Origin of the sequence: Mycolicibacterium sp. lyk4-40-TYG-92, from assembly GCF_030209435.1 — a bacterium.
Lineage (GTDB): Bacteria > Actinomycetota > Actinomycetes > Mycobacteriales > Mycobacteriaceae > Mycobacterium.
Map to the genome: position 1 here is coordinate 344,388 of NZ_JARVRX010000003.1, position 228,929 is coordinate 573,316.

General features: G+C 66.4%; 219 protein-coding genes, 2 tRNA genes and 2 pseudogenes (2 of these 223 cut by a window edge). 116 read left to right on the forward strand and 107 right to left on the reverse strand.

The window, feature by feature from the left end:
• The 5 genes in view from QRN63_RS07795 to pknB are tightly spaced (at most 28 nt apart) and all read left to right on the forward strand, a layout consistent with a single transcriptional unit that may run on beyond the window.
• Nucleotides 1–1,409 carry the 3' portion of a PP2C family protein-serine/threonine phosphatase gene (locus tag QRN63_RS07795; RefSeq protein WP_285030275.1) on the forward strand. The gene continues 136 nt to the left of window position 1, outside the view, so 1,409 of the gene's 1,545 nt are visible here — the last part of the coding sequence; its start codon lies beyond the left edge, outside the window; it ends in the stop codon at nt 1,407–1,409.
• Between the two features lie 28 nt (nt 1,410–1,437).
• A complete protein-coding gene (locus tag QRN63_RS07800) occupies nt 1,438–2,943 on the forward strand; it encodes a peptidoglycan glycosyltransferase RodA (protein ID WP_285030276.1) in 1,506 nt (501 codons plus the stop codon).
• Nucleotides 2,940–4,418, forward strand: a complete 1,479-nt coding sequence (gene pbpA, locus QRN63_RS07805; RefSeq protein WP_285030277.1) for a D,D-transpeptidase PbpA — start codon at nt 2,940–2,942, stop codon at nt 4,416–4,418. Before QRN63_RS07800 ends, pbpA begins: the two co-directional genes overlap by 4 nt.
• Nucleotides 4,415–5,644 carry a protein kinase domain-containing protein gene (locus QRN63_RS07810; RefSeq protein ID WP_267319962.1) on the forward strand — a complete coding sequence of 410 codons (1,230 nt, stop codon included), beginning with the start codon at nt 4,415–4,417 and terminating at the stop codon, nt 5,642–5,644. Before pbpA ends, QRN63_RS07810 begins: the two co-directional genes overlap by 4 nt.
• Nucleotides 5,641–7,524, forward strand: coding sequence for a Stk1 family PASTA domain-containing Ser/Thr kinase (gene pknB / locus QRN63_RS07815; protein ID WP_267319961.1), 1,884 nt, complete (start codon nt 5,641–5,643; stop codon nt 7,522–7,524). Before QRN63_RS07810 ends, pknB begins: the two co-directional genes overlap by 4 nt.
• 20 nt (nt 7,525–7,544) lie before the next feature.
• On the opposite strand, the gene QRN63_RS07820 is transcribed toward pknB, so the two are convergent.
• Nucleotides 7,545–8,213, reverse strand: coding sequence for an aminodeoxychorismate/anthranilate synthase component II (locus QRN63_RS07820; protein WP_267319960.1), 669 nt, complete (start codon nt 8,211–8,213; stop codon nt 7,545–7,547).
• 37 nt (nt 8,214–8,250) lie between these two features.
• Nucleotides 8,251–9,045, reverse strand: coding sequence for a DUF881 domain-containing protein (locus tag QRN63_RS07825; protein WP_267319959.1), 795 nt, complete (start codon nt 9,043–9,045; stop codon nt 8,251–8,253).
• A gap of 107 nt (nt 9,046–9,152) precedes the next feature.
• Between QRN63_RS07825 and crgA the strand changes: the two genes are divergently transcribed.
• A complete protein-coding gene (gene crgA, locus QRN63_RS07830) occupies nt 9,153–9,437 on the forward strand; it encodes a cell division protein CrgA (RefSeq protein ID WP_020099906.1) in 285 nt (94 codons plus the stop codon).
• Nucleotides 9,438–9,585: 148 nt separating this feature from the next.
• Nucleotides 9,586–9,999 carry a PH domain-containing protein gene (locus QRN63_RS07835; protein WP_267319958.1) on the forward strand — a complete coding sequence of 138 codons (414 nt, stop codon included), beginning with the start codon at nt 9,586–9,588 and terminating at the stop codon, nt 9,997–9,999.
• A 69-nt stretch (nt 10,000–10,068) separates the two neighbouring features.
• On the opposite strand, the gene QRN63_RS07840 is transcribed toward QRN63_RS07835, so the two are convergent.
• Entirely contained in the window at nt 10,069–10,596 is a 528-nt protein-coding gene (locus QRN63_RS07840; protein WP_267319957.1) for a peptidylprolyl isomerase, read from the reverse strand.
• 131 nt (nt 10,597–10,727) lie between these two features.
• Here QRN63_RS07840 and cwsA point away from each other — a divergent pair, with 131 nt between their 5' ends.
• A complete protein-coding gene (gene cwsA, locus QRN63_RS07845; RefSeq protein ID WP_267319956.1) occupies nt 10,728–11,093 on the forward strand; it encodes a cell wall synthesis protein CwsA in 366 nt (121 codons plus the stop codon).
• A gap of 161 nt (nt 11,094–11,254) precedes the next feature.
• Here the strand turns inward: cwsA and QRN63_RS07850 are convergent, their stop codons facing one another.
• Nucleotides 11,255–12,715, reverse strand: coding sequence for a DUF1254 domain-containing protein (locus QRN63_RS07850; RefSeq protein WP_285030283.1), 1,461 nt, complete (start codon nt 12,713–12,715; stop codon nt 11,255–11,257).
• Between the two features lie 98 nt (nt 12,716–12,813).
• Here QRN63_RS07850 and QRN63_RS07855 point away from each other — a divergent pair, with 98 nt between their 5' ends.
• Nucleotides 12,814–13,827, forward strand: a complete 1,014-nt coding sequence (locus tag QRN63_RS07855) for an AraC family transcriptional regulator (protein ID WP_350224440.1) — start codon at nt 12,814–12,816, stop codon at nt 13,825–13,827.
• 69 nt (nt 13,828–13,896) lie between these two features.
• Here QRN63_RS07855 and QRN63_RS07860 read toward each other — a convergent pair.
• From QRN63_RS07860 to dnaA, 10 genes are all read right to left on the reverse strand, one after another.
• Nucleotides 13,897–13,969, reverse strand: a tRNA-Ala gene (locus QRN63_RS07860).
• Nucleotides 13,970–14,124: 155 nt separating this feature from the next.
• Nucleotides 14,125–14,198, reverse strand: a tRNA-Ile gene (locus QRN63_RS07865).
• Nucleotides 14,199–14,288: 90 nt separating this feature from the next.
• A complete protein-coding gene (locus QRN63_RS07870; protein ID WP_285030286.1) occupies nt 14,289–15,224 on the reverse strand; it encodes a DUF3566 domain-containing protein in 936 nt (311 codons plus the stop codon).
• Between the two features lie 43 nt (nt 15,225–15,267).
• Nucleotides 15,268–17,790, reverse strand: coding sequence for a DNA gyrase subunit A (gene gyrA / locus QRN63_RS07875; protein ID WP_267319952.1), 2,523 nt, complete (start codon nt 17,788–17,790; stop codon nt 15,268–15,270).
• Between the two features lie 84 nt (nt 17,791–17,874).
• Complete coding sequence (gyrB, locus tag QRN63_RS07880) at nt 17,875–19,902, reverse strand: DNA topoisomerase (ATP-hydrolyzing) subunit B (protein ID WP_267319951.1); 2,028 nt, start codon at nt 19,900–19,902, stop codon at nt 17,875–17,877.
• Between the two features lie 220 nt (nt 19,903–20,122).
• Nucleotides 20,123–20,731, reverse strand: coding sequence for a DUF721 family protein (locus QRN63_RS07885; RefSeq protein WP_285030288.1), 609 nt, complete (start codon nt 20,729–20,731; stop codon nt 20,123–20,125).
• Nucleotides 20,728–21,891 (reverse strand): DNA replication/repair protein RecF, encoded by a 1,164-nt coding sequence (gene recF, locus QRN63_RS07890; RefSeq protein ID WP_285030289.1) that lies wholly within the window; start codon nt 21,889–21,891, stop codon nt 20,728–20,730. Before recF ends, QRN63_RS07885 begins: the two co-directional genes overlap by 4 nt.
• Nucleotides 21,892–22,785 (reverse strand): phosphogluconate dehydrogenase (NAD(+)-dependent, decarboxylating), encoded by an 894-nt coding sequence (gnd, locus tag QRN63_RS07895; RefSeq protein WP_285030290.1) that lies wholly within the window; start codon nt 22,783–22,785, stop codon nt 21,892–21,894.
• A 28-nt stretch (nt 22,786–22,813) separates the two neighbouring features.
• Nucleotides 22,814–24,004: a DNA polymerase III subunit beta gene (gene dnaN, locus QRN63_RS07900; protein WP_267319947.1), complete on the reverse strand. Its 1,191-nt coding sequence runs from the start codon at nt 24,002–24,004 to the stop codon at nt 22,814–22,816.
• 644 nt (nt 24,005–24,648) lie between these two features.
• The gene (dnaA, locus tag QRN63_RS07905) at nt 24,649–26,124 is read right to left on the reverse strand and encodes a chromosomal replication initiator protein DnaA (protein WP_285030291.1); all 1,476 of its coding nucleotides are present in this window, start codon (nt 26,122–26,124) and stop codon (nt 24,649–24,651) included.
• Between the two features lie 619 nt (nt 26,125–26,743).
• Between dnaA and rpmH the strand changes: the two genes are divergently transcribed.
• The 10 genes from rpmH to pip all read left to right on the forward strand — a co-directional run bounded on the left by rpmH (nt 26,744) and on the right by pip (nt 34,038).
• Nucleotides 26,744–26,887 (forward strand): 50S ribosomal protein L34, encoded by a 144-nt coding sequence (rpmH, locus tag QRN63_RS07910; RefSeq protein ID WP_073695092.1) that lies wholly within the window; start codon nt 26,744–26,746, stop codon nt 26,885–26,887.
• 22 nt (nt 26,888–26,909) lie between these two features.
• Nucleotides 26,910–27,287, forward strand: coding sequence for a ribonuclease P protein component (rnpA, locus tag QRN63_RS07915; protein WP_285030301.1), 378 nt, complete (start codon nt 26,910–26,912; stop codon nt 27,285–27,287).
• Entirely contained in the window at nt 27,284–27,559 is a 276-nt protein-coding gene (yidD, locus tag QRN63_RS07920) for a membrane protein insertion efficiency factor YidD (protein ID WP_285030303.1), read from the forward strand. Before rnpA ends, yidD begins: the two co-directional genes overlap by 4 nt.
• A gap of 43 nt (nt 27,560–27,602) precedes the next feature.
• Nucleotides 27,603–28,616 carry a membrane protein insertase YidC gene (gene yidC / locus QRN63_RS07925; protein WP_502888101.1) on the forward strand — a complete coding sequence of 338 codons (1,014 nt, stop codon included), beginning with the start codon at nt 27,603–27,605 and terminating at the stop codon, nt 28,614–28,616.
• Between the two features lie 58 nt (nt 28,617–28,674).
• Nucleotides 28,675–29,226 carry a Jag family protein gene (locus QRN63_RS07930; RefSeq protein WP_285030306.1) on the forward strand — a complete coding sequence of 184 codons (552 nt, stop codon included), beginning with the start codon at nt 28,675–28,677 and terminating at the stop codon, nt 29,224–29,226.
• Nucleotides 29,227–29,292: 66 nt separating this feature from the next.
• Complete coding sequence (gene rsmG / locus QRN63_RS07935; protein ID WP_267319941.1) at nt 29,293–29,976, forward strand: 16S rRNA (guanine(527)-N(7))-methyltransferase RsmG; 684 nt, start codon at nt 29,293–29,295, stop codon at nt 29,974–29,976.
• A 146-nt stretch (nt 29,977–30,122) separates the two neighbouring features.
• Nucleotides 30,123–30,992: a ParA family protein gene (locus QRN63_RS07940; protein WP_243747615.1), complete on the forward strand. Its 870-nt coding sequence runs from the start codon at nt 30,123–30,125 to the stop codon at nt 30,990–30,992.
• A 2-nt stretch (nt 30,993–30,994) separates the two neighbouring features.
• Nucleotides 30,995–32,020: a ParB/RepB/Spo0J family partition protein gene (locus QRN63_RS07945; RefSeq protein ID WP_285030307.1), complete on the forward strand. Its 1,026-nt coding sequence runs from the start codon at nt 30,995–30,997 to the stop codon at nt 32,018–32,020.
• A gap of 232 nt (nt 32,021–32,252) precedes the next feature.
• Complete coding sequence (locus tag QRN63_RS07950) at nt 32,253–33,005, forward strand: acetyltransferase (RefSeq protein WP_285030308.1); 753 nt, start codon at nt 32,253–32,255, stop codon at nt 33,003–33,005.
• Nucleotides 33,006–33,078: 73 nt separating this feature from the next.
• Nucleotides 33,079–34,038, forward strand: a complete 960-nt coding sequence (gene pip, locus QRN63_RS07955) for a prolyl aminopeptidase (protein WP_285030311.1) — start codon at nt 33,079–33,081, stop codon at nt 34,036–34,038.
• 86 nt (nt 34,039–34,124) lie between these two features.
• Here pip and QRN63_RS07960 read toward each other — a convergent pair whose 3' ends face one another.
• Nucleotides 34,125–34,463, reverse strand: a complete 339-nt coding sequence (locus QRN63_RS07960) for a MerR family transcriptional regulator (RefSeq protein WP_285030313.1) — start codon at nt 34,461–34,463, stop codon at nt 34,125–34,127.
• Between the two features lie 54 nt (nt 34,464–34,517).
• Between QRN63_RS07960 and QRN63_RS07965 the strand changes: the two genes are divergently transcribed.
• Complete coding sequence (locus QRN63_RS07965; RefSeq protein WP_285030314.1) at nt 34,518–35,300, forward strand: alpha/beta fold hydrolase; 783 nt, start codon at nt 34,518–34,520, stop codon at nt 35,298–35,300.
• 20 nt (nt 35,301–35,320) lie between these two features.
• Nucleotides 35,321–36,430 carry an MFS transporter gene (locus QRN63_RS07970; protein ID WP_285030315.1) on the forward strand — a complete coding sequence of 370 codons (1,110 nt, stop codon included), beginning with the start codon at nt 35,321–35,323 and terminating at the stop codon, nt 36,428–36,430.
• Nucleotides 36,431–36,838: 408 nt separating this feature from the next.
• On the opposite strand, the gene QRN63_RS07975 is transcribed toward QRN63_RS07970, so the two are convergent.
• The 6 genes from QRN63_RS07975 to sigM all read right to left on the reverse strand — a co-directional run bounded on the left by QRN63_RS07975 (nt 36,839) and on the right by sigM (nt 41,663).
• Nucleotides 36,839–37,372: an AAA family ATPase gene (locus tag QRN63_RS07975; protein ID WP_285030316.1), complete on the reverse strand. Its 534-nt coding sequence runs from the start codon at nt 37,370–37,372 to the stop codon at nt 36,839–36,841.
• A gap of 110 nt (nt 37,373–37,482) precedes the next feature.
• Nucleotides 37,483–38,676, reverse strand: a complete 1,194-nt coding sequence (locus QRN63_RS07980) for an N-acetylmuramoyl-L-alanine amidase (protein ID WP_267319933.1) — start codon at nt 38,674–38,676, stop codon at nt 37,483–37,485.
• Between the two features lie 158 nt (nt 38,677–38,834).
• Nucleotides 38,835–39,167, reverse strand: coding sequence for a thioredoxin (trxA, locus tag QRN63_RS07985; protein ID WP_020099879.1), 333 nt, complete (start codon nt 39,165–39,167; stop codon nt 38,835–38,837).
• 40 nt (nt 39,168–39,207) lie between these two features.
• A complete protein-coding gene (gene trxB, locus QRN63_RS07990) occupies nt 39,208–40,146 on the reverse strand; it encodes a thioredoxin-disulfide reductase (protein ID WP_267319932.1) in 939 nt (312 codons plus the stop codon).
• A 122-nt stretch (nt 40,147–40,268) separates the two neighbouring features.
• A complete protein-coding gene (locus tag QRN63_RS07995; RefSeq protein WP_267319931.1) occupies nt 40,269–41,024 on the reverse strand; it encodes an RsmA family anti-sigma factor in 756 nt (251 codons plus the stop codon).
• Between the two features lie 87 nt (nt 41,025–41,111).
• On the reverse strand, nt 41,112–41,663 hold the full coding sequence (gene sigM, locus QRN63_RS08000; protein WP_285030320.1) for an RNA polymerase sigma factor SigM: 552 nt from the start codon (nt 41,661–41,663) through the stop codon (nt 41,112–41,114).
• 190 nt (nt 41,664–41,853) lie between these two features.
• Between sigM and QRN63_RS08005 the strand changes: the two genes are divergently transcribed.
• Nucleotides 41,854–42,942, forward strand: a complete 1,089-nt coding sequence (locus tag QRN63_RS08005; RefSeq protein WP_285030322.1) for a hypothetical protein — start codon at nt 41,854–41,856, stop codon at nt 42,940–42,942.
• 5 nt (nt 42,943–42,947) lie between these two features.
• Here the strand turns inward: QRN63_RS08005 and murJ are convergent, their stop codons facing one another.
• From murJ to QRN63_RS08020, 3 genes are read right to left on the reverse strand one after another with little or no spacing between them, the layout of a single operon-like run.
• Nucleotides 42,948–46,325 (reverse strand): murein biosynthesis integral membrane protein MurJ, encoded by a 3,378-nt coding sequence (gene murJ / locus QRN63_RS08010; RefSeq protein ID WP_285030323.1) that lies wholly within the window; start codon nt 46,323–46,325, stop codon nt 42,948–42,950.
• Nucleotides 46,322–48,724 carry a hypothetical protein gene (locus QRN63_RS08015; RefSeq protein WP_285030325.1) on the reverse strand — a complete coding sequence of 801 codons (2,403 nt, stop codon included), beginning with the start codon at nt 48,722–48,724 and terminating at the stop codon, nt 46,322–46,324. The genes murJ and QRN63_RS08015 overlap by 4 nt, the downstream gene beginning before the upstream one ends.
• The gene (locus QRN63_RS08020; RefSeq protein ID WP_285030327.1) at nt 48,721–49,506 is read right to left on the reverse strand and encodes an NUDIX hydrolase; all 786 of its coding nucleotides are present in this window, start codon (nt 49,504–49,506) and stop codon (nt 48,721–48,723) included. Before QRN63_RS08020 ends, QRN63_RS08015 begins: the two co-directional genes overlap by 4 nt.
• Before the next feature lie 192 nt (nt 49,507–49,698).
• Between QRN63_RS08020 and QRN63_RS08025 the strand changes: the two genes are divergently transcribed.
• Together QRN63_RS08025 and QRN63_RS08030 are read left to right on the forward strand one after the other, a co-directional pair.
• On the forward strand, nt 49,699–51,132 hold the full coding sequence (locus tag QRN63_RS08025; protein ID WP_285030558.1) for a CCA tRNA nucleotidyltransferase: 1,434 nt from the start codon (nt 49,699–49,701) through the stop codon (nt 51,130–51,132).
• Between the two features lie 18 nt (nt 51,133–51,150).
• Nucleotides 51,151–51,642, forward strand: coding sequence for a pullulanase (locus QRN63_RS08030; protein ID WP_285030329.1), 492 nt, complete (start codon nt 51,151–51,153; stop codon nt 51,640–51,642).
• 103 nt (nt 51,643–51,745) lie between these two features.
• On the opposite strand, the gene QRN63_RS08035 is transcribed toward QRN63_RS08030, so the two are convergent.
• Nucleotides 51,746–52,528, reverse strand: a complete 783-nt coding sequence (locus tag QRN63_RS08035; protein ID WP_285030330.1) for a TIGR03084 family metal-binding protein — start codon at nt 52,526–52,528, stop codon at nt 51,746–51,748.
• A gap of 9 nt (nt 52,529–52,537) precedes the next feature.
• Nucleotides 52,538–53,827, reverse strand: a complete 1,290-nt coding sequence (locus QRN63_RS08040; protein ID WP_267319924.1) for an MFS transporter — start codon at nt 53,825–53,827, stop codon at nt 52,538–52,540.
• A gap of 127 nt (nt 53,828–53,954) precedes the next feature.
• Between QRN63_RS08040 and QRN63_RS08045 the strand changes: the two genes are divergently transcribed.
• A complete protein-coding gene (locus QRN63_RS08045; RefSeq protein ID WP_267319923.1) occupies nt 53,955–54,566 on the forward strand; it encodes a YqgE/AlgH family protein in 612 nt (203 codons plus the stop codon).
• Between the two features lie 9 nt (nt 54,567–54,575).
• Here the strand turns inward: QRN63_RS08045 and QRN63_RS08050 are convergent, their stop codons facing one another.
• A complete protein-coding gene (locus tag QRN63_RS08050) occupies nt 54,576–54,932 on the reverse strand; it encodes a hypothetical protein (RefSeq protein ID WP_267319922.1) in 357 nt (118 codons plus the stop codon).
• A 49-nt stretch (nt 54,933–54,981) separates the two neighbouring features.
• Nucleotides 54,982–56,025: an LpqN/LpqT family lipoprotein gene (locus QRN63_RS08055; protein ID WP_285030333.1), complete on the reverse strand. Its 1,044-nt coding sequence runs from the start codon at nt 56,023–56,025 to the stop codon at nt 54,982–54,984.
• A gap of 225 nt (nt 56,026–56,250) precedes the next feature.
• Between QRN63_RS08055 and leuS the strand changes: the two genes are divergently transcribed.
• A complete protein-coding gene (gene leuS, locus QRN63_RS08060; protein ID WP_285030559.1) occupies nt 56,251–59,103 on the forward strand; it encodes a leucine--tRNA ligase in 2,853 nt (950 codons plus the stop codon).
• Here leuS and QRN63_RS08065 read toward each other — a convergent pair.
• The 3 genes from QRN63_RS08065 to QRN63_RS08075 are packed head-to-tail and all read right to left on the reverse strand — an operon-like array spanning nt 59,100 to nt 62,183.
• Nucleotides 59,100–60,230 carry a hypothetical protein gene (locus tag QRN63_RS08065; protein ID WP_285030335.1) on the reverse strand — a complete coding sequence of 377 codons (1,131 nt, stop codon included), beginning with the start codon at nt 60,228–60,230 and terminating at the stop codon, nt 59,100–59,102. The genes leuS and QRN63_RS08065 overlap by 4 nt on opposite strands.
• Nucleotides 60,227–61,486, reverse strand: a complete 1,260-nt coding sequence (locus QRN63_RS08070; protein WP_285030337.1) for an ATP-binding protein — start codon at nt 61,484–61,486, stop codon at nt 60,227–60,229. The genes QRN63_RS08065 and QRN63_RS08070 overlap by 4 nt, the downstream gene beginning before the upstream one ends.
• 31 nt (nt 61,487–61,517) lie before the next feature.
• Nucleotides 61,518–62,183, reverse strand: coding sequence for an SDR family oxidoreductase (locus QRN63_RS08075; protein ID WP_285030339.1), 666 nt, complete (start codon nt 62,181–62,183; stop codon nt 61,518–61,520).
• Nucleotides 62,184–62,237: 54 nt separating this feature from the next.
• Between QRN63_RS08075 and ggh the strand changes: the two genes are divergently transcribed.
• Complete coding sequence (gene ggh, locus QRN63_RS08080) at nt 62,238–63,578, forward strand: glucosylglycerate hydrolase (protein ID WP_267319917.1); 1,341 nt, start codon at nt 62,238–62,240, stop codon at nt 63,576–63,578.
• A gap of 10 nt (nt 63,579–63,588) precedes the next feature.
• On the opposite strand, the gene QRN63_RS08085 is transcribed toward ggh, so the two are convergent.
• The 10 genes from QRN63_RS08085 to QRN63_RS08130 all read right to left on the reverse strand — a co-directional run bounded on the left by QRN63_RS08085 (nt 63,589) and on the right by QRN63_RS08130 (nt 73,573).
• Nucleotides 63,589–64,053, reverse strand: coding sequence for a MarR family winged helix-turn-helix transcriptional regulator (locus QRN63_RS08085; protein WP_267319916.1), 465 nt, complete (start codon nt 64,051–64,053; stop codon nt 63,589–63,591).
• A 40-nt stretch (nt 64,054–64,093) separates the two neighbouring features.
• Entirely contained in the window at nt 64,094–64,831 is a 738-nt protein-coding gene (locus QRN63_RS08090) for an amino acid ABC transporter ATP-binding protein (RefSeq protein ID WP_285030342.1), read from the reverse strand.
• The gene (locus tag QRN63_RS08095; protein ID WP_502888102.1) at nt 64,828–66,576 is read right to left on the reverse strand and encodes an ABC transporter substrate-binding protein/permease; all 1,749 of its coding nucleotides are present in this window, start codon (nt 66,574–66,576) and stop codon (nt 64,828–64,830) included. The genes QRN63_RS08090 and QRN63_RS08095 overlap by 4 nt, the downstream gene beginning before the upstream one ends.
• Nucleotides 66,577–66,666: 90 nt before the next feature.
• Nucleotides 66,667–67,449, reverse strand: a complete 783-nt coding sequence (locus QRN63_RS08100) for an LLM class F420-dependent oxidoreductase (protein ID WP_285030346.1) — start codon at nt 67,447–67,449, stop codon at nt 66,667–66,669.
• Between the two features lie 9 nt (nt 67,450–67,458).
• Nucleotides 67,459–68,373, reverse strand: coding sequence for an Rv0045c family esterase (locus tag QRN63_RS08105; RefSeq protein ID WP_502888097.1), 915 nt, complete (start codon nt 68,371–68,373; stop codon nt 67,459–67,461).
• A gap of 21 nt (nt 68,374–68,394) precedes the next feature.
• Nucleotides 68,395–69,966, reverse strand: a complete 1,572-nt coding sequence (gene ahpF / locus QRN63_RS08110) for an alkyl hydroperoxide reductase subunit F (protein WP_267319911.1) — start codon at nt 69,964–69,966, stop codon at nt 68,395–68,397.
• 121 nt (nt 69,967–70,087) lie between these two features.
• Complete coding sequence (gene ahpC / locus QRN63_RS08115) at nt 70,088–70,651, reverse strand: alkyl hydroperoxide reductase subunit C (RefSeq protein WP_267319910.1); 564 nt, start codon at nt 70,649–70,651, stop codon at nt 70,088–70,090.
• 185 nt (nt 70,652–70,836) lie between these two features.
• Nucleotides 70,837–71,925: an inositol-3-phosphate synthase gene (locus QRN63_RS08120; protein WP_267319909.1), complete on the reverse strand. Its 1,089-nt coding sequence runs from the start codon at nt 71,923–71,925 to the stop codon at nt 70,837–70,839.
• 54 nt (nt 71,926–71,979) lie between these two features.
• On the reverse strand, nt 71,980–72,552 hold the full coding sequence (locus QRN63_RS08125) for a PadR family transcriptional regulator (protein ID WP_020099852.1): 573 nt from the start codon (nt 72,550–72,552) through the stop codon (nt 71,980–71,982).
• 166 nt (nt 72,553–72,718) lie between these two features.
• Nucleotides 72,719–73,573, reverse strand: coding sequence for a DUF1707 SHOCT-like domain-containing protein (locus QRN63_RS08130; protein WP_285030350.1), 855 nt, complete (start codon nt 73,571–73,573; stop codon nt 72,719–72,721).
• A gap of 144 nt (nt 73,574–73,717) precedes the next feature.
• Between QRN63_RS08130 and QRN63_RS08135 the strand changes: the two genes are divergently transcribed.
• The 4 genes from QRN63_RS08135 (at nt 73,718) to QRN63_RS08150 (ending at nt 78,770) form a co-directional block, all read left to right on the forward strand.
• Complete coding sequence (locus QRN63_RS08135) at nt 73,718–74,146, forward strand: DUF5318 domain-containing protein (protein ID WP_267319907.1); 429 nt, start codon at nt 73,718–73,720, stop codon at nt 74,144–74,146.
• 91 nt (nt 74,147–74,237) lie between these two features.
• Nucleotides 74,238–76,619, forward strand: a complete 2,382-nt coding sequence (locus tag QRN63_RS08140; RefSeq protein ID WP_410506155.1) for a transglycosylase domain-containing protein — start codon at nt 74,238–74,240, stop codon at nt 76,617–76,619.
• On the forward strand, nt 76,616–78,265 hold the full coding sequence (locus QRN63_RS08145; RefSeq protein WP_285030351.1) for a glycosyltransferase family 87 protein: 1,650 nt from the start codon (nt 76,616–76,618) through the stop codon (nt 78,263–78,265). The genes QRN63_RS08140 and QRN63_RS08145 overlap by 4 nt, the downstream gene beginning before the upstream one ends.
• Before the next feature lie 40 nt (nt 78,266–78,305).
• Nucleotides 78,306–78,770 (forward strand): SRPBCC family protein, encoded by a 465-nt coding sequence (locus tag QRN63_RS08150; protein ID WP_285030352.1) that lies wholly within the window; start codon nt 78,306–78,308, stop codon nt 78,768–78,770.
• A gap of 198 nt (nt 78,771–78,968) precedes the next feature.
• On the opposite strand, the gene QRN63_RS08155 is transcribed toward QRN63_RS08150, so the two are convergent.
• The 3 genes from QRN63_RS08155 to QRN63_RS08165 all read right to left on the reverse strand — a co-directional run bounded on the left by QRN63_RS08155 (nt 78,969) and on the right by QRN63_RS08165 (nt 81,123).
• Nucleotides 78,969–79,559: a hypothetical protein gene (locus QRN63_RS08155; protein ID WP_285030353.1), complete on the reverse strand. Its 591-nt coding sequence runs from the start codon at nt 79,557–79,559 to the stop codon at nt 78,969–78,971.
• Between the two features lie 159 nt (nt 79,560–79,718).
• Entirely contained in the window at nt 79,719–80,336 is a 618-nt protein-coding gene (locus QRN63_RS08160; protein WP_285030354.1) for a hypothetical protein, read from the reverse strand.
• A gap of 133 nt (nt 80,337–80,469) precedes the next feature.
• Nucleotides 80,470–81,123, reverse strand: a complete 654-nt coding sequence (locus QRN63_RS08165) for an MHYT domain-containing protein (protein WP_285030355.1) — start codon at nt 81,121–81,123, stop codon at nt 80,470–80,472.
• Between the two features lie 192 nt (nt 81,124–81,315).
• Between QRN63_RS08165 and rpsF the strand changes: the two genes are divergently transcribed.
• From rpsF to dnaB, 5 genes are all read left to right on the forward strand, one after another.
• Nucleotides 81,316–81,606, forward strand: coding sequence for a 30S ribosomal protein S6 (gene rpsF, locus QRN63_RS08170; protein ID WP_133760001.1), 291 nt, complete (start codon nt 81,316–81,318; stop codon nt 81,604–81,606).
• Between the two features lie 82 nt (nt 81,607–81,688).
• Complete coding sequence (locus QRN63_RS08175; RefSeq protein WP_267319900.1) at nt 81,689–82,195, forward strand: single-stranded DNA-binding protein; 507 nt, start codon at nt 81,689–81,691, stop codon at nt 82,193–82,195.
• A gap of 47 nt (nt 82,196–82,242) precedes the next feature.
• Nucleotides 82,243–82,497 (forward strand): 30S ribosomal protein S18, encoded by a 255-nt coding sequence (gene rpsR / locus QRN63_RS08180; protein WP_020099841.1) that lies wholly within the window; start codon nt 82,243–82,245, stop codon nt 82,495–82,497.
• A gap of 15 nt (nt 82,498–82,512) precedes the next feature.
• Nucleotides 82,513–82,968 carry a 50S ribosomal protein L9 gene (gene rplI, locus QRN63_RS08185; RefSeq protein WP_267319899.1) on the forward strand — a complete coding sequence of 152 codons (456 nt, stop codon included), beginning with the start codon at nt 82,513–82,515 and terminating at the stop codon, nt 82,966–82,968.
• A 507-nt stretch (nt 82,969–83,475) separates the two neighbouring features.
• Nucleotides 83,476–85,266 (forward strand): replicative DNA helicase, encoded by a 1,791-nt coding sequence (gene dnaB / locus QRN63_RS08190; protein ID WP_267319898.1) that lies wholly within the window; start codon nt 83,476–83,478, stop codon nt 85,264–85,266.
• A 246-nt stretch (nt 85,267–85,512) separates the two neighbouring features.
• Here the strand turns inward: dnaB and QRN63_RS08195 are convergent, their stop codons facing one another.
• From QRN63_RS08195 to QRN63_RS08205, 3 genes are all read right to left on the reverse strand, one after another.
• On the reverse strand, nt 85,513–85,746 hold the full coding sequence (locus QRN63_RS08195) for a DUF2188 domain-containing protein (RefSeq protein ID WP_285030356.1): 234 nt from the start codon (nt 85,744–85,746) through the stop codon (nt 85,513–85,515).
• A gap of 246 nt (nt 85,747–85,992) precedes the next feature.
• Complete coding sequence (locus tag QRN63_RS08200; RefSeq protein ID WP_285030357.1) at nt 85,993–86,667, reverse strand: hypothetical protein; 675 nt, start codon at nt 86,665–86,667, stop codon at nt 85,993–85,995.
• On the reverse strand, nt 86,657–89,446 hold the full coding sequence (locus QRN63_RS08205; RefSeq protein ID WP_285030358.1) for an N-6 DNA methylase: 2,790 nt from the start codon (nt 89,444–89,446) through the stop codon (nt 86,657–86,659). The genes QRN63_RS08200 and QRN63_RS08205 overlap by 11 nt, the downstream gene beginning before the upstream one ends.
• Nucleotides 89,447–89,558: 112 nt before the next feature.
• On the opposite strand from QRN63_RS08205, the gene QRN63_RS08210 reads away from it, so the two are divergent.
• Nucleotides 89,559–89,726 (forward strand): hypothetical protein, encoded by a 168-nt coding sequence (locus tag QRN63_RS08210; protein ID WP_285030359.1) that lies wholly within the window; start codon nt 89,559–89,561, stop codon nt 89,724–89,726.
• Nucleotides 89,723–90,160 (forward strand): hypothetical protein, encoded by a 438-nt coding sequence (locus tag QRN63_RS08215; protein WP_285030360.1) that lies wholly within the window; start codon nt 89,723–89,725, stop codon nt 90,158–90,160. Before QRN63_RS08210 ends, QRN63_RS08215 begins: the two co-directional genes overlap by 4 nt.
• A gap of 411 nt (nt 90,161–90,571) precedes the next feature.
• Here QRN63_RS08215 and QRN63_RS08220 read toward each other — a convergent pair whose 3' ends face one another.
• Entirely contained in the window at nt 90,572–91,018 is a 447-nt protein-coding gene (locus QRN63_RS08220) for a MarR family winged helix-turn-helix transcriptional regulator (RefSeq protein WP_285030361.1), read from the reverse strand.
• An 85-nt stretch (nt 91,019–91,103) separates the two neighbouring features.
• Between QRN63_RS08220 and QRN63_RS08225 the strand changes: the two genes are divergently transcribed.
• Together QRN63_RS08225 and QRN63_RS08230 are read left to right on the forward strand one after the other, a co-directional pair.
• Nucleotides 91,104–91,373, forward strand: coding sequence for a hypothetical protein (locus QRN63_RS08225; RefSeq protein ID WP_285030362.1), 270 nt, complete (start codon nt 91,104–91,106; stop codon nt 91,371–91,373).
• A gap of 173 nt (nt 91,374–91,546) precedes the next feature.
• Nucleotides 91,547–92,824, forward strand: a complete 1,278-nt coding sequence (locus tag QRN63_RS08230) for an MCE family protein (RefSeq protein ID WP_285030363.1) — start codon at nt 91,547–91,549, stop codon at nt 92,822–92,824.
• Between the two features lie 42 nt (nt 92,825–92,866).
• Here the strand turns inward: QRN63_RS08230 and QRN63_RS08235 are convergent, their stop codons facing one another.
• Both QRN63_RS08235 and QRN63_RS08240 read right to left on the reverse strand, forming a co-directional pair.
• Entirely contained in the window at nt 92,867–93,733 is an 867-nt protein-coding gene (locus tag QRN63_RS08235; protein WP_285030364.1) for an arylamine N-acetyltransferase family protein, read from the reverse strand.
• 35 nt (nt 93,734–93,768) lie between these two features.
• The gene (locus tag QRN63_RS08240) at nt 93,769–94,383 is read right to left on the reverse strand and encodes a TetR/AcrR family transcriptional regulator (RefSeq protein ID WP_502888098.1); all 615 of its coding nucleotides are present in this window, start codon (nt 94,381–94,383) and stop codon (nt 93,769–93,771) included.
• Nucleotides 94,384–94,483: 100 nt separating this feature from the next.
• Here QRN63_RS08240 and QRN63_RS08245 point away from each other — a divergent pair, with 100 nt between their 5' ends.
• The 4 genes from QRN63_RS08245 (at nt 94,484) to QRN63_RS08260 (ending at nt 97,699) form a co-directional block, all read left to right on the forward strand.
• Nucleotides 94,484–95,050 (forward strand): carboxymuconolactone decarboxylase family protein, encoded by a 567-nt coding sequence (locus tag QRN63_RS08245; protein ID WP_285030366.1) that lies wholly within the window; start codon nt 94,484–94,486, stop codon nt 95,048–95,050.
• Nucleotides 95,047–96,003 (forward strand): MBL fold metallo-hydrolase, encoded by a 957-nt coding sequence (locus tag QRN63_RS08250; protein WP_267319847.1) that lies wholly within the window; start codon nt 95,047–95,049, stop codon nt 96,001–96,003. Before QRN63_RS08245 ends, QRN63_RS08250 begins: the two co-directional genes overlap by 4 nt.
• Nucleotides 96,004–96,107: 104 nt before the next feature.
• Nucleotides 96,108–96,926 carry a MerR family transcriptional regulator gene (locus QRN63_RS08255; protein WP_267319846.1) on the forward strand — a complete coding sequence of 273 codons (819 nt, stop codon included), beginning with the start codon at nt 96,108–96,110 and terminating at the stop codon, nt 96,924–96,926.
• A complete protein-coding gene (locus QRN63_RS08260; protein WP_285030367.1) occupies nt 96,923–97,699 on the forward strand; it encodes an SDR family oxidoreductase in 777 nt (258 codons plus the stop codon). The genes QRN63_RS08255 and QRN63_RS08260 overlap by 4 nt, the downstream gene beginning before the upstream one ends.
• A 15-nt stretch (nt 97,700–97,714) precedes the next feature.
• Here the strand turns inward: QRN63_RS08260 and QRN63_RS08265 are convergent, their stop codons facing one another.
• Nucleotides 97,715–98,689: an Abi-alpha family protein gene (locus QRN63_RS08265; RefSeq protein ID WP_267319844.1), complete on the reverse strand. Its 975-nt coding sequence runs from the start codon at nt 98,687–98,689 to the stop codon at nt 97,715–97,717.
• Nucleotides 98,686–99,984, reverse strand: a complete 1,299-nt coding sequence (locus QRN63_RS08270) for a DUF445 domain-containing protein (protein ID WP_267319843.1) — start codon at nt 99,982–99,984, stop codon at nt 98,686–98,688. The genes QRN63_RS08265 and QRN63_RS08270 overlap by 4 nt, the downstream gene beginning before the upstream one ends.
• 281 nt (nt 99,985–100,265) lie before the next feature.
• Between QRN63_RS08270 and QRN63_RS08275 the strand changes: the two genes are divergently transcribed.
• Together QRN63_RS08275 and QRN63_RS08280 are read left to right on the forward strand one after the other, a co-directional pair.
• On the forward strand, nt 100,266–100,622 hold the full coding sequence (locus QRN63_RS08275) for an ArsR/SmtB family transcription factor (RefSeq protein ID WP_267319842.1): 357 nt from the start codon (nt 100,266–100,268) through the stop codon (nt 100,620–100,622).
• Nucleotides 100,619–101,092, forward strand: coding sequence for an SRPBCC family protein (locus QRN63_RS08280; protein ID WP_285030368.1), 474 nt, complete (start codon nt 100,619–100,621; stop codon nt 101,090–101,092). The genes QRN63_RS08275 and QRN63_RS08280 overlap by 4 nt, the downstream gene beginning before the upstream one ends.
• Before the next feature lie 13 nt (nt 101,093–101,105).
• On the opposite strand, the gene QRN63_RS08285 is transcribed toward QRN63_RS08280, so the two are convergent.
• A complete protein-coding gene (locus tag QRN63_RS08285; protein WP_285030369.1) occupies nt 101,106–101,612 on the reverse strand; it encodes a hypothetical protein in 507 nt (168 codons plus the stop codon).
• A gap of 184 nt (nt 101,613–101,796) precedes the next feature.
• Between QRN63_RS08285 and QRN63_RS08290 the strand changes: the two genes are divergently transcribed.
• Both QRN63_RS08290 and QRN63_RS08295 read left to right on the forward strand, forming a co-directional pair.
• The gene (locus QRN63_RS08290; RefSeq protein WP_285030370.1) at nt 101,797–102,234 is read left to right on the forward strand and encodes a hypothetical protein; all 438 of its coding nucleotides are present in this window, start codon (nt 101,797–101,799) and stop codon (nt 102,232–102,234) included.
• A 48-nt stretch (nt 102,235–102,282) separates the two neighbouring features.
• Nucleotides 102,283–103,929 (forward strand): ABC-F family ATP-binding cassette domain-containing protein, encoded by a 1,647-nt coding sequence (locus tag QRN63_RS08295; RefSeq protein WP_285030371.1) that lies wholly within the window; start codon nt 102,283–102,285, stop codon nt 103,927–103,929.
• A gap of 45 nt (nt 103,930–103,974) precedes the next feature.
• Here the strand turns inward: QRN63_RS08295 and QRN63_RS08300 are convergent, their stop codons facing one another.
• Nucleotides 103,975–104,964, reverse strand: a complete 990-nt coding sequence (locus QRN63_RS08300) for an aldo/keto reductase (protein WP_285030372.1) — start codon at nt 104,962–104,964, stop codon at nt 103,975–103,977.
• 137 nt (nt 104,965–105,101) lie between these two features.
• On the opposite strand from QRN63_RS08300, the gene QRN63_RS08305 reads away from it, so the two are divergent.
• Nucleotides 105,102–105,995, forward strand: coding sequence for a helix-turn-helix transcriptional regulator (locus QRN63_RS08305; RefSeq protein WP_285030373.1), 894 nt, complete (start codon nt 105,102–105,104; stop codon nt 105,993–105,995).
• A gap of 154 nt (nt 105,996–106,149) precedes the next feature.
• On the opposite strand, the gene QRN63_RS08310 is transcribed toward QRN63_RS08305, so the two are convergent.
• Nucleotides 106,150–107,346 carry a PucR family transcriptional regulator gene (locus tag QRN63_RS08310; RefSeq protein WP_285030374.1) on the reverse strand — a complete coding sequence of 399 codons (1,197 nt, stop codon included), beginning with the start codon at nt 107,344–107,346 and terminating at the stop codon, nt 106,150–106,152.
• 85 nt (nt 107,347–107,431) lie between these two features.
• On the opposite strand from QRN63_RS08310, the gene QRN63_RS08315 reads away from it, so the two are divergent.
• Together QRN63_RS08315 and QRN63_RS08320 are read left to right on the forward strand one after the other, a co-directional pair.
• Nucleotides 107,432–108,517 carry a ferredoxin reductase gene (locus QRN63_RS08315; protein WP_285030375.1) on the forward strand — a complete coding sequence of 362 codons (1,086 nt, stop codon included), beginning with the start codon at nt 107,432–107,434 and terminating at the stop codon, nt 108,515–108,517.
• Between the two features lie 24 nt (nt 108,518–108,541).
• Nucleotides 108,542–109,699 carry a fatty acid desaturase family protein gene (locus QRN63_RS08320; protein ID WP_285030376.1) on the forward strand — a complete coding sequence of 386 codons (1,158 nt, stop codon included), beginning with the start codon at nt 108,542–108,544 and terminating at the stop codon, nt 109,697–109,699.
• Between the two features lie 74 nt (nt 109,700–109,773).
• Here the strand turns inward: QRN63_RS08320 and QRN63_RS08325 are convergent, their stop codons facing one another.
• Nucleotides 109,774–110,343: a hypothetical protein gene (locus tag QRN63_RS08325; protein WP_285030377.1), complete on the reverse strand. Its 570-nt coding sequence runs from the start codon at nt 110,341–110,343 to the stop codon at nt 109,774–109,776.
• 10 nt (nt 110,344–110,353) lie between these two features.
• Nucleotides 110,354–111,151, reverse strand: a complete 798-nt coding sequence (locus QRN63_RS08330; RefSeq protein ID WP_267320145.1) for a DUF1906 domain-containing protein — start codon at nt 111,149–111,151, stop codon at nt 110,354–110,356.
• A 122-nt stretch (nt 111,152–111,273) separates the two neighbouring features.
• On the opposite strand from QRN63_RS08330, the gene QRN63_RS08335 reads away from it, so the two are divergent.
• Complete coding sequence (locus QRN63_RS08335; protein WP_285030378.1) at nt 111,274–111,849, forward strand: winged helix-turn-helix domain-containing protein; 576 nt, start codon at nt 111,274–111,276, stop codon at nt 111,847–111,849.
• A gap of 3 nt (nt 111,850–111,852) precedes the next feature.
• Here the strand turns inward: QRN63_RS08335 and QRN63_RS08340 are convergent, their stop codons facing one another.
• Nucleotides 111,853–112,635 (reverse strand): MetQ/NlpA family ABC transporter substrate-binding protein, encoded by a 783-nt coding sequence (locus QRN63_RS08340; protein ID WP_350224436.1) that lies wholly within the window; start codon nt 112,633–112,635, stop codon nt 111,853–111,855.
• Between the two features lie 164 nt (nt 112,636–112,799).
• On the opposite strand from QRN63_RS08340, the gene QRN63_RS08345 reads away from it, so the two are divergent.
• From QRN63_RS08345 to QRN63_RS08365, 5 genes are read left to right on the forward strand one after another with little or no spacing between them, the layout of a single operon-like run.
• The gene (locus QRN63_RS08345) at nt 112,800–114,251 is read left to right on the forward strand and encodes an APC family permease (RefSeq protein ID WP_285030380.1); all 1,452 of its coding nucleotides are present in this window, start codon (nt 112,800–112,802) and stop codon (nt 114,249–114,251) included.
• A complete protein-coding gene (locus QRN63_RS08350; RefSeq protein ID WP_285030381.1) occupies nt 114,251–115,582 on the forward strand; it encodes a glutamine synthetase family protein in 1,332 nt (443 codons plus the stop codon). Before QRN63_RS08345 ends, QRN63_RS08350 begins: the two co-directional genes overlap by 1 nt.
• Nucleotides 115,579–116,619 carry an LLM class flavin-dependent oxidoreductase gene (locus QRN63_RS08355; protein WP_285030382.1) on the forward strand — a complete coding sequence of 347 codons (1,041 nt, stop codon included), beginning with the start codon at nt 115,579–115,581 and terminating at the stop codon, nt 116,617–116,619. Before QRN63_RS08350 ends, QRN63_RS08355 begins: the two co-directional genes overlap by 4 nt.
• A 17-nt stretch (nt 116,620–116,636) precedes the next feature.
• Nucleotides 116,637–117,836 carry an acyl-CoA dehydrogenase family protein gene (locus QRN63_RS08360; protein ID WP_285030383.1) on the forward strand — a complete coding sequence of 400 codons (1,200 nt, stop codon included), beginning with the start codon at nt 116,637–116,639 and terminating at the stop codon, nt 117,834–117,836.
• A 27-nt stretch (nt 117,837–117,863) separates the two neighbouring features.
• Complete coding sequence (locus tag QRN63_RS08365) at nt 117,864–118,580, forward strand: gamma-glutamyl-gamma-aminobutyrate hydrolase family protein (RefSeq protein WP_285030384.1); 717 nt, start codon at nt 117,864–117,866, stop codon at nt 118,578–118,580.
• Here the strand turns inward: QRN63_RS08365 and QRN63_RS08370 are convergent.
• From QRN63_RS08370 to QRN63_RS08390, 5 genes are all read right to left on the reverse strand, one after another.
• On the reverse strand, nt 118,566–119,264 hold the full coding sequence (locus tag QRN63_RS08370; RefSeq protein WP_285030385.1) for an ArsR/SmtB family transcription factor: 699 nt from the start codon (nt 119,262–119,264) through the stop codon (nt 118,566–118,568). The two genes, QRN63_RS08365 and QRN63_RS08370, sit on opposite strands and share 15 nt — an antisense overlap.
• 137 nt (nt 119,265–119,401) lie before the next feature.
• Nucleotides 119,402–119,884, reverse strand: a complete 483-nt coding sequence (locus QRN63_RS08375) for a M15 family metallopeptidase (RefSeq protein WP_410506164.1) — start codon at nt 119,882–119,884, stop codon at nt 119,402–119,404.
• A 25-nt stretch (nt 119,885–119,909) separates the two neighbouring features.
• Nucleotides 119,910–121,112 carry an adenosylmethionine decarboxylase gene (gene speD, locus QRN63_RS08380; protein ID WP_285030386.1) on the reverse strand — a complete coding sequence of 401 codons (1,203 nt, stop codon included), beginning with the start codon at nt 121,110–121,112 and terminating at the stop codon, nt 119,910–119,912.
• On the reverse strand, nt 121,093–122,184 hold the full coding sequence (locus QRN63_RS08385) for a type III PLP-dependent enzyme (protein ID WP_285030387.1): 1,092 nt from the start codon (nt 122,182–122,184) through the stop codon (nt 121,093–121,095). Before QRN63_RS08385 ends, speD begins: the two co-directional genes overlap by 20 nt.
• Before the next feature lie 57 nt (nt 122,185–122,241).
• On the reverse strand, nt 122,242–122,874 hold the full coding sequence (locus QRN63_RS08390) for a DUF1345 domain-containing protein (RefSeq protein ID WP_267320134.1): 633 nt from the start codon (nt 122,872–122,874) through the stop codon (nt 122,242–122,244).
• 195 nt (nt 122,875–123,069) lie between these two features.
• Here QRN63_RS08390 and QRN63_RS08395 point away from each other — a divergent pair, with 195 nt between their 5' ends.
• Together QRN63_RS08395 and QRN63_RS08400 are read left to right on the forward strand one after the other, a co-directional pair.
• A complete protein-coding gene (locus QRN63_RS08395) occupies nt 123,070–124,194 on the forward strand; it encodes an acyl-CoA dehydrogenase family protein (protein ID WP_285030560.1) in 1,125 nt (374 codons plus the stop codon).
• Nucleotides 124,191–125,315: a CaiB/BaiF CoA transferase family protein gene (locus tag QRN63_RS08400; protein ID WP_285030388.1), complete on the forward strand. Its 1,125-nt coding sequence runs from the start codon at nt 124,191–124,193 to the stop codon at nt 125,313–125,315. The genes QRN63_RS08395 and QRN63_RS08400 overlap by 4 nt, the downstream gene beginning before the upstream one ends.
• Here QRN63_RS08400 and QRN63_RS08405 read toward each other — a convergent pair.
• Entirely contained in the window at nt 125,312–126,322 is a 1,011-nt protein-coding gene (locus QRN63_RS08405; protein WP_285030389.1) for an AraC family transcriptional regulator, read from the reverse strand. The two genes, QRN63_RS08400 and QRN63_RS08405, sit on opposite strands and share 4 nt — an antisense overlap.
• 161 nt (nt 126,323–126,483) lie before the next feature.
• Here QRN63_RS08405 and QRN63_RS08410 point away from each other — a divergent pair, with 161 nt between their 5' ends.
• Genes QRN63_RS08410 through QRN63_RS08445 form a run of 8 tightly spaced genes read left to right on the forward strand, consistent with a single transcriptional unit; the run spans nt 126,484 to nt 135,054 of the window.
• Entirely contained in the window at nt 126,484–127,338 is an 855-nt protein-coding gene (locus tag QRN63_RS08410) for a MaoC/PaaZ C-terminal domain-containing protein (protein ID WP_285030390.1), read from the forward strand.
• Nucleotides 127,339–127,351: 13 nt separating this feature from the next.
• Nucleotides 127,352–128,563, forward strand: coding sequence for a lipid-transfer protein (locus QRN63_RS08415; RefSeq protein ID WP_285030391.1), 1,212 nt, complete (start codon nt 127,352–127,354; stop codon nt 128,561–128,563).
• Between the two features lie 49 nt (nt 128,564–128,612).
• Nucleotides 128,613–129,047: a type II toxin-antitoxin system Rv0910 family toxin gene (locus tag QRN63_RS08420; protein ID WP_285030392.1), complete on the forward strand. Its 435-nt coding sequence runs from the start codon at nt 128,613–128,615 to the stop codon at nt 129,045–129,047.
• A 31-nt stretch (nt 129,048–129,078) separates the two neighbouring features.
• Nucleotides 129,079–129,999 carry an SDR family oxidoreductase gene (locus tag QRN63_RS08425; protein ID WP_285030393.1) on the forward strand — a complete coding sequence of 307 codons (921 nt, stop codon included), beginning with the start codon at nt 129,079–129,081 and terminating at the stop codon, nt 129,997–129,999.
• A gap of 4 nt (nt 130,000–130,003) precedes the next feature.
• A complete protein-coding gene (locus QRN63_RS08430) occupies nt 130,004–130,864 on the forward strand; it encodes an alpha/beta fold hydrolase (protein WP_285030394.1) in 861 nt (286 codons plus the stop codon).
• Between the two features lie 12 nt (nt 130,865–130,876).
• Nucleotides 130,877–132,439, forward strand: coding sequence for an aldehyde dehydrogenase family protein (locus QRN63_RS08435; protein WP_285030395.1), 1,563 nt, complete (start codon nt 130,877–130,879; stop codon nt 132,437–132,439).
• Nucleotides 132,440–133,276 carry an SDR family oxidoreductase gene (locus QRN63_RS08440; RefSeq protein ID WP_285030396.1) on the forward strand — a complete coding sequence of 279 codons (837 nt, stop codon included), beginning with the start codon at nt 132,440–132,442 and terminating at the stop codon, nt 133,274–133,276.
• Between the two features lie 11 nt (nt 133,277–133,287).
• Complete coding sequence (locus QRN63_RS08445; protein ID WP_285030397.1) at nt 133,288–135,054, forward strand: AMP-dependent synthetase/ligase; 1,767 nt, start codon at nt 133,288–133,290, stop codon at nt 135,052–135,054.
• A gap of 114 nt (nt 135,055–135,168) precedes the next feature.
• On the opposite strand, the gene QRN63_RS08450 is transcribed toward QRN63_RS08445, so the two are convergent.
• Nucleotides 135,169–135,810 carry a TetR/AcrR family transcriptional regulator gene (locus QRN63_RS08450; protein ID WP_285030398.1) on the reverse strand — a complete coding sequence of 214 codons (642 nt, stop codon included), beginning with the start codon at nt 135,808–135,810 and terminating at the stop codon, nt 135,169–135,171.
• Between the two features lie 157 nt (nt 135,811–135,967).
• Here QRN63_RS08450 and QRN63_RS08455 point away from each other — a divergent pair, with 157 nt between their 5' ends.
• Nucleotides 135,968–136,849, forward strand: a complete 882-nt coding sequence (locus QRN63_RS08455; RefSeq protein ID WP_285030399.1) for an SDR family NAD(P)-dependent oxidoreductase — start codon at nt 135,968–135,970, stop codon at nt 136,847–136,849.
• A 14-nt stretch (nt 136,850–136,863) separates the two neighbouring features.
• Here the strand turns inward: QRN63_RS08455 and QRN63_RS08460 are convergent, their stop codons facing one another.
• The 4 genes from QRN63_RS08460 to QRN63_RS08475 all read right to left on the reverse strand — a co-directional run bounded on the left by QRN63_RS08460 (nt 136,864) and on the right by QRN63_RS08475 (nt 141,281).
• On the reverse strand, nt 136,864–137,679 hold the full coding sequence (locus QRN63_RS08460; protein ID WP_285030400.1) for an enoyl-CoA hydratase/isomerase family protein: 816 nt from the start codon (nt 137,677–137,679) through the stop codon (nt 136,864–136,866).
• Nucleotides 137,676–138,308 carry a TetR/AcrR family transcriptional regulator gene (locus tag QRN63_RS08465; RefSeq protein WP_285030401.1) on the reverse strand — a complete coding sequence of 211 codons (633 nt, stop codon included), beginning with the start codon at nt 138,306–138,308 and terminating at the stop codon, nt 137,676–137,678. Before QRN63_RS08465 ends, QRN63_RS08460 begins: the two co-directional genes overlap by 4 nt.
• 83 nt (nt 138,309–138,391) lie before the next feature.
• Complete coding sequence (locus QRN63_RS08470) at nt 138,392–139,891, reverse strand: serine hydrolase domain-containing protein (protein ID WP_285030402.1); 1,500 nt, start codon at nt 139,889–139,891, stop codon at nt 138,392–138,394.
• A gap of 10 nt (nt 139,892–139,901) precedes the next feature.
• A complete protein-coding gene (locus QRN63_RS08475) occupies nt 139,902–141,281 on the reverse strand; it encodes an amino acid permease (RefSeq protein WP_267319796.1) in 1,380 nt (459 codons plus the stop codon).
• Nucleotides 141,282–141,410: 129 nt separating this feature from the next.
• On the opposite strand from QRN63_RS08475, the gene QRN63_RS08480 reads away from it, so the two are divergent.
• Nucleotides 141,411–141,941 (forward strand): DinB family protein, encoded by a 531-nt coding sequence (locus tag QRN63_RS08480; RefSeq protein WP_267319795.1) that lies wholly within the window; start codon nt 141,411–141,413, stop codon nt 141,939–141,941.
• On the opposite strand, the gene QRN63_RS08485 is transcribed toward QRN63_RS08480, so the two are convergent.
• Nucleotides 141,942–142,409, reverse strand: a complete 468-nt coding sequence (locus QRN63_RS08485) for an SRPBCC family protein (RefSeq protein WP_285030403.1) — start codon at nt 142,407–142,409, stop codon at nt 141,942–141,944. It abuts the gene before it with no gap.
• Nucleotides 142,410–142,508: 99 nt separating this feature from the next.
• Here QRN63_RS08485 and QRN63_RS08490 point away from each other — a divergent pair, with 99 nt between their 5' ends.
• From QRN63_RS08490 to QRN63_RS08500, 3 genes are all read left to right on the forward strand, one after another.
• Nucleotides 142,509–143,111, forward strand: coding sequence for a TetR/AcrR family transcriptional regulator (locus QRN63_RS08490; protein ID WP_267319793.1), 603 nt, complete (start codon nt 142,509–142,511; stop codon nt 143,109–143,111).
• A gap of 104 nt (nt 143,112–143,215) precedes the next feature.
• Nucleotides 143,216–143,470, forward strand: a complete 255-nt coding sequence (locus QRN63_RS08495; RefSeq protein WP_267319792.1) for a hypothetical protein — start codon at nt 143,216–143,218, stop codon at nt 143,468–143,470.
• A 109-nt stretch (nt 143,471–143,579) separates the two neighbouring features.
• Complete coding sequence (locus tag QRN63_RS08500) at nt 143,580–144,950, forward strand: flavin monoamine oxidase family protein (protein ID WP_267319791.1); 1,371 nt, start codon at nt 143,580–143,582, stop codon at nt 144,948–144,950.
• Here the strand turns inward: QRN63_RS08500 and QRN63_RS08505 are convergent.
• The 3 genes from QRN63_RS08505 to QRN63_RS08515 are packed head-to-tail and all read right to left on the reverse strand — an operon-like array spanning nt 144,947 to nt 147,497.
• Entirely contained in the window at nt 144,947–146,311 is a 1,365-nt protein-coding gene (locus tag QRN63_RS08505; protein WP_285030404.1) for an ABC1 kinase family protein, read from the reverse strand. The genes QRN63_RS08500 and QRN63_RS08505 overlap by 4 nt on opposite strands.
• A 51-nt stretch (nt 146,312–146,362) precedes the next feature.
• Complete coding sequence (locus QRN63_RS08510) at nt 146,363–147,259, reverse strand: hypothetical protein (protein WP_285030405.1); 897 nt, start codon at nt 147,257–147,259, stop codon at nt 146,363–146,365.
• A 7-nt stretch (nt 147,260–147,266) separates the two neighbouring features.
• Nucleotides 147,267–147,497: a hypothetical protein gene (locus QRN63_RS08515; protein WP_267319788.1), complete on the reverse strand. Its 231-nt coding sequence runs from the start codon at nt 147,495–147,497 to the stop codon at nt 147,267–147,269.
• Between the two features lie 27 nt (nt 147,498–147,524).
• On the opposite strand from QRN63_RS08515, the gene QRN63_RS08520 reads away from it, so the two are divergent.
• Nucleotides 147,525–148,262, forward strand: coding sequence for a TetR/AcrR family transcriptional regulator (locus tag QRN63_RS08520; protein WP_285030406.1), 738 nt, complete (start codon nt 147,525–147,527; stop codon nt 148,260–148,262).
• 86 nt (nt 148,263–148,348) lie between these two features.
• Nucleotides 148,349–148,810, forward strand: a complete 462-nt coding sequence (locus tag QRN63_RS08525; protein ID WP_285030407.1) for a nuclear transport factor 2 family protein — start codon at nt 148,349–148,351, stop codon at nt 148,808–148,810.
• A 5-nt stretch (nt 148,811–148,815) separates the two neighbouring features.
• On the opposite strand, the gene QRN63_RS08530 is transcribed toward QRN63_RS08525, so the two are convergent.
• Complete coding sequence (locus QRN63_RS08530) at nt 148,816–149,838, reverse strand: fused (3R)-hydroxyacyl-ACP dehydratase subunits HadA/HadB (RefSeq protein ID WP_285030408.1); 1,023 nt, start codon at nt 149,836–149,838, stop codon at nt 148,816–148,818.
• 183 nt (nt 149,839–150,021) lie between these two features.
• On the opposite strand from QRN63_RS08530, the gene QRN63_RS08535 reads away from it, so the two are divergent.
• Nucleotides 150,022–150,909, forward strand: a complete 888-nt coding sequence (locus tag QRN63_RS08535) for an SCO6745 family protein (protein ID WP_285030409.1) — start codon at nt 150,022–150,024, stop codon at nt 150,907–150,909.
• On the opposite strand, the gene QRN63_RS08540 is transcribed toward QRN63_RS08535, so the two are convergent.
• Genes QRN63_RS08540 through QRN63_RS08555 form a run of 4 tightly spaced genes read right to left on the reverse strand, consistent with a single transcriptional unit; the run spans nt 150,906 to nt 154,660 of the window.
• Entirely contained in the window at nt 150,906–152,003 is a 1,098-nt protein-coding gene (locus QRN63_RS08540) for an LLM class flavin-dependent oxidoreductase (RefSeq protein WP_285030410.1), read from the reverse strand. The genes QRN63_RS08535 and QRN63_RS08540 overlap by 4 nt on opposite strands.
• Before the next feature lie 10 nt (nt 152,004–152,013).
• Nucleotides 152,014–153,024, reverse strand: a complete 1,011-nt coding sequence (locus QRN63_RS08545) for an ABC transporter substrate-binding protein (protein ID WP_267319833.1) — start codon at nt 153,022–153,024, stop codon at nt 152,014–152,016.
• 27 nt (nt 153,025–153,051) lie between these two features.
• The gene (locus tag QRN63_RS08550; RefSeq protein WP_410506146.1) at nt 153,052–153,804 is read right to left on the reverse strand and encodes an ABC transporter ATP-binding protein; all 753 of its coding nucleotides are present in this window, start codon (nt 153,802–153,804) and stop codon (nt 153,052–153,054) included.
• 10 nt (nt 153,805–153,814) lie between these two features.
• Nucleotides 153,815–154,660 carry an ABC transporter permease gene (locus QRN63_RS08555; protein ID WP_285030411.1) on the reverse strand — a complete coding sequence of 282 codons (846 nt, stop codon included), beginning with the start codon at nt 154,658–154,660 and terminating at the stop codon, nt 153,815–153,817.
• A 206-nt stretch (nt 154,661–154,866) separates the two neighbouring features.
• Here QRN63_RS08555 and QRN63_RS08560 point away from each other — a divergent pair, with 206 nt between their 5' ends.
• Nucleotides 154,867–155,616, forward strand: a complete 750-nt coding sequence (locus tag QRN63_RS08560; protein WP_267319781.1) for an SDR family oxidoreductase — start codon at nt 154,867–154,869, stop codon at nt 155,614–155,616.
• Between the two features lie 35 nt (nt 155,617–155,651).
• Nucleotides 155,652–156,563 (forward strand): AraC family transcriptional regulator, encoded by a 912-nt coding sequence (locus QRN63_RS08565; RefSeq protein ID WP_285030412.1) that lies wholly within the window; start codon nt 155,652–155,654, stop codon nt 156,561–156,563.
• Nucleotides 156,564–156,576: 13 nt separating this feature from the next.
• Here the strand turns inward: QRN63_RS08565 and QRN63_RS08570 are convergent, their stop codons facing one another.
• Nucleotides 156,577–156,786 carry a hypothetical protein gene (locus QRN63_RS08570; protein WP_267319779.1) on the reverse strand — a complete coding sequence of 70 codons (210 nt, stop codon included), beginning with the start codon at nt 156,784–156,786 and terminating at the stop codon, nt 156,577–156,579.
• 118 nt (nt 156,787–156,904) lie between these two features.
• Nucleotides 156,905–157,549: a TetR/AcrR family transcriptional regulator gene (locus QRN63_RS08575; RefSeq protein WP_285030413.1), complete on the reverse strand. Its 645-nt coding sequence runs from the start codon at nt 157,547–157,549 to the stop codon at nt 156,905–156,907.
• Between the two features lie 181 nt (nt 157,550–157,730).
• Between QRN63_RS08575 and QRN63_RS08580 the strand changes: the two genes are divergently transcribed.
• The 6 genes from QRN63_RS08580 (at nt 157,731) to QRN63_RS08605 (ending at nt 164,407) form a co-directional block, all read left to right on the forward strand.
• Complete coding sequence (locus tag QRN63_RS08580; protein ID WP_285030414.1) at nt 157,731–158,381, forward strand: hypothetical protein; 651 nt, start codon at nt 157,731–157,733, stop codon at nt 158,379–158,381.
• Nucleotides 158,382–158,482: 101 nt separating this feature from the next.
• Nucleotides 158,483–160,246, forward strand: a complete 1,764-nt coding sequence (locus QRN63_RS08585; RefSeq protein WP_285030415.1) for a peroxidase family protein — start codon at nt 158,483–158,485, stop codon at nt 160,244–160,246.
• 6 nt (nt 160,247–160,252) lie between these two features.
• Complete coding sequence (locus QRN63_RS08590; protein ID WP_285030416.1) at nt 160,253–161,563, forward strand: cytochrome P450; 1,311 nt, start codon at nt 160,253–160,255, stop codon at nt 161,561–161,563.
• Nucleotides 161,564–161,610: 47 nt separating this feature from the next.
• Nucleotides 161,611–163,533, forward strand: a complete 1,923-nt coding sequence (locus QRN63_RS08595) for an acyl-CoA dehydrogenase family protein (RefSeq protein ID WP_285030417.1) — start codon at nt 161,611–161,613, stop codon at nt 163,531–163,533.
• 105 nt (nt 163,534–163,638) lie between these two features.
• Nucleotides 163,639–164,064, forward strand: a complete 426-nt coding sequence (locus QRN63_RS08600; RefSeq protein ID WP_267319773.1) for a DUF4189 domain-containing protein — start codon at nt 163,639–163,641, stop codon at nt 164,062–164,064.
• A 79-nt stretch (nt 164,065–164,143) separates the two neighbouring features.
• Nucleotides 164,144–164,407, forward strand: coding sequence for a hypothetical protein (locus QRN63_RS08605; protein ID WP_267319772.1), 264 nt, complete (start codon nt 164,144–164,146; stop codon nt 164,405–164,407).
• 63 nt (nt 164,408–164,470) lie between these two features.
• On the opposite strand, the gene QRN63_RS08610 is transcribed toward QRN63_RS08605, so the two are convergent.
• Complete coding sequence (locus QRN63_RS08610) at nt 164,471–164,992, reverse strand: DUF302 domain-containing protein (RefSeq protein WP_285030418.1); 522 nt, start codon at nt 164,990–164,992, stop codon at nt 164,471–164,473.
• 353 nt (nt 164,993–165,345) lie between these two features.
• Here QRN63_RS08610 and QRN63_RS08615 point away from each other — a divergent pair, with 353 nt between their 5' ends.
• Nucleotides 165,346–166,452 (forward strand): glycoside hydrolase family 6 protein, encoded by a 1,107-nt coding sequence (locus QRN63_RS08615; RefSeq protein ID WP_410506145.1) that lies wholly within the window; start codon nt 165,346–165,348, stop codon nt 166,450–166,452.
• 150 nt (nt 166,453–166,602) lie between these two features.
• On the opposite strand, the gene QRN63_RS08620 is transcribed toward QRN63_RS08615, so the two are convergent.
• The 5 genes from QRN63_RS08620 to QRN63_RS08640 form a co-directional block, all read right to left on the reverse strand.
• Nucleotides 166,603–167,475 (reverse strand): hypothetical protein, encoded by an 873-nt coding sequence (locus tag QRN63_RS08620; protein WP_285030419.1) that lies wholly within the window; start codon nt 167,473–167,475, stop codon nt 166,603–166,605.
• Nucleotides 167,476–167,521: 46 nt separating this feature from the next.
• Nucleotides 167,522–168,295: a glucose 1-dehydrogenase gene (locus QRN63_RS08625; protein WP_285030420.1), complete on the reverse strand. Its 774-nt coding sequence runs from the start codon at nt 168,293–168,295 to the stop codon at nt 167,522–167,524.
• 69 nt (nt 168,296–168,364) lie between these two features.
• Complete coding sequence (locus QRN63_RS08630; protein ID WP_285030421.1) at nt 168,365–169,843, reverse strand: WS/DGAT/MGAT family O-acyltransferase; 1,479 nt, start codon at nt 169,841–169,843, stop codon at nt 168,365–168,367.
• Between the two features lie 165 nt (nt 169,844–170,008).
• Nucleotides 170,009–171,436, reverse strand: a complete 1,428-nt coding sequence (locus QRN63_RS08635; protein ID WP_285030422.1) for an FAD-binding oxidoreductase — start codon at nt 171,434–171,436, stop codon at nt 170,009–170,011.
• Nucleotides 171,433–172,905: an APC family permease gene (locus QRN63_RS08640; protein WP_285030423.1), complete on the reverse strand. Its 1,473-nt coding sequence runs from the start codon at nt 172,903–172,905 to the stop codon at nt 171,433–171,435. The genes QRN63_RS08635 and QRN63_RS08640 overlap by 4 nt, the downstream gene beginning before the upstream one ends.
• Before the next feature lie 216 nt (nt 172,906–173,121).
• Here QRN63_RS08640 and QRN63_RS08645 point away from each other — a divergent pair, with 216 nt between their 5' ends.
• A complete protein-coding gene (locus QRN63_RS08645) occupies nt 173,122–173,919 on the forward strand; it encodes a L,D-transpeptidase (protein ID WP_285030424.1) in 798 nt (265 codons plus the stop codon).
• Between the two features lie 368 nt (nt 173,920–174,287).
• On the opposite strand, the gene QRN63_RS08650 is transcribed toward QRN63_RS08645, so the two are convergent.
• The 3 genes and pseudogenes from QRN63_RS08650 to QRN63_RS08660 all read right to left on the reverse strand — a co-directional run.
• Nucleotides 174,288–174,716, reverse strand: a complete 429-nt coding sequence (locus QRN63_RS08650; protein ID WP_285030425.1) for a hypothetical protein — start codon at nt 174,714–174,716, stop codon at nt 174,288–174,290.
• 322 nt (nt 174,717–175,038) lie between these two features.
• A complete protein-coding gene (locus QRN63_RS08655; protein ID WP_285030426.1) occupies nt 175,039–175,257 on the reverse strand; it encodes a three-helix bundle dimerization domain-containing protein in 219 nt (72 codons plus the stop codon).
• Between the two features lie 118 nt (nt 175,258–175,375).
• Nucleotides 175,376–175,492 (reverse strand): annotated as a pseudogene (locus QRN63_RS08660) (TetR/AcrR family transcriptional regulator); the annotation flags it as partial.
• 11 nt (nt 175,493–175,503) lie between these two features.
• Between QRN63_RS08660 and QRN63_RS08665 the strand changes: the two are divergent.
• The 3 genes and pseudogenes from QRN63_RS08665 to QRN63_RS08675 form a co-directional block, all read left to right on the forward strand.
• A pseudogene (locus QRN63_RS08665) lies at nt 175,504–175,716 on the forward strand (SDR family oxidoreductase); the annotation flags it as partial.
• A gap of 184 nt (nt 175,717–175,900) precedes the next feature.
• Nucleotides 175,901–176,902: an alpha/beta fold hydrolase gene (locus QRN63_RS08670; protein ID WP_285030561.1), complete on the forward strand. Its 1,002-nt coding sequence runs from the start codon at nt 175,901–175,903 to the stop codon at nt 176,900–176,902.
• A gap of 53 nt (nt 176,903–176,955) precedes the next feature.
• Entirely contained in the window at nt 176,956–177,609 is a 654-nt protein-coding gene (locus QRN63_RS08675) for a hypothetical protein (RefSeq protein WP_285030427.1), read from the forward strand.
• Between the two features lie 3 nt (nt 177,610–177,612).
• Here QRN63_RS08675 and QRN63_RS08680 read toward each other — a convergent pair whose 3' ends face one another.
• Nucleotides 177,613–178,755, reverse strand: a complete 1,143-nt coding sequence (locus tag QRN63_RS08680) for an acyl-CoA dehydrogenase family protein (protein WP_267319742.1) — start codon at nt 178,753–178,755, stop codon at nt 177,613–177,615.
• Between the two features lie 93 nt (nt 178,756–178,848).
• Here QRN63_RS08680 and QRN63_RS08685 point away from each other — a divergent pair, with 93 nt between their 5' ends.
• Nucleotides 178,849–179,433, forward strand: coding sequence for a TetR/AcrR family transcriptional regulator (locus QRN63_RS08685; RefSeq protein ID WP_267319741.1), 585 nt, complete (start codon nt 178,849–178,851; stop codon nt 179,431–179,433).
• 92 nt (nt 179,434–179,525) lie between these two features.
• Nucleotides 179,526–180,671, forward strand: a complete 1,146-nt coding sequence (locus QRN63_RS08690) for a cellulase family glycosylhydrolase (protein ID WP_285030428.1) — start codon at nt 179,526–179,528, stop codon at nt 180,669–180,671.
• A 1-nt stretch (nt 180,672) separates the two neighbouring features.
• Here QRN63_RS08690 and QRN63_RS08695 read toward each other — a convergent pair whose 3' ends face one another.
• Together QRN63_RS08695 and QRN63_RS08700 are read right to left on the reverse strand one after the other, a co-directional pair.
• Nucleotides 180,673–181,923: a DUF445 domain-containing protein gene (locus tag QRN63_RS08695; protein ID WP_285030429.1), complete on the reverse strand. Its 1,251-nt coding sequence runs from the start codon at nt 181,921–181,923 to the stop codon at nt 180,673–180,675.
• 214 nt (nt 181,924–182,137) lie between these two features.
• Nucleotides 182,138–184,174 (reverse strand): PecA family PE domain-processing aspartic protease, encoded by a 2,037-nt coding sequence (locus QRN63_RS08700; RefSeq protein ID WP_285030430.1) that lies wholly within the window; start codon nt 184,172–184,174, stop codon nt 182,138–182,140.
• Nucleotides 184,175–184,578: 404 nt separating this feature from the next.
• Between QRN63_RS08700 and QRN63_RS08705 the strand changes: the two genes are divergently transcribed.
• The 13 genes from QRN63_RS08705 (at nt 184,579) to QRN63_RS08765 (ending at nt 197,991) form a co-directional block, all read left to right on the forward strand.
• On the forward strand, nt 184,579–186,543 hold the full coding sequence (locus tag QRN63_RS08705) for a hypothetical protein (protein ID WP_285030431.1): 1,965 nt from the start codon (nt 184,579–184,581) through the stop codon (nt 186,541–186,543).
• A 304-nt stretch (nt 186,544–186,847) separates the two neighbouring features.
• The gene (locus QRN63_RS08710) at nt 186,848–187,534 is read left to right on the forward strand and encodes an MlaE family ABC transporter permease (protein ID WP_350224441.1); all 687 of its coding nucleotides are present in this window, start codon (nt 186,848–186,850) and stop codon (nt 187,532–187,534) included.
• Nucleotides 187,531–188,385: an ABC transporter permease gene (locus tag QRN63_RS08715; protein WP_267319736.1), complete on the forward strand. Its 855-nt coding sequence runs from the start codon at nt 187,531–187,533 to the stop codon at nt 188,383–188,385. The genes QRN63_RS08710 and QRN63_RS08715 overlap by 4 nt, the downstream gene beginning before the upstream one ends.
• Nucleotides 188,386–188,390: 5 nt before the next feature.
• Nucleotides 188,391–189,701, forward strand: coding sequence for an MCE family protein (locus QRN63_RS08720; protein ID WP_285030433.1), 1,311 nt, complete (start codon nt 188,391–188,393; stop codon nt 189,699–189,701).
• On the forward strand, nt 189,698–190,726 hold the full coding sequence (locus tag QRN63_RS08725) for an MCE family protein (RefSeq protein ID WP_285030434.1): 1,029 nt from the start codon (nt 189,698–189,700) through the stop codon (nt 190,724–190,726). The genes QRN63_RS08720 and QRN63_RS08725 overlap by 4 nt, the downstream gene beginning before the upstream one ends.
• Entirely contained in the window at nt 190,723–192,084 is a 1,362-nt protein-coding gene (locus tag QRN63_RS08730) for an MCE family protein (RefSeq protein WP_285030435.1), read from the forward strand. Before QRN63_RS08725 ends, QRN63_RS08730 begins: the two co-directional genes overlap by 4 nt.
• A 2-nt stretch (nt 192,085–192,086) precedes the next feature.
• Nucleotides 192,087–193,409 (forward strand): MCE family protein, encoded by a 1,323-nt coding sequence (locus QRN63_RS08735; RefSeq protein ID WP_285030436.1) that lies wholly within the window; start codon nt 192,087–192,089, stop codon nt 193,407–193,409.
• Nucleotides 193,406–194,527: a virulence factor Mce family protein gene (locus QRN63_RS08740; RefSeq protein ID WP_285030437.1), complete on the forward strand. Its 1,122-nt coding sequence runs from the start codon at nt 193,406–193,408 to the stop codon at nt 194,525–194,527. Before QRN63_RS08735 ends, QRN63_RS08740 begins: the two co-directional genes overlap by 4 nt.
• Nucleotide 194,528: 1 nt before the next feature.
• Nucleotides 194,529–196,007, forward strand: coding sequence for an MCE family protein (locus QRN63_RS08745; protein WP_285030438.1), 1,479 nt, complete (start codon nt 194,529–194,531; stop codon nt 196,005–196,007).
• The gene (locus QRN63_RS08750) at nt 195,977–196,552 is read left to right on the forward strand and encodes an Rv1363c family protein (RefSeq protein WP_285030439.1); all 576 of its coding nucleotides are present in this window, start codon (nt 195,977–195,979) and stop codon (nt 196,550–196,552) included. The genes QRN63_RS08745 and QRN63_RS08750 overlap by 31 nt, the downstream gene beginning before the upstream one ends.
• Before the next feature lie 37 nt (nt 196,553–196,589).
• Nucleotides 196,590–197,174 (forward strand): Rv1363c family protein, encoded by a 585-nt coding sequence (locus tag QRN63_RS08755; RefSeq protein ID WP_267319728.1) that lies wholly within the window; start codon nt 196,590–196,592, stop codon nt 197,172–197,174.
• Nucleotides 197,175–197,188: 14 nt separating this feature from the next.
• On the forward strand, nt 197,189–197,515 hold the full coding sequence (locus tag QRN63_RS08760) for a DUF732 domain-containing protein (protein ID WP_285030440.1): 327 nt from the start codon (nt 197,189–197,191) through the stop codon (nt 197,513–197,515).
• Nucleotides 197,512–197,991 carry a CAP domain-containing protein gene (locus QRN63_RS08765; RefSeq protein WP_267319726.1) on the forward strand — a complete coding sequence of 160 codons (480 nt, stop codon included), beginning with the start codon at nt 197,512–197,514 and terminating at the stop codon, nt 197,989–197,991. Before QRN63_RS08760 ends, QRN63_RS08765 begins: the two co-directional genes overlap by 4 nt.
• A gap of 159 nt (nt 197,992–198,150) precedes the next feature.
• Here the strand turns inward: QRN63_RS08765 and QRN63_RS08770 are convergent, their stop codons facing one another.
• On the reverse strand, nt 198,151–199,188 hold the full coding sequence (locus QRN63_RS08770) for an LLM class F420-dependent oxidoreductase (RefSeq protein WP_267319725.1): 1,038 nt from the start codon (nt 199,186–199,188) through the stop codon (nt 198,151–198,153).
• Nucleotide 199,189: 1 nt separating this feature from the next.
• The gene (locus tag QRN63_RS08775; RefSeq protein ID WP_267319724.1) at nt 199,190–199,609 is read right to left on the reverse strand and encodes a nuclear transport factor 2 family protein; all 420 of its coding nucleotides are present in this window, start codon (nt 199,607–199,609) and stop codon (nt 199,190–199,192) included.
• A 110-nt stretch (nt 199,610–199,719) separates the two neighbouring features.
• Here QRN63_RS08775 and QRN63_RS08780 point away from each other — a divergent pair, with 110 nt between their 5' ends.
• The 4 genes from QRN63_RS08780 (at nt 199,720) to QRN63_RS08795 (ending at nt 202,924) form a co-directional block, all read left to right on the forward strand.
• Nucleotides 199,720–200,280, forward strand: coding sequence for a PadR family transcriptional regulator (locus QRN63_RS08780; protein ID WP_267319723.1), 561 nt, complete (start codon nt 199,720–199,722; stop codon nt 200,278–200,280).
• An 8-nt stretch (nt 200,281–200,288) separates the two neighbouring features.
• Entirely contained in the window at nt 200,289–201,047 is a 759-nt protein-coding gene (locus QRN63_RS08785) for a helix-turn-helix domain-containing protein (protein WP_285030441.1), read from the forward strand.
• A gap of 94 nt (nt 201,048–201,141) precedes the next feature.
• The gene (locus QRN63_RS08790; protein ID WP_285030442.1) at nt 201,142–201,672 is read left to right on the forward strand and encodes a class I SAM-dependent methyltransferase; all 531 of its coding nucleotides are present in this window, start codon (nt 201,142–201,144) and stop codon (nt 201,670–201,672) included.
• 40 nt (nt 201,673–201,712) lie between these two features.
• On the forward strand, nt 201,713–202,924 hold the full coding sequence (locus QRN63_RS08795) for a DUF7373 family lipoprotein (protein ID WP_285030443.1): 1,212 nt from the start codon (nt 201,713–201,715) through the stop codon (nt 202,922–202,924).
• On the opposite strand, the gene QRN63_RS08800 is transcribed toward QRN63_RS08795, so the two are convergent.
• Nucleotides 202,914–203,435: a septum formation family protein gene (locus QRN63_RS08800; protein WP_285030444.1), complete on the reverse strand. Its 522-nt coding sequence runs from the start codon at nt 203,433–203,435 to the stop codon at nt 202,914–202,916. The two genes, QRN63_RS08795 and QRN63_RS08800, sit on opposite strands and share 11 nt — an antisense overlap.
• Nucleotides 203,436–203,562: 127 nt before the next feature.
• Between QRN63_RS08800 and QRN63_RS08805 the strand changes: the two genes are divergently transcribed.
• Nucleotides 203,563–205,233, forward strand: coding sequence for an alpha-keto acid decarboxylase family protein (locus QRN63_RS08805; RefSeq protein WP_285030445.1), 1,671 nt, complete (start codon nt 203,563–203,565; stop codon nt 205,231–205,233).
• A gap of 16 nt (nt 205,234–205,249) precedes the next feature.
• Here QRN63_RS08805 and QRN63_RS08810 read toward each other — a convergent pair whose 3' ends face one another.
• On the reverse strand, nt 205,250–206,026 hold the full coding sequence (locus tag QRN63_RS08810; RefSeq protein WP_285030446.1) for an alpha/beta hydrolase family protein: 777 nt from the start codon (nt 206,024–206,026) through the stop codon (nt 205,250–205,252).
• Between the two features lie 155 nt (nt 206,027–206,181).
• Between QRN63_RS08810 and QRN63_RS08815 the strand changes: the two genes are divergently transcribed.
• Nucleotides 206,182–207,075, forward strand: coding sequence for a mycobacterial-type methylenetetrahydrofolate reductase (locus tag QRN63_RS08815; RefSeq protein WP_285030447.1), 894 nt, complete (start codon nt 206,182–206,184; stop codon nt 207,073–207,075).
• A gap of 35 nt (nt 207,076–207,110) precedes the next feature.
• On the opposite strand, the gene QRN63_RS08820 is transcribed toward QRN63_RS08815, so the two are convergent.
• Nucleotides 207,111–207,596 carry a hypothetical protein gene (locus tag QRN63_RS08820; protein ID WP_285030448.1) on the reverse strand — a complete coding sequence of 162 codons (486 nt, stop codon included), beginning with the start codon at nt 207,594–207,596 and terminating at the stop codon, nt 207,111–207,113.
• Between the two features lie 126 nt (nt 207,597–207,722).
• On the opposite strand from QRN63_RS08820, the gene QRN63_RS08825 reads away from it, so the two are divergent.
• Nucleotides 207,723–208,214, forward strand: a complete 492-nt coding sequence (locus tag QRN63_RS08825; protein WP_285030449.1) for a MarR family winged helix-turn-helix transcriptional regulator — start codon at nt 207,723–207,725, stop codon at nt 208,212–208,214.
• Between the two features lie 9 nt (nt 208,215–208,223).
• Here the strand turns inward: QRN63_RS08825 and QRN63_RS08830 are convergent, their stop codons facing one another.
• A complete protein-coding gene (locus QRN63_RS08830) occupies nt 208,224–209,453 on the reverse strand; it encodes an acyl-CoA dehydrogenase family protein (RefSeq protein WP_267319714.1) in 1,230 nt (409 codons plus the stop codon).
• An 82-nt stretch (nt 209,454–209,535) separates the two neighbouring features.
• Here QRN63_RS08830 and QRN63_RS08835 point away from each other — a divergent pair, with 82 nt between their 5' ends.
• A complete protein-coding gene (locus QRN63_RS08835) occupies nt 209,536–210,138 on the forward strand; it encodes a TetR/AcrR family transcriptional regulator (RefSeq protein WP_285030450.1) in 603 nt (200 codons plus the stop codon).
• Between the two features lie 19 nt (nt 210,139–210,157).
• A complete protein-coding gene (gene hrpA / locus QRN63_RS08840) occupies nt 210,158–214,063 on the forward strand; it encodes an ATP-dependent RNA helicase HrpA (protein WP_285030451.1) in 3,906 nt (1,301 codons plus the stop codon).
• Here the strand turns inward: hrpA and QRN63_RS08845 are convergent.
• The gene (locus tag QRN63_RS08845) at nt 214,060–215,160 is read right to left on the reverse strand and encodes a DUF1214 domain-containing protein (protein WP_285030452.1); all 1,101 of its coding nucleotides are present in this window, start codon (nt 215,158–215,160) and stop codon (nt 214,060–214,062) included. The two genes, hrpA and QRN63_RS08845, sit on opposite strands and share 4 nt — an antisense overlap.
• On the reverse strand, nt 215,157–215,732 hold the full coding sequence (locus QRN63_RS08850; RefSeq protein WP_267319710.1) for a TetR/AcrR family transcriptional regulator: 576 nt from the start codon (nt 215,730–215,732) through the stop codon (nt 215,157–215,159). The genes QRN63_RS08845 and QRN63_RS08850 overlap by 4 nt, the downstream gene beginning before the upstream one ends.
• Before the next feature lie 108 nt (nt 215,733–215,840).
• Between QRN63_RS08850 and QRN63_RS08855 the strand changes: the two genes are divergently transcribed.
• Nucleotides 215,841–217,004, forward strand: coding sequence for a sulfotransferase family protein (locus QRN63_RS08855; RefSeq protein WP_285030562.1), 1,164 nt, complete (start codon nt 215,841–215,843; stop codon nt 217,002–217,004).
• Here the strand turns inward: QRN63_RS08855 and QRN63_RS08860 are convergent.
• Complete coding sequence (locus tag QRN63_RS08860; RefSeq protein WP_285030563.1) at nt 217,001–218,800, reverse strand: CocE/NonD family hydrolase; 1,800 nt, start codon at nt 218,798–218,800, stop codon at nt 217,001–217,003. The two genes, QRN63_RS08855 and QRN63_RS08860, sit on opposite strands and share 4 nt — an antisense overlap.
• A 342-nt stretch (nt 218,801–219,142) precedes the next feature.
• Here QRN63_RS08860 and QRN63_RS08865 point away from each other — a divergent pair, with 342 nt between their 5' ends.
• Nucleotides 219,143–219,838, forward strand: a complete 696-nt coding sequence (locus QRN63_RS08865; protein ID WP_323849188.1) for an Rv3717 family N-acetylmuramoyl-L-alanine amidase — start codon at nt 219,143–219,145, stop codon at nt 219,836–219,838.
• Here the strand turns inward: QRN63_RS08865 and QRN63_RS08870 are convergent.
• On the reverse strand, nt 219,835–220,671 hold the full coding sequence (locus QRN63_RS08870; protein WP_267319709.1) for a helix-turn-helix transcriptional regulator: 837 nt from the start codon (nt 220,669–220,671) through the stop codon (nt 219,835–219,837). The genes QRN63_RS08865 and QRN63_RS08870 overlap by 4 nt on opposite strands.
• 83 nt (nt 220,672–220,754) lie before the next feature.
• Here QRN63_RS08870 and ilvD point away from each other — a divergent pair, with 83 nt between their 5' ends.
• Nucleotides 220,755–222,668 carry a dihydroxy-acid dehydratase gene (gene ilvD, locus QRN63_RS08875; RefSeq protein ID WP_285030453.1) on the forward strand — a complete coding sequence of 638 codons (1,914 nt, stop codon included), beginning with the start codon at nt 220,755–220,757 and terminating at the stop codon, nt 222,666–222,668.
• Here the strand turns inward: ilvD and QRN63_RS08880 are convergent.
• The 4 genes from QRN63_RS08880 to QRN63_RS08895 are packed head-to-tail and all read right to left on the reverse strand — an operon-like array spanning nt 222,652 to nt 227,321.
• Complete coding sequence (locus QRN63_RS08880; RefSeq protein ID WP_285030564.1) at nt 222,652–224,148, reverse strand: aldehyde dehydrogenase family protein; 1,497 nt, start codon at nt 224,146–224,148, stop codon at nt 222,652–222,654. The genes ilvD and QRN63_RS08880 overlap by 17 nt on opposite strands.
• A 33-nt stretch (nt 224,149–224,181) precedes the next feature.
• Entirely contained in the window at nt 224,182–225,486 is a 1,305-nt protein-coding gene (locus QRN63_RS08885) for an alanine racemase (RefSeq protein WP_285030454.1), read from the reverse strand.
• Between the two features lie 3 nt (nt 225,487–225,489).
• Entirely contained in the window at nt 225,490–225,837 is a 348-nt protein-coding gene (locus tag QRN63_RS08890) for a hypothetical protein (RefSeq protein ID WP_267319706.1), read from the reverse strand.
• A gap of 11 nt (nt 225,838–225,848) precedes the next feature.
• A complete protein-coding gene (locus QRN63_RS08895) occupies nt 225,849–227,321 on the reverse strand; it encodes an APC family permease (protein ID WP_285030455.1) in 1,473 nt (490 codons plus the stop codon).
• A gap of 262 nt (nt 227,322–227,583) precedes the next feature.
• Here QRN63_RS08895 and QRN63_RS08900 point away from each other — a divergent pair, with 262 nt between their 5' ends.
• Complete coding sequence (locus tag QRN63_RS08900) at nt 227,584–228,276, forward strand: FadR/GntR family transcriptional regulator (protein ID WP_267319704.1); 693 nt, start codon at nt 227,584–227,586, stop codon at nt 228,274–228,276.
• 44 nt (nt 228,277–228,320) lie between these two features.
• Here QRN63_RS08900 and QRN63_RS08905 read toward each other — a convergent pair whose 3' ends face one another.
• A protein-coding gene (locus QRN63_RS08905; protein WP_285030456.1) for an amidase crosses the window boundary here: on the reverse strand, nt 228,321–228,929 show its final stretch. Its footprint extends 828 nt past the window's final position; only the last 609 of its 1,437 coding nucleotides appear in the window; the start codon falls outside the window, past its right edge — the gene reads right to left on this strand; its stop codon occupies nt 228,321–228,323.

A 228,929-nucleotide genomic window follows, 5' to 3' on the forward strand; every position in this document is an offset into this window, starting at 1 on the left:
CCTCGCAGCTGGTCATCGCCGCGCTGGCCCACCTCGACGACGACGAACCCGGCGGCGACCTGCTGGCCAAGCTGAATGACGCCGTCCACGACGGCAATGCCGCCATCGCGGCGCACGTCGAGGCCGATCCCGAACTCGAAGGCATGGGCACGACCCTGAGCGCCATCCTGTTCGCGGGGACGCGGCTGGGCATGGTGCACATCGGCGACTCCCGCGGCTACCTGATGCGCGACGGCGAGCTGACCCAGATCACCAAGGACGACACCTTCGTCCAGACCCTGGTCGACGACGGCCGCATCACCGCCGAAGAGGCCCACAGTCACCCGCAGCGCTCGCTGATCATGAAGGCGCTGACCGGCCACGAGGTCGAGCCGACGCTGACCATGCGCGAGGTCCGCGCCGGCGACCGCTACCTGCTGTGCTCGGACGGTTTGTCCGACCCGGTCAGCCACGAGACCATCCAGACCGCCATGCAGATCCCGGACGTCGTGGACTGCGCCGACCGGCTCATCGAGCTGGCGCTGCGCGGCGGCGGCCCCGACAACGTCACGGTCGTGGTGGCCGACGTCGTCGACTACGAATACGGCCAGACGGCACCCATCCTGGCGGGCGCCGTGTCGGGTCAGGATGACGACACCCTGCCGCCCAACACCGCCGCCGGGCGCGCCTCGGCCTTCAACCCGAAGCGCGTCGCAGCGGCCGCGAAAAAGCCTGCGGCACAACTTGATCCACCGCAGCGCAAGAAGCACACCCGGCGCAACCTGATCATCGGCGCGATCCTGCTGATCCTGCTGCTCGTGAGCGGACTGGCCGTCGGGCGCTACCTGATCCGGAGCAACTACTACGTCTCCGGCTACAACGGCTCGGTCTACATCATGCGCGGCATCCCGGGTTCTCTGCTCGGGCTGCCGCTGCAGGAGCCCTACCTGTTGGCGTGTCTGGACACCCACTCCGAGATGACGATCATCGGCGTCGACGACACCCACCCCGGCTGCCAGCCCATGAAGGTCGCCGACCTGCGCGAGTCCGGCCGCGCCCAGGTCACCGCCGGCCTGCCGACCGGCACCGTCGACGACGCCATCCGTCAGCTCAAGGAGCTCAGCCGCAGCTCGCTGCTGCCGTTGTGCGCGCCGCCCGTCGTCGCCCCGCCGGCTGCACCCGCCCCCGCGCCAGGTGCTCCGGCGCCGTCATTGTCGGTCGTGCCGCAGCCGCCGCGCGGCCCGGCTCCCGGTCCCGAGGCGTCGACGCCGCCCGCTCCGACGCCCGCGCCGGCACCCAGCCCGGCGCCGGCTCCCAACCCTTCCAGCCCCGCGCCTGCCCCGACCTCGCCCGCGGCTCCGTCCCCGACGGCCACGGCACTCCCTCCGCCACCTCAGGAGCCGGGCACAAACTGCCGGAACGCGTCATGACGGCCCGGGAGCGAGCGGGAGCCCTGGCATGACCACGCCGGGGCAAGAGAAGGGGCGAGAAGACGCCCCGGGGCGAGCGCAGCGACGGGAAGATGCACCCGGGCGAGCGCAGCGACGGGAAGACACCCAGCCGCAGTCCCCGGTCGCGGTCGCCCCTCCACTGCCCAATCGGCGTAATTCCGAGTTGGTGCTGCTGGGGTTCGCCGCCGTCATCACGACGGTGGCTCTGCTGATCGTCGAGGCCAACCAGGAGCGCGGCCTGCAGCTGGACCTCGTGCAGTTCACCGTCGGCTTCGTCGTGCTGTTCGGCGGTGCCCACCTGGCGGTGCGCCGGTACGCGCCGTATGCCGACCCGCTGCTGCTGCCCGTGGTCGCGCTGCTGAACGGCCTGGGCCTGGTGCTGATCTACCGGCTGGACCTCTCCGCGCACACCCGGCCCGCCGGGATCCTGCCAGGCGGCAATGCCAACCAGCAGATGCTGTGGACGCTGCTGGGCATCCTGGTGTTCACCGCGGTGCTGATGGTCGTGCACGACCACCGGATGCTGGCCCGCTACGGCTACATCTGCGGCCTGGCCGGCCTGGTGCTGCTGGCCATTCCCGCGGTGCTGCCGGATTCGGTGGCCGAGCAGTACGGCGCCAAGATCTGGATCCGGTTGCCGGGCTTCTCGATTCAGCCCGCCGAGTTCTCCAAGATCCTGTTGCTGATCTTCTTCGCCAGCGTGTTGGTCACCAAGCGCAGCCTGTTCACCAGCGCCGGCAAGCACATGTTCGGGATGGACCTGCCCCGACCGCGTGACCTGGCCCCACTGCTGGTCGCCTGGATCGGCTCGATCGGCGTCATGGTGTTCGAGAAGGATCTCGGCGCCTCCCTGCTGCTCTACGCGACATTCCTGGTGCTCCTGTACGTCGCCACCGAGAAGCTCAGCTGGGTGATCATCGGGCTGAGCCTGTTCTGCGTGGGAAGCTTTGCGGCGTATCAGCTTTTCGACCACGTGCGGGTGCGCGTGCAGAACTGGCTGGACCCGTTCGCCGACCCCGACGGCGCCGGGTACCAGATGGTGCAGTCGCTGTTCAGCTTCGCCACCGGCGGCATCTTCGGCACCGGTCTGGGTAACGGGCAGCCCGGCACGGTGCCCGACGCCTCGACCGACTTCATCATCGCCGTGGTCGGCGAAGAGCTCGGGCTGGTCGGCCTGGCTGCGGTGCTGATGCTCTACACGATCGTCATCATCCGGGGGCTGCGCACCGCCATCGCCGTGCGCGACAGCTTCGGCAAACTGCTCGCCGCGGGCCTGTCGGCAGCGCTGGCGCTGCAGCTGTTCATCGTCGTCGGCGGAGTCACCAAGCTGATCCCGCAGACCGGCCTGACGACGCCGTGGATGTCCTACGGCGGCTCGTCGCTGCTGTCCAACTACGTGCTGCTGGCCCTGCTGCTGCGCGTCTCGCACGTCGCGCGCCGGCCGCTGTCGACCCGCGGCCCCAACCAGTCGTCGATCGCAGCGGCCAACACCGAGGTGATCGAGAAGCAATGAACACCTCACTTCGTCGCGTCTCCGGACTGGTGATGGCACTGATCGTGCTGCTGCTGCTCAACGCCACCACCACCCAGGTGTTCGCCGCCGACGGCCTGCGCGCCGACCCACGAAACCAGCGGGTGCTGCTCGACGAGTACTCGCGCCAGCGCGGCCAGATCACCGCAGGCGGCCAGCTGCTGGCGTACTCGATGCCGACCAACGGCCGGTTCCGCTACCTGCGCATCTACCCGAACCCGCTGGTCTACGCCCCGGTCACCGGCTTCTACTCGCTGCAGTACTCGAGCAGCGGCCTCGAGCGCGCCGAGGACAGCATCCTCAACGGCTCCGACGAGCGGCTGTTCGGCAACCGCATCGCCGACTTCTTCACCGGCCGCGATCCCCGCGGCGGCAACGTCGACACCACGATCGTGCCGCGCGTGCAGCAGGCCGCGTGGGATGCGATGCAGCAGGGCTGTGGCGGCAACCCGTGCAAGGGCTCGGTGGTGGCGCTGGACCCGTCCACGGGCAAAATTCTGGCCATGGTGTCGTCGCCGTCGTACGACCCCAATCTGCTGGCGTCGCACGAAGGCGACCGGCAGTCCGCCGCCTGGCAGGAACTGCGCGACAACCCCGACTCACCGCTGCAGAACCGGGCGATCTCCGAGACCTATCCGCCGGGGTCGACGTTCAAGGTGCTGACCACCGCGGCGGCCTTGCAGGCCGGCGCCACGCCGGACACCCAGCTGACCTCCGCGGCGCGAATCACGTTGCCGGACAGCACCGCAACGTTGGAGAACTACGGCGGCGCGGCCTGCGGCGGAGGGACGACGGTGTCGCTGCGCGAGGCGTTCGCCAAGTCCTGTAACACCGCCTTCGTCGAACTGGGCCTGCACAACGGAGCCGACGCGATGCGGACCATGGCCAAGCAGTTCGGCCTGGACACTCCGCCGCCGTCGATTCCGCTGCAGGTCGCGGAGTCGACGGTCGGCTCGATTTCCGACGCCCCGGCCCTGGGTATCTCCAGCATCGGCCAGAAGGACGTCGCCCTGACCCCGCTGCAGAACGCGATGATTGCCGCGACCATCGCCAACGGCGGCGTCAGCATGGCCCCGTACCTGGTCGACGACCTCAAGGGACCGGACCTTTCCAACATCGCGGCTACCTCACCGCACCAACAGCGGCGGGCCATCTCATCCCAGGTCGCGGCTACACTTACGGATCTGATGGTCGGCGCCGAGCAGGTGACGCAGCAGAAGGGAGCCATAGCCGGCGTGCAGATCGCATCCAAGACGGGCACCGCCGAACACGGCACCGATCCACGTCACACCCCACCACATGCGTGGTACATCGCTTTTGCCCCGGCGAAATCCCCGAAGGTCGCCGTCGCCGTCCTAGTGGAGAATGGTGGAGACCGTTTGTCCGCAACCGGCGGTGCGCTGGCCGCACCCATCGGGCGGGCCACCATCGCCGCGGCGCTACGGGAGGGATCATGAGCGCGCGGGTCGGAGTCACACTTTCCGGCCGCTATCGACTTCAGCGACTCATCGCCACAGGCGGCATGGGTCAGGTCTGGGAAGGCGTCGACAGCAGGCTCGGCCGACAGGTCGCCATCAAGGTACTCAAGGCCGAATACTCGACCGACCCCGAATTCGTCGAGCGGTTCCGCGCCGAGGCGCGCACGGTCGCGATGCTGAACCACCCCGGCATCGCCAGTGTCTACGACTACGGCGAGACCGAGCTCGACGATTCGGGCCGCACCGCCTACCTCGTGATGGAACTCGTCAACGGCGAGCCGTTGAACTCGGTGATCAAGCGCACCGGGCGCCTGTCGCTGCGGCACTCTCTGGACATGCTGGAGCAGACGGGCCGGGCCCTGCAGGTCGCGCACAGCGCCGGCCTGGTGCACCGCGACGTCAAGCCCGGCAACATCATGATCACCCCGACCGGCCAGGTGAAGCTCACCGACTTCGGTATCGCGAAGGCCGTCGACGCCGCTCCCGTCACCCAGACCGGCATGGTCATGGGCACCGCCCAGTACATCGCGCCCGAACAGGCCCTGGGCCACGACGCCACCGCGGCCAGCGACGTCTACTCGCTCGGTGTCGTCGGCTACGAGTCCGTGTCCGGCCGCCGGCCGTTCACCGGCGACGGCGCCCTGACCGTCGCGATGAAGCACATCAAGGAAGCGCCGCCACCACTGCCGGCCGACCTACCCCCGAACGTCCGCGAGCTGATCGAGATCGCGCTCGCCAAGGACGCCATCCACCGCTACCGCAGCGGCGGCCCGTTCGCCGACGCCGTCGCCGCCGTCCGGGCCGGGCGCCGCCCCCCGCGGCCCAACCAGGCCCCGACCATCGGACGGGCCGCTCCCGCGGCCATCCCGTCGAGCACACAGGCCCGGGCGGCCATCGAGCCGGCACGGCCGGCACCCGCAACGCCGCGACCCCGGCCGGCCAGCGGTAGCCACCGTCCGGCCCCACCCGCGCGCCGAACGTTCTCGCCCGGTCAGCGCGCGCTGCTGTGGGCGGCGGGTGTCCTCGGTGCGCTGGCAATCGTGATCGCCATCCTGATCGTGCTCAACGCGCAGGACCGGCAGGACCAGAAGAACCAGCAGCAGTCCACTGTCACCAACACCATCACCGAGACCACGAAGACGCCGGGCGCACCGACGGGTCAGTCGGCTTCGCTCCCTGATCTGTCAGGACCGGCCATCTCATGACCACGCCACAGCACCTCTCCGACCGCTACGAGCTGGGGGACATCCTCGGCTTCGGCGGCATGTCCGAGGTTCACCTCGGACGGGACCTGCGCCTGCACCGCGATGTGGCGGTCAAGGTGCTGCGCGCCGACCTGGCCCGGGACCCCAGCTTCTACCTCCGGTTCCGCCGCGAGGCACAGAACGCCGCGGCACTGAACCACCCGGCGATCGTCGCGGTCTATGACACCGGTGAGGCCGAGACGCCCAACGGGCCGCTGCCGTACATCGTCATGGAGTACGTCGACGGCGTGACGCTGCGCGACATCGTGCACACCGAGGGGCCGCTGCCGCCGCAGCGCGCCATCGAGATCATCGCCGACGCCTGTCAGGCCCTGAACTTCAGTCACCAGCACGGCATCGTGCACCGGGACATCAAACCGGCGAACATCATGATCAGCAAGTCCAACGCGGTCAAGGTCATGGACTTCGGCATCGCCCGCGCGATCGCCGACAGCAGCAACCGGATGACGCAGACCGCCGCGGTCATCGGCACCGCGCAGTACCTGTCGCCCGAGCAGGCCAGCGGGCAGAACGTCGACGCCCGCTCGGACGTGTACTCGCTGGGCTGCGTGCTCTACGAACTGATCACGGGTGAGCCGCCCTTCGTCGGCGATTCCCCGGTCGCCGTGGCGTACCAGCACGTCCGCGAGGACCCGGTGCCGCCGTCGCAGCGCCACGCCGGCATCAGCCCCGGTCTGGACGCCGTCGTGCTCAAGGCGCTGGCGAAGAACCCCGACAACCGCTACCAGAGTGCCGCGGACATGCGGAACGACCTGATCCGCGTGCACGCCGGCGAGGCACCGGATGCGCCCAAGGTGCTCACCGATGCCGAGCGCACCGCGATGATGGGTACCGGCGGGTTCGGCGGACCGCGCAGCATGATGCCGGAGCAGATCAGCGTCAACCCGCAGCCGTACCCGTCGACCGACCGCGCCTCGACGCCGATCGGCCGCTGGCTCATCGCCGCGGCGATTCTGGCGGTGCTGACGGTCGTCGTCACGGTCGCCATCAACCTGATCGGCGGCAAGCCCCACGACCAGCAGATTCCGGACGTGCGCGGGCTGGCTCAGGCCGACGCCGTCGCCAACCTGCAGAACCGCGGCTTCAAGACCCGCACGCAGCAACGGCCCGACTCGACGGTGGCGCCGGACCACGTCATCGGCACCGAGCCGGCGGCCAATACATCCGTCGCCGCCGGTGACGAGATCACCATCAACATCTCCACCGGTCCCGAGCAGCGCGAGGTCCCGGACGTGTCGAAGCTGTCGCCCTCAGACGCGATGGCCAAGCTGCAGTCGGCGGGCTTCCGGAACATCCAGCAGACGGTGTCGCAGTCACTGCCGGAGCAGAAGGATCGGGTCATCGCGACCAACCCGCCGGCTCATCAGACCTCGGCGATCACCAACGTCATCACGATCATCGTCGGCTCCGGCCCGGGCCTGGTGCCGATTCCCGATATCAACGGCCAGACCGTCGAGGTCGCGACGAAGAACCTGAACACCGTCGGCTTCACGACGATCCTGACCGCCCCGGTCGACAGCCCGAAACCCGCCGGCGAGATCCTGGGTACCGATCCGCCGGCCGGCACGCCGACGGCGAAGGATGCGCCGATCACGCTGAAGGTGTCGCAGGGCAACCAGTTCGTCATGCCGAACCTGAGCGGTCAGTTCTGGACCGACGCCGAACCGAATCTGCGCGCCCTGGGCTGGACCGGCGTGCTGATCAAGGGCGCGGACGTGCAGAACAGCGGTCAGCGCAGCAATGCGGTGGTGAGCCAGATACCGGCGGCCGGCAGCGGCGTCAACTTCAACGCGTCGATCACGCTCAGCTTCGCGTCATAACTCGAGCGATCCGCGCCGATCTAAGCGGTGCGGGTCGCGGCCGAGACCGCGTCGGCGACTTCCTGCTCGAGCCGGGTGACCAGTGCCTCGTCGGGAGCCTGGCCACAGACGGCGAGCCAGTTGGCCAGCATCCGGTGGCCGCCCTGGGTCAGGATGCTCTCCGGGTGGAACTGCACTCCGTGGATCGGCAGTTCGCGGTGCCGGACCGCCATGATCACACCGCTGTCGGTCTGCCCGATGGCCTCCAGCTCGGCCGGCAGCGTCTCCGGCAGGATGGTCAGCGAGTGGTAGCGCGTCGCCGTGAACGGGTCCGGAAGTCCTTGCAGCACACCACTGTTCGTGTGGTGCACCTGGCTCGTCTTGCCGTGCAGCAGCTCCGGCGCGCGGTCGACCGTGCCACCGAAAGCCACGCCGATGGCCTGGTGTCCCAGGCACACCCCGAGGAGGGGAGTGCCCGTCTCCGCGCTCGCCCGGACCAACGGAATGGACGCGCCGGCCCGCTCCGGGGTACCCGGCCCGGGGCTCACCAGGATGCCGTCGAACTCTTCGGCCACGGCGGCGACGCCGTCGGGAGTGGAGACGCGCTCGTCGTCGCTACGCCAGACCTGCGCGTGCACCCCGAGCTGACCCAGGTACTGGACCAGGTTGAACACGAAGCTGTCGTAGTTGTCGAGGACGAGAACCTGCATGCCGTCAGGCTACTGGGTCACCCGCCGACCCGAGCACTCAATATGTGACCGGTCCAGCCGGTTTGGCGTACCTGAGCTTCAGCGGCATCCGGTGGCCGACGACGTCGACCGATGCCCGCGGCTCCTCGGTGTACCCGAGCCCGAACCGCACCACGTACTGCTTGTAGAGGGTCACGAGCGGTGCGGCGGCGAGTGCGGCGCGCATGCCCTCGACGTTGCCGATCACGGTGACGACGTACGGCGGGCTGTAGGTGCGGCCGTTGAGCAGCAGGGTGTTCCCGACGCAACGCGGTGCGGAGGTGGCCAGGATCCGCTGGTCCTGCATCTGGACGGCCTCGGCGCCGCCCAGCCACAGCGCGTTGAGCACCGCCTGGACGTCCTGCTGGTGTACGACGAGGTCGTCCGGGGTGGCGTCGCGCGGGTACTGGCCCTGCGCATTGCGCTGCGCGTCATTGAGGGTGATCACCAGGCCGGGTCCCCGCATGGGGTCGAGGCCCAGTTCCAGACCCAATTGGTTGGCCCGGCTGGTGATGGCGCCGAGCGCGGCATCGGCGCCCGGCGTGCCGCCATGGTGGTTCTCGAGCTGATGCTGCAGGTTGTCGCGCTCGGCGGCACGGGTGGCGACGGTGCGCTGGGCCTCTTTGACCATGTCGACGAGGCGAGGCGCGTCGCTGCGCCGGATCTCGCTGCCCCCGGAGACGCTGTGCGTGGTGGCGAGCAGGAGGCCGGCGAGCACACAGACCACCGGCACACCGAATCGCCAGGCCGAGTGGCGCGCCGGCTGGGCAGGTTCCGAGGTCCCGGCCGTCCACCAGGGCCTGCGAGGCGACACGTCTTCTGCGTTAGGCTCTGAGTGCATACCGCTCCATCGTCGCACCGAATTGCCGGTTTTTCTCCACCGGCGCCTGAGTGCGGCACCGACTGTCCGCGAAGGTACCAATGCCCAAGTCCAAGGTTCGCAAGAAGAACGACTTCACCATCAACCCGGTGAGTCGGACGCCGGTGAAGGTCAAGGCCGGCCCGTCGAGCGTGTGGTTCGTGGTGTTCTTCTGCTCGCTCATGCTGATCGGTCTGATCTGGCTGGCGGTGTTCCAGCTTGCCGCGCTGAACCCGGCCGGTACGCCACACCTGCTGCAGTGGATGGCCGATCTCGCCCAGTGGAACTACGCGATCGCGTTCGCGTTCATGATCACCGGCCTGCTGCTGACCATGCGGTGGCGCTGAGCTGCGTCAACCGACCCGGTTCGTTACATCCAGGTCGCGTTACGTAACCCAACTGGCAATCTGACGGACACCCAATCACATCGATGTGATTCATCCCCATTGGGGATAGTGCCTGTGGATAACTTGCCCCCAAGGGTGTGGACATCTCGTGGAACAAACTCAATGGAGCCCGCCGACAGCCGGTATCGCGGCCTGTGGAGCATTCGGCGTCGTACTCGCCGCGGTAGCCCTGACTTCGGTCACTGACCTGCCCGGACGTGTTCTCGGCGGCATCGCCGCCATCGGCCTGCTGGTCTTCGCTGTGATGTCCTGGCGCGCACGGCCGAAGCTCGCGATCACGCCGGCAGGACTCGTCGTGCGCGGGTGGTTCAGTACCCAGACTTATACACAGGCCGACCTCAAGAGTGTGCGTATCACCGAGTTCCGCCGGCTGACCCGCAAGGTGCGGCTGCTGGAGCTCGACACCGCCGACGACCGGCTCCTGGTCTTCACGCGGTGGGACGTCGGCACCGATCCCATCAATGTCCTCGACGCCCTGACCGAGGCCGGTCTCATTCCGTAGTTCAACAGCAACGCAAACGGCGCGACAATCCCCGGTAGGGGACTGCCGCGCCGCGCGTCAGGCTGAGATTCAGGAAACGGTGATCGAGTCGACGACAACCGGTTCGGTCGGACGGTCACCGCGGTCGACGGCGGTGGTCGCGATGGCGTCGACAACCTTCTGCGACGCCTCGTCGACGACCTCACCGAAGATGGTGTGGCGACGGTTCAGGTGCGGGGTCGGGCCGACGGTGATGAAGAACTGCGATCCGTTGGTGCCCGGCCCGGCGTTGGCCATGGCCAGCAGGTACGGCTTGTCGAACTGCAGCTCCGGGTGGAACTCGTCGGCGAACTGGTAGCCCGGGCCGCCACGGCCGGTACCGGTCGGGTCGCCGCCCTGGATCATGAAGCCGTCGATGACGCGGTGGAAGATGACGCCGTCGTAGAACGGGCCGGAGGTGCCGCCCGAGGCGTTCTCGGTGGAGTAATCCTTGGTGCCCTGGGCCAGGCCAACGAAGTTGGCGACGGTCTTGGGCGCGTGGTTACCGAACAAAGCAATCTTGATGTCGCCGCGGTTGGTGTGCAGCGTCGCGGTCGCGGTCTGAATGGGGCTCGTCACGGAAAGTCAGTCTGCCACTCACATTTAAGGCCCCGAAGTCGCCCCCACCGAATAACGTGGAAGGCCTGGCGTAGAGCCCGGCCTCCGCTCAGGAGGTCTGCAGAAATCGTGTCCGGCAGAGAGGTTGGTTGATGAGCACCGTCACCGAGAACGTCCCCGAGGTCAGCCGCCCCAGCTCCGGTGCCCGCCTGGGTCGCGGGCTGAAGTACACCATCGTCGGGCCGCTGCTGATGCTGCGCGGGGTGCTCGGTCTGGGCGTCGGGTCGACCCTGGGGACCGCGCGCTGGGTGGGACGACGGTGTCGGCGCGGCGATGAAGCTGGGGACTTGGCCGTGGTGGTGCAGTCAGGGTCCAAACGCCGGCGTCCGCTGCTGATTGCCGGGGGCACCGTGGCGGTCCTGGCGCTGGGCGGGATCACGTTCTCGATCGTGCGGCGGTCGATGAAGCCGGAACCGTCGCCGCTGCCGCCCAGCGTGGAGGTGACGCCGCACCCCTGATCAGTGCCGGTGATCGCGGAACGTGAACGTGTCACGTTCGGCGATCACCGCAACCAGCTCGTCGTTCGTGCCGGGCCAACGCGATCCGAACGACGTCCTCGGGTGATCAATCCCGTTGAGCAGCATCGTCTTTCACATGTTGTCCGACACTCGGAGGGGTGTCACGGTACGCGCTGCGGCGACGGGGCCTTCCAGGTGCCGTCGAGCGCGGCCGGCTCGGGCCAGTACAACCGCTCGACCAACACGAACGGCCCGTCCGGCGCCGGCAACCAATTCGATTCCTTGTCCGGGCCCGGCGATTCCTTCTGGACGTAGAAGGTGTAACCGCCGTCGGCATCCTTCTTCAGCTCCGGCAGCATCGGCGCGTTGATCAGGTACCGATTGATGGGATTCGCGACCAGCAGGCTCTCGGGCAGCCGGTACATGGTCAGCGACCAAAAGCCCTTGACCGGCGGAAGCTGCCCCGGAGCGAACCGGTACACGTACTTGTTGGCGCCGTCCAGCGTGGCGCCCGCCGAATCCGTGCGAAAAATCGGATACATCGCCTCAGCGACACTGTTGCCGTAGATGCCGTTGATGGCGCCCGCCATGCGGTACAGGTAGTTGGTCCCGAGTGTCTGGCGGTCACCGAACATCTGCGCCGAGGTGACCTCGCCCTTGTCCACCTTCGCCTGCAACTGGTTGTACTCGGTCCAGGCGTCATTGAGCCCGTCCTGGAACGCCTGCTGCTTGTCCGCCGGCAGTGCGCTGATGTCGAGCTTCTTGTCGGTGCCGACCCCGATCGAGGCCAATTTCGCGCGCAGTTCCTTCTCGGTATCGAGCACCGGCGTGAACTGCAGGATGAAATCGAGGGTCTCGAAGAACTTCGTCGACTTCCGCTGCTCGTCGGGGGTCTGCGGAACCACGAAGTCAACTGCCGGCGCGGCGGCCGGGGCCGGTTTGCCCTCGAACTTCGACAGCGGTTCCGCCTTGTACTGCGCCTGGATGGCCTTCACATTGTCGATGTCGTTAGGACCGAACAACTGGGTGCGGTATCCCACGAAGGCGAATTCCGTCTCTGACCGAATGACCTTGTCGACGCCGATGGGCTTGTCGCCCTTCCAGTTCGGCCCCACCAGCAAGTACTTGCCGGCCTTGTTGCCGGTGGTGCGGCTACCCACGTAGTCGAAGTTGTACGTGTACTGATCGATGAACTGCAGCGAGTAGTAGCGGTTGGCTTCGATCGTCGGAACGCTCAACACGTACGGTTCCGTGCGCAGATCGGCACCGAAGAAGCTGTACGGGGTATCCGAGTTGGGTGTCTGGGTGACGGTATCCGCCGGGGTGAACACCTTCGCGAACGAATGCAGCGTGTTCCACGGCGCCATGAACTGCGGATTCTGCTTGTCCTGGAAGTAGGCGTACTGAATCCGATAGTTGTCCACCATCGGATAGCCGTAGATGTATGCCTCCTTGGCGATCTCGCGAACTTGCGCAGTGATCACGTCGGCCTGCCCCTTCGAATCTTTTGCCGAATCTTTTGCCGAATCCTTGCCGCTACCGCAGCCGGTCACCGTGATCGCCAGCGTCATCGCTGCGGCCACCGCCAGCCGGCGGCGCCACGACGTACCTCGTTGTGCCATGCACTGTCCCCCTTCTGTCACCCGAGCCCCGCCTATCGTTGCCTGACGCACCAGGCATTGTCTTGACTTTCCCGGACATCTTCTTGATCGTCATGGACATGCAGTTGATCCAGGGTTCGTCTCTGGTGGGGTTCAGCGTGCTCGCCGCCACCCTGGGCGGTGACCCGGTCGCGTTGCTGGAACTCGCCCACATCGATCCTGCCGATGCCGGTGAGCGTGACCGGTACATTCCGTTGCGCCATGCCATCGCCGCGGTCGAAAGTGCCGCGGTGGTGCTGGGCGTGGATGACTTCGGTCGTCAGCTGGCGCTCCGGCAGAGTATCGACATCCTCGGCCCCGTCGGTGTCGCGGCCCGCACCGCCTCCACAGTCGCCGACGCGTTCACCATCCTCGACACCTACATGGCTGCGTACAGCCCCGGTATCACCGCCCGCATCGACGCCCATCCCGACGAGACGTTGTGCCGGTTCGAATTCGACTTCCTGCTACACCCGACGCCGCCTCAGGCCCAGGCTGTCGAACTGGCGCTCGGCGTCACCCTCCGCGTGCTGCACTTGTTTCTCGGCACCACGTACCGTCCTGTCGCCGTGCACCTACCGCACCCGGCGCTGGGCACCAAAGCCGACTACCGCCGCTACTTCGGCTGCCCGCCGCATTTCAACGAGCCGATCGCCGGCTTCACCTTGCGCGCCGAGGACCTGGAACGCCCGCTCAACCACGATCCGCTGGCCCATCAGCTCGCCCTGCACTTCCTGTCCAGCACCCGCACCGAGCATGCGCGCGGCTTCACCGACACCGTGCGCAGCGTCATCCGCCAGTTGCTGCCCACCGGAGAGCTGACCGCCGAACTCGTCGCCCGCCAGTTCCGCATCCACCCCAAGACGCTGCAACGACGGCTCGTCGCCGACGGAATCACGTTCGGTCAGATGGTCGATCAGACCCGCCGCGAACTTGCCGACAGATTGCTGCTCAACACCGATCTGCCCCTGGTGCAGCTGTGCCGCCACCTCGGCTACGCCGAACAGAGCGTGTTGACGCGGGCCTGCAAACGGTGGTTCAACGCGACCCCGACGGCGTACCGCAATGCCCGCAGCGGTATGACCGAGCGGTGATCACCGACCCACCGACGAGAAAGCGGCCCCGACGTCATCGGAACCGCTTCTGAACTGCTGCAGATTTTGTGGAGCCTAGGAGATTCGAACTCCTGACATCTGCCTTGCAAAGGCAGCGCTCTACCAACTGAGCTAAGGCCCCTTGATGGTGTCCGATTCAATGGAGTGCCAGACCTCTGCGCCATGCCGGGTCCGCCAAACAAAGCCGGCTGCGATCGCGACCATGGCACCGAGCACCAGCAGAACCAATCTCACGGTGCACCCTTCCGGTGGGGGAGTCGGTGATACCGACTTCCGTGGGCCTAGGAGGACTCGAACCTCCGACCTCTTCGTTATCAGCGAAGCGCTCTAACCGCCTGAGCTATAGGCCCGAAAGTGGCCTTGCGGCCGAGCGATGAGATTACCGTATGGGTACCTCTGCGCCCAAAACGCGACGTCAGTCGCGCTCGCAGACCTGCCGACTAGTCCCGGTCAGCGAGCGTCACCTCGACGCCGCCCACCAGATCCGTCGTCAGGTTGTAGACGAACGCCGCCGCCGTGGCCATGGCCGTCAGTAGCACGATGTTGACCAGCCCGATGAGGGTCGCGCCGCCGAAAATCGTACTGGCAGAAACCAATTCGCCGCCGCTGCCGCCACCGCTGGTGAGCAGGTCGCCGACGTTGCTGTTGAGTTTGCTCCACACACCCATGCCACCGAGGACGAGGTACAGGAACGCGACGGCGATCATCCAGACGAAGAACAACGCCACCGACAGCACTAGCGAGACCTTCAGCACACTCCACGGGTCAACGCGGCGCACCTGCATGCTGGCTCGCACCGGGCCGTCCTGCCGGGTGCCCGCGCGGCTGCGTGGCGCCGCCGAGCGAGCCGGGGCCTGCGACACCGTGGCGACGGTACTGCGGGGCTCCCGTGGCTCGCCGGCCCGGCGCTGCGGCTGGCGGGAAAGGTCCGGGATCTCGCTGGCGTAGGCGGTGTCGGGCCGCGCCTCGGTCCGCACCGTCTCGGTGGTGCGGACCGGCTTCGGCGGTACGTTGCCCTGCGGCGTCACCGCGGGTGACGAGGGGGCAGCCGGCACCGGGGGCACCGGCGGGACGTCGGGAGTGATGGCCGGCGTGATGGTCGTCTCTGCCTCGGACGGCGAACTGCTGGACAATCCCGATCCCGATGCACTGCCGCTGACGAACCGGTTCAGCCGCTCGTCGAGGCTCTGCCCGCCGGCCGACGAAGCGTCCGCCGGAGCCCCGCTGCGGGTCCGCTGCCAGGGCGGCGTGTCGCCGCCCGGGTCGGCCGCATGGGCGCCGCCACCCGATCCGGTGGCAGGCCCAGCCGCAGACGAACTGTTGCTCGCGGGTCCGTCACCGGTACGGGTGTATCCCGGCTCGTTCGGGGAACTCACCTGGCGGCTCCTTCAATCAGGGCGGCTGGAGACAGTCGCAGCACTACGTTTCGTCGGTCTCGGTCTCGGTCACGGCGTCGACCTCGGTGTCGATCTCATCGCCACCTTCGGCCTCTTCGGCGTTGCGTGCGACGGCAATCAGTGTGTCGCCCTCACCCAGGTTCATCAACCGCACACCCTTGGTCTGCCGTCCGGCCTTGCGCACCTGACGTGCCGCGGTCCGGATGACACCACCGCCGGAGGTGATGGCGTACAGCTCGGTGTCGTCATCGACGATCAACGCACCGACCAGACTGCCACGCTTGGGGTCGTACTGGATCGTGAGGATGCCCTTGCCGCCGCGGCCCTGCGCCGTGTACTCGTCGATGGCCGTCCGCTTGGCGTAACCGCCCGCGGTCGCGACCAACAGGTAGGTGTCCGGAACCACGACGTTGAGCGACAGCAAACGATCGTCTTCGTTGAATCGCATGCCCTGCACACCGGAGGTGGCGCGGCCCATCGGCCGCAGCGCCTCGTCGGTTGCGGAGAACCGGATCGACTGGCCGTTGGCGGAGACCAGCAGCAGGTCTTCTTCGGCGGAGCACAGCACGGCGCCGACCAGTTCGTCCCCGTCGCGCAGGTTGATCGCGACGATGCCGCCGGAGCGGTTCGAGTCGAAGTCGGCCAGCTTGGACTTCTTCACCAGACCGTTGCGGGTGGCGAGTACCAGGTAGGGCGCGTCCTCGTAGCTCTTGATCTGGATGACCTGGGCGATCCGCTCCTCCGGCTGGAAGGCGAGCAGGTTCGCCACGTGCTGACCGCGCGCGGTGCGTGAGGCCTCGGGCAGGTCGTAGGCCTTGGCCCGGTACACCCGGCCCTGCGTGGTGAAGAACAGGATCCAGTCGTGCGTCGAGCACACGAAGAAGTGGTTGACGATGTCGTCCTGCTTGAGCCCGGCGCCCTGCACACCCTTACCGCCGCGCTTCTGGCTGCGGTAGAGGTCGGTCTTGGTGCGCTTGGCGTAACCGGTCTCGGTGATGGTGACGACGACGTCCTCGCGCTGGATCAGGTCCTCGTCGGTGACGTCACCGTCGGCCGCGATGATCCGGGTACGACGGTCGTCGCCGTACTTGTCGGCCAGCTCCTTGAGCTCGTCGTGGACGATGGCGCGCTGCCGCTCGGGCTTGGCCAGGATGTCCTCGAGGTCGGCGATCTCGGCTTCGATCTTGGCCAGATCGTCGACGATGCGCTGTCGTTCCAGAGCGGCCAGGCGACGCAGCTGCATGTCGAGGATGGCCTGGGCCTGGATCTCGTCGACCTCGAGCAGCTCCATCAAGCCGGTCCGGGCCGCATCGGCATTGGCCGACGCGCGGATCAGCGCGATGACTTCGTCAAGGGCGTCAAGGGCTTTCACCAAACCGCGCAAGATGTGGGCACGCTCGTTGGCCTTGCGCAACCGGTACCGCGTGCGCCGGATGATGACGTCGAGCTGGTGCGCGACGTAGTACCGGATCATCTGGTCCAGCCGCAGGGTGCGCGGCACGCCGTCGACGATCGACAGCATGTTGGCGCCGAAGCTGGTCTGCAGCTGGGTGTGCTTGTAGAGGTTGTTCAGCACCACCTTGGCGACGGCGTCGCGCTTGAGGTCCACGACGATGCGCAGACCGACGCGGTCACTTGACTGGTCCTCGATGTTGGAGATGCCGCCGATGCGGCCGTCGCGCACCTGCTCGGCGATCGAGGTGATGAAGTTGTCGTGGTTCACCTGGTAGGGCAGCTCGGTGATGACGAGCGAGGTGCGGCCCTTGGCGTCTTCCTCGATCTCGACGACGCCGCGCATACGGACCGAACCACGGCCGGTGCGGTAGGTGTCGGAGATACCCTGCGTTCCGACGATCAGGCCGTGGGTGGGGAAGTCCGGGCCCTTGACCCGCTCCATCACCGCTTCGAGGGTGGTCTCCTCGTCGGCTTCATGGTTCTCCAGGCACCAGTACACGGCCTCGGCGAGTTCACGCAGGTTGTGCGGCGGGATGTTGGTGGCCATACCGACGGCGATACCGCCGGAGCCATTGGCCAGCAGGTTCGGGAACCGGCTGGGCAGGACGGTCGGCTCTTGCACGCGGCCGTCGTAGTTGGGGATGAAATCGACTGTCTCCTCGTCGATTTCGCGCAGCATTTCCATCGCCAGCGGGGTGAGCCGGGCCTCGGTGTAACGCATGGCGGCGGCGGGGTCGTTGCCGGGCGAACCGAAGTTGCCCTGGCCGTCGACCAGGGGGTAGCGCAGCGACCACGGCTGGGCCATGCGGACCAGGGTGTCGTAGATCGAGGAGTCACCGTGGGGGTGGTAGTTACCCATGGTCTCGGCGACCGAACGTGCGGACTTGGCGTGGGAGCGGTCCGGCCGGAAGCCCGAGTCGTACATGGCGTAGAGCACCCGGCGGTGCACCGGCTTGAGGCCGTCGCGGACCTCAGGGAGGGCGCGGCCGACGATGACGCTCATGGCGTAATCGATGTAGCTGCGCTGCATCTCCTGCTGGATGTCAACCGGTTCGATGCGGTCGCCCTCGGGCGGCATGGTGTCGGTCATCGAGTTCCTTCTGCGGATTGTTTCACGTTAAACATCGTTGTTTCGGTGGCTCGGCGGCCCACACACATCGCCTGATGGCTTGTTCTAGACATCAAGGAAACGAACATCTTTCGCGTTGCGGGTGATGAAGCTGCGACGCGCTTCGACGTCCTCGCCCATCAGGATCGAGAACAGTTCGTCAGCTGCCGCGGCGTCATCAAGGGTGACCTGGCGCAGGACGCGGACCGACGGATCCATGGTGGTCTCCCACAGTTCCTTGGCGTCCATCTCACCCAGACCCTTGTAGCGCTGTATGCCGTCGTCGGTGTTGATACGCTTGCCGGCCGCCTTGCCCGCTTCGAGCAGACCGTCACGCTCGCGGTCCGAGTAGGCGAACTCGGGCTCGCTGCGTTGCCACTTCAGCTTGTACAGCGGCGGCTGCGCCAGGAAGATGTGGCCGTTTTCCACCAGCGGCTTCATGAAGCGGAATAACAGCGTCAGCAGCAGGGTAGAGATGTGCTGGCCGTCGACGTCGGCATCGGCCATCAGCACGATCTTGTGGTACCGCAGCTTCGACAGGTCGAACTCGTCATGGATACCGGTGCCCAGGGCCGTGATGATGGCCTGGACTTCGTTGTTCTTCAGCACGCGATCGATGCGGGCCTTCTCGACGTTGATGATCTTTCCGCGCAGCGGCAGGATCGCCTGGAACATCGAGTCGCGGCCGCTCTTGGCCGAGCCACCGGCCGAGTCGCCCTCCACCACATACAGTTCCGACTTCGTCGGGTCCGTGGAGCGGCAGTCGGCCAGCTTGCCGGGCAGGCCACCGATGTCGGTCGCGCTCTTGCGGCGCACGAGCTCCCGCGCCTTGCGCGCGGCGACGCGGGCCTGCGCCGACGAAACCGCTTTGTTGACAACGGTTTTGGCTTCAGCGGGGTTGGCCTCGAACCAGTGCGTCAGCTGCTCATTGCAGATTTTCTGCACGAACGACTTGACCTCGGTGTTGCCCAGCTTGGTCTTGGTCTGGCCCTCGAACTGCGGCTGGCGGACCTTCACCGACACGACGGCCGCCAGGCCTTCACGGATGTCGTCACCGGTGAGGTTGGCTTCCTTCTCCTTCAGCAGCTTCTTGTCGCGCGCGTACTTGTTGACCACCGTGGTCAGTGCGGCGCGGAAACCCTCTTCGTGGGTACCACCCTCGTGCGTGTTGATGGTGTTCGCGAAGGTGTGCACCGACTCCGAGTACCCGGCATTCCACTGCATCGCGATCTCGACCTCATGGCCTTCGGCCTTGCCACCGAAATCGATGATGCTCTGCTGGATGGCGCTCTTGGTGCGGTTGATGTGCTTGACGAAGTCGACCAGACCGTCGGGGTAGTGGAAGACGCGGTGCTTCACCTTCTGCGGCGCGGCAGCTTCGGCGGCCTGCTCCTCGGCCGACTTCGGTGCCTCGGCATGGTCGCTGACAACCTCGTCGACAACCGCGGCCGCGGCGACGCGCTCGTCGGTCAGCTCGATGGTCAGGCCCTTGTTGAGGAACGCCATCTCCTGCAGGCGACGGGCGATCGTCTCGAAGTCGTAGACCGTCGTCTCGAAGATGTCCGGGTCGGCCCAGAACCGGATGGTCGTACCGGTCTTCTTGGACGGCTCGCCCTTACGCAGGGTGCCGGGCACGGACTTGTCATAGGTCTGGTGCCATTCGAAGCCGTCCTTGTGGATGTCGGCCTCGAGCCGCGTCGACAGGGCGTTCACCACCGAGACGCCGACGCCGTGCAGACCACCGGACACCTGGTAGGCACCCTCTTCGAACTTGCCGCCGGCGTGCAGCACCGTCATGACGACGTCGACGGTCGGGATACCGGTGGCGTGCATCGCGACGGGGATGCCGCGGCCGTCATCGGTGACCTGGACGCCGCCGTCCTCGAGGATGCGGACGTCGACCTTGGTCGCGAAACCGGCCATCGCCTCGTCGACCGCGTTGTCCACAACTTCCCAGATCAGGTGGTGCAGACCGCGCTCGCCGGTGGAGCCGATATACATACCGGGACGCTTGCGGACCGCTTCCAGACCTTCGAGGACCTTGATCGAATCGGCACCGTACTCAGCCGGCGCATCCTTCTTTTGGGCAGCCACGTCGGACGCGTCTCCTTGGGGTTCGCGGGGGCGGTGAGGACACCGCTCTCAGATCTGTTGACAGTCTACCGGTAGGCCCCGGCGGCACTGACTTTCTGACAGCGTTTTGACACGTCTGTTCGCGCCGTGCGAGGAATTTCTCGGGTGATGGCGCGTCCGGACGCTCCAGGGGCATCATCTGAGACGCATCGGCGCGCTGAGCGACGCCCGAAACCAGCCCTCAGCCGAAGGTGTCGCGCGGTCCGCGGGCGCCGAAATTGCGCGGGCCCTTCTGCCACGTCGGACCCGACGGACCCAAAATCTTGAGCGACGTGACGACTCCGTCACCGACGGACGCCGCGATCTTCGCCAGGATCTGCGCCTGGACCATCCGCAACTGCGTCGCCCAGGCCGTCGACTCTGCCGTCACGGTCAGGATGCCGTCGCGCAGGGACGTCGGGGAGGCGTGCTCGGCGATCTGGTCGCCGACCACCGTCGACCACTGACCGAATACCGATCCTTCGGCCATGCGGCCCGACCAGCCGCGGTTGCGGGCCAGGTCCATGGTCGCCGAGCCCAGCAACTGGGGATCCCGGCGGTCGGGCCCGGGTCCGGACCAGGTGCGCCGGCCGCCGCCACGTTTGGCCTTCGAAACCGGCGCACTGCGGCCCCGGCCGACATCTTTTCCTTGGCTGCGGGCCGCGCCGCGGGCTTCCTCCAGCGTGCGGCGCACCAGATCCATGCCCTTGAGGTGGGCGAGATGCGGTGGCGGGAAAGCACTTTCCGGCACGTCGGGCTTCCCAGGCTCGCCGGCCTGGTCCGGGTGCTCCGCTGCTCCGGCCTCGCTCATGCGTCCACCACCGAAATCCGCCCGCCGTCGTCGTCACGCATCACCACATTGATCCGGGTGCCGTCCCAGTCCTGGGGAATGTCGTCGGGCACCGCCGCGGTGACCAAAACCTGCTCCGCCGATTGTGCCACGTCGGCGAGCGCGCGCCGGCGTGCCGAATCGAGTTCGGCGAACACGTCATCGAGCAGCAGCACCGGGTCGGTGCCGTCGGTCCGCAGTAGTTCGTACGCGCCCAGCCGCAGCGCGAGCGCCATCGACCACGATTCTCCGTGGCTGGCAAAACCTTTCGCGAGCTGATCACCGAGGCGCAGTTCGAGGTCGTCACGGTGCGGCCCGACCAGGCAGACGCCGCGCTCGAGTTCCGCGGATCGGCGGCGGGCCAGTTCGTCGAGCAGCGCGGTCTGGTAGGCCGCGACATCCACCGATCCGGTGCCGGCCTGCTCCTCGACGGCCTCGACCGAACTGCGGTAGCGCACCGATGCGGGCCGTGACGCGGGCGCCAGCAGGTGGTACGCCTTCGTGATCTCCGGGTGTAGTTCGTTGATCAGGTTCACGCGCGCGGCGATCAGCTCGGCACCGTGGCTGGCCAGGTGACCGTCCCAGACGTCGAGGGTTTCCAGGGCACCGGAATCTGCACCACGAAAGCGACTGGCGCCCGCCGACTTCAAGAGCGCGGTGCGCTGGCGCACGACTTTTTCGTAATCGGCGCGCACGCCACCCAGTCGCGGCCGCCGGGTACTGGCCAATTCATCGAGGTAGCGCCGGCGTTCCCCGGGGTCACCACGGACCAACGACAAATCTTCCGGCGCGAACAACACCGCCCGAAGGGCGCCGAGAATTTCGCGCGCGGACCGGACAGGGGACCGGTTCAGCCGGGCCTTGTTGGCGCGGCCCGCGGTGATGTCGAGATCCACCGCCAGTTCGCGGCCGTCGTTGACGACGATGGTGGAGACGACGGCGCGGTCACACCCGGACCGGATGAGGGGTGCGTCCGACGCGACCCGGTGGGAACCGAGCGTGGCGGTATACCACAGGGCCTCAACGATATTGGTCTTGCCGAAACCGTTCTGGCCGACGAACACGGTCCGACCCGGAGCCAATTCCAGGTCGAGCCGCGGCCACGACCGGAAGTCGGTCAGACTGAGCTGTCGAACAAACACCTAGCCGGACTTACTGACCCTCTGCACGGCGTGGCCACCGAACTGATTACGAAGTGCCGCAACGGCTTTCATGGTCGGTGAGTCCTCCTGCCGAGACAGGAACCGGGCGAACAGCGACGCCGCGATACCCGGCACCGGGACCCGCAACCGGATGGCCTCCTCGACCGTCCAGCGGCCCTCGCCGGAATCCTCGGTGTAGCCGCTGATGTCTTCGAGCTTCGGGTCTTCCTTGAGCGCCTTGGCCAGCAGCTGCTGCAACCAGGACCGCACGACGGTGCCGTTGGTCCAAGCCTGGTAGACCGCCTGCGGGTCCTTGATGAGCGGCTCGGCGGCCAGCATCTCGTAGCCCTCGCCGTAGGCGGTCATCAGCGCGTACTCCACACCGTTGTGCACCATCTTGGCGAAGTGGCCGGCACCGACCGGGCCGGCGTGGACGAAACCGTCGGCGAGATCTCCCTCGGGCCGCAGCGTCTCGAAGATCGGCATGACCCGCGCGACGTCGTCATCGCTGCCGCCGACCATCAGGCCGTAGCCCTCGGTCAGACCCCAGACGCCACCGGAGACACCGGCGTCGATGAACCCGATTCCCTTGTCCGCCAACAATTTCGCGTGCACAGCGTCTTCGGTGAAACGGGAGTTGCCCCCGTCGATCACCAGGTCGCCGGTGCTGAGCACGTTGGCGAGATCCTCGATGGTCTCGCGGGTGATGTCGCCCGAGGGCACCATGACCCACACCACACGCGGTGCCGCGAGCTGCTTGGCGAGCGCAGCGAGCGACGGAACGTCGCTGACTTCCGGCCTCGGGTCGTACCCGATGACCTCGTGGCCGCCACCGCGCAGACGCTCGCGCATGTTGAAGCCCATTTTTCCGAGGCCGATCAACCCCAGTTGCATCAGTGCGTCCTCCGCTGTTCGGTTCCGGTCAGCCCGGCAGGCGCACCGGCATCAGCAGGTACACGTAGTCGGTGTCCCCGGCGGGGAACGGTCCGGATCCCGAGTACTGATTCTCCCCGGCCGGACGCAACACTGCAGGCTTGCTGGGTGTCGTGAACCCGAACGTCACCCGATCGGCATGCAAAGAACCCAGCCCGTCGGTCAGGTAGGTCGGGTTGAACGCGATGGTCAGCGGCTCACCGTAGAACTCGACCGGCAGGTCTTCCTCGGCGCGGCCGACGTCGTCGGCACCGGCGGACAGCCGCAGGATGTCGTCGGCGAACTCCATCCGGACCTGGGCGCCGCGATCGGCGACCAGCGCGACGCGCTTGATGGCCTCGGCGAGCTCGGCAACACCGATCGTGGCCACCGCGGTGTGCTCGGCCGGCAGCAGCTGGCGGAATTTCGGGAATTCGGCGTCGAGCAGGCGGGTGGTGGTGCGCTTGCCATTGCTGCGGATACCGAGCATGCCGTCCTTGCCGACCGCCTGACCGGCACCCAGCGACAGGTGCACCTCGGTACCGTCGGCACCGGACTTGGCCGACTCGGCCAGTGTCTTCGCCGGAACCAGCACGGCCGCTTCGAGATCCGGCACCGCCGAATTCCAGGTGAGTTCACGGACCGCGAGCCGGAAACGGTCGGTCGCGGCCAACACGACCTTCTCGCCCGAGATCTCGACCCGGACACCCGTCAGCATCGGCAGGGTGTCGTCACGGCCGGCAGCGACGGCCACCTGACCGATGGCCTCGCCGAAGACGTTGGCGGGCACAATGCCGGTCTCGTCCGGCAGTGCGGGCAGCGCCGGGTAGTCCTCGACGGCCATGGTCGGCAGGGAGAACCGGGCACTACCGCAGCTCAGCGCCACGCGGGTGCCCTCGACGCTGAGTTCCACCGGCTTGGCCGGCAACGCGCGGGTGATGTCCGAGAGCAGCTTGCCCGAAACCAAAACGCTTCCAGGAGAGGCTATTTCAGCCGCGACACGCACCTCGGCCGACACCTCGTAGTCGTATCCGGAGATGGTCAGACCGTCGTCGGAGCCGGTCAGCAACACACCGGCCAGGACCGGGTTCAGGGGCCGGGACGGCAAGATCCGGGCCACCCAGGCCACGGCGTCGGCGAAGTCTTCCCGAACGAGACGGAACTTCAAATCGGTCAGACCGGCTGTCGTCGCCACGTCCATAGCGTCCCTTCGCTGTAACCCCACCACGCTTGTCTGCCGGATCCAGCGGACGCAGGTCGCATGGGCGCTGGGCTCGTGCGTTGCATCGGCGTTGGTTCCGGCTATCGAAGAACACCGTAGAGCGTTCTGCGTGAAGTTGAAAGCTAAACGATCAGCCGGGACAGCCCGTGACGACCCCCGGAATCCCATCGGGATCCGGTTGTCCACGGGGAGTTTCCCCAACGGCCTGCTTTTAGAAGAAGATCTAGAGAGATCTAAAGGTATTAGTAATAGGGGCTGTGCACGCTGTGGATGGATCCACGGAGTTGCTGGTCGGGGCCTCACCGGCGGGATCTCGGGCTGTGCGCAGACTGTGCACGCGCCGTTAATCCAATCTGTGTATTTGTGGAGCGATCCGGCTGTGTGGATTGTTCTGAGCAAAATCCCAGGTTTTATCCCATGTAGTACACAGCGCTGTACACACCCCATCGTGTGACCAGAGGTGCTCGTGATGCCAGAAATCTTTTTTTGAGATTCGGGTCGTAGGGGCACAAATAGCGCTGGATCCGGGGGGATCTGCGGCTCGAATACCCACTGTCGACCCAGCCAAAACAACACCGGCCCGAGGCGGTCACGCCTACGGGCCGGTGTCGAAGAAGACAGGTTCAGTGCTTGGACCGCTGCCGGATCCGGGTGGTGAGTTCCTTGACGTGATCGAAAACCTCACGCCGCGAGGCCATTTCTTTCTTGATCTTGCGTTCGGCGTACATGACCGTGGTGTGGTCGCGGCCGAAGGCCTGGCCGATCCGTGGCAACGACAGGTCTGTGAGCTCCCGGCACAGATACATGGCGATCTGCCGGGAGAGGGCGACGGCGCGGGTCTTACCGGGGCCGCGGAGTTCCTCCACGCTGGTCTCGAAGTACTCGGCCGTGGCCGCCATGATCGTGGCGATGCTGATCTGGGTGGTGCCGGCGTCGGCGATGAGATCTCGCAGCACAATCTCAGCCAGCGACTTGTCGATCATCGTCTTGTTCAGCGACGCGAACGCCGTCACGCGGATCAACGCACCCTCGAGCTCGCGGATATTGCGGTCGATGCGGCTGGCGATGAGTTCGAGCACGTCGTCCGGCACATCCAGACGGTCCATCTGCGCCTTCTTGCGCAGAATCGCGATACGCGTCTCCAGCTCGGGCGGCTGAACGTCGGTGATCAGACCCCATTCGAACCGGGTCCGCAGCCGGTCTTCCAGCGTCGCAAGCTGTTTCGGCGGTCGGTCCGACGAGATGACGATCTGCTTGTTCGCGTTGTGCAGCGTATTGAAGGTGTGGAAGAACTCTTCCTGAGTGCTTTCCTTGCCTTCGATGAACTGGATGTCGTCGACCAGCAGGACGTCGATGTCGCGGAAGCTGCGTTTGAACGACGCGGTCCGGTCGTCACGCAGCGAATTGATGAAGTCGTTGGTGAACTGCTCGGTCGAGACGTACTTGACCCGCATGCCCGGAAAGAGCTTCTGCGCGTAGTTGCCTGCCGCGTGCAGCAGGTGCGTCTTGCCCAGACCCGATTCGCCCCAGATGAACAGCGGGTTGTAGGCCCGGGCCGGCGCCTCGGCGATGGCCAAGGTCGCGGCGTGCGCGAACCGATTGGACGCGCCGATGACGAAAGTGTCGAAGGTGTAGCGCCGATTGAGGCTCAGATCGGCCGATTCGTCCGCGGGTGGCCGGTTGAAGTACCGGGGCCAGGTCTCTTCCGCGCTGGACAGCTCTTCGGCGTCCTCGTCCAGATCGTCCGCAGCGGTGACCGGCTCGGGTTCCAGAGCCTCGGCTTCGGCGGTGTCGGTGACCGCCGGCCGGTCGTCGGTCTCCGGGACCGCGATCCGAACACCCAGGTCGACGCGCTGTCCGAGATGCCGGCTCAACGCGGCGATGATCGGTTCGCGCAGGTGCCGTTCGATCTCGTTCTGGACGAACTGGGTGGGGACCGACAGCAACGCAAAACCTTCGGTCAGCACCAGCGGCTGAACCATGCGCAGCCAGGCCCGTTGTTGGGCGGTCAGTGTCGTGCTGCCGCCGAGGTCACCGTTGAGTTCGGCGACCACGCTTTTCCAGATGTCGGTGAACGATGCACTGGGGTTAGCGGTCAACGACTACTACCCCCTCGGACCGCCTGACCGGCGGCTCAATAAAACGACGACAATCTGTCCACATAGTTATCCACAGACTGTGGACAAAGTAGGAGAGTGCCGTCGTGCTCGTGTTTTGCATGCAGGAAGCCCGCGCGCTGAGGCTCGTCACAGGAACGTCTGTGGGCTCGTAGCGTCGGGACCTCTCTGGCTTGTTGTCTGGCGCCGTCGTGCAACGGCATTGGCAGAAGCTAACAAGTTTTCTGTTCGTCCGCCAACCGTTCGGCAACATTGGTTCGAGGTTCTTGGGCGTGTCGGCTTGCCACGTTGCGAGTGTGACGACTGTGACGAACTCATGTGTGATCCGCCGCACTTCCGACTACGAAGCGGTAACGGTTCCTGACGTGCGACAGCGAGGTTTGACCCGGGGAATTCAGATCAGTACCCTCGAACAGTCGCCCACACGTGGTGATACGGCTGCGACCGGTAGAAGTCAGGCGAGAAGTTCTGGCGGCTCTGCTGGTACCGCGCCGGCTAGCAAGCAAGATGCGTGCGCTTACCAGCGACGACCGTGCCCACCGGCATGACTCGTTCATGTCGGTGGCGAGTGCGGGCGTCACATAGTTGAGGAGATACAGCCGTGGCCAAGGGCAAGCGGACTTTCCAGCCGAACAACCGCCGTCGGGCGCGTGTGCACGGTTTCCGTCTGCGTATGCGGACCCGTGCCGGCCGCGCCATCGTGTCGGCCCGTCGCGGCAAGGGCCGTCGCTCTCTCACTGCGTGACCTGACGCAGGATCGAAACACCGTGCTTCCGGCTCGTAACCGGATGACGCGCTCGACAGACTTTCGAGTCACCGTGAGCCGCGGTGTGCGCTCGGCGCAACGGGATCTCGTGGTGCATGCCTTGGCACCACGAGTTCTTGGTGGTGTCGATTCAAACACCGAGGATGCGCCGAAAGTCGGTCTTGTCGTGGGTAAATCGGTCGGCAACGCCGTCCAGCGCCACCGGGTGTCCCGTCAGCTCCGTCATGCCAGCCGGGACCTGCTGCCCGAGCTACGGGCCGGTGAGCTTCTGGTGATCCGGGCCCTGCCGGGCAGTCGCGAGGCCGCCACCGCCACGCTGCAGGACGAACTGCGAGTCGCAGTGCAGCGCGCTCACGCGAAGTCCGGATCCCGGCCATGAGTCAGCGGCTGGCCCGCGGGCTGATCTTTCTCATCGAGCTGTACCGCAACATGGTGTCGCCGATGCGTCTGCCCAGCTGTCGGTTCAGCCCCACCTGTAGCCAGTACGCCGTCGAGGCACTCACCGAACACGGCCTGTTCCGTGGTTGTTGGCTGACGACAGTCCGGCTGGCCAAGTGTGGCCCGTGGCATCACGGGGGATGGGACCCCATCCCCGAAAGACGGTCCGCGGCACCGGCCGCGCAGTCAAGGAGCGATTCGCTTGTCTTTTAACTGGTTCAGTCTGGACTACATCTATTACCCGGTATCGGGGATCATGTGGCTCTGGTACAAGCTTTTCGGCGCGATCCTCGGGGCGGAGAACTTCTTCGCCTGGGGCCTGTCGGTGATGTTCCTGGTCTTCACCCTCCGCGCGCTGCTGTACAAGCCGTTCGTCCGCCAGATCGAGACCACCCGGCAGATGCAGGAACTGCAGCCCCAGATCAAGGAACTACAGAAGAAGTACGGCAAGGACCGCCAGCGGCTCGCACTCGAGATGCAGAAGCTGCAGAGCGAACACGGTTTCAACCCGCTGCTGGGCTGTCTGCCGATGCTGGCGCAGATTCCGGTGTTCCTGGGCCTGTTTCACGTGCTGCGGTCGTTCAACCGCACTGAGGGTGCCGGCATGGGCATCGGTGCCCAGGCGTTGTCCCTCGAAGCGAACCGGACGACGGGCAACTACTTCTTCAGCGCCACCGATGTCGCGCACTTCCTGAACACCGACCTGTTCGGAGCGCCGTTGGGCGCCACCATGATTCAGACCGGTGAGAGCCTCAAGGCGTTCGCGCACTTCGACCGGATGTCGGTGATCCTGGTCGGCATCCCGCTGATGATCGTCTCGGGTATCGCCACGCACATGAACAGCCGCGCCTCGGTGGCGCGGCAGAGCGCCGAAGCTGCCGGCAATCCGCAGACCGCGCTCATGAACAAGCTGGCGCTGTACGTGTTCCCGTTGGGCGTCGTGGTCTCGGGCCCGTTCCTGCCGATCGCCATCCTCATGTACTGGGTGGCCAACAACATCTGGACCTACGGCCAGCAGCACGTGGTGTTCAACCGCATCGAGAAGCGCGAGGCCGAGGAGAAGGAGCAGGCGATCGCACGCCGTTCCGCCAACGCCCCGGCACCCGGTGCGAAGCCGAACCGGTCCAAGAAGGGCAATCCGCCGGCCGCCCCGGCGAGCTCGGGTACCGATGTCGAACAGACCGGTACGGAACTCGATGGCACGACGGAATCCGGTTCTGCCGGCTCGAAGCCGGCCCCGGGCGCCAGGCCCAACAAGAAGAAGCGTTGACCGGTCAGAGGGTAAAGACCCTGAGCGACGGCCGGTGCAAGAGGGAGAAGGCAGGGATATGACAGACACAGAAACGCAGGCGGAGGCCCCGGAGACCGAGGCTGCGACGACGGCTTCGGCCGCTCCTGCAAGCAAGAGCGACGATCTCGAAGAGCGCCTGGTCGCCGAGGGCGAGATCGCCGGTGACTACCTCGAGGAGCTCCTCGATCTGTTGGACTTCGACGGTGACATCGATCTGGATGTCGAAGGCGACCGCGCGGTCGTCAGCATCGATGGCGGCAACGACCTGAGCAAGTTGGTGGGTCGCAAGGGCGAGGTGCTGGATGCGCTCCAGGAGCTGACCCGGCTGGCCGTGCACCAGAAGACCGGCGAGCGTAGCCGGCTGATGCTGGACATCGCCCGGTGGCGCCGGCAGCGCCGTGACGAACTGGCTGCGTTGGGCAAGAAGGTGGCCGAGCGCGTGCTCGCGTCGGGCGAGCGTGAAGAGCTGTCGCCGATGACGCCGTTCGAGCGCAAGATCGTGCACGACGCGGTGGCGGCCGTGGACGGCGTCCACAGCGAGAGCGAGGGCGTTGAGCCGTCGCGCCGGGTGGTTGTTCTGCTCGATTGAGCACCTTAATTACATCGATGTTGTTCGTCGGCGGCGAGCTGGCGGGGAAAGCGGAGGCTGTTTCACGTGAAACATGGTGAAGCCCCATCCCCACCGGCCGCCGCCGTCGACGTTTTTGGCGACCGGGCCGAGCTGGCGCACCGCTATGCGCAGATCCTTGCGGGCGACGGAATCGAACGCGGACTGATCGGCCCGTCGGAAGTGGGTCGGTTGTGGGACCGTCACGTGATGAATTGCGCCGCGATAGGTGAGTTGGTCTCCAGCGGCGAACGAATCGGCGATATCGGCAGTGGAGCCGGCCTGCCGGGCATCCCGTTGGCCCTGGCGCGGCCCGACGTCCACGTGGTCCTGATCGAGCCACTGCTTCGCCGGGCCGACTTCCTCCGCGAAGTCGTCACCGAGCTCGGCATCGACGTGACCGTGATTCGGGGTCGCGCCGAGGAGCGGTCGGTCCGCGCCGAGGCAGGGGAGCTTGACGTCGTCACCTCGCGAGCGGTGGCTGCCCTCGACAAACTCGCCAAGTGGAGCCTGCCGCTCCTCAAGGTTGACGGCCGGATGCTGGCCCTCAAGGGGGAGCGAGCGACCGATGAGATCGTCGAACACCGTCGGGCACTCAACTCACTCGGTGCTGTGGACGTAAGGGTGGTGAAATGTGGCGTGAACTATTTGACTCCGCCCGCAACCGTGGTCGTGGCGAAGCGCGGAGCCAAGCGCGCGGGAACCGGACGACCGGCCAAGAACCGGCGATGACTTCGTCGGCCAGGGGGAGCAAGATGTCCGAGGCTTCGAAGGCGGCCGACCCGGCCGCCACATCAGGAAAGGCAGTGAGCGATGCCAGCGGCGAGCGCACCGACGGGAATGCAGATGTTTCACGTGAAACGTGGACAAGCGTGACGATGGATACGCCGATCGGGGCGGAAGCCGAACGCGCGGTCCAGATCCTTCACGGAGCCAAAGGACAGCAGCTGCCGCACCCCACGCATCAGCGAGTGTTCACCATCGCGAACCAGAAGGGCGGTGTCGGCAAGACCACGACTGCGGTCAACATGGCGGCGGCGCTCGCGCTGCAGGGGCTCAACGTTCTGGTGATCGATCTGGACCCGCAGGGCAACGCGAGCACGGCGCTGGGCATCGAGCACCGGCCGGGCACCGCGTCGTCGTATGAGGTGCTGATCGGGGAGATCACCCTGGAGAGTGCGCTGCAGCGCAGCCCGCACAATGAACGCCTCTACTGCGTTCCGGCGACCATCGACCTGGCCGGCGCCGAGATCGAGTTGGTCAGCATGGTGGCACGTGAAACCCGGCTGCGGAACGCGCTGGCGACGCTGAAAGACCACAACTTCGACTACGTCTTCATCGACTGCCCGCCATCGCTGGGCCTGCTGACCATCAACGCCCTCGTGGCAGCCCCAGAAGTTCTCATCCCGATTCAGTGCGAGTACTACGCACTGGAGGGCGTGGGTCAGCTGCTGCGCAACATCGAGATGGTCAAGGCGCACCTCAACCCCCAACTGGATGTCACGACCGTCGTCCTCACGATGTATGACGGCCGCACCAAACTCGCCGACCAGGTCGCGATGGACGTTCGCGACCACTTTGGGGATAAGGTTTTGCGGACCGTCATCCCACGCAGCGTCAAGGTTTCCGAGGCACCGGGGTACGGCATGACGATCCTGGATTACGACCCGGGATCACGTGGAGCAATGAGCTATTTGGACGCCAGCCGTGAACTCGCCCACCGCGGTGAGTCGGGAGTGAGGAAGTAACGATGTCGCAGCCGAAGAAGCGCAGCGGACTCGGTCGGGGGCTGGCGGCGCTCATCCCGACCGGTGCACCCGAGGATGGACAGCAGGACACCTCGCTGCGAATGGGGTCCGCGGCTGCCGACGTCTTGATCGGCGGCGGTCCGGCCGCACCGGTCAACGGCGTCGCCGCCGCAGAGTCGGCCGCGGCTGCCAAGGCCGAGGCCGAGGCCGTCGGCGCGGTGTACCGCGAGATCGAGCCGTCGGCCATCGAGCCGAACCCGCGCCAGCCGCGCAGTGTCTTCGACGCGGACGCGCTCGCGGAACTCGTGCACTCCATCCGCGAGTTCGGGCTCATGCAGCCCATCGTCGTGCGCGAGCTGAGCCAGCCGTCCGGGCCGCACCGCTACCAGCTGATCATGGGTGAGCGCCGGTGGCGCGCCTCGCAGGAAGCCGGCCTGACGACCATCCCGGCGATCGTCCGCGAGACCGCCGACGACAACATGCTGCGCGACGCGCTGCTCGAGAACATCCACCGGGTGCAGCTGAACCCGCTCGAAGAGGCGTCGGCCTACCAGCAGCTGCTGGAGGAGTTCGACGTCACCCACGAGGAACTGGCGACCCGCATCGGCCGGTCGCGTCCGGTGATCACCAACATGATCCGTCTGCTGAAGCTGCCCATCGCGGTGCAGCGTCGCGTCGCCGCGGGTGTGCTCTCGGCGGGCCATGCGCGCGCATTGCTTGCGCTCGAAGGTGGACCGGAGAAGCAGGAGGAGCTCGCCGCCCGCATCGTGGCGGAGGGGCTGTCCGTCCGGGCCACCGAGGAAGCGGTCACCCTGGCCAACCGCGACGGTGACAAGCCGGCACCGGCGCCGAAGCGGAAGCCGATCCAGATGCCCGGGCTGCAGGATGTGGCCGAGCAGTTGTCGACCGCGTTCGACACCAAGGTCACCGTGAGCCTTGGCAAGCGCAAGGGCAAGATCGTCGTCGAGTTCGGCTCGGTCGACGACCTCCAGCGCATCGTCGAACTGATGAAGACCGAGCAGAGCTAACCAGCCGATTTTCGGGCCTGCGACAAGCCGACCGGGGACAAGGCCTCGTTACGTCACTGTGACGGTGACGTTTGTGGGCGTGCAGGAGGGGGAGGGGAACCGCGATGTTTCACGTGGAACAGTTCGTCGTCCGACCGCTGTCGATCCCGACCGAACAAACCGCGTCGACGGCGTCGGCGTCTCTTATCCTGGAAGGGCAGCCTGATCCGATCGGGCGGACGACGGGAGTCTGGTGACATCACGAATCACGCCGCTGCGCCTCGAATCCTTCGAGCGGCTGCCGAAGCATGCGCGGCGTTGTGTGTTCTGGGAAGTCGATCCGTCGGCGCTCGGCGATAGCGACCATCTCAGTGATCCCGAGTTCGAGAAGGAAGCATGGCTGTCGATGGTCATGCTCGAGTGGGGATCGTGCGGACAGCTGGCCGTCGCGTGCGACCCGGACCGCGCCGAGGACCCCAACGATGATGCGCCCTGTCTGGGCTACGCGTTCTATGCGCCGCCGCGCGCGGTGCCCCGGGCAGGTCGCTTTCCAACCGGGCCGGTGAGCCCCGATGCTGTTCTCTTGACGACGATCGGCGTCGACTGTAGCGATGAAGGCGATGCGATGCCGCGCCACCTGATCGCCGCCGTCGTCGCCGATCTGGTTCGTCGCGGTGTGCGCGCATTGGAGGCGTTCGGCCGCACCAGCGAGGTGGCGGAACTCGGTGGCCGGCAGGCCTGCCCGGCGGAGCTGACGGCGGCAGTCGAGGTGTTCGGGGAATGCACCGTGGAGCAGTGCGTGATCGAGGCCGACTTCCTCCAGGACAACGGTTTCGAGATCGTCGCGCCGCACCCGTACTTCCCCCGGTTGCGACTGGAACTGGAGCAGGGGCTCGGCTGGAAGGCGGACGTCGAGGCGGCGCTGGAGCGATTGCTGGAGAGCAGCGCATTGCAGCAGCCCGTCGGCGCGGTGTCCAGCGCGGTGCTGTGGACGCGGCAGCGCTGAGTCGGTAGTTGGGCCGCCCGCGTACGGCCGGCGGTTCCACGTGAAACGACGGCCTTCCCGTACCCTCGCGGCCATGGGGGAGTTCGTGTTGAGCCCGGATGATTCCGGTCTGCTCGATGTCGGTGACGGCAACCAGATGTACTGGGAGACGCGAGGCAACCCGGCCGGGCGCCCCGTCCTCATCGTCCACGGGGGTCCGGGTGCCGGCCGCTCGCGCACCGCGCACAAGCAGTTCGACCCAGACGTGTTCCGTGTCGTGGCGTTCGATCAACGAGGCTGCGGGGACAGCGTGCCGAGCGCGGCCGATCCGTCGACCGACATGTCGTGCAATACGACCGAGCATCTGCTCGCCGATATGGAGGCGCTGCGGCGGCATCTCGGCATCGATCGGTGGCTGCTGTACGGCGGCTCATGGGCGTCCACGTTGATCCTCGCGTACGCCCAACGGCATCCGGATCGCGTGATCGGGATCGTGCTGATCGGCGTAACGATGACGCGGCCGCAGGAGGTGGACTGGCTGTACCGCGGGCTGCGGCTCGTCCGGCCCGTGGAGTGGCAGCGGTTCCGCGACGGCGTGCCCGAGGAGGACCGGGGCGGGAATCTCGTCGAGGCCTACCGTCGGTTGATGGAGCACCCGGATGCCGCCGTACGTGAGCAGGCGGCGCGGGACTGGTGTGCGTGGGAGGACGCCGCGATCGCTCACGAGGGCTGGGGCAAGCCCGGGCAGTACACGGCGAAGACCGACACCGCGCGGTTGGCCTTCGTGCGGATCTGTACACACTTCTTCGCCCACGCCGCGTGGCTCGACGACGGCCAACTGCTGCGGGACGCGCATCGACTCCATGGGGTTCCGGGCGTCCTCATCCATGGCCGGCTCGATCTCTCCGCGCCGGTGCGGACGGCGTGGGAACTCGCGCAGGTATGGCCCGAGGCGGAGCTCAGGATCATCGAGGACTCGGGGCACACGGGTAGCCCCGCGATGGCGGCGGCGATCGGCGACGCGGTCGAGCGGTTCACTCCGCCGCCGGGGTAGCGCGGCAGTTCCACGTGAAACATCGGCAAGCCGACGGTAGTCGCCCGACCCACGACCGCTGCGGTTGCTGCTCGTTCGATGGCGGCCTACTGGCCGTCCAGCAGTTGGACGATGCGTGCGCGGCGGAGGTTCAGGTCGCCGATGCGGGTGTCCATCTCGGCGAGTGTCTCTCTGATTGCGGCGGCAATGGCCGGGCACATATCGACCGCGCTGCCGTCGATGCAGGGCAGCAATTGTCGAATTGTGCGTATGCCGAAACCGGTGTCGATCAGCATCCGGATCCGTCGCACATCTTCCACCGTGTCGGAGTGGTAGTCGCGGTAGCCGTTGGACCGCCGTTGCGGTGCAATCAAACCCTGCGCCTCGTAGTAGCGCAGCGATCTGACCGAAGTGCCGGTTGCCGCCGCTACTTCACCGATCTGCACGCGGGCTCCTCTTGGGTTGAGCCTGACGCTGATGTCAGGGTTTAACCTCGCCGCGTGCGCAACGATTCCCCGCTCTCCACGCTGACGGTCACCCGCATCGGCTCCGGCCCGGCTCTGCTTCTCGCGCACGGCGCAGGCGGCGGCGTCGCACTGAATTTCGGCCAACTCATCGATGAGATGGCAGGCGAGCGCACGCTGATCGGCGTGGACTATCCGGGTTCTGGAGCCAGTCCCTTGGCTACGAGTTCCTACAGCGTCGACGATCTGGCAGACGCGATCGTGGACGCCGGGCGGGCGGCCGGCTTCGATCGATTCCCTATCGTCGGGCTATCGCTGGGCTCGGCGGTGGCCGTCACCGCGGCGCTACGCCATCCCGAAGCCGTCAGCGCACTGATCCTGACGGTGGGATTCGCGCACGCGGATCCGCAGCTGCGGTTGGTTGTCGACGTCTGGCGCTACCTGGCCGGGCACAACCGCGACATGCTGGCGCGGTTCCTGACGGGGGTGTCGTCACCGTCGGCGTTCGTCGAGGGCGGCAATCTCGACGAGGTCGTGGCCGACGTCCGCGCCAGCATCCCGGTCGGGAGTCCGCAGCAGGCTGCACTGGCCGTCGAAGTCGACCTCCGAGACCGCCTCGCGGACATCGCGATCCCCACCTTGGTCGTGGCGGCGGGCGTGGATCGTATTGTGCAGCCGTCCTCGACTCGCGCTCTGGCGGCGGGCATTCCTGGCTCGGTGCTGATGGAATATCCACACGCCGGTCACATCTTCACACCGGACGAAGGGCGGACATGGATCTCCGATATTCGGAAATTTCTGCTGGCGCACCAGCTGTGACGGACAGGTGGCGCTGGCGGGTGGCCGTCCTGTCTGCCGCCGCCTTTGTCTACCTTGCCGCAGAGATGTTCCCGGTCGGCATTGTCCCGCAGATCGCTGACGGACTGCACACGACAGTGCCCGCTGCTGGGCTGTTGGTGGGCGTGTACGCGGTGGCTGCCGGTGCGGCAATCATCCCGGTGGCTTTGGCCACCCGTCGCGTCGAGCATCGCGTCATGCTCACCGCCGCCCTGGCTTCACTGTCGTTGTCGCAACTGTTGCTGGCTGCCGCTCCGACGCCCGGGTGGGCAGTCCTCGCCCGGGTCGTCGGCGCGATTCTGCATGGTTCGGTGTGGTCCCTCGCCCCGGTGCTAGCCAGTGCACTCGCACCGGCCGGCCGCGCGGGGCAGGCGACCGCACTCGTGTTCGTCGGGGCATCGCTGGGGTTGGTTGCGGGGTCGCCGCTTACCACGCAGCTTTCCCTACTCATCGGGTGGCGAGCCACGTCGCTGGTGCTGGCGGCGCTTGCGTTGCTCTTGGCGGCGGTCATTGCGGTGCTGATTCCCCGCAGTATCGGTCGTACCGTGACTGCGCCGACCGCCGGCCGATCCGGTGAGCCGCACACTGTTGCGGCGGTCTGCGTACTGACGGTGCTGGTGGTGACCGCCGACTGCGCGCCGTATTCGTTCATCACGGTGTTGGCCGGTGACGTCGGGATCCCGGCCACCGGCCTACCGGTTCTGCTCCTGGGCTATGGGGGCGCAGCGTTGACTGCGGTCGTCGTCGCTGGACGGTTGCTCGATCGACACCGCTACGCGGTCGTGCTGACAGCCCTCGCGGGTCTGCTGATTGCATTCGGGACGCTGAGCCTGCCCGGCTCGCGCGGGTTGTTCGTCGCGGCAGTTCTGTTGTGGGGAGCGGCCTTCGCGTGTTGGGCGCCGGCGATGCAGACGATCCTCATCAAGCGTTGCCCCAACGCTGCTTTCGCGTCCTACCTGTACGTGCTGGCCTTTCAGGTCGGCATATTCGGCGGCGCCTGGGCGGGAGCGCAGCTGGTGGCCGCTGATGCGGCAGCGTCGCTGACGGTGCTCGCGCTGATCGGTATCGGCTGCGCGTCACCGGTGGCGGTGTTGGCCCGACGGCGGTTGTGATCGGGGAGAACCGATTCCGGTGAGCGACCTACGGGGCGGGGAACTTCAAGTCGTAAAACCCGCCACTGGGGCTCGGATCACGGTGGCCCCAGGACCAATCGGCACAAGCGTCACGTGACGCTCATTTCGCGCGCGCTGTTTGCCGTCGAAATCGGCGCCGCGGCGGCGGTTCCGGCGATCGTCGAATGATCGGCCGCGCTGTTCCGTGGTCACCGCGAGGCAGCGTGGCTCTGCGGCGCCGCTGAGTCGATCCGGGGACATGTTGACGCTGTCCGCCTTCTGGTCCACCAGGCGAGCCATGAGACGTCGGTGGCGGCACTGCATGAGGCGACGGGGGAGCGGCGCGGCTGTTCGTCTCACGTCGGGCGGTGCAGACGCGTCTCACCCACGGCTAGAACCAGCTGGGCCTCAGCTCCCGGATCCAGCTGACGCAGGAGGCGGGACGTCACGGGTGACCGTAGTGCGGTCGGGTGCCGCTGTCTCGGCGATGGTGGCCAAGGCGTCGATGACGTCCGGTAGCGGCCGGGTCGTGTCGATCTCGTGGGTGGCCGACCGCCGCAGCAGTGGTTCGATCTCGGCGATGTCAGCCAGGATCCGAGCGCGCTCCGCTGCGGTCTTGCCGAACGGATTGTTCGTGCGGCGCTGCACCCGGTTCAGCACGACATCGGTTGGGGCGGTGAGGAGTACGACCGCATCGAAGCGGTCGTAGAAGCGCCATTGGTTGGCCACTGTGCCCTGGACGAACAACGGTCCGTCGCGGTGTTGCGCCAGCAACTCGGCGATCAGCGACTCACGCCAGAGCGGCTCGCCGTCGATGACGTCGATCCACGGACCGTCGTCGGTATCGACGGTGGCGTATCCCCGCTGGGCCAGGCCGGCCAGCGCCGTCGACTTGCCGACCCCGGACATACCCGTCACGAGAACCGCGGCGTTGGGTCTCACACCGACTGATTCAACCAGTGTTCAGCTGACGGCGCCGTGGACGTGCAAACAGCGCGCCGCGCAACAGATTTCGGCGATCTCACCGCACACTCGCGGCGGTAGGCGTGAAACTACGCGCCGGCCTGGCCGGCCTGCTCCACCGACATCTCGTGAGCCAGCAGCTCGGCGAACGTGAAAGTGCCTGTGGGACGGTCGTTCTTGCCGAGCAGGTACAACCGCTTCACCGCCGCCAGGATGCCTTCGGCAATCGAGTCGCGGTGGCCGGGGGAGGTCAGCAGCTCGCGGTCGTGCGGGCTGCTCACGTATCCGATGTCGACCTGCACCGTGGGCATCCGGGTCAGCCGCAGCAGGTCCCAGGTCCGGCCGTGGGTCCGGCAGTCGCGTAAACCGCTGCGCGCCACGACTTCCCGCTGGATGAAGTCGGCAAGGTTACGGCCGATGGTGGACACCGAACCATGCGAGTTACCGAAGTAGAACGAGGCGACGCCGTTGGCCGCCGGGCTGGGCAGACTGGCGCACCGCAGGCTGATCATCAGATCAGCGCCGACAGCGTTGGCCGTCGCGGCCCGCTCGGCATCGGACGGGCTGCCGCTGACGGGGCGCGACAGGAACGTGTCCATGCCGATGGCCGTCATACGGCCCTCCAGCCGGCTGGCGAGATCCCACAGGACGTCGGCCTCACTGACGGGGCCGGACCGGCTGGTCATGATGAGCCCGCGATCGTCGCCGCCGCGGCCCGGATCGATGATGATCCGCTTTCCGGTCAGGCGAGGGCCACTGCGTCGCACGAGTTCCTCTTCACGGATGGCGTGCGGGGAACCGCCGGTGACCCGCGAACCCAGGAAGTACAGGGAGCGCAACGTCTCCGGACCACAGATGCCATCCGGGAACATGCCGTACTCACGCTGGTACGACATCAGGCCGTTGTGCGTCTGCAAGCCGAAATGGCCATCGACCAGACCGGTGTAGAAACCGAGATCCTGCAGCCGGGCCTGCAGCGTGGCGACGTCGTCGCCGTACATCGGGGCGCCGAACTGGTGTGAGAGCGTACGCGCCCCCAGCCGGTAGGAGGCTTCTTTCAGCGCGCGGTACGTCGCTTCGCCGACCATGCCGTCGACGAGCAGTCCACGCTGCTGCTGGAAGGCACGCACGGCCTGATCGAGTTCTTCGTCGAAGAGATCGAGAGCGACGTGCTTGCCGGTGGTGAGATCCGCGTCGGGACTGTCCAGCAGTCCCAGGGCGGCCAGTGCGGCCCGAATCTCGGTGACCGAACCTCCCCGGTCACCGCGACGCAGTATCGACATTCCTGGCCTTTCAATCACGGACGCCAGGCGGGCGGACAGCTAGCGCACTGGCGGGACGCCTGGACCCATTGTCGCAGACGCTCCTCAGGATTCCGCAACTTCACAGGCAGCAGCGGTGCGACCCGCCGAAACCGGCGGGTGCGCAGCCGCTGATGCGATCAGAGTTCGTCGGCGATTTCGCGCAGCAGGGCGGCCTTGCCCTTGGCGCCGACGATGCGCTTCACCGGCTCGCCGTCCTTGAACAGGATCAGGGTCGGGATCGAGACGACGTTGAAGCTGCGGGCGGTCTCGGGGTTGGCGTCGACGTCGAGCTTGGCGATCGTCAGCTCCCCGGCCTTCTCGCCGGCCAGTTCCTCGAGCACCGGGGCGATCATCTTGCACGGCCCGCACCAGGTCGCCCAGAAGTCGACCAGCACCGGGGTGCCGCTCTTGATGACGTCGCTGTCGAACGAACCGTCGGTGACGGTCAGCGTTGCGCTGCCCTCGCTCATGTACTGCTCCTCTCGGGTGAACTCTGTGGGGGAAGGACGATCAGGCGTGGTGTTCGGCGAGCCAGCGCTCGGCGTCGATGGCCGCCGCGCAGCCGCTGCCGGCCGCGGTGATCGCCTGCCGGTAGGTGTGGTCGACCAGATCGCCGGCGGCGAACACGCCGTCCAGCGACGTGCTGGTGGTGCGGCCCTGGACCTGCACGTAACCCTCGTCATCGAGATCGACGGCGCCGCGCACCAGTGCCGACCGCGGGTCGTGGCCGATGGCGACGAACACGCCGGTGACCGGAAGCTTGCTCTCCTCGCCGGTGCCGGTGTTGCGCAGCAGTAGCCCGCTGACCTTCGAATCGCCTTCCACCGCAACAACTTCGGTGTTGGTGACGAACGTGATCTTCTCGTTGGCCTGCGCGCGCTCCAGCATGATCCGGGAGGCGCGGAATTCGTCCCGGCGGTGGATCAGCGTCACCGAACGGGCGAAGCGCGTCAGGAACGTCGCCTCCTCCATGGCGGAGTCGCCGCCGCCGATGACGGCGATGTCCTGGTCGCGGAAGAAGAAACCGTCACAGGTGGCGCAGGTGCTCACGCCCTGGCCGATCAGCTCCTGCTCACCCGGCACACCGAGGTGGCGGGCGGCGGCGCCCATCGCGAGGATGACGGCGCGGGCCTGGTGGGTCTCGCCGTCGACGGTGACGGTCTTGACGGGTCCGTCGAGGGAGACCGCCTCGACGTCCTCCATGCGCAGGTCGGCGCCGAACCGCAGGGCCTGCTCGCGCATTTCCTCCATGAGTTCGGGGCCGGTGATGCCTTCCTTGAAGCCCGGGTAGTTCTCCACCTCCGTGGTCGTCATCAAGGCACCACCGAACTGGACACCCTCGAAAACCAGCGGCTTGAGCTGGGCGCGGGCCGTGTACACCGCGGCGGTGTAGCCGGCCGGCCCGGAGCCGATGATGATCACGTCGTGCACGGTGTCTGGGGTGGTCATGGCCGCCTTTCATCTGGCTCTGGTCAGGCTCATACCTGGTCGGCCTGCTGCCAGAGTCGGTACGCCTATAACACCAGGGTAAGTGCCGGTGTTCCCGGCCGTTTGGCGGGCTCCGGGGGCGGTCAGCGGCTCGGTTGCGCCGACGGGCCCGGAGCATCGGGGATGACGGCGTCGGCGATCAGGCCGGCGTCGGTCGCGTTGCAGCCGGGAGAGACCACCAGGGCCATCACAGCGCCGTCATCGGCCCGCGGGAGCAGCAGAAGCACCTGGGCGCGGTCGTGCATGGTCAGGGTGGCGGCGCCGAGGACCGACGTGGTGGGGGTGTAACCGAGCCCGGTCAGACACGACCGCAGGCGGTCCGGCGCCGCGAGGGCGCCCAGCTCGGGTGGCCGGGTCCGCAGACCCAGGATCTGCCGGTCCGGCCACGGCATGCCGGCCTGGCGCTGCACGGTCATCGACGCCGCCGTGGGACCGGCCGAGATGCGGGCCGGTTCGCCGGGTCCGCTCAGCACCACGACGGCGCCGATGCCGACCGCGATGAGCCCGGTCGCGGCGCCGGCGACGACGGCTGGGCGCGTGCTCCGTGCACCGTGGCCTGCCGAGCGGCCGGGGACGACGGTGTGCCGCGCCGGCCGGGGGCCGGCGTCGCGCAGGGCGGACCCGATGCGCGCGGTGGCTTCCGGGGGGAGGTCACTGTCGGTGGCGTCGTCCGCCAGGTCGCGGACGTCGCGCCGGATCTGTTCGAGCGCGGCGTACTGACGTGCGACGGCCGGATCGTCGCGGATGCGACGGCGCAACCGGGCGGCCGTGGCGTCGTCGAGCAGTCCGGCCTGCAGGTCGGCCAGGAGCTCGAGGGAGACGGCCTGTTCGTCGTCCACCTGCCGAAGCCTAATCCGGCCGCCGCCGAGAGCCGCGGTCCGTCGTCCCCGGAGTGGGGCGCGTAAACGTCACGTGACCGGAACCCGTCAGTCGGCGAGGTGCGCCAGCGACTGGGCGAGTTTCGCGCGCGCCCGTGAACAACGGCTCTTCACGGTGCCTTCGGCGATACCCAGCATCGCCGCGGTCTCGGCGACCGAATAGCCCTGCATGTCGACGGCGACCACCGCGGCCCGCTGTTCGACCGGCAGCCGCAGCAGTGCACGCTCGATGACGATGCTGATCTCGATGTGGTGCGCGGGGTCGGCGGTCTGGTAGGTGGCGTCGCTGAGTTCCTCGGCGCGGTGAAACTTGTTGTGGCGCAGCCGGTCCAGGCAGGAGTTCACCACGATGCGGCACAGCCAGCTGCGGACTGAACTGTCGTTCCGGAACCGCGGCGCGTGGCGGTGGGCTTTGAACAGCGCGTCCTGCAGGGCGTCGAGGGCGTCCTGCGGGTCGTGGCTCGTCAGCCGGGCGAGCCGGTACAGCTGGTGGCGGTGTCGATAGAACAGCTCCTCGAACGCGTACCGCTCGCCGGCGATGTGTGCCGCGAGCAATTCGGCGTCTGATGCGTCCGACTGTGGCCCCCCGAAACTCCCCACTTCCGAACCATAAGCCGGGTTGCGGGAGGAATCCGACGCATATTTGCGGAGATGACATAAAACGCGCGCTGAACAGTATCGATGCTGTCGCCGGCCCTGTGGATAACTCCTGTTTCGACGATGGCTGGATTTGCCGGCCGTTCACGCGAAATCGACGCGCCGATAGGGCATCGCTTAGTAGCCTCGCCCGATGAAGCCGTTGGCGTCCGAGTCGATAAGTGCCATCCGCCGGTCCCGGGCGGGTGAGATCGACCGTGTGCGCCGGTGCGGACTCGCCTGGCTCGCCGCAGCCGCGCTGATCGGCACACTGGTGGCGGGTTGCTCCGAACCCGGCAAGCCCAAGCCGATTCCGAATGCGTCATCGGCACCGGCACCGGCGACGGCACCCACTCCCGACGCCGCCGGCTTCAGCGGCCCGATCATCGAGCATTGCGCCACGCACACCAAGAGCACGACGCTGAGCAAGCTGAACATCGGGACCGGCGCGCTGGTGGACATCGCCACCTTCCCCATCAGCTGCAACATCGGCAACGGCCAACTGACCCGGATGCGCTACAGCAGGGACTTCCGCAAGCTCGCGCTGGACTCCCTCACGATCAATGATGGCCACGTCCGGTACTACGACTCGAGCAGCGGATCGACCGTCGACGTCACCGAGATCGTCCAACCTTCTCCCACAGGGGATTTCGGGAATCAGCAACGGCCGGACCACCGCAACCCACAGTTCGACGAGCAGGGCCTGCTGGTCTTCTACGATGCGCGCGCCAAGCTGTTCAACTTCTACGACACCGATTCGAAGAAGATCGTGCGGACCAGCCCGACGTACATGCCGAACTTCCTGCGGGCCGTGGTCAAGAACCCCGAACAGATCGAACTTGGCGAGGGTGAGCCTCCGGGAGGCGACAGCTTCCGCGTGTGTCCATCGTTTTTGTGGTTCATCGACGACACCCACTATCTGGGCTCGGTACACGACGACGCTGGTCACTATCTGGTGATCGACGCGGTACCGCCTCCGGGTGCCGACCGGCCGGCCTGCAGCGAGACGGACGGGCAACGAATCACGCCGCCGAGCACCGAGATATCCGAGGCGGCCGCCGATCCGACGGGCCGGACCATCCTCTTCACGGTGTTCAGCCACAACGACATCAAAGTGTGGAACATGTACCAGGCGAACCTGCAGGATCCGTCGCATCCGACACAAATCAAGATGTCCGGCAACATCTTGGAACGCGCCGGCTACGACGGCGGTCAGGCGATGTCGTTCGTCGGCTGGGACTGACGGGGTTACGCGGCGGCCTTCACGACCACGTTGGAGATGTCGGTCTTGCTCTTGCCGTCGACGGTCCCCAGCGTGGAGATCCAGATCAGCAGGTGCTGCGTCGGCTGCGCATTGCTGATCGTGATGGTGTTGGAGCCGGACTTCATGGTCGCCGGTTGCGTCAGGACCGTCGTGGCGTCCAGGGAGGACGGGTTGGCCGTCTGGGCCGACCGGATTTGGATCGCCGTGCCCGTGCTGGTCAGGTTCAGGCTGACCGACGCGACTGTGGTCGACTGCGGCAGGTTCAGCATGAGGCCGACGCCGCTCTTGAAACTGGGGAACGGCGCGGGATCGGTGTAGACGTCGGTCGACCAGGCATCACCGGCCGCGCCGGTGATGGCCTTGCCCGCGGTCTCCGGCGAGTCCGCGCCGCCGCCGGGTGAAAAGACCGTCACACCAATGGGTTTCACGACGTTGCCGGGAGTCGGGGCGCCGCTGGAGGTCGGCCGCTGGCTGTTGAGGCCGAGCTGCTGCTTGTCCAGGCCGCCGCCGACGTCGCCGAAGATGCCCTTCAGCACCGACGCGAGGACCAGCAGCGCCACCAACAGGATGGCCCCACCGACACCCACACCGACGAGCAGTGCCTTGCGCCGTTTGGCGGCAGCTTCGAGTTCGGCGGCGTCCGCGGTCTCCGGGCCTTGCGAGCCGTCGACGGGTGCGAGCAGTTCAGTGGTATCGGCGACGGTGGTCGCCTGCTGCAGCAGGTTCAACAGTGTTGGCGCCGAACGGATTCCGCCACCTTCCTGTACGGCCCGGGCCGCTGCGGCGGAGATCTGGAACGGAATGGCCGGGTCGATGGCGCGGGGTTCGACGGGCTGGCCCGCGCTGTTCTGCGTCGCAGGCAGCATGCCGCTGAGCGCACCGGCCTCGGGCAGCGGCCACCGGTTGACCAGCAGCGCGTACAGCGTGGCGCCGACACCGCGGATATCGTCCTCGGGGGTGGCCGACGGCAGCGTGCCGGGGAAGGCGAGCACCACGTCGCCCTCGATGCTGACCCGGATCCGGCCGGGGTGATCGACCGACAGCGCGACGCCGGTCCGGTGTGCGGATTCGGCCGTCGATGCCAGGGACTGGATGGCGCGGGCACCACCCATCGGGGACGGCTCCGTGGCGGCCACCTCGGCGAGCGAACCGCCGCGGATCCATTCGCTGACCACCAGGCCACCGCGGCCGAGCCGCGTGACGTCCAGGATGCGGGCCAGGCCCGGTCCCTCGATGTGGCTCAGTTTGCTTGTCCGGGTGAGGATTTCCTGGACCATCGACTCCGGCAGTTCGCCGTCGTGGTCCACGAACGTCAGCGCGACCTGGCGATCGAGTGCGATGTCGAGCGCGTGCCAGAACTGCAGATCCGGCGGACCGCCGTGGAAGACGAGCAGGCGGTAGCGGCCGTCGGCGACGACTGCGCCGGCCCGCAACGCGATATCGGCGTCGCCGCCCGGCGTATCTGGGATATGGGCGGATCCCTGCTCCGCAGGTGCGTCGGTCACCGCAAATCCTTTCCGAAGCCCGCCCGTGGTACCACTTTCCCGCTTTGCCCCGCGAGCGGCGGAGGCCCCGGGCCGCGGTGGTACCGGTGATGAATTGCCGTGTCCAGGGTACGGGACCGAGGTGCGTCGGGAGTCCGGTACAGCCGAGCTGACCTGGACTGCGGGGTTCGGTACCGGGGTGCCGCGGCCCAGCCGGCGCTTCACGAAAGCCACTGCGGCCAGGGCGTCGGGCACCTTGGCGGCCACGAGCACGGCCACGATCACCGGGAGCATGATCAGGCCGAGCAGAACCAGTCGCAGCAACGATCCGGCGGCGCCGCCGTGCTCGGTCAGCCGATCGAACCCCAGTAGCTTGTCCGCGAGATATGCGAGCAGCCCCGATCCCAGTGCGGCGCAGATGGTCACGAGAATGGTCCGGATGACCGTCAGCTCGATCATGCGCCCGCGCGGCGGCCGCAGGGCGGACCGCAACAACACGTAGCCGACGGTCGCGCCGGCCAGGAAGCCCAGGCCGTTGGCCAGTCCCAGATACCCGGCCACCAGTTCGCGGTCGTCGGTCAGGTGGGGCGCGATCAGCGAGCCGACGATCTTCACCACGGTGATCACGACGATCAGGATGATCGGGATCCACGGTTGTTCGCGGGCGTAGAACACCCGGAGTTCCAGCAGCACCATGGAATACGGAATCAGGGTGAACGCCGACAGCGTGATGGCCATGCCGAGGTAGCCGGCGTCGGTGGCACCGAAGTTGCCGTAGGCGAACAGGGCGCTGCCGATGGCGGGGCCGGCGACGGTCATGAAGGCGACGATGGGGATCAGCGTCACCATGGTCAGCCGGGTGGCCAGCGAGAAGTCGGCGAGGACCGCGGGGTTGTCGTTCGCGGCGGCGTTGCGGGACAGCCGCGGCATCACCACGGTCAGCACCGTCACGCCGATCATGCCGAACGGCAGCTGCAGCAGCAGCCAGGCGTAGTTGTAGATCGCGGGACCGGATGCGGCTGCGTGGCTGGCGATCTCGTTGCCGACGATCAGTCCGATCTGACTGATCAGGACGTACAGCATCATGGCGACGGCCATGGTGCCGAACTTCTTGAGCCGGTCGTCGATACCCCACAGCGGACGCAGGTCGACGCGATGCTGCCGCAGGGAGTACAGCAGGACGCCGGCCTGGGCCACGACGCCGAGGGTGGTGCCGATGCCGAGCACGAGCAGTTTGGCATTGCCCATCTCGACGGGATCGATCGAGAGTTCGCCCGGGACAAGCACATACACGCCGAGCGTGATGATCGCGACCACGTTGTTGAGCACCGGCGCCCAGGCCGGGGGCCCGAACACGTTGCGGTTGTTCAGGATTGCCATGTAGACCGAGGTCAGCCCGTAGAAGATGATCTGCGGCAGAAGCAGATACGCGAAGGCGCTGGTGAGCGGCTCGTTGACCTGCGGGTCGCTGCCCAGCATCAGTCGCACCAGCAGCGGTGCCGCCGCGACCGACAGCACCGTCGTCAGCAGCAGCAGTGCGGTGGCGAGCGTGACCAGCCGGCGCACGAACGCGGCGCCACCGTCGGCGTCGTCGCGTTCGGCGCGGGCCAGTACCGGGACGAAGATCGCGGTGAAGGTGGCCTCGAGCACCAGCGCGGCCACCATGTTCGGCAACTGGTTGGCCACGGTGAACGAACTGGACAGTGCCGCACCGAGAATGGCGGCGAGCAGCACGATCCGCAGGAACCCGGTGATGCGGCTGACCAGCGTGGCCAGCGCCATGCCCCACGACCTGGAGACGACGGCGGCGTCGGACAGTTCGGCCCGCCGGGGCGACGCTGCGGCAGCGGGGGGCCGGGGACTGCGCGGGGCGCTCATGAGTCCTCCGGGGCGTGGGCGATGGCGGTGTCGAGCGGATCGGGCCGGATGGGCCGGGTGTGGTGCGGGCGGTCCAGGTCGGCGCGGTCGGGCTGACCGCGGAACCGGTGCCACAGCCGCCGGCCGGCCAGCAGGAACAGCACCGCGCCGGCGGACAGGGTGATGAAGAACAGCACCTTGCCGTAGGCATTGGAGTGCACCGACAGCCGGACCGGTTCGCCGAGCGTCAGACCGTTGACAGTGCGCAGGGACACGTCGACCGCGACGCGCTGGGTGAAGTGCACCTCGATCGGTACCCGTAGCGGCAGGTAGCCCGGCGGCAGTTCGATCTCGCCCATGTCGGTGACGGTCATGCCCGGCGGCGCGTCGATGACGAGCCGCACCCGGATCGGCACGGGCAGGTCGTTGCGCAGGGCCAGGGGGAGGGGACTGCGTTCGGTGGCCAGCGTGTACGAGCCGCCGGGGTTGACGACGGTGACGCCGTGGAACAGATCGTCCATCGTGCGCTGCGTGGTGCTGACGCGCTCCTGGGCCAGCGCTTCGCGGACGGTCGGCGGTACCGACTGCGTCAGCGCCCGCAGCATGTCCTCCCGCAGCGGCGCCGTGTACTGGTCGCCGGTCAGACCCGTCTGGGTGTTGACGGTCAGCGCGGCGGTCAGGCCCCAGATCCGTTCCATGGTGGTCGAGATCTGGCTGGTGATGCCGTCGCCGTAGCGGGCCTTGGGGTTACCGGTTCCGTTGTCCGGCGGGGTGGCCGTTTGCGTCGGCGGCAGTGTCTGGGCGTCGGCGATGACCGCCGGCATCGGGCGGGCGACGGCCAGCCCGGAATGCATGGCCGTGGCCACCGACGTCAGGATCGCCTGGGCGTCGTCGGGCGTCACGTCCCACGCGAGCGGAGGCATCAGGATCTGATTGCGGGGCTCTGCGTCCGGTCGCAGCCCGCGCCACAGCACGGACGCGATGGCGTCCTGGCGGCGTGCCACCTGCGAGTCGTGGGTGAGCGGCACCCGCAAAGACGTGTCGAGATACCCCGGGGAGATCGGGGTGCGCCCCGCGCCGGCCAGCGCGGCAGCGACGCACGGGTCGAAGGGCGCCACGGTGACCTTGTCGCTGTAGCGGCGCGGCGCGGTGTCGGCAGGTTGATCGGCATCGTCGGCGGTGACGGGCGCCGCGGCGATCGCGACGGTCGGTTCGGGCTGCGCCGACAGCAGTCGCACCGCCTGGCCCGTGAGCGGTCCGTCGCCGACGACGGTGGCGCCGCGCAGCGACTGGATGCCCAGCAGCTGGTTGACGATGGGCCCGGCATCGGTGGTGGCGGTAGAGCTCAGGACGGCGTCGCCGACGCGTTGCAGCGCGCGCAGGTCGGCCTGGGCGTACACGGTCGGGGTGACACACACCCGCTTGGCCAGCTCGCGCAGCCGGGCGAGCCAGTCGGTCGCGGCCTGCTGCCCGGTGCCCGGGTGGGTGGGCGAGTTCAGGCCGGCCTCCGGGTCGTCTTCCACGACGTAGCCGCCGCTCATCGCGTTGACGGTGATCAGCAGGTCGGGGTCGACGGCCAGACACATCGCGCCGCGCATGAGGCCGCCGGGATCCACCTGGTCGTTGGTGGCGAAGTCGGCCGCCGCCAGCAGGGTGTCCAGGCGGCCACCGTTGGCCAGGGCGGCGGCGAGGTCGTCGTCGGCGAGGCGGGCCGGTTCGGTGCGCCCGGGGACGCCGGCCGCCAGGTGTGGACGGTCGGCGAGCGGCCAGAGCAGGGTCAGCGCGACGGGGCGTGCGGTGTCGGGCGGCACGACGGCGTCGATCGGCTGCTGGCCGCTGTTGCCGCCGGCGGCCGCGGGAGTGGCGGGCACGCCCAGCACCGGCAGCAGGAAGCGGGCGTCGTCGAGCCGGGCGGCCGAGCCGTAGTCGGGTGTCCCGTTGACGTTGACCAGCAGCGGGTACACCCCCGGATGGTCGATGCCGAGGGCGGGATGGTCGGCCGAGCGGACCGGGTACGCGAGCCGGAACGGCACGCTCTGCCCGCGCGCCAGATCCTGCGAGACCGTCGTGAAGTCGCCGACGGCGGAATAGTCCGTGGGCTCCCCGCCCAGCGTCGTGCGCAGGCCGGACGACGATGTCACCGCGGCCGCGTGCTCGAGGCGCACCATGACTTCGTGCACCGGCCGGTCACCGACATTGGTGACGGTGCCGGTGACGGTCACGACCGGCTCGCTGGTGGTGGTGACGACGTCGGGGGTGACGTGGTCGATGCGCAGTTGCAGGAACGTCGTCCCGCCCGGTTCCCCGGCCGACGAATGCGGCGTGAACGGGGCGGTGAGCAACAACAGCAGTGTGGTGACCGCCAGGACCCGCAGCAGTGCTGTCGAGGTCAGCCCCGACAGCACCGACCTGACGTTCACGACCCGGGTCCGCAGCCGTTCGCGCGGCGGCCGGGCTGGGTATGGGCGGAGTCGTCGGTGCGATGGTTCCGCGTGCGGGAATGGGTCTGTGGGCGGCGGCGCGGCGCGGTGCGCGGCAGCGGCGGCAGGGCGCCCGGTCCATCGGTGTGGAGTTTGTCGATCAGTTCGCCGGCCACCTCGGCTAGCTTGCGCTCGTCGGCATAGGCCAGGCGGGACGGCAGTTCGCGCAGCGGCACCCACGCCACTTCGGTGACCTCGACGTCGTCGTCGGAGAGTTCGCCGCCCAGGAATCGCATCAGGTAATGGTGCACTGTCTTGTGCACGCGCCGGCCCTCGGTCACGAACCAGTAGTCGATGCTGCCGAGGGCGGCCAGCACGCTGCCCTGCAGACCGGTCTCCTCGGCGACCTCACGGATGGCGGTCTGTTCGGCCGTCTCACCGAGTTCGATGTGCCCCTTGGGCAGTGACCACAGCATGCGGCCGCGGCGGTCGATGCGGCCGATGAGCGCGGCCTTCTGGGTGTCTTTGGGGCCGTCGAGGCCGTCGATCACCAGCCCGCCGGCCGAGGTCTCGTGGACGGTGCGCAGCCGGTCGTTGTTCGACTTGCGGGCAGCCGGGGTGGTGGGCGCCGCCGCCGGAGCCGCTTGTGCGGTGTTGTTGCGGGGGGCAGCTGCCGAATCGGTGTCGGTGCTGTGGGTGTTGTCGTTGGGCGGCCCTGCCGAGCGTCGACCGCGACGTCGCCCGCGGCGTCGTCGTGGTTTGGCACGCTCGCCTTCCGACACCCAAGCGATAGTAGCTGCTCAGGTTGGGCGCTCTGCCCCCACTGGCCGGTCAGTGGCCCAGTTGTGACCGTGCCGCGATGGTCGGTACCAAACCGCGGGGTGGGCGCATTAGGCTCATCGGACGTGTCGAACGAAGCTAGCGCCGAGGTCGGGTCGGAGCGGAGCCCCAAGAACTCTCAGCGCGACCCGGCGATACTGCTGACCGCTGCCGCGGTCGCACTGAACAAGCATGCGGGTTTGCTCGTAGACCTGGGGCGGGTGTTCTCCGCGGCCGGCCATGACCTGTATCTGGTGGGTGGCAGTGTGCGCGACGCGCTGCTGGGCCGCGACCTGAACGACCTGGATTTCACCACCGACGCCCGTCCGGCCGAGTTGCAGAAAATGCTGCGCGGCTGGGCAGAAGCCTTGTGGGACACCGGGATCGAATTCGGGACCATCGGCGCGGCCAAGTACGGGCAGCGCATCGAGATCACCACCTTCCGAGCCGACAGCTACGACCAGGTGTCCCGCAATCCCGAGGTGGTGTTCGGCGACCGGCTCGAGGACGACCTGGTGCGCCGGGACTTCACCGTGAACGCGATGGCAGTCCGGATCAACCCCGACCTGCCTGGCGGCATCGGAGAATTCCACGATCCGCTGGGCGGCCTCGCCGCCCTGGCCGACAAGGTGCTCGACACCCCGTCGGCGCCGCAGGTGTCCTTCGGTGACGACCCGCTGCGGATGTTGCGGGCGGCCCGCTTCGTCTCGCAGTTGGGGTTCTCGGTGGCGCCGCGTGTGCTGGAGGCCCTGATCGAGATGGCGCCGCAGCTGGGCCGGATCACCGCCGAGCGGGTCGCTGCGGAGCTGGACAAGCTGATGCTCGGCGCCGACCCCATGGCCGGCGTGGACCTCATGGTGCAGACCGGGCTGGGCGACGTCGTGCTGCCCGAGGTCGGCGCCATGCGGATGGCGATCGACGAACACCACCAGCACAAGGACGTCTACCACCACTCGCTGACGGTGCTGCGGCAGGCGATCGACCTCGAGGACGAGGGCCCCGATCTCGTGTTGCGCTGGGCCGCGCTGCTGCATGACATCGGTAAGCCCGACACCCGCCGCCATGAGCCCGACGGCGGCGTCAGCTTCCACCACCACGAGGTGGTCGGCGCCAAGATGACGCGCAGACGCATGCGCGCGCTGAAGTACTCCAAGCAGATGGTCGACGACGTCTCGCAGCTGGTGTATCTGCACCTGCGGTTCCACGGCTACGCCGACGACAAGGGCAGCGGCAAGTGGACGGACTCGGCGGTGCGGCGGTACGTCACCGACGCCGGGCCCCTGCTGAGCCGGCTGCACAAGCTGGTGCGCGCCGACTGCACCACCCGCAACCGTCGGCGCGCGGCGCGGCTGCAGGCCAACTACGACGGTCTGGAGCGGCGGATCGAGGAGCTGGCCGCGCAGGAGGATCTGGCGCGGGTGCGCCCGGACCTCGACGGCAACGAGATCATGACGCTGCTCGGCATCCCGGCCGGGCCACAGGTCGGCGAGGCCTGGCGGTTCCTCAAGGAGCTCCGGCTGGACCGCGGCCCGCTGTCGCACGACGAGGCCGTCGCCGAATTGCAGAAATGGTGGAACGAGCGCGCCTGACCAAACGTCCATTCAGGTATGGACTATTGCCTGAGTGACGGGGACGGGTCGGCGTCGTGGTGGCCGGGGGAGCCGGCGGTGGACGCTGACGGCGACGGCACGCTGGACGGCGTGCGGCTGGATGTGGACGGCGACGGCTTGTTCGACGACGCGCTGGCGGACTTCGACGGCGACGGCCGGGCGGACCACGCGGTCATCGACGTCGAGGACATCGCGGCTCGGCGCACCCTCACAGACGACGGGTCGGGCACCTGGGCCGTCGGCGCGGGGCTGCGGTGGTTCGGCTTGGATGGCACCGAGCAGAGCGGGGCTGTGGTCGTCGACTTCGACGGTGACGGCGCGGCCGACGACCGGCTGATCGACACTGACGGCAACGGACTCGCCGACCGGGTGCTGGCCGGGCCGGTGGCCTACGCGGACACCGACGGCGACGGGCGGTGGGATGTGCGGCTGTCGGACTCAGATGGCGACGGCACGGCCGACGCGGCGGGCGGCGTGGTGCGCGGTTAGGTCGCCCGCAGCGGAGCACCAACTGCTCGAGAGGGACCACATGGCTGCGATTCGGCTCGGATCAACGACCATTTGGTCCTTCTCGGCCACCCAACGCCGGCGGTCAGCCCCGGCCCGCCCCGGGTGGTCCGGCGAAGGCCTGGGCGATGGTCAGCCACTTCTGGGCGTCGTCGCCGACGGCCGTGACGTCGAGTTCGCGCAGCGGCCGCCGCTGGGTGACCAGGAGACAGAAGTCCTCGGCCGAGCCGGTGACCCGCTGTGCCGCGTCGTCCGGACCCCAGGTCCAGACGGACCCGTCGGGCGCGGAAAGTTCCACGTGAAACACGTCGGTCGGCGGGGTCAGCTCGTGCAGCGTGAACGCGAAATCCCTTGTGCGAACCCCGATGTGCGCGATCGACTTGAGCCGGGCCGTCGGCTCGCGCCGGACTCCGAGCGTGTCGGCGACGTCGGCGCCGTGCGCCCAGGTCTCCATCAGCCGGGCGCTCGCCATCGACGCGGCACTCATCGGTGGGCCGAACCAGGGCAGCTTGCGGCCGTCGGCGACGCCTTCCAGCGCGTCGTGCAACGTGTTCCGGGTGGCGCGCCACTGCGCCAGCATCTCCGCCGGCGGGGTCTGTGCGAGTTCTTCGGCCGCCACGTCGACGAAGCCGAGCGGGTTCTTCCACGCCTCGGCGAGCGTCGCGGCGAAGGCCTCCTCGTCGGTCACCGCCAGCACCGACACCTTGTCGGTCCACCACAGGTGCGCGATCTGATGGGCGATGGTCCAGCCTTCGGCCGGGGTCGCGGTGGCCCACCCGGCGGGCGGCAGGTCAGCGACGAGGCGGTCCAGGTCGTCACTCTCGGCACGCAGATCGGCGATCACGCCGGCAGCAGCATTGGGGGCCATGGCAGCACCCTAGACGGTACCGCTGGTTCTGCTGCGCTTGCCCAGCGTCGCGTGTAGGGCCAGGCCCACGAGGTAGACGACGGCGCCGGCGGCCATGAGCGCCGACGACTTGCCGTCGTCCGGGATCACGGCCGCCGACGCCGTGATCGCGACGATGAACGCCATCCAGAACAGTGCGTCCTGGACCGCGAACACGTGCCCGCGCAGGGCGTCGTCGACGTCGAGCTGCATCGCCGAGTCCGCGCACAGCTTGACCACCTGCCCGGCCGTGCCCAGCACGAGGCTGCAGGCGATCAGTACCGGAATCTGCAGGCCGACGCCGGCGAGCTGAACCACCGCCGCGATGGCGAGGGAGCCGTTGGCCGTGGCGTAGCGGCCCCAGTGTCGGACCGCGGCCGGCATGACGACGTTGCCCAGGAACGACCCGAGACCGGCGGCGGCCACGAACACGACGGTCACCGCGAACCCCGCGACGTGTTCGCCGCCGCCGTGCCGGACGATCACCAGCACCATGAGGGTGTTGATGCCGAACACCATCCGGTGGGCCGCCAGACCGGTCAGGGTGGCCGTCACGGTCGGCACGTTGGCCACCGACCGGAGTCCGTAGACCCAGCCGGTGACCACGGCGTAGATGACCGAACCGTGGACCGCGCGGGCGCTGTCGTCGGGTCCCAGGAGGTGGCGGTGGAAGCGCACCGACAGCCACAGCGCCATGGCGACGGCCACGGCCGCCAACCAGATCACCACGGCCGAGCTGGTGTCGCCCGCGCCCAGCAGCCAGCGCGGCAGCAGCATCACGTTGGCGCCGACGAACGCCGAGACGGCTCCGCACGCGGTGGCCACCGAGTTCATCGACACGACTTGTTCGGTGGGTACGACGTGCGGCAGCGCGGCCGACAGCCCGGAAGAGACGAAGCGGGTGAAGCCGTTGACGATCAAGGCGCTGAACAGGATCCATTGGTCGGTCGCGGCGGTGGCCAGCAGCGCGCCGACGCAGACCATCACCAGCAGCCGGCCGAGGTTGGCGGCGATGAGCACCTGTCGGCGATCCCAGCGGTCGAGCAACGCGCCGGCGAACGGACCCAACAGCGAGTACGGCAGGTACAGCGCGGCGAAGGCGCCGGCGATGGCCAGCGGGGTGGCCTGCCGTTCCGGACTGAAGAGCAGGCCGCCCACCAGACCGGCCTGGAAAAGTCCGTCACCGAACTGGCTGACCGCGCGCAGTTCCAGCAGCCGGCGGAAGTCCGGCAGGGCCTGCACCGCATGCAGGACGACGTGGTGGGGACGGCGGTCGGTCACTGGGATGTTCGTGTCCTGATTTGAGAGTGCCGGGCGTGATTGAAGCGACCCGCTCCACAGTACAAATATCCCGGCGGGCCGTGTGCGTTGGTCACGGCGACGGTCCTCAAGTGCCATGATGGAGGGCGTGGCGCAGTCAGAGGAACCGGAGGATTACCGTGATTTCGCTCCCGCCTCGCATGGGATTCGTGCGGGGACGCTGCTGCTCGCCAACACCGATCTGCTGGAGCCGACCTTCCGCCGCAGCGTCATCTACATCGTCGAGCACAACTCCGGTGGCACCCTCGGCGTCGTCCTGAACCGGCCCAGCGAGACCGCCGTCTACAACGTGCTGCCGCAGTGGGCCAAGCTCGCCAAGAAACCCAAATCGATGTTCATCGGCGGTCCGGTGAAGCGCGATTCCGCGCTGTGCCTGGCGACCATGAAGGTCGGCGTCGACGCCGCGTCGGTACCCGGGTTGCGGCATGTGCAGGGCCGCATCGCGATGGTGGATCTGGATGCCGATCCCGAGGACATCGAAGACGCGGTCGAGGGCGTGCGGATCTACGCCGGCTACTCCGGGTGGTCGGTGGGTCAGCTCGACGGTGAAATCGAGCGCGACGACTGGATCGTGCTGTCGGCGCTGCCGTCCGACGTCCTCGTGGAACCGCGGGTGGATCTGTGGTCGCGGGTGCTACGGCGTCAGCCGATGCCCATGGCGATGCTGGCGACGCACCCGATCGATGTGAGCCGGAACTAACCGGCGAATTCAGCTGCAGGACAGCGTGCAGCTGGCGCAGCTGCCGGCGCAGCCGTCACCGGCGGGCGCGTTGTCGAGGGCCATCATGGCGGCCCCGGCCTTGGCGCCCTGATAGCAGCCGGCCGCGAAGGTGCCGACGGCGCCGAGCACGCAGACGATGAGCACCGTCAGGCCCGTGCCGCGTGGGGCGGCGAGTGCGACCGCGCCACCGGCGGCGAGCATCGCGGCCGTCGCCAGCTGGATCGGGGCCACCGAGCGCAGCACGCGCGGCACGGTCTCATCTGAATGAGGGCGACGCAGCGACCAGGCGCCCACGCCCGCGGTCACCGCAGCCGCGCACAGGCACAGCACGGCGGCGATCAGCATGCGTCTCAGGATAGGGGCGGCCGGGGGGACGCTCCAAACCGGCGACCGGTCAGCGGCCCAGACCAGGGATGGACGCGGTGAGGGGCACGGCGCCGGCTGCGTGCGGCGGGACGGCGGCGGGTGCCGGAACCATCGGTGCGGCCGGAGCCGGGACGGGAGCCGGTGCTGCGGGCGCGGGCGCTGGTGCTGGAACTGCGGCCGGTGCGGGGACCGCGGCCGGCGCACCGGGCGCGGTGACCTTGAACCCGTTGACGATGGCGTCGGTGGCGTTGCCGGACGCGACGGTCACCTGGGCACTCGTCGTCACCGACAGCGTCACCAGGTAGCGGTCGGTGCCCGACGTCGCGATGACGTGCCGCCGTGAGGTGTTCAGCGTCATGTTGTTCTCGCGGTACGTGCCTTCGATGATCGACGACGGCATGCCATAGAAATCAGCCATCGAACCGTCGGTGGACCGCCATGCGACCTGCTGCTGGCTGTCGATGAAGCCGTGACTGATGGCTTCGCGCGGGTCGAAGTCGCCGACCAGCTTGTAGACCTGCAGCGCCGCGTTCGAGGTGTAGAGGCCGTCGCCGCCGACGCGGTCGGCGATCACGGCGAACGCGTCGGGCACGTTCGGATCGGGCACGGCGGCCCAGCCCGGGGGCACCGGCAGGACGATGTTCAGCGCGGTGAAGCCGGGGGCCGTCTGTCGCTGCATGGCGACGTTGTGGGCGCGGAAGAACTCGGCGATGGTGCCCGAGGCCGCCGGGGCGATGGCGGGTACCGGGGCCGGCGCCGGCGCGATGACCGGTTGCGCGACCGCGGGCTGAGGCAGCGTGGCCGGCTGGGGAAGGGTGGCCGGCTGGGGAAGGGCGGCCGGCTGGGGCACGCCGGCGGGGATGAACGCGGGTCCGGCCGGTTGCGCGGCAGCCACCGGCGCCGGAGCGGCTTGCACGGTGACGGTCTGGGTCACCGTCGCGGGAGCCGGGACGACGGGCTGGGGCGGCAGCGGCTCGGCGGATGCGATGTTGCCTGCGAAGCCGACGACGCCCGCCAGGCCCGCGGCGACACCTCCTGCCAGAAGCCGCCAGTGGCGGGCGTTCTCGAACATGTGGCGTCGGTCCTTCCGCTTCACTTCTGTCTCACGCGTTGCACTGGAGCCGACTGTAGGGAGGTGTTGGGGGTGCCCACCAGATCCGGCGCGCACCTGCAACCGTGCTCTGACCGCACTGCAACGGAACCGAGACCAACGCCGATCGGCTGGCGTGATGCAGGTCGCGCTGTGGGTGTTTACTACCCTGTGCACGTGAGCGATTCCCCGAATGCGCAGGCAGGCGTGCGTCCCGAGGCGGCCGCGGCCGTCGACGCCGACAGCCCGCAGCACCGTTACACGGCCGAACTGGCCGGCCGCATCGAGGCCGACTGGCAGAAGGTGTGGACGGACCGCGGCACCTTCCACGTGCCGAACCCGGTCGGCTCGCTCGCACCCACCGACGGTTCGCCGGTGCCGGCGGACAAGATGTTCGTGCAGGACATGTTCCCGTACCCCTCGGGCGACGGCCTGCACGTCGGGCACCCGCTCGGCTACATCGCCACCGACGTGTACGCCCGCTACTTCCGCATGACGGGCCGCAACGTCCTGCATGCCCTGGGCTTCGACGCTTTCGGTCTGCCTGCCGAGCAGTACGCGGTCCAGACGGGCACGCACCCGCGCACCCGGACCGAGGCCAACATCGTCAACTTCAAGCGGCAGCTCGGACGGCTGGGCCTGGGCCATGACTCGCGCCGCAGCTTCGCCACCACCGACACCGACTTCTACAAGTGGACGCAGTGGATCTTCCTGCAGATCTACAACGCCTGGTTCGACCCGGCGCAGCAAAAGGCCCGGCCCGTTGCCGAGCTGATCGCCGAATTCGATTCCGGCGCACGGACTCTCGACGACGGCCGGAACTGGGCGGCGCTGACGGCCGCCGAGCGTGCCGAGGTCGTCGACTCGTACCGCCTGGTCTACCGCTCCGATTCGATGGTCAACTGGTGCCCGGGCCTGGGCACCGTGCTGGCCAACGAAGAGGTCACCTCCGACGGGCGCAGCGAACGCGGCAACTTCCCGGTGTTCCGGAAGCGGTTGCGGCAGTGGATGATGCGCATCACCGCGTACTCCGACCGGCTGCTCGAGGACCTGGATGTGCTGGACTGGCCGGACAAGGTCAAGGCCATGCAGCGCAACTGGATCGGCCGCTCCGTCGGTGCGGAGGTGCTGTTCTCCGCGGGCGACGCCGACATCGAGGTCTTCACCACCCGCCCGGACACCCTGTTCGGCGCCACCTATCTGGTGTTGGCCCCCGAGCATGATCTGGTGGATTCGCTGCTGGCCACCTCATGGCCAGCCGGCGTCGATCCCCGTTGGACCGGTGGCGAGGCCAGCCCGGCTGAGGCCGTCGCGGTTTACCGTGCTGCCGTCGCCGCGAAGTCCGATCTGGAGCGCCAGGAGAACAAGACCAAGACCGGCGTCTTCACCGGTGCCTACGCCACCAATCCGGTGAACGGACAGCAGGTTCCGATCTTCATCGCCGACTACGTCCTCGCCGGGTACGGCACCGGCGCCATCATGGCGGTGCCCGGCCACGACCAGCGCGACTGGGAGTTCGCGACGGCGTTCGGCCTGCCCATCGTGGAAGTAATTGCCGGCGGCGATCTTTCGGAGTCCGCGTACACGGGCGACGGCGCGGTGGTGAACTCCGACTACCTCGACGGCCTGAATGTCGCCGACGCCAAGGCCGCCGTCACCGAGAAGCTGGTCGCGGCCGGCCGCGGTCAGGCCCGCGTCGAATTCAAGCTGAGGGACTGGCTTTTCGCGCGCCAGCGGTACTGGGGCGAGCCGTTCCCGATCGTCTACGACGCCGACGGCCGGGCCCACCCGCTGCCGGATTCGGCGCTGCCCGTAGAACTTCCGGACGTGCCCGATTACTCGCCGGTGCTGTTCGATCCCGATAACGCCGACAGCGAGCCGTCGCCGCCGCTGAACAAGGCCACCGAGTGGGTGCATGTCGATCTCGATCTCGGTGACGGGCTGCAGTCCTACACCCGCGACACCAACGTCATGCCGCAGTGGGCCGGCAGCTCGTGGTACGAACTGCGTTACGCCGACCCGCACAACTCGGAAGCGTTCTGCGCCAAGGAGAACGAGGCCTACTGGATGGGCCCGCGGCCCGAGATCCACGGCGCCGCTGATCCGGGTGGCGTCGACCTCTACGTCGGCGGCGTGGAGCACGCGGTGCTGCACCTGCTGTATTCGCGGTTCTGGCACAAGGTGCTGTTCGACCTCGGCCACGTGTCGTCGCGCGAACCGTACCGGCGCCTCGTCAACCAGGGCTACATCCAGGCGTTCGCCTATACCGACGCCCGCGGTTCCTACGTGCCGGCCGCGGAAGTCGTTGAGCGCGAGGGCAAGTTCTACTGGACCGGCCCGGACGGCGAGATCGAGGTCAACCAGGAGTTCGGCAAGATCGGCAAGAGCCTGAAGAACTCCGTCTCGCCCGACGAGATCTGCGAGGAATACGGCGCCGACACCCTGCGCGTCTACGAGATGTCGATGGGTCCGCTGGAGGCGTCACGGCCGTGGGCCACCAAGGACGTCGTCGGTGCGCACCGGTTCCTGCAGCGCGTGTGGCGGGTGGTCGTCGACGAAACCACCGGCGATCCAAGGGTTTCCGATGACGAGGTGTCCGAGGAGACGCTCAAGCAGCTGCACAAGACCATCGCCGGGGTCAACGAGGACTACGCAGCGCTGCGCAACAACACCGCCGCCGCCAAGCTCATCGAGTACACCAACCACCTCACCAAGGAGGGTGTCACCGCACGCGCCGCGGTCGAGCCGCTGGTGCTGATGGTCGCGCCGCTCGCGCCGCACCTGGCCGAGGAATTGTGGCGCCGCCTCGGCAGCGAGAAGTCGCTGGCGCACGGCCCGTTCCCGGTCGCCGACGAGCGCTACCTGGTCGACGACACCGTCGAGTACCCGGTGCAGGTCAACGGCAAGGTGCGCGGCAAGATCGTCGTCGCCGCCGACGCGGACAAGGCCACGCTGGAAGCCGCGGCGCTCGCCGACGAGAAGGTGCAGGCCTTCCTCGCCGGGGCCACACCCAAGAAGGTCATCGTGGTGCCCGGCCGGCTGGTCAACATCGTCGCCTAACCAGGGATTCGCGCACGAATCGCAAGGACCACGCCGGTCAGGGCCAGTGCCATGGTCGTCAGACTGGGAATTGCGATACCGGGAAAGCCGAGCGAGGCGAAGCCCGCCAAGCCGCTCAACGCCGCGATGGCGAGCAGCGTCACGGGCAGGATCCAGCGCCGGCGGACGAGGCGCAACACACCGGGTGGTAGTCGCTTCGTCTGCTCTCGGTCGAGCCACATGACGCCGGCGCCGCCGATGACGGCCAGCACTGTGCCGGCGACGGCTGCGACGTGGTGGCCGGCCGCGTTGAGGAACGGCAGCCACACCGCCCAGAACACGAACGCGGCAAACGCCACCGCCGACGTCCTGCGCGCGATGCCCCGAGCGAGTTGGTTGGCGTCGACCATGCCGGAGTCGATCGCGGCCAGCGCCAGTGTGGAGTCGACCGATTGCACATAGCGGAAGCGCATCCGCGCGACTTCAGCGGCGACGGCGTGGGTGTGCGGATTGCCGGGGTCCAGGCGCAGTCCCTCGAGAAGGTGGGCGTCGGCGCGACGGAGCGGTCCGCGCCGGCGCACGAAGTGGAACAGCCAGATGATGGCCATCACGACCAGCGCGAGGCCCCGGGACAGCAGCACTATCAGCACCGCCCACACCGGGTTCGGGCGATAGAAACGTACGCGGTCGATCTCGACGAGTGCCTGCGCCAGCGGTCCCAGAGGTGATGCGGGTGCGACCGCGCGGATGGACTCGGCCGTTGATTGCGCGTACGCCCGTTGGTTCGCCTTCAGATAGGCGCGGGTCAGCGTGTACCGGTAGTTGACCTCGTTCGGGTCCAATTGCACTGCCGCATAAGCTGATTGCACCGCCTCCTGAGGGGTTCCGGCACCGTTGAGGATGGCGCGCGCATGGACCGACAGTACCCAGGCCTGGCGGGGGTCGATGCCCAGCGACCGTTCGGCCCAGCCTCGGGCGTCGGTGGAAAAGTCCTGTGCCTCCATCGCAATGGCGAGCATCCCCAACAGGATTGGATTGTTGGGGTCATGGCGCAGTGCTTCGACGGCCGCTTGCTCGGCTTCGCTGTTGCGGTCGAGCGCGAGCAGTATCCGGATCTTCTCGACGGCCTCGGCGCCGGACGAGGTCATCGGCGCCGCTTCCGGCCGTTGAGGTACTGCTCGAGTTCGCTGAACTCTTCGCGGTTCTCGGCGAACGCGACGTAGTTCTGGGCCAGGCTGAACCATGACCCGGTGGTGGGTGGCGTATCGCGGAGCGCGGCATCGAGGTGACTCTGGGTCACCGGTTGCGTGGTGCCCCGCCGCACCGACTCGTGCAGCGCGAATTCGACTGCGCGGCGGCACAATCCGGCAAGGTCGGCCCCGGAGTAGCCGTCGGTGCGGGCGGCGATCCGCGCCAGGTCGAGTGGGCCCGTCGGGCTCCGCCGGAGGTGATGGGCGAGGATGGCTTGGCGGGCCGGTTGGTCGGGTGGCAGCACCAGAACCTTGCGGTCGAAGCGCCCGGGGCGCAGCAGCGCGGGGTCGACGTCCCAGACCTGATTGGTCGCGCCCAGCACCAGGAGCCCTTCGTTGTCGCTGGCTGCGCCGTCCAGCTCGAGCAGCAACTGGTTGACGATGCTCCGGATGTAACTCGACGTCTGTGCCCGCTTGTGGCCCAGCGCGTCCAGCTCGTCGATGAACAATACGGTCGGTCGTAGCTGCCGGGCCTCGTCGAAAACGTTCTTGATGTTGCGCTCGCTGTTGCCGAGCCATTTGTCCAGGATGTCGGCAATTCCGACGTGGATGAAGTACAGCCCCAGCTCGCCGGCCAGCGACTTGGCCAGGAACGTCTTGCCGCAGCCCGGAGGTCCCCACAGGAGCAGGCTCGACCGCAGCGTATGCCCGAATGACCGGCGCAGTTCCTCGTTGCGCATGGGTTCGAGGAAGCCCATCCGGAGGCGCTCTTTGACATCCTCCATCCCCGCCACGTCGGCGAGCGTCAGTTCGGGCCGCACGATGTCGATGAGGTCGCTGGCAGAGATGACATCGTCACCATCGTCCTCGGTTGTGGCCCACGCGGACTCGTGCGGCGGACTGGGCGGTGCGGGCGATGGGGGAGGGGGTGCGGCCGGCGGAGTCGCGGGCGGAGCGGCCGCGGGTGCGGCCGGCGCAGCCGCGGGCGGATCGGCTGGCGGCAGTCCGAATTGGCTGAGCGCCTGGGTCTTTCGCTGCAGGGCGTCGGTATCGTCGGGTGACTGCTGGAGCAGGACTTCGCAGTGGCCGAGCGCGGCGGCGTGCTGGCGGTCGTCGAGCAGTAGGTCGACGAGGTGCAGGCGCAGCGCACGGTTGGCGGGGTCGGCACGTACCGCGCCGTCGATCGCGGCGAGTACTTGTGGATCTACGGCCATGTGGCCATCCTCTCCAATACAAGGTCACACGTCAGCGCGGGCGGATGATGACCTCGTGCTGGTGGGCGTCTTCCGGGGTGGCGATCACCTGGGCGATCACCTGAGCGACGGTCGAGGGCTTCAGGAACCGCGCCGGGTCGTAGTCACCGCCCTCGTAGGCGACCAGGTTCCACTGCATGTCGGTGTCGATCCGGCCGGGGTACACCGTCGTCACCCGCAGCGACGGTTCGTCGGCACGCAGGGCGTCGGCGAAACCCCGCAGCGCGAACTTGCTGGCGGCGTACGACGCCAGTCCGGGGGACGGGCTCCGGCCGGCGCCGGAGTTGACGAAGATCACCTGGCCCCGGGCCGCCCGCAACGCCGGCAGCAGCGGCAGCGTAAGCCCGACGGCGCCAAGCACATTCACTTCCATGGTGGCCCGCCATTCCTCGATGGAGGACTCGCCGACCCGGCCGGGGTATGCCACGCCGGCGTTGTGCACCAGCACGTCGAGTTCGACGATCGGCTCCACCGTCGCCTCGACGCCCTCGTAATCGGTGAGGTCCATGGGCCACGTCGTCGCGCCCAGCCGCTCGGCCACGGCGTCGAGTTCGGCCGTCGGCCGGCCGGCCAGGAACAGCGTGTGGGTCGGCGCGAGGGCTTCGGCGATGGCCATTCCGAGGCCCCGCGAAGCGCCGGTGATCATTGCGGTCGGCATGGCGTGAGCCTACCGATCAGCGAATCCCCGGGCCGCGACGCACAATAGACAGCGATGCCACCCGACCACAGCTTCGCGCCCACCCAGCTCTCGGCCCGCGCCGCCTACCTGCTGCGCGGTAATGACCTGGGCGTCATGACGACGGCCGCGCCGTTGCTGTACCCGCACATGTGGAGTTGGGACGCCGCGTTCGTGTCGATCGGCCTGGCGTCGCTGACGGTCGAGCGTGCCGTCGTCGAGCTGGACACGCTGCTGTCGGCTCAGTGGGCCAACGGCATGATCCCGCACATCGTGTTCGCCAACGGCGTCGACGGTTACTTCCCCGGGCCGGCGCGGTGGGAGACCTCGACTCTGGCGGTCAACGCGCCGCGCAACCGGGATACCTCCGGCATCACCCAGCCGCCCGTGCATGCCATTGCGGTGCAACGGATTTTGGACCACGCCCGCACCCGCGGGCGCTCGACCCGCGTGGTCGCCGAGGCGTTCCTGGACCGGCGGTGGGACGACCTGGTGCGGTGGCACCGCTGGCTGGCCGAGGCGCGCGACCCACAGGAACACGGCCGGGTGACGCTGTACCACGGCTGGGAGTCCGGCATGGACAACTCGCCCCGGTGGGATGGCGCATACGCCAACGTGATTCCTGGTGCGGTGCCCGAGTATCAGCGTGAGGACAACGCGATCATCACCGACACCAGCCAGCGGCCGTCCGATGTCGAGTACGACCGGTACCTGTGGCTGCTGGAGGAGATGAAGTCCGTCCGGTACGACGACGCGCTACTGCCGAAAGTGTTGAGCTTCCAGGTCGAGGATGTTTTCGTCTCGGCCATCCTGTCGGTGGCGTGCACGGTCCTGGCGGAGATCGGCGAAGACTACAAGCGGCCGAATTCAGATGTGCGCGAACTCTATTCGTGGGCCGAGCGGTTCCGGCAAGGCGTGGTGGCGACCACCGACGAGCGCACCGGCGCGGCACGGGACTTCGATCTGCGATCCGGCAAGTGGATTGCGAGTGAGACCGTGGCGCAGTTCGCGCCGTTGCTGTGCGGCGGTCTGCCGCATGACCGGGAACGGGCGCTGCTGCGTCTGCTCGAGGGCCCGCGCTTCTGCGCACACCCGGACCTCAAGTACCCGCTGATTCCGTCGACGTCACCGGTGTCGCGCGATTTCCGCCCGCGCGAATACTGGCGCGGGCCGGTGTGGCCGGTGATGACGTGGCTGTTCTCGTGGTGTTTCGCCCGCCGCGGCTGGTCCGAGCGCGCGTCGATCCTGCGGCGGGAAGGCCTGCGGCAGGCCAGCGACGGCACGTTCGCCGAATACTACGAACCCTTCACCGGGGAACCACTCGGCAGCATGCAGCAGTCGTGGACCGCCGCCGCCGTGCTGGACTGGCTGGGCTGACCCGACAGCCCTAGTCGTCGTTGCTGGTGGCCAGCTTCTCCAGCGGCGCAAGGGCCTTGGAGATGTTGTCGATGTCCTCGGGCGTCAGCTTGGCCATCATCGCGATGAGCACCTGACGACGGGCCTCGAGCGCCTCCCGGTGCTGGACCAGTCCGCGCGGTGTGACGTTCACCAGCACGGCGCGCAGATCGGAGGGGTCACGCGACCGCTTGACCAGTCCCAGCTTCTCCAAGCGGCGGATCGCCACCGTGGTGGTGGGCGTGCGGACCCGTTCGTGGGCGGCCAATTCCGTCATCCGGATGGGTCCGCGGTCCAGCAGGGTCAGCAGGATGGACAGCTGCGCCAACGTCAGATCGGCACCGGCTTCGGCGTCCTTCGGGATCTCGACGCGTCGGCGCATCACGTTGAACAGCTTGGAGAGGACCTGCTGCAGTTCTCCTGCGAGGTCCGCCACCTGCGGCTCCGTCGACGACATAGTTCGATAGTCTAACGTGTATGCCGGAAACTGGCCGCAGTTAGACGACCTGCGCCAGAAATTGACGTAAACGTTGAGTATCGGCGGATTCGAAGATCTGCTCGGGCGTTCCGGTCTCGATCACCCGGCCGCCGTCCATGAACACCACCGAATCTGCCGCTGACCGGGCGAAACCCATCTCGTGCGTGACCACGACCATGGTCATGCCGTCCGCCCCGAGTTCGCTGATGAGCGCCAGGATGCCCTTGACCAATTCGGGATCCAGCGCCGAGGTGGCCTCGTCGAAGAACATCACCTGGGGGCTCATCGCCAGGGCGCGGGCGATCGCGACACGTTGCTGTTGACCGCCTGAGAGGGTCGCGGGGCGCACGCCGGCCTTGTGCTTGAGCCCCACGCGGTCCAGCAGTTGCAGCCCGAGTTCGCGGGCCGCGGCGGCGTCGAGGCCCTTCAGTTTGCGGGGCCCCAGCGTGACGTTCTCCAGCACCGTCCGGTGCGGGAAGAGATTGAAATGCTGGAAGACCATCCCGATCCGCTGGCGCAGCTGATCGGGGTTGTCCTTCAGCACCGACTTCCCGTCGAGCAGGATGTCGCCGCGGTCCGGTTCGTACAACCGGTTCAGGGTACGCAGCAGCGTCGACTTGCCGGAGCCGGACGGGCCGATGACCGCGGTCGTGGTGCCGGCCGGGACGTCCAGGTCGACGCCCCGCAACACCGTGTTGGCGCCGAACGACAGGTGAATATCCTTGGCGGTCAAGGAAACTGCCTGCGGCGTGGTCATATGATCTCCTGGGTGGCGATCTCGGCAGCGACGGGCTTGCCCTTGCTCAGTCGCCGGTCGATGTAGTTGACCAGATGGGTCAGCGGCACGGTCAGGGCCAGATAGAACAGCCCGGCGGCAACCAGGGGAGACAGGTTTCCGGTCTGCGCGTTGAGGTCGCGGCCGACCTGGAACAGCTCTCGTTGGCTGGCGATCAGCCCGAGGAAGTACACCAGCGACGACGCCTTCAGCAGCGAGATGAACTGGTTCATCAGCGCCGGCAGCACCCGCCGTACGCCCTGTGGCACGACCACCAGGCGCATCGATGCCGGATAGCCGAAGCCCAGCGCGCGCGAGGCCTCGAGCTGGCCGGCCTCCACACTCTGGATACCCGAGCGCAGAATCTCCCCGATGTAGGCGCCCGCCATCAGTCCCAGTGCGGCAATACCCAAGGGGTACGGGTTGTTTCCGGTCAGCGAACCCACCACCGGCCCGATGCCCAGGCCGATCACCAGGATGATCACCACTTCGGGCAGCCCGCGGAAGATGTCGGTGTACACCCGCGCCGGCCAGCGCAACCAGCGGGACCGGGAGATACCGGCGATGGCCAGCGCCATGCCGATGATCAGACCGATGACGCTCGCGCTGACAGTCAGGATCAGCGTGTTCGGCAGGCCGGTCTTGAACAGGTCGGGGATGGCCTGCCGGTACAGCCGCCAGTCTCCGAACGCGTCTTTCAGTTGGGATAGCGTCGATTTGGGCGCCGGACCGGCGGACGGGGCCGCTGACGCGTGCGACGCGGCGATGGCGTTGAAGTCGGGCAGCTGCGGCACGGGTGCGGCTTTTGATCCGGGCTTCCAGCCCGGCGGCAGTGCCCGCGGGACCCAGTCGGCATAGAGCCGCGCCCAGGTGCCGTCGGCGATGACCGCGTCCAGGCCCGCGTTGAGCGCGTCGATCAGCGGCCTGTTCTCTTTGGCGACCGCGTAGGCCACGAAATTGTCGAGGCTGAAGGTGTTTTCGACGATCCGGGCCGGATCGCCCGGTTGCACGGTGCCGGAGGCCTGCTGCGACGGCGCCACCCAGGCGTCGATCTGGCGGGTCTTGATGTTGGCGTACACCGTGGCGTAGTCCGGGAATTTCACCGGTTCCAGGTGCAGGGTGTCGACGACGTAGGCCTCCTGCACGGTGCCCTGCACGACGCCGATGCGCTGCCCGGCCTTCAGCGCGCCGAACCCGTTGATGGCCGACCCGGTCGGCACGACGAGCGAAAAGTAGCCGAAGTCATAGCCATTGGTGAATCCGACGGTCCGGCGCCGGGCGTCGGTGGTGGTGATCGAGGACGACCCGACGTCGAACCGGCGGGACGAGACCTGCGCCAGCAGCCCGGCGAAATCGGTGCCGACGAAATTGACGCGCAGGCCGATCTTCTCGGCGATCGCCCGCAGCAGCTCGTTGTCGAATCCGGTGAACTGGCCGCCGGAGTTGATACAGATGCTCGGCGGGGCGTCGGACAGCGTGCCGACGGTCAGCACGCCAGGCGTGCCCAGTCCCAAGGTCTCCGGACGCACCGCCGAAAGCGGTTGGGTACCAGGTGTCGTGTACTTGTCGGTGCCGTCGCCTTGGGCGGCGGTGGCCAGGTTGGTGGGCAGGGCGCTGGCGCTCTGCACGCCTGGTGGCGCGCACTGGTCGGTGGTGGCGCGGGCCGGGACGCCGACGGTCAGTGAGCCGACCAGGAGTGCCACCAGTATCGCTACCGTCGCACGCAGGAAAGAGGTCACGCAGGTCAACCTAGCCGGTACCCGGCCGAATGCAGCGGCTTCAGCTCGCCGGGAATTCATCCGGCCGGGCGGTCCCAGTTACTGGCTGTCGCGCCAGCGGCACAGCTTCTCGGCGTCGCCGAGGTCGTAGTCGGGCCCGTTGACGCCCACCGTCAGTAGTGAGACGCCCAGCGCGGTAAGCGCTTCGGCGTTGGCGATCAGGCCGTCGCTGCTGTTGTCGACGCCGGCAGACCGGACGATGGTGGACGGGTCGCGGCCGATATCAGCGCAATGCCGATCCAGCACGGCGGCCTTTTCCGGATAGGTCGACGCCGTGGTGAAGCTGTGCCACATCTGCGCGTACTGCGCGACGAGTTTGAGTGTCTTGCGTTCACCCTGCCCGCCGATCAGGATCGGGATCTCGCGCACCGGCTGTGGGTTCAGCTTGCCCAGCCGCGAGATGATGCGCGGCATGGCGGCCGCCAGGTCGTCGAGTCTGCTTCCGGCGGTGCCGAATTCGTAGCCGTACTCGTCGTAGTCCTTCTCTTTCCAGCCCGATCCGATGCCCAGGATCAGCCGTCCGTCGGAGATGTTGTCGACGGTCCGTGCCATGTCGGCCAGCAGTTCCGGGTTGCGGTACGAGTTACAGGTGACGAGGGCGCCGATTTCGATGCGCGACGTCTGCTCGGCCCACGCGCCGAGCATGGTCCAGCATTCGTAGTGGGCGCCGTCGGGGTCGCCGTACAGCGGGAAGAAGTGGTCCCAGTTGAAGGCGACGTCGACGCCGAGATCCTCGGCGCGGCGGACGGCGTCGCGCATGTGGCCGTAGCTGGGGGAGTGCTGGGGCTGCAGTTGAACCCCGATGCGAATGGGATGCGTCATGACCCCACGCTAACCGCCGAGGACGCCGCGCAGGATCTCGACGAGTGCCGCGGGCTGGTCGCCCTGCACAGAATGCCCGGAATCGGCCACCACGTGGGTCCGCTGGAAACCCGGCGCACCGGCGGCGAAGGCGGCGGCATCGTCGTCGTGGACGAAGTACGACTTGGCGCCCCGCACCAGCGTGGTCGGCATGGTGATGGCCGGGACGTCGTCCCACAACCCGACGAAGCCGTCGCCGATGCGGATCGCGTCGTACCGCCAGGTCCAGGTGCCGTCGTCGAGTTGCTTCGCATTGTGAAAGACACCGCGGCGCAATGACTTCCGGCTGCGGTGCGGTGACGCGGCCACGGTGACGTCGAGCATCGCCTGGAAGCTGGGGAAGCTCCGCTCGCCCTTCACCAGAGCGACCGCGCCCAACTGCGCCTGCGTCATCTGCTCGTGCCGCTCCGGTGCGGACGGGGTGACGTCGACCAGCACCAGTTCGGGCACCAGGGCGGGCTCGGTCGCCGCGATGCGCAGCGCCGTCAGCCCGCCTAGAGACATGCCGACCACCAACCGGGCGTCGGGTGCGTGCGCCCGCAGCACCGGCCGCAGCGTCTCCGCGTTGAGCTTCGGCCCGTAGTCCCCGTCCTCGCGCCACGCCGACCGCCCGTGCCCGGGCAGGTCGACGGCCAGCGCCGGCAGGCCCAGGCCGAGGATCGCGGTGTCCCAGGTGTGGGCGTTCTGCCCACCACCGTGCAGGAACACCACCTCGGGTGCCGCGATGCCCCACTTCAGCATGCTGATGGGGCCGTCGTCGATCCGCGTCACCGTCGGCAGCGGACCGGCCGCCCCGACCTGCTCGGCGTTCTCGGGCAGCAGCGCGAACTCGTCGAGCGTCAGCAGGTCGTCGTCAGAAATCTCCTGGGCCACGTCTTCGGACACTACGCCCGGGCCGCGGAGCGCTCAGCTACCGACCGGGGCAGTGGTGCGGATCAGGTGATCGAACGCCGAGAGTGCCGCTGTGGCACCGGCTCCGGCGGCGATGACGATCTGCTTGAACGGCACCGTCGTGCAGTCGCCGGCGGCGAATACGCCGGGGACCGACGTCTGGCCACGCTCGTCGACGACGATCTCGCCGCGCTTGGACAGCTCGATGCTGCCTTCCAGCCACTCGGTGTTGGGCAGCAGTCCGATCTGGACGAAGACGCCCTGCAGTTCGAGGCTGTGCGATTCACCCGTGGTGCGGTCCTGGTAGGTCAGGCCGGTGACCTGATCGCCGTCGCCGACGACCTCGGTGGTCAGCGTGCTCAGCAGGATGTCGACGTTGGGCAGGCTGCGCAGCTTGCGCTGCAGCACCTCGTCGGCGCGCAACACCGAATCGAACTCGATCAGCGTCACGTGCGAGACGACGCCGGCGAGGTCGATGGCGGCCTCCACGCCGGAGTTGCCGCCGCCCACCACGGCGACGCGCTTGCCCTTGAACAGTGGTCCGTCGCAGTGCGGGCAGTAGGTGACGCCCTTGTTGCGGTACTCGGCCTCACCCGGCACGTCCATCGCGCGCCAGCGGGCGCCCGTGGACAGGATGACGGTGCGCGCGGTCAGCGAGGCGCCGCTCTCCAGCGAGATCTCGATGAGGCCGCCTTCGTCGAGCGCCGGCAGCAGCTTGGCGCCGCGCTGGGTCTTGATCACGTCGACGTCGTACTCGCCGACATGGGCTTCCAGCGCCGCGGCGTACTTCGGTCCTTCGGTGTGCGGGACCGAGATGTAGTTCTCGATCGACATGGTGTCGAGCACCTGGCCGCCGAACCGCTCGGCGACCACGCCGGTGCGAATTCCCTTGCGGGCAGCGTAGATTGCGGCCGCCGCGCCTGCGGGTCCACCGCCGACCACCAGCACGTCGAAGGGGTCCTTCTCGGCGATCGCCTCGGCGGTACGCTGTGCGGCGCCGGTGTCGACCTTGCCGATGATCTGCTCGAGGGTCATGCGGCCCGAGTCGAATACTTCACCGTTGAGGAAGACCGTCGGAACCGCGAGCACCTTGCGCTGTTCGACCTCGTCCTTGAACAGCGCGCCGTCGATGGCGACGTGGCTGATGCGCGGGTTGAGGATCGCCATCAGGTTCAGCGCCTGCACCACGTCCGGGCAGTTCTGGCACGAGAGCGAGAAGTAGGTCTCGAAGTGCAGGTCGGCCTCGAGGTTCCGGACCTGCTCGAGCAGCTCGGGCGCTTCCTTCGACGGGTAGCCGCCGACCTGCAGCAGCGCCAGGGCCAGCGAGGAGAACTCGTGACCCAGCGGGATGCCGGCGAAGCGGACCTCGACGTCGGTGCCGGTGCGGCGGATGGCGAACGACGGCCGACGGGCGTCGTCGTCGGTGCGCGTGTAGGTGATCTTGTCCGACATCGCCGCGATCTCGGTGAGCAGTTCGGCGAGCTCGGCGGACTTGGGACCGTCATCGAGGGAGGACACCAGCTCGATCGGCACGGTCAGCCGCTCCAGCAGGGACTTCAATTGGCCGGCGAGTGAGGTGTCGAGCATGCGGATCAACTCCATCGAGGATAGGAATGGCTGGGCCGTCAGCGGCCCGAAAGATGTTGGTGTGAAGCGGTTCTGGTGAGTGGCACAGGACTGGCCCGTACCACTCACCAGACGTGACGAACTAGATCTTGCCGACGAGTTCCAGCGACGGGGCCAGGGTCTCTTCGCCCTCTTCCCACTTGGCCGGGCAGACCTCGCCCGGGTGGTTGCGCACGTACTGGGCAGCCTTGACCTTGCGGACCAGCTCGGCGGCGTTGCGGCCGATGCCCTCGGCGGTGACCTCGGTGAACTGGACGACGCCGTCGGGGTCGACCAGGAAGGTGCCGCGGTCGGCCAGGCCCTGGTCCTCACGGAGCACCTCGAAGTTGGTGCTGATCTGCAGGGTCGGGTCGCCGATCATGGCGTACTGGATCTTGCCGATGGTGTCGGACGAGTCGTGCCACGCCTTGTGCGTGAAGTGGGTGTCGGTGGACACCGAGAACACCTCGACACCGAGGCGCTGCAGCTCCTCGTAGTGGTCGGCGAGGTCGCCGAGCTCGGTCGGGCAGACGAAGGTGAAGTCGGCCGGGTAGAAGAAGAAGATGGCCCACTTGCCCTTGATGTCGGCGTCCGACACGGGGATGAAGGTGCCGTTCTTGTATGCGGTCGCGGAGAACGGCTTGATCTGCTTGTTGATCAGGGCCACGAGAACCTCACTTCGGGTCTGTTGGATGTCTGTTACGAGTACCAACCTTAGCCGTATTTTCTGGACTCGATCCAATTTAAACTGCGGTTGTGGCCAGTCTCACAACGCCGGACCCGATCATCCGTGGCCTCAAATGCCAAGTGGGCGACCAGGTTTCACCCGGCCGCCCACTCTGACGTCGATATTTACCCCTCGATGAAGGTTTCCAGCTGTGCCCGGGCGAGGTCGTCGGCGACCTGCACCGGCGGGCTCTTCATCAGGTAGGCCGAGGCCGGCAGGATCGGGCCACCGAGGCCGCGGTCCTTGGCGATCTTGGCGGCACGCACGGCGTCGATGATGATGCCGGCCGAGTTGGGGGAGTCCCACACCTCGAGCTTGTACTCCAGGTTGAGCGGCACGTCGCCGAAGGCGCGACCCTCGAGGCGCACGTACGCCCACTTGCGGTCGTCGAGCCACGCGACGTAGTCCGACGGGCCGATGTGCACGTTCTTGTCGTAGACCTTGTCGGCCAGCGAGCCGGTCAGGTTCGAGGTGACGGCCTGTGTCTTCGAGACCTTCTTGGACTCCAGGCGCTCGCGCTCGAGCATGTTCTTGAAGTCCATGTTGCCGCCGACGTTCAGCTGGTAGGTGCGGTCCAGCGTCACACCGCGGTCCTCGAACAGCTTGGCCATCACGCGGTGGGTGATGGTGGCGCCGACCTGGCTCTTGATGTCGTCACCGACGATCGGCACACCGGCGTCCTCGAACTTCTTGGCCCACACCGGGTCCGAAGCGATGAACACCGGCAGGGCGTTGACGAACGCGACCTTGGCGTCGATGGCGCACTGGGCGTAGAACTTGTCGGCCTCTTCGGAGCCGACCGGCAGGTAGGAGACCAGGACGTCGACGTTCGCGTCCTTGAGCGCCTTGACCACGTCGACGGGGTCGGTGTCGGACACCTCGATGGTCTCGGAGTAGTACTTGCCGATGCCGTCCAGGGTCGGGCCGCGTTGCACCGTCACATTGGTCGGCGGCACGTCCGCGATCTTGATGGTGTTGTTCTCCGACGCGAAGATCGCCTCAGAGAGGTCGAAGCCGACCTTCTTGGCGTCCACGTCGAACGCGGCGACGAACTTCACGTCACGCACGTGGTACTGGCCGAACTTGACGTGCATCAGGCCCGGGACGGTCGAGTTCTCGTCGGCGTCCTGGTAGTACTGCACGCCCTGGACGAGCGATGCCGCGCAGTTGCCTACGCCGACGATTGCGACGCGAACCTCGTTCGACTCAGACATGTGACGGTCTCCTTTTCCTACTCTTTCAGTGCATTCACCCGGGGGCGCGTGCGCTCAGGTTTGGTCGGCGTGGCCTTGTGACGGCGGTGCCGTCGGTCCGGCAGTTGCCACGCGCTCGGCAGCAATCAGCTCGTTGAGCCATTTCACTTCGCGCTCACTGGACTCGAGCCCGAGCTGATGCAGCTGGCGGGTGTAGCGGTCGAGTGAACTGCTGGCCCGTGCGATCGCCTCGCGCAGACCTTCGCGACGCTCCTCGACCTGACGCCGCCGCCCTTCCAGGATTCGCATCCTGGCTTCGGCGGGAGTCCGGTTGAAGAACGCCAAGTGCACACCGAATCCGTCATCGGTGTAGTTCTGGGGGCCGGTATCGGCGACGAGTTCGGTGAACCGTTGCTTGCCGGCGTCGGTGAGTTGGTAGACGCGACGCGCGCGGCGCACCTTCGTCGAACCGAGGGGCGCCGCGTCTTCGACGATCAGGCCGTCGGCCTGCATGCGACGCAGCGCGGGGTACAGGGAGCCGTACGAGAACGCACGGAATGCGCCGAGCAGTCCGGTCAGCCGTTTGCGCAGCTCATAGCCGTGCATAGGGGACTCCAGCAGAAGCCCCAGAATGGCCAGCTCCAGCACAGTGTCACCTCCCGACATAAATTGACGACATCGCATATTGAGCGCTAGGACGCTTCAACACCTCGCGCCATAGTATCGCGCCGATATATACGCGGCCAATCGACGCCGCATACGGAGATGAACGGCGTTCGATGCGGCCGTCAACACCGGCCGAACACGGGGCGAATCAGCCGGGGTAGTTGATGCGCTTCGTATTGCCTTCGGGATCCAACTCGATGTAGCCGCTGTTGTTGAACTTCCCGGACACGTAGATCGAAATCGCGACGGTGTCCGGCGGGGCGGTGATGTCCTTGCTGCCCTTGATGTCGATGTAGACGGTGTTGATCTCGTTGCGCTTGATGCCCAGGGTCTCCGGTGCGCCGTGCAGGATGCCGGCGATCTTCGGGACGTCGAATTTACCCAGGTCGACGACGCGCTCGTCACTGCTCACCGTTGTGGTGTCGGGGTCGTCCCACCCTCCGCGGTAGTCGTACCGGAGTACCCGGCGCGGTTCGGCCGGGTCGGCGCGCTCGAGGATCGCGTAGTCCGAGTAGATGCTCAGCTCATACCCGGTGGTGTCGCCGAACTTCTTCTTCATCTGGGTGAACAGTCCCGTCAGCCCGCCCAGCGACTGCAGCTGCCGCGGCGGGGTGAGCACCAGGGGCGCGACGCCATCGGGCTTGGCGCCCGGGTCTTCGGCGGCGGTCAGCGGGGACTGGCCGGGCGCCGCGTACACGCCCCAGCCGATGGCGACGCCGACGACGAGCATCACCGCGGCACCGGCGGCCAGGACGCCCCAGCCGGTCGACGGCACCGCGCGGCCCGCACCGGTCTTCAACGGGGTCAGTTTGACCGACGTGTTCCCCGTCTGCAGATCGGTTACCAGGGAGCGCAGTTCTCCGAGGGTGACGGCGCTTGTCGCGGCCGCGACGCGCTGGCGGTGTTCCTCGGCGGACAGCTGACCGTCGGCCAATGCCGCGTCCAGAATCTGGCAGGTGTCGTTGCGGTCGCTGTCTTTCGCCCGGGTCGCTGCGGTGGCCACCGGGAAAGCGTAAAGGTCAGGTGGCACGGGCACGTGAGTCCGGCCACACGCCGTCCACCACCGCGCCTGTCGAGCCGGCTACAACCCGGCCACATGCGCGCCATCACGCATCGGCGCTGCGGTGCCCGACGTACTCTGGTCAACGTGCGATTGCAGCGGCAGGTGGTCGACTATGCGCTCCGGCGCAGGTCGCTGCTGGCCGAGGTCTACTCAGGCCGTACCGGTGTCACCGAAGTGTGTGACGCCAACCCCTACCTGCTGCGCGCAGCAAAATTTCATGGTCGTACCAGTTCGGTGATGTGCCCGATCTGCCGGAAAGAACCGCTGACATTGGTGTCCTGGGTCTTCGGTGATCATCTCGGAGCGGTGTCGGGTTCGGCCCGCAGCACCGAGGAGCTCGTCCTACTGGCCGCCAAGTTCGACGAATTCGCGGTTCACGTGGTGGAGGTATGCCGCACTTGCAGTTGGAATCATTTGGTCAAGTCATATGTATTAGGGACGCCGAGTCCCCCGAAAGCAGCGAAGCCTCGTGGCACCCGGGCGCGCTCGAAAGCGCGCACCGCCAGTGAGTGACGGAAAGAGCGGGGCTGGGCGCCACAGCCGATCGGACAACGACGCCACCAGAGGACCGGGAGCCGGCGCACCGCAAGGCCGCCCCGGGCCCGTGCCGCCGGATGACCGACGGACCATGATCCTGCCGCCGGTCGGCAAGGCCGACGACCCACGGCTGCGAGACCCCATCGACGCCGTGAAGGCCGCGCTCGACGGCACCAAGCGCCCGGCTCAGCCCCCGATGAGCCCGAGCCCGGGCATGAACCCGCCGCCGAAGTCGCCACCGCCACCGCCACCGCGGACCGGTGGTGGCAGTGGCGGCAGCACCGGCGGTCCACAGTTGCCGCAGTTCAAGTGGAACTGGAAGGTGTTCCGCCGGTTCTGCTACGCGGGCGCCGTGGTGTTGCTGGTGCTGCCGATCGTCACGTTCGCCATGGCATACCTCATCGTCGACATCCCCAAGCCGGGCGACATCCGCACCAACCAGGTGTCGACCATCCTGGCCAGCGACGGCTCCGAGCTCGCGAAGTTCGTCCCGCCGGAGGGCAACCGCGTCGACGTCAACATCGAGCAGATTCCGGTGCACGTCCGCAACGCGGTGATGGCCGCCGAGGACCGGGACTTCTACACCAACCCGGGCTTCTCGTTCTCGGGTTTCGCGCGAGCGTTCAAGAACAACATCTTTGGCGGCGACCTGCAGGGCGGGTCGACCATCACGCAGCAGTACGTGAAGAACGCCTTGGTCGGTGACGCCCGCTCCGGCGTCGGCGGCTTGGTCCGCAAGGCCAAGGAGCTGGTGATCGCCACCAAGATGTCGCGGCAGTGGTCGAAAGACGAAGTGCTGCAGTCGTACCTGAACATCATCTATTTCGGCCGCGGCACCTACGGCATCGGCGCGGCGTCGAAGGCGTACTTCGGCAAGCCCGTCGAGCAGCTCGACGTGGCCGAGGGCGCGCTGCTCGCGGCCCTGATCCAGCGGCCGTCGACCCTGGACCCGGCCGTCGACCCGGAGGGTGCCGCCGAGCGCTGGAACTGGGTGCTCGACGGCATGGTGACCATGGGTGCGCTGTCCAAGGAGGACCGCGCACAGCAGAAGTTCCCGGCCACGGTGCCGCCCGAACAGGCGCGGCAGGCGAACCAGACCGAAGGCCCCAACGGACTGATCCAGCGGCAGGTGATGAAGGAGCTCCAGAGCATCTTCAACATCAACGAGCAGGCGCTGAACACCGAGGGGCTGCAGGTCACCACGACCATCGACCCGAAGGCGCAGTCGGCGGCCGAGGACGCGGTGTCGAAATACCTGGACGGCCAGGCCGACGACATGCGGGCCGCGGTGGTGTCGGTCGATCCGCATACCGGCGGCATCAAGGCCTATTACGGCGGTTCCGACGCCAACGGCTTCGACTTCGCGCAGGCCGGTCTGCCGACGGGTTCGTCGTTCAAGGTGTTCGCGCTGGTGGCGGCCCTCGAGCAGGGCATCGGGCTGGGCTACCAGGTCGACAGCTCGCCGGTGACGGTCAACGGCATCAACATCACCAACGTCGAGGGCGAGGGCTGCGGCACCTGCAGCATCGCCGAGGCGCTCAAGCGGTCGCTGAACACCAGCTACTACCGGTTGATGCTCAAGCTCAAGCACGGCGCGCAGGACGTCGCCGACGCCGCGCACAAGGCCGGTGTCGCCGACAGCTTCCCGGGTGTCGAGCACACGCTGTCCGAGGACGGGAAGGGCGGTCCGCCCAACAACGGTGTGGTGCTGGGTCAGTACCAGAGCCGCGCGCTGGACATGGCGTCCGCGTACGCGACGCTGGCGGCGTCCGGCGAGTACCACAAGCCGCACTTCGTACAGAAGGTCGTCAACGGCGACGGACAGGTGCTGTTCGACGCGGCCTCCCAGGACAACTCGGGTGAGCAGCGGATTCCGAAGGCCGTCGCCGACAACGTGACGTCGGCGATGCAGCCGATCGCGGGCTACTCGCGTGGCCACAACCTGGCCGGCGGACGGCCGTCGGCCGCCAAGACGGGCACCGTGCAGCTCGGTGACACCGGCGCCAACCGCGACGCCTGGATGGTCGGCTACACGCCGTCGCTGTCCACCGCGGTGTGGGTCGGTACGACGGCCGGGACGCAGCCGCTGGTCAACAAGGGCGGCGGGCCGGTGTACGGCTCGGGCCTGCCCTCGGACATCTGGAAGTCGACGATGGACGGTGCGCTCAAGGGCACCGACAACGAGTCGTTCCCGAAGCCGACCGCCATCGGCGGGTACGCGGGCGTGCCGCAGGCGCCGCCGGTGGTGAAGCCGCCGACGCCGGACGATCAGCAGGGACCCCCGCCGGGCGCGCCGACGGAGACGGTGGTCCAGCCGACGCTCGTCGTCGCGCCGGGCATCACCATCCCGTTCGGGCCGCCGACCACAATGCAGGTTGCCCCGCACCAGGATGCGCCGCCTCCGGGTGGCGGCGACCCGAACCAGCCTGGCCCCCCGCCGCCGCCGTGACGGTCGACGAACCAGACGAGTCCGGCGTCCCGACGGTCTCGCCGGCCCGCCTCGCCCGGGACCTGCGCAGCGCCGACGACCGCGACCTGCCCAGCCGGACCGACGTCATGGGTGCGGCGCTGTCCGGTGTCGTAGGCGGGCCGGTGGGCCGGCACGCGATGATCGGCCGGGCGCCGTTCCTCACCCCGTTCCGGGTGCTGCTGATCATCGCGCTGGTCTTCCTCGGGCTGGGCTACACCACCAAGGCGCCGTGCCTGGTGACGACCGGCACGGGCACCGCCGATCAGCGCGTCGCCAACTGGCAGAACCAGCGCGCCTACTACGAGTTCTGCTACTCGGACACCGTGCCGCTGTACACCGCGGAGCTGCTGAACCTGGGCAAGTTCCCGTACAAGTCCAGCTGGATCGAAACCGACAGCGCGCAGAAGCCGCGCGTCCAGTACGACGGCACCCGCGCGATCCGCTACATGGAGTATCCGGTGCTGACCGGCATGTACCAGTACGCGTCCATGTCGGTGGCCAAGACGTACACGGCGCTGTCCAAGCTGGTCCGGATGCCGGTGGTCGCCGAGGTGATCATGTTCTTCAACATCTCGGCGTTCGGGCTTGCGCTGGCCTGGATGGCCACCGTCTGGGCGACCATGCGAATGTCCGGGCGGCGGCCGTGGGACGCCGCCGTGGTGGCCGGGTCGCCGATCCTGATCTTCCAGGCATTCACCAATTTCGACGCTCTCGCGACGGCATGCGCGGCCGGCGCCATGCTGGCGTGGTCGCGCCGAAAACCGGTGGTGGCCGGACTGTTGATCGGGGTCGGGGTGGCCCTGAAGCTGTATCCGCTGCTGCTGCTGATCCCGCTGGCGATGCTGGCGGTGCGGACCGGCAAGTGGCGGCCGGTGGCCAAGACCGCGATCACGGCGCTGGTCACGTGGATAGTCGTCAATCTGCCGATCATGGTGATGTTCCCGCGGGGGTGGTCGGAGTTCTTCCGGCTCAACACCCGCCGCGGTGACGACATGGACTCGCTCTACAACGTCGTGAAGTCCTTCACCGGCTGGGGCGGGTTCGACACCAATCTCGGATTCTGGGAACCGCCGACGGTGCTCAACACCGTCTCGGCGGTGCTGTTCGTCTTGTGTTGTGCGGCAATCGCATACATCGCGTGGACGGCGCCGCAGCGACCGCGGCTGGCACAACTGGCGTTCCTCGTGGTCGCGGCGTTCCTGCTGACCAACAAGGTGTGGAGCCCGCAGTACTCGCTGTGGCTGGTGCCGCTGGCCGCGCTGGCGCTGCCGCATCGCCGAATCCTGTTGGCGTGGATGACCATCGACGCGCTGATCTGGATTCCACGGATGCTCTACCTGTACGGCGACCCCAAGCTCGGGCTGCCCGAGCAGTTCTTCACCACCACGGTCCTGCTGCGCGACATCGCGGTGATCGGCCTGTGCGCGTTGGTTATTCGCGCCATCTACCGGCCGGAGCTGGATCTGGTCCGCTGGGGCGGCCGCGTCGACGATCCGTCGGGCGGCGTGTTCGACGAGGCCGACGACAATCCGCCACGCTGGTTGCCCGCCCGGTTACGGCCCCGCCCGATCGTCGTCGCCGAACCCGATCCGGAGCCGGAACCGCAGCTCGCGCCCTCGGCATAAATGGGCTGCGTTCCGTCGCGCGCAGTGGCAGGGTCGAGGCGTGACCGACCTGACGTTCTCCGATTCCGTTGTCATCAACTCCGATCCCGACACCCTCTACGCCCTGGTCTCCGACGTGACCAACATGGGTCAGTGGAGCCCGCAGTGCAAAGCGTGCTGGTGGGAGGACGAAGACGGCGGCCCGGTGGCCGGCGCCTGGTTCAAGGGCCGCAACGAAGCCGGTGACCGGATCTGGGAGACCCGCAGCCAGGTGGTCGTCGCCGAACCCGGTCGCGAGTTCGTCTGGGAAGTCAACGGCGGGTGGGTGCGCTGGGGATTCACGCTCGATCCCGCCGACGGCGGTACGCGCCTGACGCAGTCATGGGAGTTCCTGCCCGCCGGCATCGCGGGCTTCCACGAGCGCTGGGGTGACGACGCCGCTGCCCAGATCGCGCTTCGTACGAAGTACGCGAAGGAAGGCATCCCGCTGACTCTGGCGGCGATCAAGAAGACGGCCGAGGACTAGGTCCTCTTCTTCACGGGGTTGACCCTGCGCTGAGGGCGCAGAAGTCCGAGTAGCTGGAGCCCTGGTTACAGGGTCGGTATCGGCAGTTGCGGTTGTGGCCGTTGACTCTGAACACCAGGCGGAGAAGTTCGAGTGGCGTGTGCCGCCGGCGCAGAGTCAACAGCGGCCGCTGGTACGGGGTCGATGACCAACCCCGACTCAACTCTGATACGTCGGCGGGTACTGCGGAAAGTAGTGCGGCACAGTCTGAGTCGGCTCCGCCCTGATCCACGCGGTGGTCGACGGCAACAACGCCAGGACCATCGTGGCGATCGGGAATGCGAGGCCGACGAAGGCGCTGACGACACTTTGGGACGTGTGCCAGTCGTCCGACGTCACGGCGGTGCTGAAGACAGCGGTCATCAGGTTGCTCACGATGGCCACCGCACATCCGCTGACCACGAGCCACCGGCCGAGCATCTTGCGTCGAAAGAGCAGCACCGCGCCGGTGATGAGCAAGGCGCTCAACAACATGCCGAGCACGAACGCGATGATCACCAGGGCGACCATCCCGATGGCCAGGACGCCGAAGATGCTGTCGAGGATCTCGTAATCAGAAGGCTTGAATTGACTGCCGATCGTTGCGATGGCGATCAGGAAGAACAGCGAGACTGCGGTGATGGCGAGGCTGAGCAATCCGCCCAGCGTCGCCAGCACTCCGGCGGTGATGGCGGTGCCGCCGCTCGGCTGGGCCGATGTCGCCGGCGGGACGGCGTAGGCACCTGGCTCCGGGTACTGCGGATACGTCATGCGTCCCCCTCGCTGACAACGGTGAAGCCAGCCTATCGGCGGGTCACGGATGCCGGGATCACGGAAGACTTTTGCATTGACTGCGAACTGACGCTGCAAAAGTTCGAGTGGGTGTCTGCGCAGATTCGCAGTCGGCGCATCGCGCGCGGCCGGCCGACCTCAGCCCTGGTACGGCGGCGGGTAGTACGGATATGGCTGCGGCGCAACGGGATTCCCCTTGGCGCGTATCCAACGGGAGGTCGAGGGCAAGAAGGTCAGCACGACGGTCGCCACCGAAAAGATCACGATCGGCAGGGCGATCACCCCGACGACGCCGGACCCGTCCGCATTTGCCGCCAGGAAGGCTCCCAATCCGAACGCGAAGATGGGCACGCATCCGACGCCGATGAGCCAGCGACTGGCCGGCTTGCGCGACAGCAGCATGAAACCGCCGGCCAGGATCAGCAGACCGCCGATGACCGACATCGAAAGGAACAAGTCGCCGACGTGCGATGTAGAGCGGGTGGTGAAGGGGTCCGGTTTTTTCGTGAGGGACTCAACCAGGGCCATGGCGCCGAGGCAGCCATGCAGCAGCCCGCCCATCACCGCCAGCACGCCCGCGATGACTCCGCCGACCCCGCCAGTCGATGCAGGCGGCTCGGGTGTGGCCGGATAACCACCTGGAAAACCGCCCGGCTGCAGGTATCCCTGCTGGTAGCCGGGCTGGGCCGGATAGCCCTGCGGATACCCGGGCTGCCCCGGAAATCCTTGGCCGTAGGGCCCCTGTGGGTGGTTCATGCGTCCCCCTCGCTGGCAACTAGCTGGGAACCAGACTATCGGCGATGAAGACTTCTGCGTCGACAGCGAACTGACGCCGCAGAAGTTCGAGCAGCGGTGTGCGTGGATTCGCAGTCAACGCTTGTCGCCCACCTCAGCCCTGATACGGCGGCAGGTGCTGCGGAAAGTATTGCGGCGCAACGGGAGTTCGTTTGGCCTGAATCCACGCGGTCGTTGCCGGCAGCAGCACCAGCACGACGGTGGTGACCGGGAAGATCAGGCCCAGAAGCGGCAGCACGGCCAAGCCCCCGTAGCCCGGGTAGCCGGCCGTGGCAGTGGTACGCACCGCGAAGCCGATCACATTGCTCACGATGGCCAGCGCGCATCCGCCGACGATGAGCCAGCGCCCGAGCATCTTGCGTTGAAACAGCATCACGGCGCCAGCTAGGAGCACTACCCCGAAGATGATGCTGGCCAGGCTCCCGACGATCAGCAAGGCGTAGACCCCGCCGGAAATGTCGGAGACCTGCGACAGCCCGGCGTCACTCTTGATCGCGGCGATGCCGATCAGGGCGAGAATCCCGCTGCCGAGGCCCGCGAACGCGCCCAGTGCGGCCAGCACACCCGCACTGATCGCCGTGCCACCACTGGCCGTCGGCGTCGGATAACCGCTCGGAAAACCGCCCGGCTGCGGGTATCCCTGCTGGTAGCCGGGCTGGGCCGGATAACCCTGTGGATACCCCGGCTGCTGCGGGTACCCGGGCTGCCCCGGAAACCCCTGGCCGTACGGCCCCTGCGGATAGGTCATGCGTCCCCCTCGCTGACAATGATCTGCACCCAGAGTAGCGATCTTGACGCCCCCGTCAGGACGCCTCTTCTGAGCGCCGATTTCGCAGCTCAGGGGCTCTTCGGGTAACCTGACCCGGTTGCCGACGCAGGCGACCCTCCTGCCACGGAACACGCCGTGGCCGATACGACCATAGGAGGTGATGGGTTCCACATGCGTCCATACGAAATCATGGTCATTCTCGACCCCACACTTGACGAGCGCACCGTAGCTCCGTCGCTGGAGACGTTCCTGAACGTCATCCGCAAAGACGGCGGCAGCGTCGAAAAGGTGGACATCTGGGGCCGTCGCCGGCTGGCTTACGAGATCGCCAAGCACGGTGAAGGCATCTACGCGGTTGTCGACCTGAAGGCCGAACCGGCCACGGTCAACGAGCTCGACCGTCAGCTGAACCTGAACGAGTCGGTGTTGCGTACCAAGGTCCTGCGGACCGACAAGCACTAGAAGTAGCCAAGCTTCTGCGGATTTGTCGCGGGCCTTGCGTAGGCTCGCGCCTAATTCACCCAATCCGTCCCAGGAGGATCTCGTGGCTGGTGACACCACCATCACCGTTATCGGAAACCTGACCGCTGACCCGGAGCTGCGTTTCACGCCGTCCGGTGCTGCTGTTGCGAACTTCACCGTGGCCTCGACGCCGCGGATGTTCGACCGGCAGAGCAATGAGTGGAAGGACGGGGAGGCGCTGTTCCTCCGCTGCAACATCTGGCGCGAGGCGGCCGAGAACGTCGCCGAGAGCCTGACCCGGGGGTCGCGTGTCATCGTGACCGGCCGGCTGAAGCAGCGCTCGTTCGAGACCCGCGAGGGTGAGAAGCGCACCGTGATGGAGGTCGAGGTCGATGAGATCGGCCCGTCCCTGCGGTACGCGACGGCGAAGGTGAACAAGGCCAACCGCAGTGGCGGAGGCGGTGGCGGCTTCGGCGGCGGCGGTTCCCGTCAGCCTGCCGGTGGCGGCGGCGCTCCGGCCGACGACCCGTGGGGCAGTGCCCCGGCTTCGGGTTCGTTCGGCGGCGCCGACGACGAGCCGCCCTTCTGATCCACGTAATTGGCTGGGCAACCAGCTAGACCCAGAAAGAGAAAGACATGGCCAAGGCCACCAAGCGGCGTCCGGCGCCGGAAAAGCCGGTCAAGACCCGCAAGTGCGTGTTCTGCTCCAAGAAGGCGCAGACCATCGATTACAAGGACACCGGACTGCTCCGGACCTACATCAGCGAGCGCGGCAAGATCCGTGCCCGTCGCGTCACCGGTAACTGCGTGCAGCACCAGCGTGACATCGCCATCGCCGTGAAGAACGCCCGCGAGGTCGCGTTGCTTCCGTTCAGCTCGTCGACTCGATAGGGAGGACTGAGAGATATGAAGCTCATTCTGACCACTGAGGTCGACCACCTGGGTTCGGCCGGCGACACCGTTGAGGTTCGTGACGGCTACGGCCGTAACTACCTGCTGCCCCGCGGCCTGGCCATCCTGGCCAGCCGTGGTGCCGAGCGTCAGGCCAACGAGATCCGTCGGGCGCGCGACGCCAAGACGGTTCGCGACCTGGACCACGCCAACGAGCTGAAGCAGGCGATCGAGGCCCTCGGCCCCGTGTCGCTGGCCGTCAAGGCCGGTGCCGACAGCGGCAAGCTGTTCGGTTCGGTGACCGCGGGTGACGTCGTCGCCGCGATCAAGAAGGCCGGTGGCCCGAACCTCGACAAGCGCACCGTCGAGCTGCCCAAGGCGCACATCAAGTCGGTCGGCACCCACAAGATCGCGGTGCGTCTGCACCCGTCGGTCAACGTGCCGGTGTCGCTGGCCGTCGTCGCCGGATAGGCACGCGGTAGCTCAAACAGCAGAACGCCCGGGTGGAGTCAATCTTTGACTTCGCCCGGGCGTTTTCTGTTGACAGCGGGCGAACATTTTCAGCCAATCTGCAAACAGTGATCTACGCCGGCTGTTAACCTACGCGGCCCATTTCCGCCATGCGCCCGCAACACAACACGCCCGAGATGGCTACCCGGCACGACACGCCGCACCAATTCTCATGCACAGGCTCACAGGCGATATATAGGCCGTTGACCTGCGATGTTGGGAATATACCCGTGGGTATTCCACAAGTTCTCCCCAACCCGTCAACATCGTTGTCCACGTCTTTCCACATTTCATCCCCAGGGTTATCAACAGGGGTGGTTTCGGGAGGCTCCAGCAACGCCTAACGTGATGCGTCTCGCGACAGGTGAGCGGCTTGCGAGTCCGACTTGTCGGGGCGGTGACGTACGGTCACGGGTAGCTCGTTTCGAACGCTTGTTTGATATCGATTTTGGGGAGGAGGGGCGCTTCGTGGCTGTCGCTGACGACCTGGGTCGTTCCGACATGGATGAGCCGCCCAGCGAGGATTTCGGCCGTCAACCGCCGCAGGACATGGCTGCCGAGCAGTCGGTCCTGGGCGGCATGCTGCTGTCCAAGGACGCGGTTGCCGACGTCCTGGAGCGCCTGCGTCCCGGCGACTTCTACCGCCCGGCGCATCAGAACGTCTACGACGCGATCCTCGATCTGTACGGCCGCGGGGAGCCCGCTGACGCCGTCACCGTCGCGGCGGAACTCGACCGCCGGGGTCTGCTCAAGCGCATCGGTGGCGCGCCGTATCTGCACACTCTGATCTCCACGGTGCCCACCGCCGCCAACGCCGGTTTCTACGCCGGCATCGTCGCGGAGAAGGCCACGCTGCGCCGCCTCGTCGAGGCCGGCACGCGCGTCGTGCAGTACGGCTACGCGGGCGCTGACGGCGCCGACGTGGCCGACCTGGTGGACCGTGCGCAGGCCGAGATCTACGACGTCACCCAGACCCGCAGCAGCGAGGATTTCACCGTCCTGGAGGAGCTGCTGCAGCCCACCATGGACGAGATCGATGCCATCGCGTCGCAGGGCGGTATCTCGCGTGGCATCCCGACCGGCTTCACCGAGCTCGACGAGATCACCAACGGTCTGCACCCGGGCCAGATGATCATCGTGGCCGCGCGTCCTGGTGTCGGTAAGGCGCTGGCGCTCGACACCCCGCTACCCACGCCCGGTGGCTGGACCACCATGGGTGACGTCTCGGTGGGCGACGAGCTCATCGACGCCAACGGACGGCCCACCCGAGTGGTCGCCGCGACTCCGGTGATGGAGGAGCGGCCGTGCTACGAGATCGACCTGTCGGACGGCACCACCATCGTGGCCGACGCCTCGCACCAGTGGCCGACCGGCCGCGGCATCGTCACCACCGCGACCCTGCGCCCCGGCGCTGACCGACTGGAGCCGGCGTTGACCGCCGGTGGGCTGGCCGTGCTCACCAAGCCCGTGACGATCACGGACGTGCGCCGGGTGGAATCGGTGCCGGTGCGCTGCGTCGAGGTCGACAACCCGGCCCACCTGTACCTGGCCGGGCGCTCGATGGTGCCCACGCACAACTCGACGATCGGGCTGGACTTCATGCGGTCCTGCTCCATCAAGCATCAGCAGGCCAGCGTCATCTTCTCGCTGGAAATGAGCAAGACCGAGATCGTCATGCGACTGCTCTCGGCCGAAGCCAAGATCAAGCTTGGCGACATGCGGTCGGGTCGGATGAGCGACGACGACTGGACCAAATTGGCCCGCCGCATGAGCGAGATCTCCGAGGCGCCGCTGTACATCGACGACTCACCGAACCTGACGATGATGGAGATCCGGGCCAAGGCCCGTCGTCTGCACCAGAAGGCCAACCTGCGGCTGATCGTCGTGGACTACATGCAGCTGATGACCTCGGGTAAGAAGTTCGAGTCCCGGCAGCAGGAAGTCTCGGAGTTCTCGCGGTCGCTGAAGCTGATGGCCAAAGAACTCGAGGTGCCGGTGGTCGCCATCAGCCAGCTGAACCGTGGTCCCGAACAGCGCACCGACAAGCGCCCGCAGGTGTCGGACCTTCGTGAGTCGGGATCGCTGGAGCAGGATGCCGACATGGTCATGCTGCTGCACCGTCCGGACTCCATCGATCGCGATGACCCGCGCGGCGGTGAGGCCGACATCATCCTGGGCAAGCACCGTAACGGCCCGACCGCGAATATCACTGTGGCACACCAGCTCCACTTCTCGCGGTTTACGAATATGGCGCGGTAGAGCCAACTCGGTCAGTCAGTCGGTAGACAGGCGATCGACATATGGCTTGCATCCCAAGGCTGACCAGCGCTGCCGACCGTCACGGCTGAGCATCCGACCGAGGCGAATCCCACGACACAACTTGGGAGTGAGCGGGAACATCGAAGTACCGCGGGATCCGCTCGGTGCTCGGTGCCAGTCGATTGCAGTTCTTCTGGAATGACATATTGAGCGCGGGTTTTACGTTTGTGCGTTTGCGTCGCCGCATCAGCCCTTGGGCGGGTCCAGATCCCTTTTTCCGACCGTATCCGTGTTCCGATTCTGGTTGTTGTCCTTACGGTGGTCGCGAACCTCACCGCCGCCGCTTCGTTCCGCAAAACCCCCCGCCGCATCGTGCGCCTCCGCCTGAGTGCCATAGCGTCCCGCAGCCTTGCCGGCCCCCGCACGTTTGGCGCTCCAGTTACCTGCCTCCTTGTCGTACTGCACGTCGTAGTCGGCCACGCTGCTCCTTCGCGATCGGATCGGATGCCTCCGAGACTTACTACTGAGGTACGACACTGACGCCGGACAGAGAGCCGAGATTCTAGTCCAGGCGGTGCCTTCCAAACGCTCAAGACGCGATTCAAGGGGCAGTCGCCAACCTGCGGATAACACCCATGCCAGTGAGGGCTTGTTCAGATTAGTTGCGGTGTGTCCGGCCAGCCATGCGGTGCTCACGCCCGCCAGTCCCCCCGGACTCGGACCTACTCAACTCTCCGCCTCGCAGATGTAGGCGTAGTGAACAAGTTCGATTCGGATCGCATTGCGGCGTCGACTGCCGTCCCGGCCGACGATAGATTCGAAGCGAGCGCCCTTTCCAACCTGTTTGGGAACGTTGGGATCAGACCACTTGCAGTAAGCAGGTTTGCCGTCGATGGTTGTCCGTATGGATTGAAGGACATCGTCGACAGAAACTCCATGAAGATAGCCCAACATGTAGCCACGAAGATGTCCTGCACCATACACACCCGTCGCGAAGCGCTCCATCCCAGATTTGACGTACTCTCTGGCGCGTTTGGCTCGGTCGATGATTTTCGCTTCTATGTGAGCGACTGGATGCGCGCGCACATTAATTGTCAAATCAGGACGCTTGGCTGCCTTCAGAGCGCTCGCCCCCGACCGTAATTCATCAGTGACAACAGCTTCGCTGATACTGGCATAGAAGGTCTGGTACTCAGGAACACTCTGTATGTGTGAGTTCAGCGCGTCGCGGAACAGAACAGTGTGATGATCCTCATCGCCGCACGGAATGGACTCATACGCCCAGGTAGCGAACGTGAGCTCAATAAGCGCGCCGACCTTGTCGCTGATTGCTTGTCGCAGCTCTTGTGTTGAATCGTCGGGGACCCCGCGATATTGGACACGGATGTCCTTAAGTGACATCGGCGTCATCCGCTACGGACAGAACGGCCTCGATTATGGATGCGGCATCGGCATCCGCGCATGACAGCTTCCAGAGTCGCAATTCGTTTGGTTTAATAATGTGGATCCGGGCACCGTGCACCAGAATTGCCGACCGCTGCGCAAGTACGCGAGACAGGTCTGCCGCGGGGGCCGACGCTCGATCGAATTCGTACCTGAGCTGCGCGACATCAGGAGGCGTCGATTGCTGGATTAGGTCAATCCTAACGGTGACATGCGAGGCGATGATATCCGGGACGAGCGTTACCTCGGTGTGCGGAAACACATCGCCGATGACCTCGAGGAGTACGGTACGCAACCTGAAGACGTAATCAGTCAAAGCGGCGCCGGAGGGTTCTCTGAATTCGAGTCTGTTGTCGCTTTCCGATCGTAGAAACGTAGCCACCGCGTCATTGATATGCAGTCGTTGCGGTGTATTGATCCCGTAACAGTCGAATACGATGTCGTTGAGTCGCGCACGATCGAGCAAGTGGCCGCCCTGCCGATTAAGGCGGCGGACTTCACGCGTGAGCGCTGGACTTGGCGGCGCAATTGGAAAATTAGTGTGCTCCACCGGGCTGATAACTGGTCGACCTCGCACAAGCGCCGATGCGGTCGTGAGATGCCAGTACAGGCAGACTGATGAGTTCAAGTATCCGAGAATCGCCAGCCTCAGGTTGTCGTCTTTCGGCCCGCCCGCAATGCCGATGACCGTGTCATCGAATCCTGCATCAGAATCAACTAGTGCTGCTTGTATACCATTTAGATAGTGGATCGAACGCCCCACGAGGATGAGCGGTCCCCGGTACTGCGCTGGATTTCGAGTCCTGTGCAGGACGGTGTCGATTGGTGGGCCGAACTCGTCGATATTGAATGAATGAATGCTACTACGAGCCACAAAAGGAATCGTTGATAAGATCCCCGGGTCGTATTCGTCACCACCACGTATTTGGAATCCGCGTCCCACAATAAATCTAAAGCTTTTGAGCTTTGGATGTGTCGCCATCGTAGCGATAATGTCGCTGTCGATGTTGGGTCGTGTCTGCGGACCAGCATCCATCGTCGCGATGTCTGATGGCGCAAGGATTATGCCGTCCAAAGCCTTGTTGCCTGGATGCGGAGGAGCCAGGATCTCGGTATGCTGAGATTCTGTGGCGTGTCCTTTTGACGTGCATAGGATAGTTGCCGGCATCGCGGCTGTTGAAAAGAGCCGCCGCCGCAATGCTGTCAAGTCTACGGTCAGGCGGTCTCCGACCTTGGCATTGAAATCGTCGCGGAATCGTGCGGCCCGGTCGCCATGAAAAATATTCGTCGGCAACACTAGTCCCATTTTGCCGCCGTCACGCAAGAGTGAGTGGCTTCTCCACATAAATGCCTGCGCCAATTGCTGATCGCCGACGATATACTTGTTTGAATCAAGCCAGTCATTAACTGTCGGCGATAACTTCGATTTCCACGGGGGGTTTCCGACGATAATGTCGGCCGTGCCGTCGAACTGTGCGGTACGCGGATCAAAGGCGTCAATTGTGAGCACATTCGATCCCGATAAATTGGGAAGTCGCCCTTCGCGCCATATGGTTGGCGGGTCTTGCCGCTCGAGGAGTGTGAGGTACAGGCCGAAGACGGTGATCGCCGTGGCGCTGGCGTCTATCTCGAACCCAAAGATGCACTCGCGCAGCATTTGGATGCTGTCATCAAATGTTGGTGGCCCGCCTGTATCCGCTTCTAGTCGAGCTAGTAGCCGGTTATACGCGGCGGCCAAAAAAGCGCCCGAGCCGCAGGCGGGGTCAACAATGAGGGGTTTACCGCGCTCATTCCATGGCAACAGCTCATCGAGTATTAGGTCGATGAGCCACACAGGCGTGTAGTGCGCTGCGTTCTGTTGTTTGACGTCACTGAGCAATTCTTCGTAGATTGCGCTCACCAGTACGGTGGGGATGGCTGCAAAATCGTACGGCCAGAGTGCGCGCTGTCCAGTTTCAAGCTCATCGCCATTGAGCAGAGACGCCACGTCTTGTGTCACTGCTGTCGGGAGCTCGCGCAAATGCCGACCCATCCCGCCGAATACGTCTCCGTTGAACCGCTCGGCAAGCGCTTCGAATAATCTGGCGGTCGGCCGCACACCGTCGTTAAGTACATCGTCCAGGCGCTCGTATCCGCACAGCTCGTCGAGATGATCGGCGCTGAGGATGCGGCGGTCCTCCATGTACTTCACAAGCAGCGAACCGCCCAGGATCGCCTCCACAGCTCCGCCGGAGAGCTGGGTGTAGCGCTGTCGAAATGCCCTGAGGTTCTTAAGCAGAACCTGATCGACCTGCTCACCCTTTTTGAAGATACTGGCGAGATGAGCCAGCCCACGGCCGCTTTCCATGGCGTAGCGGGAGTACCGGTATAGCGCCGGTGTACCAGCGCCCAGCAAGGTGTCATGACCATCCGCCGAACGCGCGGGCTTTCGCATTCCGGTATAGCCGTGGAGCATTCCGTCCACCTCGGCGAAGAGCAACGGCACGCGGCCAAAGTTCCAGAACTTCTGTTGCAGATCTCCGACTTCGTCTAGGTCGTCAAGCGAGACGGCTGCGACCATCGGGATGCCGCCAGTGAAGTGAAGGCCCGCGCTGGTTCGTGTTTTGCGAGCGACATCGCGCCACGTTTGTCGGTACGATCCGGCGGCCGTTGGCTCGGGTGCCTGAATTAGCTCGCCATAGCCAAGTTCTGACAGAGCATCTGCCAAAGCAGATGCGGCTCCACGTTCACCCCGCATCAATTGCCTCGTCGCTGGTATGAAGTAACTGAAGCACCTTGCAACAATACCGTGCGAGACCGACAGATTCTGAAGCGGCGCCAGCAGCTTGTCGCAACGGGGTCTACCGAGCGTGATCAACGCCGAGGTCGCCGACGCCACCGGGCCGACGCCCGGGGCCCGACCGCACCGTGGACTGCTCGCGGCTCTAGCCGCGGGCGAGGTGCCGGAGGGGCTGTTGACGGTGCTCCGCAGAACGGCCGGCATTGCTACCGCACTCCTCTCGGCGACCGGGACATGAGCACCGGCGCGACGTCCGGGCTCGAGCCGGCACGTGTCGCGCGGGTCTTCCGAAATGACTTGGCGGAGCTGGAGTTTCCGAATGTCCAGGGCTTTGGCGACGCTGCGGTGTCGTTGCATCCGATCCAAGTCACCGATCGCCGGCGACCGCCGGCACGTTATCTCGTGACAGACGGTGATTGCCGGAAGGGGAAACCGTGGGTGATCGACGCGATCACACAGGTTTGCGTGTTGTTGGCCATGAGCGCGGCCGCCCGCCAGGAACGCCGTTGGGTCGAGGAACGATTCCTGCGGGAAGCGTCGCTTCTGCTGGGCGACGGCGACCACGCCGCTGCCAGTCGATGGCCCGTTCGTTGTAGAGCTCCATCACGTCCAGCGCCGAACATCCGGCGCGGCCGATTGGTCGCTACTGACCACGACCAGACGCAACGATAACTGCCGTCGCGCAGCTTGCTGGCGGGTGCAGAGGTCGTTCCGTCACCTGACGCAAGTAGCGCGCAGGCATGGACTTGGCTCGCCGACTAATACGGCCGAATGCCGTCGGCGTTCAAAGCGTCTAACGAAGAAATGCCAAAACTCTGAGACAGAACTCTGATGAAACCACGTGAGACAACCTGCATCACCGCTGGCCACGTGACCGACCGAGGTCACGAAATCTGAGACCCTACGCACAACGCCACCTCGAATGCAGGGAAGTGGCAAGACGTAGGAGCCGTCCTGACGACTCGCGCCTACGCAGGGTTGGTGTCGGGTGACATGCGCCGCGCCTGGGGCGTGTTCATACCCAAACGAAGCTGACGAATTCGTTGGCGGTGTGAACAGTGAACGGTGCAGCGCCGCGGTGAGTCACCTGCGCTGTTCGAGCGTCGTGGTGAATCGCTCGAGTGAGGTCGCGAATTGTTCAGCTTCGGTGCCTGGCCACGTGCTGAGCATGTCGTCGAAGACTTGGCTGAGCGATCGGCGCATCGTGGCTATCGCCTGGTGCCCAGCTTGCGTCAGTTCGAGCCGGATTGCCCTGCGGTCCTGATCATCTGCGGCGCGGCGGAGAAGACCGGCATCCTCGAGCCTGCTCGCGTAACGGGTGGTGGCTGTGCGGTCCAGGCCGATGGTCGTGGCGAGTTCGGTGGCGGTGGTGGGTCCCACGCGGGCTAGGCCCGATAACACCGGATACGTCGTGGCGTCGACGCCGTCGACTCCGGTGACCAGCTGGTCGTAGAGGTACGTCCTGGTGCTGCGCAGCAGCAGCCGGCCCAGTTGTGCCTCGACCCGCGCGCCTCGAGTGGTGGTAGCCATGCACACACGATACGTGCAGTCAGCACGCAGTTCTGTTACCGTGACATATGTGTGCAAATGGCACGCATATACGGAAGGGGTTCCGATGTCCGAACCACGTGCGATCAGTCCGGCAGATGTGCTCGCAGACGACGTGAACAGTGCAACGCTGAACGGCACCACGGTCCGCAAGGGTTCGGTCGCTGCGTTCATCGCCAACGCCAAGCTCTTCGAGTCGCTGGCTCCAACCGACCCGAGCTACTCAGAGGTGGAGGCGCAGCTTCGAGAACTGGCCTCTGCCCTGCAGGCGGTCGGCGTGCTCGACGTGTTCACCCCCCGCGCTTCCGCTATCGCCGCGCTCATCGAGCGGGACTGACCGGCATCCGGCTCGCCGAGAGTTCGGCCGATTTGGCTCGACCTGCGTGACGGCCGACACGTCAATGGGGCCGATGTGAGCCCAAACACCATGCAGGTGAACAGGTTTCGGGAAGCCGCCGATGCAGCGTTTAATGACAGGGCGCTTTGCGCCCGAGTCAGCATGGAGGTGCGATGGCGGGTCCCAATTCGACGGAAGACGTCGATGGGTTGTCACCACCGCCGATCGCCGAGGGGCAGGTCCACGCCCCGCTGAACCCCGACCGGAGCCCGCCGTACCGGGCGGTCGCGGTGGGAATGGTGCTGTTCGCCGTGCTGGTGCTGGCACTGACCTGGTCCCAGTTCCGAGGCTATTTCGACACCAAGGCCGCGCTCTATGTGGTGTACAACCGATCCGGATTGTCGATGGATACCGGTTCCAAGGTCACCTACAACGGGGTGCCGATCGGCCGGTTACAGGCAGCTGAGGCCCAGAGCAGCAGTGACGGCCACACTCAAGCCAAACTCATCCTCAGCGTCGACCCGCAGTATCTGAGTCTGCTGCCCCGCAATGTGGACGTGAAGCTGTTGGCCACCACCGCCTTCGGCAACAAGTACATCTCGTTCACCTCGCCCCCGAACCCGTCGACGCAGCATCTCCAAAGTGGTGACGTCATCAACGCCAGCGGCGTCACCACCGAGTTCAACACGCTGTTCGAGACCATCACCGCGATCTCCGAGCAGGTCGACCCGATCAAGTTGAACGCGACACTGACCGCGGCCGCGCAGGCCCTCGACGGGTTGGGCGACAGGTTCGGTCAGGCGTTGGTCAATGGCAATGTCATCCTGGCCGACCTGAACCAGCGGATGCCGACCATCCGGCACGACACCAAGGCCCTCGCCGACCTGACCGAGGTCTACGCCAACGCGTCGCCGGATCTGTGGGACGGCCTGAGGAATGCCGTGACCACCGAGCGCACCCTCAACGACCAGCGCGGCACCATCGACCAAGCGCTGATGTCCGCGGTCGGGTTCGGCAACACCGGCGGCGACATTCTCGAGCGCGGCGGCCCCTACCTGGTCCGTGGCGCCGAGGACCTGCTGCCGACCTCCCGGCTGCTGGACAAATACAGTCCTGAGCTCGACTGCCTGTTCCGCGGTTTCGCTGCCGGTGCGCCGGCCGCGGCCAAGGGCCTGGGCGGTAACGGTTACTCGTTGGCGATGCACATGGAATTGGTCGGCACCGCCAACGCCTACGTGTATCCGGACAATCTCCCACGGATCAACGCCTCGGGCGGTCCGATGGGTCGGCCGGGGTGCTGGGTAGTCACCAAGGACATCTGGCCGATGCCCTACATGGTGATGGATACTGGCGCGTCGATCGCCCCGTACAACCACTTCGGCTTGGGCTCGCCGTTCGCATCCGAATATGTCTGGGGTCGTCGAGACGGCGAGAACACCATCAACCCCTGACTCGAGTTTCGCCCCGCCGGCACAGGCTTTGTCCCGGTGCCGCTACCGGCGCGCGCGCATCCAGTGCACCAGACCCACAGCGTCATCGCCGGACAGCTCGACGCCGAAGGTCTCGGCCAACAATGCGGGCACGTCGCTGATCTCGACGTCACGGGTCGAGCACGATCCGTCGGGATGCGTTGTGGTCCAGGTGGTTCCGTCGAGCACGTGCTGGACGTCGGCGGCAAACCGTTGAACGAATGGCCGGGTGGTGAACGGTGATCTCGGTGAGGTCGACACGAAGTGGTTGGCGACGGCGTAGTCGATCGGATACTGCGGGTCGAGCGTGAAGGCGTGCCGGTCGAGCCAGCCGACCGTGCCGTCGACGCTCGACCGCTGCCACAACTTCCACTCGTCTGGATGGAACACCTCGGTGTCGAAGCCGAGCGGCGCACGGGACAGTCGCAACTGCCAGCCGTCTTGATCGACCTCGTCACCGGCGATGAGCTCGATGGGTTCGAGGGGTCCGCGGCCGAATCCGACGTCACACAGCCAGCGCCGATTGTCATCGAATTCGACAACGATCAACGCGTGCGTGCGCGGTCGCGCGGTTGCCTCCGCGCCCAGGGTGACGCGCCCGGCGAGCGCGGTGAACCGGAAACCCAGTCGCTCCAGTGCCGCCGCGAACACCGTCACATGCTCGTAGCAGTAGCCACCACGGTTGTGCCGAATCATCTTGTTCTGCAAGGTTTCCAGGCCGAGGATGATCGGCCGGCCCAGCATGATCTCGAGATTCTCGAACGGGATCGACGTGGTGTGGGCCCGGTGCAGCGCGGCCAATGTCTCGGCTGTCGGAAGCCGCTCGCCGTCGAATCCGATCCGCGTCAGGTAAGCATCAAGGTCGAGTTCGTCGCCCTGCCAAGTGGTCACAGGCCCACGATAGCCAGGACCCGACAGGTGCGCCCCTATGAGGGTTTGCGCGAGGCGGCGTCGACTGCGGGCAGGTAGATGAGGTCGACCAGCTCGGCGAGCATGCTGGGCGCAATGGTGTTGTGCGCAAACAACAATTCATTGCGCATGAGCGCCAGAATGCTCGTTGCGACGCGGTCGGCAATCCTGGCCGGCCCGATTTCGCCTCGATCTCGCGCGGCATCCAACGCGCGGCGAATCGTGTGATCCGATTGTGCGGCCACCTTCGTCTGGAAAGTCTCCAGGGTCGCTTCATCGGCTTCGGCGATGAGCTTGCGATAGGTGTCGAGGCCGATCTGCTGCCACTGAGTGACCAGGGATTTGACCATGACGAGGATGTCGTCGCGAAGGTTCTTCGACGACGTCACGTCGAACGGTGTGGTGCGAAGCGTCGGCAGCGCGTCGGTGACCATTTGTGCGCGAGAACGATAGCGGCGGTAAAGAACTGGCTTGCCCGTCTTTGCACGGCGGGCGACGCCTTCGAAGGTGACGCCGGCATACCCGTGATCGGTCAGCTCAGCCCACGTGGCATCGCGGATGGCGGACAGCAGCGCGTCGTCCCGGCGTCGTGACACCGGCTCGGACGCTACGGCCGCTTCTCGATTAGACACGTTGCGTATCTTAGCCGCCCACGCTACGGTGAAATAGGAAACGCTCCGTATCCTATGAGCGCCGCCGAGACAGACCCCTTTGAAGTGAAGGTGAGGATTCGTGGCTGTTCAACTGCCAAGCGTCGAGGACCTCGATCCCGGGCAACGCGAGGTCTATGACCTGTTTCCGGCCAACCTGTCGCGGGGTTTGGTCATGACCAGGGCCAGCGCGAAGCCGTATATGTCACTGGGGCTTTCGTTCCGTACCGGCGCGCTGTCGGCGGAGACTCGGGAGTTGGTGATCCTGCGGGTCGGTGCGGTGACGAACGCTCCGTACGAGATCCATCACCACGTGCCCGAGGCCCGGGCCGCCGGGGTGTCGGATTCACTGATCGACGACGTCCTGTCGGGGGCCACCTCGTTCAGGGAGCGGCGCGTCGATGTGCTCGTCGCGTTCGTGGATGACCTGCTGGCTCAGATCAAGGGCGCCGGGGCGGGCATAGATGCCATGCGGGAATTGTTCTCGGACAACGAAATTGCCGAAGTGACGCTGCTGGTCGGCCATTATGTGATGACCGCGATGTTCATCAAGACCCTTGGCATCGTTCCCGAAGAGCCTGGCTCCGCGACCATCCTGGCGGACGCGACAACCAAGCTGCACGACGAACGAGCGAAGGACGGACGATGACCGACGTAATCCCTTTCGAGGAAGGACTATTCGATCTCGGCGGGGGAGCCCATGTCTTCCTCTCCGGTAATGAAGCCCTTGGGTTGGCCAACGCCGGCCTGGTGGTGAGCGCCGGTGAAGCGCTGGTTATCGACACGCTCTACGACGTACAACATGCGCGGGCCATGTGCGCGTACATGGACGAACTGACCAGGTCTGCGCCGGTGCGGTATGTCTTCAACACTCACACCGACGGTGACCACTTCTTCGGCAATCAGGTGTTCTCCGCCGATACCGAGATCATCACCACCGAGGCTGCCAGTGCGCTGATGACGCAGGAACACGCTGACCTGACGACGAAACTGCTGAACACCGATACCAAGCCGGGCGGCCCGCTGCAGGCTCTCGCCCCACTTGGGCAGCCCTTCGACTTCTCCGAGGTGCGGGTTCGCGCCGCCGACACCACCTTCAACGGTGAGAAGGCGTTGCGGGTGGGCGAAGTCGACGTCGAACTCCACGAGCTGGGCCCGGCACACACCGTGGGCGACGCCATCGCTTACCTCCCCGCGCTGGGCGTGCTCTACGCCGGAGATCTGCTGACGCACAACCCCGTTGCGGTCACCTGGTCGGGTTCGATCCCGAATTGGATCACAGCGCTCGAGCGCATCCGTGCCTTCGGAGCTCAGAAGGTCGTCGCCGGGCACGGTCCCGTCCTGATCGGGCCGGAGATCAACGCGGCCATCGATCGCGGAATCCGCTTCTGGTCCAGCCTGCACACCGATGCGACGCGCCTCTACGACCAAGGCGTACCGGTGGCCGAGGCGGTCGCCCGCATGGACATTCGAAACTATCCGGAAGCCGTTGCGACACTGCCAATCATCGTCACCGCGATCTATCACGAACGCGACCCCGACATCCCGTACCTGGACCTGACGCAGGCCATCGAATCCATCGCCGCGCAACTCGCACACTGACGGTGACGCGAGCATGTTGCCGGCCTCGGCGCACCCGTCGCCGGAGAGTTGAGGCCATCGGGTGGTCTTGACTCTCCCGTAAGGGGAGACATCAGACTGAGCAGGTGACCCCGGCGCTGTCTATCGGAGACTTCTCCCGCATGACGCAGTTGTCTGTCAAGACGCTGCGGCACTACCACGAAGTGGGCCTGCTCGAACCCGACCGGGTCGATCCGGCGACGAGTTATCGCTATTACTCGCCTGAGCAGGTGGCTCGTGCGCAAGTGGTACGCCGGTTGCGCGAACTCGGCATGCCTGTCGCCGACGTCCGCGCGATGCTGGCATCTGAGCCGACCGACCGCAAGCTCCTCATCGGCAGGCATCTGGAACGGCTCGAAAATCAGCTTGCCGCAACGCAAAGCGCGGTCGAATCGTTGCGAGCAATCCTGGACCACCCGGACTCGGCCTCCCGCATCGAGCACCGGAGCGTCGGTGAGACGACGGCAGCCGCGATCTCGGCGACCGTCCCGCGCGACGATCTCGTGTTCTGGTGGCAGGGTGCCGTGGGCGAGTTGCGCGCGATGGTGGCCGCAGACCAGCGACTCAACCCGACTGGTGCACCAGGCGCGTTGTTCGGTTACGACATTTTCGCCTTCGACCACGGCGAGGCGACAGTCTTCATCCCGGTGGACGGAGAGGTGCGGGCAGTCGGCCGGGTCCGGCCGGCGACGATTCCAGCCGCCGAACTGGTTGTCGTCCGCCACTACGGACCGCACGACGATGTCGACCTCGACTACAGCGCACTCGGCGAATACGCGACGCACCACGAGATCAGTATCGAAGGCCCGCTACGCGAGTACTACGACCGGTTCTCCTGGGACACAAGCGATTCGGATCAATGGGTGACCACCTTGTGCTGGCCGGTCTTCAGGGCGGCCGCATGAGCGCGCTGACGGGCCGTCGCGCGGTGGTGACCGGCGGCACCAAAGGCACCGGGGCGGCGATCGTTCGGCGGCTACGGTCAGCAGGTGCGCACGTGACGGCGGTGGCTCGGCACCGGCCCGATGTCGGCGACGAACTGGACGCAGACGATTTCATCGCCGCGGACCTCGCGTCGGGCGCGGGTGCCGCAGCGGTGGTGGCCCATGTTCGCGACAGCGGCGGCGTGCAGATCCTCGTCCACGTGGCGGGCGGGTCTGCCGCCCCGTCGGGCGGTTACGCAGCGCTTACCGATGACCATTGGGCTGACGAACTCAACCTCAATTTGCTGGCTGCCGTCCGCCTGGACCGGGCACTGCTGCCGCTGATGCTCGATGCGGGCGGGGGTGCCGTCGTTCATGTCGGATCGATCCAGAGCCGGATGCCGCTCTATGACGGCACACTCGGGTACGCCGCGGCGAAGGCTGCGCTGCGCGCCTACAGCAAGGGCCTGTCGAATGAGCTGGCGCCCAGGGGCATTCGCGTCAACACCGTATCGCCGGGGTTCATCCAAACGAGCGCGGCCGACGCACTCATCGACCGGATCGCCCTGGCTGCAGCGGGCAGCCGTGACGCGGCGCTGGAATCGTTGATGGCCGCGCTCGGAGGGATCCCGCTGGGCCGGCCGGCGCAACCCGAGGAGGTGGCGGAGGTCGTCGGCTTCCTGGTGTCTGACGCAGCGTCCGCCATGGTTGGCGCCGATGTCGTCGTCGACGGCGGCACGGTGCCGACGGTTTAGGCCTACCGTGGCCGCTCACTCGATGTCGTGCGGTGCCTGATGTTCGGGCAGGGTCGCCACGTCTTCGTCCTCGGACACCAGGCAGGCGCGGCAGAAGTCCATACCGAATGGCGTGAGGTGAATCGAGCGGCGGACGACCTTGTGCGCGCGCACGGAGTGCATCGCGGCCAGCACGTCGGGTTGTGCCTCGACAACCTGGTATTCCAGCGGGTCGCGTAGTTGCTCCTGCGAGAACCAGATGAGTCCCAGCCGGAACAGGTTGTTGAGGTACGCCGGGACCTGATCCAGATAACGAAGCCCCGCCCGTGGGCCGATCATGTTGAGGCCCGGAGCCACCAGCCTCGAGGACACCATGCCGATGGGGCCGCCGGTGCGGACGTCGACTGCGGGCTGGGGTCCGCCGCGCAGGAGCAACAGCAGGATGCGGGCCTCGTCGGGCGCCATCTCTTCGAGGATGCGGGCGTACGCGGGGTGGCCGCGCTCGGTGTTCCACACGTCGCGCGATCGGGTCAGCAGCGCCTGCCCTTGAGCGCGCAACGACCTCTCCATCTGGCGCTGGCGCTCTTCTTCGTCCTCCTGATGGTGCGATACATCGTGCGTCGTCACGTTGTCACTGAGCGAGGCACTGACCTGGACGACAGCCTGTGACACCGAGACGCCGTTGGAGACTGCCTTGGCCAGGTCGCCGAAAACTGCACCGGCCTGGGCGACGCCGGACATCAGCTCGCGTGCGGAGTCGGCCGCGGATGCCGGGTCAGCGACTATCTCGAGTGCACGGCGACCTGTTTTGAGACCTGCAACCAGGGTCCATTCCGCGGTGCGCACCCAGGCCGTCGCGGCCAGGCGGACCAGCCCGGGCAGTGCTTCGCCGATCTCGGCGCTCCGGGGTAGCAGCGACGATGTCGGCTCTGGTGGAGGAGAGAAAGTGGCGCTGAGCGGTCCCCACTGAGCTGTGCGTCGTCGGCTACTCCGACGTTGGTCGTCACTCATGCCACACCAAGTCCCAAGAAAATCCCGTAGTGGAGGAAGCCACCGGCGGCGCCCATGATCGCGCCGTGAGCGTAGAGCATCCACTCATCTTCCCTGATTGCCGAACGCAGCATTTCCACGAAGTCGGTCGGCGGAAGTTCCTTGGTGCGTTGGGCGATCAGCGTGCGGATTTTGCCTGATTGCGCCTTCGAGAATTCTTCGTCGCGGAAGGGCGTCAGCGTTCGGCCGACGGCCTCGGCGGCAAAGCCTGCCTTGATCGAGTCGTAAGCCTGGGCGCCGAGTGCGACCCGCGCGGCGCCCCGGATGGGGCCGGCTGCCCGGTCGATGGCCGGGCCCAGGGCGGTGGCCATCATCTGGCGGGTGCGGTCGCCGCTCGGTCCGTCGATCAGGAAGTCGCCGATGCGTTCCAGCGTGATGACGTCGTCGGCGATGATCCCCGCGTACACCTCGGCGGCCTGCTCTTGCCGCCGAAGAAACAAGCCCTGGAATTTGATGCCGAAATAGCGGGTCGGCTCGGTGGGCTCGAAGATCAGCCACATGCCGAGCGCGTTGGTGATCCAGCCGACGATGACGCCGAGCGTCGGGAGCATCCACCAGGTGTGAAACCAGTGGTCGATGAACGCGACGGGAATGCCCAACAGGAACCCGAAGATGAAGCCGAAGTTGACCATCAGGTTCAGCTCGCGCTGGCCGATGTCCTTGAAGACGCGGATGACCAGCTCGGGGTTCTTGCGAAAGTGCTCGATGACCATGATCTTGGGGTCGAGCAACTGGTCGATGTGGATGCCGATCTCGGTGGTGATCGAGTGCACCACCTCCGGCAATTGCGACTGGACGCGCGCCACGATCGCGCGTTTGCCGACGGTGGGAAGGTCGCGCCAGAACTGCGGATCGTTGGCGATCATCACCTCGTCGACGAGTTGCGGAATCTCGGCCCGGAACAGCCTGACGATGTGTTCAGCGATCTTGTCGGGCTCGAGCTGCTGATAGAACTCGGCGGGCGTACCGAGCTTGGCGATGGCCTTGTCAGATGCGATCGAGCCCATCTTGGCGGCGCGCGCCGGCACGATGCCCTGCCACCCGACGCCGCCCTGCAGCACGCCGGGAATCTCCTGGAGTTTGTGCGGCGCCAGCCGTGCCAGCTGCGCCATCCCCGGGATTCTGAACCCGTGGAAGTTGACCGGATAGAACAGCATGATCAGGCCCGTCCAGTTGATGAGCCAGCCGATCACCGCGGTGAACAACGGGATGCTGAGGAATGCGAACCACTCCATCGGGGTATGGATCTGGCTCAACGTCCAATCGCGATCGACCAACCAACCCCAAAAATCGTTGAACGTCGACCTCACCGCCTTTCGTCGAGCACGCTGATCCCGCAGCACGTGGGGTTTGCCACCTGTGCGTGTGCACATTAGCCGTTGCCGCCGGGTCAAGTTGTTGTACTGAGGCCACGCTTTTGCCTCGGCCCGGTATCGGTCGGCGTAGGTGCACGCGTCGGCGTCGTATTCAACCAATAGGTTGACAACGACCGCACTGGCGCGCACACTCGTATTCAACCAAATGGTTTAGGAGCAAAATGACCGACCAGCTGTCGAAAGTATTTGCGGCACTGAGCGATCCACTCCGCCGCGACATCGTCGTCCGGCTGACGGCGGCTGATGCCACGGTGAGCGAACTCGCCGAGCCGTACGACGTCAGCATGCAGGCGGTTTCCAAGCACCTGAAGGTGCTCGAGGAGGCGGGGTTGGTCACCCGGGGCCGTGCCGCACAGACCCGGCCGGTGCACTTGGAGGCGCAGGTGTTCGACCTGATGACCAAGTGGATCGAGCGCTACCAACAGCGGGCCGAACAGCGTTACCAGCGCCTGGATGCGGTGCTGGGCGAGATGAATGACACCGAATCGAAACCGCGACGAAAGGGCAGAGCATCATGAACACAGCGCAGGCCGTCATCGAAGCCGACAAGGATGTGCCGCTCATCCGCATCACCCGTGACTTCCATGCCACCCCAGCGCAATTGCTGAAGGCACATACCGATCCGGAGCTGTTCGCCCGCTGGGTGGGTCCCGACGGGATGGACACCCGGATCGTCGAGTGGGATGCCCGCGACGGCGGCAGCTGGCGTTATGTCGCGGTCCGCGACGGCCAGGAGTTCGGGTTCCGTGGTTGCTTCCACACCGTCGCCGAGGACAAGATCGTCCAGACATTCACCTTCGAGGGCATGCCCGACGCGGTTTCCCTCGAGACGTTGTGGTTCGAGGATCTCGGTGACGGCCGCACCCGGCTGCACGGACAGTCGCTCGTGGACAGCTTCGAGGGACGCGACGCCTGGCTGGCCTCCGGCATGGAGACGGGTGTCGATCAGGGCTACGCGAAACTCGACGCACTGGTCGGCGAGCTCTGAGCTGGGGCCGCGATTACTGTGCCGGCGCCGCGAAACCGGACCAGCGCAAGCCTGTTCCGGCTTTCGCGGTCGACGGCGGCGTGGGGGCAGCGGCGCGGCGGGGCTTGGCGTCCGTCTCGCCACGCAGTCGGCGCTCTTCACGCAGGATGCGGCGGTTCAGGATTCGCTCGTCGCGGGCGGTGAGCGTGCGGTTCAGACCGGAGAGCTGCTCCAGCTGCAGCCAGCTCAGCCCGTCGAGGTCGCCGTCGGCGTCATGGCTGGCCAGGACAATGGAGCCACGTAGTAGGGGGACGGTTTTCGCCGTGAAAGTCGTTGTCGCCAGCAACAGTTCGGTTGCCTTGCGATTGATGCGGCGCTGGCACCGGCGTGCTGCCGGGCTGAACCAGAAGTCGAACTGGCGGTCCGCGCTGGTCAGGCATTGAAGCCGTTGACCTTGAATCAGATCAGTGATGTCGGCCGGCGTGTAGGCGCGGGTTTCATATACGGCGCCGTTGGTGCTGAAGTACAAGACGGTATTCATAGCGATAACCCATTCGGCTCTTTCTAGGTATGGACTCTCTGTCGAGCGAAGCACCCAGACCGCGGTGCTGTTATCAACGGTACCCATGTGACAATTGAGACAAACATTGATAACGCCGGGGCGGCGGGAAATATGCCCGCGGCCGCGCGCTAACACCGCCGCCGCCATCGCCGATAGCAGTGGCATGACCCCTTCGCGCGCTGCAGGAACGCTCGTCGTCGCGCTCGCCGCGCCGTGGTTATCGGTGGCGGTGGCCCATGCGGATGCGTTCGGACAACTCGGTGCGGTTCCCGTGGTCGCGTCACCGACGTGCGGCGGCACCGTGAGCGCCGACGCGCAGGCGACGCCGGTGCAGGTCGGCGGTGACGTCGGGCACGGTATCGGGGTGTCGATTCGCTATGACGCCGGTGTCTACGACGGCTCCTGCGCCTTGACGGTGACGGCCGCATGGCGGAATCTCGACACCGGTGCCTCCGGGCAGGGCGACATCTCGGCGGTCTCGACGATCGACGGGCACTACGGGTTCATCGGCTACGCGAACAAGAACTTCGCGACGGGTAGTGGCACGGTCGTCGTCACCCTGAGCTCGCACCCGGGTGCGGAAATGCGCATCACCGCGTAGGCGCCCATGCGGGCGATCGGGCTGCCGCAGCAATGCGACGATTGACCCATGACCGCGACGCTCGTCACGACCAATCTCGCCGGCGGATTTGCCCACCGCACCCTCTTCGAGCGGCTCGATGTGACGGTGGCGCCCGGCGATGTGATCGGTGTGGTCGGCTCCAACGGCGCGGGCAAGAGCACGCTGCTGCGCATCCTGGCGGGTGAACTCGCACCGCTTGACGGTGTGGTCAACCTGGCGCCGGCCGATGCATTCGTGGGCTGGCTGCCGCAGGAGCACGAGCGGGTACCGGGGGAGACGGTCGCCGCATACGTCGCGCGTCGCACCGGATGTGCCGCCGCGACACACGCGATGGACGCCGCGGCCGAGGCATTGGCCGATCCGAGCGCGGACGCGGACGGCTACTCCGCCGCGCTGGATCACTGGCTGGCGACGGGCGCGGCGGATCTCGACGAACGACTGCCGGCAGTGTTGGCCGATCTGGGCCTCGATTCCGACGCGGTGCGGCCGGAGTCGACGCTGATGACCGCGTTGTCGGGCGGACAGGCAGCGCGGGTGGGGTTGGCGGCGCTGATGCTGTCGCGTTTCGACATCGTCCTGCTCGATGAGCCGACCAACGATCTCGACCTGGACGGCCTCGCCCGCTTGGAAGAGATCGTCGGCAACCTCCGCGGAGGTGTCGTGCTGGTCAGCCATGATCGAGAGTTTCTGGCCCGCACCGTAACCCGGGTCGTCGAACTCGATCTGGCGCAGAACCGGACCACCGTCTACGGCGGCGGTTACGAGAGTTATCTGGAAGAACGTGAGGTCGCGCGGCGGCACCGTCGCGAACAGTTCGACGAGTTCGCCGAGAAGAAGGCCGATCTCGTGGCGCGGGCACGAACACAGCGGGAGTGGTCGAGTCAGGGTGTGCGCAACGCGATGCGCAAGGCACCCGACAACGACAAGAACCGGCGCACCGCACAGACCGAGTCCAGTGAGAAGCAGGCGCAGAAGGTCCGGCAGATGGAGAGCCGCATCGCGCGCCTCGAGGAGGTCGAGGAACCCCGCAAGGAATGGACGCTCCAGTTCACCATCGGCGCGGCTCCGCGGTCGAGTTCAGTTGTCGCGACACTCGACAATGCTGTTGTGCGACAAGGCGACTTCGTCCTGGGCCCAGTTTCGTTGCAGGTCGATGCCGGCGAGCGGATCGGTATCACAGGCCCCAACGGGGCGGGAAAGTCGACGCTGCTGCGGCTGCTGCTCGGCCGGCAGCAGCCCGACGAGGGGCGCGCGGGTCTGGGCGCCAATGTCGCCATCGGTGAAATCGACCAGGCGCGTGCCGATTTCACCGGCGACAGCCGGCTTGTCGATCGCTTCGAGCAATATGTGCCGTCATGGACGAGTGCGGATGTGCGCACGCTGCTGGCAAAGTTCGGGTTACGCGCCGACCACGTGGAACGCACCGCTGATGAGTTGTCGCCCGGCGAGCGAACCCGCGCCGGCCTGGCGTTGCTCCAGGCGCGCGGTACGAATGTACTGGTTCTCGACGAGCCGACCAACCATCTCGACCTACCGGCCATCGAGCAGCTGGAGCAGGCACTCGAAACCTATGACGGCGCACTGCTGCTCGTGACCCACGACCGCCGGATGTTGCAGAACGTCCGGTTGGACAGGTCGTGGTTGGTGCGCGACGGGCGTGTAGCGGAGCTGTAGCCGCGAGGATGCGATGCGGCGCACGGGCATCCGCACTTCAGATGGTCAAAGGCCGACCCGTGCCATATGAACGGCGTTGTAGCGGTCGCCGCGCACGCCGATCCGCGCCGCGAGCCCGTCGAGGTCGGCGACCTCGTCGGCGGATAGCGCCACCTGAGTGGATCCGACGTTCTCGTCGATGCGGTTTCGCCGACGGGTGCCGGGAATCGGCACGATCCACGGCTGCTGGGCCAGCAACCAGGCAAGCGCGATCTGGCCGGGTGTCGCGCATTTTGCTTCGGCGATGATGCGGACCTGTGCCACCAAAGCCTCGTTGGCAGTGATGTTTTCGGCTTCGAATCGAGGAAGGGTGCCCCGGATGTCACCGTCGCCGAATTCGGAACCGGTTGTCACGGTGCCGGTTAGAAATCCTTTACCGAGCGGGCTGAACGGGACGAACCCGATGCCCAGTTCGGCGCATGTGGGCAACACCTGCGGCTCGGGGTCGCGGGTCCACAGGGAGTACTCGCTTTGCACCGCCGTGACGGGGTGCACGGCGTGGGCGCGGCGGATCGTCGCGGCCCCGGCCTCGGACAATCCGAAATGGCGCACCTTGCCGGCAGCCACGAGCTCGCCGACGGTGCCGGCGACGTCCTCGATCGGTACGTCGGGGTCGACGCGGTGCTGATAGAACAGGTCGATCACGTCCGTCTGCAGCCGTCGCAGTGAGGCGTCGGCGACGCGGCGGATCTGTTCGGGCCGCGAATCGGTACCGGCCATCTTGCCGTCGACGATGTCCCATCCGAACTTGGTGGCGATTACGACCTGGTCGCGTAGCGGCGCCAACGCCTCGCCGACCAGCTCCTCGTTGACGTAAGGCCCGTAGACCTCTGCGGTGTCGATGAACGTCACGCCGGCTTCCTCAACGGCGTAGCGGAGCACGCCGATCATGTCGTCGCGGTCCCCGGGGTTGGGGCCGTAGCCCATTGACATGCCCATGGCTCCGAGACCGATCGCGGAGACCTGAAGGCCTTGTCCGAGTGTGCGGGTATGCATGTTGAATCCTCCTCAGGTGAAGGGTGGGAACGCTCCTGACGTCACGCTAGGTCCGGCCGGGCAGATCTGGGAGTGACGCCCGTTCCAGGTACTGGGAGTTCCTCCCAGCCGGCTCCGGGTGCCTCTACCGTGGGCTGATGGGAGCAGTGGACCTAAGCCGCGAGATTCGGGAGTTCTTGAGTTCGCGGCGCGCGCGCATCACACCCGAGCAAGCGGGGCTGCCCGCATATGGCGGAAACCGCCGGGTCAAGGGCCTGCGCCGCGAGGAGGTCGCGATGCTGGCCGGAGTGTCGGTGGACTATTACGTACGGATGGAGCGCGGTAACCTGTCCGGCGCTTCGGAGCACGTGCTCGACGCCCTCGCGTCGGCGCTCAAACTCGATGAGGCCGAACGTGACCACCTGTTCGCGCTGGCCCGTGAGTCCGGCAGTCGCGGCACCCGCCGCAAACCGAAAGTGCCGGTGACCATTCGGCCGGCGTTGCGGCAGGTCCTCGATGCGATCGGGGACGCTCCGGCTTGGATCCGCAATGGTCGCTCGGACGTGCTCGCGATGAACCAGCTCGCCCGCGCGCTCTACGCCCCGGTGTTGGCCGAACCGCGGCGGCCGGTGAACACCACCCGATTCGTCTACTTGAATCCTGAAGCGGCGGAAGAGTTTTTCGTCGACTACGACCAGATCGCCCGCGACGCTGCCGCGTTGTTGCGGCTGGAGGTCGGCCGCAATCCACACGACCCGGAGCTGATCACGTTGATCGGTGAATTATCAACGCATAGTGAGCTGTTTCGGCAGCGGTGGGCGTCGCAGGATGTGCGGTTCCACCGGTACGGCCGCAAACGCCTGCGGCACCCTGCGGTCGGCCAACTCGACCTGGATTTCGAATCGCTCGAGCTCCCGGCCGAGCCGGGGCTGCAGCTGAACATCTACACCGCGCCGGCGAATACCCCTGCCGCCGACGGTCTCCGACTGCTCGCCTCCTGGGCAGCCAGTCAGGACGACCTTCGCACCGAACAGGCCACCGCCGGCAGTTGATGTCCCGCGGGCTCTGAGCTGGTTCAGCCCGGCGGCCCGTCGCGGGTGACCCCGAGAACGGTGTCGAGGGTCAGATCATGCGGATGCTCGAAATCCGTTGCCCACCAGGCCGCTCCGGTCGCGCCGTCGGAAGTCATGTCCCCCACACCATTGCTCAACTCTCGATCCCCAGTGCCACCGTGAGTTCGAGTATGGTCCGCGGATCGGTCAGCCGCTCGCCGTAAAGCTCTCTCAGCTGGGTCATCCGGTAGCGCACCGTTTGCGCGTGGACGACGAGATCCGCGGCCACGGCATCCCGCCGACCTTGATGCAGGAGCCAGGACCGCAGCGTTTCGGTAAGTGCCGCAGCGGTATTGGGGCGCAAGTCGGCCAGCGGTGCAAGCACCCGCCGGCGCAGATCGTCGGCGGCCTCGCGGTCAGCGCCGATGACCAGTTCGACGAGATGTTCGTCGGTATCGAGCACATCGACATCGCTGCCCAGCAGGATGTCTCGCGCTTGGAGCGCTCTGCGGTAGGACGACCGTACCTGCGCCCACGGCCGGGCGGGCCCCACCCAGGCCCGTCGGCCGGCCAACGCTCGCAGCAGCCGGCGCCGGTGCGGTCCGTCCATGTCGGGAACGAGTAGTGCCGTGAGTGCCTCGGTGGGATCGACGCCGGGGAGGTCTTGGTTGAGCTGCAGCGTGGAGGGCCCGAAATTGACTGCGAGGCCATGTATTTGCGACGCGGGCAGCAGCACCGCGGTGAGTGACGTCGGCGGTGTCCAATCAGCATGCTCGGCGCCGGCCTCGAGGATCTCTGTCGTCTCGCCGGCGAGCAGGCTATGGCCGAGGCGCTCCAGGTAGCGCTCTCGGACGCGGCCGGTGGTGGCCAGCTCATCGGCGTGGCCGGTCACACTCGATGCCGAGAGTTCATCGATGAACGCGAACACCAGCTCGGCGAACCGCGCCATCGTCTCGGCGGTCAGTCCCGCGTTCACGGCAGTCGACGCCAGCTCACGCCAGGCGACCCTGGCCCCGACGCGGTAAGCCGCCAGCAGTGCGTCGATGGTGCGGCCGCTGCGCGCCTCCCCGCGGCCCAGTTCATAGGCGCCGTCCAGGGCGGGTGCCAGCTGCGTTCCGGCATCTGCATCCTCCGCGCGGGTGGCCAGCCGCAAGAACCCGCCGAGCGCCATCTGTACCGCGGTCTCGATGTTCTGACCCATCGGTCCGCTGAAGGCGTCGGTGTAGCTCGGCACCTCCACCGTGACGGCGGCAACGGTGCGTTCGGCCGTACGCGGTAGCACCGAGTGAAGCGCCGAGGTGACGTCCTCGCCGAGCTCCAAACCGGTGTATCTCGGCGCAGGATCTGGCATTTCTATTCCTATCGAACAATTACTAGGTGGTAGTTCACCTATCCCGGTCAAGAATTTACCCCGATTGATAACCAATCATTGAGCTATGACAACAACGGCATCGCGCCCCACCGTTGCCGGGGCGCTGCGCGGACGGGTCATCAAGTTCGCCGAACGGATCACGACCCCCCTGGTCCCGTCCGACTACCTCGAGGTGATCAACCCCCTGCATTCCGGTGCGGGCCTGCGCGGCCGCATCGTCGCGATCCAGCCCGAAACCCGCGATGCCGCCACCATCGTGATCAAGACCGGACGCGGCTGGCGCACACACACGCCGGGCCAGTACGTCCGCATCGGCGTCGATGTCGACGGTATCCGCCAGTGGCGGGCCTACTCGTTGACCTCTGAGACCGGTCGACGTGACGGCTGCATCGCCATCACGGTGAAAGCCATTCCGGACGGCGTCGTGAGCAATCACCTCGTCCGGCGCGCGACGGTCGGCACCATCGTCCAACTCGACCAGGCCGCAGGGGAATTCACCTTGGGCGCCCAGCCGCCGCGCAAAATTCTCTTCCTCACCGCGGGCAGCGGGGTGACTCCGGTGATGGGGATGCTGCGCAACCTGAACGCCCCGGATGTCGACGTCGTCGTCGTGCATTCCGCGCCCACCGCTGACGACGTCATCTTCGGCGACGAACTGCGGGCGCTGGCCCGCGACGGCCGAATCCGGTTGGTGGAGAAGCACACTGACACCGACGGCATGCTCGACGTCGCGCAGATCGAGCACCTCGTCGACGACGTCGCCGAGCGACAGACCTGGGCCTGTGGGCCGGCCGGCATGCTCGATGCCCTCGAACGACGCTGGAATGCCGACGACATCGCGGGCCGACTGCACACCGAGCGGTTCCGGCCGACGGTCGTCGCTCCCGGTGCGGGCGGCACCGTCACCTTCGCCAAGACCGGAAAAGCCGTCGATGCCGACGGTGCACAGACGTTGCTCGACGCCGGTGAAGCCGCCGGCGTGCTGATGCCCTCAGGCTGCCGGATGGGCATCTGCTTCGGCTGCGTCGCACCTCTTCGGGAAGGCGCCGTGCGTGATCTGCGTACCGGCGACATCACCAGCGCCGCCGACGGCGTGCTGATTCAAACGTGCGTCTCCGCCGCTGCGGGCGCCTGCGAAGTCGACCTCTGAGAATCTGAGAACAAGGAATCCGACATGGAAACTCTGCAAATCGTCAGTGACCCAACCGATCCGACCGCACATCTCAGCGATCAGGACGTCGAGAACATCGGCCGCGAACTCGACGCCATCCGCGCCGAGGTCATCGCCGACCGCGGCGAGCGCGATGCGGCCTACATCCGCAAGGTCATCAACGGCCAGCGCAAGCTCGAACTCGGCAGCCGTGCCGTGCTGCTCTTCTCATTGTTTCCGCCGGCCTGGATCGTCGGCACCGTCGGCCTGTCCGTCTCGAAAATCGTCGAGAACATGGAGATCGGCCACAACGTGCTGCACGGCCAGTGGGACTGGATGCGGGATCCCAGCGTCCATTCGACCACCTGGGAATGGGACAGCGCTTCGCCCTCGGATATGTGGAAGCACTCCCACAACGAGCTGCACCACACGTACACCAACGTGCGGGGCAAGGACAACGACCTGGGCTACGGCATCATGCGGGTGGACGAGAACCAGCGCTGGACGCCGTTCTACCTCGGCCAGCCGCTGTGGAACTTCTTGAATGCCTGCTTTTTTCAATACGGCATCGCCGCCTACGACCTGGAGCTCGGCAAGCACTTCAAAGGCCGCGGCGATAAGGAAGAGCTGCGCCGCAACGGCAAGAAGGTGCTGGCCAAGGTGCGCCGGCACGTCACCCGCGACTACATCCTGCACCCGCTGCTGTCCGGGCCCTCCTTCGTGACGACACTGACTGCCAACCTCACCGCCAACTTGGTTCGTAACTGGTGGACGCACTCGGTGATCATGTGCGGCCACTTCCCCGACGGTGTCCAGACTTTCGAGAAGACCTCGATCGACGGCGAAACCCGCGGCCAGTGGTACCTGCGCCAGATGCTCGGTTCGGCCAACATCTCCGGAGGCCGACTGCTGCACTTCATGACCGGCAACCTGTCGTTCCAGATCGAGCACCACCTGTTCCCCGACCTGCCCAGCAACCGCTACCAGGAGATCGCGCCCAAGGTGCAGGACCTGTTCGACCGGTACGGGCTCACCTATACCACCGGGTCCATGCCCCGGCAGGTTGCCTCGGCGTGGCGAAAAGTGCTCCGCCTCTCGCTGCCGAATGGCTTCGGCCGCAAAGTCTTCAGCAGAGCGAAGCCCGCCACCACGGGCGCGCACCCACCCGTCAAAGCCGCGTAGTCGTCGCCGAGGGCCCGACAACCCGGCATCACAGGCGAGGGCGCGTCGCAGAGTTGTAGCCAGACTGCCAGGCGTCAGGACGTGGCGGCGTCAGCGCCCGCTGCCGAGGCGGGCGCGCCGGCCTGCCGGAAGGACGCGGTGCGTTCGTGCTCGCGGCGGCGGACCGCGCTCTGAATCTGTTCGAGATTGTTGCGGAGCAGGTCGGAGACGAACTCGTCCATCCGGGGATCGGCGAGCATGGCGATGAGCACGTGCATGACGGATTCGCTCGCCTGACCCACGACCCTGTCGTACCCAGGGATTCGGCTGACGATGGGTATCCCCGAGTCGGTGCGAATCTTCTCGGCCGCAAGAGCTTTCAGATCGTCGTAGTTCTCTTCGATGGCGTCAGAGACGTTGCGCGTGTAGTGGCCCGTCTTGATGACGTCGATGACCTCGTCGAGCACCATTATGGTGATCGGCCGCTTCACCAGCTGCACCGCCCGCACGCTGATCCGGTTGATCAGCCGAAGCCCCGCCGGGGTCTTGAGTCCGCGCCGTACCAAGAGGGGCGTGATCAACAGCGAGCCGATCATGATCGCCAACACCAAGCCGAGGATCAAGCCGAGGTCGCGCCAGCCATGGATCGCCATGACTGTGTTCACGCCCGCGTTCTCACGGGTGCAGGTTCCACTGCCCGACGTCGGAGGCCAGGGCGTCGCTGACGTCGACCTCGAGACCACCGACCACCGGCCCGGGGTTCGACGCGGTGCTCACGATCCGCTGGTACATCACGGCAGCCGGATAGATCTTGCCGCCGGACCAGGACCGGGTCTGCCAGGCCCACACTTTGCCGGGCGTGGTCGAGCGCCCGATCACTCCGTCGGCTGTGGCCCACTGGCAGGTGTTGATGCCGCCATAGACGCCGGTGCGCTGTGGGCCGAGTACCGAGTTGATACCCCGAAACCACGGCAGCGCAACGTTGTTCCACGTTTCCCGGTCGATGTCGTCATCGACGGAGAAGAAGATCGGCGCGCTCTGACCGCCACCCGCCGCGGTGTGCAGTTGCCATGCGGTGCGCGCATCGGCGACGCCGCCCGCATAGCCGCGCGTGAAATCGGACGGCGCGGTACCGCCCGGCTTGCCGTACTGGTAATTGCTGACGATCGCGAGTCCTGCCGCAGCCAGTGACCGGGCGTAGGGCAGCGTGATCGGCTTCGCGCCCATGGTCGAGCCGGGACGTGATGTCGAGACATAGTTGACGACGCCGGCGTGCCCGGCGGCCCGAATGTCCTGCGCCGGAATCTGCTTCATGGCGAAGTCGATCAGTGTGGGAGCGGCGGCCGCCGCCGTCGGCAGGCCGATGCCTGCCGCGCTCAGGCCGGCCAAGGCAGACGCCGCGCCGGCATAGCGCAGCGCATCACGACGCGAGAACGGGCGCCGAAGGCCGGTGGTCTCCGGGAAGTCCTGCATTTCGGAATGTTAACAATGCGACAGATGTGAAAGTTGTGGCCGTGACGTGCTGATTCCAGATCGTGACCGGACTGTTTCCTCGCCCGGCGGGAAGGCCCGTTCGATTCAAGGTGAAGGTAACGATGTCCAGGGCCGTCTTCCTCGCGAACACTGGGGTTCGGATCGATGAGGGAGTGTGGATGTATCAGGGCCGCAGCGTCCGGGCGCCGCAGGTGGTGCTGTCGGTGGAGCTTCCCACCTCATCCGGGGATGCGCTGGCTCAGGTGACCACGCTGCTGGACGAGTTCAGCGCGTACCTGGCATACCGCGTGCCCGGCGCCAGGGTGGAGAAGTCCGTGGCCGGCGCCGTCCCTGCGCGCGCCCCGCTGCCGATACCGATGCGTGGACTTGTCATCGACCGGTCCACCCGGCAGGTCAGCATCGACGGCCACCCGATCGCCATGGCGTACAAGGAATTCGAGCTGCTGGCCTACCTGGCGCAGCATCCACGGCGGATCATCTCGCGGGAGGAGTTGATCGAGAACGTATGGGACGCGGGGTTCGCCTCGATGCGCACCGTCGACACCCATGTGCGACGGCTCCGGGTGAAGCTGGGCGCACGTGCGCTGACGCTGACGACGGTCCGGGGGAAGGGTTATCGCTTCGACCCGCAGCCCTCGACACGATTCCGGGATCAGCGGCCGATCCGATCCGCCTGACCGTCAGAACGCCGGCACCACCACGCCTCCGTACGACCGTGCGATGAACGACCGTACGGAATCCGATTGCAAAGCTTTGGCCAACAGCCTGATTGGTTCGCTGTCGTGGTTGTCCGGCCGGGCCACGAGATATTCGACGTAGTCGCGGTTTGCGTGGTCGCAGTGGATCGCTGACTGCAGGTCGATCTGGCGGTCCATGGCGTAGTTGCCGAACAGGAACACCAGGTCGAAGTCCGCGAGCACGTCCGCCAGATGTGCGCTGGCGATTTCCTTGAACAGCAGCTGCTTTGGGTTCGCGATCACCGATTCGACTCCAGGGGTGGAACATTTGCCGGCACGCAGCGTGATCAGCCCCAGATCCTGAAGGATGCGCAAGGCGCGTCCGACGTTCGCCGGGTCGCCGGGCAGCGCCACCTGCGCGTACTGCGGTACGTCGCCCAGGGTCGCAATCGATTCCGAGTAGAGCGCGAACGGCTCGATGTGCACCGGTGCGACGGGGACCAGTCGCTGGGCCGACGAGGCATTGAACTCATCGAGGAAGGGCAGGTACTGGAAGAAGTTGGCATCGATGGTCCCGGCGACCAGGTGGTGGTTCGGTTCGTCGAACGTGTCGAACACTTCGACGTGGAGGTCGATTCCGTCCTGCGCGAGTACCGGGCGGACGTGATCGAGGATCTCGGCGTGCGGCACCGGCGTAGCTCCTACGCGCAGAATTCGGCCGGTGCCACGAATCGATCGAATAGTCCCCACTGACACCCCCTTTGCCCGATGCGCCCACGGCGCCACACCACGAAGACTACCGACCGGGTGGCGAATCCGCGGCGCGGAAGTCCGCCGAGTGTTACGGCATGTGACGCATTGTGAGCGTCGGTGTCCGGCCCGCTGGAGCACGGCGGCCACGCCCAATAGTTTTTGTCTCCAACCACATTCACCGACCAGCAAGGGGCGTCATGACAGTCGAACATACGGCGGTGCGCACCGATGGTGGGCCCCCGCCCGGAGCGCAGCGCCTGCGCGGCAACCTGGGGATCCCGGCCATCGTCTTCATGGTGTTGGCCGCGGCGGCGCCGCTGGGCGTCATCGGCGGGCCGGTGCCATTGGGTATCGCCACCGGTAATGGCGCGGGGTTCCCCGCGACGTTCGTCATTGCCACGGTCGTGCTGCTGCTGTTCGCGATCGGCTTCACGGCGATGACGCCCTTCGTTCGTGAGGCCGGGGCCTTCTTCTCGTATGTGCAGCAAGGGTTCGGGTCCAGCCCGGCCATCGGTGCCGCGTTCGTGGCAGTCCTGACCTACGCATCGATGGAGGCCGCCGTCTACGGGCTCCTCGGTCCGCAACTCGGCGGTCTGTTGGCCCTCGTTGGCGTACCCCAGGTGCCGTGGCCGGTGTGGGCGCTGGCCGGGCTCGCGGTGATCACCTACCTCGGTTACCGCAACATCGAGCTGTCCAGTCGGGTACTCGCGGTTCTGCTCGTCGCCGAGATCGCCATCGTCGCCGTCCTCGACGCGGTCATCGTCGCGCGCGGCGGTGACCACGGACTGTCGACGGGACTGCTCAACCCGACGCAGATCGCCTCGGGCGCACCGGGAATCGGGCTACTCTTCGCAATCATCTCGTTCCTCGGATTCGAGGCGACGGCCATCTTCCGCGACGAGGCACGCGATCCGGACCGCACCATTCCGTATGCGACGTACCTCGCGCTGGCCGTGATCGGCATCTTCTACACGGTGTCGAGCTGGGCACTGATCTCGGCGTGGGGTGATCACGAAGCCGTCGAGCGCGCGACGAATGCGGGCGGCACCATGCTGGTAGACACCGCACAGCGCTACCTGGGCGTGGTGGGAGCCGACATCATTCAGGTCCTCTTCGTCACCAGCCTCTTCGCCTGCATCCTGTCGTTCCACAACGTCGTGTCCCGCTACCTCTTCGCGCTGTCCGGCCGCGGCGTGCTGCCTGCCGCGTTCGGCCGGCCCCACACCCGTCATGGCTCGCCGCACGTCGCATCGCTGGTGCTGTCGGCGCTGATCCTCGCGGTCATCGGTGTCGCGACCGTGGCACAGCTCGACCCGAGCACGGAGTTCTACACCTGGCTGTCCGGGATCACCACGGTCGGCGTGCTCGTCCTGATGGTGCTGACGAGTGCGGCGGTGCTGACGTTCTTCGCACGAGACCGGCGGCACTACTCGGTGTGGCGCGTCCGGGTGGCGCCGGCGCTCGGCCTGGCCGGACTGGTGGCGTTCCTGGGCTTGATCCTGGTGAACCTCAAGGACCTGGTCGGCGGGTCGTCGGGCCTGGCGTTGGCCGTAATCCTGGTGCTGGTAGTGGGTTTCGTGGGCGGTGCCGTACTCGGTTACCGCCGCGCGCGGACGGTGTCGGCCGCTGCGGTCGGGGCGGCGGGCTGATGTCCGTGACGACGGAAGCGGCGACGCGGCACCGGAACGTTGGCGATCTGCTCGACTCCGGCGTCATCACCGAGGTCGAGGTGGCGTGGAGTGATCAGTTCGGTCATGCGCTGGGCAAGCGGGTGCCCGTCGACCAGTTCCGCAGGCGCGCAGAAACATCCGGGTTCGGCTTCTGCGACGGGGCACTCGCGTGGAACTCCAACGCGCGGGTCATCGAGAGCCTTCGGTCGACCAACTGGAACACGGGCTACCCCGACGCTTTCGCCGTACCCGACCTGAGTACGTTCCGGGAACTGCCGTGGCGGACCGGCGTGGGACACGTCATCTCCGACATCGTCGGGCACGACCGCACGCCGTCGCCGCTCGATCCGCGTGCGGTCTTGCGGCGGGTCATCCAACGACTGGAGAGCCTGGGGTACACCGCCAAGGTCGGCGCCGAATTCGAGTTCTACCTGCTGAATGTGGACGGGTCGATCTTCCAGGACGACGTACACGCCTACTCGCTGCAGAACGCGAACACGCTCGAACCCGTGCTCAGTGACCTCTATTCGGTACTGCGCGAGTTCACTTCTCTGGAGGGCCTGCTGACCGAATACGGTCCCGGGCAGGTCGAGGCGAACCTGGTCTACAGTGACGCCCTGGATGCCGCCGACAACAGCGCCCGGCTCAAGTACGCCGTCAAGGAGATCGCCCGGCGCAACGGCAAGTTGGCGACGTTCATGCCCAAGCCGTTCTCCGAACACTCCGGAAGTTCTGCGCACCTGCATATTTCGCTCTGGCGCAACGGCGAACCGGTGCTTGCCGGCGCCGACGGCACCGAGAGCCAGGTCGGCCGGCACGCCATCGCCGGCCTGCTCGAGCACCTGCCGTCGATCACCCTGTTCGGGGCGCATTCGGTCAACGCCTACCGCAGGTACGTCCCCGGCTCGTTCGCGCCGGCGACCTTGACGTGGAGCCGCGACAACCGGACGTCCGCCGTCCGGTCGCTTCTGGAGGCGACGCCGGAGGCGACGCGAATCGAGTTGCGCACCGGCGCGTCAGACGCAAACCCCTACTGGCTCATCGCATCTGCCCTGGCCGCCGTCGTGGCCGGCCTGGAAGCCAGGCGCAACCCCCCGGAGCCGCAGACCGGCAACCTCTATGAGGTCGGGGTGCGGCTGCCGGAATCGCTCAGCGTCGCGATTGCGCTGGCGCGTAGCGACGACGCCATCGTCGATATCTTGGGGGCGGATTCCGTGCACGACTTCGCCGAGATCGCCCAGAGCGAGTGGGACGAATACTCCAATGCGGTCACCGACTGGGAATTCCGGCGCTACCTGGAGAATTCATGACTGCCACATTGACCACCGCGCCACGGTTCGGGGTGTGGGCGCCTGTCTACGGAACCTGGGGCGCCAGAACGCATCCCGTGGAGATTCCCGACGCCAGCTACCGCCGGACGCGTGATCTCATCGTCCGGGCCGAAGAGCTGGGATTCGATTCGACTCTGGTGGCCCAGCACGTCCTGCATCCTGGTGGCGCCGAACACGACGTGCTGGAAACGTGGTCGACGCTGGCCGGACTGGCGGAGGCGACCAGCCGCGTCGAGTTGATCGGCGCGATCAAGCCGTTGCTGTTCAATCCGTTGGTCTTCGCGAAAACTGTTGCCAATATTGAGCAGATTGCTGCGGACCGGGTCGCGATCAATCTCGTCAGCGGTTGGTTTCTTCCCGAGCTGGAGGCGATCGGCCTCGGCGACGTCACCCATGGTGATCGATACGCATACTCCCGGGAGTGGCTCGACGTCGTCGGGCGGCTGTGGCGCGGCGATGCCGTCGAGTCCGGGTTGGACGGAGCCGTCGCGGCCGGTGCCCAGTTGCGACCGGCCCTCGACCGCACGCCGCGCGTGTACCTCGGTGGCGAATCGGAAGCGGCGCGTGCGCTCGCGGCAGCGCAGGCCGACGTGTTCTTCCTGAACGGGCGGCCGCCAGCCGACGCGGCGGCCATCATCGACGATATGCGGCGGCGGGAACGGAACAAGCCGGCGCCGTTGCAGTTCGGACTCTCCGCGTTCGTCATCGCTCGCGAGACGGAGGAAGAAGCGCAGCGCGAATTCGATTACCTGCAGGGCCTGGTCGACGGTTCGGGTCAACGGGACCGCACGGTGGGAGCCGATCCTGCCACCGCCATGTTCAAAGTGCACGAGGGCGTGGCGCGCGTGGGCACCAACGGTGGCACCCTGGCCGGTCTCATCGGCAGTTATGCGCAAGTGGCTGAACGGATCAGGGTTTTCGCCGAGCTTGGCATCGACCTGTTCATGCTGCAATTCCAGCCGCTGGAAACCGAGATGGAGCGGTTCGCAACCCACATCCTGCCCCTGTTCCGATGACCTGAGAAGGAAACCCCATGACCGTTACGACGTTGGCCGCAGGGTCTGTAGCCGACCGGCGGGTGCTGTTGCAGTCGGTCGTCGAAACTCTCGGCGCGCAAGACGCCCACTACGAATTGACCCGCACGTTGCACCATGAGGCAATTCGCGCGATCGCCGACACCGGTGTCCTCGCACTCCGGATCCCCCAGGAATACGGTGGCCCAGGCGGTTCCATCGTCGACGTCATCGAGACCGTCATCGACATCGCGCAAGCCAGCTCCAACGTGGCCCAGGCGCTCCGCGCCCATTTCGGATTCGTGGAACGGCTCCTGGGTAACCGCGGGGACGACGCACTGCGGGGCCGGTGGTTCCCCGACGTCCTCGCTGGAAAGATCGTCGGCAACGCGATCACCGAAGCCGCCGGCTCCTCTCCGGCGGCTATCGGCACCACACTGCGTGACACCGGCGACGGCCGATACCGGTTGGACGGCAGGAAGTTCTACTCGACCGGCACCCTGTACTCGGACTTGATCGCGGTCTCGGCCGAACGCGAAGACGGCCGCGAAGTGCACGTGATCATTCCGGCCGACCGCCAGGGCGTCACGCTGTTCGACGATTGGGACGGTTTCGGACAGCGGCTTACTGCCAGTGGTGCAACGACTTTCGAGGCCGTGGCGGTCGACGAAGACGAGGTGTCGGTGGTCCCTGCGGACCACCGGCTGGCGCACAGCCAGACGTTCCTGCAGCTCTATCTGACCGCCGTGGCAGTGGGAATTGCCAAGGGCGCCTTGCGGGATGCTGTCTGGTTCGTCCGGAACAAGGCACGTCCTGCGGCGCACGCGTTGACCCCGTCGGCGACACAGGACCCGTTCATCCTGCAGGCAGTAGGGGAGATCGCCGCCTGGACGTCGACGGCGGCCGCGGTCACCCTCAGCGCCGCGGCGGAGCTGGATCGGGTTGTGGACACCGGCCAGATCGACGACCAGCAGGCCATCGGGGCCGCCGCGATCGAGGTGGCGAAGGCCCAACTTGTCGCGGAACGCCTCACCCTCGATGCCGCACAGCGGTTGTTCGACACCGGTGGTGCGTCGGCCACGGCGCGGGCACTGAATCTCGACCGGCACTGGCGTAACGCGCGCACCATAGCGAGCCACAACCCGCTCGCGTACAAAGCCTGGGCGACCGGAGATTTCGTGGTCAACGGCGCCCTTCCGCCCAACTCCGGATATTTTTAGAGCCGTGCCGAGACGAAAGGTCCGATAGTGGCCGCACCGGTTGTTCTTCTACCACGGCGGTTCTCGGACGGCGACGACCCGCGAGTCATCGCGGCCAATGAACTCTTCGACCGGATCGTCGAGCTGGTCGCCGAGGCCGGGCTGGCGCCGCGGGTGGTCGACGATCCGTTCGTGGCGCTGTCCGACGTCCGCGGACTCGTGCTGCCCGGCGGCGGAGACATCAACCCGCGGCGCTACGGGCAGGTCGCCACCGCGGCGGTGTACGACGTCAACGAGGCACAGGACGAACTTGATTTCATCTTGGCGGCGCGGGCGCAAGATGCCGGTCTGCCGGTGCTCGGCATCTGTCGTGGTGCGCAGGTACTGAACGTGTTGCGGGGTGGGGATCTCCAGATCGACCTGGTACCAGGCGAAGTGCCGCACCGGAGCACGACTGCCGACGCGCTGTTCGGGCGGCATCCGGTAGCCCTGGCCGCGGGCAGCCGAGTTCACGCCGCGCACCACGCCGGGCAGATCGTCGTTGCTTCGGCACACCACCAGGCCATTGCGTCACTGGGCCCCGGGCTGGTGGCGACCGGCCATGCCCCCGACGGTCTGATCGAGTCGTTCGAGGCCGTCGACGGTTGGGTGCTTGCCGTGCAATGGCATCCGGAGGCGGCAGGCACGTCGGAGGCGGTTCAGCGCGCTCCGTTTGCCGCGCTGGCACAGGCCATCGGAATCGACGACTGCCTAGCCCGCCGCTGAGAAGTGCGCCGCCCCTTCGATTCCGAGCAATCGCTCAAGGCCCTCGCTACCAGCCGGCGTCACGACCACTGCTCGGCTGCTCCCGATACGCCGCACCCAGCCCTGGGCGAACAGTGCGGTCGCGATATGCGCGCCCGCCGCGCCCGCCAGATGACGGCGCCGCTCCGTCCAGTCCAGGCAAGAGCGCGTCGCGGCACGGCGCCCCGGTTCGAACGGAGCGCCCAGCGCCTCCGTCAACCAGCGGCGGCCATCGCTGGTGAGCGTCAACGACTCATCGAGCAGCCCGCGTCGCAGTAGCGCCTCGGTGATGCTCACACCGAGCCGTCCGGCGAAGTGGTCGTAACAGGTACGCCCGCGTGCGAGTGCACTGTTGATCACCGCTTCGCGCATGCCGCGCGGAGGTGTCGACGGCTGCTCACCCAGCACAGCGAGCGATTCGAGCACCTCGGCGACGTCGGCGTCCACCAGCTCGACATAGCGGTGGCGCCCCTGCCGACGTTCGCTGAGCAGGCCGACCGCCACCAGGCGGTTGATGTGCTCGGTGGCGGTCGAGGCGGCGACACCGGCATGTGTGGCCAGTTCCTTTGCGGTCCAGGCCCGTCCGTCCATCAGCGCGAGCAGCATGCGGGCGCGCGTGGTGTCAGCCATTGCGGATGCGACGGCGGCGAGGCTTTCGGCTGTCATACAACCCAGTGTGCGACGGTGACGGTTCGGTGGCCACCGAACTATCAGGCGGCCAGGATGTACCCATGGACCCGGCGGGAGCGCCGACGCCCGCTGCGATGTCCTACAACGAAGCGCAGGCGCTCACGGTCACCTGATCAACTCGCGGCGTTGGGCAGCAAGGGAGGGCACGCCCCGTGGGCATCGGTGGCCAGCTCGAAGTGCCAGAGTTCGTTGGCGTAGATCTGGCATAGGCCGAAGCGCGCACCGTTGGCGATCAACCACGTGTCAGCGCTGTTGCCGCCGATATCGACAGCCTGACCGCTGACGTGCTTGGACTGCTGTGGCGTCTGAACGTATTGCCGCGCAGCGTTGTAACTGCCGTAGGTCTGGATCGCGTCATCGAGCAGTTGCTGCTGGAACTCGGGAGTGCGCCAGCCGGAGGTGATCGTCATGGGGATCCCCTCGGCGGCTGCCGCGGTGGCCGCCTGCTGAACGGCCGCCAGCAAGGCCGGATCCAGCCGGCCGACGGTGGGGTTGGAGACGTCGAATGGGCTTGCCGCGTCGGCCGACGCAGTGGACAGCGGTCCGAGGAACATGAGCGCACTGGCCAAGGCCAAAGCGGTACCGACGAGTCGCATGGGCACCGACCCTACCCGGCGTCGGCTATCGACCGGTCTCCCGCAGCGACATCGGCGGTGTCGTCGCCGCGGCCAGCGCCGTGGCGTCGATCGTCTGACAGCGGTACGGCAGCGTCTGCAGCCGGGCCGTCATCGTGGCGAGTGGATTCTCGAGCACGGCCATGGCGCCGGACAGGAACGCCCACTCGTGCTCGTCGCTGCCGAAATAGACGACGGTGCCGAAGGTTTCGCCGAAACGCTCCCACGACCGGATCAGCGTCTCGTTGCGCCAGAGGGTGGGACAGCCCGCCTGGCCGACGACGATGACGCCGATGTCACCACACAGTTTCATGAAATCGGCACCGTAGAGCCGGTTGTGTTGGGCGGCATCGGCGCGCTCGTCGGGCAGGTCGATGACGACGACGTCATACCTGGGGCCCGAATAGCCTGCCACGAACTCGTATCCGTCGGTGTAGTGCACCGTGACGGGGCCGAGTCCGGCTTCGGCCCTTGCCAATTCGTCGGGCGTATAGCCGTAGGGCAGATGTTCGGCGCAGAGCCGCACAGCCTCGGGGTCGATGTCGACGTGGTCGACGTGCATGGCGCCGGCAGCGACGGCCATCTGGCTGGCCACGCCCTCGCCGGAGCCGATGATCAGCACCCGGTCGACTCTCTCGGCCAGCAGCATCGCCGGCACCATCAGTGCCTCGTGATAGACGAGCTGACTGAATTCGGTGCTCTGGCGGTCCGAGTCGCTGAACAGCGCGACGCCCTGCTCGGTGCGGCCGATCACCAGATGCTGAAAGTCGGTGTGGACGTCGCACAGCACGTCGGTCAGCTGCCAGGTGCGGGTGAGGCCGGGTGCCATCGGCTCGACGATCTGCTTTCCTGCTCCGCGAAACACCTTGTGGATGTGGGCATCTTCGGCGCCGACCGCCTCCCGCAGCAGCCGGACCGCTTCCTCGGCATCGGCAGACTCACCGCAGGTGAAGACGTCGACGAACATCGCGCCGCGCTCGGGATAGCTGTGGATCGACGCGTGCGACTCCGCGAGCAACGCCAGTACCGTCACGCCGTGCGGCTCGAAGCGCTTGTCCACCATGTCGCACACCGTCGCGCCGGCGCGCTCGACGGCCGAGCGCAACAGGTGGCGCAGCCGCACGCGATCGTTGGCCAACGCGGAATCGACACCGGTGAACTCGGCCAGCACGTGGCAGCCCGCGAAGCTGCTACCGGGTTGTGACTGCATCATCGACCTCCACGAATCGCGTTGCCAGCGGCTCAAATCCATTGAACGACGAGGAGTAGCTCGTCGTATAGGCACCAGCGGTATCGATCTCCACCAGATCACCCGGTTGCAGCGTCACCGGTAGCGGATACCGCCGGTAGAGCACGTCGTCACCATCGCACGTCGGGCCGGCAACCACCGCGTCGTCGACGGGATCGCCGTCGCGGCTCGTGCGCAGCCGGTACCGGATGTATTCGTTCTCGGTTTCGGCCAGCCCGCCGTAACGCCCGACGTCCAGGTACACCCAGCGGCGGCCGTCGGTGCCGGTCCGCACCGACACGACTTCGCAGGAGAGCGTGCCCGCCGAGCCGACGATCGCCCGTCCGGGTTCGATGACGACGTGGGGGAGCACCGGAAAATGACGCGCGAGTGCGTCGCCGATGGCGCCGCCCACCACCCGGATGTCGGGTACGTGCGTATCGTACGAGACCGGGATTCCGCCGCCCAGGTTGAGTGTCGTGAGGCCCGGCGCCACATTGAAAATGTCAAGTGCACAACGGATTCCGATTTCCCAAGCCGTCGGGTCCAGCTGCTGCGAGCCCACGTGGAACGCGACCCCGTCCGCCCGCAGCCCCAATCGTGCCGCCTCGGTCAGCAAGCCGATCGCGTCCTCGGGCAAGCATCCGAACTTGTGCCCGAACGGTGTGACGGACGACGGGAAAGCCGGCGCAATCCGGCACTCGACGCTCGATCCCGGCGCGTTCGCGGCAATGGCCTCCAGCCCGGTCGCGGTGTCGAAGGTGAACCGCCGCACGCCCTGCGCAAACGCGTACGCGATCTCGGCGGGCTTCTTGAGCGGATTGCCGAAAGTCACGGACCCGCCACCGATGCCGGCCGCAGCGCACAGGTCGATCTCGCCGGCCGACGCGACGTCGAACGTGCAATCAAGGCCGGCCAGCAGCCGCAGGATCGGCTCAGCCGGGTTGGCCTTCACCGCGTACCGAATCTCGGCCGCCGGCAGCGCGCCGCGCAACTGAGCAACGTTCCTGCGCACTGTCGCGAGGTCGATCGTCAGGTAGGGCCGACTGGGCACAGGCGGCAGAGTACTGAACGAATCCGTCCGCTGCGTGGTGATCGGCGAGCGAAGGGATCAGCCGACCAGGTTGATGACGAGATTGATCGTGCACGCGATGATGACGGTGCCGTAGATGTAGCTGAAGAGGCAGTGCCGGAGCACCTCGGCCCGCATCTGCGAGCTGGTGACATCGGTGTCGGAGACCTGGTAGGTCATCCCCAGGTTGTACGAGAAGTAGTAGAAGTCGCTGTACTGCGGATCGACACCGGGGTTGTTGAAGTCGATCCCACCACCACCGTCTTCGTCGTAGTACATGCGGGCGTAGCGAGCCATGTACATGGTGTGGAGCAGCGCCCAGGTCGCGAGGATCGCGACCAACGCCATGCCTGCGTACGACGCCTTGTCCGCATCATTGGCGGACAGCAGGAGGATGCCGATGGAGGTGAGGCTGGCGGCCAGGATGAGGAACAGGACGAGATCGCCGATTTCATCATCGACGTCGGCTTCGCTTGCATGGGCCTTCGTTCGCACGGGATCCATCCGCCACAGCACCGCGAGCGCCCACAAGACATGGCAGGCGGCGGTGACGATGACCACCGCCAGCAGGCCCACCGGCCAACGCTGCGACAGCATTCCGGTCGCAAGGCCGACGCCGAGGCCCGCGGTCAAGCTGATCCAGAATCTGTTGGCACCTGAGAGTGTGGTCACTCGTACATTGTCGACCGACGTGGTGATCTCGGAGGTCTTCTGGCACCCCTATGGCGGATTCGTTGCGGCCGCGAGCAGTTCGGTCACGGTTGTGGTCGGTTGAGTCATGGGCACCGACTGCCGGCCGCCGTAGCGTTCCGTGCAACCGACTGTGAACGAAGGAGTTCTGCTGTGGCGTTGCATCGCTCATCCTGGATGGACAAGGACCTTGACGCGCTTGCCGACCTGGCGCGCCGGTTCTTCGAGAAGGAGTGCGCTCCGAACGAGGAGCGCTGGGGTCAGCAGCAGCACGTCGATCGCGATGTCTGGCTCAAGGCGGGCGAACTCGGCCTGTTGTGTTTGAGCATCCCCGAGGAGTACGGCGGCGGTGGCGGTACCTTCGCGCACGAGGCCGTCGTCGCGATCGAGCAGATCCGTTCCATGGCACCGAGTTTCGGCGGAGTGCTGCACAGCGCAATCATCGCGCACTACCTCAGCTCCTACGGCACCGAGGCGCAGAAGACGACGTGGTTGCCGAAGATGGCCTCGGGTGAGGTGGTCAGCGCGATCGCGATGACCGAGCCCGGCACCGGCTCGGACCTGCAGTCGATCAAGACCAAGGCGGTCAAGGACGGCGACGACTATGTGATCAGCGGTGCGAAGACGTTCATCTCGAACGGCCAGACCGCGGACCTTGTCGTGGTGGCCGCGAAGACGAATCCGGAAGGCCGTGGAGCGGACAGCGTTTCGCTCATCCTGGTCGAGGCAGACCGCGACGGCTTCCGGCGCGGCCGCAATCTGGAGAAGATCGGCCAGCACGGCCAGGACACCTGCGAGCTGTTCTTCGACGACGTCAGGGTCCCACAGACCAATCTGCTGGGCGGTGTCGAAGGTCTCGGCTTCATCCAGTTGATGCAGCAGCTCCCGCAGGAGCGATTGGTGCTGGCGGTGATCGCGGCGGCGTCGATCGAGAAGACAGTCGACGTCACTCTCGCGTACACCAAGGAACGGGAAGCCTTCGGGCGCCCGATCTTCAAGTTCCAGAACACGCAATTCGTGCTCGCCGAGAGCGACACGGTCAAGTCCGTCGCCTGGAGCTTCCTGGACGATTGCCTGGTCAAGCACCTCGCCGGCGAATTGGATGTGCCGACGGCCGCGAAGGCGAAATGGTGGCTGACCGAACAGCAGTGCCGGGTCGCCGACGAGTGCCTGCAGCTGTTCGGTGGCTACGGCTACATGCAGGAGTACCCGATCTCGAAGCTGTACGCCGATGCGCGCATCCAGAAGGTGTACGGCGGCACCAACGAGATCATGAAGACGATCATTGCGAAGTCGCTGTGACGGGGCCACTTTCGGGCATCAAGGTTGTCGAGATCGCCAGCCTGGCGCCGGCACCGTTCGGCTGCATGGTGCTGGCGGACCTGGGCGCCGACGTGTTACGCGTCGAGCGGGCGGGCGCGCCGGGTGACGGACTCACGCCGCCGGACGGACCTCTCGACCGCGGCAAGCGCAACGTCAAGCTGAATCTGAAGGACGGCGACGATCTGCGAACACTGTTCGCGTTGGTCGAGAAGGCCGACGTCTTCGTCGAGGGGTTCCGTCCGGGTGTCGCCGAACGACTGGGTATCGGGCCCGCGGATCTCGAAAAGCACAACCCGCGGCTGATCTACGGCCGGATGACCGGCTGGGGCCAGCAGGGCCCGCTGGCCGGCACCGCGGGCCATGACATCAACTACATCGCCCTGACCGGCACCCTCGATCTGATCGGTCGCCCGGGTGAGCGCCCGGTGCCACCGGGCAACATCATCGGCGACTTCGCCGGCGGCGGCATGCTGTTGGCCATGGGTGTCCTCGCCGCGCTGTATGAACGCGAACGGTCGGGCAAAGGCCAGGTCATCGACGCCGCCATGGTTGACGGCGCGGCCCTGTACACGGCGTTCATGCACGGAATGCATGCTGCCGGGCTGTGGAATCAGCCCCGGGGTGAGAACGCACTCGACGGCGGCGCGCCGTTCTATGACACCTACGAATGCGCCGACGGCCGGTATGTGGCCGTCGGTTGTGTCGAATTCCCGTTCTATGTACAGCTTTTGGCGGCACTTGGCATCGACGATCCCGAACTGCCGTTCCAGCTGGACCCGACGGGCTGGCCGCAGCTCAAAGAGGTCATCGGAGCAAAATTCAAGGAACGCACCCGCGACGAGTGGGCTGCCCTGTTTGCCGACTCCGATGCCTGCGTCACCCCGGTGCTCTCCCCCTGGGAGGCGCACGAGCATGCGCACAACCAGACGCGCGGCGCCTTCATCGAGGTCAACGGGGTACGTCAGCCCGCCCCGGCGCCGCGGTTCAGCCGTACGCCGGCCGCGCATCCGGAACCGCCGACGGCCGATGAATCAACGGTGCGAAAACTGTTGTCCGACTGGATGGTTCCCGATACCCACATTGAGCGCCTCCTCGGTTAGCTCTGGTACGACCCGGGCGGACTGCCGGTCCACCGGCGGAACGCCCGAGAGAACGCGCTCGGTTCGGAGAATCCGAGCCGACGGGACAGCGCGGCGACGGTCTCGTCGCCGCGCACCAGGCTCGCGATCGCCGCATCACGCAGGATCTGCTCCTTGATCTCGCGGGGCGACGTGTCCTCCTCGCGGAGCTTGCGCCGGAGCGTCTGCGGACTCATCGCCAATTCCGCGGCGACTTGGTCAGCGCTGAGCCAGTTCCCGGACAACCCGCGTTCGAGCAGGCGCCGTACCTGGTTCGTGGTCGACGTCGTGTGGCTGCGGTAGGCCAGCACACTGGCCGGGGCGCCGCGCAGAAAGATGTCCAGCGACGCATCGTCGCGAACGATCGGCGCGGACAGCGTGGCGCTGTCGAACACGAGCGCCGGCTGCGCTGCCGAAAACACCACGGGCGCACCGAAGATGAGGTCGTAGTCGTCAACCTCTGGACGCGCGTCGTAGGGGACTTCGACCTGCCGTAGCGGTACGCGCCTGCCGACGGCCCATCCGATGAACCGGTGGGTCACGGCCAGCAGGGTGTCGATCAGCAGGTCGACCGGCCGCTGGATCGCGGTGATGTCGATCGACAGCCTGGCAGCGTCACCGTCCACAGTGATCGTGACGGGCGGAATTCCAGGTACCGCGCGATTGACGTCTTCGAACCGGCGCATTGCCGCACCCAGATCCGGCGCGTTGACCAGGGCAAAACACAGCAGCCGAAACGTGCCGCGTGGCACCGGAGTCAACCCGAGTCCGAGCAGTTCGTCGTCGGTTTCGCGCCATAGCCGGCGAAAGAGCACGCTTGCCTGCTCGGTGGTGACGCGGGAACGGCCTTCGGCAAGCAGCATCGGTGAGATACCCGCTGAACCCAACATGGCCTCGATATCCCAGCCCCAGTGCATCGCGAGACCCACAAATGCCTGCACCCGCTGAATCGGGATCGTGTAGGCGGTGGTGGCGTCGGCGAGAGGCACGTGCCGAAGCTACTCCGGAAGGAACCGCGAAGGAACCAGGGGAGCGGCCCCGGCCGCCGCGAGCGGTTCGGTCAATAACCCGAGAAGTTCGGTCATCGTCGGCCGGGCGGCGCGACCGTAGCGTCAAAACCAGATTGCCCGACGATGCGCAAGGAGCGTGCATGGCTGCCAACGAAGGTTTCCACCTCGACCGCCTCGATCAGTGGACCGGCGAGCAGGAATTCAAGGTCGAGCGACTTCAAACCATCGCCTACGCGAAAGCCACCAACGACCCGATTGCCGCACATCTGGACGGCACCTACGCGCCGCCGGTGTTCGCGGTCGTCCCGGTCACCGCGATCATGGCCGACGCGACGATGAGCGTGGTACCCGACGACTTGATGTTGCGGATCCTGCACGGCGAGCACGACTTCCGCTTCCACCGCCCGATCGTGCCGGGTGAGGTCCTCACCGTTCGTGCGAAGCCGGTCGGTATCGAGGGCAAAGAGTCCGGTGTCGTCGTGACGACATTGCTCGAAACGCGTGACTCCGATGGCGAACTGGTGAACGAGCAGTACTTCATCGGATTCTTCCGTGGCGGCAGATTCGACGGTTCCTTCGGTGAGAAGAGCCCGGAGCACACCTTCGACGCGGCGCTGCGCGATAACGAACCGGCGTTCACCGCGGTGCAGACATTCGACGAGGATCAGACGTTCCGCTATAGCGATCCCGCAGGCGACCCGATGCCGATCCACCTGGACGACGACTTTGCCAAGGCTATGGGGTTGCCGGGCATCATCATTCACGGTCTGTGCACCATCGCGTTCACCTCGCATGCACTGCTTTCACAGGTCAGTCCCGAGGACCCCACCCGGTTGAAGCGGCTCGCGGTCCGGCTCAGCAAGCCGGCGTTGCCGAACGAAACCATCACCACCACGTTCTGGAACACCGGTGGCGGTAGCTACGCATTCGAGACCGCCGGCGACGAGAAGGCCGGCAAGTTCGTGATCACCGACGGCCTCGCCGAAATCTCCTAGGAAGGTAAAAGCTATGAGCAACAGGGTATTTGTGGTCGGCGTCGGCTTGACCAAGTTCGAGAAGCCGGGGCGCCGCGAAGGCTGGGACTATCCGGCAATGGCACAGGAGTCCGGTGCGAAGGCCCTCGAGGACGCCGGTATCGCCTACGACCTGGTCGAGCAGGCGTACGCGGGATTCTGCTACGGCGAGTCGTGCTCGGGACACCGCGCGGTGTACAGCCTGGGTCTGACCGGGATCCCCGTGTTCAACGTCAACAGCAACTGCTCGACCGGATCGAGTGCGTTGTTCCTTGCCGCACAAGCGATTCGCGGTGGGCTGGCGGACTGCACGCTGGCCATCGGGTTCGAGAAGATGCAGCCGGGTTCGCTCGGTTCGACCTACGACGACCGTGAGCAGCCGATGCAGAAGCACATGGAGGCGATGGCCGAACTGCAGGAGTTCGCATTCCCGGTCGCACCGTGGATGTTCGGCGCTGCCGGCGTCGAGCACAACCAGAAGTACGGATCGACCCCGGAGCACTTCGCGCGGATCGCGGTCAAGAACCATGCCCACTCCGTGCACAACCCGTACTCGCAGTTCCAGGACGTGTATACCGAGCAGCAGATCATCGACGCGAAGATGATCTACGCGCCGGGCCAGCTCACCCGTCCGATGTGCTCGCCGACCTCCGACGGTTCGGGTGCGGCAATCGTCGTCAGTGAGGCATTCGTCGACAAGCACGGCTTGGCGTCTCAGGCAGTGGAAATTGTGGGACAGGCACTCGTCACCGACACGCCTGGCACCTTCGAGAGCAAGAGTATGGCGACCCTCGTCGGTGCCGATATGAGCCGTACGGCGGCGAACCGGGTCTACGAGCAGGCCCAGATCACGCCTGACGACATCGATGTGATCGAGCTGCACGACTGCTTCGCCCCGAACGAGCTGCTCACCTACGAGGCACTGGGCCTGGCGGCTGAGGGCGAGGGACACAAGCTGGTCGACAACGGCGACACCACCTATGGCGGCCGTTGGGTGGTCAACCCGTCGGGTGGACTGATCTCGAAGGGGCACCCTCTGGGTGCCACCGGCCTGGCGCAGTGCGCCGAACTGACCTGGCAGCTGCGCGGTACCGCCGACAAACGTCAGGTGGAGGGCGCCGCCCGTAAGTCGGGTGTCGCCCTGCAGCACAACATCGGTTTGGGCGGGTCGGCCGTCGTCACCGCCTACAAGTCAGCTGACCGCTGATTCCTGTTATCCAGCAACACATTCCGCACAAGAAATGGAGTAGTTAGAAATGGCAAACGCTAAAGGTTCCCTGGAAATCGCTGCGCCGCAGGAGAAGGTGTGGGCGATCCTGTCCGACCCCGCCCGGTTCGAAGAGTGGCTCACCCTGCACACCAAGTGGAAGACAGCGCCGCCGGCGACCCTCTCGCAGGGCGCGACCATGAGCGAGGTGCTCACCATCATGGGTATGGCCAACACCATCGACTTCACCGTCGACGAATACGACGCCCCGAACACCACGACATTCTCCGGAACCGGCATGGCCGGCGCGAAGATCAGCTTCAGCCTGCAGGTCGAACCCAAGGGAGCGGACGCTTCCATCGTGACCGTCGCCGCCGAGTTCATCAGCCAGATGATGGTCGGTGCCATCGGTGGTGCCATCGAGCGCGCTTCCAACAAGGAAATCGCGGCCTCGCTGGAGAAGCTCGCCACCCTGGCCGTCTGAACCAATCATCAACTCTGAGAAGGAAACTCACATGGGTTCACAGTTGAACTCCCCGTCGCTTCGCTCGCCCCGAATGGAGAACAGGGTTGCCCTCGTCACCGGCGCCGGTCGCGGCATCGGCCGCGAGCATGCGCTGCTGCTCGCCAAACTGGGCGCGAGCGTCGTCGTCAACGACCTCGGTGGCTCGAACGAGGGCGCCGGTGCCGACGCCGGCCCCGCCCAGGAGGTGGTGAACGAGATCATCGCCGCCGGTGGCAAGGCCGTCGCCAACACCGACAACATCGCCACCTGGGAAGGTGCGAAAAACCTTGTCGACCAAGCGGTTGCGGAGTTCGGTGGACTCGATATCGTCGTGAACAACGCGGGCATCCTGCGGGACGGCTTCGTCGCGTCGATGGATGAGGCGCAGTGGGACAGTGTCATCGCTGTGCATCTCAAGGGGCATTTCGCGGTGCTGCGGCACGCGGCGGGCTACTGGAAAGAGCAGGCCAAGGCCGGCAATCCGGTCAACGCCGCGGTGATCAACACCGCATCGGCGTCGGGGACGTTCATGCCGAATGCCGGCCAGTCCAATTACGGTGCCGCCAAGGCGGGTATCGCCGCGATCACCGAGGTCGCCGCGATGGAACTTGAGCGGTACGGGGTGCGGGTGAATGCGATCGCTCCGGTCGCTCGGACTCGTCTGACCCTGGCGACGCCGGGGATGGGCGCGATCTTCGCCGAAGAAGTGCCCGAAGGTGAATTCGACGCATTCAGCCCAGCCAACATCGCTCCGGTGGTCGCCTATCTGGCCGACGAGAAGTGCCCGCTCACCGGGAAGGTCCTGGCGGTGCAGGGCGGCGCCATCACCCTGCTCAAGGGCTGGACGTCGGTGGAAACCGTTGAGGTCGATGGTCCGTGGGTGCTCGATGAGCTGCCCAACCAGCTGGATAAATGGTCAGAGCAGGCCTGATCGCGTGATCAACGAACGACGGACGGTCCACAACGGGGTGGGCACGCGAGAGTTGTTCGTCGAGGGGGATGGCCCAACCGTCGTGCTGTTGCACGGGTTCGGCCATCCCGCCGACGCGTGGCGGCCGGTGCTCAATCGGTTCGCCGAAGCCGGCCAGTCGGCGGTTGCCGTCGATCTGCCCGGTTTCGGTGCCGCCGACCCGGCCGAGCCCGGCGCGTGGCTGCCTCAGGGCGACCGGTTCGTCGCCGATGTCGTCGCCGCGTTCAGCCAGCAGGCTCCGGTGGTGCTGGCCGGCAATTCCCTCGGTGCGTACCTTGCCGTCCGCGCGGCCGCGTCGCCGCTGCGGCTGCCGATCGGCGGCATCCTGCCGACGGCGACACCGGGCCTGGGTTGGACGCCGTTGGTCCGCGCGGCGTTCCTTGGTGACGGGCGACCGCTCACCTGGGTAGCGGGTGTCAGCGCACCCAGGTGGATCCGCGAATGTGGTGCCGACGCGCTCATCGGCCACTTCCTCTATGGCGACCGCACCTTGCACGATCCGGAGTTGGTGCGGATTCTCAGTGGACAGGTGCACAGCCGCCGCGGTGCCCGGGAACTGCTCGAACGGGCCATCTCGATGAAATGCGCCGTCGATGCCGAACCGGCGGTTGGCGGTGTTTCTTGTCCGACGGTCTTTGTGCATGGCCGATTGGATCGAATCGTCGCGTTCGCCTCGAGCCAAGGCTGGCACCGGGCTATTCCGGGCAGCCGGTTGGTCGTGCTGGACAAGGCAGGTCACTGCCCGCAGCTGGATGCCCCCGACGAGATCGTCGCTCTAGTAAGTGAATTGGTCACGGCAGCGCGCCGTGATTGCCGCCCCGCGTGAACGGACACTGACATGGCCAGTCGCAACAGCCACACTTCGACGGCAACAGAATCGGCTGGTCTACCGGTGATCGCCGTGCACAACCCTGCCGACGGCCGGGTCGTCGGCAGCGTCCCGGACGAGTCCACGGCATCGGTGGCCGCAACTGCGCGCGCGCTGCGCGAGGCCCAGCCCGAATGGGAAGCCTTGGGACCAAAAGGCCGGGCGCGCTGGCTGTTCGAGCTGCAGGCGTGGCTGCTCGACAACTCCTCGCGCATCGCCGATGTCATCCAGTCCGAGACCGGTAAGCCGCGTGCCGACGCGGAGTTCGAAGTGCCGGCGTGGGTGGATCTGATCAACTACTTCGCCCGCACCGCCGGCAAGTATCTGGTCGACGAACGGCCCAACCCGCACAGTCCCATCGGCTGGACCAAGAAACTCACGACGGTGTTCCGCCCCTATCCGTTGGTCGGCATCATCACGCCGTGGAACTTCCCGCTCGCCATGCCGGGCCTGGATGTTCCGCCAGCGCTGATGGCCGGCGCCGCAGTGCTGCTGAAACCCTCGGAGGTGACCCCGCTGAGCGCCGTCGAACTCGCGCGCGGCTGGGCCGAGATCGGCGCGCCGAAGGTATTCGCGGTGGCGACCGGTCGCGGCGAGACCGGTGCCGCCGTGGTCGACGCGGTCGACTTTGTCCAGTTCACCGGTTCGACGCGGACCGGAAAGGCCGTGGCGCGCCAGTGCGTTGAACAGCTCAAGCCGTACAGCCTCGAGTTGGGCGGCAAGGATCCGGCGCTGGTCCTCGGCGACGCCGACGTCGACCGTGCCGCCCACGGCATCGCGTGGGGCGCATTGTTCAACGCGGGCCAGACCTGCGTGTCGGTCGAGCGCGTGTACGTCGAGGCACCGGTATACGACGAGTTCGTCACGAAGCTCACCGAGTGGGTCGGGCGGTTGCGCCAAGGTCAGGACGGCAGAGACTTCCGGTTCGAGATCGGCCCGATGGCCAATGCCAATCAGCTCGACATCGTGCGGCGGCACGTCGATGAGGCGACCGCCGCCGGCGCGCGGGTGACGATCGGCGGCAAGCCGACCGGTGTCGGTACCTTCTTCGAGCCGACCGTGTTGGTCGACGTCGACCACTCGATGGCGTGCATCCGGGAAGAGACGTTCGGTCCGACCATTCCGGTGATCAAGGTCGCCGACGAGGAGGAAGCGATCCGGCTCGCGAACGACTCCCGCTACGGGCTGTCGGCGTCGGTCTGGACCCGGGACAAGGCCCGCGGACATGCGGTGGCCCGCAGGCTCGATGCCGGTGCCGTCAACATCAACGACGTCATCGCGAACCTGTTCAGTTTTGCCCTGCCGATGGGGGGCTGGAAGCAGTCCGGCGTCGGTTCGCGCTGGGGTGGTGCCGCCGGGGTCCGCAAGTACTGCCGGCAGACCGCTGTCACCGAGCCGCGGCTGCCGACGCTGATCGACGAACCCATGTGGTTCCCCTACTCGAAGACGCGCATCCGGCTCGTCTACGGCGCTCTTCGTGCTTTCGGCGCGCAGGGCCTGCAACGCATTGGTCTCACCAAAGGAGAAGGCTAGATGTCAGATCATTCGGATGTTGTGCGCGGCAAGGTGATAGCCATTACCGGCGGCGCTCGCGGTATCGGCTTCGCGACCGCCTCCCTGTTGCGTGGTCTCGGTGCCAAGGTCGCGATCGGCGACGTCGACGAGGTGATGGTCAAGCAGTCCGGTTCCGACATCGATGTGTTCGCAAGCAAATTGGACGTCACCGACCTCGCATCGTTCACGACATTCCTCGATGACGTCGAACGCGAGCTCGGCCCCGTCGATGTACTGATCAACAACGCCGGCATCATGCCGGTCGGCCTCCTGGCCGACGAGCCGGATGCGGTGACCCGCCGGATGCTCGACATCAACGTCTACGGCGTCATCATCGGCACGAAACTCGCTGCGCAGCGCATGATTCCGCGCTCCGCGGGGCACGTGATCAACGTCGCCTCGCTGGCCGGCGAGACCTACACGCCTGGACTGGCCACCTACTGTGCCAGCAAGTCCGCGGTGCTCTCGTTCACCGATGCCGTCCGTCTGGAGAACCGCAAGACCGGTGTCCAGTTCTCCGCCGTGCTGCCGTCGGTCGTCAATACCGAGCTCACCGCGGGTACGACAGGTATTCGTGGCATCAAGAACGCCGAACCGTCCGACATCGCGAACGCGATCGTCGGCCTCATCGTCAAGCCGCGTCCGAAGGTCCGCGTGACCCGCCTGGCCGGTGTGCTGATCGGTGCGCAGAAGTACCTGCCGCGTATCGTCGGCGAGGAGCTGAACCGGTTGTTCGGTGGCGAGCACATCTTCACCGACAAGGTCGACAACACCGCGCGCAAGGCCTACGAGGACCGCGCTCGCGGTCAAGCGTGAAAGTGGATCCGGTGACATCACGTACGTTGGTCGAGGCGTTCCAGTCCGTCGCCGCACGCCGGCCCGACGCCATGGCGATCCGTAGCGCCGACGGCGCAACCACTCTCACTTGGCGGCAGTACGCCGAGCGGGTGCGCGCCATCGCATCCGGTCTGGCAGCGCTCGGCGTGGTGCCCGGTGACACGGTCGCGCTGATGCTGACCAACCGGCCGGAGTTCCACTTGTGTGACACCGCGGTGTTGCACACCGGTGCGACGCCATTTTCGGTATACAACACCAATCCGGCCGATGTGCTCGCGTACCAGTTCGATAATGCGGGCAACCGCATCGTGATCTGTGAGAAGCAGTTTCTGCCAACGGTTCTCGAAGCAATCGGCCGGGGTGGCAAGGTCGAGCAGGTGATCTGCGTCGATGGCGACGCCGGCGGCGCGATCAGTCTGGCCGCGCTCGAGTCGACGCCGGCCGCCGACTTCGATTTCGATGCCACCTGGCGAGCGGTGCAACCGACGGACCTGCTGACGATCGTCTACACCTCGGGGACCACCGGCCCGCCGAAAGGCGTCGAGCTCACCCACCTCAATTTCATCGAGAACGCCCGCATCGCAGACGCTTTCGGCGGCATCAACTCGTCCGATCGCGTGATTTCCTACCTCCCTGATGCGCATGCGGCCAACCGCTGGTTTGCCCACTACATGAACCTGTTGCACGGCGTCCCGGTCACCACGGTGCCCGACGTCAAACAGGTGATCGCCGCGTTGACCGACATTCGTCCCACCGGCTTCCTCGGCGTTCCCCGGATCTGGGTGAAGCTCAAGGCGGCGCTGGAGCAGCGGATCGCCGATGAACCCAACGCGGTGAAGCGGAACTTGGCGCAGTGGGCCTTCGCGACCGGACGGGCGAAGGCCCGCGCGGATTCGGCCGGCCGCCCGCTCGGCTTCGTCGGCGCGATCCAGTACCAACTGGCCGACCGACTGGTGCTGTCGAAAGTCCGCGCGCAACTGGGCATGGACCAGGTGCGGATCGCCGTCACCGGTGCCGCACCGATCTCGCCGGAAGTGCACGAGTTCATCCTTGGACTGGGAGTGCCGCTGTGCGAGGGCTGGGGGATGTCCGAATGCACCGCTGCGGTGACGGTGGGCCGTCCCGGGCGTATCAAGATCGGCACCGTCGGTTTGCCGGTGCCGGGAGCTGAACTGCGCATCGCCGACGACGGCGAAGTGCTGGTGCGCGGCCCGATGGTGATGCGTGGCTACCGTAAGGATCCTGAAAAAACCGGTGAGGCAATTGATTCCGAGGGGTGGTTGCACACCGGCGACATCGGTTCGATCGACGGTGAGGGTTTCCTCTCGATCGTGGATCGCAAGAAGGAACTGATCATCAACGCGGCCGGGAAGAACATGTCCCCGACGAACATCGAGAACATGGTGGTGGCCAACTGTGCGTTGGTCGGAGCGGTCGCCGTCATCGGTGATGCGCGCCCCTACAACACTGCGCTGATCTGTCTTGATCCCGAGGTGGCCGCCGCGCATGCCGTTAAGCACGGGCTGCCGGACCGGTCGGTCGCGGCGCTCGCCACGGACGGTGTGATCCGCCAGATGATCACCGCGGGAATCGACGCCGCGAACGCCAAATTGTCTCGGGTGGAACAGATCAAGAAGTTCACCATCGTGTCCGATACGTGGGAACCGGGCGGCGAGTACCTGACACCGACGGCCAAGCTGAAACGCAAACCGATCTCGGTCGGCTATCGCGACATCATCGAGCAGATGTATTCGTAGTCGCCGACGATCCCGGCACCTTGACCGAGTGGGATTTCGCGAATACCTCTGGGGCCGCAGCCATTTGGCGCTTCGTTTTGGATGACTTCGTCGCATCGCCATGGATTGCAGACATCAGATCGTCGACGTTGTCGCCGATCCTGTTGCCGGCGTGGCCGGTAGCGGCTGTCTGGGGCGATGGTCGTTGTTCAGCCCGTCGAGCAGCAGCGCCAGGTGGCGGCGCCAGACCTGGGGGGTGCTTTGGCGGGTGGCGTCGGCGAGGGCGCCGACGCTGAAGACGATGGCGAAGAAATCGTCGGGTTTTGCGTCGGGCCGTAACGCGCCGCTGTCGTGGGCGCGTTGGACGAGTTTCGCGACCGCGGCTTCGACGCGGTGGCTCTGGGCTTGCGCCCGCTGACAGCCGCTGCGATATAGGACTTCGGTCATGCCGCGACTGGCGGCCATCTTTTCGCATGCGAACTCGAGGTACTGCGCAAACGCGTGCCAGGGGTCATCCCCCGCGGTGGCTTCCTCGGCGGCGTCGGCCATGGCGGCGAAGTTCTGTTCGAACACCGCGTCGATCAACTCGTCCTTGCCGGGAAAGTGTCGATAGACCGTGCCCACGCCGACCCCCGCGTGGTGCGCCACATCATCGAGGGTGACGCCCAGGCCCCGCTCGGCGAACACCTCATCGGCGGCGAGGAGCAGTCGCGCGCGATTGCGTACCGCGTCCGCGCGCCGCGGGCGTTCGGGCAGCGTCTTGCTCACTTCACTCATCTCCTCGGGAACCCGCTAAGCGGAGGCATTGTCACCGTTTATGCTACGTTATCGATAAGCGGAGGAATCGCCACCGTTTATGGCGAGCTGCCGGCCGCTTGCAGAAATGCGCTGTGGAGGCATGCCGGAACCGCTCCAGAGAAGGCGAGGCATTGACATGACCATCCCGAAGAGCAGCGCGGGGCGCGGGCCCCTGTCGATCGTGACCGGTGGCACCGACGGCATCGGCAAAGAAGTGGCCCGCGAGTTGGCCCGCAGGGGCAAGCGGGTCTGGATCATTGGCCGCAATGAGGCCAAAGGCGCTGCGGCAAAGGCGGAATTACGCGCCGACGGCGATGTGCGGTTCGTGGCCACCGACCTCGCTGTGCTGGCACAGGTGCGGGCACTATCGGAAACGATCCTCGCCGACACCGACGAGATCGAGATCCTGGTCCACTCGGCCGGAATCCTCGAGATCCGGCACGGCCTCAACGACGACGGCATCGAGAAGAACTTCGCCATCAACTATCTGGCCCGATTCCTGCTCACCGAGCGGCTGCTACCGGCCCTGATCAAGGGGCGGGCGCGCGTCGTGATCATTGCCGGCGCCGGGATGAACAAGCTCGACTTCGACTTCGAGAGCCTGCCCGGGATCCCGAACCTGACGCCCTTGAAAACCTTCACGCAATCTCAGGCCGCCAACGATGTCTGGACCCAGGACCTGGCCGCACGGCTCGGCAGCTTCGGCGTTGTGGTCACGGGCGTCATGCCCGGCATGGTGGAGACCAACATCCGGCAGAACGAGGCGAACAGCTTCCTGCTCCGGGCGGTCGACAGCCGCTGGCTCAAGCCGGTGTTGCGCAAGACCCTGCTGCTGAGCCCGGCCACCGCGGCCATCACACCCGTGTGGCTGGCCACCGACCCTGCGGCGGCCAGTCTGAACGGCGAATTCTTCGGCCCGAAAAAGAAGCCCATCGCCGTCACCGCCGGCCCCAAAGACCCAGCGCTGCAACAGCGTTTGCGCGACACCAGCATCCGGCTCGTTGGCGGACAAGTCTGAAATCTACCGCGATGTCACGTGTTCGTGAATGCCGGTGTGCGGCGCTGCAATGTTGCGGCGACGCCTTCGCCGACGTCGTTGGTGAGCGAGCACAGGATCTGGGCGCGGGCCTCGGTGCTCAGATGCTGGCGGAGGTCCCCGATGCCAATGGCGCTGTTGAGCAGATCCTTGGTTTGGCTGACGCCGAACGGGGAGCTGGCGGCGATCCGGGTGGCGAGCTCGATGGCGGCGGCCACATCGGTGCCTTCGTCGACGACGCGTGAGACGAATCCCAGGCGGCAGGCCTCTTTGGCGTCGAACGGCGAAGCGGTGTAGAGGATTTCGGCGGCGTTGGAGAATCCGATGAGGCGCGGCAGCCACCAGGAGGCGCCGAGGTCGCCGCCGGAGAACCCGAGGTGGGTGAACACCGGATTGAAGCGGGCGGTGGTGTCGGCGATCCGGATGTCCGCCATCGCGGCGAGGGCGAGGCCGGCGCCGACGGCGTGGCCGTGGACGGCCGCGATGACCGGTTGTGGGATTTCGCGGAGTGTCACAAACGTATCGGCGGCCCGGGTGAGGGCATGGTGGCGGCTTTGGACGGGTCCCCTGTTGCCGCCGGGGTCGAGTCCCGTGATCAAGTCCAGCCCGGCGCAGAACGCGCGTCCGGCGCCGGTGAGCACCACGGCGCGGCAGTGCTCGTCATCGGCCAGTTGATGCAGCGTCCGCAACACCAATCTGCTCACGTCGTCGGTGAGGGCGTTGAGTTTGCCGGGACGATTCAGCGTGACAACAGTCACCGAGCCATGCTTTTCGACCAACACCGGATCGGTGCTTTGAGCAGTGGTGGTCATCGAGTGGTCCTGTCGTCGGTGTGGATGCGGTAATCGGTGAGCAGAAATGCCCGGGCGGCTTGCCACCGGCGGTCGACGGTGGGTTCGAGTCCGGGCAGCCGCCGCATCGCCAGACCGCGTGCGGCGGCGAGCGATACATCGAGCAGGGTGCGCCCGGTGTCGTCGCCGAGGAGCGTGGGCAGCATCTCGGCGGCGATCTGGCCGAGCTGGCGGTCGAGGGCGCGTCCAAGATCTTCGACCGGCCCTCGTAGGTCGGCGTCGGTGCGGGCCGCCGACCATAGTTCGGTCGCGGCCTGGAACGCGGGGCCGGTATGGACTGCCCACATGTGGTCGAGCAGTGCGGCGAAGCGGTCATGCTCGTCCGCGTGGTCGCGGACCTCATCACGCGCCTGGGTAGCCAGCCGGGTTGCCAGGTGTCCGACGGCTTCCACGATCAGTTCGGCGCGACCACGGAAGTAGTGCTGCTGCGCGCCCTGCGAAACGCCGGCGCGTTCGGCGACCTTGCGCGTGGTCAGCGCCGCGTAACCGTCCTCGATCAGGCAGGTAACTGCAGCATCGAGCAGTGCCAACCGAGTAGCTTCGCGCCGTTCGGCATGGGTGCGCCGAGTTGCCGGTTGCGTCGCGTGCATGACACGAACTCTAACATATATATTTCAGTCGACTGAAAAATAAATAACCGATCAGATGGCAGCAATGGGCACGCGCGTCCGCGTCAACTCCCGTACAACCGCAGCGCCCGCGCCGTCTCCGTGGCGATCTCGCCGCTCAGCCTCGCGATGGGCGGACCGCCGCGTTGATGGATCACGTTGGCCAACACCGCAACGTAGGTGTCGGAGCCGGGGTCGATCCAGAGTGTCACCCCGGTGAAGCCAGTGTGGCCGAAGCTGCCGACAGGAAACACCATGCCGCGGGGGCGCGAGTGCTCGGTGTCGATATCCCAGCCGAAGCTCCGCAGCGACTGGCCCGCAATGGCGGGATAGTTGGGGGCCAGTAGCGGATCCGTTGTGTTGGGGTGGTTTTCGATGGCCCGGAGGCTCGCCGCATTCGCGGCTTCAACCTGTGAAGTCGTGTGCCCGGGTTGCTGCGGAGTCGCCATCAGCTCAGCGGTCGCCTGCTGCAGAGGGAATGGGCTCGGGCGGCCGGCCAGACGGTCGAGGAGGGCCTGCGCGTAGCGGCCGATGTCGGCGACCGTCGAGAACACTCCGGCGCTACCTCCGGTGCCGCCCATTCGCCGCGCCGTCGGGTCGTGCACGGTGCCGCGGATCAGATGGTCGAAGTCGGGGTTGATACCGGGAGTGTCGTCATCGTGGGCAGTGGGTGCGACACGTGCCAGCAGCTCGGTGCTCCAAGTCCCCGGCGGGCACGGCCCGGACGGTACGCCGTCGAAAACAATTGCCGTGCCCCGGATCTGGTGCGGGCCGCAGGCTTTGGTGGCAGGCAGGTACCGGGTGTCGGCGAGCCCTAACGGGGCAAAGACGTTGTCCTGCACGTAGTTGTCCAATGACTCGCCGGTGATCTTCTCGACCAGCGCGCCGAGGATGATGAAGTTGAGGTCGGAATAGTGGAACCCGTCGCCGGGAGGGAACTCCAGCGGCGCTGTGAGCGCACGACGAATACCTTCTGCCTTGTCGGCACTAGTCAGACCCCACGGGCCTTGGTGACTGAGATCGCCACCGGTGCCGGACGTGTGCGTCAGCATCATGCGCACGGTCACCTGGGCGCGCCGTGGGTCGTTGGTGGGATTGAACTCCGGAAAGTAGGTCTGGATGGGTTCGTCGACCTGCACCAGGCCTTTTTCGGATAGCTGCAGGAAAGCCACCGTTGTCGCGATGCTCTTCGACAGAGACGCGAGATCGAAGATGGTGTCGTCGGTCATCGGCTCGGCCGGCGCCGACGACCCGTCGAGGGCGGGTTCGTCACCGAGTCTGCGGGCGCCGTAGGCCTGCCGGAAGACGACCTTGCCGGCATGCCCCACCTCAATCACGGCGCCGGGCAACCGATGTGCCGCGATCGCGTCATTCACCAGGCGGGATATCGCGGCAAAGGGGCCGGCCGGGATCACGCTCGGCACCGGAGTGACGGCTGCAAACGTCGAGGCCGGAGGTTGAGCAGTCGGCGAAGGCACCACCGGGGGCGGTGTCGGACGCCCGCATGCCGTGAGGGCAAGCGCCACTACGGATATCTGTGCGACGCGCGACCCCGACACCTTCACCGCTTCGACGTTAGCGCCTGACTCTGTTCAGCAGGGAACCGACGATGAGCAGTCCGCAGAACCACAGTGGCAGCGCGATCGCGCCGGCGTGGGAGGCCGGGTCCTGAGTCATCAGGAAGTAGATCAGTGCGAAGTAGCCGAGGCACAGGTAGTTCGTGATCGGCGACAGCGGTGTCTTGAAGACCCCGGCGCCCTCACGGGCGCGGAAGCGCAGGTGGCTGAGCGCAATGATGCTCCAGGTGATTAGTTCGGCCCCGACCACGACGGGGATCAGGAGCACGAGCGCTTTGCCGGGGAGCACGACATTGAGAAGCACTGCCACGGCGACGAACCCGGAGTTGAGGAGCAGCGCGCGCACCGGTACGCCGTGGGAGTTGGTGTGGGCGAGGAACCGTGGGGCTTGGCCGCTGGCGGCGAGGTCGTACAGGACGCGCGCGTTGCTGTAGGTCATGACATTCGCGACCGACAACGCGGCGGTCAGCACGACGACGTTGAGCAGCGTTGCCGCGCCGCCGATCCCGAGGCCGACGAGCATCAACACGAAGGGGCTGCCCTCGGTGCCCACCTTGTCCCACGGCCAGATGATCAGCATGACGCCGATGGCACCCACGTAGAAGACCAGGATGCGCAGGAGAACCTGGTTGATGGCGCGGGGGATGTTGCGGGCAGGTTCTTCGACCTCGCCGGCGGCGGTGCCCAGCGACTCGATGCCACCGAAGGAGAACGTGATCGCGACCAGCGAGATCATGAACGCGCCGAGCCCCTTCGGTGCGAAACCGCCGTGTACCCAGAGGTTTTCCAGCCCATGCACGTTGTAGTCACCGGCGCCGAAGATGATCGCGATGCCGATCACGATCATGGCGATGACGGCAGTCACTTTGATCAGCGTGAAGTAGAACTCGAACTCGCCGAACGCCTTGACGTTGAAGGTGTTCGCGCCGGTGATGAGCACCAGGCACACCGCGGTGGTGATCCAGCGCGGCAGGTCCGGGAACCAGAAGGCCATGAACTCCGACGCCGCCGTCAACTCGACCATGCACACGACGACGCAGACATACCACCAGTTCCAGCCGGCGATGAATCCTGCCGGTTTGCCGAGGTATTCGCGTGCGTACGCCGACCAGGATCCCGCGACCGGGTGGGCCACGGCCATCTCGCCGAGCATCCGCATCACTCCGTAGAGGACGATGCCGGCGATCGCATACCCGACGAGGACGATCGGTCCGGCCGTTTGCACCGACGTGCCGGAGATCAGGAACAGCCCGGTGCCGATCGCTGAGCCGAGCGAGATCATCTGCAGGTGCCGGTTCTTCAGCTCGCGGTGCATCGGGGCGTCAGTCGTGGAGACGGCGCCCCGCGGTCCCTCAGCGGGACGGGTGCTCGGAGCCATCGGGTTGCCTTCCATTCGGTGGTCGTCGTCCGACCGTTCCTTTCGCCGGATGAGTCCGTAGAGGCTATCCCGAGCGGAGCGGGGGACCGCTTCGAATCACAACACCGCGGGCAGTGCGAGACTGGTCCCGTGACGACTCCGGAACCGATCGAACCCGACACCAAGGACTGGACGTGGGTGCTGTCCCGCGCCTGCCCCGAATGCGGCTTCGATGCGTCGTCCCTCCAACACACCGACGTCGCCGCCCGGATTCGCGACGACGCCGCCGACTGGGTGCACCGACTCGCTTCGCCCGGCGTCCGGACGCGCCCGGAGCCCGGCGTGTGGTCGGTTCTCGAATACGGCTGCCACGTCCGCGACGTGCACCGTATCTTCAATCACCGCGTCCAGCTGATGCTGACCGAAGACGAACCGCGATTCCCCAACTGGGATCAGGACGAGACGGCGATCGCCGACGACTACGGGTCGCAGGACGCTGCCGTGGTCGCGACGGAACTGTTCGACGCGGCGAACATCGTCGCCACCACTTATGCCAATGTGCCGCCGGAGTCCTGGGCTCGCCGCGGATTACGCAGCAACGGAAGCGATTTCACCATCGCAACGATCTCGCTGTACCACCTGCACGACGTCGTCCACCACTCTTACGACGTCAGCCGCTGATTACTCGGCTGCGGCCTTGATCGCCTGCAGGGTTTGGCGCATCCCGTCGCGCATCGATTCGGTGAAGACGTCCTGCCCGCCGAGGTGGGTGTCGATGACCTTGACCGTCCCGTCCGGGCTGCCGTCGGGGCTCTCGCGCCGCTGGGTGAGTTTGGTCCCGCCGGGGGTGGGCTCAACGCGTAGGGACCAGATGGCCCAGTTCTCCTGGATCCGGAACGCGATCTCGCGGCCACTGTCCAACCGAACGACGGTTCCGTGCGTCTTCCACTGGAAGGTGCCGTTGTTGTTCAGATTGGTGAATTCCACACCCTGAACGACCTGATCCGCGCCGTTGCGAAGCCGGGTGGATTCGACCTGCGGGCTCCACTCCGCCATCCGGCGCACGTCGCTGACCATCGTCCACACCGCCTCGGGCGCGGCAGCGATGTCGATGCTCTCCTCGAGCACGGGTTGCGGATTCGAAGGCATGCACTCACTCCAATCACGAAGCTAAACGTCCGATCGGACGTGTTGTGGAGCCTAACGATCGCACAGATTTACGTCCAGTCGCACGTATAAAATGCGGAGGTGGCAATCGACGATCAGCCGGATGGGCGACGCGTCCGCGGTGACGCGACGCGGCGGAAGGTCGCCCACGAGGCAGCGATGATCGCCACGACGCACGGGCTCGACTCGATCACGGTAGGCGCACTGGCCACCGCGACCGGGGTGAGCAAGAGCGGCATCCTCACGGTGTTCGGCAATCGGGAGGCGATCCAAGTCGCGGCGGTGGCCACGGCGCGCAACATCTACCGCGAAACGATCATCGCCAAGGCGTATGAGGCCGCTCCTGGGGCGCCGCGACTGCGCGCATTGATCGACGCCTGGGTCGACTACCTGACCGCCGGGGTGTTCCGCGGCGGTTGCTTCATGTCGGCGACCATGGCGGAATACGGCCGCCGCGACGGTCCGGTGGCGGACCAGGTACGCAAGCTCAAGCGTGGCTGGCTGACGTTGCTCGAAACCGAGCTGGCCGCAGCGGGATCCGCGACCCCTGCGGTCGACGCATTCAAGATCGACGCGTTTCTCACCGCCGGTAACGCTCGCCGGGAACTGTTCGCCGACGACACCGAGCTGCTATGCGCCCGGGGCCTCGCGCTGGGCGTCGTCGACCAACTCGCGGGCGCATAACCGGCGATTCGCCGATTCCTGGTCCGGGTGCGCTTTGCCGGCGTAGCTTCAGATGCATCTGGCGATGGGAACTGGGGGTTGCTATGGCGTCGAGAAAGTTTGGCATGCTCGCGGCGGGAGCGGGTGTGGTGGCCGCTGCGCTGCTGGGTCTCGGCGGGCCGGCGAGCGCCGTACTTGCGGTGGGGCCGTTTCCGGCCTGCCTGCCATGGGAACCGCACTGTAATGCGGCGGACTGGGACACCCCGGCGGACGACGGCATCCCGGGCGACAACGCGGCAGGGGGCGGCATCCCAGCCCCGGCTATGGTGCCCAACATTGACGGTTCGATGAGCCCGCCCGGCACGCCGGGGACCATCTAGCCCCAACGCGGGTTTAGCGGCACCGTCAATTAGTTCGCCAATTCCGATTGCGTGCGGATTGTTCGGCGTAACTTGAGCTACGCCGAACGTCCGAACGAAGGGGCGACTCATGGCAGCCGATGTCGACTTTTGTGTCGTGGGAGCAGGTTTCGCGGGGCTGACCGCGGCGTTGCGGCTCAAGCAGGCGGGCCGCTCGGTCGCGCTACTGGAGGCGCGGGACCGGGTCGGGGGCCGCACCTTCACCGAGTTCCTCCCGGATGGCACGTGGATCGACCGCGGTGGTGCCTGGGTCGGGCCGGGGCAGGACCGGATCAAGGCCTTGATGGCCGAGTATGGCGTGACCGAATACAAGGAGTACGTCGACGGCGACGCGATGATGGTCGTCGACGGCAAGATGCACCGGTACTCGGGCACCATCCCGTGGGCCATGAGTCCGTGGGCCATCGCGAATCTCGGTGCGGGCCTCCTCGAGATCGGGCAGATGTGCAAGACGATTCCGTTCGATGCTCCATGGGAGGCCAAGAAGGCCGCGGAGTGGGACCGAATCACCTTGGGGGAGTGGCTGCATCGAAACATCCGCTCGCACCAGGCGCGCGAGATGCTCGACATGGCGATGGCCGGGATCTACACCTCGGCCGCCTCGGAGACGTCATTATTGTGGGCGTTGCACCAGATGGGCTCAGGCGGCGGACCGGTGTTCGTCATCTCCAACTCCGGCGGCGCCCAGGACGCCCGGGTGCGCGGCGGCATGGGCGCCATCTATGGACCGATGGCCGCCGAACTCGGTGACGCGCTGCGTCTTTCGCGTCCCGTGGATCGCATCGTGCAGGACGACGACGGCGTCACCGTGCACTCCGGCGGGATGACGGTACGCGCTCGGCACGCGATCGTCGCCGTACCTCTGGCCGTCGCCACCCAAATCGACTACGAGCCAGCGCTTCCCGTCGACCGGACGTTCTTGCACCGACGCATGCCGAGCGGCGCGGTCTACAAGATCTCCATCGTCTACGAGACGGCGTTCTGGCGTGCGGACGGTTTGTGCGGTCAGTCCGCCGCGCCGGGCAGTCCGGCCACGCTGACCATCGACGCCTGCACCGACACCGGCACTCCCGGCATCATGTGCGTCATCACCGAAGGTCCGGCCGCGCGCAAGCTCGGGCTGCTCGATCCGGCGGAACGCAGGGCCGTCGTCATCGACGAACTGGTGGACCGGTTCGGGCCGAAAGCCGCATCGCCCGTCAGTTACCACGAGCAGAACTGGACCGTCGAGCGCTACTCCGGCGGCGGCATGATCAGCCATGCACCGCCCGGCGTGCTCACCGAATTCGGCCATGCACTACGCACCCCGTGCGGTCGGATCCATTGGGCCGGAACGGAGAGCTCGGCGATCATGTGTGGGTGGATCGACGGTGCGGTGCGTTCCGGGGAACGCGCGGCGGCCGAGGTGATGGCCGCGGACAGCGTGGTCGCCGCCGGCTAACGGCTCGCTCGCCAGCGCGCGATCTCGCGGCCGATCTCGGTTTCCGCCGGGCGGTCGAAGAACCATTCCTGGCCGATCCGGTACCAGTTGTTCGTGCTCTGGAGATGGCCCAGGGTGCCGAAGGTGAGGAAGTCGGCGCGTCGGGAGAAGACGTGCTCGGGCGGCAGCATCTGCCGCTTCATCCCGGCGAATTCGGTCTGACGCGGATCGATGGCCGACACGACGGCGCCGGTGGCCAGTTCCGGGGTGATGGTGAGGTCCTCGTCGATCATGTGCCATTCGCTCGCGGCCCAGATGTACTCCAGGCAATCCTGTGCTGTCACACCGGATTCCGCGTCGACGATGCCGCGGCCTAGCATCAGGCGGTGCAGGTCGTCGGCGCGACCGTCGATCGCGGCGTGGAAGCAGTCCAGCTCGAACGCCACGTTGGCCGGGTCCATACGGTTGTACAGCCCGAAGTCGACGAAGCCCAGGCGGCCGTCGGCGGCCAGCATGATGTTGCCCGGGTGCGGATCACCGCAGAATTCGTGGTTGGTGAACAGTGACCCGATGTAGAAACGGTAGATCAGCTCTCCGATGTGGTTGCGGTCGGCGGCCGGCAGCGTCCGCATGTGATCGAAGCCCGCGGCATCGAGGTATTCGGTCAACAGAACCCGCGGTGTGCAGAACTCGACCACGCTGTCGGGGACGACGATGAACGGGTGTCCCCGGTACTGCTCGGCCACCATGTGCTGGGTGTCGGCTTCGCGCAGGTAGTCCAGTTCGCTTTCGAAGTTCCGGGTGATCTCGTCGAGCATGGCGGTGTTCGCGGATGGCCACAACCGCCAAAGCTTCATCAGCAGTGCGAGATTGCGCATGTCGGCCTGGATCGCCCGATCCACGCCGGGGTACTGAACCTTGACGGCGACGTCGCGGCCGTCACGCAATCGGGCGCGGTACACCTGGCCGATTGATGCTGCGGCAGTGGGGGATTCGTCGAAGTCGGCGAAGACGCCCGACATCGGACCCAGGTCGGTTTCCATGACCTCGCGCATGGCGCCGAAGGGCGCTTGTGGCGCCTGGTCCCGCAGTGCGGCGAGCTTCTCGCGGAACTGCTCCCGGTGCGATTCGGGCACCAGATCCAGTTCGATCACCGACAGCATCTGGCCGAGCTTCATCGCCGCGCCCTTCATGGAGCCCAGCACGGTGACGAGATTCTCGGCCATCTGAATGGTGGCACGCTCGGCCAACAGCTCTCTGGCGCGTTCCGACCGGCCCACCATCGACAGCCGGGTTCGGCCGCCGCGCACGGCTTGCTTCGCGGCCAGGGCGCCCAACTTGCCGCCCCGCGCGAGACGCCCTTCAGGCAGTCGGCGTGCCACGCTGCCTCCCAGCTAATCGGTGCAACGACGCCATCAACGTACCCGGCCCGCTCAAGCAGATGTCTCGTGCGGCCAGGACTCGGTTTCGCGGGTGAGGCGTTGCCAGGCGTCGAGGCTCGCCAGGCGTGCGCGGGCCTCGCCGTCCAGCGCGGCGGAGATCTCGACCACTTCGGTGACAACGCCTTCGGTCCTGGCGACCTCGAGTACGTGCACCACGACGTCGACGTCGGGATGGCCGAGCAGTTCGGTGACCGCGGGTCGCGCGAGCTCGGGGTCGATGCGGTTCAGCAGGGACAGCAGTGCTGCCAGTACCTCCGGCTCGCCCGCGGCCGCGGCCCGGGCCATCCGCACCGACCGGTCCGGTCCGGCGGCCCGCATGATGTCGTTCATGACGTGGGTGTCCGACACCAGGACGCCGGTCAGGATGATGCCCTCGTCGTCGTCGATGGCCCGCTCGAACGCCACGATGAGCTCGTCGGTGGCGAACTCGACGAACCGTGACGCGGTCAGGTAATCGCGGCGCCGCAGCAGTTCCTTCGCGGCCGGGATCAGCAACTTGGCGGGCAGTCGCGGGGCGAAGTGCGGGATGACGCGCGGGTCCACGTACGGCGCCGCATCCGCGAGGTAGGCCGGTTTTAGCCCGGACAGCACGCCGATGGCGCGGTCTCCGTGCGCCAGTCCCACGGCGCCGCCGACGCGCCCCGCGACTTCCGGCGGTACTGCGCGCTGAGCGACGGTCACTACCAAGGCATTTGGAACCAGCGGCGCAAGCCTGCCCACGCGGGCGAAGGCCTCGGCCTGTTCGTCGAACAGTGCGTCTGACATCGCGCCGCGGAGGGATTTGAGGTCGTCTGCACCGAGCCGTTCGAGACTGGCCAGGCTTGCGGTGTCGGTCTGTAGTAGCGCGGCCAGCAGCGACAGTTGGGCGCGCGTCAGGATGTCGGCCATCGGTGCGTCACCTTCCGAACAGGATCTTGCGGGCGGCGGGACGGATCAGCCGGGGCAGGACTTTGAGCCCGTCGTCGAGCGAGTCGTTGAGGCTGCGCTGATGGGCCACCTTCGCCTTCCGGAGCAGGCTGAGCAGCTGGGCGGATTCCTCGGGGGTGAGCTTCTCGAGTACTGCCCGCGGTTCTCCGATCTCGTCGAGCAGCGGGTTGTCGGTACCCGGGGTAGCGGCCTTGTCCATCCTAAATAGTTACCACATTCGGATGGCATGGTTATTCGACTGGTCGCGATCGGCAGCAAAAAGGCCCTTAAGCTGGCCTGTTATCTGGATAGCGATAGTATCGAGACTCGTTGCGTGGAGGATGTGGAGGACGTGGTGGCGGCTCGGAAAGTGCTGACCCGCGCGGAGAGCCAGGCCCAGACGCGGCAGGAACTGCTGGACGCCGCGGAGCACCTGTTCTATGCCAACGGCTACCACGCCACCTCCCTGGCAGCGATCGCGGCGGAGGCGGGACGGACCATCGGCGCGGTCTACAGCAATTTCGAGGGCAAAGAAGCGCTGTGCCTCGAGGTGATCCGCAACCGCTACATGGCCGAACTCAACCAACTGCTCGGACCGCTCGTGGCGGCCGGCGTCTCCACCGACGACAGACTGGCGGCCCTGGCGAGCTGGTGGGCCCGCATCGGCGCGGAGCCCAACCTCGTCGTGCTGACCGCTGAATACGTGACCAGCACCTTCCACAATCCCGAGCAGCTCGCCAAGGCCCGTGAGGCACTGGAGCGGTTCAAGGAGTCGACGCGGGTGCTGCTCGAAGATGCGGTGCCGGACGGGGTTCCGGCCGATCACCCGCTGATGGACGACGCCATCGAAGTGGCGGTGGCAACCGGCGCCGGCATCGCCATGGCGCAGGCGCTGGGCACGATCGACGCCGAGCGGGGGGCCGCGCTGATGGTCGCCAACATGCGGTTGTGGTTCGACGCGCTGGCCGTCGGCAAGCCGACCTAGGACGCTGCCCGCGGGGCGGGAAACGCGAGTGCCTACGGCTCGCGACCGGCCATAAGATGCGGAACGCCGACAGAACGGAGGGCGGAATGTCAGACGCCGCAGTGCGCAGCGCCGTGCAGAGGCTGGTGGACGCCGAGGAGCTGCGAGCGGGCCTGGGCACTTTCGCGCGGGTGGTCGACGGCAAGCGGTGGTCGGACGCGTCGGAGGTCTTCGCCGACGACGTCACGTTCGACTATGGCGACCAAGGGCCGCAGTCAGGGCTGCCCGCATTGGTGGAGACGTTCCGCCGTTATCTCGAAAAGTGCGGTGGCACACAGCATCTCATCGGCTCCATCCAGGTCGACGTACGCGACGACGACACGGCCGTGACCCGGGCGTACGTACAGGCGCGGCATCAGGGCCTCGGCCCACTCGCAGCCGACACTTTCGATACCAACGGTGAGTACACCGACACCTGGGCCCGCCGGCCCGAAGGCTGGCGGATCGTCAACCGGATCAGCCGGTGGTCGGCGATGTCCGGTAATCCCGCGGTGTTGTTTCCGCAGTAGCGGGATCAGCGGAAGCGGACGTCCATGGTGGCGAGGCCGAAGATCTTCTTGCCACCCGACTTCGCGCCGACGATGACGACGCCGGTGCGGGTCTCGGGATCCAGCGATTTGACCTTGCCGCTGAACTCGATGTCGCAGCCCTCGGTGGCCGGCACCACCGCCGGCGCCGACAGCCGCACGGTGTAGCGGCTCACGGCGCCGGGGTCGCCGGACCAGGAGGAGGCGTATCCGGCACCCAGGCCCATGGTGAGCATGCCGTGCGCGATGACGTCGGGCAGCCCGGCCAGCTGTGCCAGCTCCTTGTCCCAGTGAATCGGGTTGGCGTCGCCGGCCACGCCGGCGTAGTTCACGAGGTCGCCGAGCGACAGCCGCAGATGACTCGCGGGCAGTTCGTCCCCGACGGAGACGTCATCGAACGACGGTGTCCCCGGCGTGCGGGCTGCGTCGGTGGCGATCCGGACCTCGCCCTCGGGGCGCACCGTCTTGCGGTACTCCTCCGAGCCGATGTCCAAGATGTTCATGTCGTGCATCATCGCCTTCTGCACGGCCGTCTTGACGTCGCCGTCGATGTCCTCGGCCGTCACGCCGACGACGGTGGTGTGCAGGGTGTGGACCCGCTCGCCCTTGGTGTCGGTGAAGGTGTTGGTCACGGTGATGAAGTCGCGGCCCGCGGTCCGGCGCACGGACGTCAACTCGACGTCGATGACCAGTTCGTCGCCCGCCACGATCGGGCGGTGCTGCTCGAAGACCTCTTCGGTCTGCAGGTAGGTGTCGTAGCCGACGACGATCGACTCGAACATCCGCCGGTTGCACTTCATGCCGGGGGTCGAGGTGAACGTGATCGGCGCGATGACATCGGCGTAGCCGAGCTCATTGGCGGCGGCGACGTCCCAGTGCGCGGGGTGGTAGTCCTGCACCGCGCGGGCGTACTCGCGCAGCTTCTCGCGGCCGACCAGGTAGGTACCGTCCATCTGGTAGTGGTGGCCGATCCGCGCTTCGAGCGGCGACGCTTCTGCTGCTGTCGTCATGACTGTGCCCAACTTTTCTATCGACGTGTTCGCTGAGGCCGACCAAAGCACACTACGCGGCGAGGGGGCGGCAACACACGGCGATGCGCCGTCTACCTGCGCCGAGCGGTGGTAAATGTGCCCAAAACCACGCAATTCCGGGGACTGTGGAGGCTGTTCGCGGGCCCGTGTTTGACTGGCAGCATGGCCCGCACACCCACTTTGGCCCGCCGTTTGTTCGAGCGATACGAACCTGTGCACGCGATCACCTATTTCGCGCCCGAGGCGCGCGCCGCCGCCGTCGACCTCGGCTACCGGAGCTTCTGGAGCGGCTACTTCGCCACCAGGTCGGCGCCACTCGGCCCGGTACCCCCGCGGGTCGTCGAGGCGATCTTCTACAACTTCGCCGCCCATCGCGTCGCGAAGTCGCTGGCCGGCGCGTGGGACGTCGCGACGCCCCAGCAGGCGCTCGCGGCCCGGGAAACGGGCGCCGTCGCTGCATTACGCCGGTACGGCCTCACGGCCGACGACAACCTGCGCACCGCCGCCGATCTGCTCCGGCGGGTCGCACGGGGTGCCGCCGTCGACGGCCGGCCGCTGTTCGCCGCCCTGTCCGCGGTGCCGTGGCCTGACGAGCCGGTGGCCGCACTCTGGCATGCGTCGACCCTGTTGCGCGAACAGCGGGGCGACGCCCACGTCGCGGCACTCGTGGCCGCCGGCATCACCGGCCGGGAATCCAACGTGCTGCACGTCGCGGCGGGCCGCACCACCCGGGACAAGGTCGTATCCACGCGCGACTACGACGACGCCGAGTGGGACGCCGTCTCCGCGCGGCTGGCGGCACGAGGCTTGATGACGCCCGAAGGGTCGTTGACCGACGCGGGACGCGAACTCAAGCAGGACATCGAGCACCGCACCGACGCGGCTGCACTGCCGACGCTCGACGTGCTGAACGACGCCGAGGTCGAGACGCTGTTCCGGGCGCTGACCCCGATCGCCCGGATGGTGGTCGCCGGCGGCGATCTACCGGCGATCACCCCGATGGCGTTGCAGCACAGTGATCTCGACGATCCCAGCGCACACCTGGACTAGGCGGCCAGGGCGCCGCGCTTGCGCAGCAGCGGCAGCACGCCTTCGGCGAACCAGTAGGCCTCTTCCAGGTGCGGGTAGCCGGAGAGGATGAACTCGTCGAATCCAAGGTTGTGGTACTCAGAGATCAGTGAAGCCACCTCCTCATGGCTGCCGACCAACGCGGTCCCGGCGCCGCCGCGCACCAGACCGACGCCCGCCCAGAGGTTCGGATAGACCTCGAGGTGGTCGAGGCGTCCGCCGTGCAGCGCCGTCATCCGCCGCTGTCCCTCGGATTCGGAATTGGCGTGCAGCGCTGTGGCTTTGGCGATCTGTTCCGGTGTCAGTTCCGCCAGTAGGGAATTGGCGACTGCCCAGGCGGCCTCGGAGGTGTCGCGGGTGATGGTGTGCAGCCGGATGCCGAACCGCAGGGTGCGGCCACGGGCCTTGGCCAGTTCACGTACCTGTGCGATCTTGGCTGCCGCCGCAGCCGGTGGTTCACCCCAGGTCAGATAGACGTCGACGTGCTCCGCCGCGATGGGTAGAGCCGCCGGCGACGAGCCACCGAAATACAGCTGCGGCAACGGGTTCGGAGGTTCAGAAACGCGCGCGTCGGTGACCGAATAATGCCTGCCGCGGTAGTCCACAGGTCCGCCGCGCCAGACGTCGCGAACGATCTCGAGGAATTCACCGGTGCGTTCGTAGCGCTGGTCGTGGCTGAGCCAGTCACCGAACCGGCGCTGTTCGACATCGTCACCGCCACTGACGATGTTGAGCAACAGCCGTCCTTCGGAGAATCGCTGGAAGGTCGCCGCCTGCTGCGCGGCCAGGGTGGGCGGCACCAGGCCGGGCCGAAAAGCGACGAGGAACTTGAGTCGTTCGGTCTGCTCGAGCAGGGCTGCTGACGTCAACCAGGCGTCCTCACACCAGGTTCCGGTCGGCGTCAGGACCCCCTCGAATCCGAGATGGTCGGCCGCACGGGCCACTTCACTGAGATAGCGCAGGCTGGGCTTGCGGTAACCCGCCGGAACCGTGTGGTGCGATGACGCGTGCGACGCGCCGACGATCGAGCGACTGTCACCGTTGGTCGGCAGAAACCAGAAGAACTTGGCGGACAAGACGATCCTCCTATTTTGCGGTGGTCCAGAACTGCGACAGCTGATCGCCGAACCGGTTGTCGACGAATTGCGAGAAGGTGGGTTTGTGGTCGATCTGTCCGGACTGTGCGAACGCGTCGGCGAGCTGCTGCTCGGAGGCGAGCACCGCATCGTTGATGGGGATCGCGAGCCGCAGGCTCCGTGACTGCGCGACGCGGGCCACCTGCGGATCGATTCCGATTGCGGCAGCGTACTTCTGGTACCACTCGTCCGGGTGGTCCTTGGCCCAGAGGGAGGCCCGGGCCACGCGCTGCACGAAGTCGGCCAGCGCGCTGTTGCGTTTCGCGTCCTGCAGGGCCGCCACCGAGGCGATGCCGAAGCCGTAGCCGTTGGTGACGCTTTCGGCGGTGGCCACGGTGCGCACCTTGAGCTGGTTCTGGGCCAGTGCCGTGTACGGATCCCAGATGGCCCAGGCATCTGCCTGCCCCTGACTCAGGGCGGTGAAGGCGTCGGCCGGCTGCAGGAACACCAGCTGAATGTCCTTGACCGTCAGGCCGGCTTTCTGCAGCTGCAGAAGGAGGTGACCGTGTGCCGAGCTCCCCTTGCCGACGACGACCTTCTTTCCGCGGAGGTCGGCCACGGAATGTACCGCGGACTGGGCGGGGGTGAGGATCTGGTCACCGGCAGCGCTGTTCGAATAGGCCGCGATGACCCGGATTTTCGCGCCTGCCGCGGCGCCGAAGATCGGCGGTGTGTTCCCCGTGACGGCAAAGTCGATCTTGCCTGCAGTGGCCGCTTCGACCTGGGGCGGACCGGAGGTGAATGTCGAGAACTGCACCTTGTAGGGCACGTTGTCGAGCTCCCCGGCTGCGCGGAGCAAGGACTCGGTGCCGCCCTTCTGATCGCCCACCTGCAGCGTAAGGCCGGACAGGTCCGCTGCCGGAACTGTTTGGGGCACAGCCACTTCGTTCTTGGTGTCGCGGCTGGACACGCAGGCGGTGAGCAGTGCCCCAGCGGCCAGAACGGATACCAGCCGCGCCATCCGTGAATGCGTCACAGTCTTCTCCTGTCAGACACCGAGCCGCGTCAGCAGCTCGGTGCGGTAATCGTCGGTGTGTCGGTCGCGCTGACCGTGTGGTTGGCGGGGATTCGCGATCGGCAGGGTGTGCGCCACCCGTCCGTTCTCGAGCACGATGATGGTGTCGGCCAGCGCGATGGCCTCGTCCACGTCGTGCGTGACCAGGAGCACCCCGAAGTTGTGCTGGCGCCAGAGGTTCAGCAGAAGACGGTGCATCGAGAGCCGGGTCAGGGCGTCGAGCGCCCCGAACGGCTCGTCGAGCAGCAGCAGTTGCGGCTCCGCCACCAGCGCGCGGGCCAGGGAGACCCGTTGTGCCTGACCACCTGACAGGGTCAGCGGCCAGGACTGCGCCTTGTCGGCCAGGCCCACCTCGGCCAGGGCCTGATCGGCTCGGGAGAGCGCATCGGCGCGGGACAATCTGGCGCGGGTCAGGCCATAACGGACGTTGTCACGAACGGATCGCCACGGGAACAGCCGGGGCTCCTGAAACGCGACGGCCGGCGCGCCCTGTACCTCGCGCTCGCCCTGGAAATCACCGGCGAGGCCCGAGAGCACCCGCAGTATCGTCGATTTTCCCGAACCGCTGCGCCCGACGAGCGCGACGATCTCGCCGCGCTTCACCCGAAGGCTGACATCGTCGAGCACCCGGTTGGCGCCGTACCACTTGGACACCGAGCGCAACTCCGCCGCGGGTGGTCCGGACACCGCGGGCGGCTCAACAGGTACTTCGTAAAGTGCTGTCACAGGGTGCCTTTCAGACTCGATAGCGCAAGGCGCGGCGCTCCAGAATCCGCACCAGCGCGTCGGTGATGATGCCAAGCAGCGCGTAGACGACGAGACCGAAGATGATGACGTCGATACGGAGGAAGTCGCGCGCGTTGTTGATGAGGTAGCCGACGCCCGAGTCGGCGTTGATCTGTTCCGCCACGATGAGCGTGAGCCACGAGATGGCCAGCGATTGCCGCAACCCCACGAGCACCTGGGGCGCGGCGCTGGGGACGACGACGGTCCGCAGCCGTTGCAGCGGCGAAAAGCCGAGTACGGCAGCAGTTTCGAAGAGCTTGGGGTCGACCTGGCGGATTGCCGACGAGGTATTGAGGTAGAGCGGGAATGCCGCACCCAACGCGACCATGAGCACCTTGGGCAGCTCGCCGATGCCGAACCAGACGATGAACAGCGGGATCAAGCCGAGGTGGGGGAGCGCCCGGATCATCTGCATTGTCGGATCGACGGTGGCGTCGGCCCACTTGGAGAACCCCACGAGTGCGCCGAGGGCGGCCCCGATGACTCCGCCGAGGAAGAGGCCCTCGGCGGCGCGTAAGCCGGAAATGCGCAGTGCTTCGGCGAGCTGACCGTTGCCGATCAGCTCGATGCCGGCCTCGGCGATGATCTGGGGCGCCGGCAGGACCTCGGGATCGATGAGGCCCCACGCACTGCCGGCCTGCCAGAGGATCAGCACCGCCAGCGGTGACAGCCAGCGGATGATTTCCCAGCGCCGGGCATGGACGCGGCTACGCCAGGAAACCGCCTGCACCGCTGCAGGTTCGGTACCGGGGGCCACCGGGGCGACAGCGGCCACCGGGGCCTCGCGGGTGGTCATCACGCTCCTCACGTCGACGGGAGTCAGGCACGCGGACTCGTGCCACGACGTCGAAGGTAGGAGGCGTGGAATCGCTGGTGAAGGGTTAACGTCGCGCTGATTTGGTCGGTATTGCCCGCCGCTCGGGCGGATGTCCAGACGATCACGCATGGATCTCAGACGAAAGCACATTGATCGTCCAGCCTGACCTGCCTAGGTTTTGACGTATGAAGACAGCACTGATCACCGGTTGTTCCTCGGGCTACGGACTCGAGACTGCCCGCTACTTCCACTCGCAAGGCTGGAACGTCATCGCCACCATGCGGACGCCGCGTCCAGAACTGTTCCCGGACTCGGATCGCATCCGGGTGTTGGCGCTCGACGTGACAGATCCGCAGAGTATCGCCGCGGCTGTCGGGGCGGCCGGTCCGATCGACGTGCTGGTGAACAACGCCGGCGTCGGGGTCGTGGGTGCGTTCGAGGCGACGCCGATGGAGACGACCCGGGAGGTGTTCGAGACCAACACCTTTGGGGTTATGGCGATGACGCAGGCGGTGGTCCCGCAGTTTCGTGAACGACGTTCGGGCACCATCGTGAACGTGACGTCCAGCGCAACCCTGGCGCCCATGCCGCTGGCTGCCGTGTACACCGCCAGCAAGACGGCGATCGAGGGGTTCACCGGCTCGCTGGCTCTGGAGCTCGAATTCTTCGGTGTGGCTGCCAAACTCGTCGAGCCGGGTTACGGGCCGGGGACCAACTTCGCCGCCAACGGCTCCTCCCGGATGGACGGCCTGCTGCCGCAGGAATACCTGGACTTCGCGGCTCCGGTGATGGCCGGGTTCGGGAACGTCGACGTGTTCACGACTGCTTCCGACGTGGCCGAGGTCGTCTACGAGGCCGCGACGGACACATCGGGCCGGTTGCGGTTCGCGGCGGGTCCGGATGCGCTGGCCCTCGTCGCCGTGCAGAGCGAATAGACACGTACTCGCTCGGTCGCGGGTACCGTGTCGAAATGGCAACGGACCCGCTCGATTTCATCGTCGCGCTGTTGCAGTCGCGGGCGGTGCGGTCCAAGATCGTGGCCGGTGGCGGTCAGTGGAGCGTCCGCAAACCGCGGTACACCGATCCGTCCTTCTGCGTGATGCTAGAGGGCACGTGCTGGTTCCTCCCGGAGGAGGGCGACGCGATCGAACTGCGCGACGGTGACTTTCTGCTCCTACCAGAGACGCCGAGCTTCGTGTTGGCGAGCGATCCGACTCTGCCGCCGACGGACGCGCCGATCGATGTCGAAGGTGACGCCGCATACGGCGACAGCGCTCCGACGATGCGGATGCTGGGTGGGTACTTCCAGTTCGATCGGGCGAACGCCGAACTCGTTGCCCGGCTGTTGCCGTCGGCGATTCTGATTCGACGGGGTGAACCGGGTGCGTCCCGGCTCGGTCGCATCGTCGAACTGATCGCCGAGGAAGCGGGCGAGTACAACCGATGTCGCGACCTCATCCTCGAGCGCCTGGTCGAGGTGCTGCTCATCGAGGCATGGCGGTTCGAGACCGAGCATGCGTCGGCTGAGCAGGGATTGCTTGGGGGACTCGCTGATCCAGCTTTGTCGGGAGTTCTCCGGGCATTGCATGCCGACCTGGCCGGGCCGTGGACGGTCGAGAAACTGGCGCGCACCGCAGGAATGTCACGGGCCGTCTTCGCCGAGCGGTTCGCCCGCACCGTCGGCATCCCGCCGATGCAGTACCTCACCGAATGGCGGGTCGCGCGAGCGAAGGAACTGCTGCTGGGCGAGCGGCCCGCGCTCTCGGCGGTGGCCGGCAAGGCGGGCTACAGCTCGGCGAGCGCCTTCAGCGCGGCGTTCACGCGAGTGGTCGGGTGCTCGCCGGCCGAGTTCGCCAAACGCGGCGATCGCGGCGCAGGGTAACAGCGAAAGATATTCAGAGCCGGTACATTTCGCGTGCCATGGCCGCCTCCTCGAACGATTCTTCGCGGCGCGGCGGATAGTGGTCGGCGCGATGCTCGGGCCAATGGGCCCGGCCGTGAATCCAGCTGCCGGCGGCGGCGGCCGCGTCGGCGAACTGCTGAGCGCTGTGGCGCAGCCAATCCCGCATCATCTCTGCGGGGGTCGGAACATGTGCGTGTGTCATGTTGTCGACGCTACGAATCCGCCCGGCGGTAGACATCGAGCCGAGGGCTGATCTTGATGTCCGACCAAGGTAGGAGGCGGCATTCCCTCATGGGTGGATGCCCGTTGACGTTCGAGGTTCAGGTGCTAGGCGGCGATCCGACGAAATCGTCCAGCGCCGACTCGATTTGGTGTGCCAGTCGCTGCGGCGCTTCGATGTCTCCGGTGATCAGGTCACGCAGTGCGCGGTGGAAGAGGCCGTCGGCCGTCGCATAGACGATGGCGGGCGTGACGATGACGGCGGACTCGGTGAGCTCGGCGTAGGCGATGACGGCTTTCCAGGTGAGCGCGGCAAGGCTGTCGTCGATCTCGTTGATGCTCACGGCGAAGCGGTCGTCGAAGAGTGCCTGGGTGCGGAGGTCGTACCAGAGCCGGTGCATCACGGCCGACTCGCGCAGTGAATTGCTCAGCGCGTTGCTGATGCGGGTCTTGAGCTCCGGCCCGGAGCTGCCGTCGATGACGATGGAGTTGTAGCGGTCGATGAAGTGGTCCTTGTATTGCCGCACGCAGCACATGACGAGGTCGTCTTTGTCGTCGAAGTAGTAGTGCAGAACGCCGAGCGATATCTCGCAATGCTGGGCGAGCTCGCGCATGCTGGCCCGCGCGAAGCCCAGCGCAGCAAGCCCGCTGGTGGCCTGGGCGGCGAGCGCTTGGCGGCGTGCAGCGAACTTTTGCCCGCGCGGGCCCGACAGTCGGCCTGCTACGCGGCTCGAAGGGGTATCCACAGGGCTCCAGTGGCAGATGAGGTGTCAGTGAACTGACGGGAAATTGTAAGTCTAATCCTCTGATCAGGCACTTCCGTCGTCGGCAGCAAAGTTTGGACGATCGTCTTGAAATGCCCACGAAGAGTGGCGTAGATCACTATCATGCTCCGCGGGTACTCGAAATTCAACGGGAATGGTGCGGATGAGCGAACAAGAAACCGCCGCGGATTCTGCTGCGGAAGACAGGTTGGCGTGGTTGCGAAAATCCGCAGCAGAAGGCCAGTCGGGGGCGGTCGACTCGGCGTGGAGCTGGATTGTCGAGCTCTCCACGTTGGCCGACAACGACGCCGACTCGGCTGAAGCGCAGCTCAATGATCTTTTCCGACTGGGTGCGCCACCCGTCGATCTGGACGGTCCGACCGAGGGCATCCTGGTCATGACGACGACCAACCCCGCCCTGGATACCGTGACCCGGGCCGTCACCGCCTTGTGGATGCCCTGGCAGGGCAAACGCTTCGACGCGGATGCCGGTACCGGGGACAACCGGCTGACGCGCAGCACCGGACTTGTCGGCAAATTGCTGTGGCCGCTGTACTCGATGCGTGACGCCGAATCGGGCAAACTCGCCTTCGATTTCGCCACGTATGTCGAAGCCGGCAAGGACGATCCCGACCGCCAGGTGATGGTCATCGATTACGCCAACGTGGAATCCAATCCGCGGTTGGTGATCCGCAGCATCCGCGACGAACTGGTGGAGCTGGTACCCGGCGTCTACCTCGGCAAGATTCTGTTCAACACCGGCTCCGACCGGTTCAGCAAGATTGGATATTTCGCGCTGCGCACGCCTCGCTGACGGACCCCAGATCATCCGACGACCACCGACAAACTTCGAAAAGAAACGGCGACAACATGATTCCGTCTCAGTGGCACGAATATCCCTCTCTCCTCCTGCAGTTGAACGCACTGTCGAAGACCCGTGACGAGCTGCGTGAGCACAACCTGTACGAGGCGTACGGCATGCGGCCGTCCGACGACCTCGGCCAGCCCACCGATGAGGTACGCCGCGCCCGTCAGCCTGATGGCACCTGGAACGATCTCCAGGATCCGCACATGGGCGCCAAGGGCACCGGCTTCGGTCGCAACGTGCCGCTGTCGATGACCGTCACCGACGTAAAACGACTCCTCAAGCCCGACCCTCGCGTCATCAGCCGCAAGCTGATGGCCCGTGACGATTTCAAGCCCGCGGGCATCATCAACGCGCTCGCCGCTGCGTGGCTGCAGTTCGAGAACCACAACTGGTTCTTCCACGGTGATGGCCACGCGGACAAGACCATCGACATCCCGCTGAGCGCCGACGACCACTTCCCCGAGAACCCGATGAAGATCCGGTGCACCATCCCACTGCGCGGCGAGATCGCCGACGGCTGTCCCGCACCGGTTTTCGCCAATGCGGAGACACATTGGTGGGACGGCTCGCAGGTGTACGGCAGCGGCAGGGATCGCCAGGCGGAGATTCGCACCTTCGTCGACGGCAAGGTCAAGGTCGACCCGAACGGCCGCCTCCCCGAGAGCGACATCCCCGGCATCGACCTGACCGGTATGAAAGAGAACTACTGGGTGGGCACGGGTCTGCTGCACACCATGTTCGCGCGCGAGCACAATGCCGTCTGCGACGCCTTGAAGAAGGCGTACCCGAGCTTCGACGACCAGCGCCTGTTCGAACTCGGTGTACTCGTGGTGTCGGCGCTGATCGCCAAGATCCACACCGTCGAGTGGACGCCGTGCGTGCTGCGTCACCCGGCGCTGCAGATCGGCATGAACGCGAACTGGTATGGCGCGCTTGGCGAAACGTTCCGCGACAAGATCGGCCGCATCGGCGACAACGAGGCCCTCTCGGGCGTCGTGGGATCGTCGACCGATCACCACGCCGCACCCTTCTCCCTGACCGAGGAATTCGTCTCGGTCTACCGCATGCACCCGCTGATCCCCGATGACTGGAACTTCTTCTCGCTGGAGTCCGGCGAACACCTCGTCAAGGCGGACTTCACGCAGCTGCAGGGCAGCTACACGCGCGACTTCATGGACAAGCTCCAGATGAGCGACATGTGGTACTCGTTCGGTCTGGCCAGCGCCGGCGCCGTGTGCCTGCACAACTACCCGAACGCGCTGCGCAACCTGACCCGCGTCGACGGACAGGTCACCGACCTCGCCACCCTCGACATCGTGCGCGACCGGGAGCGAGGTGTGCCGCGCTACAACGACTTCCGCGAAGCTCTGCGGATGCCGCGGCGCAAGACCATCGACGACATCACCCCGAACAAGCAGTGGGCGCGGGAGATCAACGAGGTCTACAACGGTGACGTCGACGCCGTCGACCTGCAGATCGGTATGCAGGCCGAGCAGCCGCCGAAGGGATTCGGCTTCTCGGACACCGCATTCCGGATCTTCATCCTGATGGCGTCCCGCCGCCTCAAGAGCGACCGCTTCTTCACCAACGACTTCAAGCCCGAGGTGTACACCCAGGTCGGCTTCGACTGGGTGAACAACAACACCATGAAAGACGTGATGCTGCGGCACTACCCGGAGCTGGAGCCGGTGATCGGCGATGTCGAGCGGGTGTTCGCGCCGTGGCCGAAGCTGGGTGCACCGGTGCCGGGGAAGAAGAACCCGGTGGTGCAGCTGGCCGACTCCGTCCGCGCCTACCTGCCCTGGGGCTGACGAACGATGGCCGAGGATTTCCCGCACGCATCGATCGTCGAAGGTGTTCGGTTCACCGCTCAGATCGGGGTGCCGAATGTGGTTCTGGGACTGTTCAACAAGCGAGAGCTCCCCACTCGCATCGCATCCGGTTTGAGTTCGGACTACTTGGGGTACCAGCTCGTCGAAGGCATGGTCCGCAGTTACGGCCCCGGTCCGTTTTATGTCCGGGTCGTCGCCGACGAGGCATTGCTGGTGCATCACCCGGACGACCTGGAGTTTGTGTTGAGTGGATCGCCGGACCCGTTTGCTTCCGACCCGAAGCCCAAACGGGAGGGCATGGCGGCGTTCCAGCCGGACGCACTGACGATCTCTCGCGGCCAGCCGTGGGAGGACCGGCGCCGGTTCGCCGAAGCGGTGTTGGACACCGGCCACCCGGTACACCGGTTGGCGCAGGGATTCGTCGAGAAGGTTGCACGGACGGTGGCGGGTCTGGGCACCGGCGCGCTGAAGTGGGCGGAGTGGAACGCCGCATTCCAGCGGTTGACCCGGAGCGTCGTCTTCGGCGACAAGGCCGCCGACGACGCCCGGCTCACCTCACAGCTCAGCGAGCTGATGTCGGCCGGCAACGGCATGCCGGGCGAGCCGGCACCCGGATATCCGGAGTTCGTCTCCCACATCGAGTCGTACCTGACGGAGCCGGAGCCGGGCAGTCTGGCCGCACTCATTGCGGAGACCACCCCGCCGGAGACGGCGAGCCCCGCGAGCCAGGTGATCCACTGGCTGTTCGCTATGGGGGACACGCTGGCGGCCAACGCTTTCCGGACCCTCGCGGTGTTGTCCACCCACTCGGAGAACTTGCGTGAGGTCCGTGCGGAGATGGGCTCGGCCGACATCAACTCGGGGCAGGGCATCGCGTCGCTGAAGTACCTCGGCGGTTGCCTGCTCGACACCATGCGGCTGTGGCCGACGACGGGGCTGTTCGGGCGCGTCGCGACCCGGGATATCGAATTTCCCAGTGGTGCAGTGCTGCCCGAAGGCAAACAGGTCCTCATCTACAACGTGTTCAACCACCGGAACCGGGACCGGATCCCCTACGCCGACCGTTTTTCACCAGGTGAATGGGTCAGCGGGGATGCCGGGAGCGACTGGTCGTACAACTTCTTCAGTCACGGCCCACAGGGCTGTCCGGGTGCCGGCCTGTCGGTGTTCCTCGGCCAGGCCTTCCTGGCGCACGTGGTGGACGGAGCCACGCCGGTGCTGCGCGGGGCTACGCTGAATCCGCAGAAGTCACTGCCGCACAGTATCGATCTGTACGGCATCAGCATCGAACGCTAGATGGACCAATCGGTCGTCAACGCGACCGTGCGACGGAGGGGACCCTTGTGACGACGACCGCCGAACATCTCCGCTACGCCCTGGATGGACGTTGGCGCGAGGTGAAAGACCGTATTCGGCAAGAGCTTTCCGCAGAGCTGTTCAAGCCGCACTACACGCCGGACACCGCGGTGGCCCGGGCCAAGGTCACCGAGCAGATGAAGTACATGGCTTCGCGCGGCGCCGCCGAGGATGCCTTCGCGAAGGGCCACGGCGGCAACGGCGATGCGGGCGCCACCATCGCCCGGATCGAGATGCTGGCCATGAGCGACCTGTCGCTGATGGTCAAGGCCGGCGTGCAGTGGGGCCTTTTCGGTGGCGCCATCGACAACCTGGGCACGGAACGCCACCACGAGGCCTATGTGCGCAAGGCCATCGACCTGGACCTCGTCGGCTGCTTCGGGATGACCGAGACCGGGCACGGCAGCGACGTGCAGGCCCTGGAGACGACCGCCACGTACGACCCGGCAACCGGTGAGTTCGTCATCGATTCACCGACCCCCACCTCGCGCAAGGACTATATCGGCGGCGCGGCCGAATCCGCCCAGGTGTCAGCGGTTTTCGCGCAACTGATCACCAAGGGCGAGAACCACGGGGTGCACTGCTTCATCGTCCCGATCCGGGATGAGTACGGCAACGACCTGCCCGGTGTCCGCACCTCCGACTGTCACTACAAGGGCGGGCTGCCCGGCGTCGACAACGGCCGCATCCAGTTCGACCATGTGCGGATCCCGCGCGACAACCTGCTCAACCGCTACGGCGACGTCGCCGAGGACGGGACCTACTCGTCCCCGATCGACAATCCGAACCGGCGGTTCTTCACCATGCTGGGCACGTTGATCCGCGGCCGCGTGACGGTCGGCGGCAGCGCCGCGGCGGCCGCGCGCGTCGCACTCGACATCGCGACCCGGTATGCGTTGCAGCGCAGGCAGTTCGAGGCCCCGAAGACCGACGAAGAAGTCCTCATCATGGACTACCTGGTGCATCAGCGCCGGCTGCTGCCGCTGATCGCGAAGTCGTACGCGCTGCAGTTCGCGCAGAACGAGTTGGTGTCCGACCTGCACGATCTGCAGGATGTCGAAGAGCCCGACGGTGAGGTGCAACGCGAACTGGAGGCGCGGGCCGCGGGACTCAAGGCGGCCGCAACGTGGCACGCCACCAAGGCCATCCAGGAATGTCGCGAAGCGTGCGGCGGTGCGGGTTACCTGGCGGAGAACCGGCTCATCGCGCTCAAGGCCGACACCGATGTGTTCACGACCTTCGAAGGCGACAACCACGTCTTGACGCAGTTGGTGGCCAAGCACCTGCTCACCGAATATGCCGACGACATCAAGGGCATGAGCCCGTTCGAGTGGGTCAAGTTCGCCACCAGCACCGCCCGTGAGCGGGTGCGCCGGAGCACTGGCACCGAGACCATCCTGCAGAACCTGCTGGACACGCGGCAGGACAACGAGGAAGAGGGCAGCCTCTTCAACCGCGGTACCCAGGCGAAGATGTTCGAGGACCGGGCCGACTACCTGCTGTCGACGGTCGCCCGCCGCCTGCAGGCCAACTCCAAGGAGATGAGCCCGTTCGAGGCGTTCAACTCGGTGCAGGACCATGTGCTGCATGCGGCGTCGGCGCACATCGATCGCATCGTGTTCGAGTCCTTCGCCGCGGGCATCGACGCATGCACGGATCCGGAAGCTCGTGAGATCTTCGGCCTCCTGTGCGATCTGTATGCGCTGTCGGTGATCGAAGAGGACAAGGCCTGGTACATCGAACACCGCTTCCTGTCCATGGACCGGGCCAAGGCCGTCACCGCCGGTATCAACGACCGCTGCCGCAAGCTCCGGCCGTACGCCGAGGTGCTGGTCGACGGGTTCGGTATCCCCGAGCAGCTGCGCTACGCCGAAATGCTGCATCCGGAACGCATCCCGGATGTCCGATGATCCGCAAAAAGCTGTTCTGAAAAAAAGTGTCCACTTGCTGACGGTTGATCGCTCCTAGCTAGTGAACGGCGCCCACGAGGGTGCCGACCAGCCAAGGAGAACGCCATGACTGCTGTATCTGTCCGTCGCCGCTCAGCCGCCGCCGCTGCCCTCGTCGCCGCCGGAGCCATCGCCGGTGCGCTCGGCGCAGCAAGCCCGGCGAACGCCGGAGTCAACAGGTACCTCGCCATCGCGTTCTCGCCGGCGACGGGCCAGTGGGGCTACACACAGAGCCTGCTGGATGCGAACCAGGCCAAGTACGACGCGGTGGGGTATTGCCTCAACAAGGGCGGTACCGACTGCCGGATCGTGGTGTGGGGAGACAACGAATGCGCCGCGCTCGCCACGAGTCCCAACCCGTTCAACCACAGCCTCATGTGGGGCACCGGTGTGGCTCAGACACAGAAGGAGGCCGAGACCAAAGCCCGGCTGTCGACGTCGTTCGGCGCCACCGTCGTCCTGTCGTTCTGCTCGCTGGGCACCGAACACTGACGAGGCCGGCAGCCCACAAATCATCGCGACTGGCGGTAGCTTCGTCCAATACGGACTGCGGACGGCGAAAGGAACCGCCATGGATCTGAAGAAGGCGATGCTGTTCGCGGCAGCGGGCGTGGCGGCGGGGGTGCTCTGCGCACCCGGTGCGCACGCCGACATCTGCGACCCGTCGGTGACCGTCTGTCAGGGCGGTGAAATCAGCGGACCGACCTCGGTGCCGGCCGCGTCGCCGTCGGTCATCGCGAGCGATGACGAGTTCCCGTTCGGCGATGACGAGTGGTACCTCTATCCCGGAGCGGGCGTCATCAACCACTGGGGCGGCGGAGGCGGCCACCGGTAGTTCGAGTGCCGCTCTCCCTCGGCTTCAGATCGAAGGCGTTGGGAGAGCCGGCGGCGGTCGAGCTCACGGTGCATCGCCTGTGCTCGCGACCTTCTCGGCCAGGGCGGCGAGTTTTTCGTCCAAGACGAGTGCCGCCGCACGCAGCGGCGGATTTTCATCGACAACCATCAGTGACGACGGCTTGACGTAGGTCAGGCTGCTGCAATTGTCATCCTCTTCCGTCAGAAGAACCTCCACGGGAGCGAACAGCCCGGCAGTGAGGTCGTGACGGATCATGGTGATCGCGATGAGCGGATTGCCCAGGATGACGCGCAGCACCTTGCGCTCCACTCCCGCGGTGCTGAGCCACAGGCTGTGGTCGATCAGGTGCATCAACATGAAGTCGCTGGGCCCGGCCTGGTGCTGGACATCCGCTGCGAACGCGTCCCAGTCTCGCTCGGCCAAGGCCGGGAGATTGGTTATCTGCGCGGGCTCGGCACCGATATCGGTGAGCAGATCGTCCCGCAGCTCATCGAACGTCTTGTCGCTGTCGAATCGCACCCGCACCCCGTTGAACGGAATCTGCTGAGCGTCACTCGTCGCCATGGTCGGCCTCTGCTTTTGCGATGGTCATCTGACGAAGTCCTCTCGATGGGAAGCGGCGGTCTGACACCTACTCTGCGACGGCCGGAACCCAATGGGCTGGCCGAGATGATCCTGGTGTTCGCAGGGACACGATGCAGATCACTTCGTAGGTCGACCGCCGAGACGGGCCACCAACTCGACGGCGGATCACTCGCGCGGCCACCGACGACACCGCCACCGGATGTGCCGCCGTGCCCCGGACCGACCGGGGAAGCGCTCAATGGTGGTGGTACCAAACCTTCGAACCACCGTCGACCAACTAGACGCGGCTCGCTCTGCAACGCCGGGGGCTAGACGCGGGCCGATGAGCCACATTGGTCACTCGCACACCAACTTTGGGCCCCGATTGGCGCATATTGACCAAGTCGAACTATTTTTCTGGGGTGATCTCCTCAGCTGTTGGCGTTGTTGCCCGCTGGACTGCTCCCCTCCTGGCTGTTGCCGCCGTCGCCGGCGTGGGCCTGTCAACTGAATCGCCGCGCGCGGTCTCGGTATCGTCGCTTCGCGACGGCGCTCCGGCCATCCGCCTGGTCGATGACAGCAACCCGCTGGCCGGCCGACCCTTCTACGCCGACCCGATCTCGAAGGCCCGGGCCGCCGCCGCGCAGGCCGACCCGCCCAGCCCCGAGCTCACCGCCATCGCCAACACGCCGCAGGCGTACTGGCTGGATCAGGCGTTCCCTGCCTCGACCGTCGGTGGCACCGTCGCCGGGCTGGCCGGTGCGGCCAACGCCGCGGGCGCCACCCCCGTGCTGGTGCTGTACGGCATCCCGCACCGCGACTGCGGTAGCTACGCGGCGGGTGGCTTCGGTTCGGCCGACAGCTACCGGGCCTGGATCGACAGCATCGCTGCCGGACTCGGTGGCTCGCCGGCGGCGATCATCGTCGAACCCGACGCACTCGCGATGGCCGACTGCCTGTCCGCCGGCCAGCGCCAGGAGCGCTTCGACCTGATCCGCTACGCCGTCGACTCCTTGACGCGCGACCCGGCTGCCGCGGTCTACATCGACGCCGGACACTCGCGCTGGGTGAGCGCCGAGACGATGGCCTCGCGGCTGAACGATGTCGGTGTCGCCAAGGCGCGCGGCTTCAGCCTCAACACGACCAACTACTTCACCACCAACGAGGAGATCGGATACGGCGAGGCGATCTCCGGCCTGACCAACGGCGCGCACTACGTCATCGACACGTCGCGCAACGGTGCCGGGCCCGCCGAAGGCGACCCGATGTACTGGTGCAACCCCGATGGCCGTGCGTTGGGTGTCGCGCCGACGACCGACACCGCCGGTGCGCACGCTGACGCGTACCTGTGGGTCAAGCGGGTCGGCGAGTCCGACGGGTCGTGCGGCCGTGGGGAGCCCGGCGCGGGTACCTTCGTGAAGTCGTTCGCCATCGACCTGGCGCGCAACGCAGCGCACTGATTCCGCGCGCCGACCGTCCGATGGACGACAACGTTGACGGGGCCGACTTCCTGGCGTCGTATCCAATGGGCGAGGCGGACCGCCGCAAGGTCGGCTATGAGAATGCGTTGCGGCTGTTCGGGTATCGCATTCCGAACATCGGTGGGGGGATCAGTCCCGCGAGCGCGCCGGCCAACTCAGATTGAGCGCCTTACCGACCTGGTTGAGCTGGTTGAGGGCTTCTTCGATGCGACGGCGGGGCACCTCGACGCGCCACTCGGGCATCCGCCCGGTCAACTGCAGCGTCTCGGGACTGAAGCTCACGGACGTCGGCGTGAGCTCGCGGGGCAGCTTCGGCAGCTGAATCCGATAGGCGGGCAATCGTTTGGGCAGGTGCCAACGGGCCCTTCGCAGCGCAACCAGCCGCGGCTTCACCAGGAGCGTCGACCCGTCGATCGTCGCGTCGACCTCGAGGTGGCCGAGGTCCGGCCTTTTCGCCCAACGGATTTGAGCGACACCACCGGCGTCGATCTGGCCGAGCAGGCGCGGCACGGCGCGACCCGGTAACGACGACGCCCGCTCGATCACCTTGTCGAGGGCCTCGGTCGACATCTCGATGGTCAGCTCCAGCGGTGCGGCCACCAGCACCGGCGTATTGCTCGGCTTGACGTGTGTGTTGTGCAGGACGGCGGTGGCCTTGTCGAATTGCCAACCGTGCCAAACGATGTCGGCTGCCGAGATCGAAACGGTATTGAGTTGACCGACAGACAGGCTCCGCACCTCGAGGTCGGCATCGATCGCCGTCACTGTCAGCGTCATCTCGCCGGACTTGAGCTTTACGGTCATGCGGCGGCCGACGAGTTGCTTGCGGAGCGTGTCGAACAGGGTCTGGTAGGCGCCGACCGGGCCGCTGGTGAGCGCGCGGCCCGCGGCCGACGACCAGAACGACGACAGCGCATCCAGCGGTTTGAACGGGTCCCAGTTGGCCAGTGAGTCCCAGTTCGAGAACCCGTCCCAGGGCGGGAATGGTCCGGTGTTCGCCATGATCAATCATCGCCACTGCGTCAACCGCCGTGCCCTCAGCCCTTGGCTATTGACCCATCACGTACTTGACGGTGGGACCGGTGGTCCAGCCGCCGTCGACCGCGATCTCGGCGCCGGTGACATACGAGGCGGCGCGCGAGAGCAGGTAGGTCACGGCCCCGGCGATCTCGTCGGCCTCACCGACGCGACCCATCGGGGTGTTGGGGTAGTTGCCTTCGCCCTGCTGGATGCCGACCTGTGCCGTCATCGGCGTGTAGGTCATTCCGGGGTGCACGGAGTTGACCCGGATGCGGTCGGTGCCCAGTTCGACAGCCGCGATCTTGCTCAGGCCGCGGACCGCCCACTTCGAGGCGCCGTAGCCGGCGGTCAGAGCCAGGCCCATCAGGCCGGCAGCCGACGAGATGTTGACAATGGAGCCACCGCCGGCCGCGCGCATCGGCGCGATGACGGCCTGAATGCCGTTGAAGACGCCGACAAGGTTGACGTCGAGCACCGTGCGGAAGTGCTCCAGCGGTTCGTGCTCGATGAACTGGCCCGTGGAGATGCCGGCGTTGTTGACCAGACCGGTGATCTCGCCGAACTCTGCGACCGTCAGCGCGACGGCCGCATCCCACTGGGCGCGATCCGTCACGTCGAGGTGCGTGTAGCGCGCGGCATCCCCGAGATCGGCGGCCAGTTGCTTGCCCTCGTCGTCGAGGACGTCGGCGATCACGACCTTGCCGCCGCCGGCCACGATGTGCCGCGCCATCGACGCGCCGAGACCGCGTGAACCACCGGTGACAATGGCCACCACGTCCGACAAGCTATCCGAATCTGCCATCGCAGCAACTTCCTTTCGATGTCGTCAGGGCGTGGATCGCCATCTGGATCTGCCCGCGTGTGCAGGCAATCACACCTTTTCGGTGCTGCCGGGAGGACTCCCACCCGGTGGGACTGCGGTAACGGCGTTCTTGGCGGCAGGCTTCTTGGACGTGGGCTCTTCCCAGCCGGATGCGGCCAGGAGCAGGTTGAGTTCAGCCTTGGCGCCCTCGAGGATCTCCCACGGGTCCTCGACGAGGTCCGGATCGGCCTGGATGCCGACGTCGACGTTGCCGCCGTAGCTGAAGACGGTGACGTTGATGCCCATGCCGACGGTCAGCGGACCGACGGGCACGATGTGCTCGATCTTGGCGCCGGCCATGTACAGCTGGATCGGCGGGCCGGGGACGTTCGAGACGATGAGGTTGCTGGCCAATGGCAGCTTGTCCTCGAGCTTGGCGGCGCGAAAGCCCTTGAACATCAGGTTCAGCAGGACCGGCGGCGCGAAGTCGGTCAGACCGATGGACTGGCCGGCCTGCAGATCCTCGGCGAGCGCCTTGGCGCTGTTCATGCCGGTGTGGATGGCGGACAGCCGCTCGACCGGATCCGCCACATCGGTGCACATCGAGGCGATCATGGTGTGGACGTGGTTACCGGGGGTCTCGTCGCCCGCGTCGCGGGTGGACATCGGCACGGTCGCCAGCACCGGCGTCTCGGGCAGCGCGTCGCGCTTGGTCAGGTAGGTGCGCAGCGCGCCCGCCACGACGTTCAGGATCACGTCGTTGACCTTGACGCCGAGTCCGTTCTTCACGTGCTTGATGTGCGCCATCGGCAGCGACGTGTACGCGAAGCTGCGGTGCGAGCTGAGCGCGCCGTTGAAGCTGGTCTTGGGGGCGCTCATGGGGCGTGGCGGCGGGTCGTCGCGCCGCAGGTGGCTGATGGTCGTCACGGCGTTGCGGACGGTCTGGCCAAGGTACTGAACGACTTTCGGTGGCGTGGTCGCGGCGGCGAGCGTGCCCTTGGCGAACAGTTCGAGGCTCGAGTGGCGGGGTTGCTCGCCCTCGTCGGGCAGCGCGACGATGGGGTCCTTGGCATCGGGCGTGACATCGCAGAGCACCGATGACAGGCCCGCGCCGGACACGCCGTCGACGATCGAGTGGTGGGTCTTGGCGATGAAGGCGACGCGGCCGCCTTCGAGGCCCTCGACGAACCAACTCTCCCACAGCGGCTGGTTGCGGTTGAGCTGGCGGGCCAGGATTTCGCCGACGACGTCGGCGAGTTCTTTCTCGCCACCGGGAGCGGGCAGCGCCGCGCGGTGAATGTGATAGTCGAGCTTGAACGCGGGATCGTCGACCCACACCGGGCGGTCCAGTCCCAGCGGCACTTCTTGAATCCGGCGCCGGAACGACGGCAGGTAGGGCAGGCGGCGGTCGAGGTGGTCACGGAGATGCTCGAAGTCGAATCCCGGTGCGTCACTGGGCTCCAGAATCATCAAACCCAGCGTGTGCTGTGGCCATTCGGTGCCCTCCATGGACAAGAACATGGCATCCATGCCGGACAAGCGTTTCACCGCAATACTCCCATCGTGGACCACGGATTTGTGGCGGCAATAACGTATCCACGGAGGTGAGTTCTACAATTGCTACTTCCCAGTCAGCGAGAATCGAATTCGCCGCCTATCAGGCGGTTCACCACGGTTTGGGTTTTTTCTACTAAGTGAACTCGGTTAACTGTTTCACTTATTCTGCGACTGACGAAAAGATGTGGGACTGTCGCTTTTCTCGCTACTCGGCGCAGTTCTGATGCTCTGTTCGAACCGGAATATATTGTCGGGATCGTATTGGGCTTTGACGGCGCGTAATCGGTCGACATTGGCACCCCAATACGCGCGTTCCCAGTCGGGCATGCCGGCGTTGGGAACATTGGTATACGCACCATTCATGAACGGCTGCAATGCTTCTCCGAACTCTGTGATCCAGTTGAGGCAGCGGTCGGTCAACGGATCGTCCGCGGCGGGTGCGCCGCCGCGGACGCCCCACCCCGCACCCGGTTCGGCATAGAAGAGGGAATCTCGGTGAGCGAAGGCCGCGCCTCCGGCAGGTTCGCTCACGGGGACTGAGCCGCGTAATGCATTGGTGAAGTAATTGCAGGCGGGGGTCGGTGCTGTCGACATGTAGGTGCCGATGTGTTGTATCGCTTCCGCTGGAAATGGGTCAGACATGAACTGTGAGAGGAACTTCCAGTTCGCGGGCTCGTCGTCCATCGGTATCTGGAAGCCGGCGAATATGTCGTGCCAATTGGCGTCAGTGCATTCGACACGGGGCGCGCCGACGGACAGTATGGGCGCCAGCATATCGAGCGCGTCGCGCTCCGAACCGGAGGCAAGGACGCCGACCATCGAAATTTCGTCGCGACGGATCTCCAATTGGCTCGTGAGGCGAGGATCCGAGAACGGCGCACAGCGTTGCCAGGCATCGAAAACGGCGGAGAGGTTGCCCAGGCCGGGCCAACGCGCCACCACATAAATGCATTGCGCGAGTGGATGAATCGAGTATGTCATCGACGTGACGATGCCGAAATTGCCGTTGCCGGCGCCGCGCAACGCCCACAGCAGGTCCGTGTTGGTATGCGCGTCGGCGACCATCACCTCGGCGCCGCCGCGGGCGGTCGCGACCACGATCTCGGCCGCCAGGAGGTTGTCGCACGCCATGCCGTAGGCACGCGTGAGGAGGCCGAAGCCACCGCCGAGTGTCGCGCCGACCAGTCCGACGGAGCCTTCGGTACCGGTGGGTGCGGCGAACCCGGCCCGGCCCAGCATCGCTACCGCCTCGGACTGGTTGAGACCGGCACCAACCGTGGCGGTGCGTGCGGCGGCGTCGATCGCCGCGGACTTCAGGTGACTGACGTCGATGACGACACCGTCGTCGACGGTGGACCAGCCTTCGAGGCAGTGCCGCCCGCTGCGGGCCCGCACCGGCAGAGCATGCTGCCGCGCCCAGGTCAGTGCGTTGACGACATCGGTTGTATCCCTGGCGAATACGATGACAGCGGGCCGGTTTGTGTACAGCAGGTTGAATCCGGCACAGGCCGCGGGGTAGTCGGCGTCATCCGGACACACGACCGGTCCGGTGAGTGTTCCGGGCCGGCTCAGAAGGGGATTCATCGGTCCGCGGCGAATTCGTCGATGCCCGGTTCGTGGTCGAGTACCCCACGGTCGAAGACCAGCATCTTGACGAAGTATCCGAGGCCTGCGGCGATGAGGCCGAGCACGATGACACTCGGCACCCGCGCGGAACTCGGGGTCACGAGAACGAAGAGGGCGAACACCACCCAGATCAGTGCGACCGCGGCGACGGGAACTTCGAAGCGGCCCAAGCTGAAGCCACCTTCCTTGTGCTCCAACCGTTTCCGGACCGCGAGGTACAGCACGACGATGGCACCGTAGATCAGCGCCGGCAGTATGGTCGATGCGATGATCAGCTGGATGAGCGCTGCGCCGCGCAGTGTTGCCATCAGCACCACGCCGACTGCGAGGATCAGTAGTGTTGCCGGCACCGGGGTTTGGGTGCGTGGGTTGACCTGGCGCATCAGGCGGTGCGCGGGGAAACGGGCGTCACGCGCCATGGCGAAAACCTGCCGGGAACACGCGGCCAGCACCACCAAGCCGGCGCCGAACATGGCCAACACGATGCCCGCCAGCAGGATTCGTTCGGCGACGGGTCCCAGCTGCTCTCGGATGATGAGGGCGACCGGCGAGCCGCTGTGGCTGACAGTGCTGACGTCCTTGATCGCGATGGTGAGTGCGATCAGAAACACCAGGCCCGCGACGCCGGCCGCGACGACGGACGCCACGATGGCGCGCGGCACGCTGCGGAACGGATCCTTGGCCTCTTCCGCCAGATTCGCGGCCGAGTCGAAACCGACCAGCGTGGTGAGGCCCATGATCATCCCGGCCATGAGCCCGCCGCCGATGGCGTAGTAGTCACCGGCGCCCGCTGTGATACCGCGAGTTGTGAGGTTGCCGACATCGCCACTGCCCGTGACCGCCATGACTATTCCGAGCACCAGCACCAGGACCAGGACGATGCCCAGCTCCAATCCGACCGCGCCGGAGGTGATCATGCCGAGCAGCCGGGTCGAGGCGATCACCAGGGCTGTCTGGACGATCAGCACCGCGATTGTGATGAGGCGTGCGGTGTCCTCGTTGTCGCTGATGCCCAACAACGGCATCAGCGCCTGACTGGCCAAGGCGTTGTCGACCGCCACCGCGGCGATCGCGAGATACCAGAACGTCAGCCAGCCGAACAGCCAGCCGACCTTGGGGCTGGCCAGCCGCGACGCCCACTGATACGACGACCCGCTGAGCGCGATGCGCGCCGCGAACTGCGCGACGACGAGGGCGACGAGCGTCTGCCCGACAGCCGCGACGATCCACAGCCAGATGCCGACCGGCCCGGATGTCTGGAGGAGATCGTCATAGGTCCCGAAAATCCCGACTGCCACTGAGATGAAGGCGAACGAGACCGCGAAGACCTGAAAGCCTCCGAGGGTCCGCTTGAGCTCGGGGGTGTAGCCGCAGTCGACACATTCGTGGTCCGCAGTGTCCGGAAGTGCAACGCGGTCTGTTGTCATGGCCCAGCCCTTCTGTGCCCCCTGTAACATAATTGTCGCGTACGTCAACTACTTATGTCGGAGATTGGGCATCTTGGTCGGTGCCGTGATGTTGGGTGGCCAATCCGTGACTAATCTTTGACCGAAATATTGACGCGCCGTATGGATTTCGGCATTCGGCGACCCATACGATGACCCTGTTCAACCATGCGGCCAGCGCACGAAGGGGTCGGATATATGCGGGTGTTTGTACACGGTGTCCTTGCCGTGGTCGTGGTGGCCACGACCACCACCGGCGGCGCACTCGGTATCGAGACGGCGGGCATTCGCCTGCCGTTGGGTTCGATCATCGAGTCGACGCAGCCGACGCAGGGGATTCCGGTCGGTGTCGCGCATCCCATCGTGGTGACATTCAAGCGCCCGATCACCAACCGCGCCGCCGCGGAGATGGCCCTGGACGTGACGTCGACACCCGCGATGTCCGGCAAGTATGAATGGCTGGATAACAAAGTGGTGCAATGGGTTCCGGACGGATTCTGGCCCGCGCACAGCACCATCAAGCTGACGGTTGGTGGTCAGCCGATGGCAGTCACCACCGGTCCGGCCGTCATCGGGACCGCACACGTCGCGGACCATACCTTCACCGTCACGATCGACGGCCAGACTCAGCCGGACATGCCGGCGCCACACCATCTTCCGCATGTCGGCGAGTCGGGCATGTTGCTCGCAACGATGGGTCGGCCGGAGTATGAGACACCGCTGGGCAAGTACACCGTGTTGGCGAAAGACCGGAACGTGCTTATGGATTCGAGCAGTGTCGGCATTCCCGTCGACCATCCGGACGGGTACATGACCGAGGTCGAGTACGCGGTACGGATCAGCCGACGCGGGCTGTTCGTGCATTCGGCGCCCTGGGCCGTCGAGTCGATGGGTTTCGAGAACGTCAGCCACGGTTGTATCGGCTTGGCGCCCGCGGGAGCCGAGTGGTACTTCAACAACGTCAACGTCGGCGATCCCGTGATCGTCGAGCCTTAGTCGGGCTGTGTCCCAAGCTGATTTGATGTTCGGGTGGACCTACTCGTACAAGTGCGCCCTCGGTTCAGGGTCAATCAGGGTTGAGGCCGACAGTCGGTTGATCCTGAACTTGGGGCGGTCGCTACTCGCACAAGTGCGCCCTAGGTTCAGGGTCAAATCAGGGTTGAGGGCCGCAGCCGGTTGATCCTGGACTCAGGACGGTCCTACTCGTACAAATACCCCGTCGTCCGGTTGGTCCCGTGGCCCGGGCGGTCGCTACTCGGACAAGTCGGCCCTGAGTGCAGGGTCAACCGCAGCCGCAACGCATGAAGCACCCGAGCCGCAAGGGCTCGGGTGCTTCAGTGAAAGCGGTTGTGCAGCTGGATGGTTCAGTTCTGTGGGCCGGGTTGGGTCGGCAGGTTGGGGGTCGGGCCGCCGGCGTCGACCGGACGGAGAGTCCGGGCCTCCTTGCCGTCGGTGACGCCACCCATGTCCATGGGGATGGCGGCGGGGGCCGCGGCGATCGGGATGGGGGCGCCGATCGGCAAGCCGGCGGGGATCGGCGGCACGACCGGGGGCACTGCTGCCGGGACGGGCGGGACGACGGCGGGAACCGGCGGGACTGCCGCCGGGACGACCGGGGCGGCTGCCAGGGGGCCGACGATGCCCGAGGATGCGACGGCGGGGGCGGCGCAGGGCACGCCGGCTGCCGCGGCGGCAGGTGCCCCGGCTGCGGGTGCTGCGCCGGCCGCCGTGGCGACAGTGTCGCACGCGTATCCACCGGTCTTGAGTGGGATTGCGGCGGCGGTCGGGCTCACGGCCACGGCCGTCGCGCACACACCGGCGCTGGCAACTATTTTCACAGCGATTCGACCAAAGCTGATCATCACCGGCGTCTCCTTGAATGTGCCCTTAAATTACAGCGCCGAAAATTTGCGCAGCTGAACCGTAGGGCACCGCGGGAGGCGGGTTCAAGACATGTTCTCAATCGGATGCGCGCTCGACATGAGACTGAGCCGCGACCGTGACCGCACCGTTTCAATAGCCGCAATGTCCTCACGGAGAGGTATCGAAGGCATCAGAATGGTGTCGGAACCCGTTGCGGCGCCAGCAAACTCGGCGACGGGCCGAGCGAATGACCTATCCGCGGCCGGGTGCGTCGGCCAACAGCCTGGTCAACTCCTGATCGGCGCGCCGCTCGACGAGGAGCGGCACGAAGTCCCGAACGGTGCTCTCCGCGAACTGCTGCCGAGCGCCGTCGATGACGGTGGTCACCCGAGCCGGAGGCAGGTCCGCAAACTTGGCCGTCAAGCGGCTCTCGATTTCGGTGAAAACCTGCTCTTCGGTCTTGGCGGCCATACTGCCGATCCTTCTTGGCGGTGTTGACGGCTGTCAACGCAGATGGGGTGACGTGTAGGCGAACTAACAACCATGGGTGCCCTGTGACGGTGGAACGACGCTGGAGCGCTCCCGGCGGTTAGCGCCGGCGTAGTGCGCCGATGCCCTCGTCCAGCGCCGACTCGAGATAGGTGAGGTCGCCGGTGGCCAGCATGATGCCGACGCCGCCCTGGATGCCGGCCAACAGCGCGGCGGCCGCGACCTGTGGTCCGCGTCAATGCGGTGGCCCCGGGACCGATCGCGACCGAACGGCAGAAGGAGTTCGCCGATCACGTTCAACCCATGCTCGAGCGGCTGCCATCGCGCCGGATGAGCACGCCGGAAGAGGTCGCTGCAGCGGTGGCATTCCTGGCCGGTGACGAAGCCGCCAACATTCACGGTGTGGTTCTCGGCGTGGACGGGGGCTGGGCTGCGGTCTGAGGCGGTGACCGGTGCTCATCTGTCAAATAGATGCAGCCATCGAAATCGATCGTTGGACACGATGAGTGACCTCGGGTGAGATGGGTGCCGTACCCCGCGGTGGTGAATCGTGGGCAGCGAAACCGAGACGCTCTGGAAGGAACGACGAACCGTGACCGGCTTCAGCAGAAGGCAGTTCGGCTTGATGGCGACGGCAGCGGTCGGCGCCGCGTCGTTGGCGGCGTGCGGATCGTCGTCAGAACCGCATACGACCGAGAAGACGACACCGCCGCCCGCGCCGGTCCACAACCTGAGTGCGGTGAAGCAGGTTCGCGCCGGCGATCTCAACGTCGGCTACGTCGAGGCGGGACCGGCGGACGGCCAGCCGGTCATCCTGTTGCACGGCTGGCCTTACGACATCCACAGCTACGCGGACGTTTCCGCGTTGTTGGCCGATCAGGGCTACCGGGTCATCGTGCCGTATCTGCGGGGCTTCGGTTCAACCCGGTTCCTGGCCGACACCACGGTCCGTAATGGTCAGCAAGCTGCGTTGGCCACGGACGTCGTGGCCCTGATGGATGCGCTGAACATCCCGCGGGCGATCCTGGGCGGCTTCGACTGGGGCGGGCGCACGGCCAATGCTGCTGCGGCACTGTGGCCGCAGCGGGTAGCGGGTCTGGTTGCGGTCAGTGGGTACATCCTGGTCAATCTGGCGGCCAACCTGCAGCCGTTGGATCCGAACGCGGAGCTGGGTTGGTGGTACCAGTACTACTTCGCGACGCCGCGCGGAGAACTCGGCTATCGGAAGAACACCAAGGCGTTCAATCGGCTCATCTGGTCGCAGGCATCGCCACTGTGGCACTTCACCGATGCGGCATACGGACTGAGCGCCGGCGCGTTCGACAACCCCGACCACGTCGCCATCGTGATCCACAACTACCGGTGGCGGCTGAGTCTCGCGGCGGGCGAAAGTCGTTACGACGCAGACGAACAACGCCTGCAGGCCAAACCGCTGATCCATGTCCCCACCATCACGATCGCCAGTGACTTCGATGGTGCGGCCAAGGATGGCGCGGGATACCGCGCGATGTACACCGGGGCGTATGAGCACCGGATCCTCGATGGCATCGGTCACAACGTGCCGCAGGAGGCGCCCGCGCAATTCGCGAACGCGGTGGTTGACGTCAGCCGGATGCCGTCGCACTGACCACTCCGTAACAGATTGTCCGGCAGACTATTTGAGGAAAGGCTACGTTACCGATGTCGATCATCGACGCTCCGAACCGGACCGACCGGAGCCTGAGCGCACAGCTGACCGGCTGGCGGTTGACCTGGACGCTGGTTATCGCGATCGCCATCGGTACCACCGCGGTCGCGGTGACTGTGGGCGGCGTGGCCGGCGCGAACGAAGGCATCCGGATCACCGCACGGACGTCGGCAGTCTTGTTTCTGCTGGCCTTCACCGCCTCGGCGACCTATCGGTTGTGGCCCAACGACTTCACCACGTGGGTGCGTCGTAATCGGCGCTATCTCGGCGTCGCCTTTGCCGGTTCGCATCTGGTCCATGCCGGATTCATCATCGCGTCTGTGGTCCTGAGTAGTGCACGCTTCAAAGCCGGCGTGGAGCGCACCCCGGGAGGCGTGTACGTTCTCGACACGATTGCGTACGGTTTCCTCATCGCGATGACGATCACCTCGTTCGACCGGATCGCCAAGCGGATGCAGTATGCATCCTGGCGACGGCTCCATCTCACCGGCAGCTACGTGATCTGGTTGACGTTCTTCGTCGCCTACTGGCGCCGGGGGATCACCTACCCGCTGTTCTACGGCCCGTTCCTGCTCGTCGTCCTGGCGGCTTTGGTGATTCGCGCAGCGGGCAAGGTCAAGCGCAAGAATGCGCCGGCTGGAGCCTGACGACTACCGGCTCGCCAGGCTGCGACTGATCACCAGACGCTGAATCTGGTTGGTGCCCTCGAAGATCTGCATGATCTTGGCTTCGCGCATGAAGCGCTCCACGCGGTAGTCGCGGGTATAGCCGGCGCCGCCGAACACCTGGACCGCGTCGGTGGTGACCTTCATGGCGGCATCGGTGGCCACCAGTTTCGCGACCGAGGCGTTGCGGGAGTAGGGCAGCCCGGCGTCGCGCCGGCGGGCGGCATCCAGGTAGGTGGCCCGTGCCGAGTCGACCGCGGCGGCCATGTCGGCGAGCAGGAAGCCGAGTCCCTGGTGGTCGATGATCTTGCGGCCGAACGTCGTTCGCTCCTGGGCGTATGCCACTGCCTGATCCAGCGCGGACTGGGCCAGGCCGACGGCGACGGCGGCGACACCGAGCCGGCCGGCGTCGAGCGCGCTGAACGCGATCGGCAGGCCCTGGCCTTCGGCGCCGATGAGGCGCTCGGTTGGCAGGAACGCGTTGTCGTAGTGCGCGGACGTGGTGGGCACCGCGTGCAGGCCCATCTTCTCCTCGGGGCGGCCGAACGACAGGCCGGGCGAGTCCTTCGGCACCAGGAAGCACGAGATGCCTTGCGACCCTTCGCCGGTGCGCGCGAACAAGGTGTAGAAATCGGCAAGCCCGCCGTGGGTGATCCAGGCCTTCGAGCCGGTGACCCGGTACCCGCCGTCGGACGCGACGGCCTTGCAGGCCAGGGCCGCGGCGTCGGAACCGGCCTGCGGCTCGGAGAGGCTGTAGGCGCCGATCACGTTGCCGCTCAGCATTTCCGGCAGCCAGCGCTGCCGCTGCTCGTCAGTACCGAATGTCATCAACGGATGGCACGACAGGCTGTGCACGCTGACTGCGATTGCCACCGAGGCCCACCGGGCGGCGAGCTCCTCGAGTACCTGCAAGTACACCTCGTAAGGCTGGCCGCCGCCACCCCATTCCTCGGGGTACGGCAGGCTCAACAATCCGGCTTCGCCCAGGGTGGGGAACACCCCGTCGGGATACGTCTCGTCCTTCTCATGCTGGTCGACGATCGGGTCCAGCACCTTGTCCGCGATGTCGCGGGTGAGTTCGATCAGCGCGTGGGCTTCATCGTTGGGCAAGAGGCGATCAACAGGCACCGGGAACTCCACTAATACGTCGGACAGTACTGAGTTACCTGACACAGTACTGATTGAGTAGTACTGAGTAAAGGGCCGCAGTACTATGCGGGTGTGAGCACGCGCACGTCCCCGGCGTTCGGCACCCGCCGACGCACTGAGCTGTTCGACGCCCTGATCGCGCTGTTCCTCGACGAGGGGTTCGCCCACCTCACGCTCGACGACATTGCCGGGCGGCTGCGGTGCTCGAAGTCGACGCTCTACACGCTGGCCGGGAGCAAGGAGCAGCTGGTCCGCGCCGTGACCGTACAGTTCTTCCGGCAGGCGACAGACGAGGTGGAAGAGCTGGTGGCCGGTGTCGATGGCGCCCGGGCGCGAATCACGGCCTATCTGTCGGCGGTGGGGACCGTGCTGGATGCCGCGTCGGACCAGTTCATGATGGACCTGGATGCCTTCGCGCCGGCGCGCAGCGTCTACGAGAAGAACACCCAGATCGCGGCCCGTCGGGTCCAGGAGATGATCGCCGAGGGTGTCGGCAGCGGCGAATTCCGCGATGTGCATGCGTCTTTCGCGGCAGATCTGGCGTCGACCATGATGGTCCGCATCCAGCAGCGACGGGTCCGCGAGAGTACCGGACTCGACGATGCCAGCGCATATCGTGAGCTTGCGGCGATTCTCACCGCCGGTATCAACGCCTGATCCGAGTGCCTGACGTCACCGCCCGACATCGTGTTTGTTGCAACTCGATAAGAGCGCCCCAATTACCCGATCAAGATCAGTAGCCTCGTGCGGTGGACCGCAGAACCGCTCTCAAGGTGCCGCTGCTGCTGGCGGCGGGCTCTGCCATGGCCGGATTCTCTGGACCGGCTCCGGCGTCCGCGGCCGGGGCGCGCTGGACGCCCGAGCGGGCGAACAACTGGTACCAAGGGCAGGGCTGGCTGGTCGGCGGAAACTACATCACCTCCACCGCGGTCAACCAGCTCGAGATGTTCCAGGCCGGCACCTACGACCCCGGGCGCATCAAGGCCGAACTCGGCGCCGCCCGCTGGTTCGGCTTCAACACGGTTCGCGTGTTCCTGCACGATCTGCTGTGGGCGCAGGATCCGCAGGGCTTCGCGCAGCGGCTGTCGCAGTTCGTCAGCATCGCCGCGAGCAACGGCATCAAGCCGCTGTTCGTGTTCTTCGACTCGTGCTGGGACCCGCATCCGAAACTCGGCGTGCAGCGAGCCCCGACCCCGGGGGTGCACAACTCGGGCTGGGTGCAGAGCCCGGGCGCGGACCGGATCGCCGATCCGAATTACCGTGGGGTACTGCAGAATTACGTCGCCGGTGTGATCAATCTGTTCCGCAACGACAACCGCGTGCTCGGCTGGGATCTGTGGAACGAGCCCGACAACCCTGCGGCTGTCTACCGCAAGGTCGAGCGCAGCGACAAGATGAAAGTCGTTGCCGATCTGCTCCCGCAGGTGTTCGCGTGGGCGCGCGCCGTCGACCCCACACAGCCGCTGACAAGTGGTGTGTGGCAAGGAAGTTGGGCCAACCCTGCGCAGCGCAGCGCCATCGCGTCGATCCAGCTGGACAACTCAGACATCATCTCGTTCCACAGCTACGCCGAGCCGGCCGGCTTCTCGGCCCGGATCGATGAGCTTGCCCCGCTGGGCCGGCCCATCATCTGCACGGAGTACCTCGCCCGCAGCCAGGGCAGCACGGTCGAAGGCATTCTGCCAATAGCCAAGCAGCGCAACGTGGGTGCGTACAGCTGGGGGCTCGTGGCCGGCAAGACCCAGACCTACTTCCCGTGGGATTCCTGGGATCACCCGAACCCCGCGGAACCGAAGGTCTGGTTCAGCGATCTGCTGTACCCCAACGGGCGGGCCTTCCGCGACAGCGAAGTGCTCACCGTCCGGAAGCTGACCGGAACACCCGGCCAGACGTAGGTCAGTGCGCGAGCAGCAGGATGAGCTGTGCCTGCAGTTCGCCGAACAGGAAACCGAGGGCGGCGCCGAGCACGACCACGATCCACTCGTCATCCTTGAACGCCGGGCGCAGCAGGTTCTCGAACGCCAATGAGTCCAGCACCATCATCTTGCTGACCATCACGTTCTCCAGATCGAGGCGGTCCCGCATGTATCCCTCGATGTACGTGGATGTTTCGGGCAGCTTGTCGATGATCGAGTCGGTGATCTGCTTCTTCATGTCCACGTACTGGCGGCCGCCGACGGACTTGATGATCTTGCCGGTGAAGCCCATCTGCGTGTCGATTGTTGCGCTGATCTCGGTGGAGATCATGTCGAAGAACCGGTCCGACGACGGGCCGTTGAGCATGCTCTCCATGATGGCCTGGGGCGTGAAGATCTCCCGGGCCATGAGCGCCGCATAGCCCTCGACGACCTGCTTGCGTTCGCGCTGGAAGACGCCCTGCCACTTGATGCCGAGGAACACGTTCTTGCGCTCCAGCGGCCGGAAAATCATCTGCAGCGCAACGTAGTCGGTGAGACCACCGGTCAGCAGGCCGAACAGTGGCAGCGACCAGTGCCAGTTGGTGAGGCCGAACACCACGGCCTGCACCAGACCGATCAGGAAGCCGAAGAGCAGGCCGGACATGATGAGGAACTTGAACGCCGGCTTGCCGATGTCCTGGAAGACCGTGTTGAGCGTGACCTTGTCGCGCACCAGGTTGGTGACGACCATGTGCTTGATGTCGAAAATCTGGTCGACCTGGCCGCGCATCTTGTCGAACATCGCGGCCATCGCGACCGGGATGCGCTTTTCGACGTTCTTGACGACGACGTCCTTGAGCTGGTCCGGCGTCGCGCGCCAGAGCTGCGGCTGGAACGACATCATGATGGTGTCGACCATTTCCGCGGAGGTCTGCCGCAGTGGTTCGGCGAGTTCTTTGACCAACTCGTCGGGATCGATCTTGTCGAACATCTCCTCGGGTTTGAGGATCTCCGACGTCAGCGAATCCACCGCCACCGCAGCCATTTTCGGTGCGCGCTTGGGAATCTGGCCCTGCCAGCCGAGGTATGGCGGAATACCCTTGAACTCGACGGGATAGAACATCATCTTGAGGGCCATGATCTTGGTGATCCAGCCGACGAACGCCGCGCCCAACGGGATGGTGACGTACACCCACCAGGGGTAGGCGAACGCATTCGCCATGAGATTGTCCACCCGGCTGGCTCCCATCAGTCGTGTCCAGTGAATAGCTGGACTACGTTAACCGGCGACCACGTGCGAGAAGACTAACGGGCACGTCAGATTCGCAACGCGGGATCGCGTATTTTGTTAACCCCGCTCGAACTGCCTGATGACTAGGTATTGCGTGCGGAAATACCACACGACAGCCCTCCGCTGTCCCGGCGCGCAACGCGGCGAGACAGCGGGCGAATCCGGCTCGCGGCTACAGGTCGAAGACGGTCGATCCGTTTGCCGTGGAGTAGTCGATGTAGATGCGGTTGTGCAGGAACGGCATCGCGCCGGTGTTCATCAACTCGGCGTTGTAGGCGTCGGAGGTCACCACCGGCGTATACGACGACGTGGTGGTGTAGGTGTAGAGCAGCGTGCCGTTGCTGTCGTAAACGGAGATGACGGTGCCGACCGGCACATTGCTGCCCATGATGGTCGACGGCAGGGTGCCGGTGACGCCGCCGGAATCGATCAGCAGATTGATCGGAGTCTTCGACCCGTTGTTGATGCTGACGGATCCGATCACGTTCGGCGAACCCGACGTGGTGACGCGGGCCGGCAGGGGGTTGGGACCGAACTGCAGCGTCCGCCCGACCTCGTCGATGTAGATGCCGTTCTTCAGGGCGCTGGGCAAGCCGGTGGTGACCAGGCCGGGGCCGGGGCCCACCGCGTTGGTGCCGACACCGAGGACGCCCACGACGCCGTTGTTCTGCAGGAAATTGGCGAACGCGGTCTGCTGTGCCGGGTCGGTGATGATGTCGACCGAGACGGGCGCGGTGACGATGCCGCTCCCGAAGTCCACAGTGGTGTTGTAGGTGTTGTAGTTGTAGGTCAGCCCGCCGCTGTAGGCGCCGGTGCCGGTACCCACCGAATTGCCCAGGCCCGTCTGGCCGACGTTCTTGGCGTTGACCACCAGGCCGGACGATCCGGTATCCACCAGGACCTTGATCTTCGGCCCGCCGTTGACCGAGATGGTGACGATCGGCTCGACGCCCGCGTACATGGACAGCGGGACCGATGCGTAGATGCGGGCGTTGGTGGTGGCGTCGACGATGACGGCCTTGATGGCGGGGTTGGCCGCCCAGTAACGCGCCGTCTTCAGCGCGGTCACGGACTTGCCGATCAGCGCCTCGTTGGTCTTGAGCGCATTCAGATTCGTCGTGGTCGGGTTGGCCGCGTACGCGTCCATCAGAGTCTGCTGGTTGGCCTGGTAGGTCGTGAGATAGGTGGCCGCCATTCGCAACTCGTACCGGGAGTAGCCGTTGACCCAACTGGTGCCGAGGAGGGTGCGTGCGTCCGCGATTTCCGTCAGCGCGGTGTTGATGTAGTCGTCGGCGGGGGCGGTCTGGCCGGGCTGCCAAGTCTCTGTGGGTGCCGGTGTGAGAGTCGCCGAGGCACTGGTCTTTTCGGTGGTGGTGGCCAGTGCCGGCGTGATGCCGAGCAGCTTGCTCACGGTTTTGGTCGTGCCGACCACGGCACCGGCCAGGGATTCCTCCGTGGCCAGGGTGGCAGCCCCGAGTGCCTGGCCGACGGCGGCCAGCACGGAGAGCAGTCCGGAGACGTTGGCGGGAGCGCTGGGCGCCACGCTGCTGAGTGCCTTCGCGGTGGTGTTCGGTATGGAAGTGATTGCGGCCGTGGATGTCTCGGCTGCGGCGACGGTGACCGGGGTGGCGGCTGCCGGTGCCGGCGCCGATGCGGCGGCGGGCGTCGCGGCGGCCGGCGAGCTCGGCGCGTCTTTGGTCGCGGTGTCGGTGGCCGGCTTGACCGCGGCGGCGGTCTTCAGCGGATTCTTCGTCGACGGGTTGTTGGTCACCGCCTGGGCGGCGGCCGACGGAAGTTTCGCGACCGTCCCGGCGTTGGGCGCCGTGGCCGACCGGCCGGTGGTCTCCGTCTTCGTGCGGCGACTGCGGGTCGGCTTCGTGTCGCTGTCGTCGTCCGTGGTCGCGGCGGCCGGCGTATCGGTGTCCGACGCCTTGGCATCCGAGGTTTTGGTGTCCGACGTTTTGGTGGTCGCGGCATCGGCCGAAGCCGCGTCGTCCTTCTTCTTGTTCTTGGTGGGCTTCTGCGTGGGTGCCTTCTTGGGCTGCGCAGAAGTCGACGACGACGAGTCGGAGTCACCGGACGGGGCCGCGCTCGCGACTGCCGCGCTACCGAGCAACGCGGCGCTGACGCCGACGGCGGCGACTCCGGTGCCCAGCCACGTCGACACCGCCAGCTTCCGAGGTTGCGGGCGACGGTGTGCACCAGCCATTTCGGCTCCTCCATAGTCACGCCGCACGGCCATCGGACCCCGGCAGATCGACCGCTGCTGCGGCATTACCGCACTGCAGTCTGGCAGACGGGTGTCGTGCCGCAGTACAGACAGAAAATTAACAGTTGTGAACGACTGTCGCAGCGCTTCCGGCAAAGATTTTTGCCAACATCGTCAATAACTGCAGCGTGGCGAACAATGGCGATCCGCCGCCGGTAGGTGGTGCCGCCTTACGTCGTTGACGTGAGGCGGGTGAGGAGACTCCGGCAAATCGCCCACGGGTTACCATCCGCGGACGTAAATTTGCCTCGAGTGGTGATTACACCTTGCGACGGCGGCACTGTCCAAAGGGGGCGTTGGTGGCTGGATGGATCGGCAGACTCGGCTGCAGGGCAGTGCAGCGGGTGTTGACCGTATTGATTCCACTGGCGGTCGTCTGCGCATATGCCGCGCAGCTGGTACAGCCGGTCACCCACACCGCGGTGACGCCGACCGCCGAAATCGTCTCGGCGCCGTCGACCATCGGTATGGCCGACTCCAGCCTGTACGGCATGTCGAAGCAGGACATCGACACGACGCTGGACATGCTGCAGGCCATGGGCGTCCAGGACGTCCGGGTCTACATCCCGTGGGTGTACACGCAGCCGCTGCCCAACCAGTACAACTGGGCGCCGATCGACGACATCATGAATGCGGCCAAGGCCCGCAACATGGGCGTCCTCGCGATGGTCAACAGCACGCCGGTCTGGGCCGGGACGGCCGGGAACTTTCCCGGGGCCAAGACGCCGGACCCTGTCGCCTACGCGAATTTCATGACCCAGGTCGCGACCCGCTATGGGAAGACCATCTCGGCGTACGAAGTGTGGAACGAGGTCAACTGTGTCTGTTTCTATGACCCGATCTCCCCGTCGAGCTACGCCGACCTGTTGAAGGCGGCCTATCCGGCCATCAAGGCGGCTGATCCCTCGGCGACGGTCATCGCGGCGGGGCTCGGCAGCGTCTTCACCGTCAACGGAATCACCATGAATCCGGTGGACTACGTGAACGGGATGTATGCCGCGGGCGCCAAGGGCTACTTCGACGCGTTGGCCTTCCACCCGTACCAGGAGACGCTGAAGTTCAGCGACGGTGAGGGCGTGCCGCTCTCGCCGCTCACGCAGATCCAGAAGATCTACGACCTCATGGTGGCGAACGGTGATGGTGCCCTCAAGATCTGGATCACTGAGTACGGAGTCCCGACCAACAACGTCAGCGAGCACACGCAAGCCGAATTCATCAAGGACCTCATCGACAGCTGGCAGTCGATGTCCTTCGGCGGGCCGCTGTTCATCTACACCACGCGTGACGACCAGCCCGGCAGTGGCAAGTTCGGCGTCTTCTACGCGGACTGGATCCCGAAGGAGGCCGCGTTCGTCATCGCCCAGGAAATCCTGCGGCTCAACGGTGTCGGCGGCGTCGAGGGCATCGCAGCCCGGATCCTGGCCGCGGTGCGGCTGGCGGTGGGCGCGGTCGTGGACACCGTGGTCAAGATCGGGCAAGCCGTTGTGAAAGTCGCTGACGCAGCGTGGAATGCGTTTGTCGACGTCACAAAGGCGGTGACGCAAGCTGTGGTCAACACCGTCAAGTGGGTGGCGAATGCGGTGGTGCAGGGCGTGAAGTGGGTCGCCAACACCGCGGCCGACGTGACGAAGGCCGTGGTCGCGGGAATCTCGAATGTCATCCAGAAGATCGGCGACATCATCCGGCCGCCGGCATCGGTCGCCGCAGTGAACCCGACGGCCGCGCTGAAGGCCGTGGCCACCATGAAAGAGGTTGCCGCGGAACTGGACTCGCCGAAGGCGACCGTGGCGACGAAACAGGATCCGGCAGCCGGCACGAAAGTGGCACCGGTCAAGGGGACTGACGTCAAGGGCGCCGGCGAGAAGGAATCCGTGACGGAACCGGCCACAGAGCCCGCGAAGGAGCCCCAGGTGAAGCCGGTGGACGAGAAGTCCACGGAGCCAAAGAACCCCGCGAGTGTCGAGCCTGACGTGACTGCACCGGAATCGAAGACTTCGGAGGCGAAGGCTCCTGACGCCAAGGACGCTGCCAAGGCAGACCCCGACGACAAGAAACCTGCGAGCCAGAAGGACTCTGCGGCAGCTGCCAAGGATCAGCCGAAGGCCGATGCACCGAAGTCGTCCGATGCGCCCAAGCGCGGCATGGGCAAGAAGGCCGGGCAACAGCCGGCCGGCAGCGGCAAGCCGGCGGCCGGCACGGCAGGCGATGACAGCCCGAAGGACCAGTCGCCGCGCGGCAAGGCGCCGAAGCAGACGCCGGCGAAGAAGATCGCCACTTCTGCGGCGGCGTCGCAGGCGGACGGCGCCTGACGCCGTAACCAGGGCAATTGCGGGTAGGTTTTGGCTCAGTGCGATTCAATCCGGGTGAACCGAAGCAATTGCGTTGAGTCCACCTGCATCTTCGGTAATTGACGATCCCGACCGTCAATTCTTCTGCGTTGACAGCAAACTAGTGCGTTCCTAACGTCCGGGCCAAGCTCGACGACGGAACGACACTGGGAGGCAGCTTGTGGCGCAACCGCTCCAGTCGCCTTCGCGCGCCGCCGCGGCCTGGGCGCGCCCCGCTGTGGCAGTCGGCGATTTCATCGTCCTCGCCGGCGAGACATTCGCCGCCATGCTGCGTCCGCCCTATGCCCGGCGGGAACTGATCGAACAGATCTGGTTCGTCGCGCGGGTCTCCGTCGTCCCCACCGTCGTGCTGTCGATTCCGTACACCGTGCTGATCGTCTTCACGCTCAACATCGTGCTGATCGAGGTCGGCGCCGGTGACCTGTCCGGTGCCGGTGCGGCGCTGGCTTCGGTGACGCAGGTGGGGCCGGTCGTCACCGCGATCGTCGTGGCCGGTGCCGGTTCGACCGCGATGTGTGCCGACCTCGGCGCGCGAACCATCAGAGAAGAAATCGACGCCATGAAAGTCATTGGCGTCAACCCGATTCCGGCGCTGGTCGTGCCACGCGTCCTCGCCGCGACCTTCGTCGCCGCGATGCTGTATTCGATGGTCGCCGTCGTCGGCCTGGCCGGCAGCTACTTCTTCGTCGTCTATATCCAGCACGTCACCCCGGGCGCGTTCATCGCCGGCATGACGCTGCTGACCGGTCTGCCGCAGGTGATCGTCTCCCTGGTCAAGGCATTGCTGTTCGGCCTGTCGGCCGGATTGATCGCCTGCTACAAGGGCCTTTCGGTCGGTGGTGGCCCGACCGCCGTCGGCAACGCGGTCAACGAGACCGTCGTGTTCTCGTTCATGGCGCTGTTCCTGATCAACATCCTGGCAACCGCGTTCGGCGTGAAAGTGGCGCCATGACAACCGATGTGGATGTCGACCGTCCGTCACAGCTCAGCGAACTGGCCGACCATGCGATCGCGGCAACCCGCCGGCTGGGGGAGCAGACGGCCTTCTACGGCAGTGCCCTGGCCGCTACCGCGGATGCCGTCCGGCGTTATCCGGGCGAGGTGCTGCGGCTGATCGCGGTCATGGGCATGGGCACCGGCGCGCTCGCGGTCATCGGCGGCACAGTGGTCATCGTCGGGTTCCTCACCCTGTCCACCGGCGCGCTGATCGCGGTCCAGGGCTACAACACCCTGTCCAACGTCGGCATCGAGGCCCTGACGGGCTTTCTCGGAGCCTTCCTGAACGTGCGCTTCATCGCGCCGGCGACCGCCGGGGTGGCACTCGCCGCCACGATCGGGGCCGGGGCGACCGCGCAACTCGGCGCCATGCGCATCAACGAGGAGATCGACGCCCTGGAAGTGATGGGCATCCGCGTCGTCACGTACCTCGCGGCGACCCGGATCGTCGCCGGGGTGGTGGCTGTTGTCCCTATCTACACCGTCGCGGTGCTGATGTCCTTCCTGGCCACCCGGTTCGGGACGACGATGATCTACGGCCAGTCGCGGGGCGTCTACGACCACTACTTCACGACGTTCCTGCACCCCAACGACCTCGCCTGGTCCTTCTTCGAGGCGCTGGCCATGGCCGCCGCGGTGATGGCGGTGCACACCTACTACGGCTTCACCGCCACCGGCGGGCCGGCCGGTGTCGGCGAGGCCGTCGGCCGCGCGGTGCGCACCTCGATCACCGCCGGCGTGTTCATCCTGCTCACCATCACGCTGTCCGTCTACGGCCAGTCCGGCAACTTCCACCTCGCGGGCTGAACCGAATGGCAAAGGGGACAAACGGAACTCGGCGTGAGCAGATCGACCCGATCTGGTGGGCGCCTGTCCTGGTGATCATCGTCATCGTCATGACCGCCATGACGTGGCTGCTGTTCTCCGGATCGCTGCGGGGATTCGTGCCCCTGACGCTCGTGTCCGACCGGGCCGGTCTGGTGATGGAGGACGGCGCCAAGGTGAAACTCCGGGGCGTGCAGATCGGTGAGGTGGAATCGATCGGCAGCCGGACAGATACTGCGGGACACGTACTTTCGACGTTGAAGCTGCGGATGTACCCGGGGCCGTTCGCCCAGCTGCCGGCCAATGTCGAAGCGCAGATCCGCTCGAGTACCGCCTTCGGCGCCAAGTACGTCGAACTGAACGTGCCCTCGACCGGGCCCAGTGGGGGCCATCTTCGATCGGGTGCGGTGCTGCAGTCGCGGAACGTGACGGTCGAGGTCAACACCGTGTTCGAGAATCTGCAGTCGGTGGTGCAGGTGATCGACCCGACGAAGCTCAACTCGGTGCTCTCGGCGGTGGCCGAATCGTTGCGCGGCAAGGGCGATGTCATCGGCCAAGCCATCACCGATGCGAATCACGTCCTGCTGGAGGTGAATCCGCGCATGGACACCGTACGCAAGGACTGGCAGTTGTTCGGGCAGACCGCACAGGCGTATTCGGCCGCGGCGCAGGACATCGTGTCCATTCTGGATTCGTTCTCGACCACCGCCACCACGATCGCCGGACACTCGAAGGAACTGGACGGCCTGTTGTTGTCGGCGGTCGGCTTCTCGCAGGCGGGCATCGACACCATCGGGACCAACCAGACCGCCCTGGCCCGGGCGATGGAACTGCTGAGACCGACCACCGCGCTGCTCGACAAGTATTCGCCGACATACACGTGCCTGTTCCAGGGTGCGCAGTGGTTCCTGGAACACGGTGGCCGATATGCCATGGGCGGCAACGGCAAATCCGTGATCATGGACGCCGCGCTGCTGGCCGGTGCCGATCCCTACCGGTTCCCCGACAACCTGCCCGTCGTCAACGCCAGCGGCGGCCCCGGTGGCAAGCCGAGCTGCGGTTCACTGCCCGACGTCAGCAAGAACTTCCCGGTCAAATACCTGGTGACCGACACCGGCTACGGTGACGGACTGGATATGCGGCCCAACCCGGGCATCGGTTTCCCCGGTTTCGCCAACTACTTCCCGGTGACCAAGCCGCAGCCCGAACCGCCGCGGATTCGGTATCCGGGTGGCCCGGCGCCGGGGCTGCCCGGTGTCGAGATGGGCGAGCCCCAACCAGCTCCGGGGGCGCCGTGAGAAGCCGGATTCGTGGAACCGCCACCCGCGTCGTGATCTTCACCGTGGTCAGCCTGCTGTTCATGTTCGGGCTGCTGACGGTGTTCGGGCAGTTCCGTTTCGATTCGCGGACTTCGTACCAGGCGGTGTTCAGCAACGTTTCGGGGCTCAAGGGCGGCAACTTCGTCCGCATCGCGGGCGTGGAGGTCGGGAAGGTCAAGGGCCTTGATCTGCACCGGGACGGCACCGTCACCATCGACTTCGCGATCGACCGAAACCTGACGCTCACCGAAGGCACCACAGCGACCGTCCGCTACGAGAACCTGATCGGCGACCGCTACCTGGCACTCGACGAAGGTCCCGGGTCGGTGCGGAAACTCCTTCCGGGCCAGACGATCCCGCTGTCCCGGACGTCACCGGCGTTGGATGTCGACGCGCTCATCGGCGGCTTCCGCCCACTGTTCCGGGCACTCGATCCGGACCAGGTCAACGCGTTGAGCGGGGAGCTGCTCCGGGTGTTCCAGGGCCAGGGCGGCACCATCTCGTCTGTGCTGGCCCAGACCTCGGCACTGACGACCACTTTGGCAGGTCGCGACCAGCTCATCGGTGAGGTGATCACCAACCTGAACACCGTGCTGGGCACGTTCGCGGCGCGCGATACCCAGTTCGCCGACGGGCTGGACAAGCTCTCGCAGCTCGTTCAGGGGCTGGCCGACCGCAAATCGGACATCGCCACCGGGGTGGCGAACATCAACACCGCGACGCGCTCGGTCGCCGACCTGCTGGCCGTGGCCCGCGAGCCGATCAAACAGACTGTGCAGCAGACGGATCGGGTCTCGGGCCAGATCATGGCGGACCACGACTACGTCGACGAACTGGTGCGGACGCTGCCCGACGCCTACCAGATTCTCTCGCGCAACGGGCTGTACGGCGACTACTTCGGCTTCTACCTCTGCGACGCACTGCTCAAGCTCAACGGAAAAGGTGGCCAGCCCGTGTACGTCAAAGTGGCCGGCCAGGATTCGGGGCGGTGCACACCGAAATGACGCGCATCAAGCTCAACATCAAGCCGCTCGCCGAACGTAACCGGTTGGCGGTGGGCGCGACCGGCATCGCGCTGATCGTCGCCGTCGTCGTCGCCGCTTTCAGCTACGACAAGATCCCGTTCATCAAGGGGACGTCCGATTACCAGGCGTACTTCGCCGATGCCGGCGGTATCAAGACGGGTAGCGACGTGCGGGTGTCGGGACTGGGCGTCGGGCGGGTCTCGGGAATTCATCTTGAGGGCGCCAAGGTTCGGGTGGACTTCACGGTGCGTGACGATGTCGAGCTGGGCGACCGCACCGAGGCCGCGATCAAGACCGAGACGGTGCTGGGTACGAAGGTGCTCGAGCTGACGCCGCGTGGCGACCGAAATCTGTTCGGCCCCATCCCGATCGAACGCACCACGTCGCCGTACGACCTGCCGGCGGCGCTGGGTGACCTGACGACCACCATCAGCGGCCTGGATACGACGCAGCTGTCGTCGGCGCTCAAGACGCTGGCGCAGACGTTCCAGAACACCCCGCCCGACCTCAAGCTGGCACTGGAAGGCGTCGCGCGGTTCTCCGACACCCTCGGCACCCGCGACGCGAAGCTGCGTCAGCTGCTGACGGACGCGAACAAGGTGACCTCGGTGCTGGCCAAGCGCAGCGACCAGATCGCGCAGTTGGTGGTCGACACCGATGCGCTGCTGGGTGAGATTCTGTCGCAACGCAATTCGGTCGAGACGCTGATGGCAAATGTCAGCGCTGCCACGGTCCAGCTTTCCGGGCTGGTCAACGACAACCGGACACAACTCAAGCCGGCCGTCGACAAGCTCAACGGCGTCCTGGGGATCCTCGACAACCGCAAGAAGGAGCTGCAACGCACGCTCTATCTGCTGCGGCGGTACGCGATGTCGTTCGGTGAAGTGCTCGGTGCCGGACCGTTCTTCAAGGCGTCACTGGTCAACCTGTTCCCCGGTCAGTTCGATCAGCCGTTCGTCGACGCGGCGTTCTCCGACCTGGGACTGGACCCCAACGTACTGCTGCCGTCTCAGCTGACCGAGCCCGGAGCCGGCCAGCCCGGTACCCCGCCGCTGCCGTCGCCGTACCCGCGCACCGGTCAGGGCGGGCCGCCGAATCTCACACTGCCCGACGCGATCACGGGCAATCCCGGCGATCCGCGCTACCCGTACCGCGAGCCGCTCCCCGCGCCCGCGCCGGGCGGGCCGGCGCCCGGACCGCCGGCCCTGGCCCCGGCTCCAGGCGAAGTGCCCGCGCCGACCGTCCCGCACCCGACGCCGTTACCGCCGTCGAACCACTCGCCCAGCGGTTCGCCGGGTGTGGTTTCGGATCCGGTTTCCCCCGTGGGAGGGAGCTGACCATGTCCACTCCCGAAACCGCATCCCGCGTGGGCAGTCGCCGGACGTGGCGACTCGCCCTTGCGCTGAGTCTGGTTGTCATCCTGGCGGTTGCGGCCACCGGACTGGGCCGATCCTGGTGGGTTGCCGCTGTCCGCAGCACCTACGTCGCGTACTTCGCGAACACCAACGGCCTGTACACCGGCGACGACATCAGGATTCTGGGCGTCACCGTCGGCACGGTCGAGAAGATCGAACCGCAACCGCATGCCGCCAAGGTGACCTTCTCGGTGGACTCGCAATATGCGCTGCCCGCTGACGTCCGTGCGGCCATCTTGTCGCCGTCACTGGTCAGTGCGCGGGCGATCCAGTTGGTGCCCGCCTACACCAGCGGCCCCAAGCTCGCCGCGGGCGCCACCATCGCACTAGACCGCACCGTGGTGCCGGTGGAGTGGGACGACTTCCGCCAGCAACTCGAGAAGCTGACCGACTCGCTGCAGCCGACCAGCCCCGGCGGCCCCAGTGCGGTCGGCGAATTCATCAACAGTGCCGCAGACAACCTGCGCGGTCAGGGTGACACCGCCCGCGACACCGTGATCAAGCTGTCCCGCGCCATGTCGGCGCTCGGCGACCACAGCACGGACATCTTCAGCACCGTCCGCAACTTGCAGATGCTGGTGTCGGCGCTGTCGTCGAGCAGCGACCTGCTGGCGTCCTTCAACACCAACATGGCGTCCATCACCACCGCCTTGTCGAGCACGCCGAACAACATCGCCGACGCGACGCGCAACCTGGATACCGCGGTCAAGGACCTACGCGGGTTCATAGCGGAGAATCGCGAAGGGCTCGGCACCACCTTCGACCACCTCAACGCGATCACCACTGCGTTGAACGACAGCCGTACGGACCTCAAACAGGTCCTGCACATCGCGCCGACGGTGTTCCAGAACTTCACCAATATCTACGACCCTGCGCAGAGCGCCATCACCGGCATCCTGGCGCCGGTCAACTTCGCCGACACCGTGCAATTTCTCTGCGGCGCAATCCAGTCCGCGGCCCGGCAAGGTTTCGAGCAGTCCGCCAAGCTGTGCGTGCAGTACCTGGCGCCGATCATCAAGAACCGGCAGTACAACTTCCTGCCGATCGGCGGCAACCCGTTCGTCGGCGCGACGGCCCGGCCCAACGAGGTCACCTTCAGCGAGCCGCGGCTGCGGCCCGGCGGAGCGCCTGCGCAGGAGAACCCGGCGCCGCCTCCGCTTCCGGCCGAGGCACCCGCTGCGACGCCGACCGACCCGGGTCAGGGGCTGGCAGGCCTCATGGTCCCGCAGCAGGGGACGCAGCCGTGAAGCGCCTCGTGACCGCGACGCTCCTCATCGTCAGCATCCTGGTGCTGCCGGGATGCCAATGGCGGGGCCTGAATTCGCTGACGCTGCCCGGCACCGTCGGCGACGGGCCGGGCTCGTACACGATCCAGGCACAATTGCCCGACGTCGTGGTGATCCAACAGAACACCCGCGTGCGCGTCGGTGACGTCAACGTCGGCAACGTCACCAAGATCGAGGTGCAGGACTGGCATGCGCTGGTCACCATGCGGATCGACGGCGACGTCCACCTGCCCGCCAACAGCACCGCCAAGGTCGGACAGACCAGTCTGCTGGGATCGATGCACATCGAGCTCAGCCCGCCGACGGGCGAAGCGCCACAGGGACAGCTGACGGGCGGCGCGGTGATCCCGCTGTCCAGGGCGGCCACGTACCCCACCACCGAACAAGCCCTCGCGTCGGCGTCGATCCTGCTGAATGGTGGTGGCCTGGCCCAGCTGCAAGAGATCAACCAGACGTTCGCAAAGGCATTGGCCGGGCGCGAGAACGACATCCGCAGTCTGTTGACCCAGCTCGACACGTTCATCTCCCGCCTCAACGACCAGACCGACGACATCATCTCCGCCACAGAGCATTTGAACTCGTTGGTCGGTCAGGTCGCGGCGAACCAGCGCACGGTGGACAAGGCGCTCACCACGATTCCGCAGGCCTTGGCGGTGCTGGCCGCGCAGCGGGCGAAGCTGGCCGACGCGATCGACGCCGTCGGACGGTTCAGCGCGGTCGCGTCGTCGACGGTCGAGCAGACCAAGGAGAGCCTCGTCGCGAACCTGCGGAACATGGTGCCCGTCCTGCGGTCGCTGGCCGACTCGGGTCCGGCGCTGACGAAGGGTCTGGACTTCTTGTCGACCTACCCGTGGGTGAAAAGCAATCTCGGCAACTGGTTTCGGGGCGACTTCGCCAACATCACGATGATCATCGACCTGACGCTGAGCCGACTCGACAGCAGTCTGTTCACCGGAACCCGGTGGGAGGGCAACCTCACCGAACTGGAAATGCAGTGGGGCCGCACGATCGGTCAGATGCCCAGCCCGTATACCGCCGGCAACCCACTGATCGCTCCCTATCACTTCGGGGGGTACTGACATGCTGCGTCTGCGTTTGTCCCGGACAGTCTGGATCCAGCTGGCGATCCTCGGCGCTGTCACCGTGATCGCCTGCAGCGTCATGGCATTCGGCTTCGTGCACGTGCCGGCGCTGCTCGGGTACGGCCGCTACACCGTGACGGTGGAGCTACCCGAATCCGGCGGGCTGTATCCGACGTCGGTGGTCACCTATCGCGGCACCGAGGTCGGTCGGGTCAAGACGGTCGATGTCACCGCGAGCGGGGTTCGTGCGGAGCTGAATCTCGACTCATCCATCAAGGTGCCGGCCGATGTGTCGGCCGCGGTCCACAGCCGCTCGGCGGTCGGTGAGCAGTTTGTCGAATTGATCCCTGCCGCAGGGCAATCCGATGCCGGTCCGGCCTTGCGTGGCGGCTCGACCATCCCGATGGTCAAGGTGCGGATTCCGCCGGATATCGGCAACCTGCTCGACGCCACCAACCGAGCGCTCGAAGCCATCCCGCAGGACAACCTGCGCACTGTCGTCGACGAAGCGGACAAAGCGGTCAGCGGCCTCGGACCCGAGTTGTCCCGCATCGTCAACGGCTCCACGTCGTTGGCCATCGAGGCCGGTAAGAACGTCGGCCCGATCACGCAGCTGATCGACCAGAGTCCACCGGTACTGAATTCCCAAGTGCAGACCGCGGATTCGATCGCGATATGGGCGCAGCGGCTGGCGTCCATCACCGGCCAGTTCAAGACCCGGGACGCGGCATTCGCCGAGTTGCTCAAACTCGGACAGCCGACCCTGGAGGAGAGCCGCGCCCTGTTCAACAGGTTCGCCCCCGCGCTGCCGGTCCTGCTGGCCAACATGGTGAGCCTCGGTGAGATCGCGGTCGTCTACCGGCACGACATCGAACAACTGCTCGTGCTGTTTCCGCAGGGCACCGCGTTGATGTCGGCGATCGCGCTCGCCGACTCGGACCTCAAAACCCCCTATCGGGGTATCTATCTGGACTTCAAACTGAATATGAATCTGCCGCCGCCGTGCAACACCGGCTTCCTGCCGGTCAAACAGCAGAGGATACCCTCCGAGGTGGACTATCCCGAGCGGCCCGCCGGTGAGCTGTACTGCCGGGTTCCGCAGGATTCCGACCTGAATGTTCGTGGCGTACGCAATATTCCGTGCGAGAACAACCCCTCCAAGCGGGCCCCGACAGTGGAACTCTGCGAAAGCAATGAGCAGTATGTGCCGCTCAACGACGGCTACATCTGGAAGGGCGATCCCAACGCCACGCTCACGGGGCAGGGGGTCCCGCAGTACGCGCCGGGCACCGATCCGCGACAGCGGCCCAGTGCCGCACCCGGGCCCGCGCCACCGGCGCCCCCGGTGGCCTTGGTGCCCTACGACCCCGCGACCGGCGCCTACGTGGGTCCCGACGGCAAGCCGTACACCGACTCCGACCTGGCCGCCACCACGAAAGGCAAGACATGGCAGAGCATGCTGACCCCGAGCAGCTAGACACCGCCGACGAAGTCGGCGAGAGCGCTGTCGAGGCACCGAAACCGTCGCTCCGGCAGCGGTTGCCGCGGATCTCGCCGGTGGTGGCAGCCGGCCTGGTGCTGGTCGTCGCCGGTGGTGCCCTGGCGGGCTGGCTGGGTTTTCGCGCGCACCAGGCCGAACAGGGACAAGCACTGCGGAACCTGTACGTGCAGACTGCCCGCCAGGCTGCGCTGAACCTGACCACGATCAGCTACACCGAGGCAGACACCGACATCCGCCGGGTACTGGATTCGTCGACCGGGGCGTTCCGCGACGACTTCCAGCGCCGATCCGAGCCGTTCGTCGCCGTGGTGAAGCAGGCCCGGTCGAAATCCGAGGGCACCGTCACCGAAGCCGGGCTCGAGTCGGTGAATGGTGATGGGGCACAGGTGCTTCTCGCGGTTTCGGTGCGGACGTCGTTGGCCGAGGCGCCTGCCGGTCCACCACGGAACTGGCGCATGCGGATCAGCGTCGCCAAGGACGGCGCGAGCGCCAGGATCTCCAACGTCCAGTTCGTGTCATGAGCAGATCGGACGGTCGCGACAACATGAAGGACAGATCATGACAGTCGATATCGAGGAACGCACCGCCGCACTCGACGATGACGAGGCGGTCGAGAATGCCGTCGTCGAGGCTGAACCTGCTGTGGTGCCGGGCGATTCACGTAAGCCATGGGCGCGATGGGTGGGCCTGACGCTGGCGGTCGCCGCGATGCTGCTGGCCGGCGCCGCGGGGTACTTCAAATGGCAGGACGGTTCGGTGCGGCTCGCGCAAGCCGCGGCCATCGAGTCGGTGCGGGCGGCCGGCGACGGTACCGTCGCCATGCTGTCCTACCGACCGGAAACCGTTGATACCGAGCTCAAGTCGGCCGCTGACCGGCTGACCGGCAGCTTCCGCGGCGAATACACGAAACTGGTCGACACCGTCGTGGCGCCCGGGGCCAAGCAGAAGCACATCTCGGCGGTGGCGACGGTGCCCGACGCCGCTTCGGTTTCCGCCACCGAAAACCATGCCGTGGTGCTGGTTTTCGTGAACCAGACCACGACCATCGGTGCGGACGCGCCCACCGCCTCGACCTCGACGGTGCGGGTGACTCTGGACAAGGTGCACGAGCGATGGCTGATCTCGCAGTTCGACCCCGTGTGACGCGGGGACTCCTGATGTTGCTCGCTGTGTCGGCCGGACTCGGATGGGCAGTGCCGCCGGCTCACGCCGACCCGGTGACGTACGTCAACAGTGTGAACGCGCGACCCGGCTTCAACTTCCCGAGCGGTGATGCCGCCATCGCCTACGGCCGCGGCGTGTGCGACAAGATCGCGGTAGGTCGCAGCTATGCGCAGATCATCGGTGATATCAAGGTCGAGGTCACCCACGGCGACGAGAGCCTGGCCAATTACCTTGTCGGACAGGTTGTCAACGAACTGTGCACCGAACTGATCGGGCCGCTGCGCGATTCCGCGGCCAATTACCGGCCGGGGGCACAGTGAATACCCGATTGAGTTGGGCGATCTTGGCGGTCGTCGGCGGCGGTGTCGCGCTACCTGCAGTGGCCCACGCCGACAACACCCGGCTCAACAACAGCGTCGTGGCCAATGTCTACACCATTCAGCACCAGGCCGGGTGCACCAACGACGTGGCGGTCAGCCCGCAGCTGCGGCTCGCCGCCGAGTGGCACGCGAACGACGTCCTGAACAACCGCGATCTGGACGGTGACCTCGGATCGGACGGGTCGACGCCGCAGACGCGAGCCCAGGCAGCGGGCTTCCGGGGCAAGGTGTTTCAGACGGTGGCGATCAACCGTTCGATCGCCATCAACAACCTCGATGTACTGAATCAGTGGTACTACGACCCGCCGACCTACGCGATCATGGCCAACTGCGCCAACACCGTCATGGGTGTGTGGTCGGAGAACAGCTGGGATCGCTCGGTCGTCGTCGCGGTCTACGGTCAGCCGGGCGCGTAGATCAGACGGCGGGAGCGCTCTGCTCATCGTGTCGCGCCCGGAGCTGTCAGCCGAGGCTGACAATGTCAACGGACGCTGACAATGTCAGCGTCCGTTGACGGGTCCGGGCCGCACGTGCCGCAAGGAGAGACGACGCGCGGGCCGATCACCTCATCGGTCCTACACCAGCTCGCGCAGCTCCTCGATCAGCTTGACGCGGTCGGCGGTCGTCGCGCCCATCGGCACGACGTTGAGCACCGTGACGCCGGCTTCCCGGAAGGCGGCGACCCGCTCCTTGACGAACTCGCGGCTGCCGATCAACGAGATGTCCCGAACCAGCTCGTCGGGCACGACTTTCGCCGCGCCCTCCTTGTCGCCGGCCAGGTACAGCTCCTGGATGCGGTCGGCCTCGGCGCCGTAGCCGTACTTGGTGGCCACGTTGTGATAGAAGTTCTTGCCCTTGGCGCCCATGCCGCCGATGTACAGCGCGATGTGCGGCTTGATGAACTCGCGCATCCCCTCGACATTGTCGCCGATGGCCAGGGCCGGTCCGGCGTAGATGTCCATGGGCGGCAGCGATGCGTCGCGCTTGGCATACCCGGCCTCGAGGGCGTCGCCCCAGACGTCCTTGGCCTTCTCGGGCAGGTAGAAGATCGGCTGCCAGCCCTCGGCGATCTCCGCGGCCAGCTCGACGTTCTTCGGGCCGAGCGCCGCCAGCAGCACCGGGATGCGTTCGCGCACAGGGTGGTTGATCAGTTTGAGTGACTTGCCGAGTCCGGTGCCCTGACCCTCCGGCAGCGGGATGGTGTAGTGCTTGCCCTGGAATGCGAGTCGTTCGCGGCGCCACACCTTGCGGCAGATCTCGACCACCTCGCGGGTGCGGCCGATCGGGCTGTCGTAGGGGACGCCGTGGAAGCCTTCGATCACCTGCGGGCCGGAGGCGCCCAGACCCAGGATGTACCGGCCGTCGGACACGTAGTCGAGCCCGGCCGCGGTCATGGCCGTCAGGGTGGGGGTGCGGGTGTAGAGCTGCAGGACGCCGGAGGCCAGCTCCACCCGCTCGGTCGCAGCGGCCAGATAGCCGAGCGCGCTGATGGCGTCGAAGGAGTACGCCTCAGGGACGAAAACGACATCCAGGCCGGCCTTTTCGAGGTCGGCGACCTCGGCCACAACCTCCTTGAATCCGCCGGCGTAATTGATGCCCAGTCCGATCTTCACGCTACTGCTCCTTCGCTGCCAGAGCCGCGATCTCCTCGGCGGCCTCGGCTTGGATCTGGGGGAACTGGGCGGCCATGGCCTCGGAGAGCGCCATGGCGCCGGACAGCGGCCGGATCATGACCATGAAATCGTCGATCAGGCCTTCGCTGTTGACGTGGACGAAGTCGCACCCGTTGACCGTCTTGCCGCCCACCGTGGCCTCGAAAACCAGTGCATGGCTGTTGGTTTCGGGATCGTTGATCTCCCGGACGTAGCGGAAGTCCTCGAAAACCCGCATCACTCCACGAAGGATCGCGGCGGTGATCGGTTTCCCGGGGTACGGCTTGAAGGCGACGGGGCTGGTGAACACCACGTCGTCGGCCAGACACGACACCATCGCCGCCGGATCGTGGGCCTCGACGGCCTTGCGGAATGCCTGCATCGCAAACCTCGCATAGTCAATTTGTTGATTAGGTACGGGTGACGCTAGCGGGACAGGCTCGACATGTCTATATGTGACTAATCACTTTGTTGACTATTAGACTCTCGAGCATGGCTCTGCGTGACGCCGTCTTGGCGGCCCTGCTCGACAGCGAGGCCTCGGGATATGACCTGGCCAAGGGCTTCGACGCGTCCGTCGCCAACTTCTGGATGGCCACCCCGCAGCAGCTGTACCGCGAACTCGACCGTCTCGCGGCCGACGGGCTGATCGAGGCCCGCGTCGTCGAACAGGAGCGGCGGCCCAACAAGCGGATGTTCACCCTGACCGACGCCGGGCGCGCCGCTGTGCATGCGTTCACCGAGGCCACGCCGAAGCCGTTGGCCATGCGCGACGACCTGCTTGTCCAGGTGTCGACCGTCGACAGCGGCAACGCCGAGGCCGTCTGCGCGGGCCTGCGGGACCGAATCCAGTGGACCACCAAGCAACTCGAACTCTATGAGCGCATCCGCACCCGAATACTGGGCGGCCGCAGCGAGGCGGCGTTCCTGGCCGAGGCGGAGCGGGTGGGGCCCTATCTGACGCTGATGCGGGGTATCTCGTTCGAGCAGGAGAACCTGCGGTGGGCGCAGGAGGCACTGGCGGTCGTCGAGCGTCGGCAGACACGGCGCTAGCATCGGGTATGCCCGTCTGGGAGCTGGGTCCGGCGCAGATGATGGTCGTCGGCACGTTCGGTGACCTGGAGATTCACCACCATCCGGCGGTGCAGGTCGGTGTCGGCCTGACTGGTCCGCTGACGGTCCGGACGGACGGCGCGACGCCCCGCAGCGGGCACGTCGTCGTCATCGCCAGCGGCGCCGGTCATGCGGTACGGTCCGAGCCCACGGATCTGACGTTGGCCCTCTATCTGGCGCCCCACACCTGGCCCGGGGCACCACTGCACGCGTTGAGCCGCAGCGAATCCGGCGACGGCATCTGGATTCCCGCCGATCACCGGGCGCTCGCACGTGCGGTGGCGGACGCGCTCGACGCCGACCCCGAGTTGGCTGCCGCAACATTGATCGACCGGCTCTGCGGTGACCCGGGGCAGGAACCCGGCCTCCATCCGCAGCTGAGGCGGGCGATGGACCTGATCTACAGCGGCACAACCGAATCCGTGGACCTGGCATCGATCGCCCACGAGGTCGCGGTATCTCCCGACTACCTCGGCCGCCTGTGCCGGCAGCAGACCGGCGTCTCCTTCTCGGCGGCCACCCGTTGGGCCAGGCTGCTCTCCGGGTTGAAGCATCTCGCCGGCGGTGAACAGGTCACCGACGCCGCGCATCTGGCCGGATTCGCCGACGGCTCCCACGCCAACCGGGTGTGCCGTGAGATGACCGGCGCCCCACCGTCGGCGATCGCCCGTGCCCTGCGGGATTCGACGGATCCGTCCAAGCCCTGACGGTGCAGGCGGCTCGATACTCGGAGGACACCACGAGGAGGAGGCCGCAATGCCGGTGATGTCGAAAGTCGAACGGGCCTTTTGCTGTGGCGCCATGTGGAGAACCACCACCCGCGCCGTCCTCGACATGCTGCCCACTGATCGGCTGGGTGATCAATTACTCGAAATCGGTTCCGGCAGTGGCGCAATCGCGGAGGGACTGTCGACCGCACGTCCTGGATTGGCAATCACCGCGACCGATCTGGACCCGGTGATGGTCGACGCCGCCACGGGGCGGTTGAAGGACAACCCGCGCGTCACGGTGCAGAGCGCCGACGCCACCCGCCTGCCGTTCGCGGACGGCGCGTTCGATTCGGTGGTCAGTTGCCTGATGCTGCACCACGTCATCGAATGGGAGGCCGCGGTCGCCGAGATCGCCCGGGTGCTGAAGCCCGGAGGACTGTTCGTCGGCTACGACCTGACCCGCACCCCGGTGGCGACAGCCGTGCACCGCGTGGACCGGTCCCCGTTCCGGCTGGTGAACCCCGACGAACTGGCGGCTGAAGGACAGCGCAACGGGCTGCGTATCGATACGGATACCAAGGTGTTTGGGCATGTGATGCAGTTCAGCGCCGCGAAGACCTGACACTGGGTAGGTTGGTCTGCAGTCGGCAGGGGAGGGACGCATGCGGGGCCTGGTCAGTTGTGGAGCGGTGGCCGCGGTGGCGGTGCTGGCGGCAGGGTGTGGTGGGGGGTCGACGCAGTCCAACCTGGCCACGTCATCGGCGAAGCAGGCGACCACGACGGCGCCACCCCCGCCGGCGATCGTCGCCCCGGCGCAGTTGAAGCCGGGGAAGTACCCGACCAAGGCCCATGAACCCTACGGCACCGCGGGTGCCCCGGACGCCGGCGCGCGGCTCGAGGCGCAACAGCTGGCCGGCTATGTGGTGGGACCCTGGCAGGTCGACGGCTCGCTCACCGAGCCTTATCTGTCAACGTATTTCGTCATCGACGAACCCGGTCTGCTGGCTCAGTTCGGCCCCGAGAACATTGCGACCGCGGCCGGCAGGCACAACTTCATCGCTGGGTTCGCCTCGGCGCGTGAATCTGCCGCCAAGACCGTGCTGATCAACGGCGTACTGCGCTTTGCCTCGCCCGCCGACGCCGGCGCCGCGGCCGGTGAGATGAACGCGGCTGCCCTCCAGCTCAAGATCCGTGGCGCAGAACCGAAAACCGTTGTCATCCCGGATCATCCGGATACGCTGGCGTCGACGTACGACGTCGATTCCCGCGGCACGAAATTGACCACCGTGCGGTCCTTCACCGCGCACGGCCCCTATGTCCTGACTCAGTTGGCGCAGTCGACGGCCGGCCCTGATCCGGCCATCGCGTTGGTGGCCAAGGCGATAGGCGCTCAGGCCACCGCGATCGAGCCCTTCAAACCCGCGGCAGATCTGCCGGCCGTGCCGATCGATCCGACGGGTCTGCTGGCCTTGACTTTGCAGACCGAGTCACCGCGCAATTCGCAGAACGCCGTCTACTCCGGCACCGGGGCCCTGCACTTCCAGAGCAACCCGATCACGTCGAGCAAGGTGTTCCAGGACAACGGTGTGACAGCGTTCGCCCGCGGGAAGACCAGCGTGTACCGGGCCAAGGATCCGGGATCGGCGGTGAACGTGGCGAACACCTTCGGCAAGGAGGTGTCGGTGGACGGCACCGAGACTGCCGATCCGGTGCCGGCGCTGACGCTGAGCCGCTGCATCTTGCTGGCCAACCCGAAGCAGTTCTACTGTGTAGCGCCGGCCGGTGACTATGCCATCGAGGCGCGCGGCACCGAGCTGAAGGACGTGCACGAACAGGTTGCCGCTCAATACATCCTGTTGACGGCTAAGCCTTAGCGGAGCCGTTCAGGGAGACGCCCGTGGCCGACTGCAGCAGGCAGATGACGGTGCTGGGCAACGGCGTGTGCCCGGTGCGGTCCATGTTTGAGTCGATCAGGTAGGTCGAGGTGTACCGGCTGTTCGGGCCGGCGTACTTGGTCAGGCCCGCCGCGCACTGCTGATCGGCGACACCGGCGACGGCGTCGTTGACCGCCACATTGGCGCGCAGGAACACCTCAGCGATGTGCGGTGCGGAGCAGTCCACCAGCGTCACCTCGACGACGCTCGGGTCGGTCGGCGGCGGCGTGTTCAGGCAGTCGCCCACTTGTAGGTCGACCCACTTGGCCTGCCGCGCATTCGGTTTGATCGGCACGATGGGAACGGGCGACGGGAGCTGGGCTGCCGTTGTCGTGGGCGGCGGTGCGCTCGATGTGCTCGGCGGCGGCGTCGCTGACGTATTCGAACCACAGGCCGCGAGCAGCGACATTGCCGCGACCTGCCACACGATCCGGCGCGGGCGAACGGTCATGGCGGCCATGGTAGTGCTTCGGTGGCCGGTGCCGGGGCGGGAACCCGATGGGCGCCGGCCGGCAAGAACAGCCCGGTTCGCGGCGGGCGGTTACCATCGCCGTACCAGCGACCCCAGGGAGGCCGGGATGCCCGAATACACCGTCGGTGACTACCTACTGGACCGGCTCGCCGAACTAGGCGTCACCGAGATTTTCGGTGTACCAGGCGATTTCAACCTAGAACTGCTCGACCATGTGATCGCGCACCGCGATATCCGGTGGGTCGGCAGTGCCAATGAGCTCAACGCGGGCTACGCCGCCGACGGCTACGGCCGGCTGCGCGGCATGGCGGCGCTGATCACCACATTCGGTGTCGGTGAGCTATCGGCGGCCAATGCGATCGCGGGCAGTTATGCCGAGCATGTTCCGGTGGTGCACATCGTCGGCACCCCGTCCATCGACGTGCAAGGCTCCCGCCGGGTGATCCATCACTCGCTCGGTGACGGCGACTTCGATCACTTTCTGCGCATCGCCCGCGAAATCACCTGCGCACAAGCCAAACTCGTGCCGGCGACAGCCACGCGGGAGATCGACCGGGTCCTGTCGGAGGTGCACGAGCGCAAGCTGCCCGGCTACCTGATGCTGGCCACCGACGTCGCCCGGTTCCCGGTCGAACCACCGAGCGGGCCCCTGCCGCGGTACACCAGCGGCACGAGCCCGCGGGCGCTCTCGTTGTTCACCGCGGCCGCCGCTCGCCTCATCGGCGAGCATCAGTTGACGGTGCTGGCCGACCTGCTGGTGCACCGACTGGAAGCCGTCCCGCAGCTGGAGGCACTGCTGGCGGCCGACGTCGTGCCGCACGCCACGCTGATGTGGGGCAAGAGCCTGGTCGACGAATCCGCGCCCGAGTTCCTCGGCATCTACGCGGGCACCTCCAGCCAGGAGTCGGTCCGGCAAGCCATCGAGGAGGCCCCGGTGCTCGTGACCGCCGGGGTGCAGTTCACGGACATGGTCAGTGCCTCGTTCACGCAGCAGATCGATCCCGCCCGGACCATCGACATCGGACCCAACCAGAGCACGGTGGCCGGAGAAGTCTTTGCGCCACTGGATATGTCGGCCGCGCTCGAGGCGATCACCGGCATCCTGAAGACCCGGCCCACCCGGTCGCCCGCCGTGCCGCAGCCGGGGCCCGACGCGCCCGACCCGGTGCTCGAACCGGATCAGCCGCTCACCCAGAAAGCGCTGTGGGACAAGGTCTGTGGTGCCCTCACCCCGGGCAATGTGGTGCTGGCCGAACAAGGGACGTCGTACTACGGCATGGCCCGGCACCGGCTGCCCAGCGGCGTGGCGTTCATCGGTCAGCCGTTGTGGGCGTCCATCGGCTACACCCTGCCGGCCGCACTCGGTGCGGGCCTGGCGGAGCGGGACCGTCGTCCGGTGTTGTTGATCGGCGACGGCGCCGCGCAGCTCACCATCCAGGAACTCGGCCAGTTCGGCCGCGAGGGCGTTCCCGCCGTGGTGATCCTGGTGAACAACGACGGCTACACCGTCGAACGCGCGATCCACGGTCCCGCCGCGCCGTACAACGACATCGTGAGCTGGCGGTGGCGCGACATCCCGGCGGCCTTCGGTGTCGGAAACCCGTTGTCGCACCGGGCGACAACCTGCGGCGAGTTGGACGCGGCATTGGCCGACGCGGCAGCACATCCCGACGATCTCGTCTTCATCGAAGCCGTCGTGACCGAACTGGATGTGCCGCCGCTGCTGGAGGAACTCGCGGCCGCCATCGCGAAGGCCAACAAAGCGGCCGGCAACTGAAGCGCGGGTTGTTCCGTTACCGCGGACGCGCCTTGTCCGGACCCAGGTAGGCGTCGGCCCAGGCGCCGATGATTCGTCCGGCGCGCTTGGCCTGCCCTGGTCCGGTGAGCAGGTGTTCGGTGCCCTCCAACGACACGAAGCTGCGCGGGTGGCGGGCGGTGCGGAAGATCTCGCTGGCATTCTCGATGCCCACGGTGTTGTCGGTGGGGGAGTGCAGGATCAGCAACGGCAGATGTAGTTCCTTGATCTTGGTGTGCAGCTTGGCCGCGCGGACGTCCTCCACGAAGTCGCGCTTGAGGGTCAGTTCGCGCCCGCCGACCATCCATTGCGCACTGCCGTTGGCGAGCACGCAGTCGAGGATGTCGTCGTACTGCTTCTCGACATGCGACGGATCGATGGGCGCGGCGACCGTCGCCACCGCGCGGACCCCGGGCGCCTGCCGCGCTGCGGACAGCACCGATGCCCCGCCGAACGAGTGGCCCACCAACAACGCGGACGGCGTGCCACGTTCGGTCATGAACTTGCACGCCTCGATGACGTCGTTGGTCTTGTGGGTGAAGGACCCGTCGCCCCAGTGGCCTTCCGAGTCGCCCAGCCCGATGGCGTCGAAGCGGAGCATCCCGATGCCGTCGGCGGCCAGTTGCTTGCAGATGCGCGCGGCGGCGGGAGAGTCCTTGCCGAGCGTGAAGCCGTGAGAGAAGACGCCCCAGCCGCGCGGGGTGCCTTCGGGGAGGTCGATGATTCCGGCGAGCATGGGGCCGGTGGAACTCTGGAACTTCACGCGTTCAGCCACGGGACGGGTTTATCACGGCTGGCAAGCCGGACGTGGCCGATTCTTTGCTGGAGGCCATCGGTAGGGTGGAGGTTTCACGGGAAACACGACCTGCGGGTCGTAGCGGTCAGTGACGCCTGCGCCCCGTATGTAGTCCTGAGATCCGGAGCAGAGTCGTGACCCTGAACACCATCGCCTTCGAACTGGTCCCGCCGAATATCGAGCGCGGTCCCCAGTTTGCGGTCGACGAGGCGCACAAGGTGCTGCTCAACGCCGCGGCCGTCGGCCTCGAGGGCCGCATCCGGCACGTGATGATCCCCGGGATGATCGAGGAAGACGGCGACCGGCCCATCGAGATGAAGCCGAAGATGGACGTCCTCGACTTCTGGCAGTTGATGAAGCCCGAGCTGCCGGGCATCCGCGGGCTGTGTACCCAGGTGACGTCGTTCCTCGACGAGGACGCGCTCTCGAAGCGGCTGGCGGTGCTGCAGGAGGCGGACTTCGACGGCATCGCGTTCGTCGGCGTCCCGCGCACCATGAGCGACGGTGAGGGCGCCGGCGTGGCGCCGACCGATGCGTTGACGATCTACCGCGATCAGGTGCCCAACCGCGGCGTCATCCTGATTCCGACGCGCGATGGCGAGCAGGGGCGCTTCAACTTCAAGATCAACCAGGGCGCCACCTACGGCATGACCCAGTTGCTGTACTCGGACACGATCGTGGGCTTCCTGAAGGAGTTCGCTGCGACCACCGAGCACCGACCCGAGATTCTGCTGTCGTTCGGGTTCGTCCCCAAGATGGAGTCGAAGGTCGGCCTGATCAACTGGCTGATCCAGGATCCGGGAAATCCTCTGGTCGCCGCCGAGCAGGAATTTGTTACCCGCCTGGCCGGCGAGGAGCCTGCGGCCAAGCGGGCGCTGATGCTCGACCTGTACAAGCGCGTCGTCGACGGTGTCGGCGAACTGGGCTTCCCACTGAGCATTCACCTGGAAGCCGCGTACGGGGTGTCCAAGCCGGCATTCGAAACCTTCGCCGAAATGCTGGACTACTGGGCGCCTGACAAGGGCTAGCCTCGCGCGCCGGTACTGTGTTCCGGCGCAACCCATTACGACGCTGCGGCCATGCCGCCGAACAACCGGCCGGCGTCGGCGGCTGTCAGTCCGCCGGGCATGGACGGCATGCGGACCTCGGCGCGGCGGGCGCTGTCACGCGGACCATCGGCCGAGCCCGACGTCTTGCGGATCTGATTCGCCGCTGGGTTGTCGGCACCCCCGGTGTACTGCTGCGCGCTGATGGAAACCGCCGGTTGAGATCGGGGGATGGCGCCGGGTGCCGTGTGCCCCGTGGGAGTCATCGGAGCGGTCGAAGTCCGGCCGTCATTGGTTTGCGCGCTGACCGAACTGGTCGGTTCAGGGCGGTCGATCACGGGACCGGGGTGGGGGCCTTTCGCCGCCGCGGGCGTGGCCAGTGCGACGGACAGCGCCGACAGTCCGATGGCAGTCGCCGTCATCGCCCAGGCGACGTGGCGACGGAAGCTGCGGTGGTCCTGTTCATGCGACGAGGTGCGGGTGTGGCTTGCTGTGGTGTTCATGACGCCGCCTTTCTGCTGATACTTGCTCGAACAAGTACATTGAGAAAGCTATTCCAACTGGGTTTTTTAGCTATGCCTGCGTCAGTTATGATGGTTGGACAACTAATGAGGAGCGGGGGTGCCGTCATGGGCGAGGAGAGCGCCGAGCGACCGGAGGCCGGGGAGTCGACAACGCTGCCGACGGCGGCCCGGAGCGGCCCCGTCAGCCACGCGGTCTTCCAGCTGACCCGGGTGACGCGAACCGTCGTCGCGACGTTGCTGCGGCCGCTCGGCCTCTATCCCGGCCAGGAACTCGTGATGATGTATCTCTGGGACCTCGGGCCGCTGCGCCAGACCGACCTCGCTCAGCTCACGAGTTCTGACGCCCCCACCATGACGCGGATGATTCAGCGCCTGGAACACGCCGGTTTCGTACGCCGGTTCCCGAGCCCCGAGGACAAGCGCGCCCACCTCGTCGAAGCGACGCCGGCGAGTCGGGGTCTGCAGCAGCAGATCGAGAGCGTGTGGGGTCAGATCGAGGAGATGACCGTCGGTGGTTTGAGTGACGCGGAGCGGGCGACGGTGCTGCGCGTCGTGCAGGGCCTCGAATGGCGCCTCGCCCGTGCGGCGATGGAGTAACCGACCGCGCTATCCCGTGATGTCACGGCCGATCAGCTGGCGGGCGATAACCCACTGCAGAACTTCGTTGGCGCCTTCGAAGATCTCCAGAATCTTGGCGTCGCGGTAGATCTCTTCGAGGCGATAGCTTTCGCCGGTTGCCGAGACCCGTCGGGCGAATCCGTAACCGCCATGGATTTGGAGCGCATCGCGGGCGAGGTCGTTGGCGAGCCGGGTCGCGTAGGACTTGGCCATGGATGCTTCGGGCTCGCCGGAGCGGTCGCCGCGGTCGAGGCGGACGGCCGCCTTCTGGTACATCGATCGAGCGGCTTCCAGCTCGGTGGCGCGTTCGGCCAATTTGTACTGCCAGTACTGCATCTCACCGAGCTTGCGGCCGAACAGTTCCCGGCTCCGGAGGCGGGCCACAGCGAGGTCGAGGGCGATCTGGGCGACACCGACACCGGCCGCCGCGATGCCAAGACGCCCGGCAGCCAGGGATGCCAACGCCGTCGCCAGACCGCGGCCGGCTTCGCCGAGCGCGTGGTCTGCCGGCACCGCGACGTTGTCGAAAACGATGTCGGCGGTGATCTGGCCGCGGTGGCCCATCTTGAGATCCGGTTCACCGACCTGGACCCCGGGGCTGTGCATGTCGATGAGGAGCATGGTGGCGTTGTCAGTGTCGCCGTCGCGGCACAGAATGCAAACCCAATCGGCGACAACCGAATTGGTGATCCAGCGCTTCCGGCCACTGACGCTGAATCCAGTCGGGGTTCGGGTGGCGACGGTCTTCAACGCGCTCGGTGTCAGATCGCTTGACGCATCGGGTTCGGTTGTGGCGAAGGCGAATACCGCGTCACCACTGATGAGGCCGGGTAAGACCCGCTCACGGATGTGGGGCTGGGCGAACGAGAGCGCTCGGGCGTTGAGGATGCACTGCCCGTCGTACACGCCGGCCAAACTCGAGCTCTCGTAAGCGATTTCCTCGGTGACGATGCAGGTTGCCAGCATGGGGTGCTGCAGTCCCTCGCCGAATGGTTGCTCGAACGGCACCGCGAAGCAACCGGCGCCGGCCAGGCCCTTGAAGGCGCTCCATGGGAATGCGTCGACGGACTCCTCGCGCTGCGCGATCTCGCGTGCCACCGGCGCCAGGTGGGTGGCGACGGCGGCGCGCGCCATTGCCCGGACGTGCCGGACGTCGTCGGGCAGGAACACGTCGTGCCACATGCGCTCGGCGGTCCGGGTGATGGATTCGGTGTGCATGCGCGTCCTTCTGCGGTAGTTGGGGCAGAGCGTAGGCAAATCCGATGAAACTAGTCAACCCTGACTAGTTTATGATTCGGTGATGACGCAACCTCGACGTGTACAACGGCGCGGCATCGCGGTGCAGGAGCGCATCCTGGACGCCGCGGTGCGGGCCCTCGTCGAGAACGGGTACGCCGGCACGTCGACGCTGCGCATCCAGCAGATGGCGGAGGTCAGCCGGGGCAGTCTGTTGCACCAATTCCCGTCGCGTGATGCCTTACTCGTCGCAGCGGTCCAGCACCTCGCCGCGGCGCGGTTCAACGAAATGGGTACGCGGACCACGTGGCCCGACGATCCCCACGACCGGATCCGCGCCGCTGTGTTGGCCATGTGGTCGACCTACCAGCAGGACTACTTCTGGGCGGCCACCGAGCTCTGGCTCGCCGCGCGGCACAACGCAGAACTTCGGGGCAGCCTCGAACAGCAGGAACGCGTGCTGTACAAGCAGGTACGCGCCGTGACCGACGCCATGTTCGGTGAGCCGCTCAACCAACATCCGGACTACGCCCGCGTCCGGGAAACCCTCAACACCAGCATGCGTGGTGTGGCGCTCACCTACGCTTTCGATCGCCGGAGCGCGATGCGGGATCCGCATATCGCGGACTGGGTGGCACTGGCGGTCAGGGTGCTGCTGGGCGAGTAGACCGCCTATCCTGGGACCAGTGTCCGACCAACAGCAGCGCGTACTGCGTGATCGTCTGGATGGTCTGACCATCCGTGACGCCGCGCGGCTGGAGCGGCGGCTGAAGAATCTGCGGGACGACAACCCGGAGAAGATCGCCGAACAGATCGCGGCCGCCGAAGGCGTGATCGCCAGCCGGCTCGCAGCCGTGCCGGCCATCACCTATCCCGACCTGCCGGTCACCGACCGTCGAGATGAGATTGCCAAGGCCATCACCGACAACCAGGTCGTGATCGTCGCCGGGGAGACCGGCTCGGGGAAGACGACGCAGCTGCCCAAGATCTGCCTGGAACTCGGACGCGGCATCCGCGGCACCATCGGGCACACCCAGCCCCGCCGGTTGGCGGCCCGCACGGTGGCGCAGCGGATCGCCGACGAAACCGGCACCGCACTGGGCGGCGCCATCGGCTACACGGTGCGATTCACCGACCAGGCCAGCGACTCGACCCTGGTCAAACTGATGACCGACGGCATTCTGCTCGCCGAGATTCAGAGGGACCGCCGGTTGCTCCGGTACGACACCCTGATCCTCGACGAGGCCCACGAACGCAGCCTCAACATCGACTTCCTGCTCGGGTACCTGCGCGAGCTGCTGCCGCGGCGCCCAGACCTGAAGGTCATCGTGACGTCGGCGACCATCGAGCCGGAGCGGTTCGCAAAGCACTTCTTCGATGCCCCGATCGTCGAGGTTTCGGGACGTACCTACCCCGTCGAAATCCGGTACCGGCCACTGGAAGTCCCCGTTGCGGTCGACGACAGCGATGACCCTGACGACCCGGACCACGAGATAGTCCGCACCGAGCCCCGAGACCAGACCGAGGCCATCGTCGACGCGGTGCGCGAACTGGAATCCGAGCCGGCCGGCGATGTGCTCGTTTTCCTGTCGGGCGAGCGCGAAATCCGGGACACCGCAGAGGCTTTGCGTGACGCGCTGTCCGGTGACACCTTCCCGACCGAGATCCTGCCGCTGTATGCCCGGTTGCCGACCGCGGACCAGCAGAAGGTCTTCACTGCGAAGCCGGGCGGTCCGCGCCGGATCGTGTTGGCCACCAACGTCGCCGAGACGTCCCTGACCGTGCCGGGCATCCGGTACGTCGTCGACCCCGGCACGGCGCGCATCTCGCGGTACAGCCGACGCACCAAGGTGCAGCGGCTGCCGATCGAACCGATCTCGCAGGCGTCGGCAGCGCAGCGCTCCGGCCGGTCCGGTCGAACGGCCCCGGGGGTGTGTATCCGGCTGTACTCCGAAGAGGACTTCGCGTCGCGGCCGCGGTACACCGACCCGGAGATCCTGCGCACCAACCTCGGCGCGGTCATCCTGCAGATGGCGGCTCTGGGGCTCGGCGACATGGAAGGACCCGCGGCGTTTCCTTTTTTGGACCCGCCCGATGCGCGCAGCATCCGGGACGGCATCCAATTACTCCAGGAATTGGGCGCTTTCGACGCGAAGGGCGCCATCACCGACGTCGGGCGACGGTTGGCCCGGCTGCCGCTGGACCCGCGCGTGGGCCGGATGATCCTGCAGGCCGACACCGAGGGCTGCGTGCGCGAGGTGCTGATCCTGGCTGCCGCACTGTCGATCCCGGACCCGCGCGAACGCCCGTCGGACCGGGAAGAGGCCGCCCGGCAGAAGCACGCCCGCTTCGCCGACGAGCATTCGGACTTCATTTCCTATCTGAACCTGTGGAACTACCTGCGGGAGCAGCGGAACCAGTTGTCCGGCAGCGCGTTCCGTCGGATGTGCCGAGACGAGTTCCTGCACTACCTGCGGATTCGGGAATGGCAGGACCTGGTCGGTCAATTGCGCAGCATCGCCGGCGATCTCGGCATCCGGGAGTCGGGTGACGATGCCGATCCGCTCCGTATCCATACCGCGCTGACCGCGGGTCTGCTGTCGCACATCGGGTTACGGGAAGGCGAGACTCGGGACTACCAGGGCGCTCGCAACTCGCGGTTCGTGTTGGCGCCGGGTTCGGTGCTGACGAAGAAGCCGCCGCGATGGATCGTCGTCGCGGATCTGGTGGAGACCAGCCGGCTGTTCGGGCGCATCGCGGCGCGCATCGAACCGGAGACCGTCGAGCGGGTCGCCGGAGATCTGTTGCAGCGCACCTTCAGCGAGCCGCACTGGGACGCCCGGCGCGGCGCGGTCATGGCGTTCGAACGGGTCACGCTCTACGGCCTGCCGTTGGTGCCGCGCCGTCGGGTGGGCTACGCGCAGGTGGATCCGGTGGTCGCGCGTGAGCTGTTCATCCGGCACGCGCTGGTCGAAGGCGACTGGCAGACCCGGCACCACTTCTTCCGGGACAACACCCGGTTGCGGGCCGAACTGGAAGAGCTGGAAGAGCGCGCCCGGCGCCGCGACCTGTTGGCCGGCGACGACGAGGTCTACGCCTTCTACGACCAGCGGGTACCCGAAAGCGCGGTGTCGGCACGGCATTTCGACGCCTGGTGGAAGAAGCAGCGACATCTGACGCCGGACCTGCTGACCATGACGCGCGCGGACCTGCTGCGCACGGACACCGACGCCGACCAGCCCGACACCTGGCAGACCGGTGACCTGTCGCTGCCGTTGAGCTACCGGTTCGAACCCGGCGCCGCCGATGACGGTGTGACGGTGCATGTTCCGGTCGAGGTGCTGGCCCGGCTCGGCGGCGACGGTTTCGCATGGCAGGTGCCCGCGTTGCGCGAAGAGCTGGTCACGGCGCTGATCAAGTCGCTACCCAAGGACCTGCGGCGCAACTTCGTGCCCGCACCCGACACCGCGCGGGCGGTGCTGCCGGACCTTCATCCGGGGGATGGCTCGCTACTGGAGGAGCTGCAGCGCGAACTGCGCAGGCGCAGTGGCATTCTGGTGCCGATCGACGCCTTCGACCTGAGCAAGATTCCGGACCACCTGCGGGTCACCTTCGCGGTCGAGAAAGACGGCACCGAGGTGGCGCGCGGCAAGGACCTGGGCGCTTTGCACGATCGACTGGCCGGCTCGGTCCGGCAGGCGGTCGCCGGCGCGGTCGCGGGTGATCTGCAGCGGACGGGCCTGAAGGCCTGGCCCGACGACCTGGCCGAGTTGCCGCGCAGTGTGGAGAGTTCGGCCGGTGGCCACACCGTGCGCGGATTCCCGGCGTTCGTGGATACCGGTGCGGCGGTGGACATCCGCGTGTTTCCGACGGCGGCTGAACAGGCCGCGGCCATGGGCCCGGGGCTGCGCCGGTTGCTGCGGCTCGCCGCGCCGTCACCGGTCAAGGCCGCCGAGCGCGGGCTCGATCCCCGGACGCGCCTGGCGCTGGCGAGCAATCCCGACGGCAGCCTGGCGGCACTGCTCGAAGACTGCGCGGACGCTGCGGTACGGGTGTTGGCGCCCAAGCCGGTGTGGACCGGCGCCGAATTTCGAGCGTTGCGCGACACCGTCGCCGCCAAGCTGGTCCCGACGACGCTCGACGTCGTCGGCCGCGTCGAGCGGGTGTTGACGGCGGCCCACGCGGCGCAGGTTGCCTTGCCCGACAAGCCGTCTGCGCTCCAGGCCGATGCTGTCGCTGACATCCGCGCACAGTTGGCCCGGCTGCTGCCGGTCGGATTCGTTGCGGCGACGGGCGTGACGCACCTGGCCGACCTGACCCGGTACCTGACCGCGGTCGGCCGGCGCTTGGAGCGTCTGCCGCAGGCGCCGGCGGCGGACCGGGAACGGATGGACCGTGTCCACGCCGTCGAGGACGCGTACGACGAACTGCGGCAGGCGCTTTCGCCCTTGCGCGGCCAGGGCGACGATGTCCGCGACATTGCCCGGCAGATCGAGGAGTTGCGCGTCAGTCTGTGGGCCCAGCAGTTGGGCACCCCGAGGCCGGTCAGCGAGCAGCGGATCTACCGGGCCATCGACGGCATCGTCCCCTAGCTGACCTCGGTCGGGGCGTCGTCGACCTTGACCAGCTGAACTTCGGGACGGTCCGGCACCTGATCGGTGAGGAACCAGCGGAACGCCAGGTTGCCCTGCGGATAGTCCAGCGTGGTAAGCGAATTCGGGTGCTCGGTGGTGCCGCGCGACAGGACGACAGTGACCGTGCCGTCGGAGTTGGGCACCGCGCTGTATCCGTTGAGCGAGCTGCGGGCGTCACCGGCACCAGGGGTGGCCATGAACTGGTTCCATACCACCAGGTTCCAGAACCGGCAGGCCGGCGGCCGGTGGGTGATGACCAGCGCCTCGTCCTCGGCGAGCACGAAGCTCCCGTACGAATAGCAGGCGTCGCGCGCCGACCAGCCGAAGTTGGCGTCCGGCACCTGGTAGGGCGCGGCGAATTCATTGGCCCGATGGGCGGTTTCGTGCCCGAGGCTGGCCTCGTCGACGGCCCGCGTGCCCACCGGCATCGGCATGATGGCGAACAGCGTCCGGATCCAGGTGGCGCTGGACCGCAGCGCGGCGGCCGTCGCGGCGTCACTGTGCCGGAACGGCTCCGGGGGATCGAGTGCCTCGATGTTCCAGGTGACCGGACGCCCCGTCGCCGGGTCGGCCTGGTAGTCACGGGTGAGGAAGACGGCCGCGTCGGGCAGTGGACCGAGCTCGAACGAGAAGTTGCCGTCAGCATCGAATTCGATGTCGGTGTCCCGGATTATCGCGACGACGCGGTTGGACCAGGCGCCGGGCGAGGGCTCGTTGTAGGCGGTCAGGGAGAGGTAGACGCTGTCGCCCTTGTTGCCGCTGATCCGGTATTTGCGCTCGGGATCGACCGGGCACGTGTGGTAGTAGGCGTCGGTGTTGTCGCCGCCCCACCGGCGGTCATGCCGGGTGGGGGTGTTGACGGTGACGAACTGTGGCCGGCCCGGTTCGGGAAACAAGTAGCAGTCCAGCGCTACCCCGAGACCCGTCGCGAGCATGCGGTAGCCGTCGGCGATCTGGCGGTCGTCGGTGACGGCGCGCGGACCCTCCAGGAATGAGCTGTCGAGCTCACGCAGGGTGTCGAGGAGTTCCCGCCATGCGGCAGCGGATTCGGTCATGCACCAATACCTTTCAGAATCAATGTGGTGTTGCGGTCGATCCAGTCGTCATCAGGGGCAGCGCTCCGGGTGAGGGCGGCGAGCAATGCGATGCCGGTGATGACCTCGGTCAGTTCGGATCCGGTGACGTCGGCGCGAAGTTCGCCGCGGGCCGCGGCCGCATCGAGACGGGCATGCAGTCCGGGTCCGAGTGCGTCGGCGAAGCGGTCCAGCAGGGCGCTGTGCAGGCTGGCGTCAGCGGTCATTTCGCCGAGCAATCCGGGTAGTGCGGCGCGCGCCGCGGGAGTGCTGAGCACCGCCACGGTGCCGCGGACCATCGCGCGGACGTCCCCGGCCAGGGACCCGGTGTCCGGCAGTTCCGTGGCTATACCGGCGGGGAAGACGGCCTCGTGGACGAGGTGTGCCTTGCTGGGCCAGCGTCGGTAGATCGTCGGCTTACTGGTGCCGGCCTGCTTGGCGATGGCATCCACCGACAACGCCGAGTAGCCGACTTCGCCGAGCAGCTCGGCGGTCGCGGCGAGCACCGCGTTGTCGATGCGTGAATCACGGGGGCGTCCAAGTGCTTTCGTCATTACGAAACTCATAGTAACATAAGTGGTGTGACTGACACCACAGACGTTGTCCGGCTCGATGACCTGGCCGATCCCACCTTCACGGCCGAGGCACAGCAGTTCCGGGACATGATGACGATGATGGCGGCAGACTGTCCGCTCGACGCGGCCGCGCTCCATGCCAAGGCGACCGCCGACACCGGCCTCGACGATTTCGGCCCCGCCGACTACCGCGAACGCCTCGACGTGCTGCTGGGCGCACTCCGGCAGATCGACGGTTTCAACGGCCCGGGCGTCGTCAACTTCTACGGTCAACTGCTGCAGCTGTTGAAGAACCGGCTGCTGCTCACCGATCTGCTGAAGCGGCACCCCGAGATTCACGACATCGAACTGCTGCCCCCGGTCGTCATCGTCGGGTTGCCGCGCACCGGGACGACACATCTGCACAATCTGCTCGCGGCGGCAGGCACATTCCGGACCCTGCCGTACTGGGAGTCGATGGAGCCGTTCCCGCTGGCATCCGAGGCCGGTATCGAGCCGGACCCGCGGCGCACCCGGATGGACGTCGCGATCAGCGTGATGAACATCGTCATCCCGCACTTTCCGCTGATGCACGAGATGACCACCGACCACGTGCACGAGGAAATCCAGTTGCTGGCCAACGACTTTTCCACGATGTACTTCGAAACGCTGGCCGACGTCCCGGCATGGCGGGACTACTACGAAGCTCACGACCAGACCCCGCACTACCGGCACATGGTGACCCAGCTCAAGGCGCTGCAGTTCTTGCGCGGTGGCCGGCGCTGGTTGCTCAAGTCACCGCAGCACCTGGAACAACTACCGGTCCTCAATGCCGAATTACCCGGTGTGGTCGGTGTTTTCACCCATCGCGATCCGGTGCCGGTGGTGTTGTCGATGATCGCGATGATCACGTACTCGGCGCGCATGCACCGCAGCCCGGTACCGGTCGAGCACATCGCGGCGTACTGGGTGCAGCGGCTGGAACTCATGCTGGCCGGGCTGGTCCGGGACCGGGACGTGATCAGCCGGGATCGGTCCATCGACATCCGGTTCGACGACTTCATGGCCGATGATCTCGGCACCGCGGAGAGCGTGTTCGCCATTGCCGAGGAACAACTTTCGGACACCCAGCGCGCCGCAATGGCGCAGTACCTGGCCGGTCATCAGCGCGGCAGGCTGGGCCGTGTCGAGACGTCGTGCGAGATGTTCGGCCTCGACCCGGACGACCTGTCGGCGCGCTTCGCGCCCTACACGCAGCGGTTCTTGAGCTAGGACTGCTCCATAGTGGCCGGGTCGGCCAAGGGCACCACCAGATACGAAGCGTGCACGCCGCCTTGGTTGATCCGGTAGGTTCCGCCGGCCAGGGCCGTCCGCTGTGGGCGGGTGGGCACCAGATGCGGGAAGTCGTAGGTCGTGACGGTCAGCCGCAACCGGTGGCCTGGGGCGAGAACCGCCGCGGTGGGAAACACCTCGATGTCGTAGCGCGTCAGCTCACCGGGCACGACGGGCTCGGCGGCAGACTTGGTACTCATGTGGTGGGGCCGGAGCACGGTGCCGTCGGGTAGCAGCCAGCTGGCGTCGGGGTCGAGGGCGCGGTGCGAACCGAGGAGCGCGCCTTGCGTCAGAGGCCGGCTGACGCCGTCGGGCGAGAGGTCGTCCAGATATGTGACCCACAGGGTTTCGCTGCGGTCGGCGGTGGCGAAGATCGTCAGCCCGACGGGACCGGCCAGCAGCTGTTCGGTGTCGAGCGGCTCGCTGGTGTAGGTCAGCGCGTCGCGCTGCAGCCGGGAGTTGTCCTGGTCGTAGCGGACGCTGCGGCCCGTCTGCGAGGCCATGAAGCTGCCCATGCCGAGGCTCCACTGCTCCAGGCTGCGCCCGGAAACCGGTCCGCGAGAAAGGTATTGGAGCGTGGCGGTCGACTCGTCGGCCGACGGTGTGGCATGCAGGCCGCCGCCCAAGCCGAGGTACAGCCGGGTCGGGGTGGCCTCGGGGAACGGATAGGCATTGGTGCGGAACCACTTTGAGCTCCCGATCGCCTGAAAGCGCACCGGCGCACCGGCGACGGCCGCGGTCTCGTCGTCTTTGAGCCAGTGGTCGAACCAGCGCAGCTGCAACGCCTGCAGATGCTGGCCGTCGAGGTCCGAGACGTGGTACCACGGGCCGGCCATCAACTGGAACTTGTCGGAGACGGGCTGGTCGGCGGTCATGGCGGCACCGGCGGGACGGCCGGCGAAGGTGTTCTGCAGCGCCGCGTAGTTCAGGGGCGCACCGCGCTGGAAAGCGTCATGCCATCCGGCCACCAGAAACACCGCGACGCCGTTCTCGACGATCTTCGGCACCACGTCCGCCGGGCGCATGGTGTCCCAGAAGGTTCCGTCGAACGCGGTGCCGCCACCGGCGATGGCGTCCTTGATCAGGTTTCTGAAGTAGGTGCGTTGGTCGCGCCCCCGCTGCCGTACCGCGGAAATGCCGCCGGCCCTCGGCCTTTCATGGTCACCGCGATGGGCGAACTCCAGAACGGGATTGACCACGTTGAGCAGTGCATAGGTGGCGCCGTAGGCGCGGACCGTGCGCATGTGCGGGACACCGCCCATGGTGACGACGTCGCGATAGAAATCGTTGGCAGCCATTGCCGGGAAGATCGCCTTCAGAGGCGAGCCGGGACCCACCGCGGCTGCTGTCATGAGTTGGTTGATGGCCAGATAGGAGATCCCGAACATGCCGACGCGGCCGTTCGAATTGGGTAGTGCGGCAGCCCAATTCACGAGATCGACGCCGTCCTGCACCTGTTCGGGTCCGAGCATCTCGAACGATCCGCCCGACACGCCGGTGCCCCGCACGTCGGCCATCACCTCGATGTATCCCCGACGGATCAGATACGGCGTTGCGCCACCGCCGATCTGGGCGGCCGGTGGGGGCGCCTTCTTGCCGTAGGGCGTCATCGACAGGAGAACGGGAAAGGGGCCGGTAGCGGGCTCGCCCGTCGCCGGGTCGGTCGGATAGTGGATGTCCACCCGCAGCGTGATGCCGTCGCTCATCGGCACCGCGACGTTGTGGTGCACGCCCACGCCGTACAGCGCCGGCGGGGCGTTCCAGGGCGGCAACAGAGGCGATGGGCTGGTCTTCCGGGTGCGCGTGGCGGCCCAACCTGCAATCGCCTTGATTCGTCCGCCCACCCCTGGTGTCTCGACATGCGTCTCCACACCTCGACCGTACGCCGAACCCGAAAGAAGTTATTGCTTCGTGACGGAACCGTGTCAGGGCGCTCGGCGGCGTTCCCAGGGTCGGTCCGTAGCATCCAATCAGTGACCAGTAGTCCGTGTGACAGAGACGACGCAGGTAAGGGCGTCGGCTGCATCTCGCGCCGGCGCATGTTGAGAATGGCGGCTGCGGCTCCGGTTCTGGTCGGCATGCCTGCCGTCCTGTCGTCGCTCACCGCGCCGACGGCCAAGGCGCAGAGTCTCGCTGGTTCCATCGTGTTTCTCGACCCAGGCCACAACGGGGCCAACGACGCGTCGATCACCAAGCAGGTGCCCACCGGCCGTGGCGGTACCAAGGACTGCCAGACCAGTGGCACCTCGACCAATGCTGGTTTTCCCGAACACACTTTCACCTGGAATGTGGTGTTGCTCATCCGACAAGAGCTCATCAATGCCGGAGTGCAGGTTGGTTTGTCCAGGGACAATGACAATGCCTTGGCTGCATGTGTGGACCAGCGAGCGGCGATGGCGAACGCGATGCGCCCGAATGCCGTGGTTTCGATTCACGCCGACGGCGGACCGGCCGGCGGCCACGGTTTCCACGTTAACTACTCCGCGCCCCCGCTGAATCAGGTCCAGGCGGGGCCATCTGTCAGGTTCGCGCAGATCATGCGCGACCAGTTGGTGGCGGGCGGACTGACTCCGGCCACGTACATCGGCAGCAACGGCCTGTACGGCCGCGCCGACCTCACCGGGCTGAACCTCGCCCAGTATCCGTCGATCCTGGTCGAATGCGGCAACATGAAGAACCCCCAGGATGCCGCCCTGATGTCGTCTCAGCAGGGTCAGCAGGCCATTGCCAACGCTGTTGCCCGGGGCATCGCCGCGTTCATCCAGGCCACCTAACCGCCCCAGCCGGTCCAGATACCGGCCAGCTGCCGGTCCGCCTCCGGGGTGGCCGGGGTGTAGACGACGATGTTCAGATCCGGCAGGTCGGCCGGGGTTAGCCGGTGGTACTCCAGCTCGAGGTCGCCGAGTTCCTGATGGGCGAACCGGCGGATGCGCGTCTGAAAGCCTTCGATGGTGTGGTCGTTCCAGACCTGCTCGAATTCGTCGCTTTCCGCGCGCAACCGGTCGAGTAGCGTGACAACGGCGGGTTCGTCGAGTCGGGCGCCGTTCTGGATGCGGTACTCGGAGACGAAGCGCCGACTCTCCACTTCCCAGTCGGGCATGAGCTGCCGGATCGACGGATCGGTGAACACCAGCCACAGCAGGTTGCGATCTGCGCGCGCGACCGTCCGCACCCGCGGATACAGCGCCGCGTAGGCACGATTCCATGCTGTGATCTCCCAATCGAGATCGATCGCGAAGGCCGGCGATCGGCCGAACGCCTCCAACAGCCGGAGCAGATGTTCGGGCGGCTCGCCTGCGTCCGGCATGAGCTGGGCGCCACCCGGGGAGAAACCGGCCAGTGCCAGCAGGTATGTCTGGTCGGCAGGGGAGAGCCGCAGTGTTTCTCCGATGGCGTCGAGCACCTGCCGCGACGGATTGATGTCTCGGCCCTGTTCCAGCCACGTGTACCAGGTGACGCTGATGGCGGACAGGAACGCCACTTCCTCACGGCGGAGGCCGGTCTGGCGGCCCCGGATCGGCGGCAGATCGTGCTGGGCGCGGTCCACCGACTCGCGGCGCATCCGCAGGAATCCGCCCAGCTCTGCGCGGGCGGCCTGGTTGGACATCGCTCAATGTTAAGACGGGTAGTGGCAGTACTAGAGGCAGCACCGTCTTCGCTTGTCGCACGTCGCGCAGAACCATGGGTGTCATGCCCGAATTGAGATCCAGAACCGTCACCCATGGCCGGAACATGGCCGGCGCGCGGGCCCTGCTGCGTGCGGCCGGTGTGTCCGGGACCGACATTGGCAAGCCAATTGTGGCTGTTGCCAACAGTTTCACCGAGTTCGTCCCCGGCCACACTCATCTGCAGCCGGTGGGGCGCATCGTGTGCGAAGCGGTGCAGGCGGCGGGTGGCATAGCGCGGGAATTCAACACGATCGCTGTCGATGACGGCATCGCCATGGGCCACGGCGGCATGCTGTATTCGCTGCCGTCCCGCGACCTGATCGCCGACTCGATCGAATACATGGTCAACGCGCACCGCGCCGATGCGCTGGTCTGTATCTCCAACTGCGACAAGATCACTCCCGGTATGTTGATGGCCGCGCTGCGGTTGAACGTGCCGACGGTGTTCGTGTCCGGCGGTCCGATGGAGGGTGGCACGGCGACGCTCGTCGACGGCACCGTGCGCACCGGCCTGCACCTGATCTCGGCGGTGACCGACGCGGTCGCTCCCGAGGTCTCCGACGCCGACCTCGAGCGCGTCGAGGCCGCGGCGTGCCCCACCTGTGGGTCGTGCTCCGGCATGTTCACCGCGAACTCGATGAACTGCCTCACCGAGGCGATCGGACTGGCCCTGCCGGGCAACGGCACGACACTGGCGACCCATACGGCGCGCCGCCGGCTCTATGAAGACGCCGGCGCGGCCGTCATGGACCTGGTTCGGCGCTACTACGACGAGGACGACGAGGACGCGCTGCCCCGCAACATTGCTTCTGCCGCAGCGTTTTCCAACGCCATGGTGGTCGACATCGCGATGGGTGGATCAACCAATACCATCCTGCACCTGCTCGCCGCGGCCAGCGAAGCGGAAGTGGATTTCGATCTGGCCGACATCGAAGCGCTCTCGACCCGAATTCCGTGCATCTGCAAGGTCGCCCCCAACGGCAGGTACCTGATGGAGGACGTGCACCGGGCCGGTGGCATCCCCGCCGTGATGGGAGAACTGCTGCGGTCGGGCCTGCTCGACACAGATGTGCGTGCGATCCACGCCGATTCGCTCATCTCGTGGCTCGAGCAGTGGGACATCCGGTCTGCCGTGGTCTCGGACGGGGCCGTGGAGCTGTTCCACGCCGCGCCGGGCGGGGTGCGGTCCAGTTCGGCTTTTTCGCAGTCTTGCCGCTGGGAAAGCCTCGACCTCGATGCGGAGTCTGGCTGCATTCGCGATGTCGCGCATGCGTATTCGGCAGATGGCGGTCTCGCCATCCTGCGCGGGAACCTCGCCGAGGGCGGGTGCGTGGTGAAGACAGCCGGCGTTGACGAATCGATCCTGCGCTTCAGCGGGCCGGCCGTGGTCGTGGAATCACAGGAGGAGGCGCAGGACGTTATCCTCAGCGGCCGGGTGCGGCCCGGTGATGTCGTGGTCGTGCGTTATGAGGGCCCGCGCGGCGGGCCGGGAATGCAGGAAATGCTCTATCCCACCTCGTATCTCAAGGCTGTCGGACTGGGCAAGGTGTGCGCGCTGATCACCGATGGGCGGTTCTCCGGCGGATCCTCGGGGTTGTCGATCGGTCACGTCTCGCCGGAGGCGGCGGCCGGTGGTGTCATCGCCCTGGTGCAGGACGGGGACCACATCGCCATCGACATTCCGGCCCGTCGCATCGAATTGTGCGTCGACAGCGCTGAACTCGACGCCCGCCGGCTCCGGCTGGAACGCGATGGCGGGTACTGGCCGCAGCGCCGGGACCGCGAGGTGTCGCCGGCGCTGCGGGCCTACGCCGCGATGGCTCTCTCGGCCGACCAGGGCGCGGTGCGCGACGTGTCGGGGGTCGAGGCCGCGAGCCGAGCCGCCGGGGCGCAGGCTCGGCTCGCGGCGGCTGGTGCCGCTACAACGCAACGTTGACGGCTTTGGTCTGGGTGTAGAGGTCGATGGCCGACGCACCCAGTTCCCGGCCCCATCCCGATTGCTTGTATCCGCCGAACGGCATCGCTGTGTCGAAGCCGTTGTACTGATTGATCCAGACCGAGCCGGCGTGCAACTGCCGGGCCAGCCGGTGTGCCCTGGAGATGTCACGCGTCCAGATTCCGGCGGCCAGTCCATAGATCGAGTCATTGGCGGCAGCGGCGATGTCGTCATCTGCCCGGAACGGTATCGCCGCCACCACCGGGCCGAAGATCTCCTCCGCCACCACACGGAATTCCGGTTGCACATCGACGAATACTGTGGGTTCGACGAAGAAACCGTGCTCGCCCCAGCGTTTTCCGCCGCACAGAGCACGTGCGCCGTCTGCCAGTCCCGCGGCCAGATAGTCGGTGACCTTGTCGAACTGGCTCTGTGAGACCAGCGGACCGAGCTGAGTGGCCGGATCGAGGCCGTGGCCGATCGTCACGCGGGACGCGGCGTCGGCAACCGATGCGGTGAACTCGTCGAATATGTGGTGCTCGACGAACAACCGCGTTCCGGCGGCACAGCATTGCCCGTGGTTGAACAGCCAGGCGTTGAGTGAACCGGTCACGGCGGCATCGAAATCGGCATCGGCGAACACGATGTTGGGGCTCTTGCCGCCCAGCTCGAGTGACACCTTCTTCAGGTTGCCGCCGGCGGCTGCCAGTACTCGCTTGCCGACCTCTGTGGAACCCGTGAACGCGATCTTGTCCACGCACTCGTGCGCGGCCAGCGCCGCGCCGGCGTCGCCGAACCCGGTCACCACGTTGACCACGCCAGGGGGAAATCCGGCCTCGAGGAAGAGCTCGCCGAGCAACAGGGCGGAAAGGGGCGTCTGCTCAGCCGGTTTGAGGACGACGGTGTTGCCGGCGGCGAGGGCCGGCGCAAGCTTCCACGCCGCCATCAGGATCGGGAAGTTCCACGGCACGATGAGTCCGCAGACGCCGACAGGCTCCCGGAGGGTGTAGGCATGGAACTGGCCGCCGGGGACGAACGGCATGGACACATCGACCGTTGTGCCCTCGATCTTGGTGCACCAGCCCGCGTAGTAACGGAAAACGTCGGCCGCCCACGCCACATCGACGGCGGTGGCGACCGCGGCGGACTTGCCGTTGTCGAGTGCCTCCAGTTGGCCGATCTCTTCGGCCCGCTCCGAGAGCAGATCACCCACTCGCCACAACAGGCGTTCGCGCTCATTGGGTTTCAGGGCCGGCCAGGCTCCGCTGTCGAACGCGCGGCGGGCGGCTCGCACGGCTCGGTCGACGTCCTGCGCGTCTGCGCGGGCGAACTCGGCGAGTCGCAGTCCGGTACCGGGGTCGTCGGTCGGAACGGTGCGGCCAGAGGTGGCGTCGACCCATTCGCCGCCGATGAGCAGTCGCTTGGGGCTGTGCAGGAAACGGGCGACAGCTGGGAGAACAGGGTGGCCGGCGACCGTCATCGCCTCGGTTGTCGTGGATGTCATGGTCATGCCTCAGCTCACGTCGCGGTACGAACGGCCGACCGCGTCGAGTCGGTCGAGTGTGTGCTGCAGCGGCAGCACATTGAACGTCTCGTCGAGTTGGTTGCACGCGGCATCGAACACGCCCTCGACGCGGGGATTGCCGGTGGCGATGCCGCTGACCGCAGCGGTGTACCCGCGTTCGAGGAATGCCTGGGGGTGGTGCACCACCAGCACGGTGTCGCCGATCGCCGGCATCGGATCACCCGGGCCGAATACGCCATGGGCATCGACCATTTCGTTGTAGAGGTACGGGATGCGGCAGCCCCTCGCGGAGTCGAGATCCGTACCGGCCGCGGCGGACATAGGCTCCGGGTCATACAGATCGGAGACGAAGTTGAACACGCCGCCGGCGGTGTAGACGTTGTCGCCCCAGTAGTGGCTGACCTCGGTGACCACGACTTGTGCCGGAAGTTCTGCCATGTACTGCTTGGCGTGGAAGCCTCCCGACCCGGCCAGCGACACTCCGGGTTCCACCTCGGTGACGCCGTAACTCGCAAGGACGGGAAATGTTCCGACGTTGGCGTTGCCGCCGACGTTGAGGTGGAGGTCGACCAGACCGAGTTCCTTCTCCAGCAGTTCCTTGGCCCGCAGCATGGTGAAGAACGCTTCGGTCGGCTTCACCAGTGACGGATCTCCGGTCTCCCCGTAGCCGATCGCGGAGAACTGGGTCAACCCAGCAACCTCGATATTCGGAAGGTCCAGCAGCGGTTGGATTCCCGAGACACAGGTGTCCTCCGTCCATCCGCCGACCAGGCCGCTGAAGGCGCCGTCGTCGACACCGACGATCGGGGTTCCCGTTGATGCCTGGTTGGTCACCCGCACGTAGAGGCGCTGCGTGACGCCGAGTCGTGTGGCGGCAGCGGACGCCCGCGCGGCGGCCTCGTAGGTGTAGACGGTGATGAATTCGGGGCGCATCGCGACCACTGCGGGAACCTGCGCGGCCGGGATGTTCTGGATGTGGCCGACATTGCCTAGCGGGAACCCGTAGCGGTGAATCCGGTGTGCCTGGAGCGTTTCCACCGCACAGGTGGAGGGGATGCCGCACTCGAGCATCACCTTGGTCATGAACGGGTTGAGGCCGTTCTGCTTGGTCATGGCGTATACCCGCAGCCCGTGTTTCTCGGCGGCCTCGGCCGTGCGCCGGGCGTTCTGGGCGATCATGTCCAGGTCGATCAGTTGCGTGGCCGATGGCACCGCACCGGCCTGATGAAGATCGATGGCGGCGGCGAGCATGTTGGAATTGAGTGCGAAGGCACGGTCGAGAAGTGTTCTCATGTTTCAGCTTTCGGTGTAGTAGGCGGCCAGTTCCGGAAGTGCCAGAGCCGGGGGATTGTCGAGATCGAGTCCCGTGCAGGAGCGCAGGCAGTCTTTGAACCACCGGTCGAACGGCCGTGTGGATTCGCTCATTCGCTCGAGTGCCACTGAGAAGTCGACGCACTCCAGGTAGGCCACCAGGATGTCGTCGGCGGGGGATCGGACGATGAACCACGCCTCTTTGGTTACTTCGAGTTCGCGTTGTGATTCGGCATACGCCCCAGCGCGAGGGCCGGCCAGCTCGGCCATGAACGCCTCGGTGGACGGCAGCTGTCCCGCGATCAGCGGAAGATGAAGACAGATGGGGGACACAGGTTTTCCTTTCACTTGGCCGGGCTGGTCACCACAGTTGTGGCGTCGTCGCGGGTTGCGGGCTCCAGATATCCGAAGTCGGCATATCGGTCGGGCCGGGTCCGGCGGAGGTAGGACGCGCCCAGCAGACCGATTCCGAACGCGACGGGCAGCAGCACCCAGAGGTGGTTCATCAGATTCGATGTGGCGCCGGTCAGTGCCGGGAAGTGCCATACTGACAACCCGATGCCGGTTGCGAGGAGCAGGGCTGCAGCGATGGGTGCGATGGTGGTGCGCCACAGTTCGCGATCTGGTCGCCGGGCAAAGAACCCGACCACTGCGCAGCTCGCGAGTCCCTGCAGGCACAGCATCCCCAGTGCGCCGAGGCCGAGGAAGCCGGCCGCGATGTCTTCCACGTCGAGTCGCGTGAGCGCCATGATCACGAGGACCACGCCGGCGAATCCCAGTTGGGTCCGGCTCGCGATGTGTGGCGAACCGTGCCGGTCATGGACGCGGGCCAGGGCGGGTGGCAATGCGCCGTCACGCGCCAGCGCGAACATGTACCGCGCCGTGGCGTTGTGGAAGGCGAGCAGGGCGGCGAACAGACTGGTACACACCAACAGATGCATGATGTGGTCGGATATCCCGCCGACGTACAAGCTGTTGGCTTTGAACACAAAGTCCGAATCCTCTTGGGCTGCTTGAACTGCGCCCTGCGGTCCGAATGCCGCGATCAGCGACCAGGTGGTGAGCACGTAGAACCCCGTGATGAGCGCCAGTGCGATGTAGGTGGCCCGCGGAATGGTGCGGCGCGGTTCGCGCGCTTCCTCGCCATAGATGGCGGTCGCCTCGAAACCGGTGAACGACGAAAAGGCGTAGACGACGCTCACGCCGATCGTTGCGGTGAAAACCGAACTCGGAGCGAATGATTCGAGTGGAAACGCCGCCGGCCCATTTTTGACCAGAACCATCATGTCCAGCAGTCCGAGGATGACGAACTCGGCCGCCATAAGTACACCGAGTACCTTCGCGCTGAACTCGATCCGGAAGTACGACAGCGTGACCAGTATCAGGTAGGCGAGCAATGACCAGACCTGCCAGGGCAGTTCGATACCCAGATCTGCTGATACTGCGCCCTGGGTCGAGATACCGACGAAGGCGATCAGCGCAACGACGTAGGCGTTGTAGCAGATCAGCGCGATCATGGCGGCCCCCATACCGAAGGCCCGCCCCAGTCCGCGGGTGATGTAGACGTAGAACGCGCCGGCACTGACCACATGGCGGCTCATGGCCACATATCCCACCGCGAACAGGGCAAGGGTGACGCCTGCTATCACGTAGATGCCCGGGGTTCCGATTCCGTTGCCATGACCGATGGATGCGCCGGCTCCGACGAACATCGCCCCGAGTGGTGACGCTGCCGCCACGACCATGAAAACGATTGCGCTGGTGCCGATCTGGCCTGAACGTAGACGTGGGGGAGGCTTGCGGTCCGAGAGAGCCATGCTGGCCAACTTTCTGGATTGGGTACTGAAAGGTTGTGCGGCGTAGTCCTGTTAAGGCCGCTGGCAGAGACGGTGCCGATTCGACGGCTGGGCAGAAGCGTATAAGTCATCAGACAACCTGACAAGAGCTATTTGTGAGTTGGCCAACATCGCGTCAGGTTTTGCCCGGCGGGGCGGTCGATGCGGGGTTTTCGCCGACTCAATGTGACGATTGGGCTGAGGAAAACGTCCACTCATCAGACAACCTGTTAGCGTTTTCCGCATGGCAGTGCTTCGTAGGTTTTCGCTCGTAGAGCAAGCGGCGGACCAGATCGCGGCGCGTATCACGGCGGGTGAGTGGGAGATCGGAGCCAAGCTTCCCGCGGAGTCGGCATTGGCCGGGGAGCTCGGCGTCGGCAGATCGACTGTGCGGGAGGCGATCAAGGAACTTCGCGGGCGGGGTCTGGTCGAGGCGCGCCAGGGTTCCGGCGTCTACGTCACCGCGCTCGAGCGCTCCGATGAATGGGAGGTGGTTCTGCGGCGGGCTGATATCGACGACGTGCTGGAAGTTCGGGAGGCCATCGAGTCGGCAGCCACGAGCCTGGCCGCCAGTCGCCGGGACTCCGGGGATCTCGCCCGGCTACGGGCGACGCTGAAGAAGCGGGCGGATGCCGAGGATGGCGGATCGGACGCAGAACTCATCGACGCCGACCTCGAGTTCCATCGCACCGTCGTACGCGCGGCGCACAATCCGGTGCTGTCGGAACTGTTCGAATCCTTTGCACCGCGGGTGCGTGCGGCCATGCTTGACATGTTGCAGCTGGCGCCGGATGACCGGTACCGGCACGATCAGGCGGTCCATTCCGAGATCCTGGATGCGATCCGGCGGCGCGACCCGGCGGGCGCCATGGCTGCCATGCTGGGGCAGCTCGAGTCCGACCGGCGCGGAAACGAACGATCCGTCACGGATTCGTGACGAGTTCGGCGTCGCCGCCGGATCGGCGGCGACGCCGAGCATCGTTATGACTGAGCTGCAGGCACATTCGGTCGCAGATGAGACCACGGCCGGGCTCGCTCGTATGCCGCGGCCACACTCAGCACCTGGGCGTCGGCTCGTAGGCCACCGATGATCTGCAACCCGACGGGCATGCCATCCGAGGTGAATCCGGCGGGCACCGAAATGGCCGGGTTGGTCGTCATGTTGAAGGGATAGGTCAGCACCCACCCCATCAGTTGGTGCGGTAGGGGCGCTCCGGACAGGCTGTCAGGGCAGAACGCGTCGGCGGCGAACGTGGGCTGTGTGGTGACCGGCGTGACGAGAAAGTCGAAGTCGCCCATGAACGCCGTCATCTGATCGACCATGCGTCCCCGCTCGGCATCGGCTCGCTGGATCTCACGCGCCGTCAGCCGGGCCCCCGACCGGAGCAATTCGATGAACTGCTCGTCGACCTCACCGACGTGCGCATCCCAGTCCGCGACATCGAGCATCGCTGAATACACCGGGGCCCACACGCCTTCCCACATGGCCTGCTCGGGATTGCCCCATCCGGGATCGGCTTCGTCGACTGTGCAGCCCAACTCCGCGAATGCTGTGACAGCGCGTAGGCAGATCGCCTCGATCTCGCGGGC

What these genes read in the sequence shown, in the direction of transcription:
- QRN63_RS08555 (WP_285030411.1), bottom strand. Translation starts at nt 154,660, where the DNA reads ATGACCACCCGCGAGGCCCCGGTGGCCGCTGTCGCCCCGGTGGCCCCC.
- QRN63_RS08795 (WP_285030443.1), top strand. Translation starts at nt 201,713, where the DNA reads ATGCGGGGCCTGGTCAGTTGTGGAGCGGTGGCCGCGGTGGCGGTGCTG.
- QRN63_RS08205 (WP_285030358.1), bottom strand. Translation starts at nt 89,446, where the DNA reads ATGCGGGGTGAACGTGGAGCCGCATCTGCTTTGGCAGATGCTCTGTCA.
- QRN63_RS08720 (WP_285030433.1), top strand. Translation starts at nt 188,391, where the DNA reads ATGGCAAAGGGGACAAACGGAACTCGGCGTGAGCAGATCGACCCGATC.
- QRN63_RS08745 (WP_285030438.1), top strand. Translation starts at nt 194,529, where the DNA reads ATGCTGCGTCTGCGTTTGTCCCGGACAGTCTGGATCCAGCTGGCGATC.
- QRN63_RS08345 (WP_285030380.1), top strand. Translation starts at nt 112,800, where the DNA reads ATGACAGTCGAACATACGGCGGTGCGCACCGATGGTGGGCCCCCGCCC.
- QRN63_RS08855 (WP_285030562.1), top strand. Translation starts at nt 215,841, where the DNA reads ATGATGACGATGATGGCGGCAGACTGTCCGCTCGACGCGGCCGCGCTC.
- QRN63_RS08520 (WP_285030406.1), top strand. Translation starts at nt 147,525, where the DNA reads ATGGTTATTCGACTGGTCGCGATCGGCAGCAAAAAGGCCCTTAAGCTG.
- QRN63_RS08655 (WP_285030426.1), bottom strand. Translation starts at nt 175,257, where the DNA reads ATGGCCGCCAAGACCGAAGAGCAGGTTTTCACCGAAATCGAGAGCCGC.
- QRN63_RS08260 (WP_285030367.1), top strand. Translation starts at nt 96,923, where the DNA reads ATGAGCGCGCTGACGGGCCGTCGCGCGGTGGTGACCGGCGGCACCAAA.
- trxB (WP_267319932.1), bottom strand. Translation starts at nt 40,146, where the DNA reads ATGACCACCCCAGACACCGTGCACGACGTGATCATCATCGGCTCCGGG.
- QRN63_RS08500 (WP_267319791.1), top strand. Translation starts at nt 143,580, where the DNA reads ATGGCAGCCGATGTCGACTTTTGTGTCGTGGGAGCAGGTTTCGCGGGG.
- rpsR (WP_020099841.1), top strand. Translation starts at nt 82,243, where the DNA reads ATGGCCAAGGCCACCAAGCGGCGTCCGGCGCCGGAAAAGCCGGTCAAG.
- QRN63_RS08275 (WP_267319842.1), top strand. Translation starts at nt 100,266, where the DNA reads ATGACCGACCAGCTGTCGAAAGTATTTGCGGCACTGAGCGATCCACTC.
- QRN63_RS08220 (WP_285030361.1), bottom strand. Translation starts at nt 91,018, where the DNA reads ATGGCTACCACCACTCGAGGCGCGCGGGTCGAGGCACAACTGGGCCGG.
- QRN63_RS08605 (WP_267319772.1), top strand. Translation starts at nt 164,144, where the DNA reads ATGGATCTGAAGAAGGCGATGCTGTTCGCGGCAGCGGGCGTGGCGGCG.
- QRN63_RS08645 (WP_285030424.1), top strand. Translation starts at nt 173,122, where the DNA reads ATGCGGGTGTTTGTACACGGTGTCCTTGCCGTGGTCGTGGTGGCCACG.
- QRN63_RS08830 (WP_267319714.1), bottom strand. Translation starts at nt 209,453, where the DNA reads ATGCACACCGAATCCATCACCCGGACCGCCGAGCGCATGTGGCACGAC.
- QRN63_RS08450 (WP_285030398.1), bottom strand. Translation starts at nt 135,810, where the DNA reads ATGAGTGAAGTGAGCAAGACGCTGCCCGAACGCCCGCGGCGCGCGGAC.
- QRN63_RS08230 (WP_285030363.1), top strand. Translation starts at nt 91,547, where the DNA reads ATGGCGGGTCCCAATTCGACGGAAGACGTCGATGGGTTGTCACCACCG.
- yidC (WP_502888101.1), top strand. Translation starts at nt 27,603, where the DNA reads ATGTGGCTCTGGTACAAGCTTTTCGGCGCGATCCTCGGGGCGGAGAAC.
- QRN63_RS08530 (WP_285030408.1), bottom strand. Translation starts at nt 149,838, where the DNA reads ATGACGACAGCAGCAGAAGCGTCGCCGCTCGAAGCGCGGATCGGCCAC.
- QRN63_RS08895 (WP_285030455.1), bottom strand. Translation starts at nt 227,321, where the DNA reads ATGGCTCTCTCGGACCGCAAGCCTCCCCCACGTCTACGTTCAGGCCAG.
- QRN63_RS08070 (WP_285030337.1), bottom strand. Translation starts at nt 61,486, where the DNA reads ATGGCCGTAGATCCACAAGTACTCGCCGCGATCGACGGCGCGGTACGT.
- QRN63_RS08330 (WP_267320145.1), bottom strand. Translation starts at nt 111,151, where the DNA reads ATGCAGGACTTCCCGGAGACCACCGGCCTTCGGCGCCCGTTCTCGCGT.
- QRN63_RS08300 (WP_285030372.1), bottom strand. Translation starts at nt 104,964, where the DNA reads ATGCATACCCGCACACTCGGACAAGGCCTTCAGGTCTCCGCGATCGGT.
- ahpF (WP_267319911.1), bottom strand. Translation starts at nt 69,966, where the DNA reads ATGCTCGACACCTCACTCGCCGGCCAATTGAAGTCCCTGCTGGAGCGG.
- QRN63_RS08560 (WP_267319781.1), top strand. Translation starts at nt 154,867, where the DNA reads ATGAAGACAGCACTGATCACCGGTTGTTCCTCGGGCTACGGACTCGAG.
- QRN63_RS08315 (WP_285030375.1), top strand. Translation starts at nt 107,432, where the DNA reads ATGACAACAACGGCATCGCGCCCCACCGTTGCCGGGGCGCTGCGCGGA.
- QRN63_RS08290 (WP_285030370.1), top strand. Translation starts at nt 101,797, where the DNA reads ATGACCCCTTCGCGCGCTGCAGGAACGCTCGTCGTCGCGCTCGCCGCG.
- QRN63_RS08760 (WP_285030440.1), top strand. Translation starts at nt 197,189, where the DNA reads ATGTTGCTCGCTGTGTCGGCCGGACTCGGATGGGCAGTGCCGCCGGCT.
- QRN63_RS08865 (WP_323849188.1), top strand. Translation starts at nt 219,143, where the DNA reads ATGCCTGCCGTCCTGTCGTCGCTCACCGCGCCGACGGCCAAGGCGCAG.
- QRN63_RS08305 (WP_285030373.1), top strand. Translation starts at nt 105,102, where the DNA reads ATGGGAGCAGTGGACCTAAGCCGCGAGATTCGGGAGTTCTTGAGTTCG.
- QRN63_RS08420 (WP_285030392.1), top strand. Translation starts at nt 128,613, where the DNA reads ATGGCAAACGCTAAAGGTTCCCTGGAAATCGCTGCGCCGCAGGAGAAG.
- QRN63_RS08625 (WP_285030420.1), bottom strand. Translation starts at nt 168,295, where the DNA reads ATGGCAGATTCGGATAGCTTGTCGGACGTGGTGGCCATTGTCACCGGT.
- QRN63_RS08440 (WP_285030396.1), top strand. Translation starts at nt 132,440, where the DNA reads ATGTCAGATCATTCGGATGTTGTGCGCGGCAAGGTGATAGCCATTACC.
- QRN63_RS08090 (WP_285030342.1), bottom strand. Translation starts at nt 64,831, where the DNA reads ATGACCACGCCGCAGGCAGTTTCCTTGACCGCCAAGGATATTCACCTG.
- QRN63_RS08735 (WP_285030436.1), top strand. Translation starts at nt 192,087, where the DNA reads ATGTCCACTCCCGAAACCGCATCCCGCGTGGGCAGTCGCCGGACGTGG.
- QRN63_RS08780 (WP_267319723.1), top strand. Translation starts at nt 199,720, where the DNA reads ATGGCTCTGCGTGACGCCGTCTTGGCGGCCCTGCTCGACAGCGAGGCC.
- QRN63_RS08900 (WP_267319704.1), top strand. Translation starts at nt 227,584, where the DNA reads ATGGCAGTGCTTCGTAGGTTTTCGCTCGTAGAGCAAGCGGCGGACCAG.
- QRN63_RS07855 (WP_350224440.1), top strand. Translation starts at nt 12,814, where the DNA reads ATGCAGTTGATCCAGGGTTCGTCTCTGGTGGGGTTCAGCGTGCTCGCC.
- QRN63_RS08265 (WP_267319844.1), bottom strand. Translation starts at nt 98,689, where the DNA reads ATGAGTGACGACCAACGTCGGAGTAGCCGACGACGCACAGCTCAGTGG.
- murJ (WP_285030323.1), bottom strand. Translation starts at nt 46,325, where the DNA reads ATGAGCGCCCCGCGCAGTCCCCGGCCCCCCGCTGCCGCAGCGTCGCCC.
- QRN63_RS08165 (WP_285030355.1), bottom strand. Translation starts at nt 81,123, where the DNA reads ATGACCTATCCGCAGGGGCCGTACGGCCAGGGGTTTCCGGGGCAGCCC.
- QRN63_RS08675 (WP_285030427.1), top strand. Translation starts at nt 176,956, where the DNA reads ATGTCGATCATCGACGCTCCGAACCGGACCGACCGGAGCCTGAGCGCA.
- crgA (WP_020099906.1), top strand. Translation starts at nt 9,153, where the DNA reads ATGCCCAAGTCCAAGGTTCGCAAGAAGAACGACTTCACCATCAACCCG.
- QRN63_RS08065 (WP_285030335.1), bottom strand. Translation starts at nt 60,230, where the DNA reads ATGACCTCGTCCGGCGCCGAGGCCGTCGAGAAGATCCGGATACTGCTC.
- QRN63_RS07820 (WP_267319960.1), bottom strand. Translation starts at nt 8,213, where the DNA reads ATGCAGGTTCTCGTCCTCGACAACTACGACAGCTTCGTGTTCAACCTG.
- QRN63_RS08100 (WP_285030346.1), bottom strand. Translation starts at nt 67,449, where the DNA reads ATGACGCATCCCATTCGCATCGGGGTTCAACTGCAGCCCCAGCACTCC.
- QRN63_RS08050 (WP_267319922.1), bottom strand. Translation starts at nt 54,932, where the DNA reads ATGCTGATCGCCGCCGTGCTGTGCCTGTGCGCGGCTGCGGTGACCGCG.
- QRN63_RS08160 (WP_285030354.1), bottom strand. Translation starts at nt 80,336, where the DNA reads ATGAACCACCCACAGGGGCCCTACGGCCAAGGATTTCCGGGGCAGCCC.
- QRN63_RS08215 (WP_285030360.1), top strand. Translation starts at nt 89,723, where the DNA reads ATGAGCACCGGCGCGACGTCCGGGCTCGAGCCGGCACGTGTCGCGCGG.
- QRN63_RS07800 (WP_285030276.1), top strand. Translation starts at nt 1,438, where the DNA reads ATGACCACGCCGGGGCAAGAGAAGGGGCGAGAAGACGCCCCGGGGCGA.
- trxA (WP_020099879.1), bottom strand. Translation starts at nt 39,167, where the DNA reads ATGAGCGAGGGCAGCGCAACGCTGACCGTCACCGACGGTTCGTTCGAC.
- QRN63_RS08295 (WP_285030371.1), top strand. Translation starts at nt 102,283, where the DNA reads ATGACCGCGACGCTCGTCACGACCAATCTCGCCGGCGGATTTGCCCAC.
- QRN63_RS08610 (WP_285030418.1), bottom strand. Translation starts at nt 164,992, where the DNA reads ATGGCGACGAGTGACGCTCAGCAGATTCCGTTCAACGGGGTGCGGGTG.
- QRN63_RS08580 (WP_285030414.1), top strand. Translation starts at nt 157,731, where the DNA reads ATGAGCGAACAAGAAACCGCCGCGGATTCTGCTGCGGAAGACAGGTTG.
- pbpA (WP_285030277.1), top strand. Translation starts at nt 2,940, where the DNA reads ATGAACACCTCACTTCGTCGCGTCTCCGGACTGGTGATGGCACTGATC.
- QRN63_RS08730 (WP_285030435.1), top strand. Translation starts at nt 190,723, where the DNA reads ATGACGCGCATCAAGCTCAACATCAAGCCGCTCGCCGAACGTAACCGG.
- QRN63_RS08465 (WP_285030401.1), bottom strand. Translation starts at nt 138,308, where the DNA reads ATGCACGCGACGCAACCGGCAACTCGGCGCACCCATGCCGAACGGCGC.
- QRN63_RS08455 (WP_285030399.1), top strand. Translation starts at nt 135,968, where the DNA reads ATGACCATCCCGAAGAGCAGCGCGGGGCGCGGGCCCCTGTCGATCGTG.
- QRN63_RS08005 (WP_285030322.1), top strand. Translation starts at nt 41,854, where the DNA reads ATGAAGCCGTTGGCGTCCGAGTCGATAAGTGCCATCCGCCGGTCCCGG.
- QRN63_RS08590 (WP_285030416.1), top strand. Translation starts at nt 160,253, where the DNA reads ATGGCCGAGGATTTCCCGCACGCATCGATCGTCGAAGGTGTTCGGTTC.
- QRN63_RS08155 (WP_285030353.1), bottom strand. Translation starts at nt 79,559, where the DNA reads ATGACGTATCCGCAGTACCCGGAGCCAGGTGCCTACGCCGTCCCGCCG.
- QRN63_RS08805 (WP_285030445.1), top strand. Translation starts at nt 203,563, where the DNA reads ATGCCCGAATACACCGTCGGTGACTACCTACTGGACCGGCTCGCCGAA.
- QRN63_RS08785 (WP_285030441.1), top strand. Translation starts at nt 200,289, where the DNA reads ATGCCCGTCTGGGAGCTGGGTCCGGCGCAGATGATGGTCGTCGGCACG.
- QRN63_RS08545 (WP_267319833.1), bottom strand. Translation starts at nt 153,024, where the DNA reads ATGGCGCGGCTGGTATCCGTTCTGGCCGCTGGGGCACTGCTCACCGCC.
- QRN63_RS08435 (WP_285030395.1), top strand. Translation starts at nt 130,877, where the DNA reads ATGGCCAGTCGCAACAGCCACACTTCGACGGCAACAGAATCGGCTGGT.
- QRN63_RS07850 (WP_285030283.1), bottom strand. Translation starts at nt 12,715, where the DNA reads ATGGCACAACGAGGTACGTCGTGGCGCCGCCGGCTGGCGGTGGCCGCA.
- yidD (WP_285030303.1), top strand. Translation starts at nt 27,284, where the DNA reads ATGAGTCAGCGGCTGGCCCGCGGGCTGATCTTTCTCATCGAGCTGTAC.
- QRN63_RS08415 (WP_285030391.1), top strand. Translation starts at nt 127,352, where the DNA reads ATGAGCAACAGGGTATTTGTGGTCGGCGTCGGCTTGACCAAGTTCGAG.
- QRN63_RS07930 (WP_285030306.1), top strand. Translation starts at nt 28,675, where the DNA reads ATGACAGACACAGAAACGCAGGCGGAGGCCCCGGAGACCGAGGCTGCG.
- QRN63_RS08120 (WP_267319909.1), bottom strand. Translation starts at nt 71,925, where the DNA reads ATGTCTGAGTCGAACGAGGTTCGCGTCGCAATCGTCGGCGTAGGCAAC.
- QRN63_RS08750 (WP_285030439.1), top strand. Translation starts at nt 195,977, where the DNA reads ATGGCAGAGCATGCTGACCCCGAGCAGCTAGACACCGCCGACGAAGTC.
- QRN63_RS08845 (WP_285030452.1), bottom strand. Translation starts at nt 215,160, where the DNA reads ATGACCGAATCCGCTGCCGCATGGCGGGAACTCCTCGACACCCTGCGT.
- QRN63_RS08635 (WP_285030422.1), bottom strand. Translation starts at nt 171,436, where the DNA reads ATGAATCCCCTTCTGAGCCGGCCCGGAACACTCACCGGACCGGTCGTG.
- QRN63_RS07940 (WP_243747615.1), top strand. Translation starts at nt 30,123, where the DNA reads ATGGATACGCCGATCGGGGCGGAAGCCGAACGCGCGGTCCAGATCCTT.
- QRN63_RS08700 (WP_285030430.1), bottom strand. Translation starts at nt 184,174, where the DNA reads ATGGCTGGTGCACACCGTCGCCCGCAACCTCGGAAGCTGGCGGTGTCG.
- rpsF (WP_133760001.1), top strand. Translation starts at nt 81,316, where the DNA reads ATGCGTCCATACGAAATCATGGTCATTCTCGACCCCACACTTGACGAG.
- QRN63_RS08055 (WP_285030333.1), bottom strand. Translation starts at nt 56,025, where the DNA reads ATGTTCGAGAACGCCCGCCACTGGCGGCTTCTGGCAGGAGGTGTCGCC.
- QRN63_RS08755 (WP_267319728.1), top strand. Translation starts at nt 196,590, where the DNA reads ATGACAGTCGATATCGAGGAACGCACCGCCGCACTCGACGATGACGAG.
- QRN63_RS08460 (WP_285030400.1), bottom strand. Translation starts at nt 137,679, where the DNA reads ATGACCACCACTGCTCAAAGCACCGATCCGGTGTTGGTCGAAAAGCAT.
- QRN63_RS08870 (WP_267319709.1), bottom strand. Translation starts at nt 220,671, where the DNA reads ATGTCCAACCAGGCCGCCCGCGCAGAGCTGGGCGGATTCCTGCGGATG.
- QRN63_RS08640 (WP_285030423.1), bottom strand. Translation starts at nt 172,905, where the DNA reads ATGACAACAGACCGCGTTGCACTTCCGGACACTGCGGACCACGAATGT.
- QRN63_RS08885 (WP_285030454.1), bottom strand. Translation starts at nt 225,486, where the DNA reads ATGAGAACACTTCTCGACCGTGCCTTCGCACTCAATTCCAACATGCTC.
- rplI (WP_267319899.1), top strand. Translation starts at nt 82,513, where the DNA reads ATGAAGCTCATTCTGACCACTGAGGTCGACCACCTGGGTTCGGCCGGC.
- QRN63_RS08320 (WP_285030376.1), top strand. Translation starts at nt 108,542, where the DNA reads ATGGAAACTCTGCAAATCGTCAGTGACCCAACCGATCCGACCGCACAT.
- QRN63_RS08250 (WP_267319847.1), top strand. Translation starts at nt 95,047, where the DNA reads ATGACCGACGTAATCCCTTTCGAGGAAGGACTATTCGATCTCGGCGGG.
- QRN63_RS08515 (WP_267319788.1), bottom strand. Translation starts at nt 147,497, where the DNA reads ATGGACAAGGCCGCTACCCCGGGTACCGACAACCCGCTGCTCGACGAG.
- cwsA (WP_267319956.1), top strand. Translation starts at nt 10,728, where the DNA reads ATGAGCACCGTCACCGAGAACGTCCCCGAGGTCAGCCGCCCCAGCTCC.
- QRN63_RS08355 (WP_285030382.1), top strand. Translation starts at nt 115,579, where the DNA reads ATGACTGCCACATTGACCACCGCGCCACGGTTCGGGGTGTGGGCGCCT.
- QRN63_RS08525 (WP_285030407.1), top strand. Translation starts at nt 148,349, where the DNA reads ATGTCAGACGCCGCAGTGCGCAGCGCCGTGCAGAGGCTGGTGGACGCC.
- QRN63_RS08200 (WP_285030357.1), bottom strand. Translation starts at nt 86,667, where the DNA reads ATGTCACTTAAGGACATCCGTGTCCAATATCGCGGGGTCCCCGACGAT.
- ilvD (WP_285030453.1), top strand. Translation starts at nt 220,755, where the DNA reads ATGCCCGAATTGAGATCCAGAACCGTCACCCATGGCCGGAACATGGCC.
- QRN63_RS08835 (WP_285030450.1), top strand. Translation starts at nt 209,536, where the DNA reads ATGACGCAACCTCGACGTGTACAACGGCGCGGCATCGCGGTGCAGGAG.
- QRN63_RS07980 (WP_267319933.1), bottom strand. Translation starts at nt 38,676, where the DNA reads ATGTCGATACTGCGTCGCGGTGACCGGGGAGGTTCGGTCACCGAGATT.
- QRN63_RS08820 (WP_285030448.1), bottom strand. Translation starts at nt 207,596, where the DNA reads ATGAACACCACAGCAAGCCACACCCGCACCTCGTCGCATGAACAGGAC.
- QRN63_RS08225 (WP_285030362.1), top strand. Translation starts at nt 91,104, where the DNA reads ATGTCCGAACCACGTGCGATCAGTCCGGCAGATGTGCTCGCAGACGAC.
- QRN63_RS08485 (WP_285030403.1), bottom strand. Translation starts at nt 142,409, where the DNA reads ATGCCTTCGAATCCGCAACCCGTGCTCGAGGAGAGCATCGACATCGCT.
- QRN63_RS07810 (WP_267319962.1), top strand. Translation starts at nt 4,415, where the DNA reads ATGAGCGCGCGGGTCGGAGTCACACTTTCCGGCCGCTATCGACTTCAG.
- QRN63_RS08375 (WP_410506164.1), bottom strand. Translation starts at nt 119,884, where the DNA reads ATGCGACTCGTCGGTACCGCTTTGGCCTTGGCCAGTGCGCTCATGTTC.
- pip (WP_285030311.1), top strand. Translation starts at nt 33,079, where the DNA reads ATGGGGGAGTTCGTGTTGAGCCCGGATGATTCCGGTCTGCTCGATGTC.
- QRN63_RS08695 (WP_285030429.1), bottom strand. Translation starts at nt 181,923, where the DNA reads ATGGGAGCCAGCCGGGTGGACAATCTCATGGCGAATGCGTTCGCCTAC.
- QRN63_RS08510 (WP_285030405.1), bottom strand. Translation starts at nt 147,259, where the DNA reads ATGGCCGACATCCTGACGCGCGCCCAACTGTCGCTGCTGGCCGCGCTA.
- QRN63_RS08850 (WP_267319710.1), bottom strand. Translation starts at nt 215,732, where the DNA reads ATGACGAAAGCACTTGGACGCCCCCGTGATTCACGCATCGACAACGCG.
- QRN63_RS08565 (WP_285030412.1), top strand. Translation starts at nt 155,652, where the DNA reads ATGGCAACGGACCCGCTCGATTTCATCGTCGCGCTGTTGCAGTCGCGG.
- QRN63_RS08790 (WP_285030442.1), top strand. Translation starts at nt 201,142, where the DNA reads ATGTGGAGAACCACCACCCGCGCCGTCCTCGACATGCTGCCCACTGAT.
- QRN63_RS08030 (WP_285030329.1), top strand. Translation starts at nt 51,151, where the DNA reads ATGGACTATTGCCTGAGTGACGGGGACGGGTCGGCGTCGTGGTGGCCG.
- QRN63_RS08535 (WP_285030409.1), top strand. Translation starts at nt 150,022, where the DNA reads ATGGCCCGCACACCCACTTTGGCCCGCCGTTTGTTCGAGCGATACGAA.
- QRN63_RS08620 (WP_285030419.1), bottom strand. Translation starts at nt 167,475, where the DNA reads ATGGCGAACACCGGACCATTCCCGCCCTGGGACGGGTTCTCGAACTGG.
- QRN63_RS08280 (WP_285030368.1), top strand. Translation starts at nt 100,619, where the DNA reads ATGAACACAGCGCAGGCCGTCATCGAAGCCGACAAGGATGTGCCGCTC.
- QRN63_RS08350 (WP_285030381.1), top strand. Translation starts at nt 114,251, where the DNA reads ATGTCCGTGACGACGGAAGCGGCGACGCGGCACCGGAACGTTGGCGAT.
- QRN63_RS08335 (WP_285030378.1), top strand. Translation starts at nt 111,274, where the DNA reads ATGTCCAGGGCCGTCTTCCTCGCGAACACTGGGGTTCGGATCGATGAG.
- QRN63_RS08395 (WP_285030560.1), top strand. Translation starts at nt 123,070, where the DNA reads ATGGACAAGGACCTTGACGCGCTTGCCGACCTGGCGCGCCGGTTCTTC.
- gnd (WP_285030290.1), bottom strand. Translation starts at nt 22,785, where the DNA reads ATGCAACTGGGGTTGATCGGCCTCGGAAAAATGGGCTTCAACATGCGC.
- QRN63_RS08425 (WP_285030393.1), top strand. Translation starts at nt 129,079, where the DNA reads ATGGGTTCACAGTTGAACTCCCCGTCGCTTCGCTCGCCCCGAATGGAG.
- ggh (WP_267319917.1), top strand. Translation starts at nt 62,238, where the DNA reads ATGCCACCCGACCACAGCTTCGCGCCCACCCAGCTCTCGGCCCGCGCC.
- QRN63_RS08825 (WP_285030449.1), top strand. Translation starts at nt 207,723, where the DNA reads ATGGGCGAGGAGAGCGCCGAGCGACCGGAGGCCGGGGAGTCGACAACG.
- QRN63_RS08310 (WP_285030374.1), bottom strand. Translation starts at nt 107,346, where the DNA reads ATGCCAGATCCTGCGCCGAGATACACCGGTTTGGAGCTCGGCGAGGAC.
- QRN63_RS08410 (WP_285030390.1), top strand. Translation starts at nt 126,484, where the DNA reads ATGGCTGCCAACGAAGGTTTCCACCTCGACCGCCTCGATCAGTGGACC.
- QRN63_RS08880 (WP_285030564.1), bottom strand. Translation starts at nt 224,148, where the DNA reads ATGACGGTCGCCGGCCACCCTGTTCTCCCAGCTGTCGCCCGTTTCCTG.
- QRN63_RS08710 (WP_350224441.1), top strand. Translation starts at nt 186,848, where the DNA reads ATGCTGCGTCCGCCCTATGCCCGGCGGGAACTGATCGAACAGATCTGG.
- QRN63_RS08715 (WP_267319736.1), top strand. Translation starts at nt 187,531, where the DNA reads ATGACAACCGATGTGGATGTCGACCGTCCGTCACAGCTCAGCGAACTG.
- QRN63_RS08600 (WP_267319773.1), top strand. Translation starts at nt 163,639, where the DNA reads ATGACTGCTGTATCTGTCCGTCGCCGCTCAGCCGCCGCCGCTGCCCTC.
- QRN63_RS08570 (WP_267319779.1), bottom strand. Translation starts at nt 156,786, where the DNA reads ATGACACACGCACATGTTCCGACCCCCGCAGAGATGATGCGGGATTGG.
- QRN63_RS08035 (WP_285030330.1), bottom strand. Translation starts at nt 52,528, where the DNA reads ATGGCCCCCAATGCTGCTGCCGGCGTGATCGCCGATCTGCGTGCCGAG.
- dnaN (WP_267319947.1), bottom strand. Translation starts at nt 24,004, where the DNA reads ATGGACGTGGCGACGACAGCCGGTCTGACCGATTTGAAGTTCCGTCTC.
- gyrA (WP_267319952.1), bottom strand. Translation starts at nt 17,790, where the DNA reads ATGACCGACACCATGCCGCCCGAGGGCGACCGCATCGAACCGGTTGAC.
- QRN63_RS08085 (WP_267319916.1), bottom strand. Translation starts at nt 64,053, where the DNA reads ATGTCGTCGACGGAGCCGCAGGTGGCGGACCTCGCAGGAGAACTGCAG.
- QRN63_RS07945 (WP_285030307.1), top strand. Translation starts at nt 30,995, where the DNA reads ATGTCGCAGCCGAAGAAGCGCAGCGGACTCGGTCGGGGGCTGGCGGCG.
- QRN63_RS08475 (WP_267319796.1), bottom strand. Translation starts at nt 141,281, where the DNA reads ATGGCTCCGAGCACCCGTCCCGCTGAGGGACCGCGGGGCGCCGTCTCC.
- QRN63_RS08075 (WP_285030339.1), bottom strand. Translation starts at nt 62,183, where the DNA reads ATGCCGACCGCAATGATCACCGGCGCTTCGCGGGGCCTCGGAATGGCC.
- QRN63_RS08360 (WP_285030383.1), top strand. Translation starts at nt 116,637, where the DNA reads ATGACCGTTACGACGTTGGCCGCAGGGTCTGTAGCCGACCGGCGGGTG.
- pknB (WP_267319961.1), top strand. Translation starts at nt 5,641, where the DNA reads ATGACCACGCCACAGCACCTCTCCGACCGCTACGAGCTGGGGGACATC.
- QRN63_RS08670 (WP_285030561.1), top strand. Translation starts at nt 175,901, where the DNA reads ATGGCGACGGCAGCGGTCGGCGCCGCGTCGTTGGCGGCGTGCGGATCG.
- QRN63_RS07885 (WP_285030288.1), bottom strand. Translation starts at nt 20,731, where the DNA reads ATGAGCGAGGCCGGAGCAGCGGAGCACCCGGACCAGGCCGGCGAGCCT.
- speD (WP_285030386.1), bottom strand. Translation starts at nt 121,112, where the DNA reads ATGCAGTCACAACCCGGTAGCAGCTTCGCGGGCTGCCACGTGCTGGCC.
- QRN63_RS08800 (WP_285030444.1), bottom strand. Translation starts at nt 203,435, where the DNA reads ATGACCGTTCGCCCGCGCCGGATCGTGTGGCAGGTCGCGGCAATGTCG.
- QRN63_RS08285 (WP_285030369.1), bottom strand. Translation starts at nt 101,612, where the DNA reads ATGAATACCGTCTTGTACTTCAGCACCAACGGCGCCGTATATGAAACC.
- QRN63_RS08495 (WP_267319792.1), top strand. Translation starts at nt 143,216, where the DNA reads ATGCTCGCGGCGGGAGCGGGTGTGGTGGCCGCTGCGCTGCTGGGTCTC.
- QRN63_RS08775 (WP_267319724.1), bottom strand. Translation starts at nt 199,609, where the DNA reads ATGCAGGCATTCCGCAAGGCCGTCGAGGCCCACGATCCGGCGGCGATG.
- QRN63_RS08370 (WP_285030385.1), bottom strand. Translation starts at nt 119,264, where the DNA reads ATGACAGCCGAAAGCCTCGCCGCCGTCGCATCCGCAATGGCTGACACC.